Annotated in this window: 204 protein-coding genes, 1 tRNA gene and 2 pseudogenes (3 of these 207 only partly in view); 73 read left to right on the plus strand and 134 right to left on the minus strand. The window is 72.4% G+C overall.

Annotation, left to right across the window (positions count from 1 at the left end; translation table 11 throughout):
- Positions 1–27: the 3' portion of a TDT family transporter gene (locus ACFYQQ_RS33035; RefSeq protein WP_388906295.1), read on the plus strand. Its footprint begins 1,101 nt before the window's first position; only the last 27 of its 1,128 coding nucleotides appear in the window; its start codon lies off the left edge, out of view; it ends in the stop codon at positions 25–27.
- Here ACFYQQ_RS33035 and ACFYQQ_RS33040 read toward each other — a convergent pair.
- The 5 genes from ACFYQQ_RS33040 to ACFYQQ_RS33060 form a co-directional block, all read right to left on the minus strand.
- A protein-coding gene (locus ACFYQQ_RS33040; protein ID WP_388906298.1) for a helical backbone metal receptor crosses the window boundary here: on the minus strand, positions 1–763 show its 5' portion. The gene continues 8 nt to the left of window position 1, outside the view; 763 of the gene's 771 nt are visible here — the first part of the coding sequence; it begins with the start codon at positions 761–763; its stop codon lies off the left edge, out of view. The two genes, ACFYQQ_RS33035 and ACFYQQ_RS33040, sit on opposite strands and share 35 nt — an antisense overlap.
- A 58-nt stretch (positions 764–821) precedes the next feature.
- Positions 822–1,400: an XRE family transcriptional regulator gene (locus ACFYQQ_RS33045; RefSeq protein ID WP_356172590.1), complete on the minus strand. Its 579-nt coding sequence runs from the start codon at positions 1,398–1,400 to the stop codon at positions 822–824.
- A 149-nt stretch (positions 1,401–1,549) separates the two neighbouring features.
- On the minus strand, positions 1,550–2,539 hold the full coding sequence (locus tag ACFYQQ_RS33050) for a hypothetical protein (RefSeq protein WP_355780192.1): 990 nt from the start codon (positions 2,537–2,539) through the stop codon (positions 1,550–1,552).
- A gap of 159 nt (positions 2,540–2,698) precedes the next feature.
- Entirely contained in the window at positions 2,699–5,314 is a 2,616-nt protein-coding gene (locus ACFYQQ_RS33055) for an ABC transporter permease/substrate binding protein (protein WP_356172587.1), read from the minus strand.
- Entirely contained in the window at positions 5,307–6,395 is a 1,089-nt protein-coding gene (locus ACFYQQ_RS33060) for a glycine betaine/L-proline ABC transporter ATP-binding protein (protein WP_355782022.1), read from the minus strand. Before ACFYQQ_RS33060 ends, ACFYQQ_RS33055 begins: the two co-directional genes overlap by 8 nt.
- Positions 6,396–6,661: 266 nt before the next feature.
- Here ACFYQQ_RS33060 and ACFYQQ_RS33065 point away from each other — a divergent pair, with 266 nt between their 5' ends.
- From ACFYQQ_RS33065 to ACFYQQ_RS33075, 3 genes are all read left to right on the plus strand, one after another.
- Positions 6,662–7,591, plus strand: coding sequence for a 5'-3' exonuclease (locus ACFYQQ_RS33065; protein ID WP_355782048.1), 930 nt, complete (start codon positions 6,662–6,664; stop codon positions 7,589–7,591).
- Positions 7,592–7,651: 60 nt separating this feature from the next.
- A complete protein-coding gene (locus ACFYQQ_RS33070) occupies positions 7,652–8,491 on the plus strand; it encodes a siderophore-interacting protein (protein WP_355782024.1) in 840 nt (279 codons plus the stop codon).
- Between the two features lie 307 nt (positions 8,492–8,798).
- Positions 8,799–9,740, plus strand: a complete 942-nt coding sequence (locus ACFYQQ_RS33075; protein ID WP_355782027.1) for an RluA family pseudouridine synthase — start codon at positions 8,799–8,801, stop codon at positions 9,738–9,740.
- Here ACFYQQ_RS33075 and ACFYQQ_RS33080 read toward each other — a convergent pair.
- From ACFYQQ_RS33080 to ACFYQQ_RS33170, 19 genes are all read right to left on the minus strand, one after another.
- A complete protein-coding gene (locus ACFYQQ_RS33080) occupies positions 9,734–11,215 on the minus strand; it encodes a cytochrome P450 (RefSeq protein ID WP_355782030.1) in 1,482 nt (493 codons plus the stop codon). The two genes, ACFYQQ_RS33075 and ACFYQQ_RS33080, sit on opposite strands and share 7 nt — an antisense overlap.
- 66 nt (positions 11,216–11,281) lie before the next feature.
- Entirely contained in the window at positions 11,282–11,902 is a 621-nt protein-coding gene (locus ACFYQQ_RS33085) for an ATP/GTP-binding protein (RefSeq protein WP_355782033.1), read from the minus strand.
- Positions 11,883–12,287, minus strand: coding sequence for a DUF742 domain-containing protein (locus ACFYQQ_RS33090; RefSeq protein ID WP_355782036.1), 405 nt, complete (start codon positions 12,285–12,287; stop codon positions 11,883–11,885). Before ACFYQQ_RS33090 ends, ACFYQQ_RS33085 begins: the two co-directional genes overlap by 20 nt.
- On the minus strand, positions 12,284–12,691 hold the full coding sequence (locus ACFYQQ_RS33095) for a roadblock/LC7 domain-containing protein (RefSeq protein WP_355782039.1): 408 nt from the start codon (positions 12,689–12,691) through the stop codon (positions 12,284–12,286). The genes ACFYQQ_RS33090 and ACFYQQ_RS33095 overlap by 4 nt, the downstream gene beginning before the upstream one ends.
- Complete coding sequence (locus ACFYQQ_RS33100) at positions 12,688–14,280, minus strand: ATP-binding protein (RefSeq protein ID WP_356172573.1); 1,593 nt, start codon at positions 14,278–14,280, stop codon at positions 12,688–12,690. The genes ACFYQQ_RS33095 and ACFYQQ_RS33100 overlap by 4 nt, the downstream gene beginning before the upstream one ends.
- 384 nt (positions 14,281–14,664) lie before the next feature.
- Positions 14,665–17,523, minus strand: coding sequence for a DEAD/DEAH box helicase (locus ACFYQQ_RS33105; protein WP_355791263.1), 2,859 nt, complete (start codon positions 17,521–17,523; stop codon positions 14,665–14,667).
- 47 nt (positions 17,524–17,570) lie between these two features.
- Positions 17,571–18,461 (minus strand): diacylglycerol kinase, encoded by an 891-nt coding sequence (locus ACFYQQ_RS33110; protein ID WP_356172569.1) that lies wholly within the window; start codon positions 18,459–18,461, stop codon positions 17,571–17,573.
- A 29-nt stretch (positions 18,462–18,490) separates the two neighbouring features.
- Positions 18,491–19,435 carry a twin-arginine translocase subunit TatC gene (gene tatC, locus ACFYQQ_RS33115; RefSeq protein WP_355794844.1) on the minus strand — a complete coding sequence of 315 codons (945 nt, stop codon included), beginning with the start codon at positions 19,433–19,435 and terminating at the stop codon, positions 18,491–18,493.
- 47 nt (positions 19,436–19,482) lie between these two features.
- Positions 19,483–19,770: a Sec-independent protein translocase subunit TatA gene (tatA, locus tag ACFYQQ_RS33120; RefSeq protein ID WP_355794843.1), complete on the minus strand. Its 288-nt coding sequence runs from the start codon at positions 19,768–19,770 to the stop codon at positions 19,483–19,485.
- A 237-nt stretch (positions 19,771–20,007) separates the two neighbouring features.
- Positions 20,008–20,202 carry a hypothetical protein gene (locus tag ACFYQQ_RS33125; RefSeq protein WP_356172565.1) on the minus strand — a complete coding sequence of 65 codons (195 nt, stop codon included), beginning with the start codon at positions 20,200–20,202 and terminating at the stop codon, positions 20,008–20,010.
- A gap of 24 nt (positions 20,203–20,226) precedes the next feature.
- Entirely contained in the window at positions 20,227–20,487 is a 261-nt protein-coding gene (locus ACFYQQ_RS33130) for a hypothetical protein (protein WP_356244254.1), read from the minus strand.
- A 29-nt stretch (positions 20,488–20,516) separates the two neighbouring features.
- On the minus strand, positions 20,517–21,596 hold the full coding sequence (locus ACFYQQ_RS33135) for a WYL domain-containing protein (protein ID WP_356172560.1): 1,080 nt from the start codon (positions 21,594–21,596) through the stop codon (positions 20,517–20,519).
- Positions 21,597–21,612: 16 nt separating this feature from the next.
- The gene (locus ACFYQQ_RS33140; RefSeq protein WP_355792908.1) at positions 21,613–22,566 is read right to left on the minus strand and encodes a WYL domain-containing protein; all 954 of its coding nucleotides are present in this window, start codon (positions 22,564–22,566) and stop codon (positions 21,613–21,615) included.
- 195 nt (positions 22,567–22,761) lie between these two features.
- The gene (locus ACFYQQ_RS33145; protein ID WP_121404199.1) at positions 22,762–23,133 is read right to left on the minus strand and encodes an FKBP-type peptidyl-prolyl cis-trans isomerase; all 372 of its coding nucleotides are present in this window, start codon (positions 23,131–23,133) and stop codon (positions 22,762–22,764) included.
- Positions 23,134–23,187: 54 nt separating this feature from the next.
- Positions 23,188–24,162: an FKBP-type peptidyl-prolyl cis-trans isomerase gene (locus tag ACFYQQ_RS33150; protein ID WP_355792910.1), complete on the minus strand. Its 975-nt coding sequence runs from the start codon at positions 24,160–24,162 to the stop codon at positions 23,188–23,190.
- Between the two features lie 153 nt (positions 24,163–24,315).
- Complete coding sequence (locus tag ACFYQQ_RS33155; RefSeq protein ID WP_356172554.1) at positions 24,316–24,969, minus strand: hypothetical protein; 654 nt, start codon at positions 24,967–24,969, stop codon at positions 24,316–24,318.
- Between the two features lie 15 nt (positions 24,970–24,984).
- The gene (locus ACFYQQ_RS33160) at positions 24,985–25,617 is read right to left on the minus strand and encodes a matrixin family metalloprotease (protein WP_356244247.1); all 633 of its coding nucleotides are present in this window, start codon (positions 25,615–25,617) and stop codon (positions 24,985–24,987) included.
- Positions 25,618–26,038: 421 nt separating this feature from the next.
- Entirely contained in the window at positions 26,039–27,400 is a 1,362-nt protein-coding gene (gene pafA / locus ACFYQQ_RS33165; protein ID WP_121404192.1) for a Pup--protein ligase, read from the minus strand.
- Positions 27,401–27,409: 9 nt separating this feature from the next.
- The gene (locus ACFYQQ_RS33170) at positions 27,410–28,669 is read right to left on the minus strand and encodes an MFS transporter (protein ID WP_355780798.1); all 1,260 of its coding nucleotides are present in this window, start codon (positions 28,667–28,669) and stop codon (positions 27,410–27,412) included.
- A gap of 116 nt (positions 28,670–28,785) precedes the next feature.
- Between ACFYQQ_RS33170 and ACFYQQ_RS33175 the strand changes: the two genes are divergently transcribed.
- Positions 28,786–29,799 (plus strand): LacI family DNA-binding transcriptional regulator, encoded by a 1,014-nt coding sequence (locus ACFYQQ_RS33175; RefSeq protein WP_388906314.1) that lies wholly within the window; start codon positions 28,786–28,788, stop codon positions 29,797–29,799.
- A gap of 91 nt (positions 29,800–29,890) precedes the next feature.
- Here the strand turns inward: ACFYQQ_RS33175 and prcA are convergent, their stop codons facing one another.
- The 6 genes from prcA to arc all read right to left on the minus strand — a co-directional run bounded on the left by prcA (position 29,891) and on the right by arc (position 36,023).
- Positions 29,891–30,637 carry a proteasome subunit alpha gene (gene prcA / locus ACFYQQ_RS33180; protein ID WP_355785177.1) on the minus strand — a complete coding sequence of 249 codons (747 nt, stop codon included), beginning with the start codon at positions 30,635–30,637 and terminating at the stop codon, positions 29,891–29,893.
- 58 nt (positions 30,638–30,695) lie between these two features.
- Entirely contained in the window at positions 30,696–31,541 is an 846-nt protein-coding gene (gene prcB, locus ACFYQQ_RS33185; RefSeq protein ID WP_355785174.1) for a proteasome subunit beta, read from the minus strand.
- Complete coding sequence (locus ACFYQQ_RS33190; protein WP_388906317.1) at positions 31,493–32,086, minus strand: endonuclease VII domain-containing protein; 594 nt, start codon at positions 32,084–32,086, stop codon at positions 31,493–31,495. The genes prcB and ACFYQQ_RS33190 overlap by 49 nt, the downstream gene beginning before the upstream one ends.
- 39 nt (positions 32,087–32,125) lie before the next feature.
- Positions 32,126–32,344: a ubiquitin-like protein Pup gene (locus ACFYQQ_RS33195; protein WP_355785168.1), complete on the minus strand. Its 219-nt coding sequence runs from the start codon at positions 32,342–32,344 to the stop codon at positions 32,126–32,128.
- 167 nt (positions 32,345–32,511) lie between these two features.
- Positions 32,512–34,023 (minus strand): depupylase/deamidase Dop, encoded by a 1,512-nt coding sequence (gene dop, locus ACFYQQ_RS33200; protein ID WP_355785166.1) that lies wholly within the window; start codon positions 34,021–34,023, stop codon positions 32,512–32,514.
- A 233-nt stretch (positions 34,024–34,256) separates the two neighbouring features.
- Complete coding sequence (gene arc, locus ACFYQQ_RS33205) at positions 34,257–36,023, minus strand: proteasome ATPase (RefSeq protein ID WP_121404178.1); 1,767 nt, start codon at positions 36,021–36,023, stop codon at positions 34,257–34,259.
- Positions 36,024–36,277: 254 nt separating this feature from the next.
- Here arc and ACFYQQ_RS33210 point away from each other — a divergent pair, with 254 nt between their 5' ends.
- Positions 36,278–36,583: a ferredoxin gene (locus ACFYQQ_RS33210; protein ID WP_355785164.1), complete on the plus strand. Its 306-nt coding sequence runs from the start codon at positions 36,278–36,280 to the stop codon at positions 36,581–36,583.
- A gap of 37 nt (positions 36,584–36,620) precedes the next feature.
- Here ACFYQQ_RS33210 and ACFYQQ_RS33215 read toward each other — a convergent pair whose 3' ends face one another.
- The 3 genes from ACFYQQ_RS33215 to ACFYQQ_RS33225 form a co-directional block, all read right to left on the minus strand.
- Positions 36,621–37,199, minus strand: coding sequence for a hypothetical protein (locus ACFYQQ_RS33215; protein ID WP_355785162.1), 579 nt, complete (start codon positions 37,197–37,199; stop codon positions 36,621–36,623).
- 194 nt (positions 37,200–37,393) lie between these two features.
- Positions 37,394–38,296 carry a tRNA (adenine-N1)-methyltransferase gene (locus ACFYQQ_RS33220; RefSeq protein ID WP_355790974.1) on the minus strand — a complete coding sequence of 301 codons (903 nt, stop codon included), beginning with the start codon at positions 38,294–38,296 and terminating at the stop codon, positions 37,394–37,396.
- A gap of 99 nt (positions 38,297–38,395) precedes the next feature.
- Positions 38,396–40,384, minus strand: a complete 1,989-nt coding sequence (locus ACFYQQ_RS33225; RefSeq protein WP_388906325.1) for a site-2 protease family protein — start codon at positions 40,382–40,384, stop codon at positions 38,396–38,398.
- A gap of 176 nt (positions 40,385–40,560) precedes the next feature.
- Between ACFYQQ_RS33225 and ACFYQQ_RS33230 the strand changes: the two genes are divergently transcribed.
- Both ACFYQQ_RS33230 and ACFYQQ_RS33235 read left to right on the plus strand, forming a co-directional pair.
- Positions 40,561–41,652 (plus strand): PD-(D/E)XK nuclease family protein, encoded by a 1,092-nt coding sequence (locus ACFYQQ_RS33230; protein ID WP_388906328.1) that lies wholly within the window; start codon positions 40,561–40,563, stop codon positions 41,650–41,652.
- Positions 41,653–41,666: 14 nt separating this feature from the next.
- Positions 41,667–42,341 carry a response regulator transcription factor gene (locus ACFYQQ_RS33235; RefSeq protein ID WP_121416646.1) on the plus strand — a complete coding sequence of 225 codons (675 nt, stop codon included), beginning with the start codon at positions 41,667–41,669 and terminating at the stop codon, positions 42,339–42,341.
- A gap of 99 nt (positions 42,342–42,440) precedes the next feature.
- Here the strand turns inward: ACFYQQ_RS33235 and ACFYQQ_RS33240 are convergent, their stop codons facing one another.
- The 4 genes from ACFYQQ_RS33240 to metH all read right to left on the minus strand — a co-directional run bounded on the left by ACFYQQ_RS33240 (position 42,441) and on the right by metH (position 50,529).
- Complete coding sequence (locus ACFYQQ_RS33240) at positions 42,441–44,024, minus strand: ABC transporter substrate-binding protein (RefSeq protein WP_356172529.1); 1,584 nt, start codon at positions 44,022–44,024, stop codon at positions 42,441–42,443.
- A gap of 78 nt (positions 44,025–44,102) precedes the next feature.
- Positions 44,103–45,698 carry an ABC transporter substrate-binding protein gene (locus ACFYQQ_RS33245; protein WP_355780556.1) on the minus strand — a complete coding sequence of 532 codons (1,596 nt, stop codon included), beginning with the start codon at positions 45,696–45,698 and terminating at the stop codon, positions 44,103–44,105.
- A gap of 423 nt (positions 45,699–46,121) precedes the next feature.
- Positions 46,122–46,823, minus strand: coding sequence for an HAD family phosphatase (locus tag ACFYQQ_RS33250; RefSeq protein WP_355780553.1), 702 nt, complete (start codon positions 46,821–46,823; stop codon positions 46,122–46,124).
- Between the two features lie 178 nt (positions 46,824–47,001).
- Entirely contained in the window at positions 47,002–50,529 is a 3,528-nt protein-coding gene (gene metH / locus ACFYQQ_RS33255; RefSeq protein ID WP_355780551.1) for a methionine synthase, read from the minus strand.
- A 330-nt stretch (positions 50,530–50,859) separates the two neighbouring features.
- Between metH and ACFYQQ_RS33260 the strand changes: the two genes are divergently transcribed.
- From ACFYQQ_RS33260 to ACFYQQ_RS33300, 9 genes are all read left to right on the plus strand, one after another.
- Positions 50,860–51,624, plus strand: a complete 765-nt coding sequence (locus tag ACFYQQ_RS33260; RefSeq protein WP_355780548.1) for an IclR family transcriptional regulator — start codon at positions 50,860–50,862, stop codon at positions 51,622–51,624.
- A 353-nt stretch (positions 51,625–51,977) separates the two neighbouring features.
- A complete protein-coding gene (locus ACFYQQ_RS33265) occupies positions 51,978–52,769 on the plus strand; it encodes an MIP/aquaporin family protein (RefSeq protein WP_355780545.1) in 792 nt (263 codons plus the stop codon).
- 64 nt (positions 52,770–52,833) lie between these two features.
- On the plus strand, positions 52,834–54,384 hold the full coding sequence (gene glpK / locus ACFYQQ_RS33270) for a glycerol kinase GlpK (RefSeq protein WP_356172520.1): 1,551 nt from the start codon (positions 52,834–52,836) through the stop codon (positions 54,382–54,384).
- 7 nt (positions 54,385–54,391) lie between these two features.
- The gene (locus ACFYQQ_RS33275) at positions 54,392–56,008 is read left to right on the plus strand and encodes a glycerol-3-phosphate dehydrogenase/oxidase (protein ID WP_356172517.1); all 1,617 of its coding nucleotides are present in this window, start codon (positions 54,392–54,394) and stop codon (positions 56,006–56,008) included.
- Positions 56,009–56,188: 180 nt separating this feature from the next.
- Positions 56,189–57,163: an LLM class flavin-dependent oxidoreductase gene (locus ACFYQQ_RS33280; protein WP_356172515.1), complete on the plus strand. Its 975-nt coding sequence runs from the start codon at positions 56,189–56,191 to the stop codon at positions 57,161–57,163.
- Positions 57,160–58,254, plus strand: a complete 1,095-nt coding sequence (locus ACFYQQ_RS33285; protein ID WP_356243302.1) for an LLM class flavin-dependent oxidoreductase — start codon at positions 57,160–57,162, stop codon at positions 58,252–58,254. The genes ACFYQQ_RS33280 and ACFYQQ_RS33285 overlap by 4 nt, the downstream gene beginning before the upstream one ends.
- Positions 58,255–58,287: 33 nt before the next feature.
- Positions 58,288–58,959: a FadR/GntR family transcriptional regulator gene (locus ACFYQQ_RS33290; protein WP_355794453.1), complete on the plus strand. Its 672-nt coding sequence runs from the start codon at positions 58,288–58,290 to the stop codon at positions 58,957–58,959.
- Between the two features lie 201 nt (positions 58,960–59,160).
- Positions 59,161–60,336 carry a PAC2 family protein gene (locus ACFYQQ_RS33295; RefSeq protein WP_388906337.1) on the plus strand — a complete coding sequence of 392 codons (1,176 nt, stop codon included), beginning with the start codon at positions 59,161–59,163 and terminating at the stop codon, positions 60,334–60,336.
- A gap of 792 nt (positions 60,337–61,128) precedes the next feature.
- Positions 61,129–62,868, plus strand: coding sequence for a S8 family peptidase (locus ACFYQQ_RS33300; protein ID WP_356172503.1), 1,740 nt, complete (start codon positions 61,129–61,131; stop codon positions 62,866–62,868).
- Positions 62,869–62,934: 66 nt separating this feature from the next.
- Here the strand turns inward: ACFYQQ_RS33300 and ACFYQQ_RS33305 are convergent, their stop codons facing one another.
- Positions 62,935–63,399 (minus strand): hypothetical protein, encoded by a 465-nt coding sequence (locus tag ACFYQQ_RS33305; RefSeq protein WP_355794368.1) that lies wholly within the window; start codon positions 63,397–63,399, stop codon positions 62,935–62,937.
- Here ACFYQQ_RS33305 and ACFYQQ_RS33310 point away from each other — a divergent pair.
- Positions 63,379–63,675 (plus strand): hypothetical protein, encoded by a 297-nt coding sequence (locus tag ACFYQQ_RS33310; protein WP_355794367.1) that lies wholly within the window; start codon positions 63,379–63,381, stop codon positions 63,673–63,675. The genes ACFYQQ_RS33305 and ACFYQQ_RS33310 overlap by 21 nt on opposite strands.
- Positions 63,676–63,795: 120 nt before the next feature.
- On the opposite strand, the gene mshC is transcribed toward ACFYQQ_RS33310, so the two are convergent.
- From mshC to ACFYQQ_RS33330, 4 genes are all read right to left on the minus strand, one after another.
- Entirely contained in the window at positions 63,796–65,025 is a 1,230-nt protein-coding gene (gene mshC / locus ACFYQQ_RS33315) for a cysteine--1-D-myo-inosityl 2-amino-2-deoxy-alpha-D-glucopyranoside ligase (RefSeq protein ID WP_356172495.1), read from the minus strand.
- Between the two features lie 183 nt (positions 65,026–65,208).
- Positions 65,209–66,027, minus strand: coding sequence for an SCO1664 family protein (locus tag ACFYQQ_RS33320; protein WP_355793005.1), 819 nt, complete (start codon positions 66,025–66,027; stop codon positions 65,209–65,211).
- Positions 65,991–66,581: a DUF3090 domain-containing protein gene (locus ACFYQQ_RS33325; protein ID WP_355793007.1), complete on the minus strand. Its 591-nt coding sequence runs from the start codon at positions 66,579–66,581 to the stop codon at positions 65,991–65,993. Before ACFYQQ_RS33325 ends, ACFYQQ_RS33320 begins: the two co-directional genes overlap by 37 nt.
- 123 nt (positions 66,582–66,704) lie before the next feature.
- Positions 66,705–67,391: a histidine phosphatase family protein gene (locus ACFYQQ_RS33330; RefSeq protein ID WP_355793009.1), complete on the minus strand. Its 687-nt coding sequence runs from the start codon at positions 67,389–67,391 to the stop codon at positions 66,705–66,707.
- Between the two features lie 131 nt (positions 67,392–67,522).
- On the opposite strand from ACFYQQ_RS33330, the gene corA reads away from it, so the two are divergent.
- Positions 67,523–68,521 (plus strand): magnesium/cobalt transporter CorA, encoded by a 999-nt coding sequence (corA, locus tag ACFYQQ_RS33335; protein ID WP_355793011.1) that lies wholly within the window; start codon positions 67,523–67,525, stop codon positions 68,519–68,521.
- A 61-nt stretch (positions 68,522–68,582) separates the two neighbouring features.
- Here the strand turns inward: corA and ACFYQQ_RS33340 are convergent, their stop codons facing one another.
- Together ACFYQQ_RS33340 and ACFYQQ_RS33345 are read right to left on the minus strand one after the other, a co-directional pair.
- Positions 68,583–69,371 carry a ferritin-like domain-containing protein gene (locus ACFYQQ_RS33340; protein WP_355789730.1) on the minus strand — a complete coding sequence of 263 codons (789 nt, stop codon included), beginning with the start codon at positions 69,369–69,371 and terminating at the stop codon, positions 68,583–68,585.
- Between the two features lie 239 nt (positions 69,372–69,610).
- The gene (locus ACFYQQ_RS33345) at positions 69,611–70,666 is read right to left on the minus strand and encodes an LLM class F420-dependent oxidoreductase (RefSeq protein ID WP_355789732.1); all 1,056 of its coding nucleotides are present in this window, start codon (positions 70,664–70,666) and stop codon (positions 69,611–69,613) included.
- Between the two features lie 151 nt (positions 70,667–70,817).
- On the opposite strand from ACFYQQ_RS33345, the gene ACFYQQ_RS33350 reads away from it, so the two are divergent.
- Together ACFYQQ_RS33350 and ACFYQQ_RS33355 are read left to right on the plus strand one after the other, a co-directional pair.
- On the plus strand, positions 70,818–71,801 hold the full coding sequence (locus ACFYQQ_RS33350; protein WP_356243319.1) for an aldo/keto reductase: 984 nt from the start codon (positions 70,818–70,820) through the stop codon (positions 71,799–71,801).
- Complete coding sequence (locus tag ACFYQQ_RS33355; RefSeq protein WP_356243322.1) at positions 71,798–74,194, plus strand: helix-hairpin-helix domain-containing protein; 2,397 nt, start codon at positions 71,798–71,800, stop codon at positions 74,192–74,194. Before ACFYQQ_RS33350 ends, ACFYQQ_RS33355 begins: the two co-directional genes overlap by 4 nt.
- A gap of 107 nt (positions 74,195–74,301) precedes the next feature.
- Here ACFYQQ_RS33355 and ACFYQQ_RS33360 read toward each other — a convergent pair whose 3' ends face one another.
- Positions 74,302–75,000, minus strand: a complete 699-nt coding sequence (locus ACFYQQ_RS33360; RefSeq protein ID WP_355791438.1) for a hypothetical protein — start codon at positions 74,998–75,000, stop codon at positions 74,302–74,304.
- Positions 75,001–75,047: 47 nt separating this feature from the next.
- Between ACFYQQ_RS33360 and ACFYQQ_RS33365 the strand changes: the two genes are divergently transcribed.
- On the plus strand, positions 75,048–75,236 hold the full coding sequence (locus ACFYQQ_RS33365) for a DUF5703 family protein (RefSeq protein ID WP_165340867.1): 189 nt from the start codon (positions 75,048–75,050) through the stop codon (positions 75,234–75,236).
- A 101-nt stretch (positions 75,237–75,337) separates the two neighbouring features.
- On the opposite strand, the gene ACFYQQ_RS33370 is transcribed toward ACFYQQ_RS33365, so the two are convergent.
- The 3 genes from ACFYQQ_RS33370 to ACFYQQ_RS33380 all read right to left on the minus strand — a co-directional run bounded on the left by ACFYQQ_RS33370 (position 75,338) and on the right by ACFYQQ_RS33380 (position 78,083).
- Positions 75,338–76,177, minus strand: a complete 840-nt coding sequence (locus ACFYQQ_RS33370; protein ID WP_355791434.1) for a chaplin — start codon at positions 76,175–76,177, stop codon at positions 75,338–75,340.
- Positions 76,178–76,329: 152 nt separating this feature from the next.
- Positions 76,330–76,563: a chaplin ChpH gene (gene chpH, locus ACFYQQ_RS33375; RefSeq protein WP_355791431.1), complete on the minus strand. Its 234-nt coding sequence runs from the start codon at positions 76,561–76,563 to the stop codon at positions 76,330–76,332.
- A gap of 194 nt (positions 76,564–76,757) precedes the next feature.
- Positions 76,758–78,083 carry a M20/M25/M40 family metallo-hydrolase gene (locus tag ACFYQQ_RS33380; RefSeq protein ID WP_355791428.1) on the minus strand — a complete coding sequence of 442 codons (1,326 nt, stop codon included), beginning with the start codon at positions 78,081–78,083 and terminating at the stop codon, positions 76,758–76,760.
- Positions 78,084–78,270: 187 nt separating this feature from the next.
- Here ACFYQQ_RS33380 and ACFYQQ_RS33385 point away from each other — a divergent pair.
- Positions 78,271–78,355: transfer RNA gene (locus ACFYQQ_RS33385), tRNA-Leu, on the plus strand.
- Positions 78,356–78,452: 97 nt separating this feature from the next.
- The gene (locus tag ACFYQQ_RS33390; protein ID WP_356176109.1) at positions 78,453–78,827 is read left to right on the plus strand and encodes a YchJ family metal-binding protein; all 375 of its coding nucleotides are present in this window, start codon (positions 78,453–78,455) and stop codon (positions 78,825–78,827) included.
- Positions 78,828–78,862: 35 nt separating this feature from the next.
- Here ACFYQQ_RS33390 and ACFYQQ_RS33395 read toward each other — a convergent pair whose 3' ends face one another.
- Positions 78,863–79,564 (minus strand): FCD domain-containing protein, encoded by a 702-nt coding sequence (locus ACFYQQ_RS33395; protein ID WP_356176111.1) that lies wholly within the window; start codon positions 79,562–79,564, stop codon positions 78,863–78,865.
- Positions 79,565–79,694: 130 nt separating this feature from the next.
- On the opposite strand from ACFYQQ_RS33395, the gene ACFYQQ_RS33400 reads away from it, so the two are divergent.
- Together ACFYQQ_RS33400 and ACFYQQ_RS33405 are read left to right on the plus strand one after the other, a co-directional pair.
- Positions 79,695–80,222, plus strand: a complete 528-nt coding sequence (locus tag ACFYQQ_RS33400; protein ID WP_356176136.1) for a gluconokinase — start codon at positions 79,695–79,697, stop codon at positions 80,220–80,222.
- 67 nt (positions 80,223–80,289) lie between these two features.
- On the plus strand, positions 80,290–81,687 hold the full coding sequence (locus ACFYQQ_RS33405; RefSeq protein ID WP_355787356.1) for a gluconate:H+ symporter: 1,398 nt from the start codon (positions 80,290–80,292) through the stop codon (positions 81,685–81,687).
- Positions 81,688–81,758: 71 nt separating this feature from the next.
- Here ACFYQQ_RS33405 and ACFYQQ_RS33410 read toward each other — a convergent pair whose 3' ends face one another.
- The 5 genes from ACFYQQ_RS33410 to ACFYQQ_RS33430 all read right to left on the minus strand — a co-directional run bounded on the left by ACFYQQ_RS33410 (position 81,759) and on the right by ACFYQQ_RS33430 (position 87,591).
- The gene (locus ACFYQQ_RS33410) at positions 81,759–82,382 is read right to left on the minus strand and encodes a cytochrome b/b6 domain-containing protein (RefSeq protein WP_356176114.1); all 624 of its coding nucleotides are present in this window, start codon (positions 82,380–82,382) and stop codon (positions 81,759–81,761) included.
- Positions 82,366–83,091, minus strand: a complete 726-nt coding sequence (locus tag ACFYQQ_RS33415) for a molybdopterin-dependent oxidoreductase (RefSeq protein WP_356176116.1) — start codon at positions 83,089–83,091, stop codon at positions 82,366–82,368. The genes ACFYQQ_RS33410 and ACFYQQ_RS33415 overlap by 17 nt, the downstream gene beginning before the upstream one ends.
- An 85-nt stretch (positions 83,092–83,176) precedes the next feature.
- Entirely contained in the window at positions 83,177–84,730 is a 1,554-nt protein-coding gene (locus tag ACFYQQ_RS33420; RefSeq protein WP_355790101.1) for an APC family permease, read from the minus strand.
- 27 nt (positions 84,731–84,757) lie between these two features.
- Positions 84,758–85,708, minus strand: a complete 951-nt coding sequence (locus ACFYQQ_RS33425) for a hypothetical protein (protein WP_356176122.1) — start codon at positions 85,706–85,708, stop codon at positions 84,758–84,760.
- Positions 85,709–85,935: 227 nt separating this feature from the next.
- Entirely contained in the window at positions 85,936–87,591 is a 1,656-nt protein-coding gene (locus tag ACFYQQ_RS33430) for an FAD-binding dehydrogenase (protein WP_356176125.1), read from the minus strand.
- A gap of 256 nt (positions 87,592–87,847) precedes the next feature.
- Between ACFYQQ_RS33430 and ACFYQQ_RS33435 the strand changes: the two genes are divergently transcribed.
- The 7 genes from ACFYQQ_RS33435 to ACFYQQ_RS33465 all read left to right on the plus strand — a co-directional run bounded on the left by ACFYQQ_RS33435 (position 87,848) and on the right by ACFYQQ_RS33465 (position 92,931).
- The gene (locus tag ACFYQQ_RS33435; protein WP_355782456.1) at positions 87,848–88,741 is read left to right on the plus strand and encodes a DMT family transporter; all 894 of its coding nucleotides are present in this window, start codon (positions 87,848–87,850) and stop codon (positions 88,739–88,741) included.
- A gap of 60 nt (positions 88,742–88,801) precedes the next feature.
- Positions 88,802–89,317: an NUDIX domain-containing protein gene (locus tag ACFYQQ_RS33440; RefSeq protein WP_355782454.1), complete on the plus strand. Its 516-nt coding sequence runs from the start codon at positions 88,802–88,804 to the stop codon at positions 89,315–89,317.
- Positions 89,318–89,397: 80 nt separating this feature from the next.
- Positions 89,398–89,790, plus strand: a complete 393-nt coding sequence (locus ACFYQQ_RS33445; RefSeq protein WP_356176129.1) for a DUF202 domain-containing protein — start codon at positions 89,398–89,400, stop codon at positions 89,788–89,790.
- Entirely contained in the window at positions 89,787–90,110 is a 324-nt protein-coding gene (locus tag ACFYQQ_RS33450; protein WP_355789743.1) for a DUF202 domain-containing protein, read from the plus strand. The genes ACFYQQ_RS33445 and ACFYQQ_RS33450 overlap by 4 nt, the downstream gene beginning before the upstream one ends.
- A 145-nt stretch (positions 90,111–90,255) precedes the next feature.
- Positions 90,256–90,552, plus strand: a complete 297-nt coding sequence (locus ACFYQQ_RS33455; protein WP_355789746.1) for a hypothetical protein — start codon at positions 90,256–90,258, stop codon at positions 90,550–90,552.
- 135 nt (positions 90,553–90,687) lie between these two features.
- Positions 90,688–91,710 (plus strand): phosphotransferase family protein, encoded by a 1,023-nt coding sequence (locus tag ACFYQQ_RS33460; protein WP_355789748.1) that lies wholly within the window; start codon positions 90,688–90,690, stop codon positions 91,708–91,710.
- Positions 91,711–91,716: 6 nt separating this feature from the next.
- The gene (locus ACFYQQ_RS33465; protein ID WP_355789751.1) at positions 91,717–92,931 is read left to right on the plus strand and encodes an acyl-CoA dehydrogenase family protein; all 1,215 of its coding nucleotides are present in this window, start codon (positions 91,717–91,719) and stop codon (positions 92,929–92,931) included.
- Between the two features lie 53 nt (positions 92,932–92,984).
- On the opposite strand, the gene ACFYQQ_RS33470 is transcribed toward ACFYQQ_RS33465, so the two are convergent.
- The 3 genes from ACFYQQ_RS33470 to ACFYQQ_RS33480 are packed head-to-tail and all read right to left on the minus strand — an operon-like array spanning position 92,985 to position 96,057.
- On the minus strand, positions 92,985–93,578 hold the full coding sequence (locus tag ACFYQQ_RS33470) for a TetR/AcrR family transcriptional regulator (protein ID WP_355793084.1): 594 nt from the start codon (positions 93,576–93,578) through the stop codon (positions 92,985–92,987).
- A 35-nt stretch (positions 93,579–93,613) separates the two neighbouring features.
- A complete protein-coding gene (locus ACFYQQ_RS33475) occupies positions 93,614–95,296 on the minus strand; it encodes an AMP-binding protein (protein WP_355793086.1) in 1,683 nt (560 codons plus the stop codon).
- On the minus strand, positions 95,293–96,057 hold the full coding sequence (locus ACFYQQ_RS33480; protein ID WP_355793088.1) for an SDR family oxidoreductase: 765 nt from the start codon (positions 96,055–96,057) through the stop codon (positions 95,293–95,295). The genes ACFYQQ_RS33475 and ACFYQQ_RS33480 overlap by 4 nt, the downstream gene beginning before the upstream one ends.
- 172 nt (positions 96,058–96,229) lie before the next feature.
- On the opposite strand from ACFYQQ_RS33480, the gene ACFYQQ_RS33485 reads away from it, so the two are divergent.
- Positions 96,230–97,465 (plus strand): DUF1343 domain-containing protein, encoded by a 1,236-nt coding sequence (locus tag ACFYQQ_RS33485; RefSeq protein ID WP_356174437.1) that lies wholly within the window; start codon positions 96,230–96,232, stop codon positions 97,463–97,465.
- Positions 97,466–97,850: 385 nt separating this feature from the next.
- Positions 97,851–98,042, plus strand: coding sequence for a hypothetical protein (locus ACFYQQ_RS33490; protein WP_388906361.1), 192 nt, complete (start codon positions 97,851–97,853; stop codon positions 98,040–98,042).
- 27 nt (positions 98,043–98,069) lie between these two features.
- Here the strand turns inward: ACFYQQ_RS33490 and ACFYQQ_RS33495 are convergent, their stop codons facing one another.
- Entirely contained in the window at positions 98,070–100,859 is a 2,790-nt protein-coding gene (locus ACFYQQ_RS33495; protein WP_356243345.1) for a penicillin acylase family protein, read from the minus strand.
- Positions 100,860–101,176: 317 nt separating this feature from the next.
- Between ACFYQQ_RS33495 and ACFYQQ_RS33500 the strand changes: the two genes are divergently transcribed.
- Entirely contained in the window at positions 101,177–101,782 is a 606-nt protein-coding gene (locus ACFYQQ_RS33500) for a hypothetical protein (RefSeq protein WP_355782676.1), read from the plus strand.
- A 45-nt stretch (positions 101,783–101,827) separates the two neighbouring features.
- On the opposite strand, the gene ACFYQQ_RS33505 is transcribed toward ACFYQQ_RS33500, so the two are convergent.
- Complete coding sequence (locus ACFYQQ_RS33505) at positions 101,828–102,346, minus strand: hypothetical protein (protein WP_355782679.1); 519 nt, start codon at positions 102,344–102,346, stop codon at positions 101,828–101,830.
- Positions 102,347–102,421: 75 nt separating this feature from the next.
- On the opposite strand from ACFYQQ_RS33505, the gene ACFYQQ_RS33510 reads away from it, so the two are divergent.
- Positions 102,422–103,186: a 3-keto-5-aminohexanoate cleavage protein gene (locus ACFYQQ_RS33510; RefSeq protein WP_355782682.1), complete on the plus strand. Its 765-nt coding sequence runs from the start codon at positions 102,422–102,424 to the stop codon at positions 103,184–103,186.
- A gap of 85 nt (positions 103,187–103,271) precedes the next feature.
- Positions 103,272–104,339, plus strand: coding sequence for an RNA ligase (ATP) (locus ACFYQQ_RS33515; protein ID WP_355782686.1), 1,068 nt, complete (start codon positions 103,272–103,274; stop codon positions 104,337–104,339).
- 775 nt (positions 104,340–105,114) lie between these two features.
- On the opposite strand, the gene soxR is transcribed toward ACFYQQ_RS33515, so the two are convergent.
- A complete protein-coding gene (gene soxR / locus ACFYQQ_RS33520) occupies positions 105,115–105,669 on the minus strand; it encodes a redox-sensitive transcriptional activator SoxR (RefSeq protein ID WP_388906367.1) in 555 nt (184 codons plus the stop codon).
- A gap of 62 nt (positions 105,670–105,731) precedes the next feature.
- On the opposite strand from soxR, the gene ACFYQQ_RS33525 reads away from it, so the two are divergent.
- A complete protein-coding gene (locus tag ACFYQQ_RS33525; RefSeq protein WP_355782692.1) occupies positions 105,732–106,193 on the plus strand; it encodes a MaoC family dehydratase in 462 nt (153 codons plus the stop codon).
- A 265-nt stretch (positions 106,194–106,458) separates the two neighbouring features.
- Here ACFYQQ_RS33525 and ACFYQQ_RS33530 read toward each other — a convergent pair whose 3' ends face one another.
- The 3 genes from ACFYQQ_RS33530 to ACFYQQ_RS33540 form a co-directional block, all read right to left on the minus strand.
- Complete coding sequence (locus ACFYQQ_RS33530; protein ID WP_356174426.1) at positions 106,459–107,085, minus strand: TetR/AcrR family transcriptional regulator; 627 nt, start codon at positions 107,083–107,085, stop codon at positions 106,459–106,461.
- A 91-nt stretch (positions 107,086–107,176) separates the two neighbouring features.
- On the minus strand, positions 107,177–107,464 hold the full coding sequence (locus ACFYQQ_RS33535; RefSeq protein ID WP_355782695.1) for a YiaA/YiaB family inner membrane protein: 288 nt from the start codon (positions 107,462–107,464) through the stop codon (positions 107,177–107,179).
- Between the two features lie 70 nt (positions 107,465–107,534).
- On the minus strand, positions 107,535–108,686 hold the full coding sequence (locus ACFYQQ_RS33540; protein ID WP_355782698.1) for an acyl-CoA dehydrogenase family protein: 1,152 nt from the start codon (positions 108,684–108,686) through the stop codon (positions 107,535–107,537).
- A 104-nt stretch (positions 108,687–108,790) separates the two neighbouring features.
- Between ACFYQQ_RS33540 and ACFYQQ_RS33545 the strand changes: the two genes are divergently transcribed.
- The 3 genes from ACFYQQ_RS33545 (at position 108,791) to ACFYQQ_RS33555 (ending at position 111,390) form a co-directional block, all read left to right on the plus strand.
- On the plus strand, positions 108,791–109,432 hold the full coding sequence (locus ACFYQQ_RS33545) for a TetR/AcrR family transcriptional regulator (protein ID WP_388906372.1): 642 nt from the start codon (positions 108,791–108,793) through the stop codon (positions 109,430–109,432).
- Positions 109,433–109,480: 48 nt separating this feature from the next.
- Positions 109,481–110,209, plus strand: coding sequence for an ArsR/SmtB family transcription factor (locus tag ACFYQQ_RS33550; RefSeq protein WP_388906375.1), 729 nt, complete (start codon positions 109,481–109,483; stop codon positions 110,207–110,209).
- A gap of 188 nt (positions 110,210–110,397) precedes the next feature.
- Positions 110,398–111,390: a DMT family transporter gene (locus ACFYQQ_RS33555; protein ID WP_388906378.1), complete on the plus strand. Its 993-nt coding sequence runs from the start codon at positions 110,398–110,400 to the stop codon at positions 111,388–111,390.
- 95 nt (positions 111,391–111,485) lie between these two features.
- Here the strand turns inward: ACFYQQ_RS33555 and ACFYQQ_RS33560 are convergent, their stop codons facing one another.
- From ACFYQQ_RS33560 to ACFYQQ_RS33605, 10 genes are all read right to left on the minus strand, one after another.
- Positions 111,486–112,565, minus strand: a complete 1,080-nt coding sequence (locus ACFYQQ_RS33560) for a Zn-dependent alcohol dehydrogenase (protein ID WP_356174412.1) — start codon at positions 112,563–112,565, stop codon at positions 111,486–111,488.
- Positions 112,566–112,590: 25 nt separating this feature from the next.
- The gene (locus ACFYQQ_RS33565; RefSeq protein ID WP_356243358.1) at positions 112,591–113,979 is read right to left on the minus strand and encodes an aldehyde dehydrogenase family protein; all 1,389 of its coding nucleotides are present in this window, start codon (positions 113,977–113,979) and stop codon (positions 112,591–112,593) included.
- A gap of 309 nt (positions 113,980–114,288) precedes the next feature.
- Positions 114,289–115,632 (minus strand): ABC transporter ATP-binding protein, encoded by a 1,344-nt coding sequence (locus ACFYQQ_RS33570; protein WP_356174406.1) that lies wholly within the window; start codon positions 115,630–115,632, stop codon positions 114,289–114,291.
- Positions 115,633–115,902: 270 nt separating this feature from the next.
- Positions 115,903–116,709 (minus strand): class F sortase, encoded by an 807-nt coding sequence (locus tag ACFYQQ_RS33575; protein WP_356174403.1) that lies wholly within the window; start codon positions 116,707–116,709, stop codon positions 115,903–115,905.
- On the minus strand, positions 116,696–117,289 hold the full coding sequence (locus ACFYQQ_RS33580) for a hypothetical protein (protein ID WP_356174400.1): 594 nt from the start codon (positions 117,287–117,289) through the stop codon (positions 116,696–116,698). Before ACFYQQ_RS33580 ends, ACFYQQ_RS33575 begins: the two co-directional genes overlap by 14 nt.
- A 106-nt stretch (positions 117,290–117,395) precedes the next feature.
- Complete coding sequence (locus ACFYQQ_RS33585; RefSeq protein ID WP_388906384.1) at positions 117,396–118,649, minus strand: MFS transporter; 1,254 nt, start codon at positions 118,647–118,649, stop codon at positions 117,396–117,398.
- Complete coding sequence (locus ACFYQQ_RS33590) at positions 118,649–120,097, minus strand: citrate:proton symporter (RefSeq protein WP_355790514.1); 1,449 nt, start codon at positions 120,095–120,097, stop codon at positions 118,649–118,651. The genes ACFYQQ_RS33585 and ACFYQQ_RS33590 overlap by 1 nt, the downstream gene beginning before the upstream one ends.
- A gap of 134 nt (positions 120,098–120,231) precedes the next feature.
- Positions 120,232–122,559, minus strand: coding sequence for a molybdopterin oxidoreductase family protein (locus ACFYQQ_RS33595; protein ID WP_388906387.1), 2,328 nt, complete (start codon positions 122,557–122,559; stop codon positions 120,232–120,234).
- A gap of 147 nt (positions 122,560–122,706) precedes the next feature.
- Positions 122,707–123,372, minus strand: a complete 666-nt coding sequence (locus ACFYQQ_RS33600) for a TetR family transcriptional regulator (RefSeq protein ID WP_388906390.1) — start codon at positions 123,370–123,372, stop codon at positions 122,707–122,709.
- Positions 123,373–123,518: 146 nt separating this feature from the next.
- Positions 123,519–124,019, minus strand: a complete 501-nt coding sequence (locus tag ACFYQQ_RS33605; protein ID WP_355791536.1) for a hypothetical protein — start codon at positions 124,017–124,019, stop codon at positions 123,519–123,521.
- A gap of 222 nt (positions 124,020–124,241) precedes the next feature.
- Here ACFYQQ_RS33605 and hmgA point away from each other — a divergent pair, with 222 nt between their 5' ends.
- From hmgA to ACFYQQ_RS33625, 4 genes are all read left to right on the plus strand, one after another.
- The gene (gene hmgA / locus ACFYQQ_RS33610) at positions 124,242–125,594 is read left to right on the plus strand and encodes a homogentisate 1,2-dioxygenase (RefSeq protein ID WP_355791539.1); all 1,353 of its coding nucleotides are present in this window, start codon (positions 124,242–124,244) and stop codon (positions 125,592–125,594) included.
- A gap of 49 nt (positions 125,595–125,643) precedes the next feature.
- Entirely contained in the window at positions 125,644–126,393 is a 750-nt protein-coding gene (locus tag ACFYQQ_RS33615; protein WP_355791542.1) for a GntR family transcriptional regulator, read from the plus strand.
- Positions 126,394–126,442: 49 nt separating this feature from the next.
- Positions 126,443–127,660 (plus strand): type ISP restriction/modification enzyme, encoded by a 1,218-nt coding sequence (locus tag ACFYQQ_RS33620; RefSeq protein ID WP_356174443.1) that lies wholly within the window; start codon positions 126,443–126,445, stop codon positions 127,658–127,660.
- 104 nt (positions 127,661–127,764) lie between these two features.
- A complete protein-coding gene (locus ACFYQQ_RS33625) occupies positions 127,765–128,973 on the plus strand; it encodes a CaiB/BaiF CoA-transferase family protein (protein WP_355793691.1) in 1,209 nt (402 codons plus the stop codon).
- Between the two features lie 32 nt (positions 128,974–129,005).
- Here the strand turns inward: ACFYQQ_RS33625 and ACFYQQ_RS33630 are convergent, their stop codons facing one another.
- The 3 genes from ACFYQQ_RS33630 to ACFYQQ_RS33640 all read right to left on the minus strand — a co-directional run bounded on the left by ACFYQQ_RS33630 (position 129,006) and on the right by ACFYQQ_RS33640 (position 130,783).
- Positions 129,006–129,275, minus strand: a complete 270-nt coding sequence (locus tag ACFYQQ_RS33630) for a hypothetical protein (protein ID WP_355793693.1) — start codon at positions 129,273–129,275, stop codon at positions 129,006–129,008.
- Positions 129,276–129,390: 115 nt separating this feature from the next.
- Positions 129,391–130,191, minus strand: coding sequence for an anti-sigma factor (locus ACFYQQ_RS33635; RefSeq protein WP_356174383.1), 801 nt, complete (start codon positions 130,189–130,191; stop codon positions 129,391–129,393).
- A gap of 49 nt (positions 130,192–130,240) precedes the next feature.
- The gene (locus ACFYQQ_RS33640; protein ID WP_356174380.1) at positions 130,241–130,783 is read right to left on the minus strand and encodes a sigma-70 family RNA polymerase sigma factor; all 543 of its coding nucleotides are present in this window, start codon (positions 130,781–130,783) and stop codon (positions 130,241–130,243) included.
- Between the two features lie 252 nt (positions 130,784–131,035).
- Between ACFYQQ_RS33640 and ACFYQQ_RS33645 the strand changes: the two genes are divergently transcribed.
- From ACFYQQ_RS33645 to ACFYQQ_RS33660, 4 genes are all read left to right on the plus strand, one after another.
- On the plus strand, positions 131,036–132,562 hold the full coding sequence (locus tag ACFYQQ_RS33645) for a DUF4331 domain-containing protein (RefSeq protein ID WP_355794138.1): 1,527 nt from the start codon (positions 131,036–131,038) through the stop codon (positions 132,560–132,562).
- A gap of 109 nt (positions 132,563–132,671) precedes the next feature.
- A complete protein-coding gene (locus ACFYQQ_RS33650) occupies positions 132,672–134,594 on the plus strand; it encodes a tetratricopeptide repeat protein (protein WP_388906398.1) in 1,923 nt (640 codons plus the stop codon).
- The gene (locus tag ACFYQQ_RS33655) at positions 134,591–136,141 is read left to right on the plus strand and encodes a nickel transporter (RefSeq protein WP_388906401.1); all 1,551 of its coding nucleotides are present in this window, start codon (positions 134,591–134,593) and stop codon (positions 136,139–136,141) included. Before ACFYQQ_RS33650 ends, ACFYQQ_RS33655 begins: the two co-directional genes overlap by 4 nt.
- Positions 136,142–136,186: 45 nt before the next feature.
- Positions 136,187–137,815 (plus strand): serine/threonine-protein kinase, encoded by a 1,629-nt coding sequence (locus ACFYQQ_RS33660; RefSeq protein ID WP_355792474.1) that lies wholly within the window; start codon positions 136,187–136,189, stop codon positions 137,813–137,815.
- A gap of 39 nt (positions 137,816–137,854) precedes the next feature.
- Here ACFYQQ_RS33660 and ACFYQQ_RS33665 read toward each other — a convergent pair whose 3' ends face one another.
- On the minus strand, positions 137,855–138,664 hold the full coding sequence (locus ACFYQQ_RS33665; RefSeq protein ID WP_355792471.1) for an SGNH/GDSL hydrolase family protein: 810 nt from the start codon (positions 138,662–138,664) through the stop codon (positions 137,855–137,857).
- A gap of 695 nt (positions 138,665–139,359) precedes the next feature.
- Between ACFYQQ_RS33665 and ACFYQQ_RS33670 the strand changes: the two genes are divergently transcribed.
- Both ACFYQQ_RS33670 and ACFYQQ_RS33675 read left to right on the plus strand, forming a co-directional pair.
- The gene (locus ACFYQQ_RS33670) at positions 139,360–140,454 is read left to right on the plus strand and encodes a DUF5925 domain-containing protein (RefSeq protein ID WP_356243374.1); all 1,095 of its coding nucleotides are present in this window, start codon (positions 139,360–139,362) and stop codon (positions 140,452–140,454) included.
- 335 nt (positions 140,455–140,789) lie between these two features.
- Entirely contained in the window at positions 140,790–141,575 is a 786-nt protein-coding gene (locus ACFYQQ_RS33675) for a DUF72 domain-containing protein (protein WP_356174365.1), read from the plus strand.
- A gap of 188 nt (positions 141,576–141,763) precedes the next feature.
- On the opposite strand, the gene ACFYQQ_RS33680 is transcribed toward ACFYQQ_RS33675, so the two are convergent.
- Positions 141,764–142,138, minus strand: coding sequence for a GntR family transcriptional regulator (locus ACFYQQ_RS33680; RefSeq protein ID WP_356174362.1), 375 nt, complete (start codon positions 142,136–142,138; stop codon positions 141,764–141,766).
- A 216-nt stretch (positions 142,139–142,354) separates the two neighbouring features.
- Between ACFYQQ_RS33680 and ACFYQQ_RS33685 the strand changes: the two genes are divergently transcribed.
- Together ACFYQQ_RS33685 and ACFYQQ_RS33690 are read left to right on the plus strand one after the other, a co-directional pair.
- Positions 142,355–143,284, plus strand: a complete 930-nt coding sequence (locus tag ACFYQQ_RS33685) for a GNAT family N-acetyltransferase (RefSeq protein WP_355781005.1) — start codon at positions 142,355–142,357, stop codon at positions 143,282–143,284.
- A complete protein-coding gene (locus ACFYQQ_RS33690) occupies positions 143,265–143,786 on the plus strand; it encodes a DUF402 domain-containing protein (protein WP_355781002.1) in 522 nt (173 codons plus the stop codon). Before ACFYQQ_RS33685 ends, ACFYQQ_RS33690 begins: the two co-directional genes overlap by 20 nt.
- A 192-nt stretch (positions 143,787–143,978) precedes the next feature.
- Here the strand turns inward: ACFYQQ_RS33690 and ACFYQQ_RS33695 are convergent, their stop codons facing one another.
- Complete coding sequence (locus ACFYQQ_RS33695) at positions 143,979–144,593, minus strand: class I SAM-dependent methyltransferase (RefSeq protein WP_355781000.1); 615 nt, start codon at positions 144,591–144,593, stop codon at positions 143,979–143,981.
- A 148-nt stretch (positions 144,594–144,741) separates the two neighbouring features.
- Here ACFYQQ_RS33695 and ACFYQQ_RS33700 point away from each other — a divergent pair, with 148 nt between their 5' ends.
- On the plus strand, positions 144,742–144,876 hold the full coding sequence (locus tag ACFYQQ_RS33700; RefSeq protein WP_355780997.1) for a hypothetical protein: 135 nt from the start codon (positions 144,742–144,744) through the stop codon (positions 144,874–144,876).
- A gap of 69 nt (positions 144,877–144,945) precedes the next feature.
- Here the strand turns inward: ACFYQQ_RS33700 and ACFYQQ_RS33705 are convergent, their stop codons facing one another.
- The gene (locus tag ACFYQQ_RS33705) at positions 144,946–145,416 is read right to left on the minus strand and encodes a GNAT family N-acetyltransferase (RefSeq protein WP_355780994.1); all 471 of its coding nucleotides are present in this window, start codon (positions 145,414–145,416) and stop codon (positions 144,946–144,948) included.
- A 154-nt stretch (positions 145,417–145,570) separates the two neighbouring features.
- On the opposite strand from ACFYQQ_RS33705, the gene ACFYQQ_RS33710 reads away from it, so the two are divergent.
- Complete coding sequence (locus ACFYQQ_RS33710) at positions 145,571–146,629, plus strand: lytic polysaccharide monooxygenase (RefSeq protein WP_356243382.1); 1,059 nt, start codon at positions 145,571–145,573, stop codon at positions 146,627–146,629.
- Between the two features lie 71 nt (positions 146,630–146,700).
- On the opposite strand, the gene ACFYQQ_RS33715 is transcribed toward ACFYQQ_RS33710, so the two are convergent.
- Both ACFYQQ_RS33715 and ACFYQQ_RS33720 read right to left on the minus strand, forming a co-directional pair.
- Positions 146,701–147,561 carry an alpha/beta fold hydrolase gene (locus ACFYQQ_RS33715; protein ID WP_356174347.1) on the minus strand — a complete coding sequence of 287 codons (861 nt, stop codon included), beginning with the start codon at positions 147,559–147,561 and terminating at the stop codon, positions 146,701–146,703.
- 161 nt (positions 147,562–147,722) lie between these two features.
- Positions 147,723–148,169 (minus strand): MarR family transcriptional regulator, encoded by a 447-nt coding sequence (locus ACFYQQ_RS33720; protein WP_355792279.1) that lies wholly within the window; start codon positions 148,167–148,169, stop codon positions 147,723–147,725.
- Positions 148,170–148,256: 87 nt separating this feature from the next.
- Between ACFYQQ_RS33720 and ACFYQQ_RS33725 the strand changes: the two genes are divergently transcribed.
- Positions 148,257–148,631: a cupin domain-containing protein gene (locus ACFYQQ_RS33725; RefSeq protein WP_355792276.1), complete on the plus strand. Its 375-nt coding sequence runs from the start codon at positions 148,257–148,259 to the stop codon at positions 148,629–148,631.
- 113 nt (positions 148,632–148,744) lie between these two features.
- On the opposite strand, the gene ACFYQQ_RS33730 is transcribed toward ACFYQQ_RS33725, so the two are convergent.
- Entirely contained in the window at positions 148,745–149,719 is a 975-nt protein-coding gene (locus ACFYQQ_RS33730; protein ID WP_355792273.1) for a hypothetical protein, read from the minus strand.
- Positions 149,716–153,228, minus strand: a complete 3,513-nt coding sequence (locus tag ACFYQQ_RS33735) for a DNA polymerase III subunit alpha (RefSeq protein ID WP_356174343.1) — start codon at positions 153,226–153,228, stop codon at positions 149,716–149,718. The genes ACFYQQ_RS33730 and ACFYQQ_RS33735 overlap by 4 nt, the downstream gene beginning before the upstream one ends.
- Before the next feature lie 156 nt (positions 153,229–153,384).
- On the opposite strand from ACFYQQ_RS33735, the gene ACFYQQ_RS33740 reads away from it, so the two are divergent.
- Positions 153,385–154,446, plus strand: a complete 1,062-nt coding sequence (locus tag ACFYQQ_RS33740) for a DUF3533 domain-containing protein (protein WP_355791669.1) — start codon at positions 153,385–153,387, stop codon at positions 154,444–154,446.
- 113 nt (positions 154,447–154,559) lie between these two features.
- On the opposite strand, the gene ACFYQQ_RS33745 is transcribed toward ACFYQQ_RS33740, so the two are convergent.
- From ACFYQQ_RS33745 to ACFYQQ_RS33795, 11 genes are all read right to left on the minus strand, one after another.
- Positions 154,560–155,642, minus strand: a complete 1,083-nt coding sequence (locus ACFYQQ_RS33745) for a S1 family peptidase (protein WP_355791672.1) — start codon at positions 155,640–155,642, stop codon at positions 154,560–154,562.
- 277 nt (positions 155,643–155,919) lie between these two features.
- Positions 155,920–156,858: a slipin family protein gene (locus ACFYQQ_RS33750; RefSeq protein WP_388906472.1), complete on the minus strand. Its 939-nt coding sequence runs from the start codon at positions 156,856–156,858 to the stop codon at positions 155,920–155,922.
- Positions 156,859–157,026: 168 nt separating this feature from the next.
- A complete protein-coding gene (locus ACFYQQ_RS33755) occupies positions 157,027–157,932 on the minus strand; it encodes a S1 family peptidase (RefSeq protein ID WP_356173392.1) in 906 nt (301 codons plus the stop codon).
- 237 nt (positions 157,933–158,169) lie between these two features.
- Positions 158,170–158,952 carry a DUF1684 domain-containing protein gene (locus ACFYQQ_RS33760; protein WP_355793060.1) on the minus strand — a complete coding sequence of 261 codons (783 nt, stop codon included), beginning with the start codon at positions 158,950–158,952 and terminating at the stop codon, positions 158,170–158,172.
- A 4-nt stretch (positions 158,953–158,956) separates the two neighbouring features.
- Positions 158,957–160,267, minus strand: a complete 1,311-nt coding sequence (locus ACFYQQ_RS33765; RefSeq protein ID WP_355793062.1) for an NtaA/DmoA family FMN-dependent monooxygenase — start codon at positions 160,265–160,267, stop codon at positions 158,957–158,959.
- Positions 160,264–161,343 carry an LLM class flavin-dependent oxidoreductase gene (locus ACFYQQ_RS33770; RefSeq protein ID WP_356173388.1) on the minus strand — a complete coding sequence of 360 codons (1,080 nt, stop codon included), beginning with the start codon at positions 161,341–161,343 and terminating at the stop codon, positions 160,264–160,266. Before ACFYQQ_RS33770 ends, ACFYQQ_RS33765 begins: the two co-directional genes overlap by 4 nt.
- Positions 161,344–161,445: 102 nt before the next feature.
- Positions 161,446–162,417, minus strand: coding sequence for an ABC transporter substrate-binding protein (locus ACFYQQ_RS33775; RefSeq protein ID WP_356173385.1), 972 nt, complete (start codon positions 162,415–162,417; stop codon positions 161,446–161,448).
- A 53-nt stretch (positions 162,418–162,470) separates the two neighbouring features.
- Positions 162,471–163,223 (minus strand): amino acid ABC transporter ATP-binding protein, encoded by a 753-nt coding sequence (locus tag ACFYQQ_RS33780; protein WP_355782462.1) that lies wholly within the window; start codon positions 163,221–163,223, stop codon positions 162,471–162,473.
- A gap of 35 nt (positions 163,224–163,258) precedes the next feature.
- Positions 163,259–164,149 carry an amino acid ABC transporter permease gene (locus ACFYQQ_RS33785; RefSeq protein ID WP_355782451.1) on the minus strand — a complete coding sequence of 297 codons (891 nt, stop codon included), beginning with the start codon at positions 164,147–164,149 and terminating at the stop codon, positions 163,259–163,261.
- A gap of 270 nt (positions 164,150–164,419) precedes the next feature.
- Positions 164,420–166,195, minus strand: coding sequence for an FAD/NAD(P)-binding protein (locus ACFYQQ_RS33790; protein ID WP_355782448.1), 1,776 nt, complete (start codon positions 166,193–166,195; stop codon positions 164,420–164,422).
- A complete protein-coding gene (locus ACFYQQ_RS33795; RefSeq protein WP_355782445.1) occupies positions 166,192–167,037 on the minus strand; it encodes an amino acid ABC transporter permease in 846 nt (281 codons plus the stop codon). Before ACFYQQ_RS33795 ends, ACFYQQ_RS33790 begins: the two co-directional genes overlap by 4 nt.
- Before the next feature lie 507 nt (positions 167,038–167,544).
- On the opposite strand from ACFYQQ_RS33795, the gene ACFYQQ_RS33800 reads away from it, so the two are divergent.
- Entirely contained in the window at positions 167,545–168,507 is a 963-nt protein-coding gene (locus ACFYQQ_RS33800) for an ABC transporter substrate-binding protein (protein ID WP_355782442.1), read from the plus strand.
- Between the two features lie 69 nt (positions 168,508–168,576).
- Here the strand turns inward: ACFYQQ_RS33800 and ACFYQQ_RS33805 are convergent, their stop codons facing one another.
- Complete coding sequence (locus tag ACFYQQ_RS33805; protein WP_388906418.1) at positions 168,577–169,776, minus strand: DUF5685 family protein; 1,200 nt, start codon at positions 169,774–169,776, stop codon at positions 168,577–168,579.
- Between the two features lie 290 nt (positions 169,777–170,066).
- Between ACFYQQ_RS33805 and ACFYQQ_RS33810 the strand changes: the two genes are divergently transcribed.
- Positions 170,067–170,504 carry a cell division protein SepF gene (locus ACFYQQ_RS33810; protein ID WP_355793185.1) on the plus strand — a complete coding sequence of 146 codons (438 nt, stop codon included), beginning with the start codon at positions 170,067–170,069 and terminating at the stop codon, positions 170,502–170,504.
- A gap of 53 nt (positions 170,505–170,557) precedes the next feature.
- Here the strand turns inward: ACFYQQ_RS33810 and ACFYQQ_RS33815 are convergent, their stop codons facing one another.
- Complete coding sequence (locus ACFYQQ_RS33815; RefSeq protein ID WP_355793187.1) at positions 170,558–171,748, minus strand: acyl-CoA dehydrogenase family protein; 1,191 nt, start codon at positions 171,746–171,748, stop codon at positions 170,558–170,560.
- Between the two features lie 120 nt (positions 171,749–171,868).
- Positions 171,869–173,494, minus strand: coding sequence for an MFS transporter (locus tag ACFYQQ_RS33820; protein ID WP_356244100.1), 1,626 nt, complete (start codon positions 173,492–173,494; stop codon positions 171,869–171,871).
- 499 nt (positions 173,495–173,993) lie between these two features.
- Here ACFYQQ_RS33820 and ACFYQQ_RS33825 point away from each other — a divergent pair, with 499 nt between their 5' ends.
- Positions 173,994–175,016 carry a phosphatase PAP2 family protein gene (locus ACFYQQ_RS33825; RefSeq protein WP_356173365.1) on the plus strand — a complete coding sequence of 341 codons (1,023 nt, stop codon included), beginning with the start codon at positions 173,994–173,996 and terminating at the stop codon, positions 175,014–175,016.
- 132 nt (positions 175,017–175,148) lie between these two features.
- On the opposite strand, the gene ACFYQQ_RS33830 is transcribed toward ACFYQQ_RS33825, so the two are convergent.
- Positions 175,149–175,367, minus strand: coding sequence for an I78 family peptidase inhibitor (locus ACFYQQ_RS33830; protein ID WP_356173362.1), 219 nt, complete (start codon positions 175,365–175,367; stop codon positions 175,149–175,151).
- 403 nt (positions 175,368–175,770) lie between these two features.
- On the opposite strand from ACFYQQ_RS33830, the gene ctaD reads away from it, so the two are divergent.
- Complete coding sequence (gene ctaD, locus ACFYQQ_RS33835; RefSeq protein WP_355793465.1) at positions 175,771–177,501, plus strand: cytochrome c oxidase subunit I; 1,731 nt, start codon at positions 175,771–175,773, stop codon at positions 177,499–177,501.
- On the opposite strand, the gene ACFYQQ_RS33840 is transcribed toward ctaD, so the two are convergent.
- The 5 genes from ACFYQQ_RS33840 to ACFYQQ_RS33860 all read right to left on the minus strand — a co-directional run bounded on the left by ACFYQQ_RS33840 (position 177,410) and on the right by ACFYQQ_RS33860 (position 182,553).
- The gene (locus ACFYQQ_RS33840) at positions 177,410–178,420 is read right to left on the minus strand and encodes a YafY family protein (RefSeq protein WP_356173357.1); all 1,011 of its coding nucleotides are present in this window, start codon (positions 178,418–178,420) and stop codon (positions 177,410–177,412) included. The genes ctaD and ACFYQQ_RS33840 overlap by 92 nt on opposite strands.
- 75 nt (positions 178,421–178,495) lie before the next feature.
- A complete protein-coding gene (locus tag ACFYQQ_RS33845; RefSeq protein ID WP_355794768.1) occupies positions 178,496–179,320 on the minus strand; it encodes a hypothetical protein in 825 nt (274 codons plus the stop codon).
- A complete protein-coding gene (locus ACFYQQ_RS33850) occupies positions 179,317–180,585 on the minus strand; it encodes a glycosyltransferase family 4 protein (protein WP_356173355.1) in 1,269 nt (422 codons plus the stop codon). Before ACFYQQ_RS33850 ends, ACFYQQ_RS33845 begins: the two co-directional genes overlap by 4 nt.
- Before the next feature lie 154 nt (positions 180,586–180,739).
- A complete protein-coding gene (locus ACFYQQ_RS33855; protein WP_355793861.1) occupies positions 180,740–182,011 on the minus strand; it encodes an ABC transporter substrate-binding protein in 1,272 nt (423 codons plus the stop codon).
- Positions 182,012–182,016: 5 nt separating this feature from the next.
- On the minus strand, positions 182,017–182,553 hold the full coding sequence (locus ACFYQQ_RS33860; protein WP_355793862.1) for a hypothetical protein: 537 nt from the start codon (positions 182,551–182,553) through the stop codon (positions 182,017–182,019).
- Positions 182,554–182,681: 128 nt separating this feature from the next.
- Here ACFYQQ_RS33860 and ACFYQQ_RS33865 point away from each other — a divergent pair, with 128 nt between their 5' ends.
- From ACFYQQ_RS33865 to ACFYQQ_RS33875, 3 genes are read left to right on the plus strand one after another with little or no spacing between them, the layout of a single operon-like run.
- Positions 182,682–183,164, plus strand: coding sequence for a hypothetical protein (locus tag ACFYQQ_RS33865; RefSeq protein ID WP_356173350.1), 483 nt, complete (start codon positions 182,682–182,684; stop codon positions 183,162–183,164).
- On the plus strand, positions 183,164–185,959 hold the full coding sequence (locus tag ACFYQQ_RS33870; protein WP_388906427.1) for an ATP-binding cassette domain-containing protein: 2,796 nt from the start codon (positions 183,164–183,166) through the stop codon (positions 185,957–185,959). Before ACFYQQ_RS33865 ends, ACFYQQ_RS33870 begins: the two co-directional genes overlap by 1 nt.
- Positions 185,956–186,732: an ATP-binding cassette domain-containing protein gene (locus tag ACFYQQ_RS33875; RefSeq protein WP_356244113.1), complete on the plus strand. Its 777-nt coding sequence runs from the start codon at positions 185,956–185,958 to the stop codon at positions 186,730–186,732. The genes ACFYQQ_RS33870 and ACFYQQ_RS33875 overlap by 4 nt, the downstream gene beginning before the upstream one ends.
- 52 nt (positions 186,733–186,784) lie before the next feature.
- Here the strand turns inward: ACFYQQ_RS33875 and ACFYQQ_RS33880 are convergent.
- Positions 186,785–187,270, minus strand: a pseudogene (locus ACFYQQ_RS33880) (transglycosylase family protein); the annotation flags it as partial.
- A gap of 132 nt (positions 187,271–187,402) precedes the next feature.
- Entirely contained in the window at positions 187,403–188,059 is a 657-nt protein-coding gene (locus ACFYQQ_RS33885; RefSeq protein WP_355795204.1) for a transglycosylase family protein, read from the minus strand.
- A gap of 528 nt (positions 188,060–188,587) precedes the next feature.
- Here ACFYQQ_RS33885 and ACFYQQ_RS33890 point away from each other — a divergent pair.
- Together ACFYQQ_RS33890 and ACFYQQ_RS33895 are read left to right on the plus strand one after the other, a co-directional pair.
- Positions 188,588–189,376, plus strand: a complete 789-nt coding sequence (locus ACFYQQ_RS33890; RefSeq protein WP_356173338.1) for a hypothetical protein — start codon at positions 188,588–188,590, stop codon at positions 189,374–189,376.
- A gap of 136 nt (positions 189,377–189,512) precedes the next feature.
- Entirely contained in the window at positions 189,513–189,938 is a 426-nt protein-coding gene (locus ACFYQQ_RS33895) for a hypothetical protein (protein ID WP_356244116.1), read from the plus strand.
- 54 nt (positions 189,939–189,992) lie between these two features.
- On the opposite strand, the gene der is transcribed toward ACFYQQ_RS33895, so the two are convergent.
- From der to aroH, 5 genes are all read right to left on the minus strand, one after another.
- Positions 189,993–191,465, minus strand: coding sequence for a ribosome biogenesis GTPase Der (der, locus tag ACFYQQ_RS33900; protein WP_355791039.1), 1,473 nt, complete (start codon positions 191,463–191,465; stop codon positions 189,993–189,995).
- Between the two features lie 103 nt (positions 191,466–191,568).
- Positions 191,569–192,279 carry a lysophospholipid acyltransferase family protein gene (locus tag ACFYQQ_RS33905; RefSeq protein ID WP_355795071.1) on the minus strand — a complete coding sequence of 237 codons (711 nt, stop codon included), beginning with the start codon at positions 192,277–192,279 and terminating at the stop codon, positions 191,569–191,571.
- Positions 192,237–192,932 (minus strand): (d)CMP kinase, encoded by a 696-nt coding sequence (gene cmk, locus ACFYQQ_RS33910; RefSeq protein ID WP_355795072.1) that lies wholly within the window; start codon positions 192,930–192,932, stop codon positions 192,237–192,239. The genes ACFYQQ_RS33905 and cmk overlap by 43 nt, the downstream gene beginning before the upstream one ends.
- 143 nt (positions 192,933–193,075) lie before the next feature.
- Positions 193,076–194,161 carry a prephenate dehydrogenase gene (locus ACFYQQ_RS33915; RefSeq protein WP_388906436.1) on the minus strand — a complete coding sequence of 362 codons (1,086 nt, stop codon included), beginning with the start codon at positions 194,159–194,161 and terminating at the stop codon, positions 193,076–193,078.
- Positions 194,158–194,520 carry a chorismate mutase gene (aroH, locus tag ACFYQQ_RS33920; protein ID WP_319744618.1) on the minus strand — a complete coding sequence of 121 codons (363 nt, stop codon included), beginning with the start codon at positions 194,518–194,520 and terminating at the stop codon, positions 194,158–194,160. Before aroH ends, ACFYQQ_RS33915 begins: the two co-directional genes overlap by 4 nt.
- 242 nt (positions 194,521–194,762) lie before the next feature.
- Between aroH and ACFYQQ_RS33925 the strand changes: the two genes are divergently transcribed.
- The 4 genes from ACFYQQ_RS33925 to ACFYQQ_RS33940 are packed head-to-tail and all read left to right on the plus strand — an operon-like array spanning position 194,763 to position 197,250.
- Positions 194,763–195,422: a hypothetical protein gene (locus ACFYQQ_RS33925; protein WP_355785484.1), complete on the plus strand. Its 660-nt coding sequence runs from the start codon at positions 194,763–194,765 to the stop codon at positions 195,420–195,422.
- Positions 195,423–195,447: 25 nt separating this feature from the next.
- A complete protein-coding gene (locus tag ACFYQQ_RS33930) occupies positions 195,448–196,032 on the plus strand; it encodes a DUF6529 family protein (RefSeq protein ID WP_355785481.1) in 585 nt (194 codons plus the stop codon).
- Positions 196,029–196,463, plus strand: a complete 435-nt coding sequence (locus ACFYQQ_RS33935; protein ID WP_355785478.1) for a Rieske (2Fe-2S) protein — start codon at positions 196,029–196,031, stop codon at positions 196,461–196,463. Before ACFYQQ_RS33930 ends, ACFYQQ_RS33935 begins: the two co-directional genes overlap by 4 nt.
- Positions 196,464–196,485: 22 nt before the next feature.
- A complete protein-coding gene (locus ACFYQQ_RS33940) occupies positions 196,486–197,250 on the plus strand; it encodes a DNA polymerase beta superfamily protein (RefSeq protein ID WP_355785476.1) in 765 nt (254 codons plus the stop codon).
- On the opposite strand, the gene ACFYQQ_RS33945 is transcribed toward ACFYQQ_RS33940, so the two are convergent.
- The 16 genes and pseudogenes from ACFYQQ_RS33945 to ACFYQQ_RS34020 all read right to left on the minus strand — a co-directional run bounded on the left by ACFYQQ_RS33945 (position 197,155) and on the right by ACFYQQ_RS34020 (position 214,325).
- Positions 197,155–197,925 carry a DNA polymerase beta superfamily protein gene (locus tag ACFYQQ_RS33945; RefSeq protein WP_355785473.1) on the minus strand — a complete coding sequence of 257 codons (771 nt, stop codon included), beginning with the start codon at positions 197,923–197,925 and terminating at the stop codon, positions 197,155–197,157. The genes ACFYQQ_RS33940 and ACFYQQ_RS33945 overlap by 96 nt on opposite strands.
- Positions 197,926–197,928: 3 nt before the next feature.
- Positions 197,929–198,951, minus strand: a complete 1,023-nt coding sequence (locus tag ACFYQQ_RS33950; protein WP_356173322.1) for an ADP-ribosylglycohydrolase family protein — start codon at positions 198,949–198,951, stop codon at positions 197,929–197,931.
- Positions 198,948–199,706, minus strand: a complete 759-nt coding sequence (locus tag ACFYQQ_RS33955) for an NUDIX domain-containing protein (RefSeq protein WP_356173319.1) — start codon at positions 199,704–199,706, stop codon at positions 198,948–198,950. The genes ACFYQQ_RS33950 and ACFYQQ_RS33955 overlap by 4 nt, the downstream gene beginning before the upstream one ends.
- Before the next feature lie 194 nt (positions 199,707–199,900).
- On the minus strand, positions 199,901–201,310 hold the full coding sequence (locus ACFYQQ_RS33960; RefSeq protein WP_388906443.1) for an MFS transporter: 1,410 nt from the start codon (positions 201,308–201,310) through the stop codon (positions 199,901–199,903).
- Between the two features lie 27 nt (positions 201,311–201,337).
- The gene (locus ACFYQQ_RS33965) at positions 201,338–202,009 is read right to left on the minus strand and encodes a TIGR03086 family metal-binding protein (RefSeq protein ID WP_356173315.1); all 672 of its coding nucleotides are present in this window, start codon (positions 202,007–202,009) and stop codon (positions 201,338–201,340) included.
- Positions 202,006–202,752, minus strand: a complete 747-nt coding sequence (locus ACFYQQ_RS33970; protein ID WP_355788952.1) for an RNA polymerase subunit sigma-70 — start codon at positions 202,750–202,752, stop codon at positions 202,006–202,008. Before ACFYQQ_RS33970 ends, ACFYQQ_RS33965 begins: the two co-directional genes overlap by 4 nt.
- A gap of 52 nt (positions 202,753–202,804) precedes the next feature.
- Positions 202,805–202,987: pseudogene (locus ACFYQQ_RS33975) on the minus strand (sigma factor); the annotation flags it as partial.
- Positions 202,988–203,093: 106 nt separating this feature from the next.
- The gene (locus ACFYQQ_RS33980) at positions 203,094–204,212 is read right to left on the minus strand and encodes a pseudouridine synthase (RefSeq protein WP_356173306.1); all 1,119 of its coding nucleotides are present in this window, start codon (positions 204,210–204,212) and stop codon (positions 203,094–203,096) included.
- Complete coding sequence (gene scpB, locus ACFYQQ_RS33985; RefSeq protein ID WP_355783386.1) at positions 204,212–204,868, minus strand: SMC-Scp complex subunit ScpB; 657 nt, start codon at positions 204,866–204,868, stop codon at positions 204,212–204,214. The genes ACFYQQ_RS33980 and scpB overlap by 1 nt, the downstream gene beginning before the upstream one ends.
- Positions 204,865–206,070, minus strand: coding sequence for a segregation and condensation protein A (locus ACFYQQ_RS33990; RefSeq protein ID WP_388906448.1), 1,206 nt, complete (start codon positions 206,068–206,070; stop codon positions 204,865–204,867). The genes scpB and ACFYQQ_RS33990 overlap by 4 nt, the downstream gene beginning before the upstream one ends.
- 18 nt (positions 206,071–206,088) lie before the next feature.
- Positions 206,089–206,664: a hypothetical protein gene (locus tag ACFYQQ_RS33995; protein ID WP_355783145.1), complete on the minus strand. Its 576-nt coding sequence runs from the start codon at positions 206,662–206,664 to the stop codon at positions 206,089–206,091.
- Entirely contained in the window at positions 206,649–207,785 is a 1,137-nt protein-coding gene (locus ACFYQQ_RS34000) for a ParA family protein (RefSeq protein WP_355783148.1), read from the minus strand. The genes ACFYQQ_RS33995 and ACFYQQ_RS34000 overlap by 16 nt, the downstream gene beginning before the upstream one ends.
- 435 nt (positions 207,786–208,220) lie before the next feature.
- Entirely contained in the window at positions 208,221–209,336 is a 1,116-nt protein-coding gene (gene ald / locus ACFYQQ_RS34005) for an alanine dehydrogenase (RefSeq protein ID WP_355783159.1), read from the minus strand.
- 173 nt (positions 209,337–209,509) lie between these two features.
- The gene (locus ACFYQQ_RS34010; RefSeq protein WP_355783151.1) at positions 209,510–211,591 is read right to left on the minus strand and encodes a tetratricopeptide repeat protein; all 2,082 of its coding nucleotides are present in this window, start codon (positions 211,589–211,591) and stop codon (positions 209,510–209,512) included.
- A 306-nt stretch (positions 211,592–211,897) separates the two neighbouring features.
- On the minus strand, positions 211,898–212,524 hold the full coding sequence (locus ACFYQQ_RS34015; protein ID WP_355783154.1) for an NUDIX hydrolase: 627 nt from the start codon (positions 212,522–212,524) through the stop codon (positions 211,898–211,900).
- A gap of 133 nt (positions 212,525–212,657) precedes the next feature.
- Complete coding sequence (locus tag ACFYQQ_RS34020; RefSeq protein ID WP_355783157.1) at positions 212,658–214,325, minus strand: CTP synthase; 1,668 nt, start codon at positions 214,323–214,325, stop codon at positions 212,658–212,660.
- A gap of 501 nt (positions 214,326–214,826) precedes the next feature.
- Here ACFYQQ_RS34020 and ACFYQQ_RS34025 point away from each other — a divergent pair.
- Positions 214,827–216,629 (plus strand): glycoside hydrolase family 15 protein, encoded by a 1,803-nt coding sequence (locus ACFYQQ_RS34025; RefSeq protein ID WP_356173404.1) that lies wholly within the window; start codon positions 214,827–214,829, stop codon positions 216,627–216,629.
- A 92-nt stretch (positions 216,630–216,721) separates the two neighbouring features.
- On the opposite strand, the gene ACFYQQ_RS34030 is transcribed toward ACFYQQ_RS34025, so the two are convergent.
- Both ACFYQQ_RS34030 and ACFYQQ_RS34035 read right to left on the minus strand, forming a co-directional pair.
- A complete protein-coding gene (locus ACFYQQ_RS34030; protein ID WP_388906454.1) occupies positions 216,722–218,341 on the minus strand; it encodes a flavin monoamine oxidase family protein in 1,620 nt (539 codons plus the stop codon).
- Positions 218,342–218,352: 11 nt separating this feature from the next.
- A complete protein-coding gene (locus tag ACFYQQ_RS34035) occupies positions 218,353–219,858 on the minus strand; it encodes an APC family permease (RefSeq protein ID WP_388906457.1) in 1,506 nt (501 codons plus the stop codon).
- Between the two features lie 223 nt (positions 219,859–220,081).
- On the opposite strand from ACFYQQ_RS34035, the gene ACFYQQ_RS34040 reads away from it, so the two are divergent.
- The gene (locus ACFYQQ_RS34040; RefSeq protein WP_356173292.1) at positions 220,082–221,710 is read left to right on the plus strand and encodes a PucR family transcriptional regulator; all 1,629 of its coding nucleotides are present in this window, start codon (positions 220,082–220,084) and stop codon (positions 221,708–221,710) included.
- Positions 221,711–221,744: 34 nt separating this feature from the next.
- On the opposite strand, the gene ACFYQQ_RS34045 is transcribed toward ACFYQQ_RS34040, so the two are convergent.
- The 5 genes from ACFYQQ_RS34045 to ACFYQQ_RS34065 all read right to left on the minus strand — a co-directional run.
- Positions 221,745–222,881, minus strand: a complete 1,137-nt coding sequence (locus ACFYQQ_RS34045; RefSeq protein ID WP_388906461.1) for a glycosyltransferase family 4 protein — start codon at positions 222,879–222,881, stop codon at positions 221,745–221,747.
- 363 nt (positions 222,882–223,244) lie between these two features.
- Positions 223,245–223,997 carry a hypothetical protein gene (locus ACFYQQ_RS34050; protein WP_388906463.1) on the minus strand — a complete coding sequence of 251 codons (753 nt, stop codon included), beginning with the start codon at positions 223,995–223,997 and terminating at the stop codon, positions 223,245–223,247.
- Positions 223,998–224,139: 142 nt separating this feature from the next.
- Positions 224,140–225,870: a DNA repair protein RecN gene (recN, locus tag ACFYQQ_RS34055; RefSeq protein ID WP_356173283.1), complete on the minus strand. Its 1,731-nt coding sequence runs from the start codon at positions 225,868–225,870 to the stop codon at positions 224,140–224,142.
- Positions 225,871–226,236: 366 nt separating this feature from the next.
- Complete coding sequence (locus tag ACFYQQ_RS34060; RefSeq protein WP_121403893.1) at positions 226,237–227,142, minus strand: NAD kinase; 906 nt, start codon at positions 227,140–227,142, stop codon at positions 226,237–226,239.
- Positions 227,139–227,421 carry the final stretch of a TlyA family RNA methyltransferase gene (locus tag ACFYQQ_RS34065; RefSeq protein WP_355792331.1) on the minus strand. 533 nt of this gene lie beyond the right edge of the window, so only the last 283 of its 816 coding nucleotides appear in the window; its start codon lies beyond the right edge, outside the window — the gene reads right to left on this strand; the stop codon is at positions 227,139–227,141. Before ACFYQQ_RS34065 ends, ACFYQQ_RS34060 begins: the two co-directional genes overlap by 4 nt.

The raw sequence follows: 227,421 nt of genomic DNA on the forward strand, positions 1-227,421 counted from the left end.
GAGCTGCTCGCAGCGCCTCGCCGATGACCCGCGGGGCCTCGGCCAGCGAGGGCCCGTACCAGGTGAGATGGCGCCCGCTGACGAGCGCGCAGGGCGTCCCCGCGAACGCCTCGGGCCCGTCCTCGGCCGTGAAGCGGTAGGGCTCGTCCGGCAGCACCACGAGGTCGGGGTCCGCCTCCCGCAGCTCCTCCAGAGGGACACGCGGATAGCGCTCCGCGTGCGCCGCGTACAGGTGGTCCACGCCCAGCCGGGCCAGCACGTCCCCGGCGAAGGTGTCCCGGCCCAGCACCATCCAGGGTCGCCGCCAGACGGGCACGACGGCCGTCGTACGGCGTGCCGGGCCGCCGGACGAGGCGAGCGGCCCGGGCAGGTCCGGCTCCGACCACGCCGCCTCCGCCTGGTCGAGCCATCGCGGGCGCCCCTTCGCCCCGCAGGCCCGCAGCACGCGGTCCAGTTCACGGAAGGCGCCGGGCACGTCGCGTACCTCGGTGACCAGGACCTCGACGCCGGCGGCGCGCAGGGCGGCGAGGTCGGGCTCGCGGTTCTCCTCCTCGTTGGCGACGACCAGGTCGGGGGCGAGCCGGCGGACCGTGTCGACGTCGGGGTTCTTGGTGCCCCCGATCCGGGCGACGTCGAGGCCCGCCGGGTGCGTGCACCAGTCGGTGGCGCCGACGAGGGCGCCGGGCAGCGTCTCGGCGACGGCCTCCGTGAGCGAGGGCACGAGCGAGACCACGCGGGTCACCGCGCCCCGGGACCCGGTCATGACAGGCGTCTCCTCACAGGGTTCCGCGGACGGCGGAAGAACGGACGGACGGCCCGGGTCAACGGCCACCGAAGGCGTGCCGGTCCTCCAGCGGGTCGATGTGGTCGGCGACGGCCACGACGACGACCCGCGTGTCCGGCACGGTCGCCCGCCACCGGTGCCGCACGCCGCCCGTCAGGTACAGGGTGTCGCCGCGTCCGAGACGGTGCGCCCGCCCCTCCGCCTCGACCTCCACGGCGCCGTCCGCGACGTACATCAACTGGTCGTTGCGATGCTGGAGTTCGCGGCCCGCGTCGTGGTCGCCGGTGAACTCCGTGGCGTGCAACTGGTGGTGACCGCGCACCAGGGGGCGCACATGGGCTTCGGGAGTGAGTTCGGCACCGTCGGCGCGCACGACGTCGACACTGCACGCCGGGTCGGCGGCGGCGAGCAGTTCACCCGCGGTGGTGTCCAGGGCGCCGGCCACCCGCTCCAGGCTGCGCCTGCTGGGCCTGGCCCGCTCGTTCTCGACCTGGCTGAGGAAGGGCACCGACAGGCCGCTGCGCTCGGCCACGACGGCGAGGGTGAGCTCCAGTGCCCGGCGCCGCCGCCGGACGGCCGCGCCCACCCGCAGGGGCTGTTCTTTGTGGTCGCCCATAGCTCCGGCTCCCTCCTACGCTCGTCGGTCCACCGCTTCCGGCCGATTCTCACCGCGCTGCTTCTGATGAGTTGTCTGCACCCTACGCATGTTCGGCAAACCGTTTCACGCGGCCGTCACATCGCCGTCATGCCGGGGGACGCCCGGGGTCACAGTTCGCGCCAATAGAGGAGCTGTCCCGACTCACCCGGCGCCGCCCCCTCCTGAGGGACGAAAACGCTGACCAGCAGCGCCGGGCGGCCCCTCGGACCGGTGAGCAGGGTCGCCGAGGGGTTGGCGAAGGCGCGGCTGCCGCCGTGGGTGCGCGGGCTGAGCCGGCCGGCCCGTCCGGTGGCGGGATCGTAGGCGTACGTCCGCCAGCTCCCGAAGTCACCGCGGTGGCGCTGGCCCTCGATCAGGACGAGGACGGCGCCGTCGAGCCGGAGCCGGGAGCGGTCCCCTATGTTGCCGCCGGTCCCCCAGGACTCCAGGGCGCGGTCGAGCCGCTGGTCGGGACGGGCCCGCCAGGAGGTGAAGTCCGTGAGCACGGCGCTCAGTTGACGGTCGGTGTCGCACGCCGCGCGGTAGTGGCCGGTCAGCCGGCCCGTGCCGCCGCGCACCGAGGTGACGTCCGGCGTGCCCTCGGCGCAGCGGGACAGGGTGCGCGGCGCGTCGAACGACCGGTCGAAGTCACCGGCCGGCAGCGCCGCTCGGGTCCGGTAGCCGCGTACCGCTATGTGGTTGTCCGGATCTTTTTCGTAGGCGAGGACGTAGCCGCCACGGTCGTCGGGGGCGAGGGAGGGCTGGCTCGTCCCGGCGCCGAAGTCGTGCCGGCGGGTCCAGGTGCGCAGGTCGGCCGAGGTGGCGAGCGCCGCGTGGAACCGGCCGTCGGCGAGGGCGGTGTGGTGGACGGCGAGGTATCCGCCGCCGGGTGCCTGCACGATCTGCGCGGCGTCCATCGTGCGGCCCGTGCCGTCCCGGGTGCCGTAGGTGTGGCCGTCCGAGTCGCGCACGTCCCCGGCCAGTTCCACGAACCGCGAGGCCGCCCCGGACACGGCCCGCGCGCCGGTGTGGGGCAGCGGGCCGAGCAGCAGCACGACGGCCGCCGGTACCGCGAGGAGGGCGGCGAGCAGCGCGGACCTGGGCGGACGTGCGGTCACGGCGGGCTTCTCACAGGGGCGGGCGTACGGGCGGAGTCGAGCGTACGGAGACTCCCGCGCCCCGGGAACGCCGTGAGGGGTGGGCTTCGCCACACGCACGGGACCGTGCGGCGAAACCCACCCCTCACCACCGGCCGGAGCCGGGCGCGGAGCTCGCGACTACTGCGGCGCCATCCGCTCCACCATGTCCGGGTGCTCCTTCAGCCACGCGGCGACGGCGTCCTCCTCGTGCCCCTGGCCGCGGTCCTTGATCTCCGCCTCCAGGCTGCCGAGTTCGTCCTCGCTCATCCTGAAGTCCTTGATCCACTTCGTGAGCTGCGGATACCGCGCGGGGAACTTCTCGCTGGAGATGGTGCGGATCGTGTTGCCCTCGCCGAAGAGCTTCTTGTCGTCCTTCAGCTTGGTGAGGCCGTACTCGCTGTAGGCCCAGTGCGGGGACCACAGGACGACGGCGACGGGCTCCTTCTTGGCGTACGCGCGCTTCAGCTCGGCCAGCATCGCGGGCGTGGAGCCGTCGACGACCTTGTACTCCTTGTCCAGGCCGTAGCCGGGCAGGACCTTCTTCTTGAGGAGGTTCATCTCGCCGGTGCCCGGCTCGATGCCGATGATCTTCCCGTCGAAGGTGCCCGCCTTGCCCTTGAGGTCCTCCAGGGACTTCACGCCCTTGACGTAGGAGGGCACGGCGACCTCCAGCGACGTGGGCTCGTACCAGGTGCCCAGGTCCTTCAGGTCGTCCTTGTGCTTGTCCCAGTAGTTCTTCTGCGCGTAGGGCAGCCACGCGTCGAAGTTGACGTCCAGGTCACCGCTCGCGAGGCCGGTGTAGACCGGGCCGACGTCCATCTGCTTGAGGTTCAGCGTGTAGCCGCGCCGGGCCAGGACGTTCTTCCAGAGGTAGGTGACGGCGACGTCCTCGTCCCAGGGGAACCAGGCGACGTTGACCGCGCGCTTCGCCTCGGCCGGGGCGTCGGACGCGCTCTTGACCGGGGCCAGCTTGTCGACGACACCGGGGTTCCGCTTCAGCCAGGCGCGCACGGCGTCCTGCTGCCTGCCCTTGCCCGCCTTGTTGATCTCCGCCTCGAGCCCGGTGAGCTGCTTCTCGGTCATCCGGAAGTTCTTGAGCCACTTGGCGACGACCGGGTCGTCCTGGGCGAAGCCCTTGCGCGCGAGGGTGTGCACCCCGTCGCCCTTGCCCCAGGCGCCCTCGGGGTCCTTGAGCTTCTTCAGCCGGTAGTCGCTGTACGCCCAGTGCGGCGACCACAGGGTGACGACGACCGGCTTCTTCTTGGCGTAGGCGCGCTTCAGCTCGGCCAGCATCGCCGGCGTGGAGCTGTCGACGACCTTGTACTCCTTGTCGAGCCCGTACTCCTTGAGCACCTTGCTCTTGAGCAGGCCCATCATCCCGGCGCTGGACTCGATGCCGGTGATCTTGCCGCCGAACTCGTCCGCCCGGCCCTTGAGGTCGGCCAGCGAGTCGACGTCCTTCATGTACGCGGGCACGCTCAGCTCCAGCGACGTCGGGCCGTACCAGGAGCCCAGGTCGTCGAGCTGCTTCCCGTACTTCTTCCAGTACTCCGCGTGCGTGGTCGGCAGCCAGGAGTCGGTCTGGAAGTCGATGTCGCCCTGCGCGAGGGAGGTGTAGAGCGGTCCCGCGTCGAACTGCTTGGTGTCGACGTCGTACCCGCGCTTCTCCAGGATCTCCTTCCACAGGAAGGTGGAGGCGACGCCCTCGTCCCAGGGGATGTAGCCGATGGTGATCTTCTTGCCCTGCCCGACGTTCTTGCCGTCGGAGGCGGCGGTGGTGCTGTCCCCGGACCCGCCGAAGACGCCCATGCCGCCCGCGACCAGCGCGAGCACGACCACACCGACGACGGCGACGGCCGGGCGCGGGCGGTAGGACCAGACGGTGAGTCCGCGCGCGGCGCGCAGCTTGGCGGCGGCGCGGCGGCCGAGCGGCGAGACCTGGGTGCCCAGGGCGCTCGTCATGCGGTCCAGGTAGATGGCGAGGATGACGATGGCGACACCGGCCTCGGAGCCGAGGCCCACGTTCAGCTGGCCGATGGCCTCGTTGACGTCGCCGCCGAGACCGCCGGTGCCGACCATGCCGGCGATGGCGGCCATGGACAGGCCCAGCATGATGACCTGGTTGACGCCGGCCATGACGGTGGGCAGCGCCAGGGGCAGCTGGATGCGCAGCAGGGTGTTGCCGGGTGTGGTGCCGAACGCGTCGGCGGCCTCGACCAGTTCCTTGTCGACCTGGCGGATGCCGAGCTCCGTCATCCGCACGCCGGGTGCCAGCGCGAAGATCAGGGTGGCCACGATGCCCGCGGGGGCGCCGGTGCCGAAGAAGAGGATCGCCGGGATGAGGTAGATCATCGCGGGCAGCGTCTGCATGAAGTCGAGGACCGGCCGGACCAGTCCGCTGACCCGGTCGGAACGCGCCGCCCAGATACCCACGGGCACGGAGATCACCAGCGCGATGAGCGTCGCCACGAGGACGAGCGACAGCGTCACCATCGCGTCCTCCCACAGTTCGAGGGAGTCGATGAAGGCGAAGCCCACGAAGGTGAGGACACCGGCGGAGGTCCCGCGCAGCCAGAAGGCGATCACGGCGAAGATGCCGGCGAGGAGCAGCGGTTCGGGGGCCTGGAGGACGGCGTCGATGCCGTCGAAGGCGCCCAGGAAGACGGTCTTGAGGAAGTCGAACAGCCACGACATGTGGTTCAGCAGCCAGTCGACCGCGTCGTTGACCCAGTCGCCGAAGGGGATCCTAGGCACCGGCCGTCACCACCTGGACGCCGGTGCCGCCCGGGGCGCCGCAGGACGCGGGCTCACCCTGCTGGTCGCCGAGGAAGCCGACGAGCCGCTGCCGGGGCACGACCCCGACCAGTCCGCGCTCGCCGTCGAGCACCGCGACCGGGTGCGACAGCCGGGCGCTGATCGCGCACAGCTCGGTGAACGAGGTGTCGGGCGTGGCGGTCTCGCAGGAGCAGTCCGCCTCGTCGCCGCGTACGTCCGTGTCCATCACCGATTCCGCGGTGAGCACCCGGGAGCGGTCGACGTCCTGGGTGAAGGAGGCGACGTAGTCGTTCGCGGGGCGCACCAGGATGTCCTCGGCGGTGCCGGTCTGGACGATGCGGCCGTCGCGCATCACGGCGATCCGGTCGCCCAGTCGCATGGCCTCGTTGAGGTCGTGCGTGATGAAGACGATGGTCTTCTTGAGCTTCTTCTGCAGTTCGGTCAGCTGGTCCTGCATGTCACGCCGGATCAGCGGGTCGAGCGCGCTGAAGGACTCGTCCATCAGCAGCAGATCGGCGTCGGTGGCGAGCGCGCGGGCCAGACCCACACGCTGCTGCATGCCGCCGGACAGCTCGTCGGGCCAGGAGTCCTCCCAGCCGGCGAGGCCGACCATCTCGAGCGCCTGCGCGGCGCGCTCCCTGCGTTCGGCGCCCGGCACGCCCTGGACCTCCAGGCCGTAGGCGGCGTTCTCGCGGACGCTGCGGTGCGGGAAGAGCGCGAAGTGCTGGAAGACCATGCTGATCTTCTTCGAACGGACCTCGCGCAGGGCCCGCGGGCTCAGCCCCGTCAGGTCCTGGCCGTCGAAGCGCACGTGTCCGGAGGTCGGCTCCAGCAACCCGTTGAGCATGCGCAGCAGCGTGGACTTGCCCGACCCGGACAGGCCCATGACCACGAAGATCTGGCCCGGTTCCACCGTGAACGAGGCGTCGATGACGGCGGCGGTGGCGCCGTCCTCACGCAGTTCCTCGCGGTCGGCTCCCGAACGGAGCCGTTCCACCGCGTCTTCGGGTCGTCTGCCGAACACCTTGTACAGATGTTCCGCTTCTAGCCTGGATGCCACGGGCGCCTCTCATGTCGAACCACGACGGCCCGCCTCCCCCGCCGGCGGGCCGTGGAGCGAGGCGGATTCCGTCCGCTCGACCGGATGGCATTCGTCAGCAGTTGTTGAACATACGACCGGCTTCGCTCCGGCCCGGCACCTGCCCTTGCTTATGCGGACCAAACGCCGGAGTGGTTCAGTTCACAGGGCGTACACGTTTCCCGTGTAGGGCGCCCGCCGGACACCGGGCTCCGCACGGCCGGTGACTGTCGGTGGCGTACGGCATGATGCGGAGGGTGACCAGACGCCTGATGCTGCTCGACACCGCCTCCCTGTACTTCCGGGCCTACTTCGGGGTCCCCGACTCGGTGAAGGCACCGGACGGCACCCCGGTGAACGCCGTGCGCGGACTCCTCGATTTCATCGACCGCCTGGTCAAGGACCACCGGCCGGACGACCTCGTGGCCTGCATGGACGCCGACTGGCGCCCCCAGTGGCGGGTCGACCTCATCCCCTCCTACAAGGCGCACCGCGTGGCCGAGGAGCGCACGCTCGGCCCGGACGAGGAGGAGGTGCCGGACACCCTGTCGCCGCAGGTGCCCGTCATCGAGGCCGTGCTCGACGCGCTCGGCATCGCCCGCGTGGGCGTCGAGGGGTACGAGGCGGACGACGTGATCGGCACCTTCGCCGGGCGCGCCACGGGCCCGGTCGACATCGTCACCGGCGACCGCGACCTGTACCAACTGGTCGACGACGAGCGGGGGATCCGCGTCCTGTACCCGCTCAAGGGCGTCGCCTCGCTCCAGCTCACCGACGAGGCGTGGCTGCGCGAGAAGTACGGGGTCGACGGCGCCGGGTACGTGGATCTGGCGCTGCTGCGCGGCGACCCCAGCGACGGGCTGCCGGGCGTCCCCGGCATCGGGGAGAAGACGGCCGCGAAGCTGCTCGCCGAGTTCGGGGACCTGGCCGGCATCATGGCCGCGGTCGACGACCCGAAGTCCCGGCTGACGCCGTCGCAGCGCCGCCGCCTGGACGAGGCGCGGCCCTACGTGGAGGTGGCGCCCAAGGTCGTGCGGGTCGCCGGGGACGTCCCCCTGCCGGACGTCGACACCGCACTGCCGCACGCGCCGCGCGATCCGTCCGCTGTGGCGGCGCTGGCCTCGCGCTGGAGTCTGGGTGGATCCCTGCAGCGGCTGCTCGCGACACTTCAGGAGTGAGGTGTTAACTGGGGGCAGATGCTAACTTAGGTAAGCCTAAGCACCGACTGGGAGGCCGTCATGGCAGAGCGTCCGGCACGTAGGACCCCAAAACCCCACTCCGCGCGTGTCGTGCGGACCGAGCGCCTGACCCCGCACATGCAGCGGGTCGTGCTCGGCGGCGACGGCCTCGCCGACTTCACCGTCGGCAGTTGCACCGACCACTACGTGAAGCTCCTCTTCGGGGCCGAGGGCGTCACCTACCCCGAGCCGTTCGACATCGAGCGGATCCGCGCGGAGTTCCCGCGCGAACAGTGGCCCGTCACCCGGACGTACACGGTGCGCCACTGGAACGCCGAACAGCGCGAGCTGACCCTCGACTTCGTGGTGCACGGCGACGAGGGGCTGGCCGGCCCCTGGGCGCTGCGCGTCCAACCCGGTGAACCGGTACGGTTCCTGGGCCCCGGCGGTGCCTACGCCCCGGACGCGAGCGCCGACTGGCACCTGCTGGCCGGCGACGAGAGCGCGCTGCCCGCCATCGCGGCCGCGCTGGAGTCCCTGGCCGACGGGGCCGAGGTCCGGGCCTTCGTGGAGGTCTCCGGCCCCGAGGAGGAGCAGAAGATCGACTCGGACGCGGAGATCGTCTGGCTGCACCGCGGTGACCGGCCGGTCGGCGCGGCCCTGGTGGAGGCCGTGCGCGCCCTGGAGTTCCCGCAGGGCCGCCTGCACGCCTTCGTGCACGGTGAGGCGGGCTTCGTGAAGGAGCTGCGCCGGCTGCTGCGCGTCGAGCTGGAGATCCCGCGCGAGGACCTGTCCATCTCCGGGTACTGGCGGCTCGGCCACAACGAGGACGGCTGGCAGGCATCGAAGCGGGAGTGGAACGCGCGGGTGGAGGCGGAGCAGGAGGGGGCCTCCTCCTGACCCGACCGCGGGGCGGGACACCGGCCCCGGCGCTCGTCCCGGTCTCCGGGCACGGCACTCGTCCCGGTCCCCGGGCACGGCACTCGTCCCGGTCCCCGGGCACGGCATCGGTCGGGCGAAGGACACCGGGTCCCCCGCTTCGGACACCGGGACCCGGCACGCGTCCCGGTCCCCCGGTACGGCATCGGCCGGCCGGAGCACACCGAGTCCCTCGCCTCGGACCCCGGGGCCCGGCTCGGACCCCGGGGCCCCTGAGGCCCACGTCCGTCGGGGGCGGCGTCAGCGCCGCCTCGTACGATTGACCGCGATGAGACGCAAGCCCCGGATCCCGCCCTCCCCCCTGCCGCAGCGCGCGGGGGTGGACCCCGTGCGGATCAGGCTTCCCCAGGGCGGCGGCTGGGCCACCGTGCGCGAGCACCTGGTGGAGCGGCTCGCGGCCGGGGACGGGGTGATCGACGCGATGCTCGGCGACGGGCTGATCGTCGGGGCGGACGGGCGGCCCCTGCGCCCCGACACCGCCTATGTGCCGGGGATGTTCGTGTGGTTCCACCGCGACCTCCCCGACGAGGAGCCGGTGCCGTTCGCCGTCGAGGTCGTCCACCGGGACGAGCACATCGTGGTGGCCGACAAACCTCACTTCCTCGCCACCACCCCGCGCGGCAGCCACGTCGCCGAGACCGTCCTGGCCCGGCTGCGGCGGGACCTGGGCATCCCCGCGCTCGGTGCCGCACACCGCCTGGACCGGCTGACGGCCGGCCTGGTGCTCTTCACCGTGCGCCCCGAGGAGCGCGGCGCCTACCAGACGCTCTTCCGCGACCGGCTGGTCAGCAAGGAGTACGAGGCGGTGGCCCCGTACTCCCCCGGCCTGGAACTGCCGCGCACCGTCCGCAGCCGGATCGTCAAGGAACGCGGTGTGCTCGCCGCCCGCGAGGTCGAGGGCGAGCCGAACGCCGAGAGCCGGATCGAGCTGCTGGAGCACCGCTCCGGTCTCGGCCGCTACCGGCTCCTCCCCCGCACCGGGCAGACCCATCAGCTGCGCCTGCACATGAGCTCGTCGGGTGTGCCGATCCTCGGCGACCCGCTCTATCCGGTGGTGACCGGTCCCGTCCCGGCCGGGGACTTCCGGCGCCCGCTCCAACTACTGGCGCGGGCGCTGGAGTTCACCGATCCGGTCACGGGCCACGATCACCGGTTCACCAGCGACCGGGTGCTCGGCGCCTGGTCCACCCCCGACGACTGGGCTCAGTAGCCGCGCCACCAGCGCAGGAACCGCTGCCAGGCGCCGAGCTGGTGCGCCGGGTCCCGCTGCTCCGGCCGCGCGGTCGGCGCCGCCTCGGGTACGGGGGCGGGCGCCTCCTGCTGCGGCTGCGGCGGCGCGGTCGTGACGTGCCAGCCCGGCCGGGGCGCCGGCACCGGATGCGCGGCGGGACGCTGCTGCACGTCCTGCTGCGCCTTGGGCTCGAACCGCACCGGGAGTTCCACCAGGTGCCGCGAGGAGATCGCGGACGTCCAGCGCAACTCGTGCTCCTCGCAAGCCAGTTGCACGTCCGGCAACCGCATCAGCAGCGCGTCGACGCCGGTGTCGGCGATGGCACGGCCGATGTCCTGACCCGGGCACTCGTGTGGCCCGCCGCCGAACGCGAGGTGGGAGCGGTTGCCCTGCATGTTCGCCGAGAGGTCGGGGCGCACGTGGGGATCGACGTTGCCGGGGGCGATACCGAAGAGCAGTCCGTCGCCCTTGCGGATGCGCTGGCCGCCCAGTTCCGTCTCCTGCTTGGCGAAGTAGGCGAACACCGTGCTGAACGGCGGCTCGTCCCACAGGGACTGCTCGACCGCCTCGGGCACCGTCATCTGGCCGCCGCTGAGCTGCGCGCGGAAACGCGGGTCGGTGAGGACCATGCGCAGCACGTTCGCGATGAGGTTCGCCGTGGCCTCGTAGGCGGCGATGAGGACGAGACGCAGGTGCTGGCCGATCTCGTCGTCGCTGAGGCGCGCCGGGTGGTTGATGAGGTGGCTGGCGAAGTCCTCCTCGGGCCTGGCCCGGCGGCGCGCGGTGAGCCGCGTCAGCGCGCCCATGACGTACTCGTTGCTCGCGATGGCCGTCTCGGTGCCCTTGAGCATGTCGCGGGCGGCCTGCACCATGCGCTCGTTGTACTCCTCCGGCATGCCGAGGATGTCGCACATCACGGCCATCGGGAGGTGCTCGGCGAACTGGCTGACCAGGTCGGCGCTGCCGCGCTCGCAGAACTCGTTGACGAGCTGCTGGGTCGAGCGGTTGATGGTACGGCGGATGCCGCGGTGGTCGATGGTCGACATGGCGCCGGTGACCGCGCCGCGCAGCCGCAGGTGTTCGTCGCCCTCGACGTGGGAGCAGATCGGCTGCCAGGTGATGTGCGGGGCGAGCGGGTGGTCGGGGCCCGCCGTGCCGTTCCGGACGGCGGTCCACAGGCGGCTGTCGCGCGCGTACTGCGAGGGGGTGCGCACCATGTGCAGGTTCTCGCTGTGGCCGAGCACCACCCAGATGGGCACGTCGTTGTGCAGCAACGCGGGTGCCACCGCGCCGTGCTCGGCGCGGAGCTTCTCGTACAGCGCCGACAGGTCCTCCGCCTCGGGGCCGTACAGCCGGCGCAGTCCGCCGGGGCCCGTTCCGTGGGCGGGGCAGCCGGGCGGCGGGCCGAGAGCGGGGTCGTCCGTACCGGTAAGGGAGTGGGATTCAGACGTCACGGTGGTGGCTCCGAGGCTGAAGTGGGGCTGTTGTCAGGGGGGTTGGCGGATGCGGGCGCAAGGCGGCTACACGGACGTCGACGTCATCGTCAGCGAGTGCAGGAAGCGCATCAGCGTCATCAGGACGTCGCGGCTGGAGGCGCGGCGCCGGGCGTCGCACTTCACGATGGGGATCTCCTCGGACAGGTCGAGCGCCGTCCGCAGGTCGTCGACGGGGTAGCGCGGCGCGTCCGGGAAGTCGTTTATGGCGATGACGAACGGCACGCCTCGCTCCTCCAGGCGGCCGATGACGTCGAAGCTGACCTCCAGCCGCCGGGTGTCGACCAGCACGACAGCGCCGAGGGCGCCCTCGAACAGGCCGTTCCACAGGAACCAGAAGCGTTCCTGGCCGGGCGTGCCGAACAGGTACAGCACCAGTTGTTCCGTGATGCTGATGCGCCCGAAGTCCATGGCGACGGTGGTGGCCGTCTTGGTCTCCGAGCCGTAGTTGTCGTCGACTCCGATGCCGGCCTGCGTCATGGTCTCCTCGGTGGTCAGCGGCCTGATCTCGCTGACGGAGCCCACCATGGTCGTCTTGCCGACTCCGAAGCCGCCCACGATCACGACCTTCACGGCGGCCTGCGCCGTGTGCGGCAGATGGTCCTCGGTGCGAGGGCCCGTGATGGTGTCAGAGCTTTTGAAGTCCATGCATCACCGCTTCGAGGAGGGAACGGTCGGGGAGCGCCGAACGGACGATCGGGGCGCGCGCCTGTACCAGTTCGGCCGCCAGCAGCTCGGTGAGCAGGACGGTCACCACGCTGAACGGCAGATTCAGATAGGCCGAGATCTCGGCCACGGACAGGGGGGCCGTGCAGAGCCGGAGCAGCGCCGACTGTTCGGGCTGGGAGTTGGGCGGGGGCGCGTCGGCGTTCGCCACGATGAGCGTCACCAGGTCGAGCGCGGCCCGCTCACCGCCCTCGCCCCCGCCCGTGAGCACGTACAGCCGCTCTGGGATCTTCTCGTCCTGGGCCGCTTCGACGGGCTCCGGAGGCTCTTCCTTGGGGTGGCGCCGCCGGCGTTGCGGAGGAGTCATACGGTCTGCCCGTTGCGCCTGGGCGGACTCGTCAGATGTGCTCCGATCCGTACGACGAGGTCACGCATGCGGTTGCTCATCAGCCCTGCGTCCACGGTCTGGTCGGCCAGTACCGCGAGATAGGCGTTGGCTCCGGCCGACATGAGGTAGAAGTAGCCGCCGTCGATCTCGATGATGACCATGCGCATCCGGCCGTCGCTGTCGGGGATCTCCCCGGCGACGGCTCCGGCCAGGCTCTGGAGCCCCGCGCAGGCCGCGGCCAGGCGGTCGGCGGCGTCCGGGTCGCCGCCGTAGCGGGCGATGCGCAGGCCGTCGGCGGAGAGCACCACGATCTGCTGGGTGCCCGGAACGCCGTCGGAGAGCTCCTTGAGCATCCAGTCGAAGTTGGCTCGCTGCTGGATCACTTGAGGTCCCCCTCGTCGTCGGCCTCGACACGGGCCGGCTGGTTGGTCGTGGCCGCGGCGGCCTGGTCGGGGTCACCGCCCTTGAGTCCGTTCATGAACGCCTCGACCCACAGGCCCGGTTCGGGCTCCTTCTTCTCCGGGGCGGGCTCGGGTGCCCAGGCGGGCGCCGAGGCCCTGGCCGCCTCGGCCGCGGCCTCCGCGGCCCTGGCCTCGGCGACCCGCTGGCTGAACGAGACCTTGACGCGGCTGCGGCGCTGCGGGAGCCCGTTGGGCGCCCACTCGGTGACCTCGGGGGCGTCGTCCTCCATGGCTGCGTCCAGCGGTGCGGGGACGCGGGGTCCGGTGGTCGGGCGGCGCTTCTTGGGCTTGCGGGCGGGTCCCTCGACGCCGCCGGTGTCCATGCGGGGTACGGCGGCGGCACCGATGCCGTGGGCGAGTCCGGGGGCGTCCCCGGTGGTGAGCATGTCGCGCGGCACGACGAGGACGGCGCGGACGCCGCCGTACGCGGACTGCCGGAGCGAGATCTGCATGTTGTACATCTGGGAGAGGCGTCCGACGACGGCCATGCCGAGGCGCGGGGTCTCCCCGAGGTCGTTCAGGTCGATGCCGGCCTGGGCCATCCGGAGCATGTTCTCCGCCCGGCCGCGGGCCTCCTCGCTGAGGCTGACGCCGCCGTCCTCGATCTCGATGGCGATGCCGGTCTGCACCTCCACGGCGGTGACGTGCACCTTGGTCTGCGGGGGCGAGTAGCGCGTGGCGTTGTCGAGGAGTTCGGCGCAGGCGTGGATGAGCGGCTCGACGGAGACGCCGTTGATGGCCACCTCCGCGATCGAGTGGAGCTCGATGCGGCGGTACTCCAGGATCCGGGACATCGCGCCGCGCAGCACGCTGAACAGCGGTACGGGCTTGGGCCACTGGCGTCCGGGACGGCCACCGCCGAGCACCGCGATGGAGTCGGCGAGGCGGCCGATCAGGGCGGTGCCGTGGTCGATGCGGAGCAGGTCGTCGAAGACCTCGGGGTTGCGCCCGTGGTCCTCCTCCATCTCGCGCAGTTCCTTGGCCTGCTGGTGGACGATGGCCTGGACGCGCCGGGCGATGTTGACGAAGGCGCGCTGGGCGGAGTCGCGCAGTGCCGTCTCGTGGTCCACGATGTCGAGCACGGTCCGGACCAAGTCACGCTGGGATTCGGGGAGTTCACGGTAGGCCGGGTCGGCGTCGACGAAGGTGCGCATCACCCCCGAGGGTGATTCTCCGCTGCGCAGCCGGTGCAGCGCGGTCGGCAGGAGCTCGGTGCCGAGGTGCACGATCTCCTGGTCGTGGCCGGCGATGCGCTGCTCCAGGAGCGCGGTCCGGTGCGCGAGGTCGGCGCGCAGCGCGCGGGCGACGCGGCCGCGGCGTACCGCTTCGGCGCCGGTCGCGATCACCAGGAGCGTGGCCACTGCGCCGCACCAGCCGACGGCCGTCCGGGCCGGCTCCGTCACCAGGGCGACGGCGGCCCCGGAGAGCGCGGCCATCAGTATGGCCGGCAGCAACAGCACGCGCGCGTAGGGAAGTTCACGGCCACCGGGAGGCGATTGAACACTCACCATGTATGCCCTCTGAGACAAATCGGCTGGGGGTTTGGGGGGATTGTCGGGACCTTCGGAACCTTTGGGAACAAGCGCACGATTACATCCCAACTCGGTGCGCTGCGGGCGAGCTTAGTCCGACCGGATCATCGCCGTGTCATATTCAGCAAGCCCCTGAATTCGCCCGTGCAACAGGAGTACTCTCGGCTCCATTTACACGCTCAGGTTCCGCTCGCACACGTTGCGTGACCGCGTACGAGCATGCGAAAACCCCGCCGAGGTCCGGCCGTTCCCCTCGGCACGGCCCCCGCCCGCGAAGGGTGACCCCGGGCGTCACGCCCCGGAAAGACGGAAGCGCCGCCCCCTCGCGGGGACGGCGCTCCGGACGGCGGGGACGATGACGGGCTAGCCCACCGAGGAGTAGGCGACGACCCCGCGGAGCAGTCCGTCGACCGCCTTGCGGGCGTTCTTGGCGACCGTCGAACTCTGCCCGGACACCGGGGCGGCGGCCGAGATCTGGCCCAGCACGTCGATGACCTGCTTGCACCAGCGCACGAAGTCCCCGGCGGGCATCTCGGCCTCGCGCAGCACCTCGTCCAGCCCCTTGCCGGACGCCCACTGATAGGCCGCCCAGGCGAAGCCGAGGTCCGGCTCACGCTGGCCGACGCCCTCGGTCTGCCTGATCCGGAAGTCCTCCTCCAGACCGTCGAGACGGCCCCAGATGCGGACCATCTCGCCGAGCGCCGCCTTGGCCTTGCCGGACGGCACCTTCGGCGCCATGGCGTCGTCGCCGACCCGGGACTCGTACACCAACGCGGAGACACACGCGGCCAGTTCGGCCGGGCCGAGATCCTCCCAGACACCGGCACGCAGGCATTCACTGGCGAGCAGGTCGAGTTCGCCGTAGAGCCGGGCGAGCCGCTTGCCGTGCTCCGTGACCTCGTCGCCCCGCAGGTAGTCCAGCTCGGTCAGCAGCGCGACGATCCGGTCGAAGGTCCGGGCGATGGTGTTCGTCCGGCCCTCGATACGGCGCTCCAGCTGCGAGGTGTCGCGCAGCAGGCGGTGGTAGCGCTCGGCCCAACGGGCGTGGTCCTCGCGGTCGCTGCACCCGTGGCAGGGGTGCGCCCGCAGCGCCGTGCGCAGCCGGGCGATCTCCCGGTCGTCGGCCGCCGCGGAGCGCTTCTTGTGCAGCCGGTCCGGGACGATGTGCCCCGCCTTGGTGCGCAGCGCGGAGGCGAGATCCCGGCGCGACTGCGGGGAACGCGCGTTGAAGGACTTCGGGATCCGCATCCGCTCCAGCGCCTCCACGGGCACCGGGAAGTCGATCGAGGCCAGCCGCTTGACCTGACGCTCGGCGGTGAGCACCAGCGGGCGCGGCCCGTCGACGTGCTCGAAGCCCCGGTGGCCGTTGGACCGCCCGGCGGGCAGACCCGGGTCCAGCACGAGGGCGAGACCCGCGTACTTGCCCGTCGGCACGTGGATGACGTCGCCCGGCTTGAGCTTCTCCAGGGCGACGGCGGCCTCGGCCCGGCGCTGGGCGGCGCCCTGCTTGGCGAGCTCGGTCTCGCGGTCCTTGAGCTCCCGGCGCAGCCGCGCGTACTCCTCGAAGTCCCCGAGGTGGCAGGTCATGGACTCCTTGTAGCCCTCCAGCCCCTCCTCGTTGCGCTGCACCTGCCGGGAGATGCCGACGACCGACTTGTCGGCCTGGAACTGGGCGAACGAGGTCTCCAGCAGCTCACGCGAGCGGTGCCGGCCGAACTGCTCGACCAGGTTCACCGCCATGTTGTACGACGGCTTGAAGCTGGAGCGCAGCGGATACGTGCGCGTGCCGGCGAGTCCCGCCAGGTGCTCGGGGCTGCTGCCGCGCTGCCACAGCACGACCGCGTGGCCCTCGACATCGATGCCGCGGCGTCCGGCGCGGCCGGTCAGCTGCGTGTACTCACCGGGGGTGATGTCCGCGTGCTGCTCGCCGTTCCACTTGACCAGCTTCTCCAGCACCACCGAGCGGGCCGGCATGTTGATCCCGAGCGCGAGGGTCTCCGTGGCGAAGACGGCCTTGACCAGGCCGCGCACGAAGAGTTCCTCGACGACCTCCTTGAAGGTCGGGAGCATGCCCGCGTGGTGGGCCGCGATGCCCCGCTCCAGGCCCTCCAGCCACTCGTAGTAGCCGAGGACGTGCAGGTCCTCCGTGGGGATGGACGCGGTGCGCTCCTCGACGAGTTCGCGCACCCTGGCCCGGGCCTCGTCGTCGTTCAGCCGCAGGCCCGCGTACAGGCACTGCTGGACGGCGGCCTCGCAGGCCGCGCGGCTGAAGATGAACGTGATGGCGGGGAGCAGCCCCTCCGCGTCGAGCCGCTCGATGACCTCGGGGCGGCTCGGCGTCCACACCCGCGAGCGCTGCCTGCGCTCGCGCTCCCGGTCGGCCTCGCGCATGGCGCGGCCCCGCTTGCGGTCCTGGTACGACGGACGGCTCGCCTCCATGCGCGCCAGGCGCGTGAGGTCGGGGTTGACGGCCTTCTTGTGGCCCTCCCCCTCCTCGAACAGGTCGTACATCCGCCGCCCGGCCAGCACGTGCTGGAAGAGCGGGACGGGCCGGTGCTCGGAGACGATCACCTGGGTGTCGCCGCGCACCGTGTCCAGCCAGTCGCCGAACTCCTCGGCGTTCGACACGGTCGCCGAGAGCGACACCAGCGTCACCGACTCGGGAAGGTGGATGATCACCTCTTCCCAGACGGCGCCGCGGAAGCGGTCGGAGAGGTAGTGCACCTCGTCCATGACGACGTACCCGAGGCCGCGCAGGGTCTGCGAGCCCGCGTAGAGCATGTTGCGCAGCACCTCGGTGGTCATCACGACCACCGGGGCGTCGGAGTTCACGCTGTTGTCGCCGGTCAGGAGCCCGACCTTGTCCGCGCCGTACCGGCGGGCGAGGTCGGCGTACTTCTGGTTGGAGAGCGCCTTGATGGGGGTCGTGTAGAAGCACTTCTTGCCCTGCTGGAGGGCGAGGTGGACGGCGAACTCGCCGACGATCGTCTTGCCCGAGCCCGTGGGCGCGGCCACGAGCACACCCTTGCCCGCTTCGAGCGCCTGGCAGGCCTCGATCTGGAAGGGGTCGAGGCCGAAGTCGTACATCTCGCGGAAGGAGGCGAGCGCGGTGGCCTGCTCGGCAGCGCGCTTCCGTGCTGCCGCGTACCGCTCGGCCGGTGAGAGGTCCTCTGTCATCGTGCTTTCGAGACTACCGGCCCCCACTGACAACAGGACGATCATTATCCGGATCCGCTGTCCGCGAACCCGGATCCGCGCAGCTCAGCAGGTCAGGGCACGGCCACGCGAACCGCTCCGGGCACGCACTTGGCGGTCAGCGGCAGCGGTCCGAGCGGCTCCCCGTCGGCGTACCCGGTGACGCCCTCGGCCACGAGCTCGACCCTGGCAGCGCGGTGGACGGTGACCACGGGATGGCCGAGGTGCGTGCCCTTGTAGACCTTCGGGAACACCCTGAGCAGGGTCGTGCGGCTGCAGTCCCCGACGACGGTGACGTCGAACAGCCCGTCGCCGAGGTCCGCGTCGGCGCAGATCCGCATGCCGCCGCCGTACGACGACCCGTTGCCGACGGCCACCAGGGTCGCCTCGATCTCCCGGGTCTCCCCGCCGTCCAGGGTGATCCGGTACGGGAACGGCTTGAAGGAGGCCAGCTCCGCGAGCATCGCGAGGTCGTACTTGAGGCGGCCCGCCGGCCGACGCATGCGGTTGCCGCGGTCGTTGACCCGGGAGTCGAAGCCGGAGGCGAGGACGGTTCCGAACCAGGTGCCGCCGACGCGTCCCAGGTCGACGTCGCGCAGCCGGGAGCCCTTGAGGGCGTCGGCGATCTGCCGTCCGGCGGCCGCCGGGTCGCGCAGCGGCAGTCCGAGGGCGCGCGCGAAGTCGTTGCCGGTGCCGACGGCCACCAGCCCCAGCGGCGTACGGGTCCCTGCGACGGCCTGCAGGGCCAGGTTCGCCATGCCGTCACCGCCGACGGCCACCAGGGCGCCGGTACCCTCCGCGACGGCGGCACGCGCGCGTGCGAGCGCGTCCCCGGCGTCCTGCCCGAGGACGGTACGCACCTGGAAGCCCGCCGCCCGCAACGCCGAAGCGGCCGGCAGCGCCGCACGGGCGCCCCGGCCGCGGCCCGCGGTGGGGTTGACGACAAGGGTGATCTCGCTGGTCACGCCCCGACCTTACGAGTCCCGGGCCCTCGTCAGGTCACGTCGTCATAACCGTTGACCCGGTCCGTCGTCGCCTGCTCGGGCAGGGTCCGTCCGGCCGACACGGGCTCGATGGCACCGATGTCCTCGGGAGTGAGGTCCAGTTCCGAGGCCTCGTCGTCGGCGGGCTCCAGGGACGCCCTGAGGCGCCTGCGACGGTCGTTCAGCAGCGAGAAGGCGACGGCGCCGAAGTAGAGGATCCAGATCGGTCCGGCAAGCGCCAGCATGGTGAGCGGGTCCGTGCTGGGCGTGGCGATGGCGGCGAACACCGTGATGCCCATGATCATGCCGCGCCACCAGCCGAGCATCCGCTTGCCGGTGATCGCCCCGGTGAGGTTCAGGAAGATCAGCAGCAGGGGCAGCTCGAAGGAGAGACCGAAGACGAGCACCATGCGCGTGACGAGGTCGAGCAGGTCGTCCAGCGGCAGGAGGTTGGACGCGCCGTCCGGGGTGAAGTCGAGCAGCACCTTCGCCGTGGTGGGCAGCACACGGTAGGCGAAGTACGCGCCGCCCAGGAAGAGCGGGACTCCCGAGCCGACGAAGGCGTAGGCATACTTCTTCTCGTGCCGGTGCAGGCCGGGGGCGACGAAGCCCCACAGCTGATACAGCCAGACCGGCGACGCCAGGACGACACCCGCCATCAGCGAGACCTTCAGCGCCAGCGTGAAGGGCGTGAGGAGTCCGTTGATGGTGATCTGCGCACACGGCTCCGCCGACGCCTTGGCCAGCTGCTCGAAGGTCTGCTCACACCCGACCGAGTCGAGGATCGGCCGGGTGATGAGATTGACGATGTCGTTGTAGAAGAAGGCGGCGACGACCGTGACGGCGACGATGGCCAGCATCGCCTTCGCGAGCCGGTTGCGGAGCTCACGAAGGTGTTCCGCGAGGGGCATCCGCCCCTCGGGATCCTTCTCCTTCTTGCGGGCAGACTTGAGCAACCCACGTCCTCATCTCGTGCGGCGGGCCGGAGCTCTCCGGCCCTACGTCAGCGCTTGGTCGTGTCCGTCGGCTCGGCCACCGGGCGCGAGCTCGTCACGTCGCCGGGCGCGGCCTGGATGGTGCGCTGAGAGGGGGACTGCTCGTCCGTGTTCGGCGGGCCCGCGGGGGTCGAGGAGTCCTGGCCCTCCGACTTCATGGCCTTGGCCTCGCTCTTGAGGATGCGAGCGGACTTGCCGAGGGAGCGCGCCATGTCCGGAAGCTTCTTCGCGCCGAACAGCAGGATGATGACGACGAGGATGAGAATGATCTCGGGGGCTCCGAGCCTTCCGAACATAAGTCTTTACCTTCTCACCGAGGCGGCATGGAATGGGTGCTGTTCGAGCAGTCGGACGTCTGTCCGGCCGTCGTGCTGTCAGCGATCGTAACGCTCAGGGGTGAACGCGGGGCAATCCCTGTGCGTACTCCCAGTTCGCGACCCGCGCCTCGTATCCGGGCCACAACGAGCAGCGTACCCGGCCGCACCCGGAGGTCGACAGGCCGGAAGCCGCTGGAGCCGCCGGGACCGCGCGACTCACAGGGCGTCCACCGAGCGCGCGGTGGTCACGGCGGCGCGCTCCAGGTCCTCCGCGGCCCGGCCGACGCGCTGGGCGGAGTCGGCCACCTGCCGCCCCAGGCGCTCCGCCTCGACGAAGACGCGGACGGCCAGCACGCCGAGCACGGCGATTCCCAGGAAACCCAGAGCGATAGCGAACATCGGCCAGAACATGTCGTCGACCCTAGCCCCTGCGTCTCAGATCCTGGAGTGCAGACGCAGCGTCCGCACCCCGCCGCCGGTGAGCAGCTCGATGATCCGCTCGCCGGCGGGCTTGCGCACGGCCTCCCCGCACTCGGGGCAGGTGAAGGAGTAGAAGGTGGTGCGGCTGCTGGCTCCGATGGCCAGCCGGAGCGCGGCCGCCGACAGCTCGAAGCGGCCCCGGCAGTCGGGGCAGGCGGCTCTGAACAGCACGGGCGCCACTCTCGTCATCCCGGCGAATGCCGAGGACACCGACATGTCACGTGAACCAGAGATCGCCGACGTGCTCAAAGCCCCTGCTCCTGCCTGTCGTACAGCCCGTCCTGAACTCCATGGGGCCCGGCCTGCCCGGCGGCCGCCCGCGGTGCGAGGGCCTCGCGCGGCGCGGGCTCGTCGTACGCGGCGAGCGCCTCGCGGGCCGCGCGGCGGGCGCTGTCCGCGAGGTCCTGCGGCGAGACGATCCGGCCGTCGCCCCCGAGCCGCAGGGCGAGCCGGCGCAGCGAGGCCGGGTCGGGGGCGCGCAGCGTGATCCGCAGTCCTCCGTCGGGCAGTTCCTCGGCGCTGTCGTGCGGGTAGTACTCGGCGACCCAGCGTCCGCCGGGTCCGACCTCGATCACCACCTCGGGGTCCTCGGCGGCGGGCTGCACCAGGCCCTCGGAGAGGTCCCGCAGCTCGATCTCGGGCGGCGCGGACGGCTCGTCCAGGATGCGGATCTCGGCGACCCGGTCCAGCCGGAAGGTGCGGCGCGCCTCGGAGCGCCGGCACCACGCCTCGACGTAGGTGTGGCCGACGCTGACCAGGCGGATGGGGTCGATCTCGCGCTCGGAGAGCTCGTCGCGGGCGGGCGAGTAGTAGCGGATCCACAGCCGGCGCCGCTCGGAGATGGCCCGGTCGACGTCCGCGAAGACGCCGCCCTCGGACTCGAAGGTGACGGAGAGGCGGGAGCTGGCGCCCGCCGCCTCGCCCGCCGCGGCCTCGACCTTGGCGGTGGCCCGCAGCAGTGCCTGCCGGTCCCCTTCGCGCAGGCCGGGCAGCGTGGAGACGGCGCGGGCGGCCACGAGCAGGGCGGTCGCCTCGTCGGCGGCCAGCCGCAGCGGTTCGGCGGCCTCGGCGCCGAGGGCGGCGGGGTTGTGCCACCAGATGCGGTCGCCGTCGGTGTCGATGTCGAGGAGGTCGCCGCCGCGGAAGCTGGTGCCGCACAGCGGCAGCACGTCGAGGTCGGAGATCAGCTCGTCCTCGCTGATCCCGAAGGCGCGGGCGACATCGCTGACCCGCGCGCCGGGACGCTCGCGCAGATACGTCACCAGCGACAGCATCCGCCGGGTCTGGTCGATGGCGTTCGCCGGCCTGGCCGGTTTGCCTGCCACGTTCTTCGTGTCCCCCTCAGCCCTTGGCCACGGCGCGCAGCCGGTCCACCACGTCGGCCCGCAGCTCCGCGGGCTCCAGGACCACGACGTCCGGCCCGAACTCCACGAGCCAGGCGTCCAGGCCGTGCCCGTACGGAATCTCCAACTCGTCCCAGCCGTCTCCGAGTTCCCGTACGGAGACGGCCTTGGCGCGCAGCGGGTAGCCGGCGCCGGCGCGCAGCCGGATCAGGGCGGAGCGGTCGGCGTTCTCCCCGGCCCAGCTCGCGACCGTCACGCGGACGGTGACGACGTCGGGGACCTCGGCGGTGAACTTCCCGGAGCGGGTGCGCACCTTGCCGGTGATCCGCGAGAGCCGGAAGACGCGCTCGGCGCCGCGGTCGCGGTCCCAGCCGGCCAGGTACCAGTGACCGCGCCAGCACTCCAGGGCCCACGGTTCGACGGTGCGGGGCTCGGGGCGGGCGGCGGTGGCCTTGCGGTAGTCGAAGGCGACCGGGCGGCGGTCGCGGCAGGCCAGCATCAGCGGTTCGAAGGCGGCCTCGTGCACGGGGATGTGCGGTTCGAGGGCGCCGTGGGCCTCGTAGGGGTCGACGTCCTCGGGCAGTCCGGCGGCGCGGAGCTTCTGCAGCGCGCCGCTCGCCGCGCCGGCCAGACGGGCCTGCTGCCAGACCTTGGCGAGGAGGCCCAGGGCGGCGGCCTCCTCGGCGTCCAGGGTGATGGGCGGCAGGCTGTTGCTGTCGCGGCGGGCGAGATAGCCGATCTCTCCGTCTAGGTTCTCGACGGTCTCGATGACCAGCCCGAGTTCGCGCAGGTCGTCCTTGTCACGCTCGAACATGCGGTTGAAGGAGTCGTCCGACCCGGCTTCGAGGTAGGCCTCGATGGACTCGCGCAGCTCGCGCTTGCTGAGCGGCCGCCGCGTCCCGAGCAGACACAGCGCCAGGTTCATCAGCCGCTCGGCCTTGGCAATGGCCATCGACGCCCTTCCTATGGTGCTTCCGACCGATGACCGTACCGCTCCGGAGTGTCGCGGCAAAAGCCGAGGGCCCATGCCGGACAGGCATGGGCCCAGGTGATCGGGTCCGGTCGGAACTCGATCACACGGTGTACGAAGATCGGACCGCGATCCGATTCCTAGGATGATCGGACCCGGTTCGGTTCATACGACGGCTCAGACCGAGACGAGGTCGCAGACGAAGATCAGCGTCTCGCCCGGGGCGATCCGGCCGCCGGCGCCGCGGTCGCCGTACGCGAGGTGCGCCGGGATGGTGAGCTGGCGACGGCCGCCGACCTTCATGCCCTGCACGCCCTGGTCCCAGCCGGAGATGACCTGGCCGACACCGAGCTGGAACTGCAGCGGGGTGCCGCGGTTCCAGGACGCGTCGAACTCCTCGCCGGTGGAGAAGGCCACGCCCACATAGTGGACCTTGACCGTGTCGCCGGCCTTGGCGACCGGTCCGTCGCCCTCCCAGATGTCCTTGATCTCGAGGTCCGCCGGGGGCTCGCCGCCCGGGAAGTCGATCTCGGGCTTCTCGATGCTCACTTCATTGCTCCTTGATACGCGGCATGGTCCCGGACGGTGTCAGTGACACCGCGGTCAGACCGTACCGAGGATATCCACTACGAAGACCAGGGTGTTCTTGGCCAGCTCGCTCTGCGGGTTGCCGCCGTAGGCCAGGTCCGGCGGGATGACCAGCAGGACGCGGTCGCCGACGTTCTTCCCGACGAGCCCCTTGTCCCAGCCCTGCACCACGGAGCCGGTGCCGATCTGGAAGGCGGTGGCGCCGCCGTGGTTCCAGGAGGAGTCGAACGTCTTGCCGTCCTCCCACTTGACACCGGTGTACTGCGCGATCAGGCCCTGGCCGGCCTCGACCTTCGGGCCGCTGCCCTTGATGAGCACCTGCTCCTTGAGGTCCTTCGGAGCCTTGGTGTTCTTCGGGATGGTGATGACCGCCGGCTTCTGCGAGGGGGTCTTCACCACCGGCATACCCGGCTCGGGAGCGGCCTGCTCGCCCTTGACCTCGGCCTTGGAGTCGACGGTGGCGGCACCGACCGCGTCGACCACCCAGATGAGGACGTCCTTCTTGGCGATGCCGGAGGACGTGTTGAGGTTCTCGCCGATCAGGTCGCCCGCGGTGCCCTGCACCAGGACGCGGCTGCCCTGCTTCTCACCCTCGACGGCGTCGAGCACCTTGGCCGGCAGCTGCTGGCTCTGCTGGCCGATCCGCTCCACGGCCTGCTGGCGCGGCCCCTTGCCGGTGCTCGCCGCGGTCCAGGTGCCGCCGAGTTCCTTGGCGCCGTCCCACTTCTCGACGGTCCAGTCCAGCCGGACGAAGTCCGACTTCTTGATCTCCTTGCCGTCGCCCTTGACCACGGTCTTGGTCACCGTCTTCTCCGACGGGTCGCCCTCGGGCACGGAGATCTTGGGCTTCTGCCCGACCTTCCCCGAGACCGAGGCGACTCCTCCGGCGGAGCCGCCGTTGTCGTCACCGTCCGAACCGCACGCGGCGGTGAACAGCAGGGCGGGTACGGCCAGCAGCGCGACGGCGCGACGCTTCACGTTGTAGTTCATCAGTCCAACTGGGGATCGGAGGCGGGGCAATGGCCGCCACTCTACGGCGTACGCACAACGCTGCACGGATTGTCGCGACACGCGCGGGTGCCCGGATCGGGTGACGACCCGGGCACCCGCACCGCCGCGAAGGCGAGCGGCTCCCCCGTGCCCCTAACGCGCCGACAGCGCGCGGAGCTTGCCGCGGAACTCGGCGCGGTCCATCCGCGCGGCCGGGCCGCCGTCGTGCGCGCCGCCCGCGTACGTGGCGTCGACGACCGAGCCACCCGTCGCGCGGTAGACGAAGTTGGGCGTCATGGCCGGGCTCGTCTCGGAGTCGACGGCCGCGTACTCCGTGCCGAAGACCACCAGCGAGGTGCCGACCGCGAAGGTCTTCTTCGCCGGCGCCTCCTCGACCTCGTAGCGGACCCCGTCCGCCGTGCCGCCCATCGAGCGGACGACGACCTCGGCGCCCTTCTTCAGAGCCCCCTTGTGGACCCGGTCCACGCGGACGACCACCGGCGTGTAGACGACCTCGAACGTCGAGCCGTCGTCGAGCACGTCGGTGGCGTGCACGTCGGCGCGCCGCTTGACGACCGTGCCCTCGAAGACGTTCTCGTTCTGCGGGAAGCCGATCGCCGCGGCGGGACTGCTGTCCACGGCGTACGGGTGCCCTTCGACGACGCGCACCTTCTTCTCCCCGGCGCCGCCCGCCCGCTCACCCGGGTCCGCGGCCGAGGAGCACGCGGTGGCGCCGAGTACGAGGACGACGAGAGCTGCGGAGGCGCGGGCGAGGGCGCGCGGCCTTGCTGTGCGTACTGCGGTCATGTCTGTTTCCCCCGGTCAGTAGATGGCTTTGACGCCGGCTATGTCGTCGCTGTTGAGCCCGCGCCGGGTGCCGGTGTTGATGGTCGTCATCACCGACTTCTTCTCGGCGGCCGTGTACGCGGAGCCGTCGGGGCAGTGCGCGGGCCACGGGTGGGCGAGCCCGGTGAAGTGCCCCACCTCGTGCACGGCGACGGTCTGCACGTCGGCCTTGTTCTGGCCGATGTTCTGGCTGGCGTTCACCCAGTGGAAGCGGTTGGAGAGGTAGAGCGTCCCGCCGTTGTGGGTGCCGCCCGACCGCTGGGCCGCCGCGTAGCCGGGCGCGCTGCCCATGAGACTCGTGTAGCTGTACGAGGCGCGGAAGGCGTAGATCTGCCATCCGGCGGTGTACGTCGGCGCGTTGTAGCGCAGGTTGGAGCCACTGCGGTTCCACTGCAGCAGACCGCCCTTGAGTCCGTTCCTCAGCCCGCTGGGGAACGTGGTGTTGGCGGCGATCGACCACGGGTTGGCGGTGCTGTTCCACTTCGTCATACCGGAGCGGCAGTACGCCGCCGCCGGCGAGGCGCTCATGCCCACGAGCGCGGTGGCGACGACGGCCCCCGCCGTGGCGAGAACGGCCGCCTCACGTCCCTTTGTCCTGACCCAGCGCAAGATGTACCCCCTGTTTTGTGTCCGACCGGCTGGTCATGGCCATGTCGGTGGAGGCAGTAAAACAACGGGCCGGGCTGGGGTCTTCTGCATTTCCGCCGGGACCGCCGGCACAGTGAAAGCGGGATCGGCCGCGGTACGGCATGTCGCTCGCGGACGACCATTCGCACGTGATAGCGAATCACGGTACGGCGTCGCCGCGGAGAGGGCGATTGAGGACGTTTTGTCGTTACCATCGGGCGAGTGGGTTCAGGAATCAACCATTCCGGACAGCCGCGCCCTTCTCGGGACATCGTGACATGTCTCACCCCGCCGTCCGCCCGCGCCTCTCACGTCCAGGGCGGGGCGGACACGGGAAACGCCCGATGCCCGGCGGCATCACTGCCTCCGGGCATCGGGCGTCATCGGGCGGTGGGCCGCCGGCTCACATGCCGGCGATCAGCTTCTCCACGCGGTCGTCGACGGAGCGGAACGGGTCCTTGCACAGCACGGTGCGCTGCGCCTGGTCGTTGAGCTTGAGGTGGACCCAGTCGACCGTGAAGTCGCGGCGCTGCTCCTGGGCGCGCCGGATGAAGTCGCCGCGCAGCCTCGCGCGCGTGGTCTGCGGCGGCACGGACTTGCCCTCGAAGATCTTCAAGTCGTTGCAGATCCGGGCGGCTTGCCCCTTCTTCTCCAGCAGGTAGTACAGGCCCCGGCGCCGGTGGATGTCGTGGTAGGCGAGGTCTATCTGGGCGACCCGCGGGTGCGACATCGTCATGTTGTGCTTGGCCCGGTACCGCTCGATGAGCTTGTACTTCATGACCCAGTCGATCTCGGTGCCGATCCGGTCGAGGTCCTCGGCCTCGATCGCGTCCAGCGTGCGGCCCCAGAGCTCCAGGACCTGCTCGACGGTGCCGGTGCGGATGCCGCGGCGCTCGCAGAAGTCCACGGCCTTCTCGAAGTACTCCCGCTGCACCTCGAGGGCGGAGGCCTCGCGACCGCTGGCGAGGCGCACCTTGCGGCGGCCCGTGATGTCGTGGCTGACCTCGCGGATCGCCCGGATCGGGTTCTCCAGGGTCAGGTCGCGCATCACCGTGCCCGCCTCGATCATGCGCAGCACGAGGTCGGTGGCACCGACCTTCAGGAGCATGGTGGTCTCGGACATGTTCGAGTCGCCGACGATGACGTGCAGCCGGCGGTAGCGCTCGGCGTCCGCGTGCGGCTCGTCGCGGGTGTTGATGATGGGCCGGGAGCGGGTCGTCGCGGAGCTGACGCCCTCCCAGATGTGCTCGGCACGCTGGCTGACGCAGTACACGGCGCCGCGGGGTGTCTGCAGCACCTTGCCGGCGCCGCACAGCAGCTGCCGCGTGACGAGGAACGGAATGAGGATGTCCGCGAGTCGGGAGAACTCCCCGTGCCGGGCCACAAGGTAGTTCTCGTGGCACCCGTAGGAGTTGCCCGCCGAGTCGGTGTTGTTCTTGAACAGATAGACGTCGCCCGCGATTCCTTCCTCGTGCAGGCGGCGTTCGGCGTCGACGAGGAGTCCTTCGAGAATGCGCTCGCCGGCCTTGTCGTGGGTGACCAGCTCGGTCACGTTGTCACATTCGGGTGTGGCGTATTCCGGATGTGATCCCACGTCGAGATAAAGGCGGGCACCGTTCCGCAGAAAGACATTGCTGCTGCGGCCCCATGACACGACACGGCGGAAGAGGTACCGCGCCACCTCGTCGGGAGACAGGCGCCGCTGTCCCCTGAACGTACACGTGACGCCGTACTCGTTCTCCAGCCCGAAAATGCGGCGGTCCATGACTGAACATTACGCCCGATCCCCTGTGCTGAAACGGGGTTCGACGGCACGGTTTGGATCATTTTCCGATGAGACCGCAACGACCGCGCCCGCGGCGGGAGCTGCGAGGACCCGCCCGGTGGCCATGAGGACCAGCAACGACACGGCTCCCGCGGCGCCCGGCACGGCGAAGCCCCAGAAGGCTCCGCCCCACTGGACGACCGGTCCGGCGAGGCCCGTTCCGACCGACGCGCCGACCGTGAACGTGGTCACCAGCCAGGAGAACGCCTCGGTGACCGTGCCGCGCGGGGCGTGCCGGTCGACGATGATGAACGCGCAGGCGATGCAGGGGGCGAGGAACACGCCGGACAGGGCCGTCAGCGCCGTCATGGCGACGGCGCCGGGCACCAGCATGAGCGGCAGGTAACACACGGCCAGCAGGGCCACCAGCCAGCGCAGTCGGCGCTCCGGCGCACCCGCCCACTGACGCGCGCCGTACACGGTGCCGCCGACCAGCGCGCCGAGGCCCAGCGCCGCCATCAGCCAGCCGTACACGGCGTCGCCGCCGTGCTCGTCGGCGTAGGAGACCGCGGCCACCGTGATGGAGCCGAGGGCCATGCCGATGAACAGGAACGCACCGAGCAGCGCCAGCAGCCCCTGCGAGCGCAGCGCGCCCAGCCAGTGGGCCTCGCGCGGGGCCGAACGCCACGCGCGCGAGGGCGGCGAGAGGACCACGGAGAGGGCGCCGAGGACGCCTATGACGCTCAGGACGAGCAGGGCGGCCTGCGCGGACCACAGCGACACGCAGAGGGTCACGAGCAACGGCCCGACGGTGAACATGACTTCCTGCGCGACGGCGTCCATGGCGTACGCCGTGTGCACCTGTTCCTCCTTGCGCAGGACGCTGGGCCACAGGGCACGCAGGCCGCCCTCCAGCGGAGGCGTGAAGAGTCCGGCGACGGCCATCGAGGCGTACGCGAGGGGCAGCGGGTCCGTGCCCGCGAAGGCGAACACGGACATCCCGAGGGCCGAGACGAGCGCGGCGGGCAGCTGGACGCGCGGCTGCCCGTACAGGTCAACCAGGCGGCCGAGCAGCGGCTGGCCCACCGCGTTGGCGACCCCGTAGACCGCGGCCAGCGCCCCGGCCAGGCTGTAGGTGCCGCCCTCCGCGCGGATGAAGAGCACGACGGCGATCGCGGCGGTGGCGTTCGGCAGCCGCCCCACCAGCGTGCCGGTGAGGAGCCGCGCGGCGTGCCTCGCCCTGAGGATCTCCAGGTATCCCGCGGCCATGTCGCCTTCTCTCCCGAGCACCGAGGCCGTCCGCGCCTCAAGTTTTACGTATAACTTCGTCTCCCATACGTACCATGTGCCCAGTCCGCGAGTCCAGCAGAGAGACAGGTCGACCGGTGGCACCAGGTAGTACGCGCCCCACGAGCCGGGACGTCGCCCAGGCCGCCGGGGTCTCCCAGGCGGCCGTCTCCCTGGTGCTCGGCGACAAGTGGCGCGGCCGGGTCTCCGCGGCGACGGCCGACCGCGTCAGGGAGGCCGCCCGCGAACTCGGCTACCGACCCAACCTCGCCGCCCGCAACCTGCGCCTCGGCCGCACCCGGACCGTCCTCCTCGTGGTGCCCGCCCTGACCACCGAGTTCTTCGCCGGCGTCTACACCGGAGCCGCCCGGGTCGCCGCCCAGCACGGCTTCGGCGTGGTCCTGTACCCCTCCCCCGAGGGCATCGGCCCCGCCCGCGACCCCTTCGGCTCCGCCCCCGCCGCCCTGGACGGCGTCCTCGCCTCCTCCATGGCCGCCGACGCCCTCACCGCCATCCGCGGCGACCAGCTCCCCCTGGTCATGCTCGACAGCGACCCCGCGGGCAGCCTGGGCGCGGCCACCGTCAACCTCGACATCGCCGACGGCGTGCGGCAGATCGCCGAGCACCTGCTGGCCCTCGGCCACCGGCGCGTCCTGCACCTGGCGGCCGACATCGCCTCCTGGACGTTCGAGGTCAGGGCGCGGGAACTGGCCGCACGCCTCGCCGAGGTCCCCGGCACTCAGCTGCGGACCGCCCGGGCGCCCATCTCGATGGAGGACGCCGTGGCCGCCGCGGGAGCCGCTCTCGGGGCTCCCGGACCTCGGCCCACCGCGATCGTCTGCGACGACGACAAGCTGGCCGCGGGCGCCTACAAGGCGGTACGGCGGCTCGGCCTGCGCGTCCCGGACGACATCTCGGTCACCGGCCTGGACGACCTGGCGCTCGCCACCGCCATCGATCCCGAGCTGACCACCGTGCGGCTGGACGCCGAGCTGTTCGGCGAACGCGGCATGGCGGCCCTCCTCGCGGTCCTGGAGGGCCGCACACCCGAGGGCGGCGACATCCCCGTCCAACTGGTCGTACGGGGCTCCACGGCCCCGCCCCCGGGCTGACGGCCCCCGCCCCCGGGCAGGCCGTGCCGCAGACGCGACGTGCCCCGGCCGAATGCGGCCGGGGCACGTGGAGCGAGGGTTACCGACGAGGTCACTCCTCGTCGTCGGGGTCCTCGGCCTCGGTGGCGGTGGACGCGCCGCCCGCCTCCAGCAGGCGGCCGAGCTGACGCCCGGTGATCCGCTTGAACTTTCGCTGCTGCGGACGCGTACGGTCCAGCACCGCGACCTCCAGGCGCTCCGCGGGGATCTCCCGCTCACCGCCGTTCGGCTCGCGGGACAGGGACTGCACCGCCAGCTTGAGCGCCTCGGCGAGCGACATGCCGTCCTGGTGGCGCTGGTCCAGATAGCTGCTGATCTGCTCGGCGTTGCCGCCGACCGCGACCGAGCCGTGCTCGTCCACGATCGATCCGTCGTGCGGCAGCCGGTAGATCTGGTCGCCCTCGGGGGTCTCCCCGACCTCGGCGACCACCAGCTCCACCTCGTACGGCTTCTCGGCGGCGGAGGAGAAGATCGTGCCCAGCGTCTGGGCGTAGACGTTGGCGAGACCGCGGGCGGTCACGTCGTCCCGGTCGTACGTGTATCCGCGCAGGTCGGCGTAGCGGACACCGCCGATGCGCAGGTTCTCGTACTCGTTGTACTTGCCGGCGGCGGCGAAGCCGATCCGGTCGTAGATCTCGCTGAACTTGTGCAGCGCGCGGGAGGGGTTCTCGCCGACGAAGACGATGCCGTCGGCGTACTGCAGCACGACCAGGCTGCGGCCACGGGCGATGCCCTTGCGGGCGTACTCCGCCCGGTCGGCCATCGCCTGCTGGGGTGAGACATAGAACGGCGTCGACACCGGTTATCCGTCCCTTTCTGTCGAAGTCACAGGGTCACCTTGGTAACGGAGAGCGGTGTCAGAGCAGCGCGGCCCGCGGGCCGTCGGGCTGCTCGAGGCGCCGCTCCAGGATCGCGCGGGCGATCTCGGAGGACTCCGGCTCGGTGAGCCTGCGGAATCCCTCGTCGGTGATCACGGTGACGATCGGGTAGATCCGGCGGGCGACGTCGGGACCGCCTGTCGCCGAGTCGTCGTCGGCGGCGTCGTACAGCGCCTGGACGACCAGGGTCGTGGCCTGCTCCTCGGTCAGGTCGTCGCGGTAGAGCTTCTTCATGGCGCCGCGCGCGAAGATCGAGCCGGAGCCGGTGGCGGCGAAGCCGTGCTCCTCGGAGCGGCCGCCGGTGACGTCGTAGGAGAAGATGCGGCCGCGCTCGCGGTCCACGTCGTAGCCCGCAAAGAGCGGGACGACGGCGAGGCCCTGCATGGCCATGCCCAGGTTGGAACGGATCATCGTGGAGAGGCGGTTCGCCTTGCCCTCCAGGGAGAGCGTGGCACCCTCCACCTTCTCGAAGTGCTCCAGCTCCAGCTGGAACAGCTTCACCATCTCGACGGCAAGACCCGCGGTGCCGGCGATGCCCACCGCCGAGTACTCGTCGGCCGGGAAGACCTTCTCGATGTCGCGCTGCGCGATGACGTTGCCCATGGTGGCCCGCCGGTCACCGGCGAGGACCACGCCGCCGGGGAACGTGACGGCGACGATGGTGGTGCCGTGCGGCGCCTCGATCACGCCCTGGGTGGGCGGCAGCTGCCGGTTGCCCGGAAGCATGGCCGGCTGATGCTCGGACAGGAAGTCCATGAAGGACGACGACCCGGGCGTCAGGAAGGCAGCCGGTAGACGCCCGGTGCTACGAGTGTTGGCTTCCACGAGGATCCTTCCAAGTAGGCGGCAGCCCGACGAACAGCGTCGGGATCATCTCCCAACTTGCCGATGGCCGAATTGCAGTTGAAGCACAGTACGCCACGGACCCTACCCGTCTCATGGCAGTGATCCACATGAATGGCCGGGGCCTTCAAACAGATCACGCAGAGCCCGCGTTGCGCGGCAATCATCTCGTCACGTTCGGCTTCGGTCATGCCGTACTGCCGCTTCAGATGCCCCTGCCTTCCCCGAGCGGCCTTGCACGCCTTGCAGCAGGTCGCCAGCCCGTCGGAGGAAGAGGCGTTGCGATGCCACTCGCGGTGGGGCTTCGCCTCACCACAGCCACGGCAGTACTTGTGTCCGACGGGCACGTCCACCCGCGGCCGGACGTTGTGCCCCTTCGCGACCTGGCGCTGCTGGTGGTAGGCCGCCGCGCATTCCCGGCAGTACGCCTGCAACCCGTCCCGCATCGCCCTGTTGGCGGCGAAGGCTGCCCGCGGCTTGTGACTCCTGCACCGCGAGCAGCGCTTCCCACCCGCCTCCTCCGTCAATTCGGACCCCCCGAGGACCGGTAGCCTTCATTTCAAAGGCTACTGCCCACCCTTCTGAACGAAGCTTCGAACGAAGTCCTCGGCGTTCTCCTCGAGGACGTCGTCGATCTCGTCCAGCACGGAGTCCACGTCGTCGCTCAGCTTCTCCTGGCGTTCCTTGAGGTCCTCGGAGCCCTGCGCTTCCTGCGTCTGCTCCTCGGCCTCCTCGGTGGAACGCGTGGCCTTCTGCTGCCCGCCGCCGGTGTCCTTGGTCGCCATAACCCTCACCCCGCTCGGTTCGACGTTCTTGATCAGACCCTACAAGCAGGGTCCGACATCGGCCCCGCAGTTGCTACAACGTCCCGGAGCCACCTCGATGATTCCCGGACGGCGCCTGTTTCCACCCCGCCCGAGCCGCTCGGGCCCGGCGGGGGCACCTGGCCCGCTCAGCGCCCCGAAAGGACCCTGACCAGGTCTTCCGCCGTACGGCAGCGGTCCAGGAGCTCCTTGACGTGATTACGCGTTCCGCGAAGCGGCTCCAGGGTTGGGACGCGCTGGAGCGAGTCCCGGCCGGGCAGATCGAAGATCACCGAGTCCCAGGAGGCCGCCGCGACGTCGTCCGCGTACTGCTCAAGGCAGCGCCCGCGGAAGTACGCCCGGGTGTCCTCCGGAGGCTTGGTGCGGGCCCGCTCGACGTCCGTCTCGTCCAGGAGGCGCTTCATGCGGCCCCGGGCCGCCAGACGGTTGTAGAGGCCCTTGTCGGGCCGTACGTCGGCGTACTGGAGGTCGACCAGGTGCAGCCGGGCCGCGTCCCAGTCGAGGTCGTCCCGGCGCCGGTACCCCTCCATGAGCTCCCGCTTGGCGACCCAGTCGAGCTCCCCGGAGAGGCTCATCGGGTCGTTCTCCAGGCGATTCAGGGTGTCCTCCCAGCGCGCCAGGACATCCTTGGTCTGGTCGTCCGCGTCGGCGCCGAAGCGCTCCTCCACGTATTTACGGGACAGCTCGAAGTACTCCATCTGGAGTTGTACGGCGGTGAGTGTCCGGCCGCTGCGGAGCGTGACCAGGCGCTTGAGCGTCGGGTCGTGCGAGACCTGGTGCAGCGTGCGGACGGGCTGGTCGACCGCCAGGTCGACGGCGATGAAGCCGTCCTCGATCATCGAGAGGACCAGGGCCGTCGTGCCGAGCTTGAGATAGGTCGAGATCTCGGACAGGTTCGCGTCGCCGATGATCACGTGCAGGCGGCGGTACTTCTCGGCGTCCGCGTGCGGCTCGTCGCGCGTGTTGATGATGGGCCGCTTGAGGGTCGTCTCCAGACCCACCTCGACCTCGAAGTAGTCGGCGCGCTGACTCAGCTGGAAGCCGTGCTCGTGGCCGTCCTGGCCGATGCCGACGCGGCCGGCGCCGGTGACCACCTGCCGGGAGACGAAGAAGGGCGTGAGGTGCCGCACGATGTCCGAGAAGGGGGTCTCCCGCTTCATCAGGTAGTTCTCGTGCGTGCCGTAGGAGGCACCCTTGTTGTCCGTGTTGTTCTTGTAGAGGTGGATCGGCTGGGCGCCGGGCAGCTGCGCCGCGCGCTCCGCGGCCTCCGCCATGATGCGCTCGCCGGCCTTGTCCCACAGGACGGCGTCCCACGGGTTGGTGACCTCGGGGGCGCTGTACTCCGGGTGTGCGTGGTCCACGTACAGCCGCGCGCCGTTGGTCAGGATGACGTTGGCCAGACCGATGTCCTCGTCGGTGAGCTGGCTGGAGTCGGCGGTCTCACGGGCGAGGTCGAAGCCTCGCGCGTCCCGCAGCGGATTCTCCTCCTCGAAGTCCCACCGGGCGCGGCGCGCCCGGTGCATCGCCGCCGCGTACGCGTTGACGATCTGGGATGAGGTGAGCATGGCATTGGCGTTGGGGTGGCCGGGGACGGAGATTCCGTACTCCGTCTCAATGCCCATTACTCGCCGTACGGTCATGCGGCCCTCCTTGCCCGGCGGCGCCCTCGGTCGGGGGCGCTGCTCAAGTACCGCTGGTGCTCCGGTGCGTGCGCGGTGCCCGTCCCCGCATCACGCGACTCGGCGGTACGAAAGAGCCTAGAACGCCTTTGCGCTGGTGGGGAGATCATTTGCGTCATTGCCTTGCTCCGGCATGGCCTGAAAAACAGTCGGCTGCGGATACCCGCGAAGGGCACCCGCAGCCGCCCTGTCTTTTACAGGTACTGACCGGTGTTCGCCACCGTGTCGATGGAGCGCCCGGTGTCCGCTCCCTGCTTTCCGGTGACGAGGGTGCGGATGTAGACGATCCTTTCACCCTTCTTACCGGAGATGCGGGCCCAGTCGTCCGGGTTGGTGGTGTTCGGCAGGTCCTCGTTCTCCTTGAACTCGTCCACGCATGCCTGGAGGAGATGGGAGACCCGAAGGCCCTTCTGGTTCGCGTCGAGGAAGTCCTTGATGGCTGCCTTCTTCGCGCGGCCCACGATGTTCTCGATCATGGCGCCGGAATTGAAGTCCTTGAAGTACAGGACTTCCTTGTCGCCGTTGGCGTAGGTGACCTCGAGGAAGCGGTTCTCCTCGGATTCGGCGTACATCTGCTCCACGGCGGTCTGGATCATTCCGTGGACCGTGGCCTCCCGGTCGCCGCCGTGCTCACCGAGGTCGTCGGAGTGCAGCGGGAGCCGCGAGGTGAGGTACTTCGCGAAGATGTCCTTGGCGGCCTGGGCGTCCGGACGTTCGATCTTGATCTTCACGTCGAGCCGGCCGGGGCGCAGGATCGCGGGGTCGATCATGTCCTCGCGGTTCGAGGCGCCGATCACGACCACGTTCTCCAGGCCCTCCACACCGTCGATCTCGGCGAGCAGCTGGGGGACGATGGTGTTCTCCACGTCCGAGCTGACACCGGAGCCACGGGTGCGGAAGAGGGACTCCATCTCGTCGAAGAAGACGATGACGGGGGTGCCCTCACTGGCCTTCTCACGCGCACGCTGGAAGACGAGGCGGATCTGCCGCTCGGTCTCGCCGACGTACTTGTTCAGGAGCTCGGGGCCCTTGATGTTGAGGAAGAAGCTCTTGCCCGTGGCCTGTCCGGTCACCTCGGCGACCTTCTTGGCCAGCGAGTTGGCGACGGCCTTGGCGATGAGCGTCTTGCCGCATCCGGGGGGCCCGTACAGCAGCACACCCTTGGGTGGCCGCAGTTCGTGCTCCTTGAAGAGGTCGGGGTAGAGGTACGGGAGCTCGACCGCGTCGCGGATCAGTTCGATCTGGTTTCCCAGGCCGCCGATCTGCTCGTAGCCGATGTCAGGGACCTCTTCGAGGACGAGTTCCTCGACCTCGCTCTTCGGTACGACCTCGTAGACGTAGCCGGACCTGGGTTCGAGCAGCAGGGCGTCGCCGGGACGGATGGTGACGTCCAGCAGCGGCTCGGCGAGCCGTACCACCCGTTCCTCGTCGGTGTGCCCCACCACCAGAGCGCGCTCGCCGTCCTCGAGGATCTCTTTGAGGGTGACGATGTCGCCGACGCTCTCGTACTCCATGGCCTCGACCACGTTGAGGGCTTCGTTCAGCATCAGTTCCTGGCCGCGACGGAGCTCTTCGAGCTCCACGCTCGGGCTGACGTTCACCCGGAGCTTGCGGCCCCCGGTGAAGATGTCCGCCGTGCCGTCCTCGTTCGCCGTGAGGAAGACACCGAAGCCTGCCGGCGGCTGGGCCAGCCGGTCGACCTCCTCCTTGAGGGCCACGATCTGGTCGCGGGCCTCACGGAGCGTGTTGGCGAGCCGCTCGTTCTGCGCGGACACGCCGGCCAGGTTGGTCTGCAGCTCGACGATCCGCTCTTCGAGAATCCTCGTGTGCCGCGGAGAGTCGGCGAGCTTGCGTCGCAGGACGGCGATCTCCTGCTCAAGGTAGGCAATCTGCCCGGCGGGGTCATCGGACCCTCTTCCCGGGCGGATGCCGCGGTTCATGTCGTCGTCGTGGGCTGCCACGGTCCTCACCTCCTCCAAGGGGAGCTGGACGCTTCCAGACCCTACCTGGGTGGGTGTCGATTGAAACCCCTAGATCACAAAGACTGTCGAGGTGTGTCCGATCTTCACCCTTGCGCTCTCCCTCACGCCAGGGGAATACCCACCCAACATGATTGGGAAGCGGACGGAGGTAGGGTCGAAGTGTTCAACACCCGTCAGAGCTGGCCCGACTTGCCGACGTTTCGGACCGCTCGACGCAGGAAACGGCAGGAGAAATGACCGTGCAGCAGGAGGCAGAAGTCGACGGCGAGGCGCTCGAGGTCTGGATCGACCAGGATCTCTGTACCGGCGACGGCATCTGCGCCCAGTACGCGCCCGAGGTCTTCGAGCTGGACATCGACGGTCTGGCCTACGTGAAGAGCGCGGACGACGAACTGCTCCAGGCGCCGGGCGCGACAACCCCCGTGCCGCTGACGCTGCTGCGCGACGTGGCCGACTCCGCCAAGGAGTGCCCGGGCGACTGCATCCACGTCCGGCGCGTTTCGGACAGGGTCGAGGTCTACGGGCCGGACGCCGGGTGACCTGAGGTCACCCGCTGTCACCGCCTCGTCCGGTTCCTCACACGCTCCGTGCCTCGGAGGGCGTGGACCGGACGAACGTGCCGTCCTTCCACTGCCACTTGGCGCGGTCCTTCACGTCCGGGCAGCAACTCGGCACGGCGGACGAGGAGTAGCCGAGCAGGGTCGCCGTGACGGTTCGGTCGCGCAGCGCGAATTCCGAGACGCTCAGCCGGTCCTGGGGTTCGACCAGCGTGGCCACCACCCGCGGCTTGTCGGCGCCCTTGCCCTGGGTCAGCACGTAGACACCGTTCGGCGGGGTTCCCGAGCCGGCGTCGCAGCGCACCACGGCCACGGTCTCCGGGCGGCCGTCCCCGTCGAGGTCCCCGGACGCCTTCTTCTGTACCAGGACCTTCGCGGTCCCGCACTCGATGGGGAAGGCGACCGCCGCGGGATCCGGGGGCGCCACGGCGGCCGGGGCGGCCTTCGCGTCGGTGCCCGCGGCCTGGGCCGCCGTCGCCGAGTCGGGCTGCAGGACCGAGGACAGCGCGACGACTCCCGCGAGGGCGGTGGCCGTGGCGAGCCAGTGGATGGGGCTGGTGTGGGTGTGTGCCAGTTCCGGGACGGCGGATTGCTGCACTCGGAGCGTCTCCTGTGAAGGCTGTACCGGTGGGGGGTGGCTGCATGGTGCCACACGTCACAGTGAGGCGGAACCGCGGGGTGGGTACTCGTGCGGGTCGGTCAACGGAAAAGCGCTGTGGCCGAGTTCCCGGGCGTTCCCGGGAACTCGGCCACAGTCGTGGTGCGTTGGACAGCCGGCACGCGGCCGCCGGTTCAGCGGCCGGAGCCACCGTCGGCGTTCGGTCCCGCGTAGTCGTCGCCGTAGGCGCCCTTGGCGGGGCGGCGGCGGCGCATGGGCGGCTCGACGCCGTCCGCGAGGCGGCGGGCGGTGAGCAGGAAGCCGGTGTGGCCGATCATCCGGTGGTCCGGGCGGACGGCCAGGCCCTCGATGTGCCAGTTGCGGATCATCGTCTCCCACGCGGTCGGCTCGTTGAAGCAGCCGATCTCGCGGATGGACTCGACGGTGCGCGCGAGCTGCGTGGTGGTGGCCACGTAGCAGCACAGGATGCCGCCCGGGACGAGCGCCTTGGAGACGGCCTCCAGGCACTCCCAGGGGGCGAGCATGTCGAGGATGACCCGGTCGACGTCGGTGTCGCTCAGGTTGTCCTGGAGGTCGCCGACGGTGAGCTGCCAGGCGGGGTGCGGGCCGCCGAAGTAGCGCTCCACGTTCTGCCGGGCGATGTCGGCGAAGTCCTCGCGGCGCTCGTAGGAGTGCAGCATGCCCTGGTCGCCGATGGCGCGCAGCAGGAAGCTGCTGAGGGAGCCGGAGCCCACTCCCGCCTCCACGACGCGCGCGCCGGGGAAGATGTCGGCGAAGGACAGGATCTGCCCCGCGTCCTTGGGGTAGACCACGGCGGCGCCGCGGGGCATGGACAGGACGTAGTCGGGGAGCAGGGGGCGCAGCGCGAGATAGGCGACGTTCCCCGTGGTGCGGACAACGCTGCCCTCGGGAGCGCCGATCAGCTCGTCGTGGGGGAAGGAACCCTTGTGGGTGTGGAAGTTCTTCCCGGCCTCGAGCGTGAACGTGTAGTGGCGGCCCTTGGGGTCGGTCAGCTGAACCTGGTCCCCGACCTTGAAGGGCCCGCGCCTGCGGGCGGCACCGGTCGGTTCGGACATGTGACCAGCCTACCGGTCCCGAAGAGGGCCGCGGACCACCCGTGGGGCGCCCGGCGGAGGGCCCCGCGGCTCCCCCGGACCGGCCGGCCTGGGTGATCGCTACGAGGGCCGTGCCATCGCCTTGACGAAGGCCCGCTCCACGTCGGCCGCCGACAGGACGCCGTAGATCTCGCCGGAGTCCTCCACCACCAGGTACTCGGTGGCGGGGGTGGCGCGCAGGACGTCGAGGAGTTCCTCGCCCGCGAGCTCGGCCGAGACGCGCATGCCCTCGGTGAGGTCCTGGGCCAGCCCGCTGACCGCGACCCAGGGGCGGCGGTGCTCCGGTACGCCGACGATGGCGGCCTCGCGGACCAGTGAGAGGGGTTCGCCGTCGGGGTCGACGACGACGAGCGCGCGGGCTCCGGCCTCGTTGGCGCGGCGCAGGGCCTCGGAGAGGGGCGTGCTGGTCTCGACCGGGACCGCGCGCCGGGTGAGCGAGCGGGCGCGCAGCTCGGGCAGGTGCTCGCGCAGCCGCGCCATCCGCAGGCTGTTGCCGGCGCCGGTCCAGATGATCGCGGCGAGGATCGCGGCGAGCAGGGCGTCCATGACGGTGTCCATGCCGCCGATGTCCTCGGGCGCGTCACCGAGGGCGCCGGACTGGGTGAGCAGGGGCAGCCCGATCAGTACGGAGACGGCGAGCGCGCGGCCGACCCAGGCGGCGGCGACGGTGCCGCTCATCGGCCGGCCGGTGATCTTCCAGACGACGGCACGCAGCATCCGGCCGCCGTCGAGGGGCAGACCGGGCAGCAGGTTGAAGGCGGCGACGATCAGGTTGGAGATCATCAGGCCGGCCAGCAGGACCCCGGGGACGGTGCCGGGTTCGACGCCCTGGAGGGCGAGGTAGAAGAGGCCCGCCAGGACCAGGGAGAGCAGGGGTCCGACGAAGGCCAGCACGAACTCCCGGCCGGGTGTCTCGGACTCCTTCTCGATCTCCGAGACGCCGCCGAAGAACTGGAGCTGGATCCGGCGCACCGGCAGCTTGAAGCGCAGGGCGGCGACCGTGTGGGCCAGCTCGTGCACGAGTACGGAGGCGTAGAAGGCGACGGCGAAGAAGAGGGACACCAGGTAGCGCAGGTTGCCCAGCTCGGGCAGCACCCGGTCGAGCTGTCCGCCGAACACCCAGGTGATGAGCGCGGCCACGAGGAACCAGCTGGGGGCGACGTAGACCGGCACGCCGAAGGGCCGCCCCATGAGCAGCCCGCCACCGGGTTCCTTGGCCCGGCGCGGGGGCCGTGCCTTGCGTCCCGACGCGGCCGGGGTCCGGTGCCCCGCCGCTCCGGACGGCCCGGCCGGGTCCTGCGGGTCCGCCGGGTGGGAGTGCGCGGGAGTCCGGTGACCGGCGGCTCCGTGCGGCCCGGCGTGCGGGTCCGCGTGGGAGTCGTCCCCGGAAGCCTTATCGCCGTGCGCGGCCAGGGTCCGGTGGCCGGCGGCTCCGTGCGGCCCGGGGGCGGCGTCCGGGGACTGCGCGGGCGGCTGGGGGTTCACTGCCGTCGGCTGCCCGGCCGGGCGCTGCGGGGCCTCGTCGGCGGGACTCGGTGACGCCTGCTCGCCGTGCGCGGCCGGGGTCCGGGGGCTCACGGCTCCCCGGGGTCCGGGCGCGGTGTCCGGGGACTGCGTGGGCGGCTGGGGGTTCACTGCTGTCGGCTGCCCGGTCGTGCCTCGCGCGTCCTGGTCGGCGGAAGTCGGTGACACCTGCTCGCCGTGCGCGGCCGGGGTCCGGGGGCTCGCGGCTCCCCGGGACCCGGGCGCGGCGTCCGGGGCCTGCGAGGGTCGCTCGGGGTTCGTCGCCGGTGGCTGTCCGGCCGGGCGTCGCGGGGGCGTGCGGGCGGCGTCCGCCTGAGGCTCGGGGTCGCTCGGGCTCGGCTCGGGGGTGTCCGTCGGCGTCTCGTCGGCGGGCCCTGCCGGGCCGGGGGCGTCCGGGGGTGTGGCGTGCCGTTCCGTCGCGGGGTGCCCGGTGCCGGTGGCCTCGGGTGCCGACGGTTCCGCGTGACGCTCGGGCGCCTCGTCTTTGCCGGACCGCGGCTGCCCGCTCCCGCCGCTCTCGTCCACGATGTCCCCTTGTTCGAAGCGTCTCCCCACTCCCGATCATGCAGGGCGGGAGGGTCTCCGGTCGATGGTATGCGGCCGTAGCGGCGTGTTCCGCCCCGGCACTCCCTCTGTTTTCCGTGCCGTCGGAGGAGCGGCGGCTGGGTCGGTGTCGGTGCCGGGCCGTATGGTCTGTCGTCATGGACACCAGCACCGAGGACGCGGCGGAGACCGTCGCGGCCGGCACCGCGCAGGCCCCCGCCGAGAGTCCCGGCCGGGCCGGGCCGCGGGAGGCCGCCGCGTCCGTCACGACCTCGGTGACGTCCGGGCCGCCGGCGCCGTCCGGCGCCGGTCCGGCCGAGGGTGTGCCGGCCCAAGCCGTCGAGCCGGCCGTCGTCGCGACGGAGCCGGCCGCCGCCGAGCCGGTCGTGGCGGTCACGGCCGTGCCGCCCGCGTCGCTGTCGCCCTCGCGCGCGGGCGACTTCATGCAGTGTCCGCTGCTCTACCGCTTCCGGGTGATCGACAAGCTCCCCGAGAAGCCGAGCGAGGCGGCCACGCGCGGCACCCTGGTGCACGCGGTGCTGGAGCGCCTCTTCGACGCACCGGCCACGGAGCGCACCGCCCCGCGCGCCAAGTCGCTGATCCCCGGTCAGTGGGACCGGCTGCGCGAGACCAGGCCGGAGGTCGTGGAGCTGTTCGCGGACGACCCCGAGGGCGAGCGGCTGGCACGCTGGCTCGGCGAGGCGGAGCGGCTGGTGGAGCGCTGGTTCACGCTGGAGGACCCGACCCGGCTCGAACCGGCCGAGCGCGAGCTGTTCGTCGAGGCGAGTCTGGACTCCGGGCTCAGGCTGCGCGGCATCATCGACCGGGTGGACGTGGCGCCCACGGGCGAGGTCCGGATCGTCGACTACAAGACCGGCAAGGCGCCCCGGCCGGAGTACGCCGAAGGCGCCCTGTTCCAGATGAAGTTCTACGCCCTGGTCGTCTGGCGGCTGAAGGGCGTCGTCCCGCGGCGGCTCCAGCTCGTCTACCTGGGCAGCGGTGACGTGCTGACGTACGACCCGGTCGTCGCGGACCTGGAGCGCGTCGAACGCAAGCTGCTCGCGCTGTGGGAGGCGATCCGGGAGGCCACCGAGACGGGCGACTGGCGGCCGCGGCCGACCAAGCTCTGCGGCTGGTGCGACCACCGGGCGGTGTGCCCGGAGTTCGGCGGCACTCCCCCGCCGTACCCGCTCCCCGTCAGGGCGCCCGAGTCCGGTGGAACCGAGCAGGGCAGAATGGGGCCGGACTAGCGAAGGAGACTTACGTGGCCATCCGCGTCCTACTGGTCGACGACCAGCCGCTGCTGCGTACCGGCTTCCGGATGATCCTGGAGGCGGAGCAGGACCTCGCGGTCGTCGGCGAGGCCGGAGACGGCCTCCAGGCACTCGACCAGGTACGTGCCCTGCAGCCCGATGTGGTTCTGATGGACATCCGTATGCCGCGGATGGACGGGGTCGAGGCGACCCGGCAGATCACCGGCCCCGGCCGGGACGGTCCGGCGAAGGTGCTCGTCCTGACCACCTTCGACCTCGACGAGTACGTGGTGGAGGCGCTGCGCGCCGGCGCCAGCGGTTTCCTCCTCAAGGACGCGCCGGCCAACGAGCTGGTGCAGGCGATCCGGGTCGTGGCGGCGGGCGAGGCGATGCTCGCGCCGAGCATCACGCGCCGGCTGCTCGACAAGTACGCGGGTCATCTGCCGTCCGGCGACGAGCCGGTGCCGGACACCCTGCACACGCTGACCGAGCGGGAGGTCGAGGTGCTGAAGCTGGTGGCGCGCGGCCTGTCGAACGCGGAGATCGCGGCCGACCTGTTCGTCAGCGAGACCACCGTCAAGACGCATGTGGGACACGTCCTGACCAAGCTGGGCCTGCGCGACCGGGTGCAGGCCGCGGTGTACGCGTACGAGAGCGGGCTGGTGCGCCCCGGCGCCCAGCAGTAGCCCGCGCCGTCCGTGCCCGGCGGGCTCTGCGGACACGGACATGCGTCAGGGGCGCCCCCCTTCCGGTGGGAAGGGGGGCGCCCCTGACGTATGTCGTGCTCAGCTCTTGCTGATCTCCCAGAAGCGGAAGACGGTCGAGGCGTCGAGGCAGTTCTCGAGACCGTAGACGTTCTCGCGCACCACCGCGTACTGCTTGGCCTGCCACACCGGGATGACCGGGATCTGGTCGGCCACGATGTTCTGGACCCGGCCGTAGTCGGTGTCGGTCGAGGCGCGGTCGCTCTGCGCGGCGATCCTGGGCAGGAGCCGCGAAGTGATCGTGCTGTTGGTGTAGTTGTTGCTCAGCACGTTGCCGTCGCCGAAGAACGGGGCGGTGAAGTTGTCGGGGTCCGGGTAGTCCGGCACCCAGCCCTTCACGTACACGCCGTACTTGCCCTTTGCGATGTCCTTCTCGTAGCGGCCGAAGGCGACCGACTTCACGCTCGCGTCGAACAGTCCGCTCGCGTTGAGCTGCTTGGCGATCGCCCTGAACTCGTTGTCGGTGGCCGGGCCGTAGCGCGACGGGGTCGACCAGAGGGTCAGCTTCACCTTGCCGGTGACGCCCTCCTGCTGGAGCGCCGCTTGCGCCTTGGCCTTCGAAGGACGGGCGCCGTAGGTGTTGAAGAACGCCGTGTCGTGCCCGGCGATGCCGGCCGGGATGATCGAGTACAGCGGGGTCGCCGTGTCCTGGTAGACCTCGTTGACCAGGGCCTCGCGGTCGAGCAGGTAGGCGATGGCCTTGCGTACGCCGAGCTTGCCGGCGACCGGGTCGTCCATGTTGAAGACGAGGTGCTGCACCTCGGCGCTGCTGCCCTCGACGACGTCGACGCCCTTGCCGGTGGAGGTGTGGTTGTCCAGGTCCGCGATGTCGTTCGCGGCGAGGCCGCGGTAGGCGACGTCGACGCGGTCGGCGAGCAGCGCGTTCTTCAGGGCGGGCTGGTCGCCGTGGAAGAACTTCAGGGTCACGCCGGCGTTGTGGGCCTCGGCGGGTCCCCGGTAGTCCTCGTTCACCGAGAAGACGGCCTGGTCCTTGTCGAAGGACTCCAGCTTGTACGGGCCCGAGCCGACCGCCTGGCCGTCGGTGCGCAGTCCGTCGGCGGAGTACTGCCGGTGGTCCACGATCGAGCCGGCGCCCGAGGCGATCTTGCTCGGGAAGGTGGCGTCGGCGTACTTGAGCTTGAAGACGACGGTCTTGGCGTCCGGCGTGGTCACCTCGTCGAGCATGGGGAACATGATCGCGGGGCCGGTGGCGTCGTTGATCTTCAGCATGCGGTCGAAGGAGAACTTGACGTCCTTCGAGGTGAGCGGGTCACCGTTGCTGAACTTCAGGCCGTCGTTCAGGGTGCAGGTGTAGACCTTCGTGCCGGTGTCCGTGAAGGCGCACTCCTCGGCGGCCTCGGGCTCGGGCTCGGTACCGCCCTTGGGGAAGCTCAGCAACGACTGGAAGACGTTGTTGAACAGCAGCCACGACCCGGGGTCGTAGCCTGCGGCGGGGTCGGTGGCGAGGACGTCGTCGGACATCCCCACGACCACGGAGGAGCCGGTGCCGCCGGAGTCGCCGGTGTCCGAGCCGCAGCCGGTCAACAGGCCGGCGGCCAGCCCCGTCACGACGGACAGGACCGGCCACTGGTTACGCATGTTCACGTGCAAGTGCCTTGTCATTGGATCTGAAGGGCCCGGGACCCGAGGAGGGTCCCGGGCCGGGGGAGGCCGGCGGGCTGCTCAGAGGCCGCGGCCGAGCTCCCAGAGCTGCAGGGTCGAGGAGGAGTTGATGGCCCACTCGGCGCCCGTGATGTCGTCGCGTGCGGCGATGTACTGCTTGCCCTGCCACAGCGGCAGCAGCGGTACGTCGGCGGCGACGATGTCCTGGATCTCCGAGATGCTCTTCGACGCGCTGAGCCGGTCCGCCTCGCGACGGGACTCGGGGATCAGCGTGTTGCGGATCTCGCCGTTCGCGTAGGGCGAGCCGAGGGTGTTGTCCTTGTCGAGGAACGGCGCGAGGTAGTTGTCGGCGTCGGGGAAGTCGGGGAACCAGCCCATGCCGTAGATGTCGTACTTGCCGGCCATCTCGGCGGGACGGAACTTGTCCCAGGCCTCGCCCTTGACGTCGACGTCGAACAGCCCGCTGGCGTTGAGCTGCCGCTTCAGGACCTCGAACTCCGACTTGGTGGCCGTGCCGTAGTGGTCGGTCGTGTAGTGGAGGGTGACCTTCACCGGGGTGGTGATTCCGGCCTTGTTGAGGAAGCCCTTGGCCTTGGCGGTGTTCGGCTCGCCGTACTCGTTGAAGAACGAGTTGCTGTGGCCCGTGATGGTGGCGGGGACCATCGAGAAGAGCGGCTCGGCCTGGGTGCCGTACACCTTGGAGACGAGCTCACCGCGGTTGACGAGCTGGGCCACGGCCTGCCGGACGGCCTTCGACTTGACCGAGGAGGCGGCGGTGTTGAAGCCGAGGTAGCGGATCTCCAGACCCGGCACCTCCACCAGGTCGATGTCGCCGTCGTCCTTGGAGAGCTGCTGGATCTGCTTCGGCGTCATGGAGCGGGTCATGACGTCGATGTCACCCTTGTCGAGGGCGGTGCCCATCTCGTCGGCGCTCGTGAAGGAGCGCATCTCGACCTTGTCGTTCTTCGGCTCCAGGAGCCCCTTGTAGTGGGGGTTCTTGGTGAAGACGGCCTTGACGAGCTCGTTGTCCTTGACCTCGGACTCGACGGTGTACGGGCCGGAGCCGTCCACCTGGAAGCCGTCGCGCAGCTTGCCCTTCTCGTAGTCGTCGGGGTTGACGATGCCGGCGACCGGGGTCGACAGCTTGAAGGGGAAGGTGGCGTCCGCCGTCTTGAGGTGGAAGATCACCTCGCGGTCGCCCTGGGTCTCGACCGTGTCGACGGTGGACAGCAGGGCGAACACCCCGCTGTCGGCCTTGAGGGACAGCGCGCGGTCGATGGAGAACTTCACGTCCTTCGCGGTGACGGGGTCACCGTTGGAGAACTTGAGGTCCTTGCGCAGGGTGCAGACGTACCGCTCGTTGCCGGCGTCGGTGAAGCCGCACTTGTCGGCCGCCTCGGGCTGGGGCTCACCGTCGCCACGCGGCTGCGCCATGAGGGTCTGGACGGTCTGGCGAAGGATGTTCCAGGTGCCGACGTCGTACGCGTATGCCGGGTCGAGCGGCGCGGGGGCGTCACTCGTGACGGTGAACCGGTCCGTGGTGCCGACGACGATCGCGTCGCCCCCCTTGCTGCCGCTGTCGGACCCACCGCAGCCGGCGAGCACGGGGCCGAGCAGGCCGACGATCGCCGGCAGCACCAAAGTCTTGCGGTTCATGCTCGAGTTTCTCCAGAGCTGTCGAGTCCGTGTACCCGGCATGCAGGGGTGGTGCTGCGGATCACGGGGAGTTGTGGCGAGGTTCTCGCGACGAGATTAGTCCGCACCTGCGGGGCGTCTCACAGGTACGGGAGCCACCCTCCCATCACGCTGCGAAACCGGGCGCGGACGCACCGAAAACCCGACAGGGGAAGGAACCGCGCAGTGTTCCACCAATCAGGACACAAGGGCACACGGACCACCCCCGAAAAGGGGGACTAAGCACACCGCGTCCGTGATGTCGACCCCGATACTCGTGACGAACGTCACAGTGTCAACTCGGCTGACAGGTACCGGAATTCGGCCATCCGACCTGGTTCTGAATTGTCCGGGCGGTCATTCGACGATTTTCCGCGTTTGCCGTTCCGCACGCTGGGTGAAGCTCTAGCGCTTTTCCGTCATCAGGCCGTGCAGAAATCGGAGATCGACGTCTTCGAGAGAGGACACGACGGTGCGGCGCGGAGCGGGCGCGATGGGTGACACCGAGGGCACGACGACCACGTGGCAGCCCGCCGCCTCGGCCGACGCGACGCCGGTCGCGGTGTCCTCGACGACCGCGCACCGGGCCGGATCGGCGTCGAGCCCGGCGGCCGCCAGCAGGTACGGGTCGGGGAACGGCTTGGTCCGCTCGACCTCGTCGCCCGCGATCGTCAGGCTGAAGTACTGGGGACCCAGGGCGGTCAGCACCCGGTCGATGATGCGCCGGTGGGAGGCGGAGACCAGCGCGGTGGGGATCCCGTGCGCGGCCAGCTCGGCGAGCAGCCGGGCCGCCCCCGGCATCAGCGGGAGCGTCTGTCCGATGCGGCTCTCGAAGCCGTCGTTGAGCAGGACGCTCAGCTCGGGCAGGGTGATGTCGGCGCCGGTGGCCTCGATGAGGAAGCCGGCGCTGCGGGTCATGGGGCCGCCGACCACGACGTGGCGCCAGGAGTCGTCGAGCGTGTGGCCGAGGGACTTGAAGACCTCGACCTCGACGTCCCACCAGAAGCCCTCGGTGTCCACCAGGGTGCCGTCCATGTCGAGGAGCACGGCCTGCAGCGCTGAGCCTTCGGCCGTACGGGTACCGAGCGCGGGAACCGTACTGGTCATCCGGGCGCACCTCCTTGAGGGACGATCAGGCCGGCTGCCCTTTTCGACGAAGGGGCAACCGGCCTGCGGTGGACCGACCAGTGTACGACTTGTCCGACCGGAATGCCTCGGTGTGCCCTCGGGCGTGCCTCGCGTCACGCCGGAGCCCGCCCCGCGAGGGGGCGGGCCCGGGGACGGCTCAGCGTGCGTTGAAGTACTTCGCCTCGGGGTGGTGGATCACGATGGCGTCCGTGGACTGCTCCGGGTGGAGCTGGAACTCCTCGGAGAGGTGGACGCCGATGCGCTCCGGCCGCAGCAGCTCGGCGATCTTGGCGCGGTCCTCCAGGTTCGGGCAGGCGCCGTAGCCGAGGGAGAAGCGGGCGCCGCGGTACTTGAGGTCGAACATGTCCTCGACGGCGGCGGGGTCCTCTCCCCCGAAGCCGAGTTCGCCGCGGACGCGCGCGTGCCAGTACTCGGCCAGCGCCTCCGCCAACTGCACGGACAGGCCGTGCAGTTCGAGGTAGTCGCGGTAGGAGTTGGCCTCGAAGAGCTTGGCGGTCTCCTCGCCGATGCGGGAGCCGACGGTGACGACCTGGAGGCCGACGACGTCCGTCTCGCCGGATTCCTCGGGCCGGAAGAAGTCGGCGAGGCACAGGCGGCGGCCCCGGCGCTGGCGGGGGAAGGTGAAGCGGGTGCGCTCGTTGCCCTGCTCGTCCAGGAGGATCAGGTCGTCGTCCTTGGACACGCACGGGAAGTAGCCGTAGACGACGGCCGCCTCCAGCAGGTTGCCGGTCTGGAGCTGGTCCAGCAGGCCGCGCAGCCGGGGCCGGCCCTCGGTCTCGACGAGCTCCTCGTAGGTCGGCCCGTCGCCGGTGCGGGCCTGCTTGAGACCCCACTGGCCCTTGAACAGGGCGCCCTCGTCCAGCCAGGAGGCGTACTCCTTGAGCTGGATGCCCTTGATGACGCGGGAGCCCCAGAACGGCGGCTCGGGCACGGGGTTGTCGACGGCGACGTCGGAGCGGACGTGTCCCTCCTCGGGCCGTTCCTCGGTGACGATCTCGGCCGTCGGGCGCACCCGGCGCTGCTTCAGCTCGGGGAGGGCCGCGCCGGGCACCCCGCGCTTGACGGCGATCAGGGCGTCCATCAGGCGCAGGCCCTCGAAGGCGTCGCGGGCGTAGCGGACCTCGCCCTCGTAGATCTCGTGCAGGTCCTGCTCGACGTAGGCCCGGGTAAGGGCGGCGCCGCCGAGGATGACGGGGTAGTCGGCGGCCAGCTTGCGCTGGTTCAGCTCCTCCAGGTTCTCCTTCATGATCACCGTGGACTTGACCAGGAGGCCGGACATGCCGATGACGTCGGCGCGGTGCTCCTGGGCGGCCTCCAGGATGGCGGAGACGGGCTGCTTGATGCCGAGGTTGACGACCGTGTAACCGTTGTTGGAGAGGATGATGTCGACGAGGTTCTTGCCGATGTCGTGGACGTCGCCGCGCACGGTGGCCAGCACGATGGTGCCCTTGCCCTCGTCGTCGGTCTTCTCCATGTGCGGCTCCAAATAGGCCACCGCCGTCTTCATGACCTCGGCGGACTGGAGCACGAAGGGCAGCTGCATCTGGCCGGAGCCGAACAGTTCGCCGACGACCTTCATGCCGTCGAGCAGCGTCTCGTTGACGATGTCCAGGGCGGGGCGCTCGGTCAGCGCCTCGTCGAGGTCCTGTTCGAGGCCGTTCTTCTCGCCGTCGATGATGCGCCGCTTGAGCCGCTCGTCCAGGGGCAGGGCGGCCAGTTCCTCGGCGCGTCCCGCCTTCAGGGACTTGGTGGTGGCGCCCTCGAACAGCGCCATCAGCTTCTGCAGCGGGTCGTAGCCCTCGCGGCGCCGGTCGTGGATCAGGTCGAGGGCGGTGGTGACCTGCTCCTCGTCGAAGCGGGCGATCGGCAGGATCTTGCTCGCGTGCACGATCGCCGAGTCGAGGCCCGCCTTGACGCACTCGTCGAGGAAGACCGAGTTCAGCAGGACGCGCGCGGCCGGGTTGAGGCCGAAGGAGATGTTCGACAGTCCGAGGGTGGTCTGCACGTCCGGGCGGCGGCGCTTGAGCTCGCGGATCGCCTCGATCGTCGCGATGCCGTCCTTGCGGGACTCCTCCTGACCGGTGCAGATCGTGAAGGTCAGACAGTCGATGAGGATGTCCGACTCGTGGACGCCCCAGTTCGTCGTGAGGTCCTCGATCAGCCGCTCGGCGATGGCGACCTTGGTCTCGACGGTGCGGGCCTGGCCCTCCTCGTCGATGGTCAGCGCGATCAGCGCGGCGCCGTGCTCCCGGGCGAGCGCGGTGACCTTCGCGAAGCGCGACTCGGGGCCGTCGCCGTCCTCGTAGTTGACCGAGTTGATGACGGCGCGTCCGCCGAGCTTCTCCAGGCCCGCGCGCAGCACGTCGACCTCGGTGGAGTCGAGGACGATCGGCAGGGTGGAGGCGGTGGCGAAGCGGCCGGCCAGTTCCTCCATGTCGGCGACGCCGTCGCGGCCCACGTAGTCGACGCAGAGGTCGAGCATGTGGGCGCCCTCGCGGATCTGGTCGCGGGCCATCTCCACGCAGTCGTCCCAGCGGCCCTCCAGCATGGCCTCGCGGAACTTCTTGGAGCCGTTCGCGTTCGTGCGCTCGCCGATCGCCATGTACGCGGTGTCCTGGCGGAACGGCACGGTCTGGTAGAGCGAGGCGGCGCCGGGCTCGGGGTGCGGGTCGCGGGGGGTCGGGGACAGCTCGCGGACCCGCTCGACGACCTGGCGCAGGTGCTCCGGGGTGGTGCCGCAGCAGCCGCCGACGAGCGAGAGGCCGTACTCGCGGACGAAGGTCTCCTGGGCGTCGGCCAGCTCGGGGGCCGACAGCGGGTAGTGCGCGCCGTCCTTGCCGAGGACGGGCAGGCCGGCGTTCGGCATGCAGGACAGCGGGATGCGCGAGTGGCGGGCCAGGTAGCGCAGGTGCTCGCTCATCTCGGCGGGGCCGGTGGCGCAGTTCAGGCCGATCATGTCGATGCCGAGCGGCTCCAGGGCGGTCAGCGCGGCGCCGATCTCCGAGCCGAGCAGCATGGTGCCGGTGGTCTCGACGGTGACGGAGACGATGAGCGGCAGGTCGAGGCCGGTGGCGTCCAGGGCGCGGCGGGCGCCGAGGACGGCGGCCTTGGTCTGGAGGAGGTCCTGGGTCGTCTCCACCAGGAGGGCGTCCGCGCCGCCCGCGATCATGCCCTCGGCGTTCCGCTGGTAGGCGTCGCGCAGGAGGGTGTACGGGGCGTGGCCGAGGGTCGGCAGCTTGGTGCCGGGGCCCATGGAGCCGAGCACCCACCGCTGCTGCCCGCTGGAGGCGGTGAACTCGTCGGCGACCTCGCGGGCGATGCGGGCACCGGCCTCGGACAGCTCGAAGACGCGCTCGGGGATGTCGTACTCGCCGAGCGCGGAGTGGTTGGCGCCGAAGGTGTTCGTCTCGACGCAGTCGACGCCCACGGCGAAGTACGCCTCGTGGACGGAGCGGACGATGTCGGGCCGGGTGAGGTTCAGGATCTCGTTGCAGCCTTCGAGGTTCTCGAAGTCCTCGAGCGTCGGTTCCTGGGCCTGGAGCATGGTGCCCATGGCGCCGTCGGCGACCACGACACGGGTCGCGAGCGCCCGGCGGAGGGCGTCGGTGCGGGTCCGGCTCCCGGAGGCTGCGGACGAAAGGGACGGGTTAGGCGACGAGGCCATGAAGGGTGCTCCCTGGAGTGCGACGGCTGTCGGCTTTGCGCTTCCCATGGAAGGCGCACGCCGTCAGGGTAGCCCGGAGCGCCACGCCGTGGACGGGGCGTCCACGGGCCGGACGGGTGTGGCGGGCACGAAGGGCCGGTGAGGGGCGGTGCGGCCGGGTCCGGGCGGGGTGTCCTGCCGGGCGTGGCAGGGGGGCGTGCTCAGATGAGACGCGCGATGTCCGCCGGGTATTGGCGGGAGGTCGGTGACGACCGGTAGTGTTCGACATTGCCGAACGGCGGTAGCGCACAGGCCCGTCGGCGGCCGAAGGGGACGGAGGGCAGCACGGCGATGGCACGGAACATCCAGTCGCTCGAGCGGGCGGCCGCGATGCTGCGCCTGCTCGCGGGCGGTGAGCGGCGGCTCGGCCTGTCGGACATCGCTACCTCGCTGGGCCTCGCCAAGGGTACGGCCCACGGCATATTGCGGACCCTGCAGCACGAGGGCTTCGTCGAGCAGGAGCCCGCGTCCGGGCGGTACCAGCTGGGCGCCGAGCTGCTGAGGCTGGGAACGACCTACCTCGACGTGCACGAGCTGCGGGCGCGCGCCCTGGTGTGGACGGACGACCTGGCCCGCTCCAGCGGCGAGAGCGTGTACCTGGGGGTGCTGCACCAGCAGGGCGTGCTGATCGTGCACCACGTCTTCCGGCCGGACGACAGCCGGCAGGTGCTGGAGGTGGGAGCCATGCAGCCCTTGCACTCCACGGCACTCGGCAAGGTCCTCGCGGCCTACGACCCGGTGGCGCACAGCGAGGTCCTGGAGGCCGAGCGCAAGACGTTCACGCCCCGGACCATAAGCGAGCCGGAGGCGTTCGAGGGCGTCCTCGACCTGACGCGCGCGCGGGGCTACGCGGACGACGTGGAGGAGACCTGGACCGGCGTCGCCTCGGTGGCCGCGCCGATCCACAACCAGCGGCGCATGCCGGTGGGCGCCGTGGGGATCACCGGGGCCGTCGAGCGCATCCGCAAGGACGGGGAACTGCGCCCCGACCTGATCGCGGCGGTGCGGGACTGCGCCCGCGCCGTGTCGCGCGATCTGGGCGCCGGGCGGTTCTGAGGGCCGCAGCCGTACGAGACGAGGCCGGGACGCCAGAGGGCGTCCCGGCCTTCGTCGTGCCGCCTCCAAAGGGCCCCGCGAGGCACGTGGACGGCGCCCGCCCGGGGTCGCCCCGGACCGATAGTCCGCAGCGATCAATAACGATCGTGTTTTCGATAACAGAACCCTTGACGACCTGCTGAGGGCGGAGCAAGACTCCCGTCCATCGGTCGGCATTGTCGAACACCTACCGGCAATAAGCGTTAGGGTGTGGCAGTGCCAAGGGCCGATATCGCTCTCACTCCCCGAGAGCACGAACCACCGGAGGGACCCGGGGTTCGGCTTCCCCTGGACGAAGGACAAAGGAGTCGCGGGTGTCCAGCTCCGACATCTTCATCGGCGAAACCATCGGTACCGCCGTACTCATACTGCTCGGCGGTGGCGTGTGCGCCGCCGTCACGCTGAAGCGCTCGAAGGCTCTCAACGCCGGCTGGCTCGCGATCACCTTCGGGTGGGGCTTCGCGGTCCTGACCGCGGCCTACCTCGCGGGCGGCGTCTCCGGCGCCCATCTCAACCCGGCGGTCACGATCGGCCTCGCCATCGAGGGCGGCACCAAGTGGAGCGACGTACCGCTCTACCTCGGCTCCCAGCTCCTCGGCGCCATGATCGGCGCGGTGCTGGTGTGGATCACGTACTACGGACAGTTCCAGGCCCACCTCACGGACCCGGAGATCCTGGCCCAGCAGCCGGCCGAGGAGGCGCTGGTCGACCAGAAGGCGGCCCCCGCCGCCGGTCCGGTGCTCGGCATCTTCTCCACCGGCCCCGAGATCCGCAACGTCGCGCAGAACCTGGCCACGGAGATCATCGCCACCGTCGTCCTGGTCCTGGCCATCCTGACCCAGGGCCTCAACGACAACGGCAACGGACTGGGCGTGCTCGGCGCCCTGGTGACCTCGTTCGTGGTGGTCGGCATCGGCCTCTCGCTCGGCGGCCCGACGGGCTACGCGATCAACCCGGTCCGCGACCTCGGCCCCCGGGTCGTCCACGCCCTGCTGCCGCTGCCCAACAAGGGCGGGTCGGACTGGGGCTACGCCTGGATCCCCGTGGTAGGACCGCTGATCGGCGGCGCCGTCGCGGGCGGCCTCTACAACCTGGCCTTCAAGTGAGCCTCCGCCCCACCGCCGCCGACCGCGGACCGAGTACGCCACCCGAGACCTCCTGGAGCACACTGTGACCGACGCACACACCGCCGGCCCCTTCATCGCCGCGATCGACCAGGGCACCACGTCGAGCCGCTGCATCGTCTTCGACCGGGACGGCCGCATCGTCTCCGTCGACCAGAAGGAGCACGAGCAGATCTTCCCGAAGCCGGGCTGGGTGGAGCACAACGCCACCGAGATCTGGGAGAACGTCGAGGAGGTCGTCGCCGGAGCCATCGCGAAGGCCGGCATCACCCGCGACGACATCAAGGCCATCGGCATCACCAACCAGCGTGAGACCACGCTGCTGTGGGACAAGAACACCGGCGAGCCCGTCCACAACGCGCTCGTCTGGCAGGACACCCGCACCGACGCCCTCTGCAAGGAGCTCGGCCGCAACGTCGGGCAGGACCGCTTCCGCCGCGAGACCGGCCTGCCGCTGGCCTCGTACTTCGCCGGTCCGAAGGCCCGGTGGCTGCTGGACAACGTCGAGGGCCTGCGCGAGCGCGCCGAGGCCGGGGACATCCTCTTCGGCACGATGGACAGCTGGGTCATCTGGAACCTGACGGGCGGTGTGAACGGCGGCCGGCATGTCACCGACGTCACCAACGCCTCCCGCACCATGCTGATGAACCTGCACACCATGCAGTGGGACGCGAAGATCGCCGAGTCGATCGGTGTCCCGCTGGCGATGCTGCCCGAGATCCGTTCCTCCGCCGAGGTGTACGGCGAGATCACCGGCGGCAAGCTCGGCGACCTCCTCGGCGGCATCCCCGTCGCGTCCGCGCTCGGCGACCAGCAGGCGGCCCTCTTCGGCCAGACCTGTTTCTCCGAGGGCGAGGCCAAGTCCACCTACGGCACCGGCACCTTCATGCTGATGAACACCGGTGACAAGATCATCAACTCGTACAGCGGGCTGCTGACCACGGTGGGCTACCGGATCGGCGACCAGGACCCGGTCTACGCCCTGGAGGGCTCGATCGCGGTCACCGGTTCGCTGGTGCAGTGGATGCGCGACCAGATGGGCCTGATCAAGTCGGCCGCCGAGATCGAGACGCTCGCGTCGTCGGTCGAGGACAACGGCGGCGCCTACTTCGTGCCGGCCTTCTCCGGCCTGTTCGCCCCGTACTGGCGCCCCGACGCCCGCGGTGTGATCGCCGGCCTGACCCGCTACGTCACCAAGGCGCACATCGCGCGCGCCGTCCTGGAGGCCACCGCCTGGCAGACCCGCGAGATCAGCGACGCCATGACCAAGGACTCGGGCGTCGAGCTCGCGGCCCTCAAGGTCGACGGCGGCATGACCTCCAACAACCTGCTGATGCAGACCCTGGCCGACGTCCTCGACGCACCCGTGGTGCGCCCGATGGTCGCCGAGACCACCTGCCTCGGCGCCGCCTACGCCGCCGGTCTCGCCGTCGGCTTCTGGTCCAACACCGAGGACCTGCGCGCCAACTGGCGCCGGGCCGCGGAGTGGACCCCCAACATGGCCGCGGAGACCCGCGACCGCGAGTACAAGAGCTGGCTCAAGGCCGTGGAGCGGTCCATGGGCTGGCTCGACGATGGAAACACTGGCGAGGAGTAAGACCCGCATGAGTACCCAGACCACCCTGCAGTCCGTGCCTGCCCTCGGTACGCACCCGGCCTCCGGCTCCGCCCCGAGCCGCGCCGAGACCCGGGAGCAGCTCTCCAAGGCAACGTACGACCTTCTCGTCATCGGCGGCGGCATCCTGGGCATCTCCACCGCCTGGCACGCCGCGCAGTCCGGGCTGCGGGTGGCTCTGGTCGACGCCGGCGACTTCGCCGGTGCCACGTCCTCCGCCTCCTCCAAGCTCCTCCACGGCGGTCTGCGCTACCTGCAGACCGGCGCGGTGAAGCTGGTGGCGGAGAACCACTTCGAGCGCCGTGCGGTCTCACGTCAGGTGGCTCCCCACCTGGCGAACCCGCTGACCTTCTACCTCCCCGTGTACAAGGGCGGCCCGCACGGCGCCGCGAAGCTCGGCGCGGGCGTGTTCGCGTACTCGGCGCTGTCCGCCTTCGGCGACGGCGTCGGGCACCTGCTCTCCCCCGCCAAGGCCCAGCAGGACGTCCCGGAGCTGCGCACCGAGAACCTGAAGGCCGTGGCCGTGTACGGCGACGACCAGATGAACGACGCCCGCATGGCGCTGATGACGGTCCGCGCGGCCGTCGAGTCCGGCGCCGTCGTGCTCAACCACGCCGAGGTCACCGGCCTGCGCTTCACCCGGGGCCGGGTCACCGGCGCGGACCTCAAGGACCGGACGACCGGGGACGAGTTCGGCGTCGACGCCCGGCTCGTGCTCAACGCGACCGGCCCCTGGGTCGACCACCTGCGCCGGATGGAGGACCCGAACGCGGCGCCGTCCATCCGCCTGTCGAAGGGCGCGCACCTGGTCCTCAAGCGCACCTCCCCCTGGAAGGCCGCGCTCGCCACCCCGATCGACAAGTACCGCATCACCTTCGCCCTCCCCTGGGAGGACATGCTGCTGCTCGGCACGACCGACGAGGAGTACGAGGGCGACCCCGGCGAGGTCGCGGTCACCGAGAAGGACATAGCCCAGATCCTGGACGAGGCCGCGTTCTCCGTCCGGGACCAGCAGCTCTCCCGTGACCTGATCACGTACTCCTTCGCGGGTCTGCGGGTGCTGCCGGGCGGTCCCGGCGACACCTCGAAGGCCAAGCGCGAGACGGTCGTCACGGAGGGCCGCGGCGGCATGCTGTCCGTCGCGGGCGGCAAGTGGACCACCTTCCGCCACATCGGCCGTACGGTCATGCAGAAGCTGGAGTCGCTGCCGGGTCACCCGCTCGGCGAGGACTTCGAGCCGATCAAGGAGCTGCCGAAGAAGCTGCCGCTGCCGGGTGTCGCCAACCCCCGTGCCGTGGCGCACCGGCTCCTGGTCGACAACCCGGCTCCGGGCCCGCGCATGGCCGCGGACACCGCCCGGCACCTGGCCACCCACTACGGCTCGCTGGCCTTCGACATCGCCCGCCTGGCGAACGAGAACCCGGCGCTCGGCCGGCGCGTCCACCCGGACGCCCCGGAGATCTGGGCCCAGGTCGTCTACGCCCGGGACAACGAGTGGGCCGAGACGGCGGACGACGTGCTGCGCCGCCGTACGACGCTGACGATCCGCGGCCTGGCGACGGACGAGATCCGCGCCGGGGTGCAGGACCTGCTCGACAAGAAGTAGGCGCCCCCGCGGGGACGAGGGGCGGCTCCCACGGGGGGAGCCGCCCCTTCCGCGTGCCCGGGGCCCGTCCTCCGACGCTGCCATGCCCCATACACACCACCGCAACGTGCCGGGACCAGAGTGGAAGACCGGGTCCCGCGCGGCGGACGGAGACGGGCCCGACGGACTCGGGAGACGGGCATGGGTTCACTGATTCTCGGTGTCGCGCTGGACGGCCGCGGTTCGCATCCCGCGGCGCCCGGCGGGCCGCCCACGGTCGAGGAGTTCGTACGGCTGGTACGGCGCTCGGAGGCGGCGCTGCTGGACTTCGTGACCGTGGAGGACGGGCCCGGGCGGCTCGACTCCGCCCTGCTGCTCGCCGTCGCGGCGCGCGAGACCTCACGCATCGGCCTGGTGCCGCTCGGCCCCACGCTGGGGCAGCCCGCCGCCTACGCGGCCCGGTTCGCCACGCTCGACGTGCTCAGCCACGGCCGGGCGGGCGTCCGCCCCCGCATCGCCGCGGACGACGTCGAGCACGACCGGATCCTCGCGATCCTCGGGACACCCGACGGCGACCGCCAGGTGGCCGGACTCTTCGAGCGCGCGGCCGAGTTCCTGGGCCGGGTGGCCGGTGCCTGGGACGGCGCCGACGCGCCGACGGTCTCTCCGCAGGGCCGTCCGCCGCTCATCTCGCTCGCCCACGACACCGTCCCGTACCGCTTCGCGGCCCGCCGCAGCGACGTCGTCCTCGTCACGCCCGCCGACACCGCGGCCCTGCGGGCGACACGCGCCGAGGTCGACCGGCTCGCCGCCGAGGAGGGCCGGACCCTCAAGGTCCTCGCCGACCTGAACGCGGTCCTCGCGCCCACCCGGGCCCGGGCGGCCGAGCGGCTCGCCGGTCTGGAGGAAGCGGCCGGCGCGCCCTTCACCTCGGACGCGGCCGTGTTCCACGGGACGCCGGAGGAACTGGCGGACCTTGTCGAGGAGTGGCACCGCGAGGGCGGTGCCGACGGTGTCCGCGTCCGTCCGGCGGTGCTGCCCGACGACCTGCACGCCCTCGTGGACGGGGTGGCACCCGAGCTGATCCGGCGCGGGCTGCTGCGTTCGGCGTACGAGACCCGCACCCTGCGCGGCCACCTCGGCCTCGCCACCGCCACCCCGGAGGGCACCCCGTGAAATTCCAGGTCCTGTCCATCATCGGCCACGCCCCGCATCCACTGACCGGCGAACTCCCTCCCGCGGCCGACCGGTTGGCCCAGGTCGTCGAGGTCGGCACGGCGGCCGAGCGGCTCGGCTTCGACGCGTACGCGGTCGGCGAGCGGCACGCCGGTCCGTTCCTGTCCTCCGCCCCGACCGTCGTCCTCGGCGCGCTGGCCGCCCGCACCAGCCGCATCAGGCTGCTCACCGGGGTCACCGTCGTGGCCGTCCTCGACCCGGTGCGGGTCGCCGAGGACTACGCCACGCTCGACCAGCTCTCGCGCGGACGTGTCGAGCTGGTGATCGGCAAGGGCGCCGAGGCAGGCCACTTCGGCCTCTTCGGGCTCGACGAGGAACGGCAGTGGGACCTCCAGAAGGAGAAGTACGAGTTGCTGCGCCGCCTGTGGCGCGAGGAGGACGTCGACTGGGAGGGCGAGTTCAGACCGGCACTGAAGGGCGTGACCACGGTGCCGCGTCCCTACGACGGGCCGCCGCGTGTCTGGCACGGCTCGGCCACCTCCCTCAACTCCCCCGAACTGGCCGCCCTGCACGGCGATCCGCTGTTCACGGCCAACGCCGTGCAGCCCCGCGCCGCCTACGCCCGGCTGATCGAGCACTACCGGGAGCGGTTCGAGGCGCATGGGCACGATCCGGCGAACGCCCGGGTGGCGGCGGGCTCGGGCGGACTGCTCATCGCGGACACCCCCGAACAGGCCGTCGCGCGCTACCGGGACCTGTACGAGGCGAAGGTGCGGCAGTCCTTCCGGCCGCACCTGGAGGGGCGGGCGGGCTACAACACGCCGTTCCGCACCATCGAGGAGGCGATCGCGGACGGACCGCAGCTCATCGGGTCGCCGCAGCAGATCATCGACAAGATCCTCGGCTACCACGAGGTGTACCGGCACGACCTGCAGTCCGTCACCGTGGACGCCTTCGGGCAGCCGACGGCCGAGCAGACCGAGACGCTCCAGCGGTTCCAGGAGGAGATCGCTCCGGTGGTGCGGCGGGAGGCCCCGAGCAGCCTGTGGGAGGAGGACCAGGAGAACACGGCACCCCTCATACTGTCGTGAGACATCGGATGTCTGAGCGACCGGGGGCCCGCCATGACCGTCACCGACGAGGCGATCGGGAAGATCAAGGAGATGATCGTCTCCGGTGCCCTGCGCCCCGGTGACCGGCTTCCCAGGGAGAGCGAACTCGCCGCCGGACTCGGCTTGTCCCGCAACTCCCTGCGCGAGGCGGTGCGGGCGCTCTCGCTCATCCGGATCCTCGACGTGCGCCAGGGAGACGGGACCTACGTCACCAGCCTGGACCCCCAACTCCTGCTGGAGGCGCTGAGTTTCGTCGTCGACTTCCACCGCGACGACACCGTCCTGGAGTTCCTGGCGGTGCGCCGCATCCTGGAACCGGCGGCGACCGCGCTCGCCGCCCCGCGCGTCACCGACGAGGAGCTGGACACCCTCGCCGCCGGGCTGGACGCGCTCGGCCCGGCCCCCTCGGTGGAGCAACTGGTCGCCGCCGACCTGGAGTTCCACCGCGCCATCGTGCGGAGCTCCGGCAACGCGGTCCTGTGCTCCCTGCTCGAAGGGCTCTCCGGACCCACCACCCGGGCCCGGATCTGGCGCGGACTGACCCAGGAGGACGCCGTCAGCCGCACGCTGCACGAGCACCGGGCGATCCTCGGTGCGCTGCGCGACCGGGACGCGGAGGCCGCCCGGTCGTGGGCCACGGTGCACATCGCGAGCGTCGAGCAGTGGCTGCGGTCGGCCCTGTGACCCCGCGGGCCCACCGCTGACGTCGGACGCGCCGGAGCGCTGCCGGGTGGGGCGGACACAGCTCGGATGACTGACGGGTGTTCCGGGGCGGTGTTCGGGGCAGTGATCCGTTCACTCCCCCGTGCAAGGGGGCTGCGGAGGCGCCCCGCGCACGCCGTAAGGTTGGGACGTACGCGAGGGCACGTCGGAAGGAGGCGCTGGGTGATCGAGCTCGAGGGGGTTCCCGAGCTGGTCGACCCGGTCATGGTGGCCGCGTTCGAGGGCTGGAACGACGCCGGCGACGCCGCCTCCGCCGCGGTCGCTCATCTCGACCGGGAGTGGAAGGGCGAGGTCTTCGCGGCGCTCGACGCCGAGGACTACTACGACTTCCAGGTCAACCGTCCCACCGTGTGGCTGGACGGCGGCGTCCGCAAGATCACCTGGCCGACGACACGGCTGTCCGTGGTCCGGGTCGGCGGCGAGAAGCCGCGCGACCTGGTGCTGGTCCGGGGCATCGAGCCGTCGATGCGCTGGCGCTCGTTCTGCAACGAGCTGCTGGGCTTCGCGCACGAGCTGGGTGTCGAGCTCGTGGTGATCCTGGGCGCGCTGCTCGGCGACACCCCGCACACGCGTCCGGTCCCGGTCAGCGGCGTCACCTCCGACGCGGACCTGGCCCGCACGATGGACCTGGAGGAGACCAAGTACGAGGGCCCCACGGGCATCGTCGGCATCCTCCAGGAGGCGTGCACGCACGCGGGCGTACCGGCCGTGTCGCTGTGGGCCGCGGTCCCGCACTACGTGTCGCAGCCGCCCAACCCCAAGGCGACGCTGGCCCTCCTGAACCGTCTGGAGGACCTCATCGACCTGCGCATCCCGCTGGGCGATCTGGCCGAGGACGCGCGGGCCTGGCAGCTGGGCGTGGACCAGCTGGCCGCCGAGGACAGCGAGGTCGCCGAGTACGTGCAGACGCTGGAGGAGGCCCGGGACACCGCCGAGCTGCCCGAGGCGTCGGGTGAGGCGATCGCCCGCGAGTTCGAGCGCTATCTGCGGCGCCGGGACGGCGGCGGTCCCGCGCCGGGGGCAGGCGGGCACGCGACGGAGAGCGGCGAGTCCGCGACGTATCTGCGCGACACCCCGGGCGGCCGGGGCCGACCCAAGCCGCAGCGGCCCGACGCCGGACCCGAGACCGGGCCGGAGCCCGGCTCCGGAGGCGAGACGGCCGGTACGGAGAAGGGTGGCGCCGGCGGCGATGCCGGGAGCACGGGTCCCGCGGGTGCCCCGGGCGCACCGGACTTCTCCGACTCGCCCGGCTCCACGGACGCACCGGGCTCCTCCGGACCCTCCGGTCCGGCCCGGCCTTCCGGTTCCCCGGACTCCCCGGACTCCTCCGAGGACTGAGCCGGCGGGGGCGGTGCGCACGACGCGCACCGCCCCTCGGCCGTCGTCGGGGCCGTCAGACCTGGTCGACCGCCACCACGTCGTACTCCGTGTCCGGCGTCGGCTCGACGTCGAAGCGGGCGTTCGGCAGGTGCGGCCGCCCACCCCAGGCCGCCGCCGTGGTCGGGATGCGGAAGCGTGGGCCGGTGATGTGGGCGATCGCCGTGCCTCTGGTGCCGGCCGCGTCCAGCCGGAGGACGTCGATGCGGTCCCGCGCCCGGTGGCGAGGCTCGCCCGGTACACGTCGCCGTGGGCGAGCGAGCCGAAGTACGCGAAGACGGCGGCGCCGATCGTGATGCCCTCCGGCTGGAAGCCCGGGGGCAGCGGGAATCGGTCGGGCGGTCGCCGCCCGGCCGCGTGGGCGGTGCCGCCGGCCGTGCCGCCCAGAAGCGCCACGCCACCGGTCGCCGCGGCTGCCGTGAGAGGTCTTCGACGTGCGAAGGAACGGTCCGTGAAGCGTCCTTGCGCAAGGGGCCGGCGCGAGGCCGACCAGGTGGTCAACAGACCCCGCAACCCCAGCACATGACACCCGCCGCCGCAGCCTTTGGCCGGTTTGCGGCGTGACCTCTCTTTCCGGACGGATTGCCCGGGGTTCCCCATTCAACTTGTTTTCAAACCGAGTTGGCGAAAGAAGGGTGGACGACTCGCTCCGGCCGTGCCAGGTTGTGCCCCGAAGACGCGGCCCGGAGACGGGACTTGGCACCGCGTCGTTCCGCGACAGGCACCCGCAGGGACCGAAGGGAGCGGTACGCGATGACGGATCAGGTACAGCCGACGCAGGGCCCGGGAGCGTCCGGGCCGGGGCCCGACGGAGCGGGATTCACCTACGGGGGATCCGAGGAGGAACTGATCGTCGTCGCACGCCCCGAGGCCCGGCTGCGGGCCGGCACCGAGGGCGTCCGCTCGGCGGCCGGTGCCGACGTCTCGGCCCTCGACATGTTCCTCAGCGACGAACAGCTCACCCTGGAGCCGCTGTTCGGCAGCGAGGAGCGACTGCGGCAGTCCGCGGCCACGGGGGCCGGTGACACGCCCGGACTCGCGCTGTTCTACCGGGTCCGCGGCGTCGAGAGCCGGGCACAGGAGCTGCGATCCCGGATCGCCGCGCTGCCGGAGATCGACACGGCCTACGTGAAGCCCGGCGCCGTACCCGCCTCGGTGGGTTCGGTCGGGCAGAGCGCGGACGAGAGCCGGCGGGTGAAGGAGGGCGCTCCGGTGACGCCCGACTTCAGCAGCCGCCAGGGCTATCTGCGCCCGGCGCCCGAGGGCATCGACGCCCAGTGGGCCTGGCAGCGGCCCGGCGGCACGGGGCGGGGCGTGACGGTGATCGACGTGGAGGGCGCCTGGCAGCTCGGCCACGAGGACCTCGCGGCGAAGCTCGCCGGTGTCGTCGTCGGCACCCCGCTGACCGACCTCGCCTGGCGCAACCACGGCACCGCCGTGATCGGCGTGATCGGCGGCGACCGCAACGAGTACGGCATCACCGGGATCGCCCCGGACACGGTGACCGCGGCCGCCTCCTTCCAGGGCGTCGGCACCGCCGCCGCGATCCACGCGGCCGCCGAGCGGCTGGGCCCGGGTGACATCGTCCTGGTCGAACTCCACCGGCCGGGGCCCCGGTTCGACTACGAGCAGCGCGCCGACCAGCAGGGGTACATCCCGGTCGAGTGGTGGCCCGACGACTGCGCGGCGATCCGCCACGCGACCGCGAGGGGCGTCATCGTGGTGGAGGCCGCGGGCAACGGCGGCGAGTCGCTCGACGACGCGGTGTACGAGCGCCGGCCCGACGAGTTCCCTCAGGCGTGGCGCAACCCGTTCAACCCCTCCCACCCGTCCTCAGGAGCGGTGCTGGTCGGCGCGGGGACGCCGCCGCCCGGCACCCACGGCCGCGACCACGGTCCGGACCGCTCGCGCCTCGCGTTCTCCAACTACGGTGCCCGCGTGGACGCGCAGGGCTGGGGGCGCGAGGTCACGACCACCGGCGGCTCCTGGGACCGGCCGGGCGATCTCCAGGGCGGCGCCGAGGAGATCGGCTGGTACACGGACACGTTCTCCGGGACCTCCGCCGCCTCCCCGGTGGTGGTCGGCGCGCTGGCCTCGCTGCAGGGCATGCTCAAGGCGGCGGGGCACCGTCCGATGTCGCCCGAGCGCGCCCGCTCGGTGCTGCGGGCCACGGGTTCTCCGCAGCAGGACGCGCCGGGACGGCCCGCGTCCCAGCGGATCGGCAACCGGCCGGACATCAGGGCCGCGGTCACCCGGCTGCTGCCGGAGGCGGTCGGTTCGGGCCGGGCCGAGCGGTACTGGGACGAGTTGCTGCCGTATCCGCGTGAACTCCCGCCCAGGCTCAGGCTGTTCGTGGCCGGCGGCTGGCGCAGCCTCGACAAGCCGTCCCCCGAGACGCGCCAGGCGGTGCACGCCGCCTTCGCGGGGGGACATCCGGACGTCCGCGTCTGGTTCTCGGACGACGAGATCGTCGGCCTGGTGATCACGGGCTGAGGACCCGGTCGTCGCGTACGACCGCCGGACGCCGTCATGGTCCGGCGGAATCCGACCATCGCCTTGTCAGTGAGGGAAGGTGGCACCCGCATGAGCACCACCCCGCAGATCGACCAGACCAACCAGATGGGCCAGATCGGCCAGATGGGCCAGCAGCAGCCCCAGCAGCAGTTCGGCGGGCAGCAGGGTCAGCCGCAGTACGGACGGCAGCCCCAGTTCGGGCAGCAGCAGGAGCAGTTCGGCCAACAGGGCGGCCAAGGGCAGTTCGGCGGGCAGGGCCAGATCGCCCATCAGGGACAGCAAGGCCAACCGGGACAGCAAGGCCAGATGAGCCAGATCGGCCAGCAGGGCCAGATCGGGCAGCAAGGTCAGCAGGGCGAGCAGCAGGGGCCGAGCACCGCTCCCCCGCAGCCCTTCGGTCCGCAGCAGAGCCCGCAGTCCGGGCAGACCGGCCAACCTTTCGGGCAGCAGTACGGCGGGCAGCAGCTTCCGCAGCAACTCCAGCAGCAGTTGCAGCAGCTCGCCCAGCAACAGCCCTACCAGCAGCTGCTCCAGCAGATCGGCCAGGCCGCGGGCCGCGCCATCCGCAACAACACCGCGACGCAGTACTGGGACGTCGTCCAGCCGCTGCCCGGCCAGCCGCCGATCCTGTACCTGCTGGTGGACGACGTCTGGCGCCGGCTGCTCGACCCGAGCCAGGCCGTCCACGACGAGGTGCAGCGCGCGTTCGCCTTCGGACACCGCGTCCTGGGCTTCTACGACGACCAGAACCCGGGGTTCCTGCAGGCGATCGTCGTCACCAAGTGAGTCCGGTCACCGCGTGACCCACGGGACCCGGACGTGCCCGGTGCCGGGCGGAGACCTCTCCGCCCGGCACCGGTTCGTGTGCGTACGCCGCCCCCGGGGCACCGCGTGCCGGGGCGTCGGCTACAGCGCGACGCCCAGCAGCGCGTCCACGGCGCGCGAGACGACACCGGGAGCGCCCTCGTCCGTACCGCCACGCTCCTGCTGGGCCACGGCCCAGCGGTCGACGGCGGCGAGCGCGGTGGGCGCGTCCAGGTCGTCGGTGAGGGCGGCGCGGATCTCCTCGACGAGGGCGTCGGCGGAGGGGCCGTCGGGCCGCGACACCGCCGCGCGCCAGCGGTCAAGCCGGGCGACCGCCTCTTCGAGCACGCCGTCCGTCCACTCCCAGTCGGCCCGGTAGTGGTGCGCGAGCAGGGCGAGCCTGATGGCCGCCGGGTCGACGCCGTCGCGGCGCAGCTTCGAGACGAAGACCAGGTTCCCCTTGGACTTCGACATCTTCTCGCCGTTCAGCGCGACCATGCCGGCGTGGACGTACGCCTTGGCCATGGGGAACTGCCCGGTCAGCACCTGGGCGTGGGAGGCGCCCATCTCGTGGTGCGGGAAGGCGAGGTCGGAGCCGCCGCCCTGGACGTCGAAGCCCATCCCGAGGTGGTCGAGGGCGATGGCGACGCACTCGATGTGCCAGCCGGGTCGGCCCCGTCCCAGCGAGCCGCCGTCCCAGCTCGGCTCGCCCTCGCGGGCGGCCATCCAGAGCATCGGGTCGAGCGGATTCTTCTTGCCCGGCCGGTCGGGGTCGCCGCCCCGTTCCGCGGAGAGCAGCCGCATCGCGGCGGCGTCCAGGTTGGACACCTTCCCGAAGTGCGGGTCGGAGCCGACGGAGAAGTAGACGTCGCCCTCCAGCTCGTAGGCGGCACCGGCGTCGCGCAGCCGCTCGACGAGCGGGACGATGCCCGGTATCGCCTCGACGGCGCCGATGTAGTGCCGCGGCGGGAGCATCCGCAGGGCGGTCATGTCCTCGCGGAAGAGGGCGGTCTCCTTCTCGGCGAGGCCCACCCAGTCGACTCCGTCGCGCTGCGCCCGCTCCAGGAGCGGGTCGTCGACGTCGGTCACGTTCTGGACGTAGTGAACCTGCCGCTTGGTGTCGAGCCACACGCGCTGCACGAGGTCGAACGCGTTGTAGGTCGCCGCGTGTCCCATGTGGGTGGCGTCGTACGGCGTGATGCCGCAGACGTAGATTCGGGCGACGGGACCGGGGTCGAGGGTGACGAGCCCACCGGTCGCGGTGTCGTGGATCCGGAGGTCGCGGCCCTCACCGGGCAGGGCGGGGACCTCAGAAGCGGGCCAGGCATACATGCCTTGAGCCTAACCGGACGGATGTTCCGTATACGAACCGGACCGGGTCCCGGCGCCGGGCGGACGATCTCGCGGGACTCGGCCGCCCGCGTGCCGGGCGGGCCGCGGGACGTCGTACGCCGACGGCGGCCCACGGGCGGGGCCGCCGCCTCCAGGCCCGTCGGCCCGCCGTTCGCGGCCTGCTCAGACCGGCGGCCACGGGATCGCGGGCCATTCCCCGCTCGGCTCGGGGTGCTTTCCCGAGGCGAGGAGGGCGTCGACCCGTGCCCGGGTGGCGTCGGTCTCGGCGGGTGTGACGAGTTCCGCCAGCCGGGTGGCCAGCGGGGCACCGGGCGCCAGGGAAGCGCGCAGCGAGGTGAGCGCCTCGACGGCCTCGGGGGTGAGGGGCTCCCCCGCCCAGCCCCAGAGCAGCGTCCGCAGTTTGTTCTCGGCGTTGAAGGTGACGCCGTGGTCGATGCCGTACAGCCGGTCCCCGCCCGCGGGCAGCAGGTGGCCGCCCTTGCGGTCGGCGTTGTTGATCACCGCGTCGAGCACGGCGAGCCGCCGCAGCCGCTCGTCGTCGGCGTGCACGAGCAGGGCCGTGCGCCCCTCGCCGACGTCGGCGAACCCGATGGCCTTCCAGCCCTCGTCGGGCTCCTCGCCCTCCACCAGGGCGAGCAGCTCGGAGTCCGGTTCGGCCTCGATCCACAGCTGGCACATGCCCTCGCCGTACGGGCCGTCCCGCAGCACGGTGGGCGGCACCAGCCCCCAGCCGATCGCCTCGGAGACCTCGTACGCCGCCACCTCGCGCTGCGCCAGGGTCCCGTCGGGGAAGTCCCACAGCGGCCGCTCCCCGGCGACCGGTTTGTACACGCAGGACGCCTCCTGCCCGTCGAGGGAGACGGAGCAGTACAGCACCGCGTTGGAGGCCTCACGGATCTGTCCGCGCACCGTCAGCTCGCCCCGGGCGAGCAGTTCGGTCGTGGTCACGCTCCGCGGCGGTATCCGTTCTGGCGCGGACATACGTGTCCTTCCGGGTCGAGCGGGAGGCTGCACAGCGGGCAGGGCGGGCGGCCCGCGTTGACGACGTCGAGGGCGCGCTTGGCGAACGCCCGGGCCTGCGCGCCGGTGAGCCGGACGCGGAGCATCGGCGGGCCGTTCTCCTCGTCCTGCAGGAGCCGCTCCTCGGCCTCCGCGAGGTCCTCCTCGGAGTCGGCGTCCAGCTCCACCAGGGCCTGCGCCTCGACGATCATGCGCTGCTCGTCGCCGTCCCAGGCGAGCGCCATGGTGCCGACCCGGAACTCCTCCTCCACGGGGGTGTCCAGCGGGGCGGTGTCGGAGACCTCGGTGGGGGCGACGGCGGGTACGGGAGCGCTGCCCCCGGTCCGCCGTACGACCTCGTCGAGCAGCTCTTCCATGCGCTCGGCGAGTGCGGCCACCTGCGTCTTCTCCAGGGCCACGCTGGTCACCCGGGGGCCTGACGTGGCCTGCAGGAAGAAGGTACGGCGTCCGGGCAGCCCGACCGTGCCGGCCACGAAGCGGTCCGGTGGGTCGTAGAGGAACACCTGACGGGACACGTCCTGTCTCCATTGGAATCGGCGTCGGGACCGGGACCGGGCGACCGGATCAGCCGTCGGTCCGCGTCGGTCGCTGACAACTACTGCGCTGCTTCGAACGCTTCACCCTACTGCGGCCGACGATCACGGTGCGCCCGCACCGCCCCCGACCGTGGCGTCGCCGCCCGCGGCCTCCTCGCGCGGCGCCAGCGAGGTGAGGTCACCGGTGTCGCCGAGCCGGACGAGAAAGGGCCGCAACCGGGTGTAACGGATCGCGGTGATGGAACAAGGTTCGACAGAGATCCGCTGGAAGAGGTCGAGATGAAGTCCGAGTGCGTCCGCGACAAGGGATTTGATGATGTCTCCGTGCGAGCACATGACGTAGACGGCGTCGCCGCCGTGATCGCGCTCCACGCGCGCGTTCCACTCGCGTACCGCCTCGGCGGCACGCGTCTGCATCGCGCGCATGGACTCCCCGCCGGGGAACGCCGCCGCGGAGGGGTGCGCCTGCACGACCTCCATGAGCGGTTCGTCGTTGAGCTCGGCGAGCTTGCGGCCGGACCAGTCGCCGTAGTGGCACTCCCCGATCCGGTCGTCGCTGTGCAGCCGCAGTCCGGGGCGGGCGTCGAGCAGCGGGCGCACGGTCTCCTGGCAGCGCTGGAGCGGGCTGGCCACGACCTCGGAGATCGGCAGGCCCGCGAGCCGGGCGGGCAGCGCGGCGGCCTGCGCGGTGCCGCGCTCGTCGAGGGCGACGCCGGGCGTCCAGCCGGCGAGCAGTCCCGCTGTGTTGGCGGTGGAACGTCCGTGCCGGACGAGGATGAGGGTGGGCATGCCGCCCAGCCTAGGCGGTGCCCGCGAAGTCCCTCCGTCCGCTCGGAGGGCGGGGCGGGAAGGACGTCGCGGACACGGCCCGGGCCGGGGCCCGTGTGTCGCCGGATCCGCGGGGCGGGAGAATACGTCCTGTGATCGTCGACTGCGCCATCTACCGGGAGGGCCGCCGGACCCAGGGCCCCGACGACCTCTCCGACGCCCTGGACCAGGCACGTGCCCGGGACGACACGTTCCTGTGGATCGGTCTGCACGAGCCGACCGCGAAGGAGTTCGACCACGTCACCAGCGAGTTCGGGCTCCATCCGCTGGCGGTCGAGGACGCCCTCAAGGCACACCAGCGCCCGAAGCTGGAGGTGTACGACGACTCGGTCTTCATGGTGCTGAAGCCGGTGATCTACGAGACGGACAGCGACGCGGTCTCCTCGGGCGAGCTCATGATCTTCCTGGGCGACTCGTTCATCGTCACCGTGCGGCACGGCGAGGGCGCGCCCCTGAAGGAGGTGCGGCAGCGCCTGGAGCAGGACCCGGAGATGCTCCGGCACGGTCCCACGACGGTGCTCTACGCGATCGCGGACGCCACGGTGGACCACTACCTGGACGTGGCGACGGAGCTGCAGACCGACCTGGAGGAGCTGGAGACGGAGGTGTTCTCGCCGGCCGGCGGGGGCTCGCGCCACACGGCGTCCCGCATCTACACCTTCAAGCGGCAGATCCTGGAGTTCCGCCGGGCCACCGGTCCGCTGGCGGTCCCGATGACCCGCCTCGCGGGCACCGGCGCCTTCAACACCGGGCTGCCGTTCGTCGCGACCGAGACGCAGCCCTTCTTCCGGGATGTCAGCGACCACCTGACCCGGGTGAACGAGTCGGTGGAGGGCCTGGACCGGCTGGTGTCGGACATCCTCTCCGCGCATCTCGCGCAGATGAGCGTCCGGCAGAACGACGACATGCGGAAGATCTCCGCCTGGGCCGCCATGGCGGCGATCCCGACGATGATCGCGGGGATCTACGGCATGAATTTCGACCACATGCCCGAGCTGCACTGGGTGTGGTCGTATCCCGCCGTGATCCTGCTGATGGCGGTCCTGGAGGTCGGGCTGTACCGGACGTTCAAGCGGCGGGGCTGGCTGTAGCGGCCCGTGTCCGTGCGGGCCGGGGTCGTGGCCGCGGCCCGCACGGACGTGCTCCGGCGGCTCAGGCGAACTCGGGTGCCGTGGTGGGGGGCCCGTTCAGCGCGCCCCGCCGCTCGGGCATCGTCAGGGACACCATCCGCCGCCAGCCCACCAGCCGCTCGTAGGCGTACAGGGCGTGGATGCCCGCCGCGAGGGCCGCCGACTTGGCCTTCGGCCAGTCCAGGATGCGTCCCATGTGGTTCATCACGGCGAGGCTGACGTCCCGGTAGACGCGGATCTCGGCGAGCGCGCACTCGCGCAGCGTCCGCTGGATGGCGCGGCCGTGTCCGGCGTACGCGAAGCGCAGCAGCTCCTCGTGGCAGTACGCGAGGTGGTTGTCCTCGTCGGCCGAGATCATCCGCACGGCACGGCCGATGTCGGGGTCGTCGGCGAAGTGCCTGCGCAGCAGTTCCATCTGCTCGGAGGCGCGCTGCTCGGTGACCCTGCTGTGCGCGAGGTAGGTGACGATGTCCTGGACGGTCAGGGGCCTGTCGTCCTTGAGCCTGTCGTGCGCGAGCCCGATGCCGTGCCGCTCCAGCAGCATCGTGTAGTCGGTGTCGGGCGGGACCTCGACGGGCTCCAGGCCGCGCTTTTTCATGAGGGCGTTGAAGATGCGCCCGTGCTTGTCCTCGTCGGCGCCGTGCCGGGCGATCCTGGGGGCGAGCTCCCGCTCGCCCGGGGGCACGAGGGCGGCGATCCGGGCGTTCTCCCAGCCCCCCTGCGCCTCGCCGCCGGCAGCGATGGAGCAGAAGAGCCGGAACGACTCGTCGTGGTCGAGAATTTCCTGGAACAGACTCCTGGCCGAAAGCATCACTGCCCACCTCTCTGCGGGACTCCGCAAAGAACGAGTCAAGTGCCGTCGGCGGCGGGCGGCAACACGTGCGCCGGACGACTCGGCCGAACGTAGGACGATGCGGACGGTCCGGGGGCGTAACCGAAGGGGCGGGTGGCGCGTTGTCCCGGTGACGGCCGTGGCGGGGAAGACCCCCGAGCCCCCACCACGGCCGTAGAACTTCTCCCTCCGCCGGTGTCCCGCCGGATTCGCCGGTGTCACGCGAGTCCGGCGCGCTCCAGGGCGTCGCAGCCGGCCCGCAGCGAGGCGATCCGCTCGTCCAGCGTGAAGCCCGCGGGGGCCAGCGTCAGCGTGGTGACACCGGCGGCCGCGTATGCCCGCATCCGGTCCGCGATGCGGTCCACGGAACCGAGCAGAGTCGTCCGGTCGATCAGCTCGTGCGGTACGGCGGCGGCCGCGCCCTCCTTGTCGCCGGACAGGTACTTGTCCTGGATCTCGGCGGCCTCCTTCTCGTACCCCATGCGCTGGGCGAGCTGGTTGTAGAAGTTCTGCTTGCGGCTGCCCATGCCGCCGACGTACAGGGCGGTGTACGGGCGGAACATGTCCGCGAGAGCGGTCACGTCCTTGTCGTCGCCGAGCGCGAGGGGCAGCGTCGGGCAGACGTCGAAGCCCTCCATCGTCTTCCCGGCCTTCTCCCGTCCGGCGCGCAGATGCGCGATGGCGGTGTCCTCCAGGTTCTCGGCCGACGGGAAGATCAGCAGGGCGCCGTCGGCGATCTCGCCGGTCTGCTCCAGATTCTTGGGGCCGATGGCGGCGATGTAGAGCGGGATGTGCTCGCGCTCCGGGTGCACCGTCAGCTTGATCGGCTTGCCCGGCCCACCGGGCAGTGGCAGCGTCCAGTGCTCACCCTCGTAGGAGAGGCGCTCGCGGGTCATCGCCCTGCGCACGATCTCGACGTACTCCCGGGTGCGCGCCAGCGGCTTGTCGAACTTGACGCCGTACCAGCCCTCGGAGACCTGCGGTCCGGAGACGCCGAGTCCGAGGCGGAAGCGGCCGCCGGACAGCGAGTCGAGGGTGGCCGCGGTCATCGCCGTCATCGCCGGCTGGCGGGCGGGGATCTGGAAGATGGCCGAGCCCACGTCGATGCGCTCGGTCTGGGCGGCGACCCAGCTGAGCACGGTGGCCGCGTCGGAGCCGTAGGCCTCGGCGGCCCAGCACACGGCGTATCCGAGTCGGTCGGCCTCCTGGGCGACGGCGAGATTGTCCGCGTCCATTCCGGCGCCCCAGTAGCCGAGGTTGATCCCGAGCTGCATGGCCGATTCCCCTTACCGATCAGTAACGTCCCTTGTCCGGGAGACACTAGCGCGCTGGTGGGCGCGGCGGCAGGGACGGGCGCGGGCCCGTCCGAGGCCGGTTGTCCACAGGGCCCCACACACCGAGTTCCGGCCAGTAATCTCGGCGTCCATGGAGCAGAGGCATCTCGGCCGTACCGGCCTTCGCGTGTCCCGGATCGGACTCGGCACCCTGACCTGGGGCCGGGACACCGACGAGCACGACGCCGCGGACCTGTTGAAGGTGTTCTGGGAAGCGGGCGGGAATCTCGTGGACACCGCCGACGTGTACGGGGACGGCGAGTCCGAGTACCTGCTCGGACGTCTCATAGAAGGCCTGGTGCCGCGCCGGGACCTGGTCATCTCGACCAAGGCGGGAAGCGTTCCGGATCCGGACCGGCGCTTCGACGGCTCGCGCGGGCACCTGCTCTCCGCGCTGGACGCCTCCCTCAAGCGGCTCGGCACCGAGTACGTCGACGTGTGGCACGTGCACGCCTACGACCCCATGACCCCGCTGGACGAGACGCTCCAGGCCCTGGACCTCGCGGTCAGCAGCGGCCGCGCCCGGTACGCCGGGGTGTCGAACTTCTGCGGCTGGCAACTGGCCAAGGCGGCGACCTGGCAGCTCGCGGTGCCCGGCACCCGGACCCGGCTGGCCAGTACGCAGATGGAGTACTCGCTGCTCCAGCGCGGCGTCGAACGCGAGGTGCTGCCCGCCGCTCTCGACCTCGGCGTCGGCCTGCTGCCCTCCTCGCCTCTCGGCCGGGGCGTGCTCACGGGCAAGTACCGCCACGGGACCCCGTCCGACTCCCGGGGCGGCACGGAGCATCTCGCCCCGTTCGTCGCGCCGTACCTCGACGACGCCGCCGGCCACATCGTCGACGCCGTGGCCACCGCCGCCGACGGGCTCGCGGTGACCCCGCTCCAGGTGGCGCTCGCCTGGGTCCGCGACCGGCCGGGCGTCACCGCCCCGATCGTCGGCGCGCGCAACGCGCAGCAGCTCACTGCCGCGTTGTCAGTGGAGACCCTTAGTCTTCCTGACGAGATCTGCCGGGCGCTCGACGACGTGTCGGCACCGGTGCACCACTATCCCGATCACGACTGGAGCACGCTGTGAGCACGGAGCCCGAGACCACGGAGGAAGCGGAGCCGGGGGCCCCGGGCACGGGCGCGGGCGCGGAGGAAGGCGCCGCGACGTCCTCGTCCGGCAGCGCGGACGGCCGTGAGGCCACGGAGCCGGCTGCCGAGGCCGACGATTCCGGTGCGGAGGCCGCTGCCGATGCCGACGCCCGGGAGGCCGGGGCGGGGAGCGGTGACGACGCCGAGCCGTCCGCCGCCGGCAGCGGTGACGGCGTGAGCCCGGCCGCCGCGGCGGACGACGACGGAGAGGACGGCCCCGCCCCGTCGGAGGACTCCGCGGGTGACGGCGCGGCGACGGATGCCGAGGGCGACGAGACCGCGGAGGGCACCGCGGCCAAGACCGGCGAGGACGCCGCCGCCGCGTTGTCCGAGGCGGAGGCCGAGCTGGCGGCGCAGCGCGAGCTGCGGGAGCGGATCGAGCGGCGCAAGGCCGAGAAGCAAGGGCCGATCCCCGCAGGCACCAAGCTCAGCGGGACGGCGGCCGACCTCCTCGCGGCAATCCGCGCCGTGGAGAGCGGCGAGAAGCCGGTGGCCACCGCGTTCCGCGAGCCGGAGCCGACGCCCCGCAGGTCCGCGCCCGAGCCGGTGCGGCGCCCGCAGCCGGCCGCCCCCGTCGCCGGGGCGCCCGCCGCCGAGACGGTGGACGCCGTACGGGCCGTGCTGACCGAGGGCGGGGCTCCCGACGCGCTCGCGCCGCAGGTCGCCGCCGCCCTCGGGGAGGGCGCGGACGACCGGCTGCGCGAGGACCCCTGGCAGTTGCTGCGGGTCGCGGGTGTGCGGCCGGAGCAGGCCGACGGCTTCGCGCGGGCGCTGCTCGGCGCGGAGTGCGGCCCGGACGACGAGCGGCGCGGCCGGGCGGTGACGGTGTGGCTGCTGGAGCAGGCCGCCCTCGCCGGGCACACCGCCCTGGAGGCCGCCGCCCTGACCGCCGCGCTCGCACAGCGCGCGGTGCCCGATCCGGACGCCGCCGTGCAGAGCAGCATCGCGGAGGGCGAGGCCCTGGTCTTCCAGGACGCCCTGGAGACGACCGCTCCCGCCCCGGAGCCGGACGCGGGCGAGGAGGAGGCCGAGGAGCGCCCGGTCCGCGTCCTCATCGGCCTGGAGCGGTACGCGCTCGCCGAGGAGAGCCTGGCCGACGGCCTCGCGCGCGTGGTCAACGCCGTGCCCAAGGAGTCCGCGCAGGACTGGGAGCCGGCAGCCGCGGCCGCGTCCCGTTCCGCGGCGGAGCTGATCCGCGCCGTCGCCGGCCACGGGCTGGTGCTGCACACGGGCGGTGAGGCCTCCCGCGCGGAGGCGGCGGAGCTGGTCACCGCCGCCGTGGCGACGGGGCTGCGCGCCGTCGCGGCCGCGCACACGGCGGACGGCCGCGACCGCTTCGCGTCGTCGCTCGACGCCGGGCGCGGTGACATCGCGGCCGCCGCCGTCACCGTCGCCGGGCTGCTCTCCGGCGCGGAGGGTCCCGGCCGGGACGCGGAGGGCGCTCTCGCGCTCGACCTGCTGGTGCTGCTCGACGCCCCCCAGCTGGACGTCGAGGCCGCCGCCGTGCTCGTCGAGTCGCTGCCCGACGGTGCCCGCCTGGTACTGAGCGGCGACCCGGGCGTGCTGTGGTCGGCCGGACCCGGACGCGTCTTCGCCGATCTGCTGGCCGCCCGGGTCTGCCCCCAGGTCGCCTCGCGGACCCCCGACCCCGGCCCCCTCGGGGAGCTGGTCTCCGGGATCGGCATCGGTGAGCTGAACCAGGTCGAGGCGCCCGGCAAGGAGGTCGTGATCGTGCCGGTGCGGGACGCCGGGGAGGCGGTGCACCGGACCGTGCAGCTCGTCGCGGACTCGGTGCCCCGGGCCATCGGCGTCCCGGCCGAGCAGACGCAGGTGATCACCCCGGGCCACGGCGGCGCTGCCGGGACGCGCGCGTTGAACACCGTGCTCAAGGAGCGGCTCAACCCGGGCCCGGGCCGCTTCGGCGGCTTCGACCCCGGTGACCGGATCGTCCACTCCCCCGCCCCGGGGCGTACGGTGCCCGGGCACGTCGTGAAGGCCGACGCGGAGGGGCTGCACCTGGAGTGCGCCGGCGCCCCCGTCGTCGTACCGAAGGAGCGGGTGGAGCAGTCCGTACGGCACGCCTGGGCGCTGACCGCGCACCAGGCGGTGGGGCACCGCTGGCCGGCCGCGGTCGTGCTGCTGCCGGGTGACGCCGCGGGATCGCTGACCCGCCCGTGGGTCTACACGGCCTTCGGCCGGGCGGCCCGGCACCTGTCCGTCGTGCACGGCGTCGAGGGGGCCCTGCCGCGGGCGGTGGCCGAGGTCCCGCAGAAGCCGCGCACCACGCGCCTGCCGGCGCTGCTCAAGGCGCAGGTGCCGACCGCCGGCTGAGCCGGGGGCGGACACGCGAGGTGGCGGCCACCGGAGTCCGGTGACCGCCACCTCGTGCGTGGGCGAGGCCTGGAGGCCGGGAGGCCGCGGGGGCCGTCCCGCTCCGCTCAGCGGTCCGCGTCGAGCGGCTCCAGGTCCTCGTCGTCGTCCAGGACCACGCCCGCGACGGGACCCAGGTCGTCGTCGAGGTCGTCGTCCGTCTCGCCGTCGAAGACGGCGCTGACGTCGAAGCGGCAGACGATGCGCTGGGCGTCGGCCTGCTCGAACGGCGCGTCCAGCCATTCGCCCGCCTCGGCCGGCTCGTCCGCGGCGGTCACCCAGAGCGTGGAGTCGCCCTCCTCCAGCCCGAACTCCTTGTGCCGGGATGCGATCTCGTCCGGCTCGAACTCGCCGAACAGCAGGCCGAGGGCGCCGTGGACCGTGCCGGAGGCCGTGGTCTCCACGCCCGCGTCGTCCTCGACGGCCTCGATGCGCTGGGCCTGGGCCAGCAGGCGCTGCGGCTCCGCCACCGAGTAGTCCCGGCGGATCAGCACGCTCAGTGCGTTGGGCTCCTCGGGGCCCGTGTACGGCGGCAGGGTGTCGTCCGTACCGGGGATCTCGAAGGGCGTGACCTCGTCGTACCGGTCGTACAGCAGTTCGTCGTATTCCTCGGCCGCAGCGGCCAGCTCGTTGAACGCCTCGTACACGGCCGGGTCGTCCTCACCCGTCCTGCGCTCGACCGCGGCCAGGTGGCGGTCGAGTGCGGTCTTGACCGCCTCGGCGGCGGCACGTACCTCGGCAGCGGTGGGCTGCGCAGCATCAGACATAGTGCAGACGCTATCCGTACCGGGCCTGTGCCCGCACAATAGATGCGATGCCGGAATACGAATTTGTCGACGTGTACGTACCGCGCGGGGTCTCCCGCAAGGAAGCCACACGTCTGCTGACGGACCATGCGGAGTACGGACACTGGGAGTTGGACCGCCTGAGCCTGCACCCCGACGGCAGCCGCAGAGTGCGGCTGCGCCGCCGGATCATCCGCCAGGTACGCGCCACGTGGTGAGCGAAGGCGGCTGAGACGGAGCGGGTCCGCCGTGCGGCCCCGCTCCGTTCTCCCCCTCTCCGGGGCATGTCGTCATGCCCTGACCCGGGTGGTCCGGGCCTTCACGCCGCCGAGCGCGCCCTGCGGTAGAGGAGCGCGCCCCCGAGCAGCGCGCCCGCACCCGCGGGGACCAGCAGGCCCATCGGCAGCTCACTGCCGGTGTGGGCGAGCTGTCCGCCCCCCTGCGGCTGCCCGGCGGCCCGCGCTCCGGCCCGGTCCATCTGCGAGGCACCGACGACGTCGCCGCGTCCGGACTGCGCGCCAGGGTGGCCGTTCTGTCCCGGCCTGCCGTGCTCTCCCGGCTGTCCGGGGTGCCCGGACCCGCCCGGCTTCCCCGGGATGTTCCGGTCGCCCGGGTGCCCGGGGTGGTGCGGGTGCCCGGGGTGGTGCGGGTGGCCCGAGGGCGGGGTGCCGTGGCCGCCCGGACCGCCGGTGGAGTGGCCGCCGTCGTTGCCGCAGGCGTTGCCCGCCGCCGGGTTGCCGACGCCGCCCACGTTCACGCTGTTGCCGCAGACGTTGACCGGCACGTCCACCGGCACCTGGACGTGGTTGCCCGAGCCGACGCCCGGCGAGTCTCCGGCGTGCCCTCCGGCGTGCGAGCCGCCGTGGTGCGAGCCGCCGCCCTGGTGCGAGCCGCCGTGTCCGCCGGTGGAGCGCCCGCCTTGATCGGCGCACTTGTTGCCCATCGCCGGGTTGAGCAGACCGACGACGTTGACGGTGTTGCCGCAGACGTTGACCGGCGCGTGCACCGGGGCCTGCACCGTGTTGCCCGACAGCACGCCGGGCGAGTTCGAACCGGAGCCGTGCGCCCCCGAGTCGGCCTGCGCGTAGCCGCCCGCGGCGGCGAGTACGCCGGTCGCGGCCGCCATCGTCATCAGGCCCTTGCGGGTGACCTGTCGCATTGCTGTTACCTGCCTTCGACCTTGCCTGGGACCTTGCGGAACGTGTCCGCGCGGTGGGCGCGCGGACACCGAAAGCCCGGTCGGCCCCGGAGCGCGTGGCACGCGCTGCGGGGCCGACGAGGGCTCAGAGCCTCATGGGACGAGGCGCAACGTCACTTGTTGATGCAGGTGTTGCCGAAGGCGGGGTTCAGCAGCCCGATCACGGAGACCGTGTTGCCGCAGACGTTCACCGGGATGTGAACGGGCACCTGGACAACGTTGCCGGACAGGACACCGGGGGAGTTCACGGCGGCACCCTGGGCACCGGAGTCCGCGGCGGCCATGCCCGCACCGGCGAGAACCAGACCACTGGTGGCAACGGCGGCGGCGACGATCTTCTTGATCATTATTCCTCCTCGTAGGCAAATGCGACCCCAGCTTCGGGTCACACCACCTGTAACGAGGAGGGAGTAATCGAGCTACGAGCTTATGGTCGCATTCACTCTTCTCAGTAGGCCCCGCACGCGCTGGCGATTATTGGAGTGTCGTTTTACCTGCGCAATCCCGGACGCGCCGTACGCGGGCCGTGGCGCGAGGCCCTTCAGGACGCGTCGATGAAGCGGTCCAGCACCCGTACGCCGAACCGCAGGGCGTCCACGGGCACCCGCTCGTCGACCCCGTGGAACATGCCGGCGAAGTCCAGCTCCGGCGGCAGCTTCAGGGGGGCGAAACCGAAGCAGCGGATGCCCAGGTCGGCGAAGGACTTGGCGTCGGTGCCCGCCGAGAGCATGTAGGGGACGGCGCGGGCGATCGGGTCCTCGGCGGACAGGGCGGTCTGCATGGCGTCGACCAGCGCGCCGTCGAAGGTCGTCTCCAGCGCCTTGTCCGCGTGCACGTCCTCGCGCTTCACCCGCGGGCCGAGGATGCGGTCCAGGTCGGCGAGGAACTCGTCCTCGTACCCCGGCAGGTAGCGCCCGTCGACGTGCGCGGTGGCCTGCCCCGGGATCACGTTCACCTTGTAACCGGCGCCCAGCTGGGTCGGGTTGGCGGTGTTCTGCAGGGAGGCGCCGATCAGCTTGGCGATGCCGCCGAGCTTGGCGAGCGTCGCGTCCATGTCCTCGGGGTCCAGCTCGGTGCCGAGCGCGTCGCCGAGTTCGTCCAGGAAGTGCCGCAGGGTCTTGGTCACCCGCACCGGGAACTTGTGCCGGCCCAGCCGCCCGACCGCCTCCGACAGCTCGGTGATCGCGTTGTCCCGGTGGATCATCGAACCGTGGCCGGCGGTGCCGTCCACGGTCAGCTTCATCCAGTGCATGCCCTTCTGGGCCGTCTCGACGAGGTAGAGGCGCAGGTTCTCGTTGACCGTGAAGGAGAAGCCGCCGACCTCGCCGATCGCCTCCGTGACGCCCTCGAAGAGGCCCGGGTGCTTGTCCACCAGGTGGCGCGCGCCCCAGGTGCCGCCGGCCTCCTCGTCCGCGAGGAAGGCAAGGACGATGTCGCGCGGGGGCTTGCGTCCGCTGCGCATCCGGTCGCGGACGACCGCGAGGGTCATCGCGTCCATGTCCTTCATGTCGACCGCGCCCCGGCCCCAGACGCAGCCGTCCGCGATCTCGCCGGAGAACGGGTGGTGGGTCCAGTCCGCGGCGTTGGCCGGGACGACGTCGGTGTGGCCGTGGATGAGCAGCGCGGGCCGCGAGGGGTCCTCGCCCTCGATGCGGGCCACGGTGGAGGCCCGGCCCTGGTGCGACTCGAAGATCTGCGGTTCGAGCCCCACCTCCGCGAGCTGCTCGGCGATGTACTCCGCGGCCTTGCGCTCGCCCGGCCCCGAGTGGTCTCCGTAGTTGCTGGTGTCCATCCGGATCAGCTCGCGACAGAGGTCGACGACCTCGTCCTCGCCAGAGACACCCCTGGCCGTGTTCGACTCGCTCACGCTGCTTCCTCCCACTGTCACTGCTGGTGGTCCCCCTCATCCTCTCTCCGGCACCCCGCGCACCCCAAGGGCGGGCCCGGCCCGTCACACGCAGTTCACGCGCGAACGGGGTGTGACCGGGCGCCCTCGGAAGCCTGGTAATGTTTCCTCTGTCGCCGCGAGGGAAACCACGCGCGACAGACACCTTGTCCGGGTGGCGGAATGGCAGACGCGCTAGCTTGAGGTGCTAGTGCCCTTTATCGGGCGTGGGGGTTCAAGTCCCCCCTCGGACACACGAAGAAGCGAGGCCGTGACCGCGAGGTCACGGCCTCGCTCGTTGTGCGCCGGGTGCGGCGTGGGGGACGCCCCGGGCGCGGGAGAATGGCCCGCATGATCACGCGTTCCTGCCCCTGCGGGCTCCCGAAGGACTACGCCGCGTGCTGCGGCCGCTTCCACCGCGGCGAGGCGGCCGCACCCACCGCCGAAGCGCTCATGCGCTCGCGGTACAGCGCCTTCGTGAAGCGTGACGAGGGCTACCTGCTGCGGACCTGGCATCCGGGGACGCGGCCGGCGCGGGTGGAGTTCGAGCCCGGGACGCGCTGGACCGGCCTGGAGATCCTGGGGACGACCGAGGGGTCCGCGTTCCACTCCGCGGGGACCGTGACGTTCCGGGCGAGCCACTCCGGGGGCGCGCTGCACGAGCGCAGCCGGTTCACGCGCGTCGACGGGGCCTGGGTGTACGTGGACGGCGACTTCACGGAGTGACGCCACTCGCCGGCCTCCGGCGGCAAGGGGACCGGTCAGGGGGCCAGGATGTCCAGTTCCTGGAGGGCGCCGACCGTGATCTCGCGGGTGAGCGCCTCGGCGCGGACGGCGTCGCCGCCGCGGACCGCCTCGGCGACCTGGACGTGCAGGGTGACGGCGGCCGGGTCGGGGTCCTCGAACATGACCTCGTGGTGGGTGCGCCCCGCGAGGACCTCGGCGACCACGTCGCCGAGCCGGGCGAACATCTCGTTGCCCGACGCGTCGAGGATCACGCGGTGGAAGGCGACGTCGTGGATGAGGTACTTCTCCAGCTGCCGGCCGCGTGAGGTGGCGACCATGCCGAGGGCGCACTCAGTGAGCTCGGCGCACTGGCCGGCCGTGGCGTGCCGTGCGGCCAGGCCCGCGGCCACGGGTTCGACGGCGGAGCGCAGCACGGTGAGCGAGCGGAGCTGGGCCGGGCGGTCGGCGCCGGCCAGCCGCCACCGGATGACCTGCGGGTCGTAGACGTTCCACTCGGCCCGGGGGCGGACCGTCACGCCGACGCGGCGGCGGGACTCGACGAGGTACATGGACTCCAGGACCCGGACCGCCTCGCGCATCACGGAGCGTGAGACCTCGAAGCGCTGTGCGAGCTCGTCCGTACGCAGCACGCTGCCCGGCGGGTACTCCCCCGCCGTGATGGCCGGCCCGAGGGTGTCCAGTACATGTCCGTGCAGCCCCCGACCCCGTGTGCTCATGACGTCAGCGTACGAGGATCGAGGCCGCAAGAAAAAGTCAGACTTATATGTCACAGACTCTTGAATTAGTCGTACCTAATGGGTTTCAGTGGCGTCGACATCAGGTGTCGACGAAGACAGCGAGAGCATGATGCAGCAGACGCGTACCCCCCGCGTGTTCGTGGTGATGGGCGTGGCAGGGACCGGCAAGACCACGATCGGTCCTCTGCTCGCTGCCCGGCTCGGCGTTCCTTATGCCGAGGGCGACGACTTCCATCCCCCGGCCAACATCGCCAAGATGACGGCCGGGACGCCGCTGACCGACGACGACCGCCGGCCGTGGCTGGACTCGATCGGCGCCTGGGCGCAGGAGCGGGCCGGACTCGGCGGGGTCGTCAGCTGTTCGGCGCTCAAGCGGAGCTACCGCGACCGGCTGCGGGCTGCCGCGCCCGACGTGGTCTTCGTGCACCTCTCCGGCGATCGCGAGCTCATCGAGGGCCGGATGTCGCAGCGGCAGGGGCACTTCATGCCGACCGCGCTGCTGGACTCCCAGTTCGCCACCCTCCAGCCGCTCGCGGCGGACGAGGCGGGTGTCGAGGTGGACGTCTCCGGCAGCCCCGGCGACATCACCGAACGGGCCGTGGCCGCTCTGCGCGGCCTGTCCGAACCCCCGCAGTAAGTCCCCCGGGGGCTTCGCGGAGCCCCGGGGTCTCCCCGACAGACACGTACACGCAAGGGAAGCACCCGTGACCAGACTCAGCGTCGAGATGCTGGCAGCGGACGCCGTGGAGCCGATCACCTCGGCGGGTCATGCCCAGTTGGGCATAGCCGTCCTGGCCGGCATCGCCGTCATCGTCCTGCTCATCACGAAGTTCAAGCTGCACGCATTTCTCGCCCTGACGATCGGCTCGCTCGCGCTGGGCGCCTTCGCCGGGGCGCCGCTCGACAAGGCCATCCTCAGCTTCACCGGAGGACTCGGCTCGACCGTCGCCGGTGTGGGTGTCCTCATCGCACTCGGTGCGATCCTCGGCAAGCTGCTGGCCGACTCCGGCGGCGCCGACCAGATCGTCGACACGATCCTCGCCAAGGCGGGCGGCCGTGCCATGCCGTGGGCGATGGTGCTGATCGCCTCGGTGATCGGCCTGCCGCTGTTCTTCGAGGTCGGCATCGTCCTGCTCATCCCCGTGGTGCTGATGGTCGCCAAGCGGGGCAACTACTCGCTGATGCGCATCGGCATCCCGGCCCTCGCCGGTCTGTCCGTGATGCACGGCCTGATCCCGCCGCACCCCGGCCCGCTGGTCGCGATCGACGCGGTGAAGGCCAACCTCGGTGTCACCCTGGCCCTCGGTGTCCTGGTCGCCATCCCCACGGTGATCATCGCGGGTCCCGTCTTCTCCAAGTACGCGGCCCGCTGGGTGGACGTCCAGGCGCCGGACCGCATGATCCCGGCCCGTGCCTCCGAGGACCTGGACAGGCGTCCCGGCTTCGGCGCCACGCTCTTCACCATGCTGCTGCCGGTCGTGCTGATGCTGGCCAAGGCGCTCGTGGACATCGTCGTGGACGACCCCGCGCACATGGTCCAGCGCGTCTTCGACGTCATCGGCTCGCCGCTGATCGCGCTGCTCGCGGCCGTCATCGTCGGCATGTTCACGCTCGGCCGGGCCGCCGGGTTCACCCGGGAACGGCTGTCGACGACCGTCGAGAAGTCCCTCGCCCCGATCGCCGGCATCCTGCTGATCGTCGGTGCGGGCGGCGGCTTCAAGCAGACGCTGATCGACTGCGGGGTGGGCCAGATGATCCTGGACATCTCGAAGGACTGGTCGATCCCGGCGCTGCTGCTGGCGTGGCTGATCGCGGTGGCGATCCGGCTCGCGACCGGTTCGGCGACCGTGGCCACCATCTCGGCGGCCGGTCTCGTCGCCCCCCTCGCCGCCGACATGTCGACCACGCACGCCTCGCTCCTGGTGCTGGCCATAGGCGCGGGCTCGCTGTTCTTCAGCCATGTCAACGACGCCGGGTTCTGGCTGGTCAAGGAGTACTTCGGCCTGAACGTCGGACAGACGATCAAGACCTGGTCGGTCATGGAGACGATCATCTCCGTGGTCGCCGGTGGACTGGTCCTGCTGCTGTCCCTCGTGATCTAGGGCCTGTCGACCCTGACGCCACCCGCACGTACGCCGCCGCGCCGCCCGGATCCGGGCGGCGCGGCGGTGCGTCACGGCCGCCAGAGCGAGTGCTCGCGCTCGGCCCACTCCCGGCTCACCGAGCCTGTACGCAGCCCGCGGCGGGCCTCCGGGTCCGCGAGGGCCATCCCGATGTGGCCGGCGAGGACGACGCCGATCGTCAGGGCGAGCCAGTCGTGCACGAAGGTGGCCGAGGTGCGCCACATCAGGGGGGTGAGGTGGGTGAACCACATCAGCAGTCCCGTGCCGAGCATCACCAGGCTCGCGCCGGCGATCCAGGCGGCGTAGGTCTTCTGGCCGGCGTTGAACTTGCCGGCGGGGCGTTCGCCGTGGCGGGTCGCCCGGCGCAGCGCAGAGCGCAGCCACTCCCGGTCGTGCGGGCCCCAGCGGTTGAGCCGCCCCAGGTCCGCCCGGAAGGCGCGCGAGGCCAGGCCCGCCAGGACCGGGACGGGCAGCGCGAGCCCCGCCCACTCGTGGACCCGCACGACGAGTTCGCGGCGGCCGACGAGTTCGGCGAACGTCGGCAGGTACAGACAGGCGGCGGTCGCGACGCACACGCCCATGAGCGCGGCCGTCGTGCGGTGGATCCAGCGCTCGGCGGGAGTGAAGCGCCGTACACGGGTGGTGCGGGCCGGGGCCTCAGCCGGTGGGTTCATCGTCGCGTCCGTTCGAGCGGCCGACCCAGGCGTCGACGTCGTAGCCGCGCTTCTCCCAGTAGCCGGGGCGGACCTCGTCGGTCACGGTGATGCCGGAGAGCCACTTGGCCGACTTGTAGAAGTACATGGGGGCCACGTACAGGCGGACCGGGCCGCCGTGCGCGTGGCCGAGGTCCTTGTCCTGCATGCGCAGCGCCACCATGACGTCCCGGCGGCGTGCCTGGTCGAGGGTGAGGCTCTCGCTGTAGGCGCCGTCGAAGCAGGTGAAGCGGACCGCGCGGGCCGTCGGCCGCACCCCGGCGGCGTCCAGCAGCCGGGTCAGGCGCACCCCTTCGAAGGGGGTGCCGGGCACCCGCCAGCCGGTGACGCACTGGACGTCGTGGACGAGCCGGGTCTGCGGCAGGGCGCGCAGCTCGCCGAGCGTGTAGGCGCCGGGGCGGTCGACGAGGCCGTCGACCGTGAGCCGGTAGTCGCTCGCGTCCTTGTGCGGCACCGACGAGGTCACCGAGTAGTAGCGGAAGCCGCCGCCGTTGGGCAGGAGCCCGGTCAGGCCGGTGGGGTCCTTGTCGGCGGCGCCGCCGAGGAAGCCCTCCAGACCGCGCTGGAGCCCTGGGGCGGTCACCACGCCGAGCGCGCCGAGGCCGAGGGTGCCGAGCAGGACCCGCCGCCCGATGGGCGTGCCCCGTTCTTCGGGCCGTTCTGAGTTCACGTATCGATTCGAACACCCGCGACCCCCTCGGGGCCAGGGGCCACGGGTGCCCGTCAGAAATACGTAACCACTTCCCGGGGCGGGCTCAGGTGGCCGACTCCGCCGCCTTGTCCAGCTGGAACGCCTCGTTGCCGAGTCCGATCCTGGCGTGCGCCTCGGGCTTGCGGGAGCGCAGGACGAGGCCCTGGGCGAGCCCGATGACCAGGGCGAGGCCGATGACGCCGGGCAGCACCCAGTTCAGCGCGGAGTCCGGGCCGGTGCCGACGAGGACGTCGAAGTCCTTGACCGTGTAGCCCGCGATGACGAGCAGGGCGAGGCCGGCCAGCACGGAGGTGACCAGACGCCAGGCCTGGGCGCGGGCGGCGCCGCGGCGGGCGAAGAAGACGACCACGGAGAAGGACGCGGCGGCCATCAGCAGGATGACGCCGAGGGCGCCGACGTTGCCGCCCCAGGTGAACAGGTGCAGGACGGGCGCGGTCGGGTCGCCGTGCGGCTTGTCGTCGGCGACCGCGAAGGCGCCCACGATCAGCACGGACACGGCGGTCTGCAGGAGCGAGCCCGTGCCGGGGGCGCCGCTCGCGCCCGTGGTGCGTCCGAAGGCGGCCGGCAGCAGTCCCTCGCGGCCCATGGCGAAGGCGTAGCGCGCCACGACGTTGTGGAAGCTGAGCATCGCCGCGAACATGCCCGTCACGAAGAGGACGTGCATGACGTCCGTGAAGGTGCCGCCCAGGCGTGGTTCGGTGAGGAAGAACAGCAGCCCGGCGCTCTGCTTCTGGGCGGCCGGCACGATCGCGGAGGGGCCGGCCGCGACGGTGAGCGCCCAGGAGCTGATCGCGAAGAACACGGCGACGAAGGCGATCGCGAGGAACATCACCCGGGGTACGAGGATGTGCGGACGGCTGGTCTCCTCGGCGTACACCGGGGCCTGCTCGAAGCCGGTGAAGGCGGCGATGCAGAAGCACAGGGCGGTGCCGACGCCCGCTCCGGTGAGGGTGTCCGGGTTGAAGGCGTGCAGCGACAGGCCCTCCCGGGCCGGGTCGGCGACGGCCGCGATGTCGAAGACGACGACCAGGGCGACCTCGATCAGCAGCAGCACGCCGAGCACGCGGGCGTTCACGTCGATCTTCAGCCAGCCGAGCGCGCCGACGATGAGCACGGAGAGCAGCGCCGGTATCCACCACGCGATGTCGAGGTCGAGGTAGGTGGCGCAGAGGCCGGAGACCTCGAAGCCGAAAATGCCGTAGATGCCGACCTGGAGCGCGCTGTAGGCGACCAGTGCGACGAGGGCGGCGCCCGCGCCGGCGGTGCCGCCGAGGCCGCGGGAGATGTACGCGTAGAAGGCGCCCGCGTTGTGGACGTGGCGGCTCATCTCGGCGTAGCCGAGGGAGAAGAGGGCGAGCACCACACCGAGGATGACGAAGAGCAGCGGCTGCCCGACGATCCCCATCACCCCGAATGTGGTGGGCATGACACCCGCGACGACCATGAGGGGCCCGGTCGCGGCCAGCACGGAGAGCAGGAGGCCCGCCGTGCCGAGGCGGTCGGCGCGCAGGGCGCGGTCCTGTCCCTTGAAGGTGCTGATGCCGGACCCGGCGGTGGGTCTGCTGCTCTTGCTCGTGCTCGAACTGCCCGTCGTCATGGCGGGTTGTCCTCTCGGGTGGTGGGATCAGGCCGTGCCCAGCGCGCTGTCGCGGGCGGCACGGAAGGCTTGGTGCGGGTCGCGGTCCGGGTACGACCAGGGCGCCGGGGTGGCGTGCGGTCCGATGCGGTGGAAGAGGGCGGCGGCCTCGGCGCCCCGGCCCTCGCAGAACTTCGCGTGGGCCAGGAAGTTGAGGTCGACGTGGCGGCGCGGATGGTCGTCGCGCTCCCACTCCAGCCACCAGTCGAAGGCGGCCTTCATCACCTGCCGGGCCCGGCGGCCCACCCAGTGGCCGGAGGCGACCGGGTCGGCCGGTTCGAGGCCGGCGGCGGCCAGTACGCGGAAGCGCTCGGCGTGCGCGACCACCGGAAGGATGGCCAGGGGCGAGTCGGCGGGCGCCTGTTCGGCGGCCCAGTTGGCGAAGTCGTAGACCTCGTGCAGCGGGTCCTGGCCGGCGTCGGCGCGGCGCTCGGCGAGGCGCGCGACCATCAGGTGGTGCGCGTGGTGGTGGTCGGGGTAGCGGTGGCGGACCTCGTCGAAGAGCCGCACGACGTCCTCCTCGCTGCCGATCGAGCGCTCCAGCATGAGCAGGCCGAGCCACGGGGTGGGATCGGCGGGCGCGAGGGCGGCCGCGTCGCGGCAGGCCTCCCGGGCGCGCTCCGGCCGCTCCTTGCCGTCGAGGGCGCGCTGCACGGTGGCGACCGCGAGGAGTACGGAGGCACAGCCCGACTCGGGTTCGGCGAGCAGCCAGTCGCGGGCCCAGGTGAGGGCGGTCGGCTCCAGGGCGAGGACGGTGACCCGGTGTCCGCGGCGGTCCCAGTCGTCCCCCGTCGCGGCGAGCAGGGAGCGGACCCCGGCCCAGCGGCCCTGGGCCAACGCGGCGCGTGCGGTGACCAGTTCGACGTCGTCGAGGGCGGCGTCGAAGGCCTGGGCCGCGCGCTTGCGGCCGCGGCCGAGAGGGGGCGGGGGTGGGGGCACCGCGGGCGGTCCTTACGCGGGTGGTCCGTACAGAGCGGGGCCCGTCCGGGCCTGATCACGCAAAGCAAACCCTCAGCCAATGGTTGGCGTCAAGGGCCGCCCGGACTGCTACACGTGTCAACTGTCGCCGCGGGCAGCGGGGTTGACCCCGCTGCCTGCGGATACGGGCCGAAAGGCGCCGGTCCGGACGGGGTTCGCCGCCCGGAGCGCGCTCCGCCGGGGGTGGTTCAGCCGACGGCCTTCGCCGCCGCCCGGCCCGCGGTGCGGCCGGAGAACAGGCAGCCACCGAGGAAGGTGCCCTCCAGCGAGCGGTAGCCGTGCACCCCGCCGCCGCCGAACCCGGCGGCCTCCCCCGCCGCGTACACCCCGGCCAGCGGGTCACCGCCCTCGGTCAGCACCCGGGAGGAGAGGTCCGTCTCCAGGCCGCCGAGGGTCTTGCGGGTGAGGATGTTCAGGCGCACGGCGATCAGCGGGCCGGCCGCGGGGTCGAGGATGCGGTGCGGTGTCGCCGTACGGATCAGCTTGTCCCCGAGGTACCTGCGGGCGCCGTGGATCGCGGTCACCTGGAGGTCCTTGGTGAACGGGTTGGCGATCTCCCGGTCCCGCGCGACGATCTCGCGGCGCAGCGCCGCCTCGTCGATGAGCGGCTCCTTGGTGAGGGCGTTCATGCCCCGCACCAGCGCGCTCAGGTCCTTCTCCACGACGAAGTCGGCGCCGTTGTCCATGAACGCCCTGACCGGGCCGGGCACGTCGGCGCGGGCCCGCTGGAAGACGCCCTTGACGGACTTGCCGGTGAGGTCGGGGTTCTGCTCCGAGCCCGAGAGCGCGAACTCCTTGCCGATGATCTTCTGGTCGAGGACGAACCAGGTGTAGTCGTACCCGGTCCGCATGATGTGTTCCAGCGTGCCGAGGGTGTCGAAGCCGGGGAAGAGCGGCACCGGCAGCCGGTTGCCGCGGGCGTCCAGCCAGAGCGAGGACGGGCCGGGCAGGATGCGGATGCCGTGGTTCTCCCACACCGGGTTCCAGTTCCGGATGCCCTCCGTGTAGTGCCACATGCGGTCGCGGTTGATGAGGTGCGCGCCCGCCTCCTCGGCGATCGCGAGCATCTTGCCGTCGACGTGCGCCGGCACCCCCGCGACCATCGTCTCGGGCGGGCTGCCCAGCCGCTCCGGCCAGTTGGCGCGCACCAGGTCGTGGTCGCCGCCGATGCCTCCGGAGGTGACGATCACCGCCTGGGCCCGCAGCTCGAAGGAGCCGGTGACCGCGCGGCTGCTGGCCTGCCCGCGCTCGGCGCCGGACGGCTCCAGGATCTCGCCGGTGACCGTGTCGACGGCGCCGGCGCTGCGGGAGAGGCCGGTGACGCGGTGGCGGAACCTCAGCTGCACGAGGCCGCGCTCGACGCCGGCGCGGACCCGGCGCTCGAAGGGGGCGACCAGACCCGGGCCGGTCCCCCAGGTGATGTGGAAGCGCGGTACGGAGTTGCCGTGGCCGCCCGCGTCGTAACCGCCGCGCTCGGCCCAGCCGACGACCGGGAAGAAGCGGACGCCCTGCCGGTGCAGCCAGGGCCGCTTCTCGCCGGCCGCGAAGTCCACGTACGCCTCGGCCCAGCGGCGCGGCCAGTGGTCCTCGGGGCGGTCGAAACCGGCGGTGCCCATCCAGTCCTGGAGCGCGAGGGCGTGACTGTCCTTGATCCGCATCCGCCGCTGCTCGGGCGAGTTCACGAAGAACAGCCCGCCGAAGGACCAGTGCGCCTGGCCGCCGATCGACTGCTCGGGCTCCTGGTCGAGGAGGATCACCCTGCGGCCTGCGTCGACGAGCTCCGCGGTCGCCGCGAGCCCCGCGAGGCCGGCTCCGATCACGATCACGTCTGCGTCGTGGGCCATGTACGCGTCCTCTCGGCATTCCGACCGGTCGGCTCGGCGCCGGCGAAAACGGCGGCTCGTCGCCGGTTGGTGAGACAGTGGTAACAGTCGACCAGGAGCCCCGGGGCATCGTTACTGGTCGGTCAGATCCTTCGGCAGATGGCTGACCGAGTCAACTGCCCGTTCCGGGTTCTCTCATGGGCGGGTCACAGCCCGGGGCGCTACAGTCGGCCAGATACGCACCCCGTGGCCCGCCCGAGTTATCGAGGTACACAGCGTGTCGGTTCTGGTTCTGGTCCTCGCCGTGAGTGCGGCCTGCTGTCTGGGCTTCGGCTTCGTCCTCCAGCAGAAGGCCGCCTCGCACGCTCCGCTGAGCGACTTCCTCTCCCCCCGCCTGCTGATCGACCTCATCCGCGTACCCACCTGGCTGGGCGGCATCGGGCTCATGGTCGTCGGCCAGGTGCTCGGCGCGATCGCGCTGAGCCGCGGCGAGCTGTCGCTGGTGGAACCGCTGCTCGCGACGAACCTGCTGTTCGCGATGGCGCTCTCCCGCCACCAGACGAAGCAGCCGCTGGGACGGCAGGGCTGGGCCGGCCTCGCGCTGCTCGCCGGCGGCGTCACCGCGTTCATCGTGGCCGGTCAGCCGAAGGGCGGCGACGCGGTCACCGACCCGCTGCGGCACTGGCTGATCATCGGCGTCATGATCGGCCTCGCGCTGCTGCTCACCGCGTACGCGAAGCGGACCCGGCTGAGCGCGGCGCCGCTGCTGCTGGCTGTCGCGGCGGGGCTGCTGTACGGCGTGCAGGACGCGCTGACCCGGGTCACCGGGCAGCGGTTCGCCTCGGGCGGCTGGTCCGAGGTGGTCACCAGCTGGCAGCCGTACGGCGTCCTGGTGCTCGGCGTCACCGGGCTCGTGCTGGTGCAGAGCGCCTTCGAGACGGCGCCGCTGCGGATGTCGCTGCCGGCGCTGACCGCCACCCAGCCGCTCGCCGGAATCGTCTGCGGCGTGGGTTTCCTCGGCGACCGGCTGCGCACGGACACCGGCGCCCTCGCCTGGCAGGCGGCCGGACTCGCCGCCGTCGTGGCCGGGATCGTCCTGCTGGGCCTGCATCCGGCGATGCCGCGCGGGTCCGAGTACGCCCGGCGGGCCAAGGACCTCCAGCGGCACTGAGCCGACGGCCGTCACCGCACCGGCGGACCGGGCCGCGCGGGGAACTGCTTGGATGGGGCCATGAGCGCCGCCGACGAGATCCTCGACATCGTGGACGAGAACGACCGGGTCATCGGGCAGTCGCCGCGCGGGGAGGCCTACGCGCGCGGTCTGCGCCACCGCTGCGTGTTCATCCAGGCGCGGGACGCCGAAGGCCGGATCTTCGTCCACCGCCGCACCCCGACCAAGCTGGTCTTCCCCTCGCTGTACGACATGTTCGTGGGCGGGGTCGTCGGTGCCGGGGAGTCCTACGACGACGCGGCCCTGCGGGAGGCCGAGGAGGAGCTGGGCGTGCGGGGGCTGCCGCGGCCGCGCCCGCTCTTCACGTTCCTGTACGACGACGGGGCCCAGCGCAGCTGGTGGTCCGCCGTGTACGAGGTGCGCTGCGACCTGCCCGTACGTCCCCAGGCCGAGGAGGTCGCCTGGCACGACTTCCTTCCCGAGGACGAGGTGGAGCGGCGTCTGACGGACTGGACGTGGGTCCCGGACGGCCTGGCGGCGTACGAGCGCCTCAAGGCCTACCGGTCGATGGGCTGACCCCTGCCGCGGACCGCGGGGAGAGGGGCCCCGCGGCCTGACCCACGGTGCCCGGGCGGCACCCCGGTAGGGTCCCTCGCGTGATCGAATTCGTACGGAACGTCCGCCTGTGGTTCGCGCCCGAGGAGATCCGCCAGGAGGGCGGGACTCCCGACTACCGGTTCTCGCTGGCGAACGAGCGGACCTTCCTCGCCTGGCTGCGGACCGCGCTGGCGCTGATCGGCGGCGGCTTCGCCGTGGACCAGTTCCTGCCGGACCTGCGGTGGGGCTGGCGCGTCGGGCTCGCCCTCGCGCTGCTCGCCGCGGGCGTGCTGTGCTCCCTGCGCGCGGTCAATCACTGGGTGCGCTGCGAGCGCGCCATGCGGCGGGGCGAGGACCTGCCGGTGTCCCGCTTCCCCGCGCTGCTCGGCATCGCCGTCGCGATCGTCGCCGTCGCGATGGTGCTCGTCGTGCTCGTCGGCTGGGAAGGGTGAGCGCGCCCGCCCGGGACCGTGACCCGGGTCTGCAGCCGGAGCGGACGCGGCTGGCCTGGCGGCGTACGACGCTGTCGAGCACCGTGGCCGCCGTACTCGCCGTGAAGACGGCCCTGCACGGCGGGGCCTCGCCCCTCGGGCTCGTGGCCTGCGCCCTGTGCTGCGCGCTCTGGCTGGGCTTCCTGGCGGTGGCCCACCGCCGCATCACCGCCCTGGCCTCCGCCGCCGGCCGCACGACGGCCCTCACGCCCAGGGACGCGACGGCGGCCACCCTGTGCACGGTGGCGCTCGCGGTGTGCGCGGTGGCGCTGGTGTTCTGAGGGCGGGCCCTGCCGGGCACCGGCCTGTTCCGGTGAACCCGTACGGCACGCGGACCGAACGGGGCGTGGGCCGCGTACAGGCGATTAGGGCGTTTTGTACCGATAGCCTGAACCGTCATTCCACGCCACTTCGAAGGTGAGCACCATGACCACCCTTCACCAGGAGCACCCCGCTCACGAGCACGTCCACGGTCCCGCCTGCGGGCACGCGGAGGTGCCGCACGGCGACCATGTCGACTACCTGCACGACGGGCATCTGCACCGCGAGCACGGCGGGCACTGGGACGAGTGCGAGCCGGGCGGACACACGGCGCACGAGGGCCACGAGCACCGGCACGGCGAGGACTGCGGGCACCAGCGGGTCCAGCACGGCGACCACGTCGACTACCTGCACGACGGGCACCGGCACGCCGAGCACGACGGACACTGGGACGACCACTAGGGGGGTCCGGTCGGCGTCTTCGCGGCTCCTTCGGGAGCGGGAGACGCCGATCACGTTTTGCGCGGGCACTGGACGACATACCGACCGGTCGGCATCATGTGTGACGTCCTGTTTTCCGTGTGCGTAGGAGCAATGATGAGCCCAGACCACCCCCCGGGTCTCGATCTCGACCGGTTGCGTGACCTGCTCGACGGCGAGCGGCCCGGACTGGTGAACGGCCCGCTGTCCGGCCGGCTCATCGAGGGGGGACGGTCGAACCTCACGTACGCGGTCACGGACGGCGCCACGAAATGGGTCGTCCGCAGGCCCCCGCTGGGCCACGTCCTGGCCACCGCGCACGACATGAAGCGCGAGCACCGGGTGATCAGCGCCCTGCATCCGACCGCCGTGCCGGTGCCGCGGCCCGTGCTGCTGTGCGAGGACGACTCCGTGCTCGGCGCGCCCTTCTACGTCATGGAGTTCGTGGAGGGCACCCCGTACCGCACCGCCGGGCAGCTGGCCCCGCTCGGCGCGGAGCGCACCCGGGGCGCGGTCCTCGGCCTGGTCGACACCCTGGTCGAGCTGCACGCCGTGGACCCCGCCGAGGTCGGCCTCGCGGACTTCGGCCGGCCCGAGGGCTTCCTCGACCGGCAGCTGCGCCGCTGGGGCAAGCAGCTGGACGCGTCCAGGAACCGCGACCTGGCGGGGATCGACGAACTGCACGCCGCTCTGGGCCGCGAGCTGCCCGTCTCCCCCGCCCCGGCCGTCGTGCACGGCGACTACCGGCTGGACAACGTGCTGATCGGCACGGACGACCGGATCAAGGCGATCCTGGACTGGGAGATGTCCACGCTCGGTGACCCGCTCACCGACCTGGGGCTGCTGGTGATGTACAGCGCGCCGCTGGACCTGCCCGACTCCCCCATCAGCACGACGGCCTCGGCCCCCGGGCACCCGGACGCGGCCGAGATCGTCGAGCGGTACGCCGCGCGCTCGGGGCGCGACGTGTCCGCCGTCTCCTGGTACACGGCGTTCGCGTGGTTCAAGCTCGCCGTGATCCTGGAGGGCATCCACTACCGCTACACCCTCGGCCAGACGGTCGGCGCGGGCTTCGACCGCATCGGCGAGCTGGTCCCCTTCTTCATCGAGCACGGCCTGACCACCCTTCAGGAAGGCTGATCCGCCATGGACTTCGCATTCGACGCCCGCACCGAGGAGCTCCGCCACAAGCTGCTCGCCTTCATGGACGAGTACGTCTATCCGGCGGAGGCCGTCGCCGAGGAGCAGCGCGCGCGACTGGACTCGCCGTGGGACACCCCGGCGGTCGTCGGGGAGCTGAAGGCCGAGGCGCGCCGCCAGGGGCTGTGGAACCTCTTCCTGCCGGACTCCGAGTACGGTGCCGGGCTCACCAACCTCCAGTACGCGCCGCTCGCCGAGATCACCGGCCGCAGCCCGCACCTGGCGCCCACCGCGCTGAACTGCGCGGCGCCGGACACCGGCAACATGGAGGTGCTGACGCAGTTCGGCGACGAGCAGCAGAAGAAGCAGTGGCTGGAGCCGCTGCTCGCGGGCGAGATCCGCTCGGCGTTCGCGATGACCGAGCCCGAGGTGGCCTCCTCCGACGCCACGAACATCACCACGCTGATCGAGCGGGACGGCGACGACTACGTCGTCACCGGGCGCAAGTGGTACATCTCCGGGGCGATGAACCCGGACTGCAAGATCTTCATCGTGATGGGCAAGACCGACCCGGACGGTGCCGACATCCGGCGCCAGCAGTCCATGGTGCTCGTCCCCCGCGACACCCCGGGCGTCGAGATCCGGCGCGCCATGCAGGTCTACGGATACGAGGACCACTCGCACGGCGGGCACGCGGAGGTCGTCTTCGACCACGCGCGCGTGCCGGTGTCGAACCTGGTGGGCGAGGAGGGCGGCGGCTTCGCCATCGCCCAGGCGCGGCTCGGCCCGGGGCGGATCCACCACTGCATGCGGCTGATCGGCATGGCCGAGCGGGCGATCGAGCTGATGTGCCGCCGCGCGGTGAGCCGCGACGCCTTCGGCAAGCCGCTCGCGCAGCAGGGCGTGGTGCAGAACTGGATCGCCGACGCCCGCGTGGCCGTCGAGCAGCTGCGGCTGCTGGTCCTGAAGACGGCCTGGATGATGGACACCGTGGGCAACAAGGGGGCGCACACGGAGATCCAGGCCATCAAGATCGCCACTCCGCGTACGGTCGTGGACATCCTCGACAAGGCGGTGCAGCTGCACGGCGCCGGCGGTGTGAGCCAGGACTTCCCCCTGGCGGAGCTGTGGGCGAGCGCCCGGACGCTGAAGCTCGCGGACGGGCCGGACGAGGTGCACCAGCGGTCGCTGGCGCGCCGGGAGATCAAGAAGTACGTGTGACGGGCCGGGGGCCCCGGCGGCGGTCCGCCCGCCGCCGGGGCCCCCGCGCGTCCTCAGGGGCGCAGGGCGCGCAGCAGCAGGTCGGCGAGCTGGTCGGCGAGCTGCTGGGGGGTGAGGGGGCCGTCGGGGCGGTACCACGTCGACAGGTGGTGGATCGACCCGAAGTGGTAGTCGACGACCAGGTCGGCGGGGGTGGCCGTGGAGAAGACTCCCTGCTTCTGGCCCTCCTCGATGAGCGCGCGGAAGCGTTCGTGGTAGCGGCGGCGCTCGGCGCGCACCTGCTTGTTCTTCTCGGGGCTCAGGTGGTGCATCGAGCGGAAGAAGATCGACGCGTCGTCCAGGTTGTCGATCGTGGTCACCACGACGTCGGCCGCGGCTCCGCGCAGCCGCTCCTCGACGGGGGCGTCGGCGCCCGCGAAGGCGTCCAGGCGCTCCTGCTGGACGCGCAGCACGCGCGCGTAGACCTCGTGCAGCAGGTCGTCCTTGGAGCCGAAGTAGTGGTAGAGGGCGCCTTTGGTGACGCCCGCCGCCTCGACGATCTCCTGCACCGAGGTCCGGTCGTAGCCCTGCTCCGCGAAGAGCCGGGTGGCGGCGGCGAGCAGCCGCTGTGGAACAGGAGGCCCGTCTCCGTCCGTCGTCCTGGGCACTGAGGCCACCTGCCTTCCGAGTCGCTGTACCGTCGTCACGCGTTGCGCGCTTGTGGCGCGTCGTCCCTGCGGGAACGCAGTTCCCGCCGGAGGATCTTCCCACTCGCCGTCTTCGGCAGCTCCGGCAGGATCTCCACCTGGCGCGGATATTTGTACGCGGCCAGCCTCTCCTTGCAGTACGCGGCGAGCCCGTCGGGGTCCGCCTCGCTGCCGGGGCGCAGGCTGATGTAGGCCTTGACGGTCTCCCCGCGGTAGCCGTCGGGGATGCCGACGACGGCCGCCTCGCGCACCGCGGGGTGCGTGTAGAGGACGTCCTCCACCTCGCGCGGCCACACCTTGAAGCCGGACGCGTTGATCATGTCCTTCTTGCGGTCGACCACGTAGAGCCAGCCGTCGATGTCCATGAAGCCGATGTCGCCGGTGCGCAGCTCGCCGTCGGGGAAGGTCTCGGCGGTGGCCTCGGGGCGGCGCCAGTAGCCGGGGACGACCTGGGGGCCGCGGACGAGGATCTCGCCCTGCTCGCCGAACGGCACCTCCCGGCCGAGGTCGTCCACGATGCGTACGACCGTGTCGGGGCCGGGCACGCCCACGGCGAGGGTCCCGGACACCGGGTCGACCGGGGCCTCCTTGCCGGGCGGCACGGAGGCGCAGGGCGCGCTGCACTCGGTGAGCCCGTAGCCGTTGTGGATGTAGGGCCCGAAGCCGGCGCGGAACTTCTCCACCAGGGCGGGCGGCAGCGGGGCCCCGCCCGAGGAGATCATCCGGAACGAGGAGAAGTGGTCGCGGGTGACGGCGGGGTGCGCGGCCAGCGCCATGAACGCGGTCGAGGGTCCCACCGTGTAGACGGGGCGGTGCTCCAGGAACGCGTCGAGGACCACGCCCGCCTCGAAGCGGTACGCGAGGACGAGCGTCCCCGCGCTGTTCAGGCAGCCGGCGAGCTGCGCCACCATGCCGGTGATGTGGAACAGGGGCGCCATCGCGAAGTACACGGGCGTCCCGGGCAGGTCGAGCCCGGTGCGCTGGCGCTCGGCGTTGTGCATCAGGTTGCCGTGGGTGTTGGTGGCGCCCTTGGGCGCGCCGCTGGTGCCCGAGGTGTAGCTGATCAGCGCGATGTCGGACGGGGCCGCGTCGCGATCCCCGGGCGCCCGGTGGCCCGCGCGGGCCACGGCCAGGAGGTCGTCGGCGTCCGGGGCGACGGGCAGGCGCTCGAAGTTCAGCACGCGCGCGTCGTCGCGGGTCTGCAGGTCCAGCTCGCAGGCGGTGAGCACGACGCGCACGGGGGAGTCGGCCGCGGTCTCGCGCAGGTAGGACTCCCAGGCCCGGTCGGCGCAGACGAGCGCGCTCACCTCGGCGTCCTGGAGCACGTGGCGGACTTCGCCGGACTTGTACATCGGGTTGACCGGCACGACGATCGCGCCCGCCTTCCACGCGCCGAGCAGCGCGAGCACGAAGTGCGGGGAGTTCTGCAGCAGGATCGCCACCCGGTCGCCGCGCCCGATGCCGCGGGCGGCGAGGTGCCCGGCGACGGAGTCGCTCAGCTCGTCGACCTCGCGGTAGCCGAGGCGCCCGTCGAAGTAGGCGAGGGCGGTCCGGTCCGGGGTGCTCGCCACGACCTCGCGCAGGGCGTGCACGAGGGAGTCGAGGGGGTGGACCGGGGCGCGCTGGGCGTCGTTGAGCTGGGACAGCCAGGGCCTGGCCGCGTAGCGGGAGGCGGTCACTCGGCGGCCTCCCACCTCTGCTGGATGTGGTTCATGCCGGCCAGCCAGCGGTCGGGAGTGGCGGCCCGCGCCTGGTAGTACTCGGCGACCTCGGGGTGCGGGAGGATCAGGAAGCGGTCCTCCTTCATCCCCGCGAAGAGGGCGGAGGCGACGTCCTCCGGCTCGATGGCGGTCGGCTTGAGCACCAGGTCGCCCGCGCTGCCGGTGGCCGCGAGCATGTCGGTGCGCACGCCCTGGGGACAGATCGCGTGGACCTTCACGCCGCGGTGGCGGTAGGTCAGCGAGAGCCACTCGGCGAAGGCGTACGCCCCGTGCTTGGTGACGCTGTACGGCGCGGCGCCCACCATGGTGAGCAGTCCGGCGGCGGAGACGGTGGAGACGAAACGGCCGCCGCCGCGCTCCAGCCAGCCCGGGATCAGCTCCTGGGCCGCGCGGACGTGGGCCATCACGTTGACGTCCCAGGCGAGCGCCCAGACCTTCTCGTCGGCCGCCTCGGAGCCGCCGGAGCCGACGCCCGCGTTGGCGCAGTAGACGTCGATGGTGCCGCCGAGGGCGTCCCGCGCCTCGGCGACGATCGTGGACGCGTCGCCCGGGACGGCGGTCCCGCCGATCTCGTCGGCCACGGCCTTCGCCTTGCCGGCGTCGAGGTCGTTGACCACGACCCGGGCGCCCTCGGCGGCGAAGCGGCGGGCCAGCGCGGCTCCGATGCCGCCCCCCGCTCCGGTGACGACCACTCCCGCATCCTGCACGGCTTCCACCATCGGTCTCCTTCGACGCGACGCGAATCGGCTCCTGCTCGCGTCAGACTAACCAGTCGGTATGTAGTGACGGAAGGGGTGGCCCCGACGAGGCCGGTCCGCTTCGTTCCGTGGCGCCCCGGTGACCGCTAGCGTGCGTGACCATGACAGTTCCGTCGATCACGGAGGTCACCGCATGAAGCTGTCCAGACGAGGTCTGCTCGCCGCCACCACGGCCACGGTCGCGGCGTCCGCCGCGCCGGCCGGCGCCGCCACCGGGGGCCGACGGCTCCGCACCGGCTTCGAGCGCCTGGCCGCGGACGGTTACGCGCCGCTCGACGGCCGGCGGGTCGGTGTCGTCACCAACCCGACGGGCATCACCCGGGACGTGCGGCACATCGTGGACGTGATGCACGCCGACGGCCGTGTGGACCTGACCGCCGTCTTCGGCCCCGAACACGGCTTCCGCGGCACCGCCCAGGCGGGCGGCTCCGAGGGCCGCTACGACGATCCGGCGACCGGACTGCCCGTCTACGACACGTACTTGAAGAGCGGCCGGGCGCTGGCCGACGTCTTCACCGCCTCCGGTGTCGACACCGTCGTCTTCGACATCCAGGACGTGGGCGCGCGTTTCTACACGTACATCTGGACGCTCTACGACTGCATGGAGGCCGCGCAGCTCGCGGGCAAGCGCTTCGTGGTGCTCGACCGGCCGAACCCGCTGACCGGACGCGCGGCCCAAGGACCCGTCCTGCACAAGGAGTTCGCGACCTTCGTGGGACGGCAGCCCATCGCGCAGGCGCACGGGATGACGGTGGCCGAGCTGGCGCGGCTGTTCAACGGCGAGTTCCTGGCGGCGCCGGTGCCGCTGGAGACCGTGCCCATGACGGGGTGGAAGCGGTCGGAGTTCTACGACGCCTCGGGGCTGCCCTGGGTGCCGCCGAGCCCGAACATGCCCACTCCCGACACCGCGCTGGTCTACCCCGGCACCTGCCTCTTCGAGGGGACGAACCTGTCCGAGGGGCGGGGCACCACCCGGCCGTTCGAACTGCTCGGGGCGGAGGGCGTGGACGGCCGGTGGGCCGCCGCCGTCGAGCAACTCGGCCTGCCCGGCGTGCACTTCAGGGAGGCGTACTTCGCGCCGACCTTCTCCAAGTTCCAGGGGAAGACCATCGGCGGGGTACAGGTCCACGTGCACGACCGGGCCGCCTTCGACCCCGTACGCACCGGTGTCGCCCTCCTGGTGACCGCGAAGAAGGTCTGGAGCGGCTTCGCCTGGCGCCCGGACAACTGGATCGACAAGCTGACGGGTTCCACTCAGGTGCGCACGATGATCGACGCGGGCGCGACCGCCGACGAGGTCGTCGCCGCCTGGCAGGACGAACTGGCGGCGTTCCGGCGGGTACGCGCGGAGTACCTCCTCTACCGGTAGCCGACGGGACCGGCGCGACACCGCCGTGCCGGAGAGCCGGGTAGGGCACCGCCCCGGCCGGGGTCCACCGGCCGGGGGCACCGGGCCCGTACGTGGCGTACGGCCAACTCCCGCGGCCCGCAGGACGATGCGCGCATCGCATCGTCCACGGGGGACGAAGGGGCTCGTCATGACGGACCGGGACATGAGCGTGACTCCGTACTGGGACTGCGGTTCGACGCTCAGGGTGATCCCGACGGCGCGGCCGGGGACCGGCTCACGGCGGAGGTGGTGCGGCGCGGGGTCCGCGACGTGGTCGTCTTCTCGCACGGCTGGAACAGCGACCGCTCCGGCGCGACCCGGCTCTGCAGCCGCTTCTTCGCGCCGTTCCCTCGGCCACGACGGGGTGCGGGCGGTCGAGGGCGCCCCGGCGCTCGCCCTCGCCGACGCGCTCCGCACCGGGCTGCAGGCCTCGGGGTACGTCAACGTGGACGCCTCCACGGTGGTGCGGCGCGGCGGGCCGCCGGCCGGCGCCCACAACGACATCCGCCACCGGGAACTGGCCCGGCTGGTGCCGGCGGCGGGCCGGGTCCCGTGACCCGCCGCCGGCACCCGCGTCACCGGGTCACCGGTGCGACGTGAACTCCACCACCTGCTGGTACGTCGGCCGGTTCTGCCAGGTGACGGGACCGTGCTTGATGCCGCCGAGCGTGCGGTGGACGATCGAGTCGGCGCACCACTGGTCGCCCGCCGAGCACTGGTCGTCCCCGGGGTAGACCTGGGACGCCGTCCTTCCCGCCGCCTCCTTCAGCGTGCTGATGAGGATGTCCCGGCAGGCGCCGAGGCTGCCGCCGCCGCAGTACTTCTTCGGCAGTGCGCCGCGCACGGGCTCGCCGAGCACCGCGCGGATGTCCTTGTGGACGTAGCTCCACCAGCCGTACTGGAAGGAGCTGCCGGCGTGGGCCCCGGTCGGCCCGTGCGCCGCGGACGGTGACTCGTCGACGGGCAGGTTGCCGGTGAAGGCGGTGTACAGGTCGCTGCCGAGCCCCGGTTCGAACTCGGCCTTGACGAGAAGCGGCCACCAGGCGTCCATGATGCGGATCGCCTCGGCGTTCGCGTACGTCTTCGAGCCGGCCGAGGTCTCGGTGCGCCGCGCGCCCGCGGCCGCCCAGGCGGACAGCTTCCCGGCGGCGGCGGAGGCCGTGGCGTCCGTCACCGGCGAGCTCTCGACCACCTTCAGCAGGTCGGGCAGCACGTCCTCGGCCCGCAGGTCGGCCAGGGCCGCGTCGGCCATCGCCTTCACCAGCGCGGACCGGGTGACCCCGCCGGCGGACACCAGCTTCTTCACCCGGTCCTCCAGGAGGTTGCCCCGGTGCACGGAGCCGTCGCCCCAGGACGCCGTGGAGTAGTCCTTGGCCTGTTTGTTGTTCCAGGAGACGTAGTAGTCCTGGTCGACGGAGTTGGGGTGGGCGGACGCCGGGGTGTAGTCGGCGGTGTTGGGGCCCGGGTTCCAGTTCCGCCACTCGTACGCCGCCTCGGCCCGCACGGGGTAGTCGGGGTCGACTCCGGCGGCGCGCACCGGGTTGTCGCCGCTGTTGTAGTAGGCGGTGTGCCCGGAGTCGGCGTAGAACCAGTTGAAGGTGTAGTTGATGTGCTGGACCGCGCTCTGGAAGCTGCCGGCGTCCTTCACGAAGTCCGGGTCGTTGAGCATCTGGAAGCCGATGATCGAGTCGGCCTCGTGCAGGTACGAGGAACGCAGCGTGGTGTAGGCGACCTTCTTGCCGTCCACCGTCGCGCGGTACTCCACCGGCCCGTACTTGGTGCGGTAGACCTGCATGCGGTACGAGCCGGCCCGGGTCGAGTCGGCGACGGTCGGCTTCCAGGCGTTGGTCCGCTCGACCTTCTCCATGGCGGTGCAGGTGCCGTGGTACAGGTAGTGGTAGTCGTCCTGGCACAGCTCGACCGCGTACGTGTCGATGATGTCCTGGCCCGAGGTCGTGGCGCTCCAGGCGTAGTCCTGGCCGCGCCCCAGCTCGACGTACATGCTCAGGCCCGCGAAGGAAGCGCCGCGGGCGCTCAGGCCGGGCCCCTGGATCTCCTGGAGCATGAGCAGCTGGGGGGCGAAGTAGCCGGTCTGGGGGCCGAAGACGGCGACCGGATGGCCGCTCGCGGTGTGCTCGCCGCTCACCACGAGGGCGTTGGACATGCCGCGCCGGGCCGCGGAGAGCGCGGTGGCGGTGGTCCTGGCCGTGGCGGCGGTGGCGGCTGAGGCGGTGGCGCCGCCGGTGCGGTCGTAGACGAGGGGTTCCCGGGTCACCGAGCCGGCGTCGGGCAGGGCCCGGCCCTTCGGGTCGTCGGGTTTGGTGGCGTAGGGGAAGCTCTGTCCGTCGTGGACGGTGAGCACGGCCTCCGGGTCGTTGCGCTCGCGGAAGGACTCCCAGACCTCGGTGCCCTCGGCCACGCCGTAGCGGGACTGGGCGGCGAGCAGGGAGAGGGCGTTGCCGACCTCGCCGCCGCCTCCCGAGCCGAAGAGCGCGCCGATGACGGAGGCCAGCGCGACCAGGTCGGTGAGCTTGAAGTGCTCGATGGTGCCGGCGTTGGTGATCGAGTCCTTGTGGCCGGTGAGGACGTACTCGCCGGGGAAGTAGCGGCCCTTGTCGGAGGCGTCGATGTAGGCGTTGACGCCCTCGAGGTAGGCCTTGGCGTCGGCTAGGGCCTGCTGTCCGCGGGCGCCGTTGCCCGCGGTGGCGTCGTCGATCTGGGCCTGGAGGTCGGCCTCGGTGTACGGGGCGTTGCGCCAGAACTCTTGTTCCAGGCCCTGGTTGGACGGGGCGCCGCCCGCGAAGGAGGTCAGCTGGCCGCGTCCGACGTGCCGGAAGACGTCCATCAGCCACAGCCGGTCCTGGGCGGCGGCGTACCCGGCGCCGAACTCGGTGCCGTAGCGGGTGGTGCCCGTGATGTGCGGTACGCCAGTCCTCTTGTCCCGGACGATCGTCACGTCGCTGCGGCCGGCGGGCCTCGTGGTCGAGGCGACCTGGTCCGAGGGGACGCCGAACGACGCGTTGTTGAAGAAGTCGTTGATCTTCGCGTCGGTGAGCGCGGAGTACCCCGAGGGCAGTTTGCCGTAGGGCGCGAGCTGGTCCTCGGCGTGGCTCGGCTGGGTGCCGAACGCCTGGTTGAGCAGGATCTCCGCGAGGGTGGCGTTGCCGTTCTCACCGGGCGGAAGGATGTCCGAACACCGGCCTCCGCAGTGGTCCTCGGCTGCGGTGACGGCCGCCGGCGCGGCGGCCGCTTGGGTAATGGGGGACAAAAGACCGGCAATGAGGACGCATACGGATGCGCTCTTGAGGAACTTGGGGAATCTGCGAGGAGTTCTCAGTCTGTCGAGGATGGTGCGTGGGGTACGCCGTGGCATGGCAGCTCCTCCCGACGGGGGTGTGCCGGAGGTTACCGCCGGTATCCCCGCGGTGGAAGGTGAACATGCGTCACTTTTCCGGGAGGTGCGTCGCGCGGGCGGTGTCCGGCCAAGTGACCTTGTCCGCACCGGACTTCGGCAGGCGACTGACAGCGGCGGGAGACGGGCCGTGAAGGGATCGGTGGACGGCTTATGGCAGTCATCGGAAATCGGATGGAGCCGAATCGCTTGTCGATACGTCTACTCGGCGACGTCCGCAGGACGACGACGCCGAAGTGACCGAAGTACAGGTGCAGATGTGACGGAGGTGCAGGGCGATGGCCGGTTTCCGGAGTCTGGCGAGACAGGTGCGCGATCCGCGGTGCGATCTGGCACTGCGGCGCTACTCACTGCGCAAGTGCCTGGAGAGGTTCGCCCCGTACGGGCACCGGGCGACCTGGGACCATCTGTGCTCCAGGGCCGGTTTCGGCCCCGAGGACCGGTCCCCCGACCCGGCGCGGCTCGTGGCCGCGCTGGACGAACTCGAAGAGGCCCGCAAGGTCTGGCTCGCCTACGAGGTCGCGTTCGCGCAGCGCCGCAAGAAGGAGAAGCACGACGGGCTGCGCCGGCCGGGCACCGTGGACGACTGGCACCGGCTGACCTGGGGCGGTTTCGGCGTCGCGTGGTGCGACGACCCGGGTGTCCACCCTCATGAGCCGCTCGCCGAGGTGCTGCGGCGCCTGATCGCCGCCCTGGAGCGCGAACCGGGCACGGTCTGCCCGGTGTGCACCGGGGAGAGCCTCGTCTGGAGGTACGACCTGGCCCACGAACCGTCCTCCGGTCCGGTGTGCACGCACTGCGGCATCGTCGTGCCGCGGCCGGTCCTGACTCCCGAGGCCCTGGCGGAGACCAGGCGCGGACGGCTGCTGCTCATGTCGGCCTGAGGCGGCGGGGGTGCGGCGCTCGGGGACGCACCCCCGTGCTGATGCCTACGGCGTCAGCACGTCCGTGTGGATGGCGAGCTTGAACTCGGCGAGCGTGATCCGGGTGGCGATTCTCGCGTCGCCCGCTCCGCGCGCCGAGATCTTCAGGCCGACCGGCGTCCCGGGCGTGACGAACATCTGCCACAGGTAGGTGCGGAACTGCCCGCCCCGGGTGAGCATCGTGTCGTTCGTGGCGGTCGAGTCGTACCCCGTGGCGGCGTTCAGCGGGTCGCGGACGAAGCGTGCCCGGTACTCCAGCGCGCGGGTGTCCGCCTCCCAGAAGACCATCGCCGAGAGCATGCCCCAGCCGTCGTGGCTCGGCCAGATCAGCCCGGAGCGCGCGTCGGGGTACACGGACTCGGCGGGGCCGCCGTTCGCCGGGTCGTGCATCTTCCACGGGTCGTAGGACTCCTCGGTCGTCTCGTACGGGAAGCGGACGAGGTGGTAGCCGTCCTGGTCGTACGTGATCCGCTGGGTCCCCGAGCGCGCGGCGTCCCATTTCAGCGAGCTGATGACGACACTCATCCGTGTTCCTCCTCGCGGCGCCGGATTCCGCGCGGGGACCGGCGGTTGTCGGTGGCGTCCGGCACCATCGGGGGCATGGTGCAGGTTTGTGTGAACGGGACCCGCGGGGCGGCCGACGGCGCGGTCGTGCCCATGTCACCGGGGGCACTGGCCGACTCCGCCGCCGGGGCCGTCGCGGCCGGGGCGTCGGACGTCCATGTTCACCCCAAATCCCCGTGTGGTCAGGACACATTGTCGGCGAAGGCGGTCGCGGCCGTGCTCGAAGCGATACGTTCCCGGGTCGGCGTCCCGGTCGGCGTGACCACCGGGGCGTGGTCCGAGCCGGATCCGGCGGCCCGGGTGGCCCGGATCCGCGCGTGGACGGTGCTGCCGGACCACGCCTCGGTCAACTGGCACGAGCCGGGCGCAGAGGAGGTCGCCGCCGCGCTGCTCGACCGGGGCGTGGGTGTGGAGGCGGGCATCTGGTCCGGCACGGAGGGGGCCGCGCGGTTCGCCGCGTCGCCCCTGGCCGGGCGGGTGCTGCGCGTCCTGGCCGAGGTGACCGACCCCTCCCCCGCGACGGCTCCGGAGACGGCCCGGTCCCTGCTCCGCGACCTGGGCGACGCCCACGGCCGGCCCGTGCTGCTGCACGGCGAGGAGGGCGGCGCCTGGCCGGTCCTGCGCCTCGCCGGGCGGCTGGGTCTCGCGACGCGGATCGGCCTGGAGGACACGCTCACCCTGCCGGACGGACAACGGGCCGTGTCGAACGCCCAGTTGGTGGCGTGGGCACTGCGGCTCCACGGGCAGGACCGGCGGACGGCGCCGGGCACGGCGTGCGGGGGGACGGACCGACGACGCTAGCAGCCGCGAAATGGCTCGCTCCACCCTTTATGCGCAAGGACAGTTGGGGGCGATGAGACACGGCTGAGAGACCGGGGAGCCCACGATGTCGACGCTGCGCGTCACCGCCGAGGTCCTGACCGTCCACGAGCACCCGAACGCGGACGCGCTCGAACTGGCCCAGGTGGGCCTGTACCGGGCCGTCGTCGCCAAGGGCGCCTTCCGCACCGGTGAGACCGCCGTCTACATCCCGGAGCAGTCCGTGCTCCCGGCCGGGCTGATCGACGAGCTGGGGCTGACGGGGCGGCTGGCGGGCAGCGGCGCGGACCGGGTCAAGGCGGTCCGGCTGCGCGGCGAGCTGTCCCAGGGCATCGTGTGCCGCCCGAAGGCGCTCGACGGCGTCGACCTGGCGCGGGCCGCCGCGGAGGGCACCGACTTCGCCGGGCTGCTCGGCATCGTGAAGTGGGTGCCGCCGATCCCGCCCACGATGAGCGGTGACGTCGAGTCGGCGCCCGGCCTGCTGCCCTGGGTCGACATCGAGAACATCCAGCGCCACCCGGACATCTTCGCGCCGGGCGAGCCGGTCGTCCTGACCGAGAAGCTGCACGGCTCGGCGTGCCTGCTGACGTACACCGCCGCCGACGGGCGGGTCCAGGTGTCCTCCAAGGGCTTCGGCGCCAAGTCGCTGGCGCTGACCGAGGATCCGCGCAACCTGTACTGGCGCGCGGTCCGCGGCCACGGGGTCGCCGAGGCGGCGGCGCGGCTCGCCGGGCGGCTGGGTGCGGCCCGCGTCGGGATCTTCGGGGAGGTGTACGGCGCGGGCGTGCAGGACCTGACGTACGGCGCCGACGGCCGCCGCGAGTCGCTGGGTTACGCCGCCTTCGACGTCTGCGCGGAGATCGACGGCCAGGTCCGCTGGCTGGACGCGGGGGCGCTGCTGGAGGGCGAACTGCCGCTGGTACCGCGGCTGTACGCGGGGCCGTACGACATCGAGCGCGTCCTGGAGTACGCCTCGGGCCGGGAGACCGTGTCCGGCCGCGCCCTGCACCTGCGCGAGGGCGTCGTGATCCGCCCGGCCACCGAGCGCTACAGCCCCGTGACGGGCGGCCGTGCCATAGCGAAGGCGGTCAGCCCGGCGTACCTGACCCGCAAGGGCGGCACGGAATACGAGTGACCACCGGGCTGGGCCCGGGTGCGCCCTGTGTTCGTGGGCCACTGACCTGGGGGCCGCTGTCCCGGAGCCCGCTGCCGGACGGGGGGCCCGGCTCGTGGGGACCTTCGGAATGTGCCCGGGGGGCGGCTCACAGGCGGGCCTCGGCGGACGCGGGCCAGGGGGCGTACGTGCGAGGGCAGCCAGTGAGGGTGCCCGGGGGCCACCCCACTCCCGCATTCGCGTGAAGCGCGGGCGTGAAGGGGCGCCCGCATCCGCCTTTTGCGCGGATTGGTGCGCCGGGGCGCTGCCCAGGGGCTCGCTCTCAGGCACGCGGGCGTGACGGGCTCGGGCTACCCGGCAACCGCCTTCGGCGCCACGCAGGTGCGCAGGGGCGCCGCTCGGCGTCCGCTCTCGGACACGCGGGTGGGAGGCGTGAGCCTGGCGCTACCCGGCTCCGCATTCGCCGCTGCGCAGGTGCGCGGGGCGCTGCCCAACGTCCGCCTTCGGACACGCGGGTGCCGGGGAGACGCGAGGTCGGCGCTACGCCGCCATCCGCCCTCCGCGCCGCGTCACACAGGTGCGCCGGGACGCTCGGCCCGGGGGCACGGCCGGTGCCAGGGCGCCTCCCTTCATCACCCGGGTACCGGGGCGCCGCCCCCGCGCCCCCACCAGGCACACCCCAGCAGCAGCCTCTTGGGCGCGCAGGCGGCCAGGGACGCTCCGCCCGGGGCCCCCGGCACCGGTAAGCCCCTCTCGGAGGGAGGCACCCGGCCAAGAGGTCGGCCCCGGGGAGCGCTCAGCAGCAGGCGTCCGGGTCCTCAGCCCGCGGCTTTCGGGGCTCCGGTGTGCGGGGGCGTTCCACCATGAGGCGGGAGCCGGCCCGGCGTTCGCCGAAGACGTCGTCGGGGTTGGAGAGCACGCAGTTCTCCAGCGACAGGCAGCCGCACCCGATGCAGTCCGTCAGATGGTCGCGGAGCCGGCTCAGCTGCGTGATGCGGTCGTCCAGTTCCGACCGCCAGGCCTCGGAGAGCCGGGCCCAGTCCTCCCGCGTCGGCGTACGCTCCTCGGGCAGCTCGGCCAGCGCCTCGCGGATCGTGGCGAGCGGGATGCCGACGCGCTGGGCGGCCCGCACGAAGGCGACGCGGCGCAGGGCGTCGCGGTGGTACCGGCGTTGGTTGCCCGAGGTGCGGCGACTGCTGATCAGGCCCTTGGACTCGTAGAAGTGCAGGGCCGAGACGGCGGCGCCGCTACGGGCCGACAGCTGGCCGACCGTGAGTTCGTGGATCTTCTCGGAAATCTGGGGCACCCCTCGAACCCTACCGACCCGCTCACCCGGCCGGTCCGTTGACATGAGGCCCGAGCCCGACCATGCTAAGCAGTCGCTTAGACATTGACGCGCGGGAGGCCAGGGACATGGCAGAGCCGAGGATCTTCACATCCGCCGACGAGCTGAAGGCGGCCGTGGGCGAGCAGTTGGGACACAGCGACTGGCTGGAGATCGACCAGAAGCGGATCGATCTGTTCGCGGACGCCACGGGCGACCACCAGTGGATCCACGTGGACCCCGAGAAGGCGGCCGCGGGCCCCTTCGGCACCACCATCGCGCACGGCTATCTGACGCTGTCCCTGCTGCCCGCCCTGGTACCCCAGGTGATGCGCGTCGAGGGCATGAGGATGGGCGTCAACTACGGCGCGAACAAGGTGCGTTTCCCCGCGCCGGTGCCGGTCGGGTCGCGGCTGCGCGCCACCGCGGTCCTCAAGGAGGTCACCGAGGCGGGCGGCGGCGTCCAGGTCACGGCCGTGGTGACCGTCGAGCGCGAGGACGGCGACAAGCCGGTGTGCGTCGCGGAGTCGGTCTCCCGCTACTACTTCTGACCCGGGGCGGGCCGGGACCACTCCCGACCGGAAGCGGACCGGCCCCACCTTCGGCCCGGGAACGGACAGGCCCTGATTCCGACCCGGGAGCGGACCGCCGGGAATTGCAGAACGACCCAGGAGCGGGCCGACCCTGTTCCCAGCCCAGGAGGGGACCGGCCCTGATTCCGACCCGGGAGCGGACCGGCCCGGAAGCAGAACGACTCCGGAGCGGACCGGCCCTACTTCCGACTCGGGAGCGGGCCGGGCGCCCAGCGGGCGCCGGTCACTTCTTCGCGCCGACCATCCGCAGCACGAGGTCGGCGTAGAGCGCGCCGACCTCGTCGGGCGTCCTCGGGCCGTTCACATTGAACCAGCGGGCCACGTCGATGCAGAGGGACAGCACCGCCAGCGACGTGCCGGGCACGTCCGGCACGTCGAAGGTGCCCGCCGCCACCCCGTCCTGGATGATCCCGCGGACCTGGGCGTCGACCTGACGGCGCAGGGCGACGATCTCGGCGCGGGCGTCGGGACCGAGGGCGTCGAGCTCGTACTGCACGACCCGCGCGGTGGTGTGCTGGGCGGCGTGCCAGCGGACGAAGGAGGAGACGGCCACCTCCAGGCGCTCGGCCGCGCCGCCCTCGCCGTCGGCGGCGGCCCGCAGGATGGCGAGCGCCTTCTCGTGCCCGATCCGGCTGATCCGGTGGAGCAGCTCTTCCTTGGTCTTGTAGTGGATGTAGAGCGCGGCGGGACTCATGCCCGCGCGGCCGGCGATGTCCCGGGTGGTCGTCGCGTGGTAGCCGCGCTCGGCGAAGGCCTCCACGGCGGCCACGAGCAGCCGCCGGGCCGCGTCCGGGGTGACCTCGCCCCACGGCTGCATCTCGCCGCCGGCCGTCTCCTCCGCCGTACTCATCGCTCGCGCCCCTTCCAGTGGCAGGACGAACACCATACCCCCGAAGCTGAGCGGGCGCTTAGAGTGCCCGCTCAGCGGTGCGTGAAAGTGGTCAGCGCTGCTCGAAGGGGTCGTGGTCGGCGAGGAGCTTCTCCAGCCGGGCCTGGTCGACGCGGCTGACGATCTGCCCGGCCTCCTGGCGGTCGCGGATCACCTTGGCCAGGGTGAAGGACGAGGTCACGAGGTACAGGACGGCGATCCCGAGGAAGCCGCGCACCCAGGCGTTGGCGTCCAGCCGGTAGATCCCGAGGGCGGTCGCCGCGATGGCGACCGCGAAAGAGGCCACGGCCTGGCCGTAGAAGGCCGCGGTGGACTGCTGCTTGACCGGTGTCTCACTCATGGGAACAGCTTCGGCGGATGCGGCCCGGGCCACATCCGCCGAGATACTCACGGGATCCGCGAGGGCGTACTCAGAAGGCGGAGACGCCGGTGAGCGCGCGGCCGATGAGCAGCTTCTGGATCTGGCTGGTGCCCTCGTAGAGGGTCATCACGCGGGCGTCGCGCAGCAGTTTGCCCGCCGGGTACTCGTCGATGTAGCCGTAGCCGCCGAAGACCTGGAGGGCGTTGTTGGCGGCCCGCACCGCCGCCTCCGAGGCGAAGAGCTTGGCCTTGGACGCCTCGGGCGCGAAGGGCTGCCCCCGGTCGACGAGGTCGGCGACCCGCCAGGTCAGCAGGCGCGCGGCGTCCACGTCCACGGCGATGTCGCTGATCAGCTCCTGGACGAGCTGGTGCCGGGCGATCGGCTTCCCGAACTGCTCGCGCTCGGTGGCGTACTTGACCGCCACGTCGAGAGCGGCCTGGGCGATGCCGACGCAGCCCGCGGCGACCGACATGCGGCCCTTGGCGAGCGCGGACATGGCGACCGAGAAGCCCTCGCCCTCCGGCGCGAGCATGGCGGTGGCGGGGACGCGTACGTCCTCCAGGACCAGCTCCGCGGTGGCCTGGCCGCGCAGGCCGAGCTTGCCGTGGATGGCGCGCCGGGTCAGGCCGGGGGTGTCGGCGGGGACGAGGAAGGCGGAGACGCCCTTGTGGCCGGGGGCGTCGGTGGAACGGGCGAAGAGCAGCACCACGTCGGCCCAGGTGCCGTTCGTGATGAACATCTTGGAGCCGTTGATCACGTAGTCGTCGCCGTCGCGTACGGCCCTCGTCGTCAGGTTGCCCGCGTCGGAGCCGGTGCCCGGCTCGGTGAGGCCGAAGCAGCCGACGAGGTCGCCGGAGGTGAGGCCCGGCAGCCACTGCCGCTTCTGCTCCTCGCTCCCCCAGTGCGCGATGGTCTTGGCGACCAGACCGAGGGAGACCGAGACGATGCCGCGCACCGAGGAGTCGCCCCGGCCCAGCTCCTCCGTCACCAGGCAGTACGCGAGGTGGTCGCCGCCGGAGCCGCCGTACTCCTCGTCGACGGTGAGCCCGAGGAAGCCGACCTCGCCGAGCTTCTTCACGAGGGACCGGTCGACGTCCTCGGCGCGGTCCCAGGCGACGACGTTCGGGGCGATCTCGCGGTCCACGAAGTCCTTGGCGAGCCGCCGGACCGCGGTCTGCTCCTCACTGAGCTCCAGGTTCATGACGCGTCACCCCACATGGAAGGCCGTACTCGGAGTCCGAGCTTGAATACCGGACATTTAAATTAGCACTGCTAGTTTCCGTCCGCAGCCCTACTATGTGCGCCATGGCCCGACCGCGCAAGCCCTTGCTGAGCACCGACCGCATCGTCGAGACGGCGCGGGCGCTCGTCGACGCGGAGGGCCTCGCGGCCGTCTCGACCCGCCGCCTCGCCGCCGAGCTCGGGGTGAGCGGTCCCTCGCTCTACAACCACTTCCGCACCAAGGACCAGATCCTGGAGGCGGTCGCGGACTCGGTGAGCGCCCAGGTCGACCTGTCGATGTTCGAGGACGGGCGGGACTGGCGGACCGCCCTGCACGACTGGGCCTTCTCCTACCGCGCCGCCCTGCGCGACCACCCCAACATCGTCCCGGTCCTGGCCCGCGGGCCCGGCCGCCGACCCGCCGGGCTGCGCCTCGCGGACGCCGTCTTCGGCGCCATGGTCGACGCGGGCTGGCCGCCCGCCCAGGCCACCTCGATCGGCGCGCTGATGCGGTACTTCATCATGGGTTCCGCGCTCGGCTCGTTCGCCGGCGGCTTCGTGGACGACGAGGCCGCCTACGACCCCGCCGACTATCCGCACCTCGGGCAGGCCCACCTCCTCGCCGAGCAGCAGGAGAAGATCGACGAGAGGGCCTTCGAGACGGGACTCAGCGCGCTGCTGGACGGACTGTCGCAGCAGTACGAGCAGGTGGGCAGGGGCGCGTAGGGCACGGTTCGGTGCCCGCCGAACCGTCCTTGCAGCATCCTGGAGCGCATGACGACGACAGGCCGACGCGCGTCCCGGGACGCCCAGGCACCGGGACTGGCCCGGCTCGCCGCGCTGATCGCCGACGAGTCCCGGGCCGCCTGCCTGCTGGCGCTGCTCGACGGACGGGCGTGGACCGCGGGCGAGCTGGCCCGGCACGCCGGGGTCGCCGCCTCCACGGTGAGCGAGCACCTCGGCAAGCTCGTCGCGGGCGGCCTGCTCACCGAGGAACGCCAGGGGCGGCACCGCTACGTGCGGCTCGCCGACGCGCGCGTGGCGCAACTCGTCGAGGACCTCGCCGCCCAGGTGGCCCCCGGCACCGCCGAGCCGCCGCGCACCCTCGCCAAGGCCGGCGCCGGGGCCGCGATGGCACGGGGCCGCACCTGCTACGACCACCTCGCCGGACGGCTCGGCATCGCCGTCACGGACGCGCTGACGGAGCGCCGGCTGCTGCGCCAGGACACCGGGTTCGCGCTCACGGACGCGGGACTGGACTGGTTCGCGGCGGCGGGCATCGGCCTCGCCCGCACCGGGCGCCGGCCGCTGGCGCGGGCCTGCCTCGACTGGACCGAGCGGCGCCCCCACCTCGCGGGCGTCGCGGGCGCCGCGCTGTGCCGCCACGCCCTGGACGCGGGCTGGTGCGTGCGCATCGGTTCGGAACGGGCGGTGAAGGTCACGGACCTGGGCGAGCGGATGCTGTCGCAGCTGCTGGGCATCGCCCCGACGGCACTGCGCTGACGAATGCGCCCTGCGGCGCCGCCGGCCCCCGGACGCCCGCCTCCCTCCCTCCCTCCCTCCCTCGGACGCCCGCCTCTCCTCCTCCCCTGCCGCAACCGCCCGAGAACCCTCCGCCGCCCGCCCCCCTCGTGACCACGAGGGCCGTAATCCGCGAGCCCTTCCTCGTCGTCGTCTCTAGCCTCAGGAGCATGATGAACACTCCCCCGTCCGCCCCCGGTCGCCGCGCGGAGCTGCTCGCCGCCGGTGCGGCCGCGGTCACCGTCGTGCTCTGGGCCTCGGCCTTCGTCTCCATCCGCAGCGCGGGTGCCGCGTACGCGCCGGGAGGGCTGGCCCTCGGGCGACTGCTGGCCGGTGCCCTCACGCTGGGGGTGCTGTGCCTCGTCCGCGGGGAGGGGCTGCCGCCGCGGGCGGCCTGGCGCGGGATCGCGATATCCGGGCTGCTGTGGTTCGGCTTCTACATGGTGGCGCTCAACTGGGGCGAGCAGCAGGTGGACGCGGGCACGGCAGCCCTCGTGGTGAACATCGGGCCGATCCTGATCGCCCTGCTCGGCTCGCGGCTGCTCGGTGACGCCATGCCGCCGCGGCTGCTCGCCGGCATGGCCGTGTCCTTCGCGGGTGCCGTGACGGTCGGGCTGTCCATGTCGGGCGGCGGCGGTTCGTCCGTGCTGGGCGTCGTGCTGTGCCTGCTGGCCGCGGGTGCGTACGCGGCCGGCGTGGTCGCCCAGAAGCCGGCGCTGGGCAGCGGCAGTCCCCTCCAGGTGACGACCTTCGGATGCCTGGTCGGTGCGGTCGTGTGTCTGCCGTTCGCCGGGCAGCTGGTCCGGGACGCCGCCGACGCGCCCGCCTCGGCCACCCTCAACATGCTGTACCTGGGCGTCTTCCCGACCGCGCTGGCGTTCACGACCTGGGCCTACGCGCTGGCCCGTACGACGGCGAGCAGGATGGGCGCGACGACCTACGCCGTGCCCGCCCTGGTCGTGCTGATGTCCTGGCTGTTCCTCGACGAGGTGCCGGGCCTGTTCACCCTCGGCGGCGGGCTGCTGTGCCTGGCGGGCGTGGCGGTCTCCCGGTCCCGGCCGCGTTCACGGGCGACGGCGGCGGCCGGTACGGCGCCGTCCCCCGAGCCTGCCGCGACGGCGCGGCCGGCCGGGGCGACGGAGGCCGGGGACGAGCGGTCCTGAGTGCTCTGGGACGGAGCCCACGGAGACCGGGCCTGGCCCGGACCGGGGCGGCCGTCACCGGGGCGGGCCCGGTTCCGGCCGGGGTTCCGTCTCCCCTAGAAGATCACCAGCGCTCGGCCGCCCTTGCCGGCGATCATGTTGTCGAAGGCGGCCGGGATGCCGTCGAGGGCGATCCGCTCGGTGACGAGCATCCCGAGGTCGAGGCGCCCCGCGCGGACGTGCTCGGCCAGCACCGGCACGTCCCTCGCCGGGTCCGAGTTGCCGTACACGCACCCGGACAACGTCCTGCCCCAGTGGAAGATCTCCAGGGCGTTGAAGGTGACCTGCTGGTCCTTGCCGCCGATGCCGACGACCGTGGTGCGCCCGCCGCGGCGGGTGGAGTCCCAGGCGGTGCGGATGGTGACGGCGCGGCCCACGCACTCCACGGCCACGTCGACGCCCTGCTTGCCGGTGAGGCCGCGGATCTCGCGGGCGGTGGTGTCGGAGGCGACGACGTAGTCGGTGGCCCCGGCCTGGCGGGCCAGTGCCTCCTTCTCGGGGGACACGTCCACCGCGATGATCTTCGAGGCACCCGCGAGGCGGGCGGCCTGCAGCGTGGACAGGCCGACGCCGCCCACGCCGAAGACGGCCACCGTCTCGCCCTGCCGGACCTTCGCGGAGTGGTGGACGGCGCCGTAGCCGGTGAGCACGGCGCAGCCGAGCAGGGCCGCGTCGGTGAGCGGCACCCCCTCGGGCAGCGGCAGGACGCAGGCGGCGGACACGACGGTCTCCTCCGCGAACGCGGCGACGTTCAGCCCGGGGTGCAGGTCCGTGCCGTCCGCGCGGTGCGCGTACACGTTCGCCGCGCCGGACAGCGCGTCGGCGCACAGCCAGACCTCGCCGAGCGAGCAGGCGTGGCATGTCCCGCAGGAGGGCGCCCAGTTGAGGACGACGCCGTCACCGGGGGCGATGTGGGTGACGCCCTCGCCGACGGAGACGACGGTGCCGGCGCCCTCGTGGCCGAGGACGGCCGGGACCGGCACCCGCATCGTGCCGTCGGACAGGGAGAGGTCGGAGTGGCACACCCCGGCGGCGGCGAGCCGCACGCGGACCTGGCCGGGTCCGGGGTCGGGCAGCTCGATCTCGGTGATCTCCAGCGGAGCACCCACGGCGGGCAGTACAGCGGCGCGGACCATGATGAGGAAGGCTCCCGGATCTCGGCTAGAACTGCAGGGACTTGGTCTGGAGGTACTCGGACAGCCCGTGCGCGCCCAGTTCGCGGCCCACTCCGGACTGCTTGTAACCGCCGAAGGGCGCGAGGGGGTTGAAGCGTCCGCCGTTGATGTCGACCTGGCCGGTGTCGAGGCGGCGGGCGAAGGCGACGGCCTCCGACTCCTCGCCGGCCCAGACCGCGCCCGCGAGGCCGTACACCGTGCCGTTGGCGATCCGCAGGGCGTCCGCCTCGTCCTCGTACCGCAGGACGGTGAGCACCGGCCCGAAGATCTCCTCCTGCGCGACGGTCATGTCGGGGGTGACGTCGGCGAAGACGGTGGGCTGGACGAAGTAACCCTGCTCACGCGGGGATTCGGGGCCGCCCGCGACGAGCCGCGCGCCCTCAGCGACGCCCTTCTCGATGTAACCGCGCACGCGCTCCTGCTGCTTGGCGTTGACGACGGGGCCGATGCGGTCGCCGTACTTCGCGGCGGCGGCCGCGGCCAGCTCGACGGCCTCCTCGTACTGGGAGGTGTGCACGAGCATGCGGGTCCAGGCGCTGCACGTCTGGCCGGAGTTGGACATCACGTTGGCGACGCCGACGTTGACGGCCTTGGCGAGGTCGGCGCTCGGCAGGATGACGTTGGCGGACTTGCCGCCGAGTTCCAGGGCGACCCGCTTCACCGCCGCGCCCGCGATGGCGCCGATGCGCCGGCCGACGGCCGTGGAGCCGGTGAAGGACACGAGGTCCACCCCCGGGTGCTCGGCGAGGGCCTGGCCCGCCACGGGACCCAGTCCGGTGACGAGGTTGAAGACGCCGGCCGGTACGCCCGCCTCGTGGACGGCCTCGGCGAAGAGCTGGGCGGTGAGCGGGGTGTCCTCGGCGGGCTTCAGCACCACGGTGCAGCCCGCGGCGAGCGCCGGGGCGACCTTGGCGACGATCTGGTGCAGCGGGTAGTTCCAGGGGGTGATGGCGCCGACGACGCCGACCGGCTCCTGGTAGACGGTCGAGTTCCCGACCTTCTCCTCGAAGGCGTACGTGGCGGCCAGCTCGGCGTACGAGCCGGCGACGAGGATCGGCACGGAGGCGTGCACCGCCTGCGAGAACGCCAGGGGCGAGCCCAGCTCGGCCGTCACGGTCTCGGCGATCTCGTCCTTGCGGGCCACGAGCACGTCGCGCAGGGCCGCGAGGCGGGCCGCCCGCTCGGCCGGTGGCGTCGCCGCCCAGTCCGGGAAGGCGGCACGCGCGGCCCGTACGGCGGCGTCGACGTCCTCGACGGTGCCCGCCGGGACCCGGCCGACGACCTGTTCGTCGGCGGGGTTCACGACCTCGATCGTGTCCGATCCGGCGGCGGGGCGCCAGGCACCGTCGATGTACATGTCGTCATGTGCCTTCATCGTGTTCCTCCCGGGAGGGGCCGCGTCGTCCGCACCCTAAACTAGCGATGATAGTTTTCGGGCGCCAGAGGGATCAGGCTCCGGGACACCTCGGACCCCACAGGCATCCTCGGCCGCGAGAGCCCGGAAGTCGACCCGTACCCGTCCACCCCGGCACACGACGGCGCCCCGCGCGCACTCCTCGCACGGGGCGGGCGCCGGCGGATCCGCTCGGCGCGGGGATCGCGGGACCCCGATGGGGTTCCCATGTGTGGACGTGCCGGGACCGGACACGGCTCCCGTGTACGGGCGGGGCATCCCCCGGCGGACTCACTCCTCCAGGTCGGGCAGCCGCGCCGGGGCGGGGCAGATGCGCTCGCCGTGCTGGTCGAAGACGAACAGGTGCGCGAGGTCCACCAGGAGCGGCACCTGCATGCCGTGCCGGAGCTCGATGTCCGGGGTGGTGCGGACGACGAGGTCGCCGGGCAGCCGTCCGTCCGGCGGCACGGGCTCGGCGGTCACGGGATCCGCGTCCCGGGGGTGTTCCAGGACCACGACGGGCCCGGCGCGCAGCGAACCGGCCCGCTCCCGCAGCCGGTTCAGGACGGTGCCGTCCCGGCGGCGGCGCCGCACCGGCCGCAGCGGACGTGGCGCCTCCAGTTCGGGTACGACGGCGGGCCGGGAGCCGGTGTTGAAGTGGACGAGGACCTCGTGGCCCTGGAACTCGACGTGCTCGACAAGCCCGGTGATCGCCACCTCGCCGGGGCGTGCCGCCGCGGGCTTGGCGATCCGTACGGCCTCGGAGCGCAGCCCGACGATGACCTCGCGCCCCTGCTGCACGCGCAGCAACTGGTGATCCAGGGAGAGGGGTTCGGGCAGCCGCAGGTACTGCCGGCCGAGGCTGATCGACATGGCGCCGTCGAGCGGGGCCCGCACGAAGCCGCGCAGCAGATTGATCCGGGGGGTGCCGATGAAGGCGGCCACGAAGACGTTGGCGGGCAGCGCGTAGACGTCGCGCGGTGTGCTCAGCTGCTGGAGGACACCGCCGCGCAGGACGGCGACCCGGTCGCCGAGCGACATCGCCTCGGCCTGGTCGTGGGTGACGTAGACGGTGGTGACGCCCAGGTCCCGGGTGAGCTTGGCGATCTCGGCGCGCAGGTGGTTGCGGAGTTTGGCGTCGAGGTTGGACAGCGGCTCGTCCATCAGGAAGGCGGAGGGGTGCCGGGCGATCGCGCGGCCCATGGCGACCCGCTGGCGTTCGCCGCCGGAGAGCTGGCTCGGGAAGCGGTCGAGCAGGTCCTCGATGCCGAGCATGCGGGCGGTGGCGTCGACGCGCGGACGGGGGTCGGCGCCGGGGCTCTCGATGCGCAGCGGGAAGCCGATGTTGTCGCGGCTGGTCATGCTCGGATAGAGGGCGAAGTTCTGGAAGACCATCGCCATGTCCCGTCCGGAGGGCGGCAGTTCGTTGGCGTACTCGCCGTCCAGCCGGATCTCGCCCTCGGTGACCTCCTCGAGCCCGGCGATCATCCTCAGGACCGTCGACTTGCCGCAGCCGGACGGGCCGAGCAGGACGAGGAACTCGCCGGGCCGGATGTCGAGCGACAGCCGTTCCACCACGCGGACGCCGCGGGTGTACGACTTGCTGACCTGGTGCAGGGAGATGGCGCGTGTCATGACTGGTGCCCCCGGGGGCTCACAGGGCGCTGGTGCTCCGCGGTGGAACGTCCCGTGCGGGTCGTACGGGACGTATGAGTCACGGAAGTTAACGGACCGCACACGCCCAGGGGAAGACGTGCGCCGGATCTGACGGACCGTCCGGCGTACGAGAAACCGGACGCTCCGGTTCGCCGGCCCCTGAGCGCCCTGCCCCGCCGTCGGCACACCGGCCGCCGGCCCGTCCCCGGCCGGGGCGCGGGCGGCGGTTCCGAGGTCTCCCGGGAGCGGTCAGCGCGTCGCGGTGAGGTGGGCGAAGACCACGACGTTGCTCGCGTAGCCGGTCTTCGCGCTGTACGTGCCGCCGCAGGTGATCAGGCGCAGCTCCGGACGCCTGCTCGGCCCGTAGACCTTGCGGTCGGGAAAGCGCGACTTCTCGTACGTCCGCACCTCGTCGACCGTGTAGACGGCCGTCCGCCCGTCGGCGCGGCGGACCTCGACGACCTTGCCCGGCCGGAGCGCGGCGAGTCCGGCGAAGACGGCGGCGCCGGTCCTGGTGTCGCGGTGGCCGACGACGACGGAGGTGCCGGGTTCGCCGGGCGAGGGTCCGCCCGCGTACCAGCCGACGAGTTTCGGGTTGTCGACCGGCGGGGTGCCGAGCTGCCCCCGGCGGTCGAGATGCAGGTCCATGACCGGCGCGTGCAGCCGCAGGTACCTGATGTCGAGCGTGGTCGGCCGGGACCGGGGCAGCGGCCGCGGTGCGGGCGCCGGCCGGGGGGCGACGGTGCGTTTCGGGGTGGGCTTGGGTGCGGGCGTCCGGGTGGGGGTGGGCTTGGGTGCGGGGGGCCGCCGGGTCTGCCGGGGCTGCTCGGGACGAGGCCGGGCCGCGCCGCGCGCGTCCGGGACGGCCGGGGCGGGGCGGGAGGACGCCTCGGCGCCTCCGTGCCCCGCCGCGCCGACGGTGGCCGGTTCCGTGGGCTCGTCGTCCTGAGCGCACTGGATGCCGACCGTCGCCAGGACGACGGTGAGCACCGTCGTCCTGGCGAGACGGTACGCGCGCGTCCGGTACCAGGGCCTGCGGCGCCTACGCCGCACCATCGGGGCGACGGCGCAGCAGGCGGAAGTACACGACTCCACCGGCGACGACCAACCCGACGGCCGCGGCACCGGCGAACGGCGAGATCGCGCTGGACTCGGCGAGACCGCCGCCGCCCGCGTGGACACCGCCGTGCGGGGCCTTGGACGGTGCCGCGGACGCGTCCTTGTCGCAGTCCACGCGGAACACCTTCTCCTTGGGTGCGCCGGTGCCGCCCGTCACCGTGACCTTGTACTGACCGTCCGGCAGCGCCAGCGGGTCGCTGTGACCGCCGCCCGAGGCGAGCGCGACGGTGCCGTTCAGGGTGGCGCCGCTCGCCGACGGGGGCTGCGACTGGATGGTGTAGGTGAGGCTCGGGGCCACGTCGAAGTTCGTGGCGTCGAGGTAGAACTCACACACCTTCGGCTCGTCGCGCGGGTCGCTGAAGGGCGTGCCCACCTTGTGGATCTTGACGTCACCGGCGGCACCGGGGACGGCCGGGGCGGGGGCGGCGATGGCGATCTGCGTCCCGGCCAGGGCGGTGCCGGCAAGGGTCAGCGCCGCGACGACGGCGGCACGGCGTGGAACGGTCGTGGTGGGCATGCGATTCCTCCGAGTCAGACGAGACGATTTTCATACAAATCGCTCTTTCACCTGACTCTCTTTCACATCCGCACCACCGGACACGTGAGCAGCGCCGGACGGCGCGTCAGATATCCCTCGCCCGGCCCAATCGCGCCCGGACCCGCCGTGGCGCGCCGTCCGGGTCCGGAGGCGGCGCGGGCCTGCCCGGCGCCCGTAGCGCGATCCCCGACGACAGCAGCAGCAGCGCGCCGAGCATCACGAACGGCGCGGCGACCCCCGCGAGGCCGGCGACCAGGCCCGCGGCGGCGGGCGCGGCGACCTGGCCGAGCCGGTTGCCGGTCAGCCGCAGGGCGAGGGCGGTGGAGCGGGCTCCGTCGGGGGCGGCCTGGACGACGGTCGTCATCGACAGGGGCTGCCCGACGCCGAGGCAGAAGCCGAGCACCGCGAGCATCACGGCGAGGGTCCACACCGGCACCGGCAGGGCGATGCCCGCGCACAGCACACCGGCGAGCAGGCAGGTCGCGGTGAGCAGCGCGGTCCTGCCGAGCAGGCGCAGCATCGGCGTCATGACCAGGCGGCAGGCGATGGTCGCCGCTGCGCGCAGGCTCAGCAGCAGACCGATCACCGACGGCGCGATGCCCCGGTGCTCGCCGACGACCGGCAGGTACGCGGTGAGGATGTCCGTCGCCGACAGCACGGCGAGGCTGATGAAGATGCCGGCGGGCACGCCCCGGGCGCCCAGGATGCGCCGGACCGGGACGCGATCCCCCTGTCCGGTACGGGACTTGGGCGTCGTACGGTGCTCGATGCGCCAGAGCGAGGCGCAGGAGACGGCCGCGATGGCCCCGGCGGCCAGCAGGGCCAGCGCGCTGCTGCCGGCCCTGTCGTGGCCGCCGATCAGGGCGCCCGCGGCGATCGGCCCGACCAGCTGGCCCAGGGACGCGCCGATGGTGAAGTGGCCGAAGTTGCGGTCCTGTTCGTGCGGCGCGGACTGGCGGGCGACGATCGACTGGGCGCCGATGACGAAGCAGAGATGGCCCAGTCCCATCACGCCGCTCCAAGCCGCCATCGCCGTCGCCGAGTTCGCCGTACCGCTCAGGGCGCAGCCGCCGGCGATCAGGACCACCCCGAGGGGCAGCAGGGGCGCGCAGCGGCCGTGGTCGGTGCGGCGGCCGAGCGGCACCGCGGCGAAGAGCGGGAGCAGCGCGTACACGCCCGCGATGACACCGACGGCCCGCTCGTCGGCGCCCAGGGCGAGCGCCCGGTAGGAGACGGCGGGCCGCGCCATCGACACCGCCCCCTGCGCGAACCCGAAGGCGATGACGAGGCGCAGCAGCCAACTCCTGCCGGGCCGCACCTGACCGGAGGCGCCGGGCATCAGATGATGCCGAAGAGGATTCCGGCCGCGAGCACCACCAGCGAGGTGAGCGCCGCCCACTTGACCACGAAGCGGGTGTGGTCGCCGAACTCGACCTTGGCCATGCCCACGAGGACGTACACGGCGGGCACGAGCGGGCTCGACATGTGCAGCGGCTGGCCGACGATCGAGGCGCGGGCGATCTCCAGGGACGAGACGCCGTGGGCCTGGCCCGCCTCGGCGAGGACGGGGAGGATGCCGAAGTAGAAGCCGTCGTTGGACATGAAGTACGTGAGCGGGATGCTCAGGAGACCGGTGACGAAGGCCATGTGCGGACCCATGCCGTCGGGGATGTTGCCGACGAGCCACTCGGCCATGTGGTCGACCATGCCGGTGCCCTGGAGGACGCCGGTGAAGACGGCGGCGGCGAAGACCATGCCGGCGACGTTCAGGACGTTCTCGGCGTGGGCGCCGAGACGGGCCTTCTGCTCCGGCATCCTGGGGAAGTTGACGGTCAGGGCGAGCGCGGCGCCGAGCAGGAACAGCACCGGTATCGGCAGCCACTCCATGATCATGGCGGTGAGCAGGACGACCGTGAGCAGCGCGTTGAACCAGTAGAGACGGGGGCGCAGGGTGGTCCGGGTCGGGTCGAGGACCTGGAGTCCCTTGTCGTCCTCGTCGTCGGTCACGGAGTTCGGGTTCTCGGGACGCGCGGGCCCGTCGGCGTCCGTGCCCGTCCCGGCGCCGCCGCTCGTCCCGGCCGGGCGGGTCGCGTCGGCGGGGCCGCCCGAACCGACCAGCACGGTCTGCGAGTTCGGCTCCTTCTCCTCGACGAGCACCTCGTCCAGGCTGAGCACACCGAGCCGGGTGCGCTCCCGGCGGCCGAGGACGTAGGCGAGGACGAAGACGCCGAGCAGTCCGACGGCGAGGGCCGGGATCATCGGCACGAAGATGTCGGCGGCGTCGACCTTCAGGGCGGTGGCGGCGCGGGCGGTCGGGCCGCCCCAGGGCAGGGTGTTCATCACGCCGTTGGCCATCGCGGCGACACCCGTCATCACGACCAGGCTCATCTTCAGGCGCTTGTACAGCGGGTACATCGCCGAGACCGTGATCATGAAGGTGGTCGAGCCGTCGCCGTCGAGCGAGACGATCGCGGCGAGCACGGCCGTCCCGACCACGATCCGCAGCGGATCGGCCTTGCAGAAGCGCAGGATACCCCGCACGATCGGGTCGAAGAGCCCGACGTCGATCATCACCCCGAAGTAGACGATCGCGAACATCAGCATCGCCGCCGTGGGGGCGAGGCTCGTGACGCCGTCGATGACGTAGTCACCGAGCTTGGCGCCCTTTCCGACGAAGACACAGAAGAGTGCCGGGATCAGCACGAGCGCCGCGATCGGCGACATCTTCTTCAGCATGATCAGGACCAGGAAGGTCGCGATCATGGCGAAGCCGAGGATGGTCAGCATGGATGGACACCTAACGTTCGCCCTTGAACTCCCGCCAGAGGCGGCGGTGCGAGCGACGTTAGGTCGGTTCCGCGAGCGTTAACAAGATGTTGACGCGCGAGCAATAAGCGCAAAACTCCAGGTCACAGCTTTGCTCAGGTCACGGGCGTCAGCTCGACCGCGATGCCGTTGAGGACGGCGGTCCCCGACAGCGGGTCGAGCAGGCTGCCGTCGATCAGCTGGTTGACGTTGACGCCCGGGTCCAGCGCGGCGTGGCCGAGGCGGGTGCCCGGCCGGTCGTGTCCCCAGCCGTGCGGCAGGCTGACCACACCGCGCCGGACCCCGTCGGTGATCTCCGCGGGGGCGGTGACCTCTCCCCCGGCGCCCTTGACGCGTACGGGCGCTCCGTCCGCGATCCCCAGACGTGCCGCGTCCTCGGGGTGGACGTGCAGCGAGCAGCGGTTGGAACCGCCGGTGAGCGCGGGGACGTTGTGCATCCAGCTGTTGTTGGACCGCAGATGACGGCGGCCGACGAGCACCAGTCCGTCCGGGCGCTCGCGCAGCGCGTCCCGCAACCTCGGCAGGTCGCCGGCGATGGGGCCCGGCAGCAGTTCGACGCGGCCGCTGCGGGTCTTCAGCACCTGCGGCAGGCGCGGGCGCAGCGGGCCGAGGTCGATGCCGTGCGGGTGGGCGAGCAGCTTCTCCAGGTTCAGGCCGTCGGGCCGGGCGCCGAAGCCGTCGCCGTACGGGCCGAGGCGCAGCATCATGTCCAGCCTCCGCTCGGGACCGGTCAGCCCCGTCAGCACGGCGGCGAGTTCGCCCGGATCGCGGCCGTGCACGGGCGAGTTCGGGTCGTCGACGGCCTTGGCGAGGGTGCCGTCGACGACCATCGTGTCGACGGCGGACGGGTCGGCGCCGTGCATGCCGGTCGCGGCGAGGACGAGCCGGGCGAGGATCTCGGTCTCGGCCATGCGGCCCGGCTCCAGCGGGACGGCCGCGCGGGTGTAGCGCACCTGGTTGTGCACGGCGAACGCGTTGAAGGCGAAGTCGTGGTGCGCGCTCTGCGAGGGCGGGGGCGGCGGCAGGACGACGTGCGCGTGGCGCGAGGTCTCGTTCAGGTACGGGTCGACGCTGACCATGAAGTCGAGCGTGCCGAGGGCCTTGTCGAGGCGGTCGCCGTCCGGGGCGGAGAGTACGGGGTTGGTGGCGACGGCGATGACGGCGCGGACCGGGGTGCCCTCGTCCGTGGCGGTGTCGATCTCCTCGGCCAGGGCGGACAGCGGCAGCTCGCCCTTGGCCTCGGGGTGACGGCTCACCCGGCTGTGCCAGCGTCCGAGGGCGAACCCGCGGCCGGGTCCGGCGGGCCGGGGCGCGCGGTCGGTGGCCGCCTGGGGGAAGAGGGCCCCGCCGGGCCGGTCGAGGTTGCCGGTGAGGATGTTCAGGACGTCGACGAGCCAGCTCGCGAGGGTGCCGTGCGGGACGGTGCAGCTGCCGATGCGGCCGTAGACGGCGGCGGTGGGCGCGGCGGCGAGTTCCCGGGCGAGCGCCCTGATGGTGTCGGCCGGTACGTCGCAGGCCTCGCTCGCCGCTTCGGGCGTGAAGTCCCGGAGGGCGGAGCCGAGTTCGTCGGTTCCCTCGACCCGGTCGGCCAGGTCGCCCAGGTCGACGAGCTTCTCCTCGAAGAGGACGTGGGCCACGGCGGCGAGCAGCAGGGCGTCGGTTCCGGGCCGGATCGCCACGTGCCGGTCGGCGAGCCGGGCGGTGCGCGTGCGCCGGGGGTCGATGACGGTGAGGGTGCCGCCGCGCGCCCGCAGCGCCTTGAGCTTGCCGGGGAAGTCGGGGGCGGTGCACAGACTCCCGTTGGACTCCAGGGGATTGGCGCCGATGAGCAGCAGATGGTCGGTGCGGTCCAGGTCCGGTACGGGGATGGCCAGGGCGTCGCCGTACAGGAGGCCGCTCGACACGTGCTTGGGCATCTGGTCGACGGTGGACGCGGTGAAGAGGCTGTGGGTGCCCAGCGCGGAGAGCAGGACGGGCGGGTAGAGGGCCCCGGCCATGGTGTGCACGTTCGGGTTGCCGAGGACGACGCCGACGGCGTGCGGGCCGTGCCGTTCGACCACGGGGCGCAGTCCGGCGGCCACGGCGTCGAAGGCCTCCTCCCAGGTGGCCTCCCGCAGCTCGCCGTCCCGGCGCACCAGCGGCGTACGCAGCCGGTCGGGGTCCGCGTCGACCGCGCCGAACGAGGCGCCCTTCGGGCAGATGAACCCCTGACTGAAGACGTCCTCGCGGTCACCGCGCGCGCCGGTCACCCGGGTGCCCTCGATGGTGAGCGTCAGCCCGCAGGTCGCCTCGCAGAGCGGGCAGATCCGCAGGGCGGTGCGCGAGTCTGAGGTGGTTCCGGTGGTGCGGGACACGGGGTCCTCCCGGGTTGCGGCGGCAGCGGTGACGCACGGGCTGCGCCGAGCATACCGACCGGTATGCATCTCCGGGAGGGGCTGTCGGGGGTCAGGTCGGAAATCCGCGGGACGGCGACGGGGCCGACCCGGGCGCACGCGACCGCGACCGCGACCGCGGAGGAACGGACCGGGGCGCCCCGCCGGGAGGTTCACCGACGCACAGGGCGGCCGGTGTCAGTCCAGTACGCGGGACAGGTAGGCGCGCAGGAGGGCCCGGATCTCCTCGACGATCCGCTCGTCGCCGGCCGGGTCGAGGCGGAAGGCGAGGTGGACGAGTGTGTCGGCGGTCTCCACGGCGACCAGGAACGCCCGGCGCAGGTCCTCGTCGGGTTCGCGTACGAGGAACGCCGAGAGCAGGTCGGTGAGGCGGTCGGCGACGCGGGTGTTGGGCTCCGCGCACCCGGAGCCCACCGGGATCTGGTTGCCGAAGTCGACCAGCGTGAACCCCGGCGCGGTGCGCTTCATGGCGAGGAACTCGTCGAGCACGGCGTCCATGGCCGCGCGCCAGCCGCCCCCGGCCGGGGCCCCGGAGTCGCCCGCGCCCTCGCCTGGGGCACGGGCCGCGCCCGCCTCCTGGAGACGCGCCGTCACGCGCTCGACGTAGCGGTCGAGGTTGCGCTGGGCCAGCGCGTCGGCCATGGCCCGCTTGTTGCCGAAGAAGCGGTAGACGGAGCCGATCGGGACGCCCGCGCGCTGGGCCACCGCCCGGGTGCTGAGGCCGTCGTAGCCGACCTCGTCGAGCAGCTCGGCGCAGGCGTCGAGGATCCTGGTCAGTCGTTCGGCACTGCGCCGCTGGACGGGCGCACGGCGCAGCGGGGTCGCTTGGGGCACGGTGTTCATGATGCCTTTCCGCCGGGGTCCGGTGAACCTTGCCCGTCTGTACGCGGATCGGTGCCCCTGCCACTCACCGCCGGGGGCTCGCAACCGGTCCGGCCGTCCGCTTTCGGCACCCTCCGGCCGGGCGGGCCCGGCCTCGCCGGCCGGCCTCAGCGCGCGCCCGACGCGGTGATGTCCGCCGTGCACTGCACGGGCCTGCCGTCGACCGCCCACACCGTGCGGTCGTCCGCGTACAGGCGGGCCGTGAGGTGGTGGGTGCCCCGGGGGATCAGGTCGCCGGAGAGGTGGTAGGTGAAGGCGCGGAGCCGGGTGAGGGTGCGCCCGTCCAGGAGGAGCACCGCGCTGCCGCGTCCGGGCAGCGCGACCGGGCGCGCGTCGCCGGGCGAGAACCGGAAGTTCCGTAAGGTCAGCCGGACGTCCCAGCCCTCGTCGGGGGCCGGCTGCACCTCGATGCCGACCCGCGGCGCGCCGCCCTCGCCGATCTCACGGTAGTGCCGTCCCTTCTCGTCGGTGTCGTCCAGCACCTTGCCCACGGGTGAGGCCGAGACCTCACCTTCACGCCCGTGCGCGTCGTCGGTGCCGCAGCTCGCGGATCCGCCGAGCAGCGCGCAGACCGCGAGCGCGGCGAGCAGTCCACGCGTCCACGACATGCCGGGAGGTTAGAACACGCGCTCCGTCCGCCGGATCCCCCTGAAGTCGGGTTCTCGAGTCGTCCGCAGGTCCCAGGACGTACTCCCTCCGGACGCCCGGCGCCCGCCCGGACCGGGCGCGGCTGCGGAGTGCGTCCCCCGCGCCGGGCGCCCGTCGCCTCTTGCGCGGGGAAACAGTGAATCCTACGGTGATCCATAGGAATCGGGAACGAGGGAGCGATCATGAGCGATGGGGGCACCGCCCGAGAGGGCGGGTTCGAGCGTGGGGAAGCACGGAAGACCGCCGAGGGGCTGGCGTATCTCTCCGGATTCGGCAACGAGCACAGCTCGGAGGCGGTGCCGGGCGCGCTGCCGCACGGCCGCAACTCACCCCAGCGGGCACCGCTCGGGCTCTACGCGGAGCAGCTGAGCGGTACGGCCTTCACCGAGCCGCGGGCGCACAACCGGCGCTCGTGGCTGTACCGGATCCGGCCCTCGGCCGCGCACCCCGCGTTCACCCGCACGGACAACGGCACGATCCGCTCCGCCCCCTTCACGGAGACCGTCCCCGATCCCAACCGGCTGCGCTGGAACCCCCTGCCGGCGCCCGCCGCGGGCACCGACTTCCTCGCCGGCCTGTGGACCCTCGGCGGCAACGGCGACGCGGCCCAGCGCACCGGCATGGCCGTGCACCTCTACCACGCCGACGCCTCGATGGAGCGGGTGTTCAGCGACGCCGACGGCGAGCTTTTGATCGTCCCGGAGCACGGCGGACTCCTGCTGCGCACCGAGTTCGGGCTGCTGCATGTGGAGCCCGGCCATGTCGCGCTGATCCCTCGTGGTGTCCGCTTCCGTGTGGAGCTGCTGGACGGTTCCGCGCGCGGTTATGTGTGCGAGAACTATGGGGCGCCCTTCCAGCTGCCCGACCTCGGCCCGATCGGCGCCAACGGCCTGGCGAACGCCCGGGACTTCCTCGCCCCCGTCGCCGCGTACGAGGACGTGGAGGGGCCGGTGGAGGTGGTCAACAAGTTCTGCGGCAACCTCTGGACGGCGACGTACACCCACTCCCCGCTGGACGTGGTCGCCTGGCACGGCACCCATGTGCCGTACGTCTACGACCTGCGTCGTTTCAATGTGATCGGCACCATCAGCTACGACCACCCGGACCCCTCGATCTTCACGGTGCTGACCTCGCCGACCGACACGGCGGGCCTGGCCAACGTGGACTTCGTGGTCTTCGCGCCCCGCTGGCTGGTGGGCGAGGACACGTTCCGGCCGCCGTACTTCCACCGGAACGTGATGAGCGAGTACATGGGGCTCGTGGAGGGCGCCTACGACGCGAAGGCCGAGGGCTTCGTGCCGGGCGGCGGTTCGCTGCACAACATGATGTCGGCGCACGGCCCGGACCGGGAGACCTTCGACCGGGCCGGCGCCGCCGAGCTGCGCCCGCAGAAGATCGACGACGGTCTCGCCTTCATGTTCGAGACGCGCTGGCCGGTGACCGCGACGGCACAGGCGGCCCGCGCGGAACACCTGCAACACGGCTACGACGACGTGTGGCAGGGCCTCGAACGTCACTTCCGCCCGGCGGACTGACCGTCACCGCCCGTTGCACTGAACGCCCGCGACCGGTACGGATACCCTCGTGACCTCCTTCGCCCCGGACTCGATCGTCCTGAACCGCAAACTGCCGCTCTGGTATCAGGTGTCGCAGTCCCTGCGCGCCTCGATACTGGGGCGCTCCGCGCAGGACCCGCTCCGGCTGCCCACCGAGGAGCAGCTCGCGGTGCACTACGGGGTGAGCGTGCTGACCATGCGCCAGGCGCTCAAGGAGCTGGAGACCGAGGGGCTCATCACCCGGCACCGCAGGCGGGGCACGTTCATCGAGCCGAGCGCGCAGCGGGGCGCTCCCGTGCGGCTGCTCGGCTCGGTGGACGCGATCGTGGCCCAGCAGTCGGGGATGCGGACGGAGCTGCTGGCCCACGGCACGGAGGCCGTGCCGGCCGAACTCGCCGAGCACTTCCCGGATCTGGCCGAGGTGACGGCGTACCACCGGCTGCGCAGCGACGAGAAGACGGACGAGCCGACCAACCACGCCCGCAACTACGTCCGTCCGGAGCTGGCGGCCCTCATCGACCCCGAGGACCTGGTCCGCTGGCCGATGACGAAGGTGCTGCGCGACGTGGTGGGCGTGCGCATCAGCCGGATCACCGACACCGTCGAGGCCCGGCTCGCGGACCCGGAGACGGCACGGCTGCTGCGCGTGCCGCTGCTGAGCCCGATCCTGCACTACACGGGCGTCGTCCACGGTGAGGACGGGCGCGCCTTGGACGTGGCCCGCATCCACTACCGGGGCGACCGCTTCTCCTTCACCGTGACCCTGGACGCCCACTGACCGGCCCCGTCCTCCGTGCCCGGACGGCGCTGTGGACCCACGTCGTACGATGCGGTGCGTGACGCACGACGACGCTCCGCTGCTCGCGGACCTCATGCCGTGGTCGGTCGCACCCGTGCGGCCGGGCCGGGGGTGGCCGACGGCGCCCGACCCCGCGTCCCTGAAGGCCCGGTGGAACGCCCTGCTGAAGGCGCAAGGGCCGGACCGCGAGGCGTTGTTCGGGCCCACCCGCTCGCGCACCCTGCACTCGGCGGTGGCCCAGCTGCCGGGGCAGTCCAGCGGGACGGGCCGGCTGGCACGGGAGTCGGGGCCCTGCCCCGAGCCCGTACGGGTGCTCAGCGGTCCCTTCGACGAGCAGTGGCTGATACCGGACCACCGGCTGATCGACGCGGCGCGTCCGGAGCTGTGGCGGGTGGCCGACGAACGGCAGATGTTCGCGGTCGAGCAGCCGCTCGTGCCCGAGCCGTCGGGTCCGGCGCTGCTGGTGTCCTCCGTGCTGCCGGTGGGCGCCGGACGCGGCGGGCGCGTCCGCCCGCTGTTCCGCCGCCCCGGCGGTCTCGAACCGAACCTGGCGCCGGGCCTGCTGGACCACCTCGCCTCCCGCCTCGGTCACTCCCCCGGCGCCCTCGACGTCCTCGCCTGGTCGGTGGCGGTGGCCCGTCCCGGCCGGGACGGCTGCGCGGTGCCGCTCACCGGTGACGCCGATGTGTGGGAGCGGGGCGTGGAGCTGGGGCGCCGGATGCTGTGGCTGATGCGCCGCGACGGCGAGCGCCCCCGGCTCCCCGGCGGCCGTCGTCCCTACGTGCGCGCCCCCCTTCCCGGGCTGCCCCGCGCCCGGGTCCGCTCGGGCGCACCTGCTCCCGCCCTCGACCTGCGCTACGACCGCGACGAGGAGGTCCTGCACGTGGACGAGGGCCGGATCTCCCCCGTCCCGCCCGAGGCCTGGGACTTCGAGGCGGGCGGTGTGCGGGTGCTGGAGCGGTGGTTCACCGTCAGGACCGAACCGCCCGAGCCGGGCACCCTGGAGGCGATCCGGCCCACCGCCTGGCCGCAGGCCTGGACGTCCGAGGTGCTGGAGCTCGTCACGGTCCTGGCGCTGCTCGCGGAACTGCGGCCGCAGCTGGCCGAGTTGACCGTTCGGTCGCCGGTCACCCGGAGCGAGCTGCGCGGGGCGGGCGTGCTCCCCGTGCCGGACGCGGCCCGCAGACCCGCGTCGGTCCTGGACCACCACGAGGAGGGCCCCGACGGGCAGTTCGCGTTGATCTAGCGGGTGTGCCGGCGTTCCCCGGATGAAGGCGGCGGCGAGCCGCGGTAGGCGGCCACGTACGGCTCCGGCCACACCGCGCATGACAAAGGCGTCGCGGCCGGGACATGATCCGCGGCATGCAGCCACTTCCCCTGCCTCTGGAAGGCATCACCGTCGTCGCCGTCGAGCAGGCCGTCTCGGCCCCCTTCGCGACCCGTCAGCTGGCCGATCTCGGCGCCCGGGTGATCAAGGTCGAGCGGATCGACGGCGGGGACTTCGCCCGTGGTTACGACACCGCGGCGGCCGGTCTCGCCTCGCACTTCGTGTGGTGCAACCGGGGCAAGGAGTCCATCGCCCTCGACCTGAAGGACCCACGGGGTCTCGACGTGGTGCGGCGGCTGGTCGCGGACGCGGACGTCTTCGTGCAGAACCTCGCCCAGGGAGCGGCGGCCCGGCTCGGCCTGGACGCCGCCACCCTGTGCGCGGCGCACCCGCGGCTGGTCGCCGTGGACATCTCGGGGTACGGGTCGTCGGGTCCGTACGCGGACAAGCGCGCCTACGACATGCTCGTGCAGTGCGAGGCGGGCCTCGTGTCGGTGACGGGGACGCCGGAGCAGCCCGTGAAGGCGGGGATCCCGGCCGCCGACATCGCGGCGGCCATGTACGCCTTCTCCGGGGTGCTGGCGGCGCTGGTGCGGCGCGGCACGACGGGACGCGGCGGTCCGGTCCAGGTGTCGATGCTGGAGGCGCTCGCGGAGTGGATGGGACACCCGCTGCACCACGCGATGCACGGCGGCACGCCCCCGGCGCGCAGCGGTCTGGCGCACGCCGTCATCGCCCCCTACGACGCCTATCCGACGGCGGACGGGGGGCGGGTGCTGCTGTCGGTGCAGAACGACCGGGAGTGGCGCAGGCTGGCGGAACAGGTCCTGGGGAAGCCTGAGTTGGGGACCGATCCGGCGTACGCGACGAACGCGGCGCGGGTCGCGCACCGGGAGGGGACCGACGCGCTGGTCGGCACGGCGCTGGCCGCGCTGACGGCCGACGCGGCGGTGGCCCGGCTGGAGGAGGCGGGCATCGCGTGCGCACGCCTCAGGGACGTACGGGAGCTGGCGGAGCATCCGCAGCTGGCGGCCAGGGACCGGTGGCGGGAAGTGGAGTCACCGGTGGGGCCGTTGCGGGCGCTGCTGCCGCCGATCGATCTGCCGGGCGGGGACGACGCACGGATGGGAGCCGTACCCGCGCTCGGGGAGCACACCGAGGCGCTGCTGCGTGCCGTGGGGATGACGGACGATGAGATCGCAGCACTGCGCCGGGACGGTGTGACCGCCTGAGCGCGGGTCGGGAACTGCCTGACCCGCGCTGCTCAGCGACCGCCGAACAGGGAACGGCTGAGCCGCCGCAGCGGGGCGAAGAGCGAGACCCGCCTCACCCGTGCACCCAGACCACTGCGGTCGTGCGCGGTGTCACGCGCGGTGAGTTCACGCATCAGCGACGTCGCCTCGAGCGTCTCGCGCTGCGGGATGGCAGGGCCACCCAGCACCGCCAGATGGCGGTCGAGGCGCGAGCTGGTCGCGCTGCTCCCACACGTGATCGCAGGGACTCGAGCCCTGCTGCGCACTGTTATCTGTTCCATGTCACTCCCCACCCATACGAGGGCACCCGGCCCGGGCAGGCTAACCCTATCGCTCCCTCATGGCACTCGTGTATCGCGGGCACAGGATTCACCTACCCCGTAAGGGCGTTGACGATTACTCTCCGAATCCGACAGATTCCAGGGCGAGTTGGACAACTGGCGTGGTTGTGGGCTGCGGTGAGCCCCCGTCGGGTTCGACGGTCACAGCGAGTGAGGAGGCCGCCGTGTTCAGACCGCTCGCCACCAAGGGCGTGTCGCCTTGCAGCAGGCCGAGGGAGCGTGGTTGCACGCCGGGGCGCATGAGCCACAGTTGATGCACGCGCCCCCCGGACGGCGTGCCGAGACCGCTCACGGTGACGACCGCGCGCCGTTGCGCGGCGGAGGCGACCACGCCGATGCCGCGTCCCCGTCCGTCCCGGTCACCCGTCGCACGGGCGTCCGGAGCGGCGAGAACGTGCGCGATCTCACGTGCCTGGGCGCGTTCCTGGTCCAGTTCGTCCTGGGTCCGCGTCGCCTGGACCGCGAAGAGGGAGGCGACGACGAGCGCGGCGGCGGCCGTGGCGGTGGCGAACGGGGCGAGCAGCGGGCGGAAACCGGGGGTCCGCGCCCGAGTGGGGCGGCGGGCCGCACGCGCGCGCTGCGGGCCGGGGTCCGCGTGCCCGCCGGGCGGCTCCTGCGGGGTCGTGCGTACGGCCGTGAGGACCCGGTCCCGCAGCGCGGGCGGCGCCGGGGCCGCCGTCGACCAGGCGAGGCGGACGGCGTCCTCGGTCAGCGCACGCACCTCGGCGGAGCAGCGGTCGCAGTGCCGCAGATGGCGTTCGAAGCGGCGCCGTTCGTCGGGTTCGAGGGCGTCCAGCGCGTAGGGCGCGGCGAGTGAGTGCAGGTCGCGGCGGAACAGCCGGTCGAGGAGGCTCATGCGACGCCTCCCGGACGGGCCGGGGCGTCGCCGGCGGGTATCGGGACGCTCACGCGGCACCTCCCAGGCAGTCGCGCAGCCGGGTCAGTCCGTCGCGCATACGGGTCTTGACGGTGCCGAGCGGCAGGGAGAGCCGTTCGGCGACCTCACGGTAGGTGTAGCCGTCGTAGTAGGCGAGGGTCACGGACTGGCGCTGCAGGGCGGTGAGCCGGTCGAGACAGCGGCGCACCCACTCCCGTTCGAGTCCGGCCTCGACCTCCTCGGCGACCTGGTCGAAGGCGGGCGCGTGCGCGCGCCGTCCCTCGCGCTGCTCGCGCTCGGTGGCGGCCCGGGCGCTGCGCACCCGGTCGACCGCGCGGCGGTGCGCGAGCGTGAGGATCCACGACAGGGCACTGCCCCGGCGGCGGTCGAACCGTGCGGCGGAGCGCCAGAGTTCGAGCAGCACCTCCTGCGCGACCTCCTCGGTCTGGGCCGGGTCCCGCACCACCCGGCGCACCAGACCGAACACCGGCCCGGACACCAGTCCGTACAGCTCCTCGAAAGCCTTCTGATCACCTCCGGCCACGAGCACCAGAAGTTCGTCCGCCTCCACCCCTCCCCCTCTCCGGCCGCGTACGGCCCGTGACTTCACCCATGTGTTCGCGGCGCGCGCGCCTCCGGATGGGTTACGGATCGCCGCGGTGAAAACGCGGGTCCCCGGGCGACGAAACCTGCGCGATGCGTGGGCGGCCCGCTGAGTCGTGCGGCGAAAGCCCACGTAAGAACGTTTGGGATTCGACCAATCCACCCCGGCGACCGCTCCGAATGGCGTGCGTCAGGCAAGTTGGACTTGAGGACGGACGGCATGACACCTATCTCCAGGAGTGGCGTGGGACGCAGGAGTTTCGCGACCCTCGTCTGTGGCGCGCTGGCAGCCGGGGGGCTCACAGCCGCCGGTGTGAGCGTGCTGGAACCGGGGGCGGCCGCCGCCTCCAGCCACCGGGAGGCCCCCCTGATCTCGGGGCAGCCGCAGTACGACAACACGGACGTGTACGCGTTCGTGAGCCCGGACAAGCCCGATACGACGACGATCGTGGCGAACTGGATCCCCTTCGAGGAACCGGCCGGCGGACCCAACTTCTTCACCTTCGCCGAGGACGCCCAGTACGACCTGCACATCGACAGCGACGGTGACGCGCAGGGCGAACTGGTCTACCGCTACACCTTCAAGACGCACCGCAAGAACGGCGACACCTTCCTCTACAACACGGGTCCGGTCACCAGTCTCGACGACCCCGACCTGAACATCACGCAGACGTACGACATCGACCTGCTGCGGCTGCACGACCAGAAGCTGGTCTCCCGCACCAAGGTCGCCGACGACATACCGGTGGCGCCGTCGAACGTCGGCAAGGCGTCCATGCCGGACTACGGCAAGCTGCGCGACCAGGCGGTCTACAAGCTCGCGGGCGGTTCCACCACGTTCGCCGGTCAGGCGGACGACCCGTTCTTCCTGGACCTGCGCGTCTTCGACCTGCTCTACGGCGGCGACCTGTCCGAGGTGGGCCGGGACACGCTCAAGGGCTACAACGTCAACTCCATCGCCCTCCAGGTGCCGACGGAGATGATCCAGGAGTCGGCCGAGCAGCCGATCGTCGGCATCTGGTCCACCACGCAGCGCAGGGACGCCCGCGGGCACTGGACCCAGGTCTCCCGGCTCGGCATGCCGCTGGTGAACGAGGTCGTCAACCCGCAGAAGGACAAGGACCGGTTCAACGCGTCCGCGCCCTGGAACGACGCCGACTTCCTGAAGAACGTCACCAACCCCGAACTGCCCAAGCTCATCGAGGCGATCTACAAGATCAAGGCGCCGGCCGAGCCGAGGAACGACCTGGTCGACGTGTTCCTGAAGGGCGTCGAGGGCCTCAACCAGCCCCCGCACGTCCGGCCCGCGGAGGAGCTGCGGCTCAACACGTCGATCAAGCCGGCCGAGCACCCCAAGCGGCTCGGTGTGCTCGACGGCGACAACGCGGGCTTCCCGAACGGGCGCCGGCTCACCGACGACGTGATCGACGCCTCGCTCCAGGTCGTCGAGGGCGAGCTGGTCGGCTCCAAGAACGATCTGGGCGACGCGGTCGACAAGAACGACAAGAAGTTCGGGCACTCCTTCCCGTACCTGGCCAAGCCGACGTCGGGCTCACGCGGGGCGACCGCCAAGAGCGGCAACAGCGTGCGCAACCAGCTCGGCGGCGGGCTGGTCCCGGCGGGCGCGGACGGCGGCACCGACACCGTGCTGATCGCGGGGTCGGCGGCGGCCGGTGCGGCCGGCTTCCTGCTCATCGGCACCGGGCTGATGTGGTGGCGCCGGCGCATGCACAACCGGGCCTACTGACCCGGCACACCGACCGGCGCGGCCCGCGTGAGCCCATCCCCCACGGCGCGGGCCGCGCCCTCCCATCCCCCACGACGACCGTCACGGCCACGGACTCCTAGGAGAGGGCATGTCCCCGGGTACGAACGAGAGCGCGCCGACGGACGTCGGCGACGACGGCCTCCCCGCGAGCGGCGGCACCACCGGTGCCCCGGCGGGCCCGACCCCGGGGGCCGGCGAGGCGACGGGTACGGGTACGGGTACCGAGACCGGTACCGAGGCTGATGCCGGTACTGAGGCCAGTACCGGTGTCGGTACCGAGACTGATACCGGTACCGAGGCCAGTAGCGGTGCCGGTACCGAGGCCGATACCGGTACCAACGCTGATGCCGGTACTGACGCTGGTACCGGTACCGAGGCCAGTACAGGTGCCGGTGCCGAGGCCGGTGCCGGTACTGACGCTGATGCCGGTACCGAGACTGGTACCGCGACCGACGCTTGTACCGCTACCGGCGTCGGTGCCGGTGCCGGTACCGGCACCGGCACCGACGCCGGTGACGGCGACTCGCACGCTGCGGATACCGGTACCGCGGCCGGCGACACGGCCCCTGCCGACGGCGACGGCGGTGTGCGGGCCGTGCCGGCGGGCGTCCCCTCGGGGGCCGCCGGGGTGGCCGACGGCCGGGTGGTGGCCGTGCGGCGGGTGGCCGCGGCGGGACGGCGGTGGCGGGCGGCGCAGCTCACCGGCTGCGTCGTCGCCCTGGCCGTGGCCCTCACCGCGGGCGGCGTGGTCCTGGGCGCCCGCGACGACCGTACGGCGCCCGTGGCGGCCGTACCCGGCACCGGGGTCTCGCCCCAGCTGCTCGCGAGCGCGGACCTCGACGCGGGCATCCGCTCCCTCCAGGCCCATCTCCGGTCGCAGCCAAGGGACTTCGGGTCCTGGGCGACCCTGGGACTCGCCTACGTGGAGCAGGCCCGCACGAAGGGCGACCCCTCCCGCTACCCGCAGGCCGAGCGCGCGCTGGACCGCTCCCTGCGGCTGCGCCCCGACAACGACCCGGCGCTCGCGGGCCACGCCGCCCTCGCCGCCGCCCGGCACCGGTTCCCGGAAGCCCTGAAGTGGGCCGACCGGGCGCTCGCCGAGAACCCGTACAGCGAGCGCGCGCTGTCCTCCCGGATCGACGCGCTGGTCGAACTCGGCCGCTACGACGAGGCGTCCGAGGCCGCCGACCTGGCCGACTCCCGGCGTCCGGGCGTACCGGTGTTCACGCGGTACGCGTACGTGCACGAGCTGCGCGGCGACGTGAAGACCGCCCGCCGGGTCCTCGAACAGGCCCTGGGCACGGCGACGTCCCGCGGCGACGTGGCGTACGTGGCCACGGCGCTTGGCCAACTCGCCTGGAACCAGGGCGAGTACGGCCCGGCGCTGACCTACTACGACCGGGCGCTGGCCGCCGACGAGGCGTACCTGCCCGCGCTGGAGGGCCGGGCCCGCACCCAGGCGGCCACGGGCGAGAACGCGAAGGCGATCCGCGGCATGGAGGACGTCGTCTCCCGCTCCCCGCTGCCCCAAGCTCTCACCCTGCTGGGCGAGTTGTACGAGGCGCGCGGCGGGAAGGGCGACGCGCGCCGGGCCCGCGACCAGTACGCCCTCGTCGACGCCTGGACCGCGCTGGCCCGCGCCAACGGCGTCAACGCCGACCTGGACACCGCCCTCGCCGCCGCCGACCACGGCGACCGCGCCGCCGCCCTCACCGCCGCCCGCGCCGAGTGGTCCCGCCGCCGCACCGTGCACACCGCGGACGCCCTCGCCTGGGCCCTGCACGTCAACGGCCGTGACGAGGAGGCGCTTCCGTACGCCCGCCGGGCCACCGCCACCGGCTACCGCAACGCCGCCTTCCTCCAGCACCGCGGCACGATCGAGCGTGCGACCGGCCACCCCGGACAGGCCAGGTCCGCGCTGTCCCGGGCCCTGGAGCTCAACCCCGGCTTCTCGCCGTCGGGCGCCCGCGCGGCCCGTGCGGACCTGAAGGCTCTCGGGGAGGCCCGGTGAGCTCCCGTACGGCCCTGCGCCGCGCGTTCGCCTCCGGCGCGGCCGTCCTGGCCGCCGCCTCCGCGCTGGTGCTCGCGGGCGGCGCGAGCGCGAGCGCGCACCCGCTGGGCAACTTCACCGTCAACCGCTACGACGGTCTCGTCACCGCCCCCGGCCTGCTGCGGATCGACCACGTCGAGGACCTGGCTGAGATCCCCGCGACCCAGGCCGGGCCGGACATCGAGCGGCTGGGCAGGACGACCTGGGCCCGGCAGCGGTGCGCTACGGCGGCCCGGGGCAGCCGCGTCACCGTCGGCGGACGCGCGGTCCCGCTCACCGTCGGGGCGAGCGAGGCACGGGTGCGGCCCGGGCAGGCGGGGCTCGACACCGTGCGCGTGGAGTGCCGGCTGACGGCGCCCCTTCCCGGGCGGGCGGTCGCGGTGCGCTTCCGCGCCGCCGTCGACTCCGGGCCCGGCTGGCGCGAGGTCACCGCGCGCGGCGACCGCACGACGCTCACCCGGTCCGACGTGCCCACGCGGTCCGTGTCCCGGCGGCTGACCGAGTACCCGAAGCGGCTGCTGTCCTCGCCCGCGGACACCGCGTCCGCGTCCCTGCGGGTCCGTCCGGGCGGCCCGGCGCTCGCCGGGGGCGAGGAGCGGGACGCGCCCGCCGCCTCCGTGCTGCCGCGCGGGGCCGACCGCTGGACGCGAGCCTTGGACGGGCTGGTGGCCCGGCACGACCTCACCCTCGGCTTCGCCGCGCTCGCCCTGGTCGTCGCGCTCGCCCTCGGCGCGCTGCACGCGCTGGCGCCCGGGCACGGCAAGACGCTGATGGCCGCGACCGCCGCCGCGCGCGGACGGGCCACCCTGCGTGACGTGCTGCCGCTCGCGGCGTCGGTGACGGTCACCCACACCCTGGGCGTGGTGGCCCTGGGGCTCCTGATCACCGCGGGCTCGGCCGCGGCGCCGTCCGTGATCGCCTGGCTCGGCGTCACCAGCGGCGTGCTGGTGACCCTCGCGGGCGCCTCCCTCGTACGCCGCGCCTGGCGCAACCGCGTACCCGCACACGACCACGGGCCCCACGACTCCCCGCATCACGCGCACTCGGAGGGCCACGCCCACGGGCACCACCACGCGCACGACGACTCCCCTGAACACGGGCACGGGCACGCTCACGGCCACGAGCACACCCACGGCGGCTTCACCCACACCCACCCCACGGCCCCCACCCTGCGCGGCACGATCCTCCTCGGCTTCGCCGGCGGGCTGGTGCCCAGTCCTTCTGCCGTCGTCGTGCTCGTGGGCGCGGCGGCGCTGGGCCAGGCCTGGTTCGGCTTCCTGCTCGTCCTGGCCTACGGCGCCGGGCTCGCCCTCACGCTGACCGCCGCGGGCTTCGCCGTGGTCAGGCTCGGCGGCGGGGTGGCCCGGATGCTGGCACGGCGCCCGCGGTGGACGGGCGGGCCGGTGGCGGCCCTGATGCGCAGGGCGGCACCCTTCGGTTCGGCGTGCGTCGTCGTGGCCCTCGGTGCCGGATTGGTGTTCAAGGGGGCGGCATCCGCACTCGGCTGAGCTACTTTTGGGAGGAGATCGCGCGGATGCGAAGGGGGGACGCCCGTGTCCGAGGTGTCCGGCGGTGAACGGGTGATCGCGGGTCGCTACCGACTGCTGTCCCCCCTGGGCGAGGGCGGGATGGGCACCGTCTGGCGGGCCCGCGACGAGGTGCTGCACCGCGAGGTCGCCGTCAAGGAGGTGCGCGCCCCGGCCGGGATCCCGTCGAGCGACGTCGAGCGGATGTACGCCCGCCTGGAGCGGGAGGCCTGGGCCGCGGCGCGGGTCGCGAACCGCAACGTGGTGACGGTCTACGACGTGGCGACGCAGGACGGCCGCCCTTGGATCGTCATGGAGCTGATCCGGGGTCTGGCCCTCTCGGACCTCCTGGACGCCGAGGGCCCGATCCCGCCGCGGCGGGCCGCGTTCATCGGCGCCGAGGTGCTGTCCGCGCTGCGTGCCGCCCACGCGGCCGGGGTCCTGCACCGCGACGTGAAACCGGGGAACGTGCTGCTGTCGAACGACGGCCGGGTCGTCCTCACCGACTTCGGTATCGCCACGGTCGAGGGCAGTTCCGCGCTGACCATGACGGGCGAGGTCATCGGATCGCCCGAATTCCTCGCCCCCGAGCGGGCGTTGGGCCGCACCCCCGGGCCCGAGTCCGATCTGTGGTCCCTCGGGGTGCTGCTGTACGCGGCGGTGGAGGGCAACTCGCCCTTCCGCCACGACACTCCGCTGAGCACCCTGCGAGCCGTCGTGGACGAGGAGCTGCCGCCGCCGCGCCGCGCGGGTCCGCTGGCCCCCGTGATCGAGCAACTGCTGCGCAAGGACCCGGCGGACCGTATGCCCGCCGAGCGCGCCGAACAGGAGCTGCGGCTGGTCGGCGCGGGCGGCACGCCGCGGACCGGCTCGTCACCGGCGCCCTACGCGCCGACCGTCGCGACCCTGCCGCACGAGACGCCGACCACGCCACCCCGGCCGGTGCCCGCCTATACGGCCGGTACCCCGACGGCGTCCACGACCGGTACGAGGCGGCCCGACCGAAGCCGCCGGGCCGCCTACGCCGTGATCGCCGGACTGGCCGCGCTGGCGCTGGCCCTGGCCGGTCTGCTGTACGCGCTGACCCAGCGCGACGACGGAGGCGGGGGCGGCGGCTCGGCCGGGGCGAGCAGCGACGCCGGGGGTTCCGGCGGCTCGAGCGGGCAGAGCGGGGAGGACGACGGCGGCAGCGGCGACGGCGAGGGTGAGGGCGGCACGGGCAGGACCGACTCCTCCGGTGGCACGCCGAGCAGCGAGCACACGACCACGCCGCCCACCCAGTCGGTGAAGGTGACCGTCACCGGCGCGCACACCGACTACTCCGGGTCCTGCCCGCCGCCCGTGGGGCAGGCGCCCACGTTCACCGCGACGTTCACGGTGGGCGTCGTGCCGGTGGAGGTCGACTACCGGTGGGTGACGCGCAAGGGCGAGGTGTCCGATCCCGGCTGGAAGACGCTGTCGTTCCCCGCGGACGGCGGGAAGACCCGGCAGAGGTCGGTGGTGGTGACGACGTACGAGGCCGGGGGCACGTACGAGAACGGGATCAGGGTGGAGGTCCGCGACCCCGTGCGCACGACGTCCGGCTGGGTGCCGTTCTCGGTGACGTGCGAAACGGAGACCCCGACGGGCGGGGCCTCCACTTCCGCTTCTCCCTAGGACGGCGCCGGGCGGCGCGGCCGGGCCGGACGCCGGGGGTCAGGCCCCGGCGGTGAAGACCGGCAGGTAGCCACCGGAGTGGCCGGCCGCGGTCGGGTGGTACGACTCGCCGATGTTCAGCCAGTTGACGCTGTGCAGCCAGGCGCTGCCGGAGCAGATCTCATGGCCGGTGAAGGTGGTCCTGACATCGCCGAACGTGAAGCCGTGGGCGGCGGCACGCTTGGCGATCGCGCTGTCCAGGTAGTCGGCGGCACCGTTGATCGCGGACCGCTCCGTCTCGGAGAGGCCGGCGATGCAGCTGCCGCTCAGCTGGTAGAAGCGGGGGTAGCCGAGGACGACCACGTGGGCCGACGGGGCCCTGGAGGTGATCGCCGAGTAGACGCTGTCGAGTTTGCCGGGGAGCGTGGAGTCGACGTAGGCGCGGGCCGTGGCGATCCGCGACAGGCAGGAGCTCTCGGACTGGAGCACACAGGTCGTCATGACGTCGGAGAATCCCGCGTCGTTGCCGCCGATACTGATCGAGACGAGCCCCGTGCCGGCGTTGAGGGGGCTCAGCTGGTTGGCCAGAACATCACCCGTACGGGCGCCGGAACAGGCCGTGAAGTCGAAGGACGAGGGTGAGTGGGAGGCCGCCCAGAGGTAGGGGTAGGCCTTCGTGCTGCGCTTGCAGTCGCCGCTGGAGCTGATGTAACTGCCCGCGCCGACGCCGGAGGAGTAGGAGTCGCCGAGGGCCACATACCCGGTGGCCGCAGCGGTCTGGGACGCCTGCGCCGTCGCTGCCCCGGTGAGGGCGAGACCGACGGCGAGGAGGAGTGAGGTCACGTATGCCGTAATTCGGGAACGTCTCATGGAACCTCCGTTTAGCAGGATCTCTGCCATAACTTTGGTAGCAGCTACGCGTGTTGACAGGAAGTGTTCATGCCAATGCTTTTCGGCCCTTGCGGGAACCGGCACCGGTCGTTCATCTGACGGGCAATCAAGGGCGCCTGCGCGGACACCTCGCAGCCCGGCGCCCTTGGGCCGGGCGGGTGACGGGGGTGACGGGGTCCGGGAGAACGCATGTTTGAAGACAGCGGGGAGCGCGGGCGTGTCCTGGGAGCGGGACAGGGCCTCCTGAGTGACCGTCAGCATGCACCACCACGGCGAGCCGGGGGCCGCCGCGGCCGGGCGGCCTGAACCGCTCCGCGGCCGAAGGCGCACTCGGTGCTCCTCGGTCCGGCGAACCCCCGCTCCTGTCACCCGAGTTCACGCTCACCATGGACCGGCCGCCGGAGCGGTCGGCTGATCGGGATCGCCGGGGGGGGAGGGCGAGCGGCCGCCCGTCGCCCTCGTCGGCACCGAAAGGGGTGCGGGTGAACCCCCGGCCCCACGCCGGGTTCCGGCGCGCCGGACGCAACGGCGGGGATCGGCGGGGGGACAGGACTCCTCGGCGCACAGCCTGGCAGGACGGAGGGGACACACCGGAAGGAGCGGGCAGAGCCGACACACGGGGCGCACTGCGGAAACCGGGTGCACGGCGGGTCCGCGTGACGGATCATGGCGGCATGTCCGCGAACCCATACGACGCTCTGCCGATCCGGCTCAACGTCGACGACAGCGACTCGCCGTCGGACGTCGTCGACGCGCTGTTCCTCGGCCGCTTCGCTACGGGCGAGCAGCCCCACTCGCACGCGGTGAACATCGACCGCGTCCGCTCCGGGGCGACCCTGCTCCCGCCGGGGTCCCGGGTGCTGCGCTCCGCCCGCGACGACGACCGCAGCGCGACCCTCGCCGAGGGCGACGGCTGGACCCTGCTGGTGTCCCGCTGGAACCGCGGCGCCGACGTCACCGTCACCGCCACCAGCCCCGAGCTGGCCGAGAAGATCCTCGGCCAGGCCACGGACGGCGCCGCCGACGAGCCCGAGCCGCAGCCGGAGAACGTGACCATGGGCTTCTGGTACGTGTCCCCGAGGCGGGGCCCGCACCGCACCACCCGCCAGATCTCCGCGGGCACGTGGGAGGAGGTGCGGCCGAACTACACCGCGCCGGTGGCGGACGCGATGGACCAGCTGATGAAGACGACACCGGAGGACATCGCGGGGCGCCTGCTGCTGCTCCACGGCCCGCCCGGCACGGGGAAGACGTCCGCGCTGCGCACGCTGGCGCGTTCCTGGCGCGACTGGTGCCAGGTCGACTGCGTCCTGGACCCGGAGCGCCTGTTCAGCGACGTCGGCTATCTGATGGACATCGCGATCGGCGAGGAGGACGGCACCGGCAAGGGCCGCTGGCGACTGCTCCTGCTGGAGGACTGCGACGAACTGATCCGCGGCGAGGCCAAGCACACCGCGGGCCAGGCCCTCTCGCGGCTGCTCAATCTGACCGACGGCCTGCTCGGCCAGGGCCGCAACGTGCTGGTGGGCGTCACCACGAACGAGGACCTGGAGCGCCTGCACCCCGCCGTCGTCCGCCCCGGCCGCTGCCTCGCCCGTATCGAGGTCGGCCCGCTGACCCGCCGGGAGGCCGTGGGCTGGCTGGGCACCGAGGAGGGCGTCGGACGCGAGGGCTCGACACTGGCCGAGCTGTACGCACTGCGCCGGGGGGCGTCACCGACATCGGTACCGGACCAGCGGGAGGGCGCGGACGCGGGCCTGTATCTGTGACGCGGGGTTGGGGCCGTGCGCCTGGCCGGGGCGCGGACGCAGGCCGGTGACTGCGACGCGGACGTGGGGCCTGTACACCTCACTGGGCTGCGGACGTGGGCCTGCGTCCGTGACGCGGGCCCGGCAGCCCTCGCCAGGGTGCGGACGCAGGCCTGGACCCGTGACGCTTACGCGGGCCCGCAGTCCTCGCCGGGGCGCGGACGCAGGCCGGTGACTGCGACGCGGACGCGGGTCGGTATCCCTCACCGCGGCCCGGGTCCGCCGCTCCGCCCGGACGGCTCACGGGGCCGGGCGGCGTATGGGTCGGCCGTACCGGCGGGTGCTTTCATGGGTGTATGACCGTGTTCCTGGGCACGTCCGGCTGGCAGTACAAGGACTGGCGTGACGTCCTCTACCCGGCCGGGCTGCCCACGCGGCTCTGGCTGGAGGCGTACGCGGCCCGCTTCGCCACCGTCGAGATCAACAACGCCTTCTACCGGCTGCCGGCCCGCGAGACCTTCGAGAACTGGCGGGACCGCACCCCGCAGGACTTCGTCGTCGCCGTCAAGGCGAGCCGTTTCCTCACCCACATCAAGCGGCTGCGCGAGCCGGAGGAACCGGTCCACCGGCTGATGAGTCACGCCGCCGGACTCGGCGACCGGCTCGGCCCCGTGCTGCTCCAGCTGCCGCCCACACTGCGCTGTGACGCCGGCCTCCTGGACGACTGCCTCGCCCGGTTCCCGGCCGGCACGCGCGTCGCGGTCGAACCGCGTCACGACTCCTGGTGGACACCCGCCGTGCGCGAGGTCCTGGAGTCACGGGGCGCCGCGCTCTGCTGGGCCGACGTGCTGGCCCGGCCGGTCACGCCGCTGTGGCGGACCACCGACTGGGGCTACGTGCGCTTCCACGTCGGACGCACCCGTCAATGGCCGCACTACGGACGGCAGTCCCTGATGACGTGGGCACGGCGGATCGCGGAGACCTGGAGCGACGGCGACGACGTGTTCGCGTACTTCAACAACGACCCGCACGCCGCCGCTGTCATGGACGCGGTGGTCTTCGCCAGGGCGGCGACGGCGGCGGGCCTGACGGTCACGCGGACGCCCAGGCAGTTGCCGGCCCCGCCGGTCCCGAGCCGGTGACAGGTCTCCGGCGCCCGGACCCCGGCGCGACCGGGCGACGACCCCGGTTCCGCTCCGAGCGACCCGGGCGGGCAGCCGCACCCGACCAGCGACCGCCCGAGCGGGCTCGCGCGCCTGCCCCGACCGGGATCCGAGGGAACCCGGCGGACACGAATCCGGCTCCGCCGGCGCCCGGCCTCGGACTCCCGCTAGGCCCGCTCGGCGTACGACGCGCGCAGGGCGTCCCGTACGGCGGCGAGGGCGGCGTCCTCGGGGAGACCGAGGCGGTGGACGCGCTCGGCGTAGGACTGCGCCGCCGCGGCGGCCTCCCGCTCGGCGGCGGACCCCGCGGCGGCCACGACGGTGCCGTTGCGCCCGCGGGTCTCGATCACCCCGTCCGCCTCCAGGGCCCGGTACGCCTTGGCGACCGTGTTGGCCGCGAGGCCGAGGGACTCGGCGAGTCCGCGCACCGTGGGCAGCCGGTAGCCGACCGGCAGCGCGCCCGACCTGGCCTGCTCGGAGATCTGGGCGCGCACCTGCTCGTAGGGCGCGGCCCCCGCATCGATATGGATCTTCAAGGTCACGGGGTGATTGTCCCGCACGGGCGCGGAGTACGGGTCGGGCCGCCCCGGCGTGCGACCGGCGGCCGCCCTCGGGGGCGTCCCCTCCGTGTGGCGTCCCCAACGGGTGGCGTTCCCGACGCGCGGCGTCCCCGGCGTACGGCGTCCCTGGCGCACGGCGTTCCCGGCGCACTGAAAATGAGAGGCACCCCGGGCCGCCCGCGCGTAGCGTGCGGCTCCATGACAGTGATCGTTCGCGATGTCCGCCCGGACGACCGACGGGACACCGGGGCCTTCGCCCGGATCCGCAGCCTCGCGCTCCCCTACATGTTGTCCACCGCCGAATCCGTCGCGCACGACGCCGTCCACATGCATCCCGACGCGCGCTTCCGGCCCCTGCTCGCCGAACTCGACGGCGAACCGGTCGGCACGGCCCAGGTCGGCCTCGTGCACGACAGCCCGCAGCCGGGCCAGGGCTACGTCAACGTGTACGTGGACCCGGCACACGTCCGGCACGGCGCGGGCTCCCTGCTGGTGCGCACCGCCGAGGAGTACCTGGCGTCCCTGGGAGCCACCCGGCTGTTCGCCTGGGTGCTGGACGAACCGGCGAACCGCGCGTTCGCCGAGCGCCACGGCTACCGCGCGAGCCGCTCGGCGCACTTCCTCCGTCTCGACCTGGCGAAGGCCCCTCTGCCGCCGCTCCAGGAGCCCCCGCCGGACGTCGAACTGCGCACGGGCGCCGACTACGCCGACGACCCGCGCCCTCTCTTCCTGCTGGACGCGGAGACGATGACCGACGAACCGGGCGACATCGCGCACGAGTTCACGGACTACGAGGCCTGGCTCGCGGAGACCTGGAACCACCCGCTGTTCAGTCCCGAGCTGACCTCGGTCGCCGTCGTCGACGGCCGCCCGGCGGCGTTCAGCGCGGCGCGCACCGACGGAGACGTCCGCTACGGGACCGTGATGACGGGGACCGGCCGCGCCCACCGCGGGCGCGGACTGGCCAAGCTCGCCAAGAACGACTCGCTGCACCGCGCCCGCGCCGCCGGCTTCACCCAGGCGTTCACGGGCAACGACAGCGGCAACGAACCCATGCTGGCCATCAACAGGTGGTTCGGGTACGAGATCTGCGCGACGGAGGTGCGCCATGTCCGCGAACTCCTCTGACCCCCGCCCCGCGGCGCCGGGACGCGAGGTGGAGGTCGTCCTGGTCAAGTCCGGCCGGGTGAAGATCCGTTACCCGGCCGAGTTGCTCGGTGACGACGGCACCCGCGTCACCGTGCGCGCTCCCTGGGCGGGCGACGGCGTACGCGACTTCGGCTTCGTACGGTTCGAGCCGGGCGACGTCTTCACCGAGTACTACTGGCGGGACCGGTGGTACGCGGTGAAGGAGGTGCGCGACGCCGGGGGCGCCCTGAAGGGCTGGTACTGCGACGTCACGCGCCCGGCGGTGGTCCGCGAGGGCGAGCTGGTCGTGGAGGATCTCGACCTGGACCTGTGGCGCTCGGCCGACGGGACGGCCGTACTGCGCCTGGACGAGGACGAGTTCGCGGCGAGCGGTCTGACGACGACGGACCCGGGGGCCGCGGCGGCGGCTGAGGAGGCCCTCGACGAACTCGAACGCCGCGCCCGCCAAGGGGACTTCGAGCTGCTGCTCACGGAAGTGTGACGCCCCCTGGCCGTCTCCACGACTGTGCGCCGCCCTGCCGTAGGGAATGACTCGACGGCGACTCGGGCGTCGCTCGACGCATCCCGGCAGAACCACCGGAGGAACCACCCGAGAATCACTCGACACCCACTCGAAGCCCCCTCGAAGTCCGCTCGAAGTCCGCTGGAAAATCCCTCTGGGCGCGCCTTGGGGCTAGAGGGGCACCGCCACCACCGCGTACCGCTCGTCGTCGACCTCGCGGCCCCACAGCCGGGCGTCCTCGGACAGCCGCTCGACGCGGATGTCCTCGGCGAGCGAAGCGAGCAGGGCGGTCAGCCGGTCGACGGGTATCCCGACGGGGCTGACCGTGCCCCACACGCCCTCGACCAGCACGAGTCGGCCGCCGGGACGCAGCAGGCCACGCCAGTGACGCAGCACCCGGCCGGGCTCGGACAGGGTCCACAGCACGTGGCGTACTAGGACGACGTCGAACCGCTCTTCACCGACCGGCGGGTACGCGGCGTCACCGACCAGGAACACCGCGTCACGTCCCGCGAGTTTCGCGCGGGCATGGGAGACCATGGACGGAGAGAGGTCGACGCCGGTGACCCGGTGCCCCTGCTCGGACGCCAGCAGTGACAGGCTGCCCGTGCCACAGCCCAGATCGAGGACGTCCGAGGCCCGCTCCGGCAGCCACCCCCGCAGCCGGGCGGCCCAGGATTCGCGCACCAGGGGATCGCGCAAACCGTGATCCGGCTCGTCGTCGAAGGTGGAGGACTCCGCTTCCCAATCGACGCCTGACGTTTGGCTGTCGCTGTTACTGGTCATGTGGCCAGGGTGACACCCACCACTGACAGTCCGACGGACCGTCGGATCGTGACCACCGCCACTGACAGATCCCGACCGATGAGGAACGCTCCCCAGAAGGGTCTACCTCCGTGGAATCACGGAACCCGGTAGGCACAAGGAGGCAGCCATGCGCCGCGTGACCGTGCAGAAGCCCCTGAAGAGGTCGGACTCCCGTCGTGTGCGGGACGAGGCCGACGAGCGCCCGCGAGAGCGCCCGGAGGTCCGCAAGGACATCCATCGCACTTGGTGGCCGGACGGCTGAGCCGCGCCGACGCTCCCGTCCGATCCTCCAGCCACCCAGCCTCGACCGCCCCACCGACTCCGCAGAGCGTCAGAGCAGCCGCTTTCGGTAGTGGACGCGGTCATAGGGACCGTCGACACGGCGCTCCACCACCTCGTAGCCGAACTTCGGATAGATCTTCTGGTTCTCCCACATCATGGCGTTGGTGTAGAGCCTGACCTCGGACAGCCCGAGCGCACGCGCGTGTGCGTCGACGAAGGCGAGCAGCCGTCCCCCCACGCCCCTCCCATGGGCGTCGGGGTGGACGGCGATGCTGTCGAGGAAGAGATGGTCCGCGCGTGCCTCGACCACGACGAGTCCCGTGACGGGCTCCCCGGTGACGAAGACCCGCCCGGCCGCCACCTGTGCCGCGTGATCCGCCCGCATGGGCACGGGCACGACGCCGATGCGCTCGATGTACGGCCGGTACGCGGCGTCGGTCACGGCCTCGACGGCCCCCACGTCCGCGTCCCCGGCCCGACGGATCCCCCACGCCCCGGCACCGTTCACGTCATCGGTCATACCGGAAACGGTACCTACCTGAGCGCAGCCTGAGCACTCCCTTAACCGCACCATAAAGATCGCCGTCCCCCGCTCCCAGCAGGCGATTTCGTCGATTCCTCGGGCTAGCTTGCTGATCGCCCCAGCGTTCAGGAACCGTTTCGAGGAGTGCTCCATGCCCGCTCGCCGCAAGGCCGCCGTGTTCGCCGCCGTCGGTGCCGTCCCGCTCGCCCTGACCGCGCTGGGCACGGCGCCGGCCGTCGCGCACGGCACGATGGGCGATCCGGTGAGCCGGGTGTCGCAGTGCTACGCGGAGGGTCCGGAGAGCCCGAGGTCGGCCGCGTGCAAGGCGGCGGTAGCGGCGGGCGGCACGCAGGCCCTGTACGACTGGAACGGCATCCGGATCGGCGACGCGAACGGCCGGCACCGGGAGCTGATCGCGGACGGCGAGCTGTGCAGCGCGGGCAACGAGGAGTTCAAGGGCCTGGACCTGGTCCGGGCCGACTGGCCGGCGACGAGCGTGAGCAGCGGCTCGTACACGTTCCGATACCGGGTGACCGCCCCGCACAAGGGGACGTTCAAGGTCTACATCACGAAGGCCGGTTACGACCCGTCGAAGCCGCTGGCCTGGGACGACCTGGACCTGGCGCACCCGGTGGCGACGAAGACCGACCCGGCGGCGGAGAACGGCTTCTACACGTTCTCCGGGTCGCTTCCGCAGCGCTCCGGCAAGCAGGTGCTGTACGCGGTCTGGCAGCGTTCGGACAGCCCGGAGGCCTTCTACTCCTGCTCGGACGTCGCCTTCGGCGGTGGCGGTGGCGGTGGCACCGGTAGCGGCAGCGGCAGCGGCAGCGGGGGAAGCGGCGGCGAGGGCGACGGCTCCGCCGGCAGCGGCGGCTCCGCTCCCGCCCCGAGCGCCTCCTCGCCTTCCGAGGAGCAGATCGAGGACGGTGCCGACAAGTCGACCGTCGAGCACGACGGACACGGCGACGACGACGCCAGTACGTCGGCGGAGCCCACCGCGGCCGCGGGCGCGGACGACGCCGAGCCCGTCGCGGACACGGCCAACACCCCTGCCGCGAACGGCGCTTCGGAGAACCTCGCCGAGACCGGTGGCGACGCCGGCACCGCGTACGTCGCGATCGGCGGGGCGTCGGCCCTGGCCGTCGGCGCCGCGGCGCTGTTCGCCTCGGTCCGGCGCCGGGCGGCCGGCGGCGCTCGCCACGGCCGCTGACGGCGGGTCGCCCGGAGACGGCGGGCCGGGGTCCGTCCGGCGGCTCAGGCCGGACGGACCCCGCCCGCGGGTCAGTCGAACACGGACGCGCAGGTGGTGGCGGTGGCGTGTGCCGGATCGAGTGCGTTCGCCACCTCGTGATAGGCGACCCGGTCCAGGAGACCGATCGCCACGTGCCCGGAGAAGTCCGCGGCGCACAGGCTCTGCACCAGCACGTTGCGCACGCCCGTGCCGCTGAGGAACTGCGAGCCGTACGGGGTGACCACCTCGTCGTACTTGGTGGCGATGACGGTGTAGCGGACGCCGGGGACGGTGTCGCCGCCGGCGTTCAGCTTGGTGAGGAAGGCGGATCCGGCCACCTGGTCGGCGAGTCCCGGCGTGCTCGCGGACAGCAGGTCCTCGGCGCCCGGGAAGTACGGCAGCAGTTTGGTCAGTCCGTTCAGGGTGGTGCCGTGGTTGTCGGGCGCGATGCCGACGAGGGCGTTCACCTTGGCGGCACCGCCGAGGAACTTGAGGTAGTAGCGGGGCATCATCCCGCCCTGCGAGTGGCCGACGAGGTCGGTCTCGGCGGCGCCGGTCGCGGCGAGCACCTTGTCGACGAAGACCTGGAGCTGTCCGGCGGACTTGTCGATGGGCCCGAGTCCGTGGAAGAGCGGGACGCCCGGGAGCTGGCCGTAGTCGAGGGAGTAGACGCAGTAGCCCCGGTTCACCAGATAGGGCGCGAGGGCCAGCCAGTTGTCGACGGAGTTGCCGAGGGTGCCGTGAACGAGGACGACGGGGCGCGGGTGGGACGCGGAGGGCTTGCAGGAGTAGTTGTTCCAGCCCCGACTGGGGGCGGTGTCGGCCTGGGCGGTGGCGGCGGGGACGGCGGTGACGGCGGCGGCCAGCAGCACGGCGGCCAGGGGTCTGAGTGCACGCTTCCAGGGCAGCATCGTGTGATCTCCTTGCGGCTCAAGGGAGTTGCGACGGAGTACGCCCTGTGATCCGGATCACGAGGATGCTGTTCACTCGTCAAGTTACGAACGAGTAGCGCAAGTGTGAAGTTACGCGTCAGTAAAAACTTGCACTGGTAACCGGGGCTGCCGGTACGGCGTCACCAGGTGGGACGGATGGGACCCCGCGGCGCGATACGCGTCAACTGCTCCCGCAGGACGTCGACTTCGCGTTCGCCGAGCAGGTCCGCCCAGGGCCGTACGGCCTCCGCCGCCGCCTCCTCCGCGGCCCGCGTGCAGGCCCGGCCGCGCTCGGTCAGGACCAGCAGCCGGGCGCGCGCGTCCCCGGGATGCGGCAGGCGTTCGACGTAGCCCTTGCGGACCAGTTCGTCGACGAGCTGGCTCGCGGCCTGCTTGGTGATCCCGAGATGGACGGCGAGGTCGCCGGCCGTCGCCCCGTCCGGGGAGAGCCGGGCGAACGCGAAGCCGTGGGCGGGCCGCAGCCCCTCGAAGCCGCGGGCGACGACCCCGGCATGGATGCGTTGCGTCAGCTCGCCGGCGACGGCGAGCAGGGCGGCCGACAGGGCCATGGCCTCGGAGTTCTGCACAGGAGCATTGAAACACCCTTGACGAGATGGTCAAGCTGCCTGACTATATGGTCAAGCAACTTGACCATATTCCGGTGGAGGTTCCCCATGCCCGTCGTCCGTTCGTCCGAAGCCGTCGTCCACGAGATGCACGGCGCCCGTTTCGTCTCCTACGCCTCTCCCCGCAGCGGGAGCACGGAGCTGTGCGCCTGGCGGGGCGAGATCCCCGCAGGCACCGAAGCCCCGCCGCACAGCGTGAGCCGCGAGGAGATCTTCCACCTGCTCTCCGGCGAACTGCTGGTCACGCTCGACGGCCGCACCGAGCGGATCACGGAGGGCGACGTCCTGATCATCAGCCCGGGTGCGGTGTTCGGCGTCGAGAACCCCACCGGGCAGCCGGCGACCGCGTGGGTCACCACCTCCATCGGCCTGGAGGCGGAGCTGGCCGACGGCACCCGGATCGCTCCCCCGTGGGCCAACTGAGCCCGCGGCAAACGGAAAACGGAAACGGGTACGCCGGGGCCACCGCGGACAAGGGCGCGGGCTCCGGGCCACGGCGGCCAAGCCACCGGACTCCCCCACCGCGCCTCGGACGGTCACGCCGCCAGTGTCCCCGGCACGATCACATGCGCCCCGAATCTGGCCCGCGCCCGGTCCGCCGCCTCCTCGACCCGGCGGACCTTCTCGTCCACGGGGTCGAACGTGAGCTGGTGGGAGGCCAGTTCGGCGGGGGTCAGCCCCTCGGCGCGCAGGGCCATCGCACGGACGCGGGCGCGTTGCAGCCCGAGCGCCTCGTACATGCGGTACGCCGCCGAGGTGAGGGCCGAGGTATGGGCGGTCGGCTCCTCCAGCGTGCGGCTGCGGACCGTCGCGGAGCGGTCGGCGTAGCGCACGGTGAGCGTCAGCGTGCGGCACACCTGCTCCAGGGAGCGCAGCCGGGTGCCCAGTTCCTCGGTGGCGGACAGCAGGGCCCTGCGATGCAGGTCGGGGTCCAACTCGTCGCGTGAGAAGGGGCGTTCGGTGGCCAGGGAACGTGAGGCCGCGTTCGGCACGACCCGGCCGCGGTCGATCCCGGAGGCCTTCTCGTGCAGTTCGCGGCCCGCGCGGGCGGTGGTGAGCCGTTGCAGGGTGGACAGGGGCGCGGCGGCGACCTTGCCGACGGTGTCGAGGCCGTACTCGCCCAGGGTGCGGGCGGTCGCGGCGCCGACGCCGGGCAGCGCGGCGACCGGCCGGTCCGCGAGGAACTCCCCGACGGAGGCGGGATCGCCGGGCACCACACGGACGCTTCCGCGCGCGGCCTCCCGCAGGGCCATGCGGGCCAGCATCGGTCCGGGGCCGGCCCCGATCACGCAGTCCACCCCGTGATGAGCGAGGGCCCGCACCCGTATCACCGAGGCGAGTTCCACGACGCCCCGGCCGAAGTACCGTTCGGCGCCCCGCAGGTCCACCAGCGCGCCGTCGGGCGGCAGGGCCTCGACGACGGGGGTGAACTCCTCGAGCATGACGAGGAGTCGGGGCAGGGCCGCCTCGCACGTCGGAGGCAGCTGGAAACGTACGCAGAGGATGGTCATCCCGCACTCCCCGGACTCTGGTGCCACAACTTCTTTCCTCCCGCGGGCCCTTCGCCCGCGGGACGCAGATCCGCCCAGGGGTGCATCTGGAACCCCGTGGGCAGGCGGATGCTCCGGCTCCTCATCGGGTCCTCGGCCGCGGAACCGGTCGGGCGGGGCTGCCCGTCGGAACCCGCGACCCTGGCCCGGGACGGACCGTCGCCGTCCGACGGAGGGCCGGTGGAGCCGTCGCGGGCGGCGCCGTCCGCCTCGGCCAGCCGGGCGGCCACCCCCTCCAGGCCCTCCTCGCGGCGCACCTCCAGCAGGTCCGCGAGGTTCCAGGCGGCGGCCCCCACCACGCTGAAGCCGCGCGAGCCGCGGCGCTGGACCACTCCGCGCACGAGCAGCAGCCAGGAGTGGAAGACGGTGTGCGCGCAGGTGTCGTGGGAGTCGTCGAAGAAGGCGAGGTCGACCAGGCCCGTGCCGTCGTCCAGCGTGGAGAAGATGACGCGCTTGCCGGAGCGGATCGGCGGGGTCTGGGTGGCCGCCTTGGCGCCCGCGACCAGGACCGTCTCGCCGTTGCGCGCCTGCCGCAGCCGGCGGGCCGTGACCACGCCCAGCTCCTGGAGGAACTGCCGGTGGTCGTCCATCAGGTTGCGGGAGGTGTCCATGGAGAGGATGCCCAGCTCGGCGCTGAGCTTCTCCGCCTCGTCGAGGTCCGGCAGGCCCGCCGAGGCCGTGCGCCGGCCGCCGGCCAGCGGGAGCTGGTCGCCGCGTCCGCCGCGCGCGCCCCGGTGGAGTTCCGTCAAGTGCAGTTGCAGATCACGGCGGTTGGCGCCGAACGCGTCGAGGGCGCCGACCTGCGCCAGCCGCTGGGCGAGCGGCCGGCTCGGCCGGGCGCGCTCCCAGAAGTCGAGCAGTGAGGCGTACGGCTGCCCGTCCGCGATCCGTGCGGCCTCGGCCTCGCTGATGCCGTGCACGTCGGAGAGGGCCAGGCGTACCCCCCACACGTTCCTGACACCCCTGTATTCAGACACCAGTTCGATACGGTGGGCGACCGCCGACCGGTTCACGTCCAGCGGCAGGATCGGCACCCCTCTGCGCCGCGCGTCCGCGAGCAGCAACCGCTTCGGGTACATCCCGGGGTCGTGGGTGAGCAGCCCCGCGTAGAAGGCGGCCGGGTGATGGGCCTTCAGCCACGCCGACTGGTACGTCGGGACGGCGAAGGCGACGGCGTGCGCCTTGCAGAAGCCGTACGACCCGAACGCCTCGACGATCTCCCAGGTGCGTGCGATCGTCTCGGCGTCGTACCCCTTGGCCGCCGCGTGCTGGGCGAACCAGAAGCGGATCCGCCCCTGCGACTCCGGGTCGGACAGCCCGCGCCGCACCCGGTCCGCCTCGTCGCGCCCGCAGCCGGTCATGATGTCGACGATGTCGATGATCTGCTCGTGGAAGACGACGACCCCGTACGTCCCCTTCAGCGGTTCCTCCAGGTCCGGGTGGGGATAGCGGGCAGGTGCCCGGCCGTGCCGCGCCTCGATGAACGGCCGCACCATGTCGGCGGCGACCGGACCCGGCCGGAAGAGCGAGATGTCGACGACGAGATCGTGGAAGGTCGCGGGCTGGAGGCGTCCGACCAGGTCCCGCTGGCCCGGCGACTCGATCTGGAAGCAGCCCAGCGTCTCGGTGGACTGCACGAGCCGGTACGTCGCCGGGTCGCCCTGCGGTACGGCGTCCAGGTCCACGGCGTCCCCCGTCGCCCGCTCCACCTCGGCCACGGCGTGCGCCATCGCGGACTGCATCCGCACGCCGAGGACATCGAGCTTGAGCAGCCCGAGGTCCTCGACGTCCTCCTTGTCGAACTGCGACATGGGCAGGCCCTCGCCGCTGGTCGGCACGACCGGTGTACGGGCGAGGAGGGAGGCGTCGGACAGGAGCACCCCACACGGGTGCATGGCGACGCCGCGCGGCAGGGCGTCGAGGGCCTCGACCAGTTCCCACAGGCGCCCGTACTTCTCCTTCTCCCCCGCCAGCTGCCGCAGTTCGGGCAGCTCGTCCAGCGCGGCACGGGCGTCGCGGGCGCGGATGTGCGGGAAGGACTTGGCGATCCGGTCGATGTCGGCCGGGTCCATGGACAGGGCGGCGCCCACGTCGCGGATGGCGTGCCGGACCCGGTAGGTCTCGGGCATCGCGACGGTCGCCACCCGCTCGGTGCCGAACCGGCCGATGATCGCGCGGTAGACCTCGATCCGGCGGGCGGACTCCACGTCGATGTCGATGTCGGGCAGCACCGGGCGGCGCTTGGACAGGAAACGCTCCATCAGCAGCCCGTGCTCGACGGGGTCGGCGTGCGCGATGCCGAGGAGGTGGTTGACCAGCGAGCCGGCGCCGGAGCCGCGCGCGGCGACCCGGATCCCCATCCCCCGTACGTCGTCCACGACCTGAGCGACCGTCAGGAAGTACGAGGCGAAGTTGTGGTGGGCGATGATGTCCAGCTCCCGGTGCATCCGCTCCCAGTAGTCCCGGCGTCCGGCGTAGCCGCGCAGCACCATGCCCGCCGCCGCCCGGGAGGCCAGGGCGCGCTGCGCGGTGCGCCGGCCGGCGCCGACGAGGTGCGGCTCGGGGAAGTGGACGGCGCCGATGCCGAGGTCTTCCTCGGGGTCGACGCGGCATTCGGCGGCGGTGGCCTGCGTCTGTTCGAGCAGCCGGTGCGCCGTCTCACGGCGGAAGCCGGCGGCCTCGACGATCCGCTCGGCGGCGCCCAGCATGGCGCCCGGGTCCTTGAGCCAGGCCTCGCCGCTGTCCAGCCCGCGCCGGGGGTCGACGGGGACGAGACGGCGGGCGGAGTCCAGGACGTCGGCGACCGGGCCGAGGCCGGGGTCGGCGTACCGGACGGCGTTGCTGAGCACCGGCCGCACACCCTGCTCGGCGGCGAAGCCGACGGTGCGCGCGGCCAGCCGCAGGGAGCCGGGGCCGGTGCCCTCGCGCCCGTGCCAGACGGCCTCCAGGCGCAGGGCGTCGCCGTACCCCTCCCGCCAGGGCACGAGCAGTTCCGCGGCCCGGTCGGGGCGCCCGGCGGCGAGGGCGCGGCCGACGTCCGAGGCGGGGCCGAGCAGGACGGTCAGGCCCTCGGCGTGGTTGTCCGCCCGGGGCAGCACGGCCGGGCCCTCGCCGGCCTGCGATGCCGTAACGATTCTGCAGAGGTCGGCCCAGCCGGCCGCCCCGTCCCGGGCGAGGAAGGTCACGCGCGGCGCCGACTCGTCGACGAAGGCACCGCCGCGGACCGGGGTGCGCCGCTTCTCCCCGCGCTCGGGCTCCCCCACCGCCAGCTCCGCGCCGAACAGGGGACGGACGCCCGCCTTCGCGCAGGCCTTGGCGAACCGGACCACGCCCGCGACGGTGTCCCGGTCGGTGAGCGCGAGGGTGTCCATGCCCCGCTCGGCGGCACGCTCGGCCAGCCGCTCCGGGTGCGAGGCCCCGTACCGCACGGAGAACCCGGAGACGGTGTGCAGATGCGTGAACCCCGGCACACGCACCTCCCGTACCCGTGAGCCCCTGGCCGGGCTCTCGAACATTAGTTCCCAACTGCCTCACCACCACCATAGACCAATTTTCGAACAAGCGTGCTACATCCGTTCGGACCCGTCCCACCTGCGCAAACACCGTGCGCCCCGGAGCGTGAGGGCATGACGCAGAGAGCCGGAGCCGACGCGCCGCGTACGTCCTTTCTCGACGAGGTGAGGGACGCGGTCACCCCTCGGGCCACACTCCTGGTCATCGGTGTGATCGCTCTCCAGCTGCTCTTCATCGCCTCCTACGTGGGCGCGCTGCACGACCCGAAGCCCAAGGACGTGCCCTTCGGGGTCGTCGCGCCGCAGGGGGCGGCCGAGCAGGCCGTCGACCGGCTGCGGCAGCTTCCGGGCGAGCCGCTGGATCCCCGGACGGTCGAGGACGCGGCCGAGGCCCGCCGGCAGATCCTGAACCGCGACATCGACGGCGCCCTGGTCGTCGACCCGTCCGGCACCACCGACACCCTGCTGGTCGCCTCCGGCGGCGGGAGCGCCCTCGCCAACACCCTGGGGGCGCTCACCACCTCCCTGGAGAGGGGCGAGCGGCGCGACCTCAGGGTCGTCGATCTGGCGCCCGCCTCGGACCAGGACTTCGACGGGCTCTCGTCCTTCTACCTGGTCGTCGGCTGGTGCGTCGGCGGCTACCTCTCGGCGTCGATCCTGGCGATCAGCTCGGGCGCGCGGCCGGCCAACACGCGCCGCGCGACGATCCGGCTCGTCGTGATGGCCCTCATCGCGATCGTCGGCGGGCTCGGCGGCGCGGTCATCATCGGGCCGGTCCTCGGCGCCCTGCCGGGCAGTGTCTGGGCCCTGTGGGGTCTGGGCGCCCTGACCACCTTCGCGGTCGGCGCCGCCACGCTCGCCCTCCAGGGCGTCTTCGGGATCGTCGGCATCGGGCTCGCCATCCTGCTGATCGTGATCGCGGGCAACCCGAGCGCGGGCGGGGCCTTCCCGCTGCCCATGCTGCCGCCCTTCTGGAAGGCGATCGGACCGGCCCTGCCGCCCGGCGCCGGCACCTGGGCGGCCCGCTCGATCGCCTACTTCAAGGGCAACGACGTGACCGTCTCCCTGCTGGTGCTCTCGGCCTGGGCGGTGGTGGGCAGCGCGGTGACCCTGCTGGCCGCGGCCCTGCGCAGGAAGCACCACGCACCGGCGGAGGCCTCTCCCCGACCTGTCTAGGCCTTCGGCGAGCGCGGCTCTGGACGGGCGCCGACGACCGGACACGCGAAACGCCGAGGTCCCGCCCCCACAACCGGTGGGGGCGGGACCTCCGGACGGACGGTGCCGAGCCGTCAGCCGATCTGGGCGCCGAACACCGAGAGGGCCTCGGTGACCGGCTGGAAGAAGGTCTCGCCGCCCGAGGTGCAGTCACCGCTGCCGCCCGAGGTGAGGCCGATCGCGGTGTCGCCCGAGAAGAGCGAGCCGCCGCTGTCGCCGGGCTCGGCGCAGACGTCGGTCTGGATGAGGCCGTTGACGATGTCGCCGTTGCCGTAGTTCACGGTGGCGTCCAGGCCGGTGACCGTGCCGTCGTGCACCTGGGTCGTGGAGCCGCTGCGGGTCACCTTCTGGCCCACGGTGGCGTCGCCCGCCTTGGTGATGGCCTGCGCGGAGCCGTTGTAGAGGTCCACCTCGCTCGGGTGGGCGACGTCCGCGGTGTACTTCACCAGACCGAAGTCGTTGTCCGGGAAGCCGGACTGCTCGTTGGTGCCGATCTGGTTGCCGGCGGAGTCCGACCAGGTCGAGATCGACTCCGTGCAGTGCCCGGCGGTGATGAAGTACGGCCGGCCGTCCTTGACCACGTTGAAGCCGAGCGAGCAGCGTCCGCCGCCTCCGGTGATCGCGTCGCCGCCGGCGATGAAGGGTTTGAACTCCCCCTTCGTGCGCTGCAGTTCGGCCTTTCCGCCGAGTCCGTCGACGACCTCGGACAGCTTGGCCCACTCGGCCGCGGAGACCGTGCGGTCCGCGGTGACTACGACCTTGTTGGTGGCCGGGTCGGTGGCCCACGAGGTGCCGGGGATGCTCGCGTCCTGCTTCAGCGTCGTACGGGCGCCCTTCAGCTCGGCGAGGGAGTTCTCGACGACTCTGGCCTTCGCGCCGGCCGCCCGCGCGGCCTTCGCCGCGCTCTCGTCGAGCACGTTGACGACGAGGTGCTCGCCCTTCGCGTCGTAATACGTTCCCGCCGCGTCGGCGCCCAGGTCCTTGCCGAGGACCGAGGCGAGCTTTCCGGCCGCCGCGACCGAGAGCGTCCGCGGCTCGGACGACTTCGCGGTCTCGCTCGCGTTCGCAGTCTGGAAGGTGACTCCCGCGGTGACCAGTGCGGCGATGCCCGCACCTGCCACGGCGGCGCGCCGCCCGGATATGCGTCGGTGCTTCAACTGACGTCCTCCTGTGGGGGGTCGGTCGAGGAGGTTGTGGGGACCTCCGGGACCGGAAGGCGTACGGACATGAACCCGGCACACCGTAAAAAGCCGCGTTCATGCCAACGGTGCGGCGCCCACTATTCCGACGTCGGCGGGGCGGACACAAGGTCGACTTCCGGACGCGCCTACGCCAACGGTCGTGCGCCCTCTACGTCCTGACCGGCCGTGATCGGCCCCATGGATTCGCACTGCAAACACTGCGTGCGAGCACCGCCTGTGCAGCCTGTGAGGACTAGTCCTGTCCGGATATCGCCCCTGAACCGTCCGGCTTCTCGCGGGCCTCGACGAGCGGACGTTGCTCCCGCACCGGTTGCGGAGCGACCTCGGACGCCGGCGGCTCCGCGGGCTCCCGGGCCTCCGCGGGCGGCTGCGGCACGGCCGGCGCGGGCTGCTGCGCGGGCTGCTGCGCACCCGTCTGGGCGCGTTCGAGGAAGCGCAGGAGTTCGACGGGGAAGGGCAGGACGAGGGTGGAGTTCTTCTCGGCGGCGACGGCCACCACGGTCTGCAGGAGGCGCAGTTGGAGGGCGGCGGGCTGCTCGGACATGACTCCGGCGGCCTCCGCGAGTTTCTTGGACGCCTGGAGTTCGGCGTCGGCGTTGATGATGCGGGCGCGGCGTTCGCGGTCGGCCTCGGCCTGGCGGGCCATGGAGCGTTTCATGGTCTCGGGCAGGGAGACGTCCTTGATCTCGACGCGGTCGATCTGCACGCCCCAGCCGATGGAGGGGCTGTCGATCATCAACTCCAGTCCCTGGTTGAGCTTTTCGCGGTTGGACAGCAGGTCGTCCAGGTCGCTCTTGCCGATGATGGAGCGCAGGGAGGTCTGGGCCATCTGGGAGACCGCGAAGCGGTAGTCCTCGACCTGGACGACCGCGTCGGCGGCGTCGACGACCTTGAAGTAGATGACGGCGTCCACCCGGACCGTGACGTTGTCCCGGGTGATGCCGTCCTGCGCGGGCACCGGCATCGTGACGATCTGCATGTTCACCTTGCGAAGCCGGTCCACGAACGGAACGATCAGCGTGAACCCGGGCCCGCGCACCCCGGGCCTGAGCCGGCCGAGGCGCAGCACCACACCGCGTTCGTACTGCTTGACGACACGGGCCGCCGCCATCACGTAGACCGCTCCCACGGACGCGACGGACACTCCCGCGGCCACCAGTTCCTCGACCATCACGGCCCCCCAGGGTCCGGTGTGGGCGCATCAGGCATGTAGCTCGACGGTAACCCCGCCGCCGGGCAAGGGCGAGCCCCCGCACGCCGGTTGCGTGCGGGGGCTCTCCTGTGGCCGCGGGAGCGACCGTCGCGGTGGGGCGCGCCGGTCTCCGTGACGTGGGCCGGTCTAGTAGACGTGGACCCCGTAGGCGCTCAGGGCCTCGGTGACCGGCTGGAAGAAGGTCGTACCGCCGGAGGAGCAGTTGCCGCTGCCGCCGGAGGTCAGACCGTAGGCGGTGGTGCCGCCGTACAGCGGGCCGCCGGAGTCGCCGGGCTCGGCGCAGACCGTGGTCTGGATCATGCCGTAGACGACGTCGCCGCCGCCGTAGTTGACCGTCGCGTTGAGCGCGGTGACCCGGCCGCTGTGCGTGCCGGTCGTGGAGCCGCGGCGGTAGACGGTGGTGCCGACGGACGGGGTGGCGGCGCTGGTGATGTCCTGGCTGCCCACCGCGCCGGACTTGGTGCCGGTGTAGCTGGTGGAGTACCGGACGATGCCGTAGTCGTTCGTCGGGAAGCTGGAGCCCGCGGTCGAGCCGAGCGTGGTGGTGTGCCCGGAGTTCGACCACCAGGTGCCCGCGCCGTCGGTGCAGTGACCGGCGGTCAGGAAGTAGTAGTTCCCGCTGTTGTCCTGGACGTTGAAGCCCAGCGAGCAGCGCCAGCTACTCGCATAGATGGCGTCGCCGCCGGAGATCAGCTTGTTGAACTTGCCCGGGGTGCGCTTGATGGTGAGGGCGTCGGCGTTGCTGCCGGCGTCCCGCTTGATCTGCGCGATCTCGGCCTTCGACACCGTGCTGTCGACGGTGACGACGACGCGGTTGGTCTTCTGGTCGACAGCCCAGGCGGTGCCCGCGATGTCGGATTGGAGCACCGACTTGTTCACCTTGCTCAGCTGGGTGGCGCTGAAGGTGTGCACGTCGGACGCGCTCGCGTTGGGGACCGCGAACGATGCGGCGGCCACGAGTCCGGTGCTCACGGCGATCAGCCGAGTCCGTCTCGATATGCCGCTACGGGGGGTGGTGCGCTTGATCCTCACGTGTCGTTCCTCCGAAGGGAAGTCGGGGGCCCGCGTGGGGTCGGGGCCCGTGAGGCGCAGCCAGGGTTCTGTCCGGATTCCGAACAAGACGTGCCCCTGACAAGCGCTGAGGGGGAGTATTCGGCCGCACGGCCGACCGGCGCAAGGGCGCCTTTCGGCCGTGCAGCGTTCAACTTGCGCTCATCCCACGGGTGTTGATCACGGACCCTCCCTCGGTCCGCCGTCTCCCGGGCGGGTTCAGAGCAGCCTGCGCTCCCCCGCCTCGACCGCCGCGTGCAGCGTGTTCCCGGGCGGCGGGAAGGGGCAGATGAAGTGGTCCGCGAAGGCACACGGGGGCAGCAGCGAACGGTTGAAGTCCACCGTCGTGGAGCCCTCGGCGTCGGGCGCCGCCGGGCGCAGGAAGCGGAAGCGGTAGCTGCTGTTCCCGCTGGTGGTGTCGGCGAAGACGGCCCAGAGCGAACCGTCGTCCTCCACCGACACCTGGAGGGTCAGGTCCTGCCCGTCGAGGGTGAAGGCGAGCACCCCGCCGAGCCCCAGACCGCGGGAACGCCCGTCCACGTTCTCGACCCGTACGGTGCGGCTCTCTCCGTACGGCGTGAAGTGTCCCGGCACCGACCAGCGCGCGTCGTACGGGGTGGCGTCGATGCCCTGGAAGGCCCGCCGCGCGGGGGCCGCCGGGTCGAAGTCGCGTACCCCCCAGACGCCTTCGCGGACCAGGACGACGAGGCGGCGCTCCCCGTACCCGACCCGGGCCGAGTCGGCCGGTCCCGAGTCGGCGACCAGCCGGACCTCCCCGGCGAAGGGCTCGCCGTCGAGGGTCAGACCGTCGTCGTCCCCTGCCGTCAGCACGACCGCGTCGCCCTCGGCGGCCCATCGCCCGGGGATGTCCGGAAGTCGACCCTCCGGATAGTCCTCCAGCCAGTGCGTGCCCGTGAGGGAGAGCGGGCCGTAGGGCGCGGCCACCGTCTCGGTGCGCTGCTCGTGCCAGTGCTTCCAGTCCTGGGATGCGTCCGTCGTCATGTGATCAACCTTTCCATACCGGATCCGGCAACCCGAGGTGCGAGCGCAGCGTCGTCCCGCCGTATTCCGTGCGGAACGCCCCCCGCTCCTGGAGCAGCGGGACCACCCGGTCCACGAACTCGTCGAGCCCGCCCGGGGTGAGATGCGGGACGAGGATGAAGCCGTCGGCGGCGTCGGTCTGCACGAACTCGTCCAGATCGGCGGCGACCGCCTCCGGGGTGCCGATGAAGGACTGCCGGCCGGTCGCCTCGATCACGGTCTCCCGGATGGACAGCCCCTTCTGACGCGACAGGGAGCGCCATCTCGCCGCGATGGCGAAGGGGTCGCCGAGCCGGGTCCTGCCCTGGGTGAGCCCGGAGTCCGGCACCGGGTCGATGTCGGGCAGCGGCCCGTCCGGGTCGTACGAGGACAGGTCGACGCCCCAGATCTGCTCCAGCGCGAGGATCGCGTTCTGCGGGGAGACCTGAAGGCGGCGGATCTCGGCCGCCTTCTCCTGGGCCTCGGCCGCCGTGTCGCCGAGTACGACCGTGACGCCGGGCATGATCTTCAGGTCCTCGGGGGCGCGCCCGTACCCCGCGAGCCGCCCCTTCACGTCGGCGTAGAACGCGCGGCCGGCCTCCAGCGTGCCGTGCCGGGTGAAGATGACGTCGGCGGCCGAGGCGGCGAACTCGCGTCCCTCCGGCGAGTCCCCGGCCTGGATGACGACGGGGTGCCCCTGCGGGGAGCGCGGGACGGTGAACTCACCCGCGATGTCGAAGTGCCGGCCCCGGTGGGCGAACGGGCGCGGCACGCCGTCCGGGGTCCAGGAGTCCCACAGCTCCCGTGCCGTCGCGACGAACTCGGCGGCCCGCGTGTACCGCTCGGCCCGGTCGAGGTAGCCGCCGCGCCGGAAGTTCTCGCCGGTGAACGCGTCGGAGGAGGTGACCACGTTCCAGGCCGCCCGGCCGCCGCTCAGGTGGTCCAGTGTGGCGAGCCTGCGGGCGAGTTCGTACGGCTCGTTGAAGGTGGCGTTGACCGTCGCGGCGAGTCCGAGCCGCTCGGTGACGCCGGCGAGGGCGTTCAGGACGGTGAGGGACTCGGGGCGGCCCACGACGTCGAGATCGTGGACGCGCCCCTTGTGCTCACGCAGCCGCAGCCCCTCGGCGAGGAAGAAGAAGTCGAACAGGCCGCGTTCGGCGGTGCGTGCGAGGTGTTCGAAGGAGCTGAAGTCGATCTGCGACCTCGACCGCGGATCGGCCCACACCGTCGTGTTGTTGACGCCCGGGAAGTGGGCGGCCAGGTGGATCTGTCTGCGCGCGGACGGACGGACGGTCATGACGCTCCCCCTGCCACGGCGTACTGGTTGGCGGGCCGCGCGAGGCCCAGGTGCTCCCTGAGCGTGCTGCCCGGATAGAAGGTGCGGAACAGGCCGCGGTGCTGGAGCAGCGCGACCGTGCCGTTCACGAGCCGCTCCAGGTCCCGGCGCGGCTCGACGGGCGTGAGGTGGAAGCCGTCGGCGGCCCCGGCCCCGTGCCAGTCGGCGATCAGCTCGGCGAGGTCCACGGGGCCGCCGCGGTACAGCGGGCCCTGGGCACTCGGCCGGGGTCCCCCGCCGCCGTGGCCCCGGTCCGCCGCGTGCTCGCCGTCCCCGAGGTCGACGACCAGGCCGGCGAGGACGCGCAGCGTGTCGGGGTCGCGTCCGGACCGTGCCGCCGCGTCCCGCAGTTCGGCGCGTACGGCACGGGCCTGGGCGGCGTCCACGGCCCGCACGAGCGCCACGTCGGCGTGGCGTGCCGCGACCCGCCGGGCGTGGCCCTCGGTGGCGTCGACGACCCGGACGGGGTGGCCCTGCGGGGGCCGCGGCACGATCGAGGGGCCCTTCACCGAGAAGGAGGTCCCCCGGAAGTCGACGTAGTGCAGCTTGTCCCGGTCGATGAAGCGGCCGGTCGCCTCGTCGCGTATCTCGGCGTCGTCCTCCCAGCTGTCCCAGAGCCGGGCGGCCACGTCGGCGACCTCGGCGGCCTCCTGCCACAGCGCCTCGGCGGGTGCTGCGTGGCGGCGCCCGAACAGCCGGGCCTCGCCCTCGGTCGTCGACACGTCGATCCGCCAGCCCGCCCGGCCGCGGCTGACCCAGTCGAGGGTCGCCACCGCCGCCTGGACGTGGAAGGGCTCGGTGTGCGTGGTCGTCACCGTCGGCACCAGGCCGATACGGGTCGTGGCGGGCGCGACGCGGGACAGGACGGAGAGCGCGTCGGGCCCGGGGCGCGCGAAGGTGTCGCCGAGCGTCACGAAGTCGAGGGCACCGCGCTCCGCGAGCCGGGCCAGTTCCACCGGGGGGCCGGCGTCGTAGGCCGCCTCCTGGTCGATGGCGGCGGCCAGGTGCAGGAGCCCCCGGCCGTTCGGTGCGGTCATGGGTCGAGCCTTTCCGGTGGGGGGACAGCCGGCCGCCGTGGCGGCCGGCTGAGGGGTGAGGGGACCGGCGGCCGCGCGGGGTGCGCGGCCGCCGGGGCGGGCTCAGGTCTTCGGGAGACCGGGCGGGTTGATCTCGGACTTCTTCACGGCCTCGCTGCTCAGTCCCCAGCGCTTGAGGACCTTGGCGTAGGAGCCGTTCTCGATGACGTGGTCGAGGGCCGCCGCGTAGGCGTCGACGAGGCCGCTGTCCTTCTTGGTGGTGGCGGCGATCTTGCCCTGGAGCTTGTCCCCGGCTCCGGAGAGCGTGCCGACGATCTCGCTCTGGCCGGCGGAGGCCACGTGGTACGCGGCGGACGGGCTGGGGCCGAGATAGGCGTCGATACGGCCCGACTGGAGCGCCAGGTAGTAGTCCGTGTCCTTCTGGAAGTACTTGATGGAGACCGGCTCACGTCCGGCCTTCTCGTTCTGTCTGCTCCAGTCGACGAGGATCTTCTCCTGGTTGGTCCCCGAGGACACGGCGATGGTCTTGCCCGCCACGTCCTCGGGCTTGTCGACCCGCCAGGACGTCCCCTTCTTCGCCTCGAACGCGATGTTGTCGAGGCGGTAGGTGGCGAAGTCGTACTTCTCCTTGCGCTCCTCGGTGACGGTCACGTTGGAGAAGACGGCGTCGAACTTGCCGCTGTCGAGGCCGACGAAGAGGTTCTCCCAGGAGACCTCGTCGTTGTCGAGCTTCAGGCCGAGGGTGTCGGCGACCAGGGTCGCGAGATCGATCTCGGAGCCGATGCGGGTCTTGTCGTCGGTCGCGTAGAAGCCGAGCGGCGGCGAGGCGTCGGCGCTCTGGCCCAGCTTCAGCGTGCCGCGCTCACGGATCGCCGCCGGTACGAGCGCGGCGATGCTGTCGACCTTCTCGCCGCGGACACGGTGCTGGTCCGGGCCGATGTTGATGTCGCCGACCTTCTTGGTACCGGAGGCGCCCGTCCCGGTCGCCGCGTCGCTGTCACCGCCGCAGGCGCTGAGCAGCGGCGCGGCGACGAGCGCGGCGAGGGAGGCGGCGAAGACGCGTCGGGACAGCATGGTGGAACTCCTCATGGATGTGGGTGACTTGGTGGTGAGAGAGGTCAGGACGGTCAGAGGACCTTGGAGAGGAACGCGCGGGTGCGTTCGTGCCGCGGGTGGTCCAGTACGTCGCCGGGGGTGCCCTGTTCGACGATGCGGCCGTCGTCCATGAAGACGACGGTGTCGGCGACCTCCCGGGCGAAGCCGATCTCGTGGGTGACGACGATCATCGTGGTGCCCTGGTGGGCCAGGTCCTTGATGACGTCGAGCACCTCGCCGACCAGTTCGGGGTCGAGGGCCGAGGTCGGCTCGTCGAAGAGCAGCAGCCTCGGTTCCAGGGCGAGCGCGCGGGCGATGGCGACACGCTGCTGCTGGCCGCCCGAGAGCTGCTTCGGGTAGGCGTCGGCCTTGTCGGCGAGGCCGACGCGGTCGAGCAGGGCGCGCGCGGTCTCGACGACGGCCCGGCGCGGGCGCTTCAGCGCGGACACCGGGGCCTCGACGATGTTGTCCAGCACGGTGAGGTGCGGGAAGAGGTTGAAGTTCTGGAAGACGAAGCCGATCCGGGTGCGCTGCCGCAGGATCTCGCGTTCGCGCAGCTCGTACAGCTTGTCGCCGGAGCGCCGGTAGCCGACGAGTGTGCCGTCGACGCTGATCCAGCCCTGGTCGACCTTCTCCAGGTGGTTGATGGTGCGCAGCAGGGTCGACTTGCCGGAACCGGAGGGGCCGAGGATCACGGTGACCTCTCCCGCCCGTACCGCGAGGTCGACGCCCTTGAGCACCTCCAGCGAACCGAAGCTCTTGTGGACGGACTTGATGTCGACCATGGCGGTGGCCGTGCCGGCGGGTCCGGTGGGCGCGCTCATCGGGCGGTTCCCTTCGCGAAGTGGCGTTCGACGTAGTGCTGGAGGACGGAGAGCGCGGTGGTCAGGAGGATGTACCAGGCGGTGGCGACCATGAGCAGGGGGACGACGCGGCCGTTGCGCCCGTAGATCACCTGGACCTGGTAGAAGAGCTCACCGATCGCCATGACCGAGACGATCGAGGTGCCCTTGAAGAGGGAGATCACCTCGTTGGCGGCGTTCGGCAGGATCGAGCGCATCGCCTGCGGCAGGACGATCCGCCGGATCTGCCGGATCCTCGGGATGCCGAGGGCGGCCGCCGCCTCCAACTGGCCGCCGTCCACGGCGAGTACGCCGCCCCGGACGATCTCGGCCGCGTACGCCGCCTGGTGCAGGGCGAGTCCGAGCACGGCCGCGCTCATCGCGCCGACCAGGCCCATCGTGTCGAAGGAGAAGAACCCGGGCCCGAACGGGATGCCGAACTGCAGCTCCTTGTAGAGGTAGGCCAGGTTGAACCAGAAGAGCAGCTGCACGATCAGCGGGATGGAGCGGAACGCCCAGATGTAGGCGAACGCCACCGCCTTGAGGAACGGGCTGGCCGACAGCCGCATGAAGGCGAGCACGATGCCGAGCGCGAACCCGAGGGCCGTGCCGTAGAAGGTCAGCTGGAGGGTGACCCAGACGGCCTTGAGGATCACGTCGGCCGTGAAGAACTCGGCGAACACCTCCCATTCCCAGCCGGAGTTGGTGGCCAGCCCGTGCGCGAACTGCGCGAGCAGGACGGCCGTCACGACGACGGCCGCCCAGCGCCAGGGGTGGCGGACGGGCACGACCTTGAGCGCGCCGAGGTCCTCCGGTTCGACGGCCGGCGCGGCGAGCGGTGATCGGGGTGGATCGCTGGTCAGAGACATGGGTTCCTCGGGCGGGGTGGGAAGCGGACGAAGGGCGTCGGGCGGGGCGGAGTCGGCGGTACATCGGAGCGGCGCCCGGTGGCGGTGCGCCGCGCCCTCGCGGTGGCCGAGCGGACGGGTTTGCCCGGCCACGGGTGGGCGGACGGACCGGCCCGCGACGAGCGCGGAGGGTGGGCCCTGGCCGGGGGCGGGGCTGACGGACGGCACCCCCGGTCGGAGGCGGCGCGACCGGATCCGCCCGTCGGGGCGCGGTGGAGCGCGGCGGTGCCGTCAGGCGGCGATGCGACAGGAGAGCGCGCGCAGGAACGCCAGCGCGGCGCGGGCGGCGGCGTCGTTCTGCCGGAAGGCGGGGCCGCCGGTGCGCGGCCGGGTGAAGGCGCCCGAACCGCGGGCGTCGGTGTGCGGACCTAGCGCGAAGCGCCGGGGGTGCGGGGAGCCCGAGCGGTCCAGGATCCGCCCGTCGGCGGGGTCGACGGCGAGCAGCCCCTCGGGGGTCGCGGCGGCCCCCTCGGCGTACAGCTCGCGCAGCAGGGAGTCGCTGGTGCGCTCGACCGTGGGGTGCGGCAGCCGCGCCTCGACCAGTGCGCGGGCCTCGGTCACCGCGCCCGGCACCGTGGCACTGCGCGCCCGGAAGAGCCCGTCCTCGGCGGTGACGGTCATGTCCGCGCCGACGAACCTCAGGACGCCGGCCCGGGACAGCGCGAGCAGCTGCCGGAGCCGGGGCCCGGGCGGACCGGACGCCAGGTAGCTGAAGAAGCCGTGCCACCAGGAGCCGATGTCGCCGAGCCGCACCAGCTGTCCGTAGACGGAGAGCAGCCCGAGGAAGACAGCCAGATCCGGGCTGTGCGACGGGTCGTGACGTCGCGTCAGATCGCGTTCGACGTAGGCGCGCACCCCGTGCTGGAGTTCCTCCGGGGAGGGGTACCGCACCCCGTCGAGCGGGCGGTCGAGAGCGGCGAGGTCCAGCCGGTCGGCGGGGTCGGGCACAGCGGACGCCACCAGCGCCTGGATCTCGGCGGCGTCCCCGGCCGCGTACTTCTCCTCGAAGTCCGTCCAGGCGACCCTGGTCCGCTCGGGGTGGGCCGTGAAGAGCCGGTGGTAGTGGGCGAACCCCAGCTCCTTCTCGACCAGGGGCCATACGTCGCGGTGGAAGTCGAACCCGCCCGGGCGGGCGAGGAGCGCGTCGATCTCGGCGGGGCCCAGGAACCGCGGCAGCGGCGGGCGTTCGCCCTCCCAGTCGTACCCGATCTTCGAGTGGTACGGGACGCCGCGCCGGGAGCCCACGTACAGGACCGGCTCACGCCCGGAGGGGACGTACTCCCCCTGTTCGTGGCGGCCGCCGCGCCCCTCGGTGAGGAGCACGACCAGGTCGACGAAGGCCAGCCCGAAGCCGCGCACGAGGACCGGCTCGCCGGGCGCGAGGGCGGACAGGTCGCTGTCGGCGGTGAAGTCCGGGGGCAGGTGGACGAGCCCGTGCGCGTCGGCGTACGCGCTCAACGCCCGCTGTTCCGACTCGGGTTCGGCGTCCAGGTGACCGAGCGTCAGGACGACGACGTCGGCCGCGAGGGGCTCGGCGCGGCCTTCCAGCCACACCCGCTGCCGGCCCTCGCGGGGACCGTCGACGCGCAGCGCGCGCCGGGCGTGGTGGTGGACGGTGATGCCGGACGGCAGGGCGGCCACCGTCCGCTCGAACACCCAGCGCAGGTACGCGCCCTGCCGCTGCCGGTCCGCGAAGACGCGCCCGTCGATGCCGGCCCACTCGTGCAGGGTGGGACCCTCACGGACGGGGCCCGCCATGGCGACGCTCTCGTCGGTGAACATGGTGACGTCCTGGGCCTGCGAGTTCATCCAGAGCAGCGGTGACTGCTCCTCGCGCCAGATGCGTCCGCCGCCCGGCGGGTAGGGGTCGACCAGATGGATGTCGAGGCCGGAACCGGCGTACAGCTCGGGCGCGTTGGCGGCGATCCGTTCCAGCAGTCCGGTTCCCCTCGGGCCGGCGCCGACGATGACGAGGGAGGGCCGGTCCGCGGTTGGCAGGGCGCTCATCGGCTGCGCTCCGATCCGCGGGCGTAGTGCTTCTCGACGTAGTGCTGGCCGACGCCGAGCACCGAGGTGACGATGACGTACCAGAGGGTGGCGACCATCAGGAGCGGCATCACCTGGTAGGTGCGGTGGTAGACCAACTGGACGGAGTAGAGCAGGTCCTGGACGGCGATGACGCTGACGATGGACGTGCCCTTGAGGGTGCCGATCAGCATGTTCCCGGCCGGCGGCACGATGGCGCGCATGGCCTGCGGCAGCACGATCCGCCACCAGCGTCGCCACCGGCCGAGCCCGAGCGCCTCGGCGGCCTCGATCTGTCCGCGGTCGACGGAGAGGATGCCGCCGCGCACCACCTCGGCGGCGTAGGCGGCCTCGTGGAGGGTGAGGCCGACGATCGCGACGGTGACCGGACCGAGCAGGTCGACCGTCCGCACGCCGAGGATCCGCGGGTACAGCGCGCCGATGTTGAACCAGAACAGCAGCTGCACCAGGATCGGCATCGACCGGAAGAGCCAGACGTAGCCCCAACTCACCGACCTGAGAACGGGGTTGGCGGACAGCCGGCCCGCGGCGAGCAGTGCGCCCAGCGCGAAGCCTAGGACCATCACGAGCGCGGTCAGCCAGAGCGTGAGCCACAGGCCCCGCAGCACGGAGGCCGAGGTGAAGTAGTCGCCCACGACGTCCCACTGGAACGCCTCGTTGCGGACGACGGAGTCGACGGCGAGCCCGAGCAGGACCAGGACGACGACGGCGGCCGACCACTGGCCGGGACGGCGGCGCGGGACGATGCGCAAGGGCGACGCTTCGTGCGGCGGGGCCGTCTTGAGGAGGGTGTCGGAGGACATGCGAAGGCTCCGTGATGCGTCGGATCGAACACGGGTGATGCCTTCACACAGGTCACACGGGGCGCCGCGAGGGCGCCGCACGGCCGAGCCCCTCAGCAGGGCCGTCCGCCGAGAGTACGGGGGCGTTTCCCCCCGCTGTCAAGGCTGTCCACACTGTGAGCCGTGCGTCTCAGGGCAGTTGACGCGGAAACGGATGCCTGTTCCACTTGGCCCCATGCATCCGCAGCAGTGGCTGGTCACGCGCTCCCACATCGACTTCGGTCGAGTGTGGTCCTCTTCCTGTTGAGCTGACCGCCCGGCACCCCTTCCGACGGGTGCCTCCCTGCGTTTCCCCGGCGCCTGAGCGCCGTTCGCCCACGCCTTCACACGCGTACCCCGGCGCTCCCCTCGCGCCAGCTCTCCGCACCACCGCAGCCGTGCCCTCCGCCGCCTTCCCGCGAGCGGGGCGAGTCCGCCTGCCCGCCCACGCGCCCTCCGGCTTCCGCCTGTTCAGGAGACCCGTACGCCATGAGTACGCCCTCGCGGCCCCGCCGCCGCCATTTCGTCCCCTTCGCCCTGATCACCTCCGCGGCCCTGCTGCTCACGGCGTGCGGCGGTTCCCGCGATCCGGCGGGCGCCGCCGCCGGCGGTGACGCCGAGGCCGCGGCCGACAAGGACGGGATCCCGGTGAAGGACGTCGTCTCCTCGGTCCGCGAGGACCCGGCCGCCGCCGGCCTGCTGCCGCCCGGCGTGCACAGCCTCACCGTCGCGGTCAGCGTCTCCGGTCAGCCGCCGGGCACCTCCTACCTGGCCGACGGCAAGACCCTGGCCGGGCAGGACGTCGACTTCGCGGACGCGGTCGCAAGGACGCTCGGCATCGAGCTGAAGCACGAGGCCGCGAGTTTCGAGGCGATCCTGCCCGCCCTGGACAGCGGCAAGTACGACTTCGGGGTGGGCAACTTCGGGGTGACCGACGAACGCCGCCGGACGATCGACTTCGTGACCTACGTCAACGACGGCCAGGGCTTCGCCACCCGCAAGGACAGCAAGCTGGCCAAGGTGACCGACCTGAAGCAGCTGTGCGGACTGAACGTCGCGACGGGTGCCGGGACGACCTTCGAGGCGACGCTGGAGCAGAACAAGAAGGTGTGCACGGACGCGGGTGAGAAGGCGTACAAGGTGCAGACCTACAGCGAGCAGGGCGCGGTCTGGTCCTCGCTCCAGCAGGGCCGCAGCGACATCGTGATGAGCACGATCAACGGACTGCGCTACGCGGTCGCCCATCAGGAGGGCGTGAAGTTCCTCAACGAGTTCCACCGGCTCGACGTCGGCTTCGCCTTCGACAAGGGCACGAAGCTGGCGCCCGCGTTCCAGGCCGCCGTCAACAAGCTCATCGCCGACGGGACCTACCGGAAGATCCTCGGCAAGTGGGGGACGACCGGCTCGGGCATCGAGAAGTCGCAGATCTCGCCGCCCGAGATCAAGGACTGAGATCCGGGGCCGGTCCGGGCGGCCCGCGGGGCCCGGGGCCGCCTTCCCTGAGCCCCGGACCCCGCGCGCTCAGCAGTCGCAGCAGGAGCAGCACTCACAGCATTCGCAGCAGTCGCACCCGTCGCAGCAGTCGCAGTTGTTGCACCATCCCTCGCGCCGCTGCCGTGACCACGGTCCCTCGTACTCGTCGGCGCAGCACACCTTGCAGGTGCAGCACAGGCCGATCGCCGCGGCACACCCCGCCCAGAGGCCGCGCCTGCCCGGTCCCGGCGGCCGGAGCGAGGGCCCGCCGCCGAAGGGGTTGCCGGTGCCGTACGGATTCCGCGTGTCGGGTCCGTGCGGTGCTCCCTGCTGCGGCGGCGGTCCGAACGCGCCGTCCGCCCCGCCGGGGTGCCCGTCCCCGTGCCCGCACCCGGCCGTGCCGAAGGCGCGGTCCACCGAGCGCTCCAGCTCGTGCGCGAGCAGCACGTGCGCCAGCCGCCCGTCGGCGAACTCCACCTCGCGCAGAGCGAGCCGGATGCCGTGCAGCGCGTCGTCGGCGAGACGCCGCGCCTCGGTGAGCGGTGTGCCGGTGGCCGTCAGGGGGTTCCAGGCGCCCGAGGCGGCGTCGGCCTCCCGGTCCTCGACGGCGTCCAGCAGGTGCGCGAGCCGTCCGAAGAGGCGCCCGGCCTCGGCGAGGGGCGCCGCGTTGCCCGGGCGTCCGGCGAGGACGGCGGTGTGCGCGAAGGCCGCGGCGGTCGCGGTCTCGGTGGGCTCGGTGACCGCCAGGAGCGGGGTGCCGGGGCCGGCGAGCGCCTCGACACCGGCCTGCCGGTCCACGGCGTCGAGGAGGACGGCGGTGTCGAAGCCGACGGCCGAACCGGTGCGCGTCCCGGCCCTGTCCCAGCCGGCGGCGACCCGGCGTGCGGCGAGGGCGACCGGCCTGCGGGCCAAGAGGCCGTCACCGTCCGTGACATGGTCGCGGACCTTGGCGGCGGCCAGGACCAGCGAGACGGCGGCCGCGAGCCGCGCGCCCTCGCCCTGCGCGACGGACGCCGTCCGCATCCCGCGGAGCGGACAGGGCCCCGCGGTGCGCCTGCCGGCGGTGGCGCCGCCGGCCTGAGCTTCCGTCAGAACGGATATCAGCAGCCCGTCATAATTGGTGACGATCCTCGCGAACTGACCGTGGTCACCGCGCAGCGCGAGACAGAGTCCGCACAAATGCGCCATCCACTGCGTCTTCAGACCCTCCGTCAGGCGATGCCTGCAGGGCCGGACGATTCCGAACACGACACTCCCCCGTGTCTCGTACGACGTTGAGCTGCGGCATCGTATCGACCCCTCCGTTCACCCGTACGCACCTCTCGTCACCCGTACGCCGTGAAGAATCATATTTCACTCCTAGTCAGCAGCCGTTTACATCACGACCCTTGGGAAACGCGGGCTCTCGACGGATTCGCTGTGCACCAGTACCGTCACGAAACCCCCGCGCGGCGTCTATCCACTTGGCGCGACATCCGCATCATGGACGACCATGGGGATGCGGAAAGCAAGAAAGACCGCTGTGAGAGGAGGCGTCCATGGGATCGGTGCGCAAGGCGAGTGCCTGGCTTGGCCTCGTCGACGACAACGATGACGAGCGTTACTACGACGACGACTACGCCGAAGGACAGGAGTCCGGCGATGCCTGGGTCACCGACCCGCGCGTGAAGGTCGCTTCCGAGACGGCCGAGGAGAAGGGCCGCCGGATCGGCACGGTGACCCCCGACAGCTTCCGGGACGCACGCGGCATCGGCGAGCTCTTCCGGGACGGTGTCCCGGTCATCATGAACCTCACGTCCATGGAGCCCGCCGACGCCAAGCGCGTGGTGGACTTCGCGGCCGGCCTGACCTTCGGCCTGCGCGGCACGATCGAGCGGGTCGCCAACCGTGTCTTCCTGCTGACTCCCGCCCACACGGAGATCGTCAGCGGCGAGGCCGCGGGCCGTCCGGCGGACGGCTTCTTCAACCAGAGCTGAGGCAGGGCCGCTCACCGGCCCCGCCTTCCGGTACACCGGTCACGGGGACCGTGTCACCGGAAGGCGTCGAGTCCGGTGAGCGCCTTGCCCAGCACGAGCTGGTGCATCTCGACGGTGCCCTCGTAGGTGAGCACCGACTCCAGGTTCGTGGCGTGCCGCATGACCGGGTACTCCAGCGAGATCCCGTTGGCGCCGAGGATCGTGCGCGCGGTGCGGCAGATCTCGATCGCCTCCCGGACGTTGTTCAGCTTGCCGAAGCTCACCTGCTCGGGACGCAGCCGTCCGGCGTCCATGCGCCGCCCCAGGTGATGGGCGAGCAGAATCCCCTTGTGCAGTTCGAGCGCCATGTCGGCGAGCTTGGCCTGGGTGAGCTGGAAGCCCCCGATGGGCCGTCCGAACTGCTCACGCGTCTTCGCGTAGGCGAGCGCGGACTCGAAACTGGCCCGCGCGGCGCCCATCGAGCCCCACACGATTCCGTAGCGCGCGTGCGAGAGGCAGCTGAGCGGCCCCTTCAGCCCGGTGACCTCGGGCAGTACCGCGTCGGCGGGCAGCCGTACGTCGTCCAGGACCAGCTCGCTGGTGACCGAGGCCCGCAGCGACCACTTGTGCTTGATCTCGGGTGCCGAGAAGCCGGGTGCGTCGGTGGGCACGACGAACCCGCGGATCCCGTCGTCGGTCCGCGCCCATACGACGGCGACCCCGGCGACCGACCCGTTGGTGATCCACATCTTGCGCCCGTTGAGCACCCAGTCCCCGCCGTCGCGCTTGGCGTGGGTCCGCATGCCGGCCGGGTCGGAGCCGTGGTCGGGTTCGGTGAGCCCGAAGCACCCGATGACCTCGCCCGAGGCCATCGACGGCAGCCAGCGCTGCTTCTGCTCCTCGGACCCGAAGCGGTGGATCGCGTACATCGCGAGGGAACCCTGCACGGAGACGAGCGAGCGGATACCGGAGTCCGCGGCCTCCAGCTCCAGGCAGGCGAGCCCGTACTGCACGGCGGTGGCCCCGGCGCACCCGTACCCCTGGAGGGACATCCCGAGCGCCCCGATCCCGCCGAGTTCCCGGGCCAGCTCGCGGATGCCCGGCAACTCGCCCTTCTCGTACCACTCGGCGACGTGCGGCAGCACGCGGTCCGCCGCCCAGGTCCGCACGGTGTCGCGGACCGCCAGATCCTCCGCGTCCAGCAGATCGTCGATGCCCAGCGGGTCGGCGGGGTCGAAGGACGGCGACTTCGAGGACGCGGACATGGCAGAACCTCCGGCACGCGAAAACTAGCGGTGTTAGTTACGGCTGCGGAGCCGACGTTACGAGGCAGTGTCCCGCAAGTCCAGAGCCACCCGACCCCGGGCGGCCTCCCGCAAGGCGGCCTACGCGGAGACGCGCGACTCCCGTGCGGTACGGGAATCGGCGGCCTCCCTGGGCGAGGGCACCTCGGCCGGGCCCGCGACCGGGGCCCCGCACTCCATGACCCGGGGCAGCCGCAGTGCCATGACGGCCCCGAGCAGCAGCAGCCCCGCGCTCACCAGCAGGGTCACGTGGAGCCCGTGCACGAAGGAGTTGCGCGCCGCGTGCCGCAGGGCCTCGCCCGTGGGACCGCCGAGCCGCGCCGCGACCTCGTACGCCTCGCCCAGCGAGTGGCCCGCCGCGGCGGAGTCGGCGGCCGGGACACCCGGCACGGACGAGAGCCCCGGGGTGTAGGCGGCGTTCATCACGCTGCCCAGCAGGGCGATACCGATACCGGCGCCCAGCTGGTACGAGGTCTCGCCGATCGCGGCGGCCCCGCCGGCCTGCGCGGGCGGCGCCTCGCTGAGCATGGACTCGTAGGCGCCGAAGAGCGTGGTCTCCAGGCCGAAGCCGAGCAGCACGAAGCCGAAGAGCAGCAGTCCGGGGTTGTCGTGCCCGCCCATCGCGGTGAGGGTGACCACCGCGGCCGCCGTGACGCAGAAGCCGACGCAGACCATCGTGCGCGGCCCGAACCGGCGCAGCATGTTGGCGCCGAACAGTCCCGCCGCCATCGCGGCGACGGTGAGCGGCAGCAGCCGCAGCCCGGTCTCCAGCGGAGAGAGGTCCAGCACGAGCTGGAGGTACTGGGCGGCGATCAGCTCCAGACCGACCAGCGCGAGCATGGCGAGGACGATGCAGCCGACCGAGGTGCTGAACGCGGGCCTCTTGAACATCCGCAGGTCGACCAGTGGCTGCTCGCGGCGCCGCTGCCGGCGTACGAAGGCGGCCAGCAGGACGCCGCCCACCAGCAGGGGCAGCAGCGTGACCGGGCTCAGGGGCGGCTCGCCGCCGCCGAGCCGCTTCACCCCGAAGACGACGCCGAAGAGACCGGCGGCGGCCATCAGGGCGCCGACGACGTCCCAGGGGCCGTTGCGGTCACCGGTCGACTCGGGCAGCAGCCAGCGGCCGACCGGCAGGCTGACCAGCATCAGCGGGATGTTGACCAGGAAGACGGAGCCCCACCAGAAGTGCTCCAGGAGGAAGCCGCCGAGCAGCGGCCCGACGGCCGCGCCGACGGCGGCGACCGCGCTCCAGATACCGATGGCGAGCGCCCGCTCGCGGCGGTCGGGGAAGACCTGGCGCAGGATCGACAGCGTCGCGGGCATGATCATCGCCCCGCCGACGCCGAGCAGCGCACGGGCCGCGATCAGTATCTGCGCGGTGTCCGCGAAGGCCGCGAGGGCCGAGGCGACGCCGAAGAGGGCGTAACCGAGGAGCAGGATGCGTCTGCGCCCGACGCGGTCACCCAGCGTGCCGAAGAGGATGAGCAGCGAGGCGCAGACGAGTGGGTAGACGTCGACGATCCAGAGCAGTTCGATCCCACCGGGCCTGAGGTCCTCGGTGACGGCCGGCACCGCGACGTGCAGCACGGTCGCGTCGACGGCGACGAGCAGCAGGCTGACGCACAGCACCACGAGGACGACCCAGCGGTTGGCACCGGCCCCGGTCTCCCGACGGCGACGCGCAGCGGCCGTGGTCGTCCCGGACATGTACGTACCTCCCAGATGTTCCCTCGCCTCGGCGGAAACCGCGGGGTGGGGACTCCCTGCGGCTGCGGCGCGGAAGGAGCGGCTCCCGGGCCCACGCAACGAAAGGCGAGTGAACGGTCAGCGTACGCGAGTTCCGCCGGGTGTCACGTGGTGGACCTCTCACGTTCTCGCGGGCCCGGTGTGGCGTGCGCCACGCTCCGGGGCGCCGTTCCCCGAGGTCAGCGACGCACGGTGCCGGCCCGGTCACTCCTCGGGTCGTGAGCGGGCGGGGACCCTCGGTGAGCGTCCGGCCAATTCCGCCCCGACGCGCGGTGAACGAATTCATAAGAGCCAAATAACGACGACACGGAATGATCAAAGGAATTGAAGGCCGGACCCGCGCACGAATAGCGAAACCACAGAAACAATTCGCCCGCTGAGAGCAATCCCACATCACATCGTCATCACAAAGCCGGTGTATCGGGGAGGAGCACAGCTCACTCGCTGTAACGTCGATTGAGTGCGTACCGAACGAAACCTCACCCGTCTGGAGCGGGTCTTCGCCCGGCTGGACCGTGAGCCGGAACGGCCGGCCCACATCCCCGTACCGAGGATGAGCCGGCACAGGGTCGTGCTCCTCGCCGCGACCCTGGCCTTCTACGTGGCCATCGTGTGGGCCGTCGCGATCACCTCGTGGCTGGTCCGCTTCGACTGGCAGGTCATGTTCTTCCGCCCGTACCAGCAGTGGCCGGAGATCCACGCGTTCCTCGACTACTACGTGGTGCTAGGGCAGCGCGGCCCCACCGCCGTGATGGTCTGCGCCTGGCTCGGCTGGCGCTCCTGGCGGCAGCACACCCTGCGCCCGCTGCTCACGCTGGGCGCCTCGCTGCTCCTGTTGAACATCACGGTGGGCGCCGCGAAGATCGGCATGGGCCGCCTCGGACCGCACTACGCCATCACCATCGGCTCGAACGAGATGGGGCTCGGCGGCGACATATTTCCTTCGGGACACACCGCGAACGCCGTGGTGACCTGGGGCATCCTCGCCTATCTGGCGTCGACCCCGCGGGCCAGGCGCTGGCTGTCCGCCTTGTCGGCGGTCACCTCGCTCGGCGTCGGCCTCACCACCGTCTACCTCGGTACGCACTGGCTGAGCGACGTGCTCCTGGGCTGGGCCGCGGGTCTGCTGATCCTGCTGGCGCTGCCCTGGTTCGAGCCGCTGATCGCCCGCGCCGAGGACTGGATCTTCGCGCTGCGCGACGCCTGGCGCAGCCGTCGCGGCGGCACCGCCCCAGTCCCGGCCGCCTCGCCGGTCGGCGCGCCGGTCATGGTCACGCAGCCCGCCGCCGACGAGGGCCAGACCCTCGCCCGCGAGACCGCCCCGACCCGGCCGCCCCGGGCGCCCGCCCACCTGGCCCCCGGTCCGCACACCGCGCGCTCGGAACGCACCCCGGTCACCCCGGTCGGCAGCCGCAGGCCGCCGCACTCGGACCGCGCGCCGCGCACCACCGGCACCTCGGCCCGCCCCGTCACGGGCGGCTGAGCCAAGAACCGCGGGGCCGGTACGCACACCCCTCCCCGCACGACGAAGGCCCCCGGTACCTGACGAGCCGGGGGCCTTCGTCGTGCCGCGTGCCGTGCCGGGGCCGTCCGGGCCGTGCCCGGGGCGGTGCCCTCAGCCCTTCCAGCAGCGGGTGACCGTGCCGTCGGCGACCTCGAAGTTCAGCCGCCCCACGCGGTACTCCATGGTGATGATCGAGCCCGGGGGCAGCGAGCGCACCGTGGTCCAGCCGCGCTCGCGGGCGCGGTCCTCGGCGCTGTTCGCCTCCAGTCCGACGTAGCTGTCCGGGCTGTCGTCGGGCTCTGCGGGCGGGGTCGTGGGAATGGGTGCCATGCACGCCACGTTAGGCGGCGCCTCGCGGCCGGGGAAGCCCGGATCGGCCACCATGCGTCACACGTCCCCCCACGGTCACACTTCTGTCACAGGATCACGACACGCGTTTCGGCCTAACCGCGTCACACGTTCGAGGGGTTCCGGGCACGTTCCGCGAGCCGCCGCGGGGAATTCCCGGTGGGCTACCGGAAGCCCGGAATTGGCCGCACGAAAGAGCGCGCGCCGCCGTCCCACCGCACTTTTCCCGGGCCCAATCCGGGCCCCTCACGGATACCTGCCGGGCAGGGAAATACGCGGTTCCCGGACAGAACCCCCGCACGCCCCCTGTCGGAGCACGGGCGGCGCGAGCATCATGGCGTCTGCTTCAGCGGGGCCCGGGACGCGACGAGCGAAGGGGCGGGCGATGGGCACGAGAACCGCGCGGGCGGCGGCACGACCCGTACCGGCGAGGCGGCCGGGACGGCTGGTCGTGGACTGGCTGACCACCACGGACCACAAGAAGATCGGGCACCTCTACCTGATCACGTCGTTCGCGTTCTTCCTCGTCGGAGGGGTCATGGCGCTGCTGATGCGCGCCGAACTGGCCCGGCCGGGACTCCAGGTGATGGACAACCACCAGTTCAACCAGATGTTCACGATGCACGGCACGATCATGCTGCTGCTCTTCGCGACGCCGACCTTCGCGGGCTTCGCCAACGAGATCATGCCGCTGCAGATCGGCTCGCCGGACGTCGCCTTCCCCCGGCTCAACATGCTGTCGTACTGGCTGTTCCTCTTCGGCGGCCTGATCGTCCTCAGCTCGCTGGCCGTGCCCGAGGGGCCCGCGGACTTCGGCTGGTTCGCCTACGCCCCGCTCAACGGCCTGGAACGGTCGCCGGGCATCGGCGCCGACCTGTGGATCATGGGCCTCGCGCTGGCCGGCTTCGGCACCATCCTCGGCGCGGTCAACTTCATCACGACCATCGTCGGCATGCGCGCCCCCGGCATGACGATGTTCCGCCTGCCGATCTTCACCTGGAACGTCCTCTTCACCTCGATCCTTGTCCTGTTCGCCTTCCCGGTGCTGGCGGCGGCGCTGCTGGTCCTGGAGGCGGACCGGCGCTTCGGATCGCAGGTGTTCGACGCGGGCAACGGCGGTGCGCTGCTGTGGCAGCACCTGTTCTGGTTCTTCGGGCATCCCGAGGTCTACATCATCGCGCTGCCGTTCTTCGGGATCATCACGGAGATCATCCCGGTCTTCAGCCGCAAGCCGGTCTTCGGCTATCTCACCCTGGTCGGCGCGACGATGGCGATCACCGGGCTCTCGGTGGTCGTGTGGGCGCACCACATGTTCGCGACGGGCGCGGTGCTGCTGCCGTTCTTCTCCTTCATGTCGTTCCTGATCGCGGTCCCGACGGGCGTCAAGTTCTTCAACTGGACCGGCACCATGCTCAAGGGCTCGCTGTCCTTCGAGACGCCGATGCTGTGGGCGACGGGCTTCCTGGTGTCGTTCCTCTTCGGCGGTCTGACCGGGGTGATCCTGGCCTCTCCGCCGCTCGACTTCCACGTCACCGACACGTACTTCGTCGTCGCGCACTTCCACTACGTGGTGTTCGGCACCGTGGTCTTCGCGACCTTCGCCGGATTCCACTTCTGGTGGCCCAAGTTCACCGGGAAGATGCTCGACGAACGGCTCGGGAAGATCCACTTCTGGACGCTGTTCATCGGCTTCCACACCACGTTCCTGGTGCAGCACTGGCTGGGCGCCGAGGGCATGCCGCGCCGGTACGCCGACTATCTGGCCGCCGACGGATTCACGGCGCTCAACACCGTCTCGACGATCGGTGCCTTCCTTCTCGGCACGTCCACCCTGCCGTTCCTCTACAACGTCTGGCGCACGGCGAAGCACGGCACGCCGGTCGGCGTCGACGACCCCTGGGGCTTCGGACGCTCGCTGGAGTGGGCGACCTCGTGCCCGCCCCCGAGGCACAACTTCGTGACGCTGCCCCGGATCCGCTCCGAGTCACCGGCGTTCGACCTGCACCATCCGGCGTTCTCGGCGATCACCCCGCCGCAGACCCGGTCGGGGCAGGAGGGGAGTCCGCAGCTGCGCTTCGGTCAAGAGCGTCCGTCAGACGGTCCCGGGCCGTCCTGACCGCGTCGAGGAGCTCGGGCGGTTCGAGCACCTCGAAGGCGAAGTCCATCATCAGGATGTGCACGACCATCAGCTCGATGCCGGCGGCCCCGGTGCGCAGCAGGCAGCTGTCCTCGCCCTCCGCCTCCAGCGTCCCGGCCGAGGGCGAGACGCGTTCCTGAGCCTCCTGGAGCGGCACGAGCAGCCGGACGACCGCGTGGGTGGCGTACGCGCGCGTGGAGACGCCCCGCGCGACGTGGGCGGCCAGGTCCCCGGCGGGCGGGGTGCGGGGCGTGAAGCGCGGTCCGTGCGGCGGCCTGGGCGTGATGCGGTCCACCCGGAACGTCCGCCAGTCGTCCCGGTCGACGTCCCAGGCGAACAGGTACCAGCGGCGCTCGGAGCACACCAGGCGGTGCGGCTCCACGGTGCGCCGTGTCGGGGAGCCGCCGTGGTCGAGGTACTCGAAGCGCAGCCGCTCGCAGTCCCGACAGGCGTTGGCGAGTTCGGTCAGCACGCCGGGGTCCACGGTGGACGCCTGCGGGCCCCGCAGCATCGGCACGGTGAACGCGGTCAAGGCGCCCACCCGGCGGCGCAGCCGGTGCGGCAGGACCTGTTCCAGCTTGGCGAGGGCGCGCACCGACGTCTCGCCGATGCCCTCGATGCCCTGCCCGGCGGCCTGCCGCAGTCCGACGGCCACGGCCACCGCCTCCTCGTCGTCCAGCAGCAGGGGCGGCAGCTCGGCTCCCGCGCCGAGCTGGTAGCCGCCTCCGGTGCCCGGACTGGCGTTGACCGGGTAGCCGAGTTCGCGCAGCCGGTCGACGTCGCGGCGGACGGTCCTGGGCGTGACACCGAGCCGGTCCGCCAGGTCGGCGCCGGACCACTCGCGGTGCGCCTGGAGCAGTGACAGCAGGCGCAGCAGGCGTGCCGAGGTCTCCAACATGGCGCCGAGTCTGCCAGCCCTCGCGGACAGGGACGGTCCGCGAGGCGACACCGGCGGGCCGAGGATCACCGTCGGTCAGCCGGCCGGGGTCACCGCCACGGACAGGTCGTTGTCCCGCGTGTAGTAGGGCCCGGCGCGCACCGGGCCGTGCTCCGTCTCCAGGCCGGTCCTGGGGTACGTGAAGATCCGCTTCTTGTCGGCGACGTCGTCGAGCAGCCGCGCGATCCGCACCCGGGGCCCGTCCTCCCCCGCCGGACGCAGCCACAGGTCCCAGATGCCGGGCGCCAGCGCCTCGTAGGACAGGGCGAGGGTGAACCGGGCCTGCGCCGCGTCCACTTCGGCGCGCACCACGGATCCGGCGTGCCGGTGCCGCAGCTCCGCGTACGCGTCCGGCGTGCACGAGGTGCCGTACACCCAGCCGTGCACCCTCAACTCGCTCTTCTCGATGAGCAGTTCACCGGCCTCGGCGTGCGGTGCGCGCAGCCAGCTGCGGACGGTGAGGTTGCCGTGCTTGGTCGTGTACGGGATGCGGACGGCGACGTGGCCGCGGGAGCCGCCGGGCATCCGGTCGACGAGCGAGCGCAGGTCGTTGACGCCCGGCGCGAGGCGCCGCGGTTCGCCGCCGGCAGCTCTGGCGTACGCGTCCCAGCGGCCCTCGGGCAGGGCGACGCTGCTGGGCAGCGCGGCGCGCAGCCGGCCGTCCGCCGCCGGGGTCAGCGGCAGGCTGATCTCCTCGGTGCCCTCGCGGCGGCGGAGCACCAGGAGCGCGTCGCCCGGTTCCCCCGTCTCCGTGACGTCGAAGGTCAGTCCGCCCGCGGAGTCGGCGATGCAGTCGGCGCGCGGCGGCACGGCGGTGTCCTCGCCGGATCGCCGGGGTGTGGTCCGTTCGGGCGTCCTCACGCGGCACTCCCCTTGGTCCGGGCCGGGCGTCCGGCATCCCGAACGGCATACGCACCGCTGAGCAGCGTTCCGCGCGTGCGGTGCAGCGATCCGCGCACCCGGCCGCCGAAGCCGGAGCCGCCCCGCCGCGACAGGCCGGAGAACATCGACTCGTAGCGCTCGGCGATGCGGGCCGGATCGAAGCGTTCGGAGTCCTTGAGCGCCGCGTCGGCCATCCGCAGCCGCAGCCCGTCGTCGTTGATGAGTTCCAGCAGTCCCTCGGCGACGGCCGCCGCGTTCCCGACCTCGACGAGACGGCCGTCGACACCGTTGTCGATGATCTCGCCGGGGCCGTGCGGGCAGTCCGTGGACACCACGGGCAGACCGCAGCGCATGGCCTCGACGATGGTCATGCCGAAGGACTCCAGGCTGGAGGTGACCGCGGCGATGGAGCCCTTGGCCCACTCCGGTTCGATGGGGTGGGCCGGGCCCATCAGGAACACGTGGTTGTAGAGGCCCAGTTCGTCGATCAGGGCGCGCAGCCGGTCCTTCTGCCTGCCGCCGCCGTAGATCCGCAGCCGCCAGTCCGGGCGCTGGGCGCGCACCCGGTCGAAGGCGCTGATCAGCAGGTCGTACCGCTTCACCGGCACGAGCCGGCCCGCGGCGACGACCCACTTGCCGAGGCCGTCCGCCGGCTCGACGCCGGGGGCGGGCACCGGGTTGGGCACGGCCTCGACCCGGACCCCGGGCAGCCGCATCCGGCTTCGGTAGGCGCGGGCGTCCGCCTCGGTGGTCGTGGTGAGGGCGTCGAGCCGCGGGTAGGCGGCGCGCAGTTGCCGGCGCAGTGCGGGCGAGTGGCTGTCCAGGGTGAGGTGCTCCTGCCCGACGCGCACCGGTCCGCGCCTTGTCTGGCGGGCCAGGTGGACGTTCAGACCGGGCCGGGTGCCGACCACGACGTCGGCCTCGACGCTCGTGAGGTGCTCGGCGATGCGCCGGTCGGTGAGCGCGCTGTACTGCTCGTAGCGGCCCTCGGCGCGCGGGAAGACGGCGGCCGGGCGACGCGCGGCCGGATCGTCGCCGTCGTGCCCGGCGCCGTCCGCGCGCAGGTCGACGAGGTGCCGCAGCCGGATACGCGGGTCGGGTGCGAAGACGGGCTCGTCGCGGTGGCGGAAGACGGAGACGATCTCGACGTCGTGCTGCTGCGCGAGCGTGCCGGCGAGGTTGTACGTCGTCCGGATGGTCCCTCCGATGCCGTACGCGTTGTGTATCAGGAAGGAAATATGCATGCGTCCCCGAATCCCCTGGGTTCTCCTGTCTCGTCCACCTACCGCATGGTCAGACCCATAGATCGGGTGCGGGGTTGGGCACCAACACCGTGTTGTGCCCGAACGGATGCCCTATCGGTAGGTGGATTCGGGAACCTTTGGGCGGTGTTGTGCATCAGGGGCGGTAGGACAGCTGCGGTACGTCGAAGCAGGTGCGGTTCATGTCGCCCTGGCTCACCCAGCCCTCGCCGTCCTTCCAGCGGGCCACCGAGACGCAGCTCCGGCGGCTCTTCGGGGGCTCGGTCAGCCGCTCGTAGGTGACGGGGAGCAGCAGTCCGCCGGCCGTGTACGGCGTGCCGCGGTTCATGAACCGGTCGACGCACGCGCGCGTGACGCCCGTCGGCGCGCACGACCGGGCGGCGTCGGTGAACCACCTGGCGGCGGCCCAGCCCTCCAGCTGCCACTGGGAGTGGCTGCCCAGCCCCTTGGTGGCGTCCCGGAACTCCCGTACGGCCGGGTGCCCGGTGTCCTCGTGGTTGCGGCTGGATCCGGTCGCCCACAGGGCGTTGCGGCAGCGCGGCGCGTCCTTGAAGTCCTCGGGGACGGTGGACGTCCAGTTCTGCACGTTGGTGACCTTGGCGGTCACCTCGGCGCCGACGTCGTCCATCGCCGCGCACAGCCTGCTGTTGCCGTGGGTGTCCAGGGCGTCGAAGACCAGGTCGGCGCCCTGTTTCTTCAGGTCGGCCGCAGCGGCCCGGAAGTTGGGCAGCGCGAAGTCGACCTGCTCGCCGACCACGCGGTACCCCTCGGCCTTCAGGCCCCGGACGACGAGGCGGGCGTAGGCGGCGGACGCGGCCTGGTTGTAGGAGACCACCGCGGCCGTGCGGGCGCCGTGCTCCCGCTTGAAGTAGCGGTAGACCTCGGTACCGCCGTAGAGCTTCCCGTCCCAGCCGGGACTGCCGGTGCGGGGCGCGAGGCTGCCGTAGATGCCGTACAGGTGCGGGTAGGTATCGTAGGCGGCTCCGATGGGCTGGCCGCCGATGTCGGGCACGCCCGCGCGGGAGACGCGGGAGGCTCCGGCGTAGTCCAGCGCGGTGGTGGCGACGAGCGCGACGACGTGGTCCTCGTCGACGAGCCGGTGCACGCACTCGTTGTTGCCGACCCCGCTGCCGCCGTCGTCGCACGTGCGGACCTCGACCGTGCGGCCGGCGATGCCGCCGCGCGCGTTCAGCCGGTCGAAGAACGCCTTGGCGCCGTCGCGCGGGCCGGTGAACGCGGAGCCGCCGACGGGACTGGTGGCGCTCGTGAGGATGCCCACGCGGATCGGGGCGGCGTCCCGTCCGGTGGGCGTCGGCCGGTCCTCGAAGTCGCTCTCGGGGAGGCGGCTGCCGCAGGCCGTGCCCAGCAGCAGCACCAAGCCCGCGGCGAGGGCAGTCCCGGGCCGCACGCGGGTCAGCAGCCCGGCCCCGGGGACGTGTTGCCGCTCAGCTGGACCAGTGCGCAGAGCGTCTTGACGGAGACCTTCCAGGTGCCGTCCTGCTCGACGGCCGTCCCGGAGGCGCCGGGCAGCGCGGTGGCGCCCTTCAGGGTGAGCGCGTACGTCACGTCCGCCCCGGTCGCGGAGGTGAACTCGACCTTCTCGACCTTCGCCTCGACCTGCTCGCCCCGCTCGTCCCCGTCGAAGCCCTTGAGTACCCCGGTCATCTCGTCGCCGTTCTCCAGGACGGCCCGCTTGTCGGCGGTGGGGACGGCGGGGTCGAAGAACTTCCGCCAGTTCCGCCTGATCTCCTTCTCCGCCGCCGCCGTGTCGGACGGCGCCGTCGCGCCGGACTCCGTGCCGGTCGGCCGCTCGACGGAGGGCGTGGGGACGGTCGTGTCCCGGCCCCCGCTGTCGTCGCCGCACGCCGTGAGGGACGCGGCCAGCGCGAGCGCCACGGCCGCCGTCACCCCCCGCACACCGCTCCGCCTGGCATCGCTCCCGAGAACCATCTGGCTCACCACCGGGTGTCGGTCCGGACCGTGTGCGCCCGGAGCTTTCGGGGTCGGCTTCCAGAAGGCATAGTGCAAGCCATCGGCCGACATGGACAGACACATGACGTGACGACGTGGGAGCCCGGATGCGGACTGCTCGACTGCGGACTGCGCACCCCGTCCCGTGGGCCGGGTGGGCCGCACTCGCCGTCGGGGCGGTGCTGTGCGTCATCGGCTGGTACGGCGTCTCGGGCGAGCGGTTCGCGGAGCGGCAACTGCCGTACCTGGCCTCGTGCACGGTGCCCGGGGCCGCCCTGATCGTCGCGGGCGCGGTGCTGCTCGCCCACGCCGGGAACGCGCGGGCGGCGGCGCGGATCGAGGAGCTGTACGGCCTGCTGGTGGCGGACGGGCCGGCCGGTGCGGACGGGTCCGGGCAGGCCGGGGCCGCGCCTCTCGCCACGAGCGGCGAGCTGCTGACGCTGCCCGGCGGGACGCTGTGGCACCGCGCGGACTGTCCGCTGGTGGCCGGGAAGCGCGAGGCGGTGCCGGCGGACGCGCGGGACCTGGCGGGCGGCGGGCTCGGCCCCTGCCCGGTCTGCGAACCTCCCCCGGCCGCCCGGACCGACTGATGGCGTCCCTGACGTACGACCTGACCCTGGCCGGGCTCTCGGTCGGCGGCGCCGCCGCCCTGACCGGCATCGGACTGATCGTCACCCACCGCGCGACCGGGGTGCTGAACTTCGCGCACGGCGCGATCGCGATGGTCTGCGCGTACCTGCTGCGCCAGTTCACGGTCGAGTGGCACTGGCCCCTCGCCGTCTCGGCGGCGGTCACCCTGCTGGTCGTGGCGCCCGGTATCGGCGTGGTCCTGGAGCGGTTCGTCTTCCGGCCCCTGGCCGTGCTCGGCACCGACCCCGCCCGCACGCTCGTCGCCTCCCTCGGTGTCTTCGTGCTGCTGGTCGGCGGGGCCGCGCTGGTCTGGGGCACCGGAGCGCGCTCCGACGCGCCGGCGCCGGTGCCCGCCGACCCCTGGGGGCAGCTGGCCGCGGCGCTGGTGCTGGCCGCGGCCGTCACGGGGGTCACCCGCTCCACCCGCTTCGGCCGCGAGCTGCGGGCCGTCGTCGACGACCGCCGACTGGCCGCTTTGTGGGGCGTCGACGCCGACCGGGTGGCCGCGGCGGGCTGGGCGTTCGGCTCGTTCACGGCGGGGCTGACGGGCGTGCTGCTCGCGCCGTACGTGCGTCTCGACCCGTACGGCATGCCGCTCCTCGTCATGGAGGTGATGGCGGTCGCGGTGGCCGCCCGGATGCGCAGTCTGCCCGTGGCCGTCGTGGTGGCCCTCGGTGTCGGGGTGGCGCAGAGCCAGCTGACCCGGCTGCACCCGCCGGGAGGGGCCGAGCCGCTGCTCCAGGCGGTGGGCGCCAACCTCTTCGTGGTCGCCCTGCTGGTCGCCGCCCTCGTCCTGCCCGGCATCGGGGGCCGTACCGCCCTCCCCCGCACCGCCTCGGCACGCGTCCCGGTCCCGGCCGGCGCCCGGATCGTGGCGGTGGTCCTCTTCCTGCTCCCCCTCGGCTTCGCCGGTTCCGACCTGCACACGTCCGTCCAGGTCCCGGCCCTCGGGGTGGTGCTGCTCTCCCTGGTCGTCGTGACGGGCCGCGGCGGCCAGATCTCGCTCGGGCAGGCCGCGTACGCGGGTCTGGGTGCCCTGTTCACGGCGCTGCTCGCGGCGGGCCGCTTCCCCGGCGTGCCTGACCTGCCGGAACTCGCCGCGCTGGCCGTCGCCGTCGTCCTGGTGGCACCGCTGGGCCTGCTCACCGGCCGGCCGGCGATCAGCCGTCACGGTCTGGCCCTGGCGCTCGCGACCTTCGCGGTCGGGGTCGGCGTGAGCCGCTTCGTCTTCACCCAGCCGTACGCGACGTCGGGGCTGACGCTCGGCCGTCCGGCGGGCTTCGACGGCGACCGCGCGTACTACGTCCTCGAACTCGCCCTGCTGGCAGGCGCGTTATGGGCGGTCGGCGCCCTGCGCCGCGGCCGTACCGGCCGCGCCCTGGCGGCCATGCGCGACCACGAGTGGGGTGCCTCGGCCGCCGGAGTGCCCGTCCCGGCGCTGAAGCTGGCGGCGTTCGTCGCGGGCGCCGCGCTCGCCGCGCTCGGCGGCGGCATGCTCGGCGTGGGGCTGCGCGCCTTCGACCCCGCCGCCTACGACCCCGTCCGCGGCCTCCTCTGGTTCGCCGCGGTGGTCGTCCTCGGCGCCGACAGCGTGCTCGGCGCCCTCCTCGCGGCGGCACTGCTGGTGGGCCTCGACGCCGGCGCCCGGGGCGGGGTCGCCGCCGCCGTGATCGGCGTCCTCGCCGTCCTGGCGGGCCGTTTCCCCGACGGCCCGTACGAGGCCCTGCGGAGGGCGGCGGCCCGTGCGGGTCCTCCACGGCGGCCGGTGCTGACGGAGCGGGGGGAGCGGCTGCGCGAGCGGCTGCGGGCGGCGGGCGCACGGGCACCGGCACCGCCGCGGGGGCCCGTCCCGGCCGGTGCGGCGGGCAGGCCGGCCGCCGTTCGTGCGGTAACGCCCCCCGCCCCGTCCCACGCCGGGGGTTCGCCCGCGCCACCCCCCGCACGGAAGGGCACGCCGACATCGGACGCCGGGCGCCCGGCCCCGTCCGTGCCGGTGTCCGCCGGCCCCCGGACCGACACCCCCCGGGGATCCGGCGGTTCGCGCCCGGCACCTCCCCGCGGGGATTCGGCCCGCGTGCTCCGTGCCCGTCGTCTGCTCGTGCGCTACGGCGGCTTCACCGCTCTGGAGGGCGTGGACCTGGAGGTGCGGCCCGGGCGCGTCACGGCGGTCGTCGGGCCCAACGGCGCCGGCAAAAGCGCCCTGTTCCACTGTCTGGCCGGGACCATGCGGCCGGACGCGGGAGCCGTGTCGTACGGCGCGCGCGACCTCACGCGGCTCGCGGCGCACGCCCGTACCCGGCTCGGCATCGCGCGCACCTTCCAGCAGCTCTCCGTCTTCCCGTCGCTGACCGTCGCCGACAACGTGCGGGTCGGCGCCGAGCTGGGCCGGGCCGGCGGTCCGGGCTCCGTGGAGCGGGCGTTGCGGCTGCTCGGGCTCGACGGGCCGGTGCGGGACCTGCCCGCGGCGGACCTGCCGACGGGGACCCTGCGCCGGGTCGAGCTGGCCCGGGCCCTGGCGGGGAGCCCGCGCGTCCTGCTGCTGGACGAGCCCGCCGCCGGGCTCGACAGCGCCGAAGTGGCCGCGCTGGCCCGCGTCCTGCGGGCCCTCGCGGCGGACGGCACCGCCCTGCTGGTCGTCGAGCACGACCTCGACCTGGTCGCCGAGCTCGCGCACACCGTCCACGTCATGGCCGCCGGACGGATCGTCACCTCCGGCCCCGCCGGGCGTGTGCTGCACACGGCGGGTGAGGCGTGAGCATCGCCCTGCGCCACGCGCGCGTGCGCTACGGCCCCCTGGAGGCCCTGCACGGCGTCAGCCTCGTCGCGCCGTCCCCCGGCCTCACCGTGCTGCTCGGCCGCAACGGCTCCGGTCGTACGACGGCGCTGCGCGCGCTCGCCGGGGTGGTCCCGCTGTCCGGGGGCGCCGTCGTGTGGGACGGCGCCGACGTGACCCGGCTGCCGGCGTACGAGCGGGCCCGGCGCGGGCTGTGCCTGGTCCCGGAACGGGGGGCGGTCTTCGGCTCGCTCACCGTCCGCGAGCACCTCCGGCTGGCGGCGTCCGGGCGGCCGTTCGAGGCCGCGCTCGCCGCCTACCCGCGGCTCGAACCGCTGCTCCCCCGCCGCGCGGGCACCCTCTCGGGCGGCGAGCAGCGGATGCTGGCGCTCTCCCGCGTCCTGCTGGCACACGCGCGCGTGGTCCTCGTCGACGAGCCCGCGCAGGGCATGTCCCCGGCGGTCGCGGCGCGCACGTACGCGCTGCTGGTCGGTCTCGACGCGTGTGTGGTCGTCGCCGAGCAGCGGCTGCCCCCGGAGCTGAGCGGGGCGGGGGCCCGGCCGGCGGTCGTGCACGAACTGCGGCGCGGGACGGTCGTGTTCAGCGGGGAGGCGGCAGAAGTGACAGCGCGGACAGATCGGGCGGCAGCGGATCCGAGGCGGGCGCCTGGGACGCGGGAGCATCCGGGGGCGGCAGCGGGGGACCGAACAGAACGCGGTCCGAACCCCGGGCGTGGCCGGCCCCCTTCGGGATGAGCAGCATCGTGCCGGGGTTCAGCGGGCCCGGACGCGGCCCGAGCATCTGCTTGTTGGCCTTCTTCAGCGCCTTGCGCCCGCCCTTGACACCGTACTTGCGGGCGATCGACGTCAGCGTCTCGCCGGGCTTGACCACGTGCACCCGGCCGGCGAGCCCGTACTTCCTCGAGCAGTGGGGCCAGGCACCCCAGCCCTGGACGGCCAGCACCTGGGCGGCGACCTTGATCTGCTCCTCGCGGGTGGCCAGGTCGGCGCGCGGGGCGTAGGCGAGGCCGCCGAACTCCTTCCAGGTGGACTGCCCGAACTGCAGCCCTCCGTAGTAGCCGTTCCCGGTGTTGGCGTGCCACCGGCCGCTGCTCTCGCACTCGGCGAGACAGCCCCAGGGCCAGTCCCGTGCCGCGCAGTCGTACGGCGCGGACACCTCCTGGGGACCGGGGAGCGGCGCGGGTGCGGCGGTCGCCCGCGCCGGGACGAGTACGGCCAGGGCGGCGGCGGCCACGGCCGCGTACCGGATGCGCTTGATCGACACGGCGAGCATCGCGCCACGCTAGGCGGCGGGCCCACGCCGGGCCGGGCACCGCGCCCGGGGCGGCGCGCGGGCCCACCCGGTCGGAGGACCGGGCGCGGCCCGCGTCCCCGGTGGGACGCGGGCCGCGCTGCGGCCGACGGCTCAGATGTCGAGCCGCAGCCCGGGCATGATCAGGTCGGGATCACCGCCGATGGCGGCCCTGTTGGCGGTGAAGAGCTGCCGCCAGGTGGTCCCGTGCCGCGCGGCGATGGTGCTCAGGGTGTCCCCGGCGCGGACGGTGTAGTCGCCGCGGGACGCGCCGCGGTTCGGGTGGCCCGGCTCCCGTGCCGGCGCCTTCGACGGCTTGGACGGCTTCGACGGCTTCGACGGCTTCGACACCTTCGGCTCCGGAGCCGGCTTCGCCGCGCCCGAGGACGCGGGCGCGCCGCCACTGGCTCCGGCGCGTGCCGAGCAGGTGGGCCAGGCGCCCCAGCCCTGGGCGCGCTGGACCTTGGTGGCGACGGCGATCTGCGCGCTCCTGGACGCCTTGTCCGCGGTCGGCGCGTACGCCGTGCCGCCGTAGGCGCGCCAGGTGCCCGCGGAGAACTGGAGTCCTCCGTAGTAGCCGTTGCCGGTGTTGATGTGCCAGTTCCCGCCGCTCTCGCACGAGGCGATGCGGTCCCACACTCCGGCGTCGGCCGCGGCGGCGTCGCCGGTCGCGGCGAGCAGTCCGAGCGGGGCGAGCAGCGCGGCCCCGGTGAGGACCGCCGTCGTACGGGTCGTACGGACCTTGCGGGTGTCATCGGCACATGCGGTCATGTGGTTCCCTCTCGCAGGACCCGGGGTCCCCCGAGGCGGGGTGCGGACCGTGTCGCTCAGGACGCGGTCGGCGCACTCCGCCCCGTCCGTCGGCGTGGTGCGGTGGTGCGGGGCCGGCGGACGTACCCGAGCGGTGCTCGTTGCACACGGCGGTGGAATCTAGGCAGCCCGGCGCCCGATAACAACCACATCCTTGTCATTCCAGGCCAGTTGGACGTTACCGCGGGTATCGTCGAATTCCGGCCACCCCCTTCATCGGAAGATTTCCTGATTTGTCGACCTGTCGCCCCGGTGATCTGTGACTCACCTCACCGCCCCAACTTCCGCGTCTGACCGATTGGTTGGCATGGAGTGACGGATTCCGGGCCCCGGTTCACCCTCCGCGCCGGTTGGTTCGATTCCGTTCGCTCTCGGGCGTGACTCCGGCCACAGATCACCCGTTGTCTTCTTCATGAGCCGGGGACCCCCCGGGTTCATGGGCCGGGAGCCACCCGGCATCGCCACGTACCGCATCCCGAGGAGCCACCCGTGCCGCGCATGCTCGACGTCAGCGACGACGTACGCGCCGAGATCGGCGACGAAGAAGCCGACCGGCTGCTCGCCGGAGAGAACGCCCCGGGCAGTTACGACTGCACGTCCTGCCGCACCCCGGGCGACTCGGAACAGGAGCGCACCAGCACCGTCCTGTTCATCGGCGACGAGACCGCCGTCCTGGCCTTCGCCCACGCCACCTGCCTGCCCTCACAGGTCGTCCAGGTCACCGAGGAGCAGCTCCAGGGCGCCGCCCGTTCCATCGGCGCCGACGACGCGCCCGCCCAGGGGGCACCGGCGCAGCCCGCCCCCGAGCAGGCCGTGCTCGGCGTCACCAGCGGACTCGTCCTGATCAGCGGCGAGCTGCACCCGGCGCTCGTCGTGGAGCCGACCGGACCGATCGTCCGCCCGGGCACGAACGGCGTGGGCGACGACTTCCTCCCGCTGCTCATCGAGCAGGGCTTCATGCCGGTCACCGAGTTGAACTCGGCGCCCTCCGTGCTGCACGGCTGGTCCGTCCTGCTCGCCATGGGCCAGCTGCACGCCGTGCTCCAGCCCGGCACCGGCGGCGGCTCCCCGGTCGCCTGGTGGCAGGCGCACCAGCCGCTCCAGGTCACCGAGAGCTGGCGCGCCGCCGCCAACAAGCACCAGCAGGTGCTGCTGTTCGCGGCGCCGGTCGGCTCGATCGGCCGCCAGCCCCGCGAGGACCTGCTGCGGGACGCGCTCGACAAGGCCGCCGCGGGCGGTCAGCTGGTGGCCGCGGCCCTCCCCCTCGCCGGCACCTGAGCCCGTCGGCACCGCGTGCCGGGGCGCGCCCGCCGGTCGCGCGCCCCGGCTTCCCCGTGCCCCGGTAGACAACGGCTGACCTGCGAAAGCGGCGGCATGACCGCATCCGTTGGGCGGCGGGGTCGTTGGCACGTACGTGCACACCTACGACGCCCCCCGCCGCCAGCCCTTCCAGCCGATCCCGTCCGCGCGGGCGGCCCAGGACCCGCCGGGCGGCCCTTCGGCCACGCCGATCTACGACGCGCTCTACGCGGAGTGGGTCCGGTCCCTCAGGGCGCTGCCCGGCGACCGGCACGGCGAGGAGGAGCCGGCCTTCACCGCCTTCGGGAGCCTCCCGCGCGGCGCCAGTTCGTACAACTCGTACAGCTCGTACAGCGCCGGAGCGCACTCCGCGCGTCAGGGCGGCGCCCCGCACACGAACACGCCCCGGGGCGCGCAGGAGTCGCAGCACGGGCAGCCCTCCGCGACCCCGGTCGTCTGGCAGGCGGGCGCGCGCCAGCACGGCACCGGGATGCACCACGTTCCGGCGGGCCTGCCGCCCGCGCCCCGCAAGGGGCTCTGAGCGGGACACGGGAAAGGGGCGGCTCCTTGACGGAGCCGCCCCTTTCCCGTGGTGTCACTTCTTCTTGCCGCGCTTCTCGCGCACGCGCACCGAGATGTGGATCGGCGTGCCGTCGAAGCCGAACTCCTCGCGCAGGCGGCGCTCGATGAAGCGCCGGTAGCCGTGCTCGATGAAGCCGGAGGCGAAGAGCACGAACCGCGGCGGCTTGGTGCCCGCCTGGGTGCCGAAGAGGATGCGGGGCTGCTTTCCGCCCCGGATCGGGTGCGGGTGGGCCGCGACCAGTTCGCCGAGGAAGGCGTTCAGCCGGCCCGTGGGGACGCGGGTCTCCCAGCCGGCCAGCGCCGTCTCGATCGCCGGGACGAGCTTCTCCATGTGGCGGCCGGTGCGCGCCGAGACGTTCACCCGCGGCGCCCAGGCCACCTGGAGGAGCTCGGTCTCGATCTCCCGCTCCAGGTAGTACCGGCGCTCCTCGTCGAGGGTGTCCCACTTGTTGAACGCCAGGACGATCGCGCGGCCCGCCTCGACGGCCATCGTGACGATGCGCTGGTCCTGCACCGAGATGGTCTCGGACGCGTCGATCAGGATGACGGCGACCTCGGCCTTCTCGACGGCGGCGGCCGTGCGCAGGGAGGCGTAGTAGTCGGCGCCCTGCTGGAGGTGGACGCGCTTGCGGATGCCCGCGGTGTCGACGAACTTCCAGACGACGCCGCCGAGTTCGATGAGCTCGTCGACCGGGTCGCGGGTGGTGCCCGCGATCTCGTTGACGACCACGCGGTCCTCGTTCGCCACCTTGTTCAGCAGGGACGACTTGCCGACGTTCGGGCGGCCGATGAGGGCGATGCGGCGGGGGCCGCCGACGGCGGTGCCGAAGGTCTGGGCCGGTGCCTCGGGCAGCGCCTCCAGGACGGCGTCCAGCATGTCGCCGGTGCCGCGGCCGTGCAGCGCGGAGACGGGGTGCGGCTCGCCGAGGCCGAGGGCCCACAGGTAGGAGGCGTCGGCCTCGCCGCTCTGGCCGTCGACCTTGTTGGCGCACAGCACGACGGGCTTGCCGGCCTTGCGCAGCAGGCGGACGACGGCCTCGTCGGTGTCGGTGGCGCCGACCTTGGCGTCGACGACGAAGACGACCGCGTCGGCCGCCTCGATCGCGTACTCGGCCTGCGCGGCCACGGAGGCGTCGATGCCGAGGACGTCCTGCTCCCAGCCGCCGGTGTCGACGACCTTGAAGCGGCGGCCGGCCCACTCGGCCTCGTAGGTGACGCGGTCGCGGGTGACGCCGGGCTTGTCCTCGACGACGGCCTCGCGACGGCCGATGATGCGGTTCACCAGGGTCGACTTGCCGACATTGGGGCGGCCGACGACGGCGAGGACGGGCAGCGGGCCGTGGCCCGCCGCCTCCAGGGCGCCCTCGACGTCCGCGACGTCGAAGCCCTCTTCCGCGGCGAGCTCCATGAACTCCGCGTACTCGGCATCGCCAAGCGCCCCGTGCTCGTGCTCGGCCGAGCCCTCGGGCTGGATGTGGTCGTTCATGAAGTCCGTACCTCGTCGTTCATCGTGGTGATCGGTGGAAGCTCCCGGTGTCGGGTGATCCACTACTCAAGTGTCGCCCAGCGCTCGGTGGGGCGCCCGGCGTTCATTCCGCCGGGCGTCCGGTGAGACGTCTGGCGTGGTCCAGGTGCGCGCTGAGCTGCTTCTGGATGCGCAGGGTCGCCTCGTCCAGCGCCCTGCGCGTACGTCGTCCGCTGCCGTCGCCCGCTTCGAAGGGTTCGCCGAAGACGACGTCCACCCGGCTGCGCAGCGGCGGCAGCGCCTTGGTCAACCGGCTGCTCCTGCCGGAACTTCCCAGCACCGCCACCGGGACGATCGGGGCGCCGCTGCGGACCGCGAAGTACGCGAGCCCGGCCCGGAGCGAGGCGAAGTCGCCCTCGCCGCGGGTGCCCTCGGGGAAGATCCCTAGGACGCCCCCGTCGCCGAGGACACCGAGGGCCTGCGTGATGGCCGTGCGGTCGGTGGTCGTGCGGTCCACCTTCACCTGGCCGATGCCGAGCAGGAAGGGGTCGAGCGGTCCGATGAACGCTTCCTTCTTGATCAGGAAGTGCGTGGGCCGGGGCGCCACGCCCATGACCATCGGTCCGTCGATGTTGTGCGAGTGGTTGACGGCCAGGATGGCGGGCCCGGTCGCGGGCACCCTCCAGGCGCCGAGGACGCGCGGCTTCCACAGGCCGTACATCAGGCCGACGCCGATGCGGCGCCCGACCTCGGCACCGCGGAAGGACGGCGTCTGCGCCGAAGGGGCTTCGCTCACTTCGCGGCCCGCTTCTCCTCGACGAGGGTGACGACGCACTCGATGACCTGCTGGAGCGTGAGGTCGGAGGTGTCCACCTCGACCGCGTCGTCCGCCTTGGCGAGCGGGGAGGTCTTGCGGCTGGAGTCCGCCGCGTCCCGCTTGATCAGGGCCTCGCGGGTGGCGTTGACGTCGGCGCCCTTGAGCTCGCCGCTACGGCGGGCGGCACGCGCCTCCGGGGAGGCGGTGAGGAAGATCTTCAGGTCGGCGTCGGGCAGCACCGTGGTGCCGATGTCACGCCCCTCGACGACGATCCCGGCGTGCGCGGCGCCCGCGATGGAGCGCTGGAGCTCGGTGATCCGGGAGCGGACCTCGGGCACCGCGCTGACCGCGCTGACCTTGGAGGTGACCTCCTGGGTGCGGATCGGGCCCGCGACGTCGGTCCCGTCGACGGTGATGGTCGGCGCGGACGGGTCGGTCCCGGAGACGATCTCCGGCTTCCCGGCCACCGCGGCGATCGCCGTCGGGTCGGTGATGTCGATGCCGTTGTTCACCATCCACCAGGTGATCGCCCGGTACTGGGCACCGGTGTCCAGGTAGCTGAGCCCCAGCTGCGCGGCGACGGCCTTGGAGGTGCTGGACTTGCCCGTGCCGGAGGGGCCGTCGATGGCGACAATCACTGCCGGGGCGGTCCGGGCGGCGCCGTTTTCCACGGTGGAGACACCTTCCTGGTGCGTGGTGGAGGTCTGTGCGGGGCACGAGCGCGCCCCGCACAAGGTTACTGGCTCCGCGGACCCCGTATTACTGGCCCGTCCCCGCGCCCGTCACCGGCCGTGCCCGCGCCGGGCGCCGGGCGCTACTGCCGCAGGGCCCAGCCGCGCTCGCGCAGGGCCGCGCTCAGCACCGGCGCCGCCTTGGGCTCCACCATGAGCTGGACCAGGCCGGCCTGCTGACCGGTGGCGTGCTCGATGCGTACGTCCTCGATGTTGACCCCGGCCATCCCCGCGTCGGCGAAGATGCGGGCCAGCTGGCCGGGCTGGTCGTCGATCAGGACGGCGACGACCTCGTACGCCCGCGGGGCGGAGCCGTGCTTGCCGGGGACCCGGACCTGGCCCGCGTTGCCGCGCCGCAGGACGTTCTCGACGCCGGAGGCTCCCTCGCGGCGCTTCGACTCGTCGGAGGACTGGAGGGCTCGCAGCGCCTGGACCGTCTCCTCCAGGTCGGCGGAGACCTCGGCGAGGAGGTCGGCCACCGGACCCGGGTTCGCGGACAGGATGTCGATCCACATCCGGGGGTCGGAGGCCGCGATGCGGGTCACGTCGCGGATGCCCTGCCCGCACAGTCGTACCGCCGTCTCCTCCGCGTGCTCCAGGCGCGCGGCGACCATGCTGGAGACGAGGTGGGGCATGTGCGAGACGAGCGCCACGGCCCGGTCGTGGGCGTCGGCGTCCATGACGACGGGTACGGCGCGGCAGTGCGACACCAGTTCCAGGGCGAGGTTCAGCACCTCGGTGTCCGTGTCGCGGGTGGGCGTCAGGACCCAGGGGCGGCCCTCGAAGAGGTCACCGGTGGCGGCCAGCGGGCCCGACTTCTCGCGGCCCGACATGGGGTGCGTGCCGATGTACGAGGAGAGGTCGAGTCCGAGTGCCTCCAGCTCGCGCCGGGGGCCGCCCTTCACGCTGGCCACGTCGAGGTAGCCGCGCGCGAGGCCGCGTCGCAGGGCGTCCGCGAGGGTGGCCGCGACATGGGCGGGCGGGGCCGCGACGATCGCGAGGTCGACGGGGCCGTCCGGCGCCTCGTCCGTGCCGGCGCCCAGCGCGGCGGCCGTACGCGCCTGCTCGGGGTCGGGGTCGACGAGGTGGACGACGACGCCGCGGGCGGTGAGCGCCAGCGCGGCCGAGGTGCCGATGAGGCCCGTTCCGACGACGAGTGCGGTCCTCACTGGGCGATGTCCTTGCGCAGCGCGCCCGCGGCACCCAGGTACACGTGGGCGATGTCGGCACGGGGCTTGTCGGACTCGATGTGCGCGAGGAGACGGACGACCCGGGGCATCGCGCCCTCGATGTCGAGTTCCTGCGCGCAGATCAGCGGCACGTCGACGATGCCGAGCTTGCGGGCCGCCGCCGCCGGGAAGTCGCTGTGGAGGTCGGGCGTCGCGGTGAACCAGATGCTGATCAGGTCGTCCGTGGTGAGGCCGTTCCGTTCCAGGACGGCGGTGAGCAGCTCGCTGACCTGCTCGTCCATGTGGCCGGCCTCGTCCCGTTCCAGTTGGACGGCGCCCCGGACCGCTCGTACCGCCACGGTGATGCTCCTCGCTGACTTGCGTGCACGTCTTGTCGCACCAGCGTAGTCAGCCCGCGACCGGCAGGAGTGCGGCGCCCGCCTGCCGAGACGCCCGCGGCGCCCCCGGACGGCCCGCCCGCGGCGCCCGCAACACATCCGTGCGCCTCTGGACGCCGGGGCGCGCGTCCGCTCTGATGGCAGGAGGCCGGTGGCCGCGGCCCACGATCCGCGGCGAAAGGCCCGACTCGGGGGAGACACACATGAGGCGTTCCGGACCCCTCCTGACCCTGCTCGCCGGACTGCTGCTCGGTGTCTTCATGCTGTCGCTGAACGCGACGACCGGCACGGAGGGCTCCTCCTACGAGAGCCGGGCGACGCCCAGTGCGACCCCGGGAAGCCCGTCCCCCGCCGCGTCGACGACGCCACCGCCGCCCACCCCTTCGCGGACCGCCCCGGTCAACGCCGACTACGCGGGCCGCACCGACGACGACTCCTCGGCGATCGCGGTCTCCCTGCGTGACGGCAGGGCGATCGCGTACTTCTGCGACGGCCGCGACCAGGAGTCGTGGCTCAAGGGCGACGTCGAGGACGACGGCACGATGCGCCTGACCGGCAAGCACGGAGCGAAGCTCGACGGCACGTTGGAGGAGGGCCGGCGCATCCGCGGCACCGTCGTCCTGAAGGGCGGGCGGCACGCCTTCACCGCGGACAAGGCCGTCAAGCCGTCGGGGCTGTACCGGGCGACGGCGACCGTGCGCGACGCGAAGATCGACGGTGGCTGGATCGTGCTGCCCGGCGGGAAGCAGGTCGGCGTCCTCACGCGCGACGGCGAGCCCGGGGCCGCGCCCAGGATCGACCCCGCGACCGGCGCCGTGACCGTCGACGGCGAACAGCTCACCGCCCGGCCCGTCACCCCCTGACCGCCTCTTCCGCAGGGAGCCGTCGATGACCGTCGACCCGAACGCCGCCACCCGGGGCTTCCCCCCGGCCGGTCCCGCCCGCCACGGCCCGCACCCCGCCCGCTATCTCGTCCCGGCCCTCGTCGCCGCCGCGGTCGCGGTGGGGCTCGGGGTGTACGGCAAGGTGCACGACCCCGCCGGGACCGCCTTCAACCTGGCCGGCTTCAGCAGCACGGGCGCGGTCAAGAGCTGGCTCGCGACGGCGGCCTTCGGGTTCGCGGTCGTCCAGGTCGTCTCGGCACTCATGGTGTACGGCAGGCTCCCCGGTCCCCGCTGGTCTCCGGCGCTGCACCGCTGGTCGGGCCGGATCGCGTTCCTGCTGGCCGTGCCGGTCGCCGTGCACTGCCTCTACGCCTTCGGCTACCAGTCGTACGAGCTGCGCGTGTGGTGGCACTCGCTCCTGGGTTGCTTCTTCTTCGGGGCATTCAGTGCCAAAATGCTCCTGCTCCGCTCGGAGCGACTGCCCGGCCGGCTGCTGCCGATCGTGGGGGGACTCGTCTTCACCGTCCTCACGGTCGTCTGGCTGACGTCGGCTCTCTGGTTCTTCCGCACCTTCGGAGTGAGCACATGACCAACCCCTCGGCGCGGCGCACCGTTCTCGTGACGGGCGCGGCGGCGCTGCTCGTCGGCTGCAGCAAGTACGGCGACGAGGGCGGCGACGGCACGCCGGAGTCGTCCTCCGCGGGGTCCTCGAAGACGGGGGACGCGCCCGGCGGCGAGGAGTTGGCCGGCACCGGCGACATCCCGGTCGGGGGCGGCAAGATCTTCAAGGAGCAGAAGATCGTGGTCACCCAGCCGGAGAAGGGTGACTTCAAGGCCTTCTCGGCGGTCTGCACCCACGCCGGCTGCACGGTCGCCAGCGTGTCGGACGGCACCATCAACTGCCCGTGCCACGGGAGCAAGTTCCGCATCGAGGACGCCTCGGTGGCCGACGGTCCGGCCCCGCGTCCGCTGCCCGCGGAGAAGATCACGGTGAGCGGAAACTCGATTCGCCGCGGCTGAGACGGCACGTACGCTCCGGGACATGCATCCCGAGGCCCTGGTACGCGATCACACCGTCTACGCCTGCGTGATGGGCTCACGCGCCTTCGGGCTGGCCACGGACGGCAGCGACACCGACCGGCGGGGCGTGTTCCTCGCGCCGACTCCCCTGTTCTGGCGGTTCGACAAGCCGCCGACCCACGTCGAGGGCCCGGCCGAGGAGCAGTTCAGCTGGGAGCTGGAGCGCTTCTGCTCCCTCGCCCTGCGCGCCAACCCGAACGTCCTGGAGTGCCTCCACTCACCGCTGGTGGAGCACGCCGACGCCACGGGCCGCGAACTGCTCGCCCTGCGCGGGGCGTTCCTCTCCCGGCAGGTCCACGAGACCTTCGCCCGCTACGCCCTCGGGCAGCGACGGAAGCTGGAGGCCGACGTCCGCAGGCACGGCGCGCCCCGCTGGAAGCACGCCATGCACCTGCTACGGCTGCTGATGACCTCCCGCGACCTGCTGCGCACGGGGACGCTGACGATCGACGTGGGCGACCAGCGCGAGCCGCTACTCGCCGTGAAGCACGGCGAGGTCCCGTGGCCGCGCGTCGAGACCTGGATGTCCGCCCTGTCCCGGGAGGCCGACGCGGCGGCGGGCCGCAGCCCGCTTCCCGCCGAGCCCGACCGGGCGCGTGTCGAGGACTTCCTCGTCCGCGTCCGCCGCGCCTCAGCCCTGAGCGCCTCCGCCGGGCCCCGCCAGCCGGACCCGGACCACGAGGTCGTGCAGGGCGTCGCGCGCGGCCGGGGCGTCGGGCAGCGCTGAGGACCGCTGCGCCTCGTCCAGCACGGCGTGCAGCCGCTCCACGTCCTCCCGGACCCGCGCCTCGGCGACGTCCGCCGGTCCGTGCTCGCGTTCCGCCTTCGCCGCGATCAGGTCCGGCAGGTACGCGGGAGCCTCCACCTGTCCGAGGAGCGTGGGCAGATGGGCCTGCACCTCGCCGCTGCGCATCAGGTGGATACCGGTGAGCAGGACCCTGAACGTGTAGAGCAGCGGCTTGAGTTCACCGGTCCGCTCGAAGAGCCGCCACTGCGTGGTCGCGAAACCCCGGTAATGGTGGGCATGATGGCCGGTCAGGACGCCGGGTGCGAGCGCGGCCAGTTCGCGGTGCGCGTCGGTGGTGTGCACGACCAGCGGGGAGAGCAGCTGCTCCAGCACATAGCCGTTGCGCCGCAGCATCAGCCGTACGAACTTGCGCAGGTCGTGGGTGACCAGGTCCATCTCGACGCCGTCCCGGTCCCACATCCGGGACCGGGTCTCGTCCGGCTCCCGCAGGCCCACCAGGGCGTCCACCGGCAGCAGATGGACGCCCCTGAGGTCGACGTCCGAGTCGCGCGAGGGGAAGCCGTAGAGGTGCGCTCCGGAGACGGTGGCGAAGAGCACCGGGTCGGGCTGCTCCGCCACCACGGGGCCGAGATCGAATTCCAGGACGTCGGTCATCCCTCAATCGTCCCAGAGCGCTCCCAGCGACATGAGGTCGCTCTGGTACTCGATGCGGTCGGCCCATTCGCGCGGCCAGGCGTCCGAGCCGTGGTGGGCGCCCGCGAAGGCACCCGCCAGGCAGGCGATCGAGTCGGAGTCGCCGGAGGTGCAGGCGGCCCGGCGCAGCGCGGTGACCGGCTCGTCGACGAACAGCAGGAAGCACAACAGGCCGGTGGCGAGGGCCTCTTCGGCGATCCAGCCCTCCCCGGTGGCCAGGCACGGGTCGGTCTCCGGGGAGACGGTGTGCACGGCGTACCTCAGGCGGTCCAGGGCGTCCAGGCACTCGTCCCAGCCGCGCGCCATGAAGTGCTCGGCCGAGGGGTCCTGGCTGCGGGTCCACAGGTCGCCGAGCCACCGCTCGTGGTAGCGGCCGCGGTTCTCGTAGGCGTAGGAGCGCAGCAGGCCGATCAGTCCGGTCGGCTCGGCTCCCTGGGCGAGCAGCCGGACCGCGTGCACGGTGAGGTCCGAGGCGGCGAGCGCCGTCGGGTGCCCGTGGGTGAGCGCGGCCTGCAACTGGGCGGCTCCGGCGCGCTGTTCGTCGCTGAGGCCGCGGATGAGCCCGAGTGGGGCGACGCGCATGTTGGCCCCGCAGCCCTTGGAGTGGATCTGGCTGGCGTCCTGCCAGAGGCGGCGTTCGGAGGCGAGGAGGTCGCAGGCGACGAGGCAGGTGCGGCCGGGGGCGCGGTTGTTCTCGGGCGAGCGGGACCAGTCGACGAACTCCCGGCGCACGGACCGCTCCAGTGCCTCGGCGCCGAGTGAGCCGCGGTCCATCGCCGTACGCAGTCCGCGTCCCAGGGCCAGCGTCATCTGGGTGTCGTCCGTGACGATGGCGGGCCGGGGCAGGTCCATCTCCCGCCAGGGGCCGCACTTGGCGAGGATCGCCGGCACGTCGTCGAACTCCGTCGGGAAGCCCATCGCGTCACCGAGGGCGAGACCGATCAGGGATCCGGTGGCAGCGCGTTTCGCGAGCGTCGTGGTGGTCATGAAGTCCGTCCTTCCGAGGCGGGGCGCAGCAGGGGCGGGTGCAGGGCGGTGGCGCCGCCCGCGCGGTAGAGCGCGGCCGGCTTGCCCCGGCCGCCGGTCAGGCGTGCGGCGCCGGGGACCGGTTCGACGAAACCCGGCGTGGCGAGCACCTTGCGCCGGAAGTTGGGCCGGTCGAGGGCGGTGCCCCACACGGTCTCGTAGACCTGCTGCAGCTCACCGAGGGTGAACTCGGGTGGGCAGAAGGACGTGGCGAGACAGGTGTACTCGAGCTTGGCGCCGACGCGTTCGTGGGCGTCGGCGAGGATCCGGTCGTGGTCGAAGGCGAGCGGGCCGAGCGCGTTGAACCGCAGCCACTGGGCCTGGGCCGCGTCGCCGCCGCCGCGCGGCCGGGGAGGGTCGGGGAGCAGTGCGGCGAAGGCGATGGAGACGACCCGCATCCTCGGGTCGCGCCCGGGTTCGCTGTAGGTCCGCAGCTGCTCCAGGTGGAGGCCGGAGATGTCCGACAGGCCGGTCTCCTCGGCGAGTTCGCGCCGGGCGGCGGTCTCCGCGGACTCGTCCGGCAGCACGAACCCCCCGGGCAGCGCCCAGCAGCCCTCGTACGGCTCCTGCCCCCGCTCGACCAGCAGCACCTGGAGCGCGCCCGCGCGGACGGTGAGGACGGCCAGGTCGACGGTGACGGCGAAGGGCTCGAAGGCGTACTTGTCGTAGCCCTCTGGCGCCTTGCCGCCGGGAGCCCGGCCCTCATGCGTGCGCACGTCCGCCCGCCCCCTTTATGGTCAGCATGACTAATAGTCACTCAGACTATAAAGAGGGCGGGCGGTGTCCACAAGCCTTTTGTCCGTGGGGATTTGAGCGAGAGGCCCCCTGCGAACACCAGCGCCGGTGCGGGCACGCGATCCGGGTGCCGGCCTGTCAGCGCCCGGGCGGCCGGCTCACCCACCGCTGGTCCTCACGCGCGGGACGGCGCGAACGCCGCCACCACCGCTCCGGCCGCGGCCGCTCCCGCCGACACCCACAGCGCGGGCCCGCATCCGTCGACGAACGTCTCCGGCGAGCCGTAGCCCCCGAACCGCGTGAACACGGCCGCGGCGACGGCGACTCCGAACACCCCGCCCAGCTCGCGCAGCGCGTTGTTGACGCCCGCGGCGACCCCCGCGTCGCCGAGCGGCACGGACGACGTGACCGCGTTCACCACGGTGGGGAAGACCATGGAGACGCCGATGCCGGCGATGATCAGCGGCAGCACCAGGCGCTCGTAGCCGACGCCGGGCCCGACCTCCCGGGCCACCAGCCCGAGCCCCACCGCCTGGAGGGCCAGACCTCCCAGCATGAACGGCCGGTTGCCGAACCGGTCCGCGAGCGCGCCCGCAAGCGGCGCGACCAGCAGCGGCATCCCGGTCCAGACGAGGATGCGGACGCCCGTCTGCAGGGGCGAGCTGCCCAGACCCAGCTGGAACAGCTGCGTGACCATGAAGAGCGCGCCCAGCAGCGACATGAACTGCAGGAAGATCGCGCCGTTGGCGGTGGCGAATCCGCGCCTTCGGAAGTACGCGAGCGGCAGCATGGGATGGTGGGCCCGCGTGTGCTCCCAGCCGAGGAAGGCCGTCAGGAAGACGAGACCGACGGCGAGCGCGCCGCCCACCTCCGCGCTCCCCCACCCGGCCTCGGGCGCCCGCACCGGCGCCCACGCCAGCCCGGTCAGCCCCACGGCCGCCAACAGCATCCCCACGACGTCGAGTTGGGGACGGGGTCCGCGGCTCTCCCGGAGCTTCGTGGCGGCGGAGGGCAGCATCGCGACCCCGATCGGCACGTTCAGCCAGAAGATCCACTGCCAGGACAGGCCCTCGGTGACGGCGCCGCCCAGCACGGGCCCGGCGGCGACCCCGACGCCGGTCACCCCGCCCCACACGCCGATCGCGACGCCCCGCTTCTCCGCCGGGAACGCCTCACTGATCAGGGTCAGCGTGAGCGGCAGCAGGACGGCCGCCCCGGCGCCCTGGAGCACCCGCGCGGCGATGAGCTGCCCAGGACCGCCCGCGAGCGCGGCGAGGGCCGAGGCCAGGGTGAAGACGGCGAGTCCGGCGACGTAGGTCCGGCGCCGTCCGAAACGGTCCCCGAGGGCGGCACCGGTCAGGGTGAAGCAGGCGAAGACGAGGTTGTACGCGTTGATCGTCCATTCCGGCTGGGACAGGCTCGCCCCGAAGTCGGCCCGCAGCGCGGGCAGCGCGGTGGCGACGACCACGACGTCGAGCGAGCACAGCAGTGCGCCGAGCCCGGCCAGGGCGACGGTCCAGCCACGCCGTGCGGGCGCGGTGGCGGCGGGCCCCGGACGGACGCCGGCACGCAGCGTGTCAGCCATGACGGTTCCTTTCGTGAGATCACTCGATCACTCACGGAAGGCAGACCGGCCGGGGTCCGGAAAGGAATCGCCCGGACCCCGGCCGGACGGTGATCCGCCGCGCGCCGTCCGCGCGGGGCCGCCGGGCAGGCCGCGGCGCCGGGCGTCGCGGCCGAGGAAGGCCAGCAGCCGCTCGTCCGGCCCCACCCCCGCGGGGACCTCGACCGGCGCGGCGAAGCGCGTCCCCCGGTCCGCGTCCGCGACGACGCACCGCGCGAGGGGCAGCAGCGCGAGCGCCAAAGCGGCCGGGACCGGCCGCCGCCCTCCGCACGCCCGCCCCACGTCCCAGCCGTGCGCGGTGACCTCCACCGCGCCCACGACGGCCACCACGCCCAGCTCCAGCGCGCCGTCGCCCACCGCCACCCGCGTGCGTGCCGACGGGACCTCCCCGGACGCGACCGCCCAGGCCCCCAGCACCGCGCACGCCCGCTCCCGGAACGCGCACACCGGATCGGCGGCGGCCGGGGCGGGGCACAGGCCCACCCGTCCTCCGGTCACGGCCTCGTGCAGGGCGTCCACCGAGTCGTCGAGGTGGCGGAGCAGCTCGCCCAGGTCCCAGCCGGCACAGGGGGTCGGCCGGTCCAGGGTCCCCGGCGCCACCAGCGCGACACTGCCCAGCGCGTACGCCAGGGACCGCTCCAGCAGCTCCCCCGGGTTCACGACAGCACCCGCGGCAACCCGAAGCGCGCGAACAGCTCCGGATCGAGGAACACCGTGATCCGGGAGATCTCCCCCGTCCCGGCGTCCCCGGGGCGTGCGGGGGTGAGCACGTGCACGGAGTCCGCCCGGTGCACGCGGTCCGCGCCGCGTTCGAACACCGCCACGGCGGGCTGGCCGTTGGCACGCACCGGCAGCATCCGCATGGCGCCCTCGCCCCGGACCCTCGGCTCCAGGAAGCGCATCACGTCCTTGCGTCCGCTGAACCACTCCAGGTGCGGCGGCATCTCCAGCTCGACCCCGTCCCGGAGCAGACCCAGGAGGGCGTCCATGTCGGCGCGTTCGAAGGCGGCCACGTAGCGGTCGACCAGCGCGCGGTCCCCGGTGCGGTCGGGCTCGGTCACCAGGTCCTCCTCTGGGGCCACCTCGTCGAGCCGGGCACGCGCGCGCTGGAGGCTGCTCTTGACGGCCGCCGTCGAGGTGTCGAGCAGCGCGGCGACCTCGGCGGCCCGCCAGGCCGGCGCGTCCCGCAGGATCAGCACGGCCCGCTGCCGGGCGGGCAGATGCTGGAGCGCTGCCACCAGGGCGAGCCGCAGGCTCCCCCGCGCCGCGACGACGGTCGCCGGGTCCACGAGGGCGTCGGGCAGCGGCTGGAGCCACGGGACGTCCGTGGCAGGGGCCCTCAGCGGCTCCTCGGGCGTCTCTCCCGGCCCGCCGAGCCCGGAGGGCAGGGGACCGGCGCCCACGCCCCTCCAGGGCCGTCAGACACGTGTTGGTGGCGATCCGGTGCAGCCAGGTGCGCAGCGACGCCCGGCCCTCGTGGCCGCCGTACGCCCGCCAGGCCCGCAGATACGTCTCCTGGACCAGGTCCTCGGCGTCGTCCACCGAGCCCAGCATCCGGTAGCAGTGCGCGAGCAGCTCCCGGCGGTACGGATCGGTCAGCCGGACGAACTCGTCGCGGTCGGACGTCGGCGCTCCCATGGCGGCACTCCTTCGCTCGCTCTCGGGAGTACGGACTCGCCGCGCGGCGAAAACGAATCGGCCGGCCCCGGGGGAACCCGGAACCGGCCGACGCGTGCGGGGCGACCTAGAGGTCGACCTCCTGCATGAGCATGCCGACCTCGGTGTTCGACAGACGGCGCAGCCAGCCCGACTTCTGGTCCCCGAGGGTGATCGGGCCGAAGGCGACGCGCACCAGCTTGTCGACCGGGAAGCCGGCCTCGGCGAGCATGCGGCGCACGATGTGCTTGCGGCCCTCGTGCAGGGTCACCTCGACCAGGTAGTTCTTGCCGGTCTGCTCCACGACCCGGAAGTGGTCCGCCTTGGCGTACCCGTCCTCCAGCTGGATGCCGTCCTTGAGCTGCTTGCCGAGGTCCCGCGGGATCGGGCCCACGATGTGCGCGAGGTAGACCTTCTTCACGCCGTACTTGGGGTGCGTGAGGCGGTGCGCCAGCTCACCGTGGTTGGTGAGCAGGATGACGCCCTCGGTCTCGGTGTCGAGACGCCCGACGTGGAACAGGCGGGTCTCCCGGTTGGTGACGTAGTCACCGAGGCACTGCCGGCCCTCCGGGTCCTCCATGCTCGACACGACGCCGGCCGGCTTGTTCAGCGCGAAGAACTGGTACGACTGCGTCGCCACCGTCAGTCCGTCGACCCTGATCTCGTCGTGCTCGGGGTCCACCCGCAGCCCCTGCTCGACGACGATCTCGCCGTTGACCTCGACCCGCGACTGCTCGATGAGCTCCTCGCAGGAACGCCGGGAACCGTAGCCCGCGCGCGCGAGCACCTTCTGCAGGCGCTCGCCCTCCTGCTCGGCGCCGGGGAACGTCTTCGGCGGCTTCACGTCCGGCTTGCCGGCGTACCGCTCGCGGTTGCGCTCCTCGGCCCGCGCCTCGTACTCGCGCGAGCGCGCCGGGGCGGTGCGGCCGCCGCGCTGCTGGCTCTGCTTCGGGCCGCCCTTGGCACCGCCGCGCGCGCCGTTGCCGCGCCCGGACTTCGGGCCCTCGTGGGAGGCGCCGGGACCTACGTCGTAGCGGCGCTCCTCGGGACGGGGCTTGCCCGCACGCTTCGGCTTGTCGTCGCGCCCTCCCCCGCTCCTGGGCTGGGAGCCGCCCCCGCCGGCCCCGCGGGGGTTGCCGCCCCCACCGGTCCCCCGGGGGTTGCCGCGCCCGCTGTTCCTGCCACTGCCGCTGCCACTGCTTCGCATCAAAGTTCCGTCGTCGTCGTGTCGTCTGCGTCTGCGTCCGGTGCATCCGGATCGAACGACGGAACCCCTTCCAGCGTCTCTGCCTCGATCGCGTCCGCCTCCGGAAGGAAGGGCGCGAGCTCCGGGAGCTCGTCCAGACCGCGCAGGCCCATTCGCTCCAGGAAGTAGTTCGTCGTCCTGTACAGGATCGCACCTGTTTCGGGTTCCGCGCCCGCCTCCTCCACGAGACCGCGCTGGAGGAGGGTGCGCATCACGCCGTCGCAGTTCACTCCGCGGACCGCCGAGACCCGGGAACGGCTGACCGGCTGGCGGTACGCGACGACCGCCAGGGTCTCCAGAGCCGCCTGGGTGAGCCGCGCCTGCTGCCCGTCGAGGACGAAGCGTTCGACGGCCGCCGCGTACGCGGGCCGGGTGTAGAACCGCCATCCGCCCGCGATGAGCCGCAGCTCGAAACCGCGGCCCTGGACGGTGTACTCGTCGGCCAGCTCCCGCAGCGCGTCCGCGATCTGCCGCCGGGGCCGCTCCAGGATCTTGGCGAGGTGCTCCTCGGTCGCGGGCTCGTCCACGACCATGAGGACGGCCTCCAGGGCGGGCCTGAGGTCGAGGTCGGAGACGGCGCCCGGCGCCGCCGGTGCCCCGCTGGTCTGCTCGCTCACGCCTTCTTCTCCTCCTTGGCATCCTCGGGGGGCCGGTCGAACTCGTCGGTGACCCTCGGCTGCTCCTCGCCGTCCCCGCCGGTCCAGCGCACGAGCAGTTCCCCGAGCGCCTCCTCCTGGTCGAGCGCCACGGCCTTCTCGCGGTACAGCTCCAGCAGGGCGAGGAAGCGGGCGACGACGGTCAGGGTGTCCTCGGTGTCCTCGACGAGGACGCGGAAACTGACCTCGCCGCGCTCCCGCAGCCGCGCCACCACGATCTCGGCCTGCTCGCGCACGCTGACCAGGGGCGCGTGGATGTGGTCCACGTACACCTGCGGCTTGGGCTTCGGCTGCATCGCCTTCACGGCGAGCCTGGCGAATCCTTCCGCCCCGATGCTGATGACGACCTCGGGGAGCAGCTCGGCGTGCTGCGGTTCCAGGCCGACGGTACGGGGGTAGCGGCGGCCCTCCTCCAGGAGGCGGGTGTTGAAGATGTCGGCGATCTGCTTGTAGGCGCGGTACTGGAGGAGCCGCGCGAACAGCAGGTCCCGTGCCTCCAGGAGCGCGAGGTCGGCCTCGTCCTCGACCTCGGCGGCGGGCAGCAGACGGGCCGCCTTGAGATCCAGCAGGGTGGCTGCGACCACGAGGAACTCGGTCGTCTGGTCGAGGTCCCAGTCCGGGCCCATGGCCCTGATGTGCGCCATGAACTCGTCCGTCACCCGGGACAGCGCCACTTCCGTGACGTCCATCTTGTGCCGGGAGATCAGCTGGAGCAGCAGGTCGAAGGGGCCCTCGAAGTTCGCGAGCCGCACCTTGAAGACCCCGTCACCGGGTTCGGCCCCGGCGGCGGGCCCGGACTCCGCGAGCGCTTCGGCCGCGCCCGAAGCCTCGGCGCCCACGGGGACGGCCGGGTCACCTTCCGGTGCGGCCGGGGGCCCGGGCTCCGGGGCTGCGGGCGCGGCCTCGGCCGGAGGCTCGGGCGCCGGACCGACGGGAGGCTCGGGTGCCGGTCCGGCCGGAAGCTCGGGTGCCGGTCCGGCCGCAGGCTCGGGCGCCGGACCGGCGGGAGGTGCCGGTGCCAAGACCGACGGCCCCGACTCGGCCTCGGTCTCGGTCTCCGCTTCCGTGGGAGGCGGCGCCGGAAGGGCCCCGGGACCGCGTCCGAGCGCGCGCCGGCGTCCGGCGGGGCCGCCGGCGGAGGCAGGGGCGTCGTTCGAGGTCATAGCCGTCGCAGGCTACCGCTACCGCCCGCGAAGTCGTCGTACGAGGATGCTCGCGTCCCCGCGGGACTCGAGATCGGCCAGCACCACCGCGACCGCCTCGCGGACGATCCGTCCGCGGTCGACCGCGAGCCCGTGCTCACCCCGGAGCACCAGACGGGCGTGTTCGAGGTCCATGAGTTCCTCGGCGGACACGTACACCGTGATCTTCTCGTCGTGCCGCTCGCGCCCGCTGGGCCGGCGGTTCGCGCCGCGGCCCCGCTTGCCGCGGGAGGACTGACCGGCGGCAGAACCTTCCTGCGCCGTCTGGCGCCGCCCGGAGCCGGACCGCTCGCCGCCGGAGCCCCGGCTGCGGGACTCCCCGGAGTCGGACTCGGCGTCGGCCGCCACATGCTCGTCGCCCTCGCCGTCGCCGCCCTGCACGGGCACCGACTGCGGCGCGTCGTCCGCGGCGGCCGCCGCGTCGCTCTCGCCCGCCGGGGCCGGCACCCTGGCCTCGCCGTTGGTCCGGCGCGAGGGCGTGGACGCCTGGAGCGCCATTCCCCCGGTCGTACGGAACAGTTCGTCGGCCCCCGGCAGACTCACTCGGCGTGACACCGGGCGAGCACCTCCCTGGCGAGCTGGCGGTAGGCGGCGGCACCGACGGAGTTGGAGGCGTACGTGGTGATCGGCTCACCGGCGACCGTGGTCTCCGGGAAGCGGACCGTGCGTCCGATGACCGTGTGGTACACGTGATCGTCGAAGGCCTCGACGACCCGGGCGAGCACCTCGCGGCTGTGCACCGTGCGCGAGTCGTACATCGTGGCGAGGATGCCGTCGAGCTCCAGCTCGGGGTTGAGCCGCTCCTGGACCTTCTCGATGGTCTCGGTGAGCAGCGCGACCCCGCGCAGCGCGAAGAACTCGCACTCGAGCGGCACGATCACCTTGTGGGCCGCCGTCAGGGCGTTCACGGTGAGCAGGCCGAGCGAGGGCTGGCAGTCGATCACGATGTAGTCGTAGTCGGCCATCAGCGGCTTGAGGGCGCGCTGGAGCGTGGACTCGCGCGCGACCTCGGAGACGAGCTGCACCTCGGCGGCGGACAGGTCGATGTTGCTGGGCAGCAGGTCCATGTTCGGGACCGCCGTCTTCAGGAGCACCTCGTCGGCCGCCATGCCCCGCTCCATGAGCAGGTTGTAGACGGTGAGGTCGAGCTCCATCGGGTTGACGCCGAGGCCGACCGAGAGCGCGCCCTGCGGGTCGAAGTCGACGAGCAGGACCCGGCGTCCGTACTCCGCGAGCGCGGCACCCAGGTTGATGGTCGACGTCGTCTTGCCGACGCCGCCCTTCTGGTTGCACATCGCGATGATCTTCGCGGGCCCGTGGTCGGTCAGCGGCCCCGGGATCGGGAAGTACGGGAGCGGACGCCCGGTAGGGCCGATGCGCTCGCGGCGCTGGCGGGCCGCGTCGGGCGCGAGCGTGGCCGCGTACTCGGGATCGGGCTCGTACTCGGCGTCGGGGTCGTAGAAGTGCCCCTCGGGCAGTTCGTCGTAGTCGGCGAAGTGGGTGTGGTTCTCGCCACTTCCGTTGCCGGCCATGGCGTTCACGTGATGGCCATCCATGCTCTGGTGTGCTGGCTGGGTCAGCCCTGTTCTAGGGGGACTCTGGTGGGCTGCGAAGGTGCGGACAGCGACGGAGCCGACAGCCTCGAGCCCCGTAGGGCCCTGGCCCCGCGTCGGCATTCCTGGTTGACCACCCCCGGGAGTAAATGTCGACTCATTCACAAGTCGTCTTACCTCCTTGGTGACCAGGAAACTTCTAGATAGGTCAGCGTGGCACCATGCCGACGATTGGCGACTCTATGGCGTGTCACCGCTCCGCAGCAACACAATCCGCCGGACCCGACCCGATGTGTCGGTAACCGAACACCCCTCTGTCAAGGGCGTAGGGCCGTCGCACAGCAGGTTTCACCGGTGTACGAATCGGTTAAAGAGTTACGTTCGCGGCGAGTTGAACGAGTGTCGCAAAGTGACCCGACACACACCCGGCCGGACCTTGTCGAGCAAGGTCCGGCCGGGTACGCGATGTTGACGACCTCTGTTGACGTATCGCCTTTTGCGGACGGGCAATCCGCCGCTGATCTGCCGAAAAGTCGACTAGTGGAGCCGGCGACCTCGTCAGCCGAGCAGCGAGTCCAGTTCGACGTGCTCCAGGCCGTGCGCCTCGGCGACCTCGCGGTAAACCACCTTGCCGTCATGGGTGTTGAGGCCCTTGGCGAGCGCGGCGTCGCGGCGCAGCGCCTCCACCCAGCCGCGGTTCGCCAGTTCGACGATGTACGGCAGCGTGGCGTTGGTCAGCGCGTAGGTCGACGTGTTGGGCACCGCGCCGGGCATGTTGGCGACGCAGTAGAAGACCGAGTTGTGGATCGGGAAGGTCGGCTCGGCGTGCGTGGTCGGACGCGAGTCCTCGAAGCAGCCGCCCTGGTCGATGGCGATGTCGACAAGGACACTTCCGGGCTTCATGCGCGAGACGAGCTCGTTGGTGACCAGCTTCGGGGCCTTGGCGCCCGGGATGAGCACCGCGCCGATGACGAGGTCGGCCTCCAGGACGGCCTTCTCCAGCTCGAAGGAGTTGGACATGATCGCCCGGACCTTGGTGCCGAAGACCTTGTCGGCCTCGCGGAGCTTGTTGATGTCGCGGTCGAGCAGCGTGACGTGGAAGCCCATGCCCACCGCGATCTGGGTGGCGTTCCAGCCGGAGACCCCGCCGCCGATGACGACGGCCTTCGCGGGCTGGGTGCCGGGGACGCCGCCGGGGAGCACGCCGCGGCCGCCGGCCGAGCGCATCAGGTGGTAGGCGCCGACCTGCGGGGCCAGGCGGCCCGCGACCTCGGACATCGGGGCGAGCAGCGGCAGGGCGCGGCTCGGCAGCTCGACGGTCTCGTAGGCGATCGCGGTGGTGCCGGACTCGATGAGCGCGTCCGTGCACTCCTTGGAGGCGGCCAGGTGCAGGTAGGTGAAGAGCGTCTGGTCCTTGCGGAGGCGGTGGTACTCCTCGGCGATGGGCTCCTTGACCTTCAGCAGCAGGTCGGCGGTGGCCCACACCTCGTCGGCGGTGGGGAGGATGCGGGCGCCCGCGGCGACGTACTCCTCGTCCGGGATCGACGAGCCGACACCGGCGCCCTGCTCGATGACGACCTGGTGGCCGTTGCGCACCAGCTCGTGCACGCCGGCGGGGGTGATGGCCACCCGGAACTCGTTGTTCTTGACCTCGCGGGGGATGCCGACCTTCACGTCGATCACGGTCCTTGGCTCAGAGGGTTCTGGGGCTGCGCATGCCAGGGCGATGCACATGAGGGCAATGCCCGTCATACCCGGCGACAGGGGGGCACACCGGGAGACACCACGAAACAACGCGGCGGAGCCAGTCTAATGAAGGGATTCTCTCTGTCTAGCCTTTCAAAGCATCAATCTTCGACGGATGTACTGCGGATTTCGCAGGCGTTAGGGCCTTGTTCCATGGCGGAAGCGTTCTCCGGCAGCTCATCTCCCAGCATGCGCTCGGCCTGACTGCGGTGCAGCCCGGCGGCGACGGGGTCGCCGAGCCGGTCGAGGGTGTCCGCCAGCCGCAGCTGCAGAGCGGCCTGGAGCCGCACGTCCTCGGCCCGGCGGGCCCACTCCACCGCCTCGTGACAGGTGTACAGCGACTCCTCCGGCCGCCCGGCGTACTCCTGGACCCGGGCCAGCTCGCTCAACGCCCTTGCCTGCGCGGCGACATCGCCGTTCCTGCGGTGCCCGGTGACCGCCGAGCGCCAGTTGCGCAGCGCCTCCCCGTAGCGGCCCGCGTAGGTGTGCACGGTGGCGATGCGCCCGTAGAGCCGGGCGGCGTCCACCCGCTCGTCGCGGGCCAGGCGCTGAGCCAGCGCCCTGCCGTACCAGTCGGCGGCCCGCTCGTAGTCCCCGAGCTCCTGGTGGGCACCGCCTACGGATTCCATCGCGCGCCCGGTCGCATAGGGGTCGTCCGCCTCGCGTCCGGCGTCCAGCGCGGCCCGGTAGCGGACGAGCGCCTCCGCCGTGCGGCCGGTCTGCGCGTCGAGGTCGGCGAGGTTCAGCAGGGCCGCCGCCTTCTCGCGGGGCAGGTCACGGCGCTCGGCGACGTCCAGGACGAGCCGATGGATGCCGTACAGGTCGGGGGCCGCCGCCTGCGTGCCGATGTGGGCGACCATGGCCCGCACGAGTGCCGCCATCAGCCGGCGGGCCAGGGTGTCCAGCTCGCCGTCGGCCACCGCGGCGCGGGCGGAGGCCAGCAGGGCGGGCCGGCGGATACGCAGCCAGTCGGCGGCCGCCCGGGGGTGCGGGAAGCGCAGCGAGCGGGGCATGCCGGCGAGCTTCTCGCGGGCGGGCGAGCTGTCCGTCTCGGTGATCGCGCGGCAGGACACCAGCAGCCGTACGGTCCGCTCCAGCATCCGGGCGCGGGCCAGCTGGAGCTCGGAGGGCCGGTCGTGGGTCTCGGTGAGGGCGCGCAGCAGGGGCAGCAGGCAGCCGGGCACCTCGAACTGCGGCAGGGGCGAGTCCACCGGCCGCAGCAGGCCGAGCCCGGCGAAGTCGTCCAGGGTGGTGCGGGCCGCGTGGATCGAGCAGCCGGCCAGGGCGGAGGCGGTGTGCGGGTCGACCATGCCGGCGGGGGCCAGGGAGAGCAGTCGCAGTATCCGGGCGGCGGCACTGGGCAGGGAGGCGTACACGAGCCGGAAGGCCCGGGTCAGCGGCGGTCCCTCGTCCCCCTCGCTGCGCAGGTGCTTGGCCAGGTCCGCGACGGCGGCCTGCGGCCGGGCGGCGAGCCAGCCGCCCGCCAGCACCAGGGCGGCGGGCTGGCCCGCGCACTCCTCGACCAGTTCCTCGGCGGCGCGCGGGTCGACGGTGATGCGCACCGAGCCGGTGTGCCGGGCGAGCAGGTCCAGGGCGGACTTGGTGTCCAGGCCGCCCAGCGTGCAGGGGCGGACGTCGGCGATACCGGTCAGCGGGCCCTGGGAGACGGCGACGACCAGGCAGTCGGGGCTGTCCGGGAGCAGCGAGTCGACCTGTCCCGCGGTCGCCGCGTCGTCCAGCAGGAGTACGGCGCGGCGGTCGGCGAGGGCGCCGCGCAGGGCCTCGGTGAGGTCGTCCTCGGCGGCGCCGGGCGGGGTGGCCACGTCCAGGGCGGTGAGCAGTTCCCGCGCCGTGCGCTCGGTGGGGACCGGGGTGCCGTCGGGCTCGGTGAGCCGGGCCCGCAGCGCGCCGTCGGGGTAGTCCCCGGCGACCTGCTCCACGAGTTCCTCGGCGAGCGCCGTACGGCCGAATCCGGGTCGCCCGGCGATGAGCAGCACCCGGGCGCGGGGCGCCTTGCGGCCGGAGAGGGTGTCCAGCCCGGCCCGTTCGATGTCGGCCCGGAGTTCCTTCAACTCACGTGACCGGCCCAGGAACTGACCCGTCGTAGGAGCGGACTCGGCAGCCGCCGGCTGCTCCTGTGCCGACACGTCCGTGCCGTCGGTGTCCACCGCCTGATCCGTCACGGGCCACACTCCCGTCCCACTGCGCGCACAAGCCCGCCGGGACTCCGGACGGGGCGTTTTCCGAGCCTAGGTCGTGTCCGCGGAGTCCCGTCGTCCGCCCGGAGGGCGGGTTCCGCGGCCGGGACTCTATGAACACGGCCCAGGGCCCTTCCGACGGATCTCCGCGGCCTCGCAAAGACCCGACACGAGGACCCTAGTTCACGCTCTGCGACGATCCGTGTGGAGCACGGCGGCAGGGTCCCCCGATCGGATCAGCCGATCGTCACACCGGATCCACCGGATCCTGCGAGTGGACGCGCGCGAGACTCAGGACTCGAACGGCCGGGCGGGCCAGGGGGCCTCGGCCGGGCGCAGCGCGTCGAGCCCGTCGCCGTTCCTGGCGGCCACGAGGGACAGGACGCCGACGACGAGGCAGTTGTTGTGCAGTTCCCCGGCGAGGACCCCGCGGACGAGTTCGTCGACGGACAGGCGCGCGAGCTCCATGTCGGCCTCCTCCTCCTCGACCTCGAAGCGCTCGCCCTCGGCCTCGGACAGATCGCGGGCGAGGAAGATGCGCACCGCCTCGTCGCAGCCGCCGGGCGTCGTGTAGACATCGGTCAGCACGCGCCAGTCCTCGGCCTTGACGTGCGCCTCCTCGTACAGCTCGCGCTGGGCCGCGTGCAGCGGGTTCTCACCGGGGACGTCGAGCAGTCCGGCCGGGATCTCCCAGAGCTTGTGGCGCACGGGGTGGCGGTACTGGCGGATCACCAGCACGCGGTCCTGGTCGTCGAGGGCGAGGACGGCCACGGAGCCCGGGTGGACCTGGTAGTCGCGGCGGACGACCGATCCGTCGGGCATGACCACGTCGTCCGTGCGGACGGAGGTCTTGTTCCCGACGAAGGGAGTCTCGCTCGCGCGGACCTCCCACTCCTCGGCGGTGTCCTTGATCGTCATGCCCTGTGTCCTCCCACACGTGCGTGAAGACGCCGGTCACGGCCGACGGGAATCGGCCACGGTGCACCGGCGACAGAAACCGGGGCACGCGCCTCGAAAAGACGCGTACCCCGGCAACCGTACAACCCTCGTGTCACTTGCCCGTCTTGCGCTCCACGGCCGCCTTCACCAGGCCCGCGAAGAGTGGGTGCGGGCGGGTCGGGCGCGAGCGCAGCTCGGGGTGCGCCTGCGTCGCCACCAGGTAGGGGTGCACCTCACGGGGGTACTCGACGTACTCCACGAGCTTGCCGTCCGGGGAGGTGCCGGAGAACTGGAGGCCCGCCTTCTTCTCCAGCTCGGCGCGGTAGGCGTTGTTCACCTCGTAGCGGTGACGGTGGCGCTCCTCGACGTACTCCTTGTTGTCGTACACCTCGCGCACGATCGAGCCCTCGGCGAGCTTGGCCGGATACATGCCCAGCCGCATCGTGCCGCCCATGTCGCCCTCGCCGGCCACGATGTCCAGCTGCTCGGCCATCGTGGAGATGACCGGGTGGCCGGTGGCGGAGTCGAACTCGGTGGAGTTGGCGTCGGGGATGTCGGCGAGGTTCCGCGCGGCCTCGATCACGATGCACTGCAGGCCCAGGCAGAGGCCGAGCAGCGGGATCTTGTTCTCGCGGGCGTACTGGATGGCGCCGACCTTGCCGGAGACACCGCGGTCGCCGAAGCCGCCGGGGATGCAGATCGCGTCCACGTCGCCGAGCTGCTTGGCCGCGCCCGCCGGGGTCTTGCAGTCGTCCGAGGTGACCCACTTGATCTTGACGCGGGCCTTGTTCGCGAAGCCGCCCGCGCGCAGCGCCTCGGTCACCGAGAGGTAGGCGTCGGGCAGGTCGATGTACTTGCCGACCAGCGCGAGGTTGATCTCGTGCAGCGGGTTGTGGACCCGGTCGAGCAGGTCGTCCCAGGTCGTCCAGTCCACGTCGCGGAAGGGCAGGTCCAGCTTGCGGACGACGTAGGCGTCCAGGCCCTCGGTGTGCAGCACCTTCGGGATGTCGTAGATCGACTTGGCGTCGATCGCCGCCACCACGGCGGCCTCGTCGACGTCGCACATCAGCGAGATCTTGCGCTTGATGGCGGTCGGCACGTCCCGGTCGGCGCGCAGCACGATGGCGTCCGGCTGGATACCGATGTTGCGCAGCGCCGCGACCGAGTGCTGCGTCGGCTTGGTCTTCAGCTCACCGGACGGACCGATGTAGGGAAGGAGCGAGATGTGCACCACGAACACGTTGTCGCGGCCGACCTCGTGACGGACCTGGCGGACCGTCTCCAGGAACGGCAGCGACTCGATGTCGCCGACCGTGCCGCCGACCTCCGTGATGACGACGTCGACGTCGTCGGTGGCCATGCGTCGGATGCGGTGCTTGATCTCGTTGGTGATGTGCGGGATGACCTGCACGGTGTCGCCCAGGTACTCGCCGCGCCGCTCCTTGGCGATGACCGTCGAGTACACCTGCCCGGTGGTGACGTTGGCGCTGCCGTCGAGGTCGACGTCGAGGAAGCGCTCGTAGTGCCCGATGTCCAGGTCGGTCTCGGCGCCGTCGTTGGTGACGAACACCTCACCGTGCTGGAACGGGTTCATGGTGCCGGGGTCGACGTTCAGGTACGGGTCGAGCTTCTGCATCGTGACCCGCAGACCCCGCGCCTTGAGCAGCGCGCCCAGGCTGGAGGCCGTCAGTCCCTTGCCGAGGGAGGAGGCGACACCCCCGGTGACGAAGATGTGCTTGGTCGTCGTGGCGGTGCTGTTTCGGAAAGCAGCGGGCGGCATGGCCAAGAGGGGGCTCCCGTGGTCGCGGTCTGGGGTGCGTACCGGCGGTCCGACCCGGAAGTACCGGATTTTCGGGGGGCGCCGTCGCTGCGGTTCGGGGGTTTCTCGCCCTCCGGTCCACGGGCTACCAGGGTATCAGCGCCGGAACCGGAGTGCTTCCGGCCACGCTCTGCGCACACATCGACACGGAGCCCGCACAGACCCGCTCACGGCTCCCCCACCCCTCACCCTCTGCTCACTCGTTCGGCCGAGTCCGGTTGCCGGGAGGGGCACGCGGATCATCGAGGTGCGTCGTATCCTGCTCGGACACTCACTGCCGAGACCGGCCGGTAGACGGCACCACCCACGCCCGCATCCCGGAACACGAGAGCTCGTCAGTTCGTTTCGCAACGACATTCGCATAAGCCTTCCGTCGTTTCGCGACGACGCTTAACACAGACCCCTTGACCGCAAGAGCGACCGCCCCCCGGGGGCGACGTGGCCGTTCGACTGGAGATGCACGTGGCCGGGCGCATCGAGGACTACGCACTCATCGGAGACATGCAGACAGCGGCGCTGGTCTGCCGGGACGGCACAGTCGACTGGCTGTGCCTGCCCCGCTTCGACTCGCATGCCATCTTCGCCGGGCTGCTGGGCACCGAGGAGCACGGCTTCTGGAGGCTCGGACCGGCGCACGCGGCCGACGCCGAGCCGCCCACCGCGGCCCGGCGCAGGTACCGCGGCGACTCACTGATCCTCGAATCCGAGTGGGACACCCCACGCGGCACGGTTCGGGTGATCGATTTCATGCCCCCGCGTGACGGCGCGCCGCAGCTGATCCGGATCGTCGAGGGCGTCACCGGCCGGGTGCCGATGCGCTCCGCCCTGCGGATGCGTTTCTCGTACGGCCGCGTGGTGCCCTGGGTGCACAAGCACGAGGGCCGGACGGTGGCCGTGGCGGGCCCCGACTCCGTGTGGTTCGACACAGCCTGCGAGACCTACGGCAAGGCGCTCACCACGTACGCCGACTTCACGGTGGCGCCGGGTGAGCGGATCGCGTTCACCATCTCCTGGGAGCCCTCGCACAAGCAGCCGCCCGCGCTGCCCGAGCCCGAGCAGTCCCTGGAGGCGACGGAGGAGTTCTGGCGCGACTGGGTGGACCAATGTACGTACCACGGCCCCTACCGGGAGGCCGTGGTCCGTTCCCTGATCACGCTGAAGGCCCTGACGTACGCCCCGACGGGCGGCATCGTCGCGGCGCCCACGACCTCCCTGCCCGAGGAGATCGGCGGCGTCCGCAACTGGGACTACCGCTACACCTGGCTGCGCGACGCGGCGATCACCCTGTCCTCCCTGCTGCGCACCGGATACCGCGAGGAGGCCCGCGCCTGGCGCGAGTGGCTGCTGCGCGCGGTGGCCGGCGACCCCGAGAACCTGCAGATCATGTACGGCATCGCGGGTGAGCGGGAGCTGGGCGAGGCGGAGCTGGACTGGCTGCCCGGGTACGAGAAGTCGGCGCCGGTGCGGGTGGGCAACGGCGCCGCGCACCAGCTTCAGCTGGACGTGTACGGCGAGGTCACCGAGGCCCTGCACCTGGCGCACATGACGGGCCTGTCCCGCAACGACTACGCCTCGCTGCTCCAGCTCAAGCTGATCCGCTACCTGGAGGACCACTGGGACCAGCCGGACGAGGGCATCTGGGAGGTGCGCGGGCCGCGCCGGCACTTCGTGCACTCCAAGGTGATGGCCTGGGTCGCCGTCGACCGGACGATCAAGCTCATCGAGTCGGGCGACGCGGACGGGCCGCTGGAGAAGTGGCGCGAGCTGCGCGACGACATCCACCGGGACGTGTGCGAGAAGGGCTACGACAAGGAGCGCAACACGTTCACGCAGTCGTACGGCTCCCAGGAGCTGGACGCCTCGCTGCTGCTGATCCCGCAGATGGGCTTCCTGCCGCCGGACGACAAGCGCGTGATCGGCACGATCGAGGCGATCCAGCGCGAGCTGTCCACCGAGGACGGCTTCATCCTGCGCTACCCGACGTCCGGTGAGCACGCGGGCGTGGACGGTCTGGAGGGCGACGAGGGCGCGTTCCTCGCCTGCTCGTTCTGGATGGCGGACGACCTCGCGATGATCGGCCGGGTCGACGAGGCCCGCAAGCTGTTCGAGAAGCTGCTCGCCCTGCGCAACGACCTGGGTCTGCTCGCCGAGGAGTGGGACTCCCGGCTCCAGCGCCAGGTCGGCAACTTCCCGCAGGCCTTCAGCCACGTGCCGCTGATCGACACGGCGCTGCGGCTGACGGCGAGCGGCGCCTACGGCGGCTGACCCGCGGTTCCGAGCGGCGGCCCCGCTCCCTCCGGTACGTCCGGGAGGGAGCGGGGCCGCCGTGCTGTGCGGGGGTCACGAGTCGGCGGAGGTCACAGGACGGCCGAGATCACCTCCCGGGCCGCCCGCTCGCCCTCGGTCGCGCCGCCCTCCATGAACCCCTGGAAGTCGTACGAGCAGTGCTCGCCGCCGATGTGCACGTTGCCCTGGGCGACGCCCTCGTAGCCCGCGTACCGGTGGAGGTAGCCCACGGGCCAGTACGAATAGGCGCCCAGGGCATAGGGGTTGAGGTGCCAGGCGGAGAGCTGGGCCTTCCCGGTCCAGGCCGCCGACGTACCGGGGAAGAAGGCGTCGATGCCCTTGAGGTGCTTCTTCGCCAGGGCCGTGACGTAGGGGTCGCTCTCGCGGGAGAACGGGCCGGCCGGGGTGAGGGACCTGGCGAGGCTGCCGCCGCCGTACTGGAGGAGGATGCCGCCGGTGCCGGGCTGCACCTTGGTGGTGTCCCAGGTCTGCTGGACGTCGCTGTCGGTGAAGCAGTCGCCCGCGGAGACGCCCGGCCAGGCACCGGTGCCGCGCCAGGGGCGGCTGGAGAACTGCATGTTGAGCTTGGTGCAGTACCCCATGCGGGCGTCGCGCAGCAGGTTCCTCATGCGCGGGTCGAAGCCGGCCCTGCTCAGGTCGAGTCCCTGCAGGACCGGCAGCGGCACGCACAGGACGGTGTGGTCGGCGGTGACGGTGCGTGTGGCGCCGGCCTCCGTGAACGTCAGGGTCTGCGTCCCGTCGGAATTGGCCCTGAGCGCGGTGAGCGACCAGCCGTGGCGGATCGTCCCGTCGGGCAGGAAGTCCGCGATGGCCCGCGGCAGTCGGTCGTTGCCTCCGGTGATGTGGTAGCGCTCGTTGGACAGCCCCCAGACGTTGAAGTTGCCCGGATTGGTCTGGTAGCCCATCAGCAGGACCAGGGCGAGCGCGGACTGTTCGACGGTGTCGGCGCCGTACTCGACGTTGTACGCGACGTCGAAGAACCGGCCGAGCCGGGAGCCGTGACCGCCCGGCACACGGGACTCGATCCAGTCGTACAGGGACATGTCGTCCAGGGCGGTGCCGGTGGGCGTGGTCCGGTTCCACAGCACCTCCCCCGCCTCCGACAGGTCGCGACGCAGGGCCTGGTAGACGCCCTTGAAGTCCTCGTCGGCCTGCTCGCGCGGGTAGTACGCGCCGCCGAACCAGAGCACCTCCTTAGCCCCGTTGGGGCCGCCGCCGAGGAAGTCCTCGGTGGGGAGCCCGAAGCGGCGGCACAGTTCCAGCATCTTCTTGTGGCTGGTGTCGATCAGCTCCCCGCCGATCTCGGAGCTCTGGCCGTACGCCCAGTGGTCGCGCTGGGTGTACATCCGGCCGCCCACGCGGTCCGGGTTCGCCTCGTAGAGCGTGCAGGCCAGGCCCGCGTCGCGCAGGGTGAGGGCGGCGGTGAGCCCGGCGATGCCGGCGCCCACGACCGCGATGCGGGGTGCCGTCGCCGTGGCGGCCGCCGCGGGCGCGACGGCTGTTCCGGTGGCGGCCGCGGTGGCGAGACCCGCCGCGGCGGCGCCCTTGAGGACGGTCCGGCGGCTCGTGCGCAGGCCGCGCGCCTCCGCCACGGGGACGCCGAACCGGTGGGCGGCGGCGTGGTCGGCGGCGAGGCCTCGCAGGACGTGCATCAGGTGCGTACGGGACACGGCAGAGCTCCTCAGACGGTGGCGGAGGGTTCCTTGACGTCGTGCGTGCGCTCGGCCGCGTCCTCCAGGACGATGCGGCCGATGATCTCGTAGCGCTCCGGGTGCCGGGCCTTCAGGTACCAGCCGAGGCCGAGGCCGCCGAAGAAGACGAGGCCGACGATCCACGGGATGGCCTCGAAGAACAGCGAGTCCGCCGCCGTGCCGGCCGCGGTGTCCAGGTTCAGCACCAGCAGCACGACCACGGCGATCATGCCGATCCCGCCGATCAGCGGTGCCGTGAAGGTCCTGAACCAGTGCCGGTCCTCGGGGTGGTTGCGACGGAAGTAGCCGATGACCGCGAAGGAGCACAGGGTCTGCACGATGAGGATCGCCATCGTGCCGAGGATCGCGAGCAGCGTGTAGAGGTGGATGTACGGGTCCTGCCCGGTGAGCCAGAAGGCGCCGACCAGCGCCACGGCGATGACGGACTGCACGAAGGAGGCGAGGTACGGGGAGCCGTGCTTCGGGTGCGTGCGCCCGAGCGCCGGGTGCAGGAAGCCCTCGCGTCCGATCGCGTACAGGTAGCGCGACGCGCACTGGTGGAAGGCCATGCCGCAGGCGAACGAGCCGGTGATCAGCAGCCATTGGAAGGTGTCGACGGCCCAGGCCCCGATGAATGCGTGCGCCGGGTCGAAGAAGAGGTCGAGCGGGCTGGTGCCGGAGGAGACCTCGACCGAGCCCTTGAGGCCGTTGCCGGCGATCGTCATCCAGGAGACGTAGATGTAGAAGAGGCCGACGCCGACCACCGAGATGATCGTGGCGCGCGGGATGACGCGCTTCGGGTCGCGGGACTCCTCGCCGTACATCGCGGTCGACTCGAAGCCGACCCACGACCAGAACGCGAAGAACAGGCCGAGTCCGGCGGAGGTGCCGGTGAACGCGTTCTTCGGGTTGACCGGCTCCAGCGGGATGCCGTCCGGGCCGCCGCCCTGGAGCAGCACGGCCGTGGCCACCGCGAAGAGCACCGCGATCTCGGCGATCAGCATCACGCCGAGCGCCTTCGCGGTGAGGTTGATGTCGAAGAACGACAGCACGGCGGTGACCGCGAGCATGGCGGCCGCGTACACGATCCAGGGCAGGTCGGCGCCGAGCTGGTCGTGCACGGTGGTCTTCGCGAAGTACGAGAAGACGCCGACGATCGACGCCTCGAAGACGACGTAGGCGAGGACCGCGAGCATTCCGGAGGCCATGCCGGCGATCCGGCCCAGGCCGTGCGAGATGTAGCCGTAGAAGGCGCCCGCCGCCGTGATCCGCTTGGCCATCGCGACGTAGCCGACCGAGAAGACCGTCAGCACGACCGTGGCGAAGAGGTACCCGGCGGGCGCTCCCGTGCCGTTGCCGAAGCCGACCGCGATGGGCAGGTTGCCGGTCATCGCGGTGATCGGCGCCGCGGTGGCGACCGCCATGAAGACGACGCCGACCAGTCCTACGGAATTCGCCTTGAGCCGGTGTACCTCTCGCCTGGGTGTTTCTGCCATTCCCGCCCCTCTCTGCGCGCCGACGCGACGGAATCCGAAGATCCGATCGCGGTTGTGCAACGGATGCGACAGTGTGGCGGCGGCGTGACGCACGCCACAACAGACAGCAGGTCGTGCAATTGCCGTGCAGGGGCGACGCATTGTCGGGCCCCGGGGGCCGCTGATCGTTCCCGTAACGGGCCGGAGATGTTCCCGGAACCCGCGCGCCGGTAGCGTCCGCTGCATGGACAGCCGTTACGACACCGAGGGCGCCGGGATCACCGTGCAGCGCGCGCTGGAGCTGCCCGGACTGCGCAGCGGGCTGCCGGAGATCCTGGCGGGGGCCGACCGGCTGCAACGCACGGTGCGCTGGGTCCACGCGGGCGAGGTCCCGAACATCGCCTCGCTCCTCAAGGGCGGCGAACTGCTGCTGACCACGGGGTACGGCCTCGGCACCCGCCCCGCCGAGCAGCGCGCCTTCGTGCGCACCCTGGCCGAGCGCGGGATCGCCGCGCTGGTCGTCGAGCTCGGGCCGCGCTTCTCCCGGCTTCCCGCGGCCCTGGTGGAGACGGCACGCGCGGCCGGTCTCCCGCTGGTCCAGCTGCACCGCGAGGTGCCCTTCGTGACGGTGACGGAGGAGGTCCACACCGAGATCGTCAACGGCCACTACGCGCTGCTCCAGCAGGCCGAGGAGGTGCACCGGCGCTGCACGGAGGCGCTGCTCGGCGGGGGCGGCATCCCGCAGGTCCTCGGCATCCTCGCGGACTTCGCCGGCAACCCGGTCTTCCTGGAGACGGCGGACGGCCGGCTCCTGTACGCGGCCGGCGCCGGTCCCGCAGGCGCCGACCCGCTCCAGGTGTGGGAGGGGCTGCGCGGCCAGCACAAGGACGAGCCGGCCGCGGGCACGACCGTCGTGGACGTGCCCGGCGGCGGCCCCGGCACCGGCTCGGTCCGCGCCCGGCTGGTCCTCACGCCGGTGAGCGCCCCGACGGCGCCCGTGCACCGGATGGCGGCCGAGCGGGCGGCGGGCATCCTGGCGGTCGTCCTGATGCAGGCCCGCCAGGAGGAGGAGCTGGCGGCACGCGGCCGCGGCGACTTCCTCACCGACCTCGCCGAGGGGCGTATCCGGGCCGAGGACGCGCCCGCGCAGGCCCGCGTCCTGGGGTTCAAGCCGGGCAGCAGTCCACTGCTGCCGGTCGTGATGCGCCTCGCGGACGGACTCTCGCCGGGCGGCGGCTGGGCGGTCCTCGCCCGCGCGGTCGCCGAGGAACTGGCCTCGGTGGGGGTGCCGGTGCTCCTGGGCGTACGTCCCGTCGAGGGCCGCGTGCCCCTGCTGCTCGGCCTGCGGTCGGAGTCCGAGCGCGCGGCCGTCGCGGACCGGGTCGCCGCGGCGCTGCGGGCCGGGGTGGAGCGCGCGGGCATGCAGCGGCCGGGCGCGCAGCCGCCGGTGGTGGTGGTCGGCGTCGCGGGCGGCTGGGCGGCGGCCTCGGCGGGCCTGCGGCACGCGGCGGAGACGGCGACGGCCGCGCAGGGCCTGTCGGACCGCCCCTGGTACGACGCCCGGCGCCTCGACATCGACCTGCTGCTGTGGCGGCTCCGCGACCATCCCGACCTGGCGGCCTTCGTGGACCGCGCGATCGGTCCGCTCCGTGAGCACGACCAGCGGTCGAAGCCGCCGCTTCTGCCCACGCTCCAGACGTACTTGGCGCACGCCGGACGCAAGGCGGAGACGGCACGCGAACTGCACCTCAACCGCCAGACGCTCTACAACCGCCTCGCGAGGATCGGGGAGTTGCTCGGCACCGACCTGGACGACCCGCAGACGGTACTGGCGTTGAGCCTGGCGCTGCGGGCCCGCCGGCACGTGCCGTAGCCGTCACCGGCGGGGGCGTGAGCGCGCCGGCCGGTCAGGGCAGCGGGCGCGGCTGGGTCAACTCGTCGTAGACGCTGAGGACCTGGGCGACCGTGTCGTCCTCGGTGGGCCAGGTGGCCGCCTGCCGCACGCCCCTGTCCTTGAGGAGTTCGCGGCGCGCGGGGTCCTCCAGGAGCCGTACGACGGCGGCGGCCAGGGCGTCCGCGTTCCCGTACGGGACGAGTTCGGCGGCGTCGCCGACCAGTTCGGGGATGCCTCCGACCTCGGTCGCCACCAGCGGCACGCGGGCGTGCAGGGCTTCCTGGGCGAGGACGGAGCGCGATTCCCAACTGCTGGGCAGGAGCGCCAGATCGGCGCCCGCGAGCAGCTCGGCGATGTCGTCGCGGCGTCCGACCAGACGCACCGGCAGGCCCTCGTCCTCGATGCGGTGCTGGAGTTCGGCCCGCAGCGGCCCCTCGCCCGCGATGACGAGCAGGGGCGCGGGCGTCAGGTGGCGCCAGGCACGCGCGGCGCTCAGCAGGGTGCCGTAGCCGCGGTGCCGGTCCAGGGAGCCGACGGCGACGAGCAACGGGCGTCCGGTGGCGCCGAGTTCGGCCCGCGCCTTGTGCCGCAGCCGGTCCTGGTCGTCGTGCTCGACGGGCTTGCGTGGCGCCGGGAGGGCGACCGCGGCCAGCCGCGCGTCCCGGGCTCCCCTCCTGCGGGCCCGGTCCACCAGGTCGGAGGAGGTGCCGAGGACGACGGTCGCGGCCCGGGCGACGCGCCGCTCCAGCAGCCGCAGCAGCCTGGCCCGCGCTCCTTCGGCCCGGGCCCGGGTGTGCCAGGTGACCACGAGCGGGACGCTCCGGCCGCTGAGCGCGAGCGCGGCCCGCAGCGCCGCGTGCAGTCCGTGCGCGTGCACCAGGTCCGCCTCGGCGCAGGCGGCGCGCAGAGCGGCCACGGAGGCGGGGTCGCCGCTGCGGGGTACGGGGGCGTGCTGGGCGCCCACCGCCGTGAAGCCGTAGGCGTGTTCGGCTTCGGCGGGGGCGCACACGGTGACCCGCACGCCCCGGGCGACGAGTCCCGACGCCAGGGACCGCACATGCGCGCTGCTGCCCGCGCTGCCGCCGCCGAGCACCTGCACGGTGCGCAGCGGCGACTGTCCGTGCGGTGCGTGGCTGCTCACGAGGCTCACGTGGCCGGGGCTCCTGGTTCGGCGTCGGACGGTCACGAAGAAACGTACAGAAGGTCGCGCGGAGGGGGTGTACCGCACGTCGTGCTTCGCGTACTGCGTCAAGGATGCCAGGACACCCGCCCGTTCCGGCACCACCGGGCGGCCGCAGCCGCGCCGCGGTGGGCAACTCTACGGGCGTGGTCACTCACATGAGTGAGGGATGCGGCCTTTTCGTCCCGGGGTTCGAGAGCCGGAGTGAACGGCACGGTCCGCTCCGCGTACCGAGGGCGCCCCGGCAGGCGGGGCGACTCGTTGTTCGGCCCCCGTCCAGGGGCGCGCGGCCTCCAGTGCGCGCCCGCCCTCGCGCCGGTCGCGCCGTCGTCCTCAGTGCCGCCCGCGCAGGGGCGTACGCGCCCGCGCGCTCACTCGCTCGCCGAAGGCCGCCGCGGCCACCAGTGCCGCCGCGTGGGCGGCCAGCCCGGCCCTGCCGTTGCCGGCCGCGACGGCGCTGCCCAGGGCGGCGCCGAGCGCGTGGGCGCCTGTGTCGCCGATCATCGCGCGCTCGCCGAGGTCGTCGGGGAGGACGGCCGCGGCCGCGCCCACGGCGGCGGCGGACAGCCCGGCCGCCGCGCCCTTCCGCAGCAGCCCCGGCGCCCCGAGGACGAGCACCGCGCCGGCGGCCCTTCCCGGGCGTACGTCCACGAGGTTGACGAGGTGCGCGGTCCCGGCGATCACCACTCCCGCCAGCACCTTGTCCACGGGACGCTCCTTGAGCAGCGCCCCCGCGACCAGGCCCGCGGCCGAGATGCCGAACAACTTGACGGCGCCGCTGGTCACTTCGCCGTGGCGCAGGGCACCGAGATGCGCCCGGAAGCCGCGCCGCGGGTCGCCGGCCCCAATGATGTCGTCGTAGGCGCCGCAGGCACCGGCGGCGAGTACGGCGAACCCGGCGGCACGGTCGGCGCGCCCGGCGGCGAGCGCCGCCCCGAGGGCCGCGGCGGGGCCCGCGTACACCTCGACGGTCCGCCCGGCGTAGTTCGTCCGCTCCCAACGCCCGCGCCCGCCGGGCGCCTTGACGCGCAGCGCGGCGATCCCCGCGCGCGTGACACCGGCGGCGAGCCCGAGTGCGGTGCTCATGCGTGTGACCATGACCGCCACCCTACGAACCGGCGGCCGCCCCCGGACCCGGCGGGGAGCGACGACCCCGTGGGGCCGCCGCAACCGCAGGGAGCGAAGTTGCCCCCCCCGCTCCCGCACCGCCTGTGCCCCGATCCCGGGGTTATCCGTCCGCCCTGGCCGTCGCCAGGAGTTCCTCCGCGTGGGCGCGGGCCGTCTCCGAGTCCTCCTGGCCCGCGAGCATGCGGGACAGCTCGCGGATGCGGTCCTCGCCCTCCAGGACCTTCACCCCGGACCGGGTCACCGAACCGTCGTTCGTCTTCTCGACCAGGAGCTGACGGTCGGCGAACGCGGCCACCTGCGGCAGGTGCGTCACGACGACGACCTGCGCGGACTTGGCCAGCTTGGCCAGCCGCCGCCCGATCTCGACCGCGGCCTTGCCGCCGACGCCCGCGTCGACCTCGTCGAAGAGGTACGTCGGCACGGGGTCGGTCCCCGCGAAGACGACCTCGACCGCGAGCATCACCCGCGACAGCTCACCGCCCGAGGCGCCCTTGGCGATGGGCCGCGGCGGGGCCCCGGGGTGCGGGGCCAGCAGCAGCTCGACCTCGTCGACACCGGCCGGCCCGTACGCGACCGTGCGCCCGCCGACCTCCACACCCTCCGGGTCCTCGGTCTGCCGGAGGTCGAAGGACACGCGCGCGTGCGGCATGGCGAGCGAGGCCAGCTCGGCGGTGACGGCGGCGGCGAAGCGCTCGGCGGCCTCCGTGCGGGCGTCCGTCAGCGCCTGCGCCAGTCCGCCCAGTTCGGCCCGCAGCGCGTCCCGCTCCGCGGTCAGTTCACCGAGCCGCTCGTCGTCGCCGTCCAGCTCGGTCAGCCGCACGGCGCTCCGCTCGGACCAGTCGAGCACGGCGTCGATGTCCTCGCCGTACTTGCGGGTCAGCTGCGTGAGGGCGGCGCGCCGCTCCTCGACCGCCGCGAGCCGCAGCGGGTCGGCGTCGAGGTCGTCGGCGTACCCGGCCAGCTCCCCGGCGACGTCGCCCAGCAAGATGCCGATCTCGCCGATCCGCCCGGCCAGCGCGCCCAGCGCGGAGTCGTGGGACCTGACCGCCTCCAGCGCCCGGTGCGCGCCCGCGACGAGGGTCGTGGCGTCGATGCCCTCCGGGTCCTCGGGGTTTCCCGCGAGCGCGGCGTGCGCGACGGTCGCGGCCGAGGCCAGCGCCTCCGCGTGCCCCAGCCGCTCGGCCTCGGCGGCCAGCTCCACGTCCTCGCCCCGGCGCGGTTCGACGGCGGCGATCTCGTCGAGCCCGAACCGCAGCAGGTCGGCCTCCTGAGCGCGTTCCCGCGCGCGCGTGGTGATCTCGTCCAGCTCGGCCGAGATCGCGCGCAGCCTGCGGTAGGCGCCCGTGTACTTGGCGAGCGGCACGGCCACCGCGTCACCGGCGTACCGGTCGAGGGCCTGCCGCTGCCGGGACAGCTTGAGCAGCCCCTGCTGGTCGGTCTGCCCGTGCACGGCGACCAGCTCGTCGGCCAGTTCCGCGAGCACGCCCACGGGGACCGAGCGGCCGCCCAGGTGGGCCCGGGAGCGCCCCTCGGCCGAAACGGTACGGCTGATGAGCAGCGCGCCGTCGTCGAGCTCGGCTCCCGCCTCCTCGGCCCGCACGATCGCCGTCCCGCCCGCGGGTACGGAGATCCTCCCCTCGACGACCGCGTTCTTCGCGCCGATCCGTACGAGGGCCGGGTCCGCGCGCCCGCCGAGCAGCAGGCCGAGGCTCGTGACCACCATCGTCTTGCCCGCGCCGGTCTCGCCGGTCACGGCGGTGAAGCCTGGTGACAGCTCGACGACCGCGTCGTCGATGACTCCGAGCGACCGTATCCGCATCTCCTCCAACACGGACACGACCTTACGAGGTCAGGGACCCGATGTGCGACGGGCCCTGCCCTCCTTCCGCGAAGGCGCAGGTGACGGACGCCCGCGAAGGGGCCGTGTCACCCGCGGGAGTGGGCTTCCCACCCGGGACGCCGGGAGGCCGCCGGGCTCCGGGAGGCTCACTCCGGCCGGGGACCGACGGTCACCGGCTCCCGGCCCCGGAACCGGCCCGGAGGTGGCACCACGGCGTCCGGACGGTCCCGGACCGCCCTCTCCCCCTCCGGGGCCTCGGGCGGGCTCCTGGCCCGCCTCCCGGCCCCTGGGGACCCCGGCGCGGAGGGTGCGAGGGGCCCGCCGGGTCAGGGACGGGCCCCGCACGTCACCCCGCTGTCAGTGCGGTGCGCCCCGCCAGCCCGAGACGGGCAGCGCGAACTTGGCGACGAGCCGGTCGGTGAACGACGCGTGGTGCAGCCGCGCGAGCCGCACCGGGACGGCTCCCCGGCGCACCTCGACCCGTGCCCCGGGCGGCAGCTCGACCGTGCGCCGCCCGTCGCACCACAGGACGCCGGGCGGGATGTGCGGCAGCACCTCCACGGCGAGCACGGAGTCCGGCGAGGTCACGAGCGGCTTGGCGAACAGGGCGTGCGCGCTGATCGGCACCATGAGCAGCGCCTCGACCTCCGGCCACACCACGGGCCCGCCCGCGGAGAAGGCGTACGCCGTGGAGCCGGTCGGTGTCGCGCAGACGATGCCGTCGCAGCCGAAGCCGGTCACCGGGCGCCCGTCGATCTCCAGCACCACTTCGAGGAGCTTCTCCGCCGAGACCTTCTGCACCGCGGCCTCGTTCAGCGCCCAGTCGGTGTGCACGATGTCGCCGTTGCGGTGCACGACGACGTCGACGGTCATCCGCTCCTCGACCTCGTACGCCTTGGTCACCACCCGGTCGACGACCTTGTCGAGGTCGTCACGCTCGGCCTCCGCGAGGAAACCGACCCGGCCGAGGTTGACGCCGAGCATGGGGACGCCGGAGGCGCGGGCGAACTCGGCCCCGCGCAGCAGGGTGCCGTCACCGCCGAGCACGATCAGCAGTTCGCACCCGTCGAGGCACTGCGGAGTGGCCTCCTTGACCAGTTCCACCGTCGCCGGGAGCGGCAGGTCGGCCGCCTCCGCCTCCAGGACGCGCACGCCGATCCCGGAGCGCAGCAGCCCCTCGACGACGAGCTCGGCGCTGCGGATGGCCGCGGGCCGCCCGGTGTGGGCGAGCAGGAAAACAGTACGAGCTCGGGTCTGAGTCAACGGGGCCCCTCCGCCACTGCTCGGTCGACGTCGGCCGGGTCCGGTTCGGGCGCCCCGGCACGCAGCCACAGAAAGTACTCGACATTGCCGGAGGGTCCGGGCAGCGGGCTGGCCGTGACGCCCCGCACGCCGAGCCCCAGTTCCCAGGCGCGCGCGGCCACACCGCGCACGGCCTCGGCCCGCAGCTCCGGGCTGCGGACGACACCGCCGCTGCCCAGCCGTTCCCGGCCCACCTCGAACTGCGGCTTCACCATCATCACCAGATCGGCGTCCGGTGCC

It is taken from the genome of Streptomyces sp. NPDC005496, assembly GCF_042872045.1.
Lineage (GTDB): Bacteria > Actinomycetota > Actinomycetes > Streptomycetales > Streptomycetaceae > Streptomyces.

Coding starts and splice junctions, on each gene's coding strand:
- ACFYQQ_RS33925 (WP_355785484.1), top strand. CDS start 194,763: ATGAGGCGTTCCGGACCCCTCCTGACCCTGCTCGCCGGACTGCTGCTC.
- ACFYQQ_RS33155 (WP_356172554.1), bottom strand. CDS start 24,969: ATGACCGCAGTACGCACAGCAAGGCCGCGCGCCCTCGCCCGCGCCTCC.
- ACFYQQ_RS33250 (WP_355780553.1), bottom strand. CDS start 46,823: ATGACCAGTACGGTTCCCGCGCTCGGTACCCGTACGGCCGAAGGCTCA.
- ACFYQQ_RS34040 (WP_356173292.1), top strand. CDS start 220,082: ATGGACAGCCGTTACGACACCGAGGGCGCCGGGATCACCGTGCAGCGC.
- ACFYQQ_RS33130 (WP_356244254.1), bottom strand. CDS start 20,487: ATGTCGGTGTCCTCGGCATTCGCCGGGATGACGAGAGTGGCGCCCGTG.
- ACFYQQ_RS33675 (WP_356174365.1), top strand. CDS start 140,790: ATGACCGTGTTCCTGGGCACGTCCGGCTGGCAGTACAAGGACTGGCGT.
- ACFYQQ_RS33085 (WP_355782033.1), bottom strand. CDS start 11,902: ATGGACTTCAAAAGCTCTGACACCATCACGGGCCCTCGCACCGAGGAC.
- ACFYQQ_RS33360 (WP_355791438.1), bottom strand. CDS start 75,000: ATGTCTGATGCTGCGCAGCCCACCGCTGCCGAGGTACGTGCCGCCGCC.
- ACFYQQ_RS33645 (WP_355794138.1), top strand. CDS start 131,036: ATGACACCTATCTCCAGGAGTGGCGTGGGACGCAGGAGTTTCGCGACC.
- ACFYQQ_RS33770 (WP_356173388.1), bottom strand. CDS start 161,343: ATGACCGCACCGAACGGCCGGGGGCTCCTGCACCTGGCCGCCGCCATC.
- ACFYQQ_RS33670 (WP_356243374.1), top strand. CDS start 139,360: ATGTCCGCGAACCCATACGACGCTCTGCCGATCCGGCTCAACGTCGAC.
- ACFYQQ_RS33665 (WP_355792471.1), bottom strand. CDS start 138,664: ATGAGACGTTCCCGAATTACGGCATACGTGACCTCACTCCTCCTCGCC.
- ACFYQQ_RS33730 (WP_355792273.1), bottom strand. CDS start 149,719: ATGACCATCCTCTGCGTACGTTTCCAGCTGCCTCCGACGTGCGAGGCG.
- ACFYQQ_RS33960 (WP_388906443.1), bottom strand. CDS start 201,310: ATGGCTGACACGCTGCGTGCCGGCGTCCGTCCGGGGCCCGCCGCCACC.
- ACFYQQ_RS33075 (WP_355782027.1), top strand. CDS start 8,799: ATGAGACGCAAGCCCCGGATCCCGCCCTCCCCCCTGCCGCAGCGCGCG.
- ACFYQQ_RS33565 (WP_356243358.1), bottom strand. CDS start 113,979: ATGAAGGCACATGACGACATGTACATCGACGGTGCCTGGCGCCCCGCC.
- ACFYQQ_RS33650 (WP_388906398.1), top strand. CDS start 132,672: ATGTCCCCGGGTACGAACGAGAGCGCGCCGACGGACGTCGGCGACGAC.
- ACFYQQ_RS33525 (WP_355782692.1), top strand. CDS start 105,732: ATGGCAGAGCCGAGGATCTTCACATCCGCCGACGAGCTGAAGGCGGCC.
- ACFYQQ_RS34050 (WP_388906463.1), bottom strand. CDS start 223,997: ATGAGCACCGCACTCGGGCTCGCCGCCGGTGTCACGCGCGCGGGGATC.
- ACFYQQ_RS34000 (WP_355783148.1), bottom strand. CDS start 207,785: ATGCCGACGCGGGGCCAGGGCCCTACGGGGCTCGAGGCTGTCGGCTCC.
- ACFYQQ_RS33780 (WP_355782462.1), bottom strand. CDS start 163,223: ATGGTCGACATCAAGTCCGTCCACAAGAGCTTCGGTTCGCTGGAGGTG.
- ACFYQQ_RS33765 (WP_355793062.1), bottom strand. CDS start 160,267: ATGACCGTCCGTCCGTCCGCGCGCAGACAGATCCACCTGGCCGCCCAC.
- ACFYQQ_RS33245 (WP_355780556.1), bottom strand. CDS start 45,698: ATGAACCGCAAGACTTTGGTGCTGCCGGCGATCGTCGGCCTGCTCGGC.
- ACFYQQ_RS33195 (WP_355785168.1), bottom strand. CDS start 32,344: ATGGCGACCAAGGACACCGGCGGCGGGCAGCAGAAGGCCACGCGTTCC.
- der (WP_355791039.1), bottom strand. CDS start 191,465: ATGAACGACCACATCCAGCCCGAGGGCTCGGCCGAGCACGAGCACGGG.
- chpH (WP_355791431.1), bottom strand. CDS start 76,563: ATGATCAAGAAGATCGTCGCCGCCGCCGTTGCCACCAGTGGTCTGGTT.
- ACFYQQ_RS33695 (WP_355781000.1), bottom strand. CDS start 144,593: ATGACCAGTAACAGCGACAGCCAAACGTCAGGCGTCGATTGGGAAGCG.
- metH (WP_355780551.1), bottom strand. CDS start 50,529: ATGGCCTCGTCGCCTAACCCGTCCCTTTCGTCCGCAGCCTCCGGGAGC.
- ACFYQQ_RS33070 (WP_355782024.1), top strand. CDS start 7,652: ATGGCAGAGCGTCCGGCACGTAGGACCCCAAAACCCCACTCCGCGCGT.
- ACFYQQ_RS33460 (WP_355789748.1), top strand. CDS start 90,688: ATGAGCCCAGACCACCCCCCGGGTCTCGATCTCGACCGGTTGCGTGAC.
- ACFYQQ_RS33550 (WP_388906375.1), top strand. CDS start 109,481: ATGACGACGACAGGCCGACGCGCGTCCCGGGACGCCCAGGCACCGGGA.
- ACFYQQ_RS33340 (WP_355789730.1), bottom strand. CDS start 69,371: ATGCTTTCGGCCAGGAGTCTGTTCCAGGAAATTCTCGACCACGACGAG.
- ACFYQQ_RS33465 (WP_355789751.1), top strand. CDS start 91,717: ATGGACTTCGCATTCGACGCCCGCACCGAGGAGCTCCGCCACAAGCTG.
- ACFYQQ_RS33850 (WP_356173355.1), bottom strand. CDS start 180,585: ATGCATATTTCCTTCCTGATACACAACGCGTACGGCATCGGAGGGACC.
- ACFYQQ_RS33930 (WP_355785481.1), top strand. CDS start 195,448: ATGACCGTCGACCCGAACGCCGCCACCCGGGGCTTCCCCCCGGCCGGT.
- ACFYQQ_RS33275 (WP_356172517.1), top strand. CDS start 54,392: ATGAGTACCCAGACCACCCTGCAGTCCGTGCCTGCCCTCGGTACGCAC.
- ACFYQQ_RS33575 (WP_356174403.1), bottom strand. CDS start 116,709: ATGGTGCGGCGTAGGCGCCGCAGGCCCTGGTACCGGACGCGCGCGTAC.
- ACFYQQ_RS33840 (WP_356173357.1), bottom strand. CDS start 178,420: ATGTTGGAGACCTCGGCACGCCTGCTGCGCCTGCTGTCACTGCTCCAG.
- ACFYQQ_RS33860 (WP_355793862.1), bottom strand. CDS start 182,553: ATGGTTCTCGGGAGCGATGCCAGGCGGAGCGGTGTGCGGGGGGTGACG.
- ACFYQQ_RS33980 (WP_356173306.1), bottom strand. CDS start 204,212: ATGCGAAGCAGTGGCAGCGGCAGTGGCAGGAACAGCGGGCGCGGCAAC.
- ACFYQQ_RS33400 (WP_356176136.1), top strand. CDS start 79,695: ATGCAGCAGACGCGTACCCCCCGCGTGTTCGTGGTGATGGGCGTGGCA.
- ACFYQQ_RS33150 (WP_355792910.1), bottom strand. CDS start 24,162: ATGAACTACAACGTGAAGCGTCGCGCCGTCGCGCTGCTGGCCGTACCC.
- ACFYQQ_RS33635 (WP_356174383.1), bottom strand. CDS start 130,191: ATGAGCCTCCTCGACCGGCTGTTCCGCCGCGACCTGCACTCACTCGCC.
- ACFYQQ_RS33585 (WP_388906384.1), bottom strand. CDS start 118,649: ATGCCCGGCGCCTCCGGTCAGGTGCGGCCCGGCAGGAGTTGGCTGCTG.
- ACFYQQ_RS33480 (WP_355793088.1), bottom strand. CDS start 96,057: ATGGTGGAAGCCGTGCAGGATGCGGGAGTGGTCGTCACCGGAGCGGGG.
- ACFYQQ_RS33530 (WP_356174426.1), bottom strand. CDS start 107,085: ATGAGTACGGCGGAGGAGACGGCCGGCGGCGAGATGCAGCCGTGGGGC.
- ACFYQQ_RS33820 (WP_356244100.1), bottom strand. CDS start 173,494: ATGTCCGGGACGACCACGGCCGCTGCGCGTCGCCGTCGGGAGACCGGG.
- ACFYQQ_RS33700 (WP_355780997.1), top strand. CDS start 144,742: ATGCGCCGCGTGACCGTGCAGAAGCCCCTGAAGAGGTCGGACTCCCGT.
- ACFYQQ_RS33090 (WP_355782036.1), bottom strand. CDS start 12,287: ATGACTCCTCCGCAACGCCGGCGGCGCCACCCCAAGGAAGAGCCTCCG.
- ACFYQQ_RS33100 (WP_356172573.1), bottom strand. CDS start 14,280: ATGGTGAGTGTTCAATCGCCTCCCGGTGGCCGTGAACTTCCCTACGCG.
- ACFYQQ_RS33945 (WP_355785473.1), bottom strand. CDS start 197,925: ATGACCGACGTCCTGGAATTCGATCTCGGCCCCGTGGTGGCGGAGCAG.
- ACFYQQ_RS33515 (WP_355782686.1), top strand. CDS start 103,272: ATGTCGACGCTGCGCGTCACCGCCGAGGTCCTGACCGTCCACGAGCAC.
- ACFYQQ_RS33605 (WP_355791536.1), bottom strand. CDS start 124,019: ATGTCGTGGACGCGTGGACTGCTCGCCGCGCTCGCGGTCTGCGCGCTG.
- ACFYQQ_RS33485 (WP_356174437.1), top strand. CDS start 96,230: ATGAAGCTGTCCAGACGAGGTCTGCTCGCCGCCACCACGGCCACGGTC.
- ACFYQQ_RS33330 (WP_355793009.1), bottom strand. CDS start 67,391: ATGCCCACCCTCATCCTCGTCCGGCACGGACGTTCCACCGCCAACACA.
- soxR (WP_388906367.1), bottom strand. CDS start 105,669: ATGTCAACGGACCGGCCGGGTGAGCGGGTCGGTAGGGTTCGAGGGGTG.
- ACFYQQ_RS33950 (WP_356173322.1), bottom strand. CDS start 198,951: ATGACCACCACGACGCTCGCGAAACGCGCTGCCACCGGATCCCTGATC.
- ACFYQQ_RS33740 (WP_355791669.1), top strand. CDS start 153,385: ATGACGCAGAGAGCCGGAGCCGACGCGCCGCGTACGTCCTTTCTCGAC.
- ACFYQQ_RS33600 (WP_388906390.1), bottom strand. CDS start 123,372: ATGAACACCGTGCCCCAAGCGACCCCGCTGCGCCGTGCGCCCGTCCAG.
- ACFYQQ_RS33210 (WP_355785164.1), top strand. CDS start 36,278: ATGACCGTGCAGCAGGAGGCAGAAGTCGACGGCGAGGCGCTCGAGGTC.
- ACFYQQ_RS34015 (WP_355783154.1), bottom strand. CDS start 212,524: ATGACGATCAAGGACACCGCCGAGGAGTGGGAGGTCCGCGCGAGCGAG.
- ACFYQQ_RS33750 (WP_388906472.1), bottom strand. CDS start 156,858: ATGGTCGAGGAACTGGTGGCCGCGGGAGTGTCCGTCGCGTCCGTGGGA.
- ACFYQQ_RS33775 (WP_356173385.1), bottom strand. CDS start 162,417: ATGCTGTCCCGACGCGTCTTCGCCGCCTCCCTCGCCGCGCTCGTCGCC.
- ACFYQQ_RS33785 (WP_355782451.1), bottom strand. CDS start 164,149: ATGTCTCTGACCAGCGATCCACCCCGATCACCGCTCGCCGCGCCGGCC.
- ACFYQQ_RS34035 (WP_388906457.1), bottom strand. CDS start 219,858: ATGGCAGAAACACCCAGGCGAGAGGTACACCGGCTCAAGGCGAATTCC.
- ACFYQQ_RS33990 (WP_388906448.1), bottom strand. CDS start 206,070: ATGACCTCGAACGACGCCCCTGCCTCCGCCGGCGGCCCCGCCGGACGC.
- dop (WP_355785166.1), bottom strand. CDS start 34,023: ATGACCGTACGGCGAGTAATGGGCATTGAGACGGAGTACGGAATCTCC.
- ACFYQQ_RS33590 (WP_355790514.1), bottom strand. CDS start 120,097: ATGCTGACCATCCTCGGCTTCGCCATGATCGCGACCTTCCTGGTCCTG.
- ACFYQQ_RS33540 (WP_355782698.1), bottom strand. CDS start 108,686: ATGAACCTGGAGCTCAGTGAGGAGCAGACCGCGGTCCGGCGGCTCGCC.
- ACFYQQ_RS33630 (WP_355793693.1), bottom strand. CDS start 129,275: ATGGAACAGATAACAGTGCGCAGCAGGGCTCGAGTCCCTGCGATCACG.
- ACFYQQ_RS33290 (WP_355794453.1), top strand. CDS start 58,288: ATGACCGTCACCGACGAGGCGATCGGGAAGATCAAGGAGATGATCGTC.
- ACFYQQ_RS33560 (WP_356174412.1), bottom strand. CDS start 112,565: ATGGTCCGCGCCGCTGTACTGCCCGCCGTGGGTGCTCCGCTGGAGATC.
- ACFYQQ_RS33570 (WP_356174406.1), bottom strand. CDS start 115,632: ATGACACGCGCCATCTCCCTGCACCAGGTCAGCAAGTCGTACACCCGC.
- ACFYQQ_RS33410 (WP_356176114.1), bottom strand. CDS start 82,382: ATGAACCCACCGGCTGAGGCCCCGGCCCGCACCACCCGTGTACGGCGC.
- ACFYQQ_RS33140 (WP_355792908.1), bottom strand. CDS start 22,566: ATGGCCATTGCCAAGGCCGAGCGGCTGATGAACCTGGCGCTGTGTCTG.
- ACFYQQ_RS33430 (WP_356176125.1), bottom strand. CDS start 87,591: ATGGCCCACGACGCAGACGTGATCGTGATCGGAGCCGGCCTCGCGGGG.
- hmgA (WP_355791539.1), top strand. CDS start 124,242: ATGAGCGATGGGGGCACCGCCCGAGAGGGCGGGTTCGAGCGTGGGGAA.
- ACFYQQ_RS33620 (WP_356174443.1), top strand. CDS start 126,443: ATGCGGTGCGTGACGCACGACGACGCTCCGCTGCTCGCGGACCTCATG.
- ACFYQQ_RS33220 (WP_355790974.1), bottom strand. CDS start 38,296: ATGTCCGAACCGACCGGTGCCGCCCGCAGGCGCGGGCCCTTCAAGGTC.
- ACFYQQ_RS33830 (WP_356173362.1), bottom strand. CDS start 175,367: ATGGCACCCATTCCCACGACCCCGCCCGCAGAGCCCGACGACAGCCCG.
- ACFYQQ_RS33940 (WP_355785476.1), top strand. CDS start 196,486: ATGCATCCCGAGGCCCTGGTACGCGATCACACCGTCTACGCCTGCGTG.
- ACFYQQ_RS33865 (WP_356173350.1), top strand. CDS start 182,682: ATGCGGACTGCTCGACTGCGGACTGCGCACCCCGTCCCGTGGGCCGGG.
- ACFYQQ_RS33260 (WP_355780548.1), top strand. CDS start 50,860: ATGGCACGGAACATCCAGTCGCTCGAGCGGGCGGCCGCGATGCTGCGC.
- ACFYQQ_RS33345 (WP_355789732.1), bottom strand. CDS start 70,666: ATGCAGCTCGGGATCAACCTCGGCTACTGGGGCGCCGGAATGGACGCG.
- ACFYQQ_RS33395 (WP_356176111.1), bottom strand. CDS start 79,564: ATGAGCACACGGGGTCGGGGGCTGCACGGACATGTACTGGACACCCTC.
- ACFYQQ_RS33710 (WP_356243382.1), top strand. CDS start 145,571: ATGCCCGCTCGCCGCAAGGCCGCCGTGTTCGCCGCCGTCGGTGCCGTC.
- ACFYQQ_RS33795 (WP_355782445.1), bottom strand. CDS start 167,037: ATGTCCTCCGACACCCTCCTCAAGACGGCCCCGCCGCACGAAGCGTCG.
- ACFYQQ_RS33555 (WP_388906378.1), top strand. CDS start 110,398: ATGATGAACACTCCCCCGTCCGCCCCCGGTCGCCGCGCGGAGCTGCTC.
- ACFYQQ_RS33230 (WP_388906328.1), top strand. CDS start 40,561: ATGGACACCAGCACCGAGGACGCGGCGGAGACCGTCGCGGCCGGCACC.
- ACFYQQ_RS33815 (WP_355793187.1), bottom strand. CDS start 171,748: ATGTCCGCGTCCTCGAAGTCGCCGTCCTTCGACCCCGCCGACCCGCTG.
- ACFYQQ_RS33810 (WP_355793185.1), top strand. CDS start 170,067: ATGGGATCGGTGCGCAAGGCGAGTGCCTGGCTTGGCCTCGTCGACGAC.
- ACFYQQ_RS33535 (WP_355782695.1), bottom strand. CDS start 107,464: ATGAGTGAGACACCGGTCAAGCAGCAGTCCACCGCGGCCTTCTACGGC.
- ACFYQQ_RS33885 (WP_355795204.1), bottom strand. CDS start 188,059: ATGACCGCATGTGCCGATGACACCCGCAAGGTCCGTACGACCCGTACG.
- ACFYQQ_RS33300 (WP_356172503.1), top strand. CDS start 61,129: ATGACGGATCAGGTACAGCCGACGCAGGGCCCGGGAGCGTCCGGGCCG.
- ACFYQQ_RS34020 (WP_355783157.1), bottom strand. CDS start 214,325: ATGCCGCCCGCTGCTTTCCGAAACAGCACCGCCACGACGACCAAGCAC.
- ACFYQQ_RS33690 (WP_355781002.1), top strand. CDS start 143,265: ATGTCCGCGAACTCCTCTGACCCCCGCCCCGCGGCGCCGGGACGCGAG.
- ACFYQQ_RS33045 (WP_356172590.1), bottom strand. CDS start 1,400: ATGGGCGACCACAAAGAACAGCCCCTGCGGGTGGGCGCGGCCGTCCGG.
- ACFYQQ_RS33790 (WP_355782448.1), bottom strand. CDS start 166,195: ATGAGCGCCCTGCCAACCGCGGACCGGCCCTCCCTCGTCATCGTCGGC.
- ACFYQQ_RS33350 (WP_356243319.1), top strand. CDS start 70,818: ATGGAGCAGAGGCATCTCGGCCGTACCGGCCTTCGCGTGTCCCGGATC.
- pafA (WP_121404192.1), bottom strand. CDS start 27,400: ATGGACCGCCGCATTTTCGGGCTGGAGAACGAGTACGGCGTCACGTGT.
- ACFYQQ_RS33545 (WP_388906372.1), top strand. CDS start 108,791: ATGGCCCGACCGCGCAAGCCCTTGCTGAGCACCGACCGCATCGTCGAG.
- ACFYQQ_RS33595 (WP_388906387.1), bottom strand. CDS start 122,559: ATGCATACCGGTCGGTATGCTCGGCGCAGCCCGTGCGTCACCGCTGCC.
- ACFYQQ_RS33580 (WP_356174400.1), bottom strand. CDS start 117,289: ATGCCCACCACGACCGTTCCACGCCGTGCCGCCGTCGTCGCGGCGCTG.
- ACFYQQ_RS33935 (WP_355785478.1), top strand. CDS start 196,029: ATGACCAACCCCTCGGCGCGGCGCACCGTTCTCGTGACGGGCGCGGCG.
- ACFYQQ_RS33455 (WP_355789746.1), top strand. CDS start 90,256: ATGACCACCCTTCACCAGGAGCACCCCGCTCACGAGCACGTCCACGGT.
- ACFYQQ_RS33105 (WP_355791263.1), bottom strand. CDS start 17,523: ATGATCGTCCTGTTGTCAGTGGGGGCCGGTAGTCTCGAAAGCACGATG.
- ACFYQQ_RS33125 (WP_356172565.1), bottom strand. CDS start 20,202: ATGTTCTGGCCGATGTTCGCTATCGCTCTGGGTTTCCTGGGAATCGCC.
- ACFYQQ_RS33705 (WP_355780994.1), bottom strand. CDS start 145,416: ATGACCGATGACGTGAACGGTGCCGGGGCGTGGGGGATCCGTCGGGCC.
- ACFYQQ_RS33505 (WP_355782679.1), bottom strand. CDS start 102,346: ATGAGTGTCGTCATCAGCTCGCTGAAATGGGACGCCGCGCGCTCGGGG.
- ctaD (WP_355793465.1), top strand. CDS start 175,771: ATGGGCACGAGAACCGCGCGGGCGGCGGCACGACCCGTACCGGCGAGG.
- ACFYQQ_RS33280 (WP_356172515.1), top strand. CDS start 56,189: ATGGGTTCACTGATTCTCGGTGTCGCGCTGGACGGCCGCGGTTCGCAT.
- ACFYQQ_RS33495 (WP_356243345.1), bottom strand. CDS start 100,859: ATGCCACGGCGTACCCCACGCACCATCCTCGACAGACTGAGAACTCCT.
- ACFYQQ_RS33800 (WP_355782442.1), top strand. CDS start 167,545: ATGAGTACGCCCTCGCGGCCCCGCCGCCGCCATTTCGTCCCCTTCGCC.
- ACFYQQ_RS33420 (WP_355790101.1), bottom strand. CDS start 84,730: ATGACGACGGGCAGTTCGAGCACGAGCAAGAGCAGCAGACCCACCGCC.
- ACFYQQ_RS33320 (WP_355793005.1), bottom strand. CDS start 66,027: ATGTCCGCGCCAGAACGGATACCGCCGCGGAGCGTGACCACGACCGAA.
- ACFYQQ_RS33370 (WP_355791434.1), bottom strand. CDS start 76,177: ATGCGACAGGTCACCCGCAAGGGCCTGATGACGATGGCGGCCGCGACC.
- mshC (WP_356172495.1), bottom strand. CDS start 65,025: ATGTATGCCTGGCCCGCTTCTGAGGTCCCCGCCCTGCCCGGTGAGGGC.
- ACFYQQ_RS33170 (WP_355780798.1), bottom strand. CDS start 28,669: ATGGCCGCGGGATACCTGGAGATCCTCAGGGCGAGGCACGCCGCGCGG.
- ACFYQQ_RS33065 (WP_355782048.1), top strand. CDS start 6,662: ATGCGGAGGGTGACCAGACGCCTGATGCTGCTCGACACCGCCTCCCTG.
- ACFYQQ_RS33870 (WP_388906427.1), top strand. CDS start 183,164: ATGGCGTCCCTGACGTACGACCTGACCCTGGCCGGGCTCTCGGTCGGC.
- ACFYQQ_RS33365 (WP_165340867.1), top strand. CDS start 75,048: ATGCCGGAATACGAATTTGTCGACGTGTACGTACCGCGCGGGGTCTCC.
- ACFYQQ_RS33440 (WP_355782454.1), top strand. CDS start 88,802: ATGAGCGCCGCCGACGAGATCCTCGACATCGTGGACGAGAACGACCGG.
- ACFYQQ_RS33625 (WP_355793691.1), top strand. CDS start 127,765: ATGATCCGCGGCATGCAGCCACTTCCCCTGCCTCTGGAAGGCATCACC.
- ACFYQQ_RS33715 (WP_356174347.1), bottom strand. CDS start 147,561: ATGCTGCCCTGGAAGCGTGCACTCAGACCCCTGGCCGCCGTGCTGCTG.
- ACFYQQ_RS33725 (WP_355792276.1), top strand. CDS start 148,257: ATGCCCGTCGTCCGTTCGTCCGAAGCCGTCGTCCACGAGATGCACGGC.
- ACFYQQ_RS33510 (WP_355782682.1), top strand. CDS start 102,422: ATGGTGCAGGTTTGTGTGAACGGGACCCGCGGGGCGGCCGACGGCGCG.
- ACFYQQ_RS33685 (WP_355781005.1), top strand. CDS start 142,355: ATGACAGTGATCGTTCGCGATGTCCGCCCGGACGACCGACGGGACACC.
- tatA (WP_355794843.1), bottom strand. CDS start 19,770: ATGTTCGGAAGGCTCGGAGCCCCCGAGATCATTCTCATCCTCGTCGTC.
- ACFYQQ_RS33500 (WP_355782676.1), top strand. CDS start 101,177: ATGGCCGGTTTCCGGAGTCTGGCGAGACAGGTGCGCGATCCGCGGTGC.
- ACFYQQ_RS33390 (WP_356176109.1), top strand. CDS start 78,453: ATGATCACGCGTTCCTGCCCCTGCGGGCTCCCGAAGGACTACGCCGCG.
- ACFYQQ_RS33760 (WP_355793060.1), bottom strand. CDS start 158,952: ATGACGACGGACGCATCCCAGGACTGGAAGCACTGGCACGAGCAGCGC.